A 226,465-nucleotide genomic window follows, 5' to 3' on the forward strand; every position below is an offset into this window, starting at 1 on the left:
CTTCCGCGTGTTCAACCCGACCACCCAGGGCAAGAAGTTCGATCCCGACGGGGCCTACGTGCAGCGCTGGGTGCCGGAGTTCGGCGATCCCGACTATCCGGAGCCGATGGTGGACCACGCCGAGGAGCGCGTCGAGGCGTTGCGCCGGTACGAGCAGATCGGTGCTGCTACCTGAGGGCGAGGCCGCCCTCGATCGGCAGCATGACACCGGTCAGGTACTTGCCCGACGGGCCGCACAGATACACCATCGCGTCGCTGACGGCTTCCGGCTCCACCGGCGGGATGGGCAGAAGCGGCTCTTGTCCGACGCCGAATCCGCCGGTCTCCTCGACGAATCGGAGCGTGGCCTCGTTGAAGATCATGGGTGTCGCCACGCCGCCGGGATGTACCGAGTTGACCCGAATGTTCTTCTCCGCCAGCGATGTCGCGAAGTAGCGCATCACCCCGATGACGCCGTGCTTGGCGGCGTTGTACCCCGCTGCGCCGTGGCTCATCGCGGCGAAACCGGGACTGATCGACTTCAACCCGGCAGCCGAGCTGGTGATGACGATGGCCCCACCCTCGCCGTGCCCCAACATCGCGGGCAGCGCCGCCTCGATCGTGTAGTACACCCCGTTGAGCATCACGTCGATGGCGTCGACGAACGTGGCGACCTCGCGGCGCCGATCACCGACACCCGTCAGGATCCCCGCGTTGGCGAGCACGAAGTCGATCCGGCCGAACTCGGCGACGCCCTTGGCGACGACGGCCTTCAGTGCGTCGAGGTCGCGGACGTCGCCCTGCTCGGCGACGATGCGCCTTCCCGTCTTCTCGACGAGGTTGACGGTCTCGTCGAGGTCCTCGGGTGTCGCCATGGGGTAGCCGACGCTGGCGATCTGATCGCACAGGTCGAAGGCGATGATGTCAGCGCCCTCTTCGGCGAACCGGACGGCGTGCGCGCGGCCCTGCCCCCTGGCGGCACCGGTGATGAACGCGACCTTGCCTTCGAACTGCAGCGACATGCAAGCACCGTAGCGGCAACGCTCGGGTCTACGTCCACGCGTAGTAGACCTGTGCCAGAATGTCGGCAGAAGCTTGCCCGACCGTGAGGAGCAGCCGTGGCCAACACCGAAGTCGAACGACACACCGGCGTAGACGTCGAGGAAGTGCCGTCGGCGAACTGGGGCTGGACCAAGGAAAACCACCGGGCCATCCAGATCGGCGGCATCCTCGCCGGGTTCTTCATGATCGCCATGCTGCGCGGCAACCACGTCGGACACGTCGAGGACATCTTCCTCATCGGTTTCGCGGTTGTGATCTGGGGCGTCGTGTTCCGCGATTGGTGGCTGCGCCGCCGCGGGTGGACCCGCTAACCCGAGCCGGGGCATTCGTAATTCGTTGCGCGACCGCTCAATCCGCTCACCGCTGCGCGAGCTCGGCGAGGTTCTCCTCGGTGTGCTTGCCCAAAGCCGGTGCAACCGGCCGCGGCTCCCACGGTGTTCCACCGAAGTCGGCCGGAGTCGCCACCATCAGTTGGGTGGACTTCCCGTCGGGCACGTAGACCACACCACCGGCAGCGTGGAACTGATCGTCGGTCGGCGTCGGCGAGCAATTCGAGCGCCACCCGCAGGCCGTCGCCGGTGGTCAGGTCGAGTTCGACGACCTTGATCCCCCGTCGGCGGTCCGGGCACGGCCAATCTCCCAGCCCTTCGGCCGCGCTCGCAGCCTGCGCGTACCTTACGGTCGGCCACGCATTGGTAACCTTCCAGCGTCCTTTCCCTTCTAACGGCGGGCAGGAATTACGATCGACCCACGCCAAGGGCTGGGAGTGAGTGACCGATGACCATCGAGCAGGCCACCGCCGCGTCGGGTGATGACACCTCCACCCGGCGGCGGATCCTGGCGGCCACCACCGAGGTACTCGCGCGCAACGGCCAGACCAAGCTGAGCCTTTCCGAGGTCGCCATGCAGGCCGGCGTGTCCCGCCCGACGCTGTACCGCTGGTTCGCGTCGAAGGAGGAGCTCCTCGAGGCGTTCGGCAGCTACGAACGTGACCTGTTCGATGCCGGCGTCAGCAAGGTCACCGCCGGCCTTCGCGGTGCCGAAAAGCTCGACGCCGCACTGCGTTTCATCGTCGCCTACCAGCAGTCGTTCTCGGGTGTCCGGGTGATCGACATCGAGCCCGAGGTGGTGATCAGGCAACTGACGGTGGTGATCCCGGTGATGCGTGCCCGCCTTGAGCGGCTGATGTTGGGATCCAACCGTTCGGTGAAGGCGGCGACCGTCATCCGGATCGCCATATCGCACTACATCGTGCGCAGTGACGACGACGACCAGTTCCTGGCGCAGCTCCGGCACGCGGCCGGCATCAAGGGCGCGGACGGCGACTGAATCCCTCCCCCGTCTGCGCCGAGCTCGTCAGTTCTTGGCTTGCAAGAACTGTCCGGCCCGAAGTGTGGTGCCGAAACCGTCGGCGAACGCACCGTATTCATAGAGGACGTGCCCGGCCACGACGGTCGCTGCCACCGCGTTGTCGTTGCGGTTGACCATTCGCTCGACGCCGTCGAGACCAGGCATGGCGGCCTCGGCGTAGGCGGCACTGGAACCGTCGAATCCCGCGGGGTCGATGACTGCGATGTCGGCCCGGGATCCGATGCTCAGGCGGCCTGCGTCGAGTCCATACCAGTCGGCGAGTTCTCCCGTGAGCCGATGCACGGCGGTTTCGACGGACATGAACTTGCGCGCGTTGACGCGTTCGAGCATCCGCACGCCGAAGTTGTAGAACGCCATGTTGCGCAAGTGCGCACCGGAATCGGCGAAGCCGACCTGGACGACGTCAGACTGCTGCAATCGGTCGAGGACGTCGTCGCGGTCGTTGGCGATCGTGGTGCGCCACCGAAGCGCCTTACCATGTGCCACAGCAAGATCGAGTAGTGCATCGGCGGGTTCGATACCGCGCTCGTCTGCGACCTCGCCGAAGGATCGGCCAACGACCGACGCATCGGGGCAGGCGACGATCTCGGCATCGTAGAGATCACGGTGCCACACCTTGAACCCGAACTTCTCCGTCATCTCCTTCCGGAAGCGGCGCCGGTAGGACTCGTCGGCGAGAAGATCACCGCGTTTGATGACGTCGCGGATGTTCAACGCCGCTGCGCCGGAACCGAATTCCTCGAACACGACCACATCGATGCCGTCGGCGTACACCTCGAACGGCACAGGCAGGTGTTGCCAGCGGAATCCGTTCCCACCCAACTTGTTGACGATCTTGGCCGCGGCGATCGCCATACGGACGACGCTACGGTCGGCCTTGACGTCGGCGGCGCTGACGATGGTGGTCTTCAACGGCTTGCGGCGGCGGCCCATGCTTTGAGCGAAGTAGCGCGCCATCTCGGAACGCTTCGCCAGGTTCGGTGTGCTCTGGTGGATTCCGCCGCGCGCACGCAGCACCTTGTTGAGTGCGCCGAACTCCTTCCAGCTCGCAAAGGTCGACGGCAGCTGTCGTGCGGGCCAGCGGGTGCCGTCGAGTTTCGAGAACGAGCTGCGGATGGTGGACAGGCCGAGGAATCCGGCGTCGAGGGCCTCGCCGAGCATGTCGGTCATGCTGCGAAGCTCCGCCGGCGATGGCGTCACGTCGGCGTCGGTGGCGCGCTCGAGTCCCATGACCGCGGCACGAATGTCGGAGTGCCCGATGAAGCCGGCCACGTTGCACCCGAGAGGGCGAGCGTTGATGGCGTCGACGTAGGACTTCGGCCCCTCCCAGGTCTTGTTCTCCTTGACCGCGGAATGCACTGCGTCCCAAGGTAATGCTTCGACACGGGCGAACAGGTCGGCGCAATCGTAGGCGTCGGCGTAGACGGTCGACAGCGAGCAGTTGCCGAGCACTACCGAAGTGACGCCATGTCGCACGCTTTCACCGAGACCCGGTGCGCCGAGTACTTCTGCGTCGTAATGGGTGTGTGCGTCGATCATGCCGGGGATGACCCACTTGCCTGCGGCGTCGATCTCGCGCTCGGCGCTACCTGGTTCGATGCTGCCGATGGTGGCGACCTTGCCGTCGCGCACGCCGAGATCGGCCTGGATCGGCGGCGAACCCGTGCCGTCGTAGACGGTGCCGTTGCGGATCACGAGCGAGTAGTGCGACATCTGCGGCCTTCCCTCTGCCAGTTCGACACCAGAATTTCGATACTGGTGAGTATCGAAACTGGATACCAGCGAGTATCCTGGTCAATATGGCGACAGTCAACCCCACCCGGCTACGCACCCCTCGTGCAGAAGTGCGGCAACGAATCCTGCAGGCAGCGACGTCGGAATTCGCAGGCAAGGGCTTCGCCGGGACGACGATTGATGCGATTGCTGATGCTGCGGGGTTCACCAAGGGTGCCGTCTACTCCAACTTCGGCTCCAAGGACGACCTCTTCTTCGCGCTGCTGGACCTGCAGATCGAATGCCGGGTCGAGGCGGTGAGCGCACTGGCCGACAAGGCCGGAGCACGCCCGTCGGCGAAGGACGTAGGCGACCTGCTCATGACCGGACTCCTCGAGAACCGCGATTGGCAGATGCTGTTCGCTGAGTACTGGCTGCGCGCGATGCGAGATCCGGAGGTGCGGGTGCGCTTCACCGAGCACCGCCGGTCGATGCGGGCATCGATCGAGGACGCCGTCGGACGCCTCGACACTTCGGGCATCGACCCGGCGACGGCGACCGTCTTGATACTCGCACTCAACAACGGTCTCTCGATCGAGGAGTTCAGCGACCCGGGATCAGTTCCACACGACCTGTTCGGGACCGTGCTGGCGGCCATCGAACGAAATGCGGAATGAGCTAAATCAGCCCTCGGCCGCGAGTTGGCCGCAGGCCGCGGCGATTTCACGGCCCCTGGTGTCGCGCACGGTGCACGAGACGCCGCGCTCGCGGACCTTCTTGACGAATTCGCGCTCGGCGGGTTTCGGGCTGGCGTCCCACTTGCTTCCAGGGGTGGGGTTGAGCGGGATGACGTTGACGTGGACGAGCGGGCCGAGCGCCGCGTGCAGCTTCTTGCCGAGCAGGTCACCGCGCCATGGCTGGTCGTTGACGTCGCGGATCAGCGCGTACTCGATCGACACCCGTCTACCGGTCACGTCGGCGTAATACCTTGCGGCGTCGAGTGCTTCGCCCACGTTCCACCGGTTGTTCACGGGCACCAGGGTGTCGCGTAGCTCGTCGTCGGGCGCGTGCAACGACAGTGCGAGCGTGACGCCGAGGCGTTCGTCGGCGAGCTTGCGGATCGCAGGGGCCAGGCCCACCGTCGACACCGTGACCGAACGCGCCGAGATGCCGAAACCGTGTGGCGGCGGGGCGATGATGCGTTTCACCGCGCCGAGCACCCGGTTGTAGTTGGCCAGCGGCTCACCCATGCCCATGAAGACGACGTTCGACAGGCGGCCCGCATGTTCGTCACGCATCACCGCGGACGCCGCGCGCACCTGCTCGAGAATTTCGGCGGTCGACATGTTGCGGGTCAGCCCGCCCTGGCCCGTCGCGCAGAACGGGCACGCCATGCCGCAGCCGGCCTGCGACGAGATGCACACGGTCGCGCGCTGCGGATAGCGCATCAGGACCGACTCGAAGGTGGCCGCATCGCCCGCGCGCCACAACGTCTTTCGCGTCTCGCCTGCGTCGCACTCGATGTGGCGCACCATCTTCAGCAGGGGCGGGAACAGCGCTTCGGCCACCTGTTCGCGGACGGCCGCCGGCAGATCCGTCATCAGGTGCGGGTCGGCGATCAGCCTGCCGTAGTACTGGTTGGCCAGTTGCTTGGCGCGGAAGGCGGGCAGCCCAAGTCCCGCCACGGCGGCTGCGCGGCCCGCCTCGTCGAGGTCGGCGAGATGCTGCGGCGGCATACCGCGTCGCGGCGCTTCGAATACCAGTTCCTGCTTCATCTCTCGCCCTCAGGTCTGTTCGGCCAGCACGTCACGAACGGCCTGGTCGACCGCGTTCAAAATGTCGGCATCGACGCCAGCTCTGCCGCGCACGAACACCGATGCGCGACTGCTCGGCGGTAGCCCCTCGGCGAGGCACAAGCCGTCGGGCAGCCGACCGATGATCGGCAGCAGTGCGACGCCGAGACCTGACCGTACCGCCGCATACAGCCCCGACAGGTCCGAACTCTCGGCCACGATGCGGTAGGGCACGCCGATCCGATCGAGCGCGGCGTAGGCGGGTTCACGCAGCGTGCACGGTTCGGAGAACATCACCACCGGCAGCGGTTCGCTGGCGGGCGCCGCAAAACTGCGGGCTGAGACCCACTTCAGCGCAACGATGCCGGAGGCATTGGCGGGGTCGATACCGGACCCGTCGAGCATCACCGCCACGTCGACGTTGCCGTGCTCGACGGCGTCGGCGAGCATCACGTTGCGGTCCAGCCGGAACCGGAGCCGCCAATCGGGCAGCCGCTCCCCCAGCGCGTCGGTCAGGCCGGCCAGCATCACGTCAGCACCGTGTTCGGTGGCGCCAAGCAGCAGGACCTGTTCCTGGGCGGCGCCAAGGTCGTCGAGAGCGGTGTCGTGCACGGCAAGGATGGTTCGCGCGTGGGCCAGCACCCGGTACCCCAGTTCGGTGAACGCCACCCCACGACCCGACTTCTCCACGACCGGCCCACCCACGACGGCCTCGACCCGTCGGACGTGTTGGCTGACCGCCGACTGAGTCAGATGCAGGACCGTCGCGGCGCGGTGAAATCCACCACAGTCAGCCACCGCGACGATGCTGCGCAGCGGTGCGATGTCCAGGACCTGAGCCATCCGTCCAAAGTACTCTGATCAGCAATTCAGATCAAAGAGCAGGGTTTTGGCATGGTCCGCCGAAGCTATTCCACATATTCGATCACGATCCGCGATCGATCATGATCGCCGATATTCGTTGGACTCGCACGCCGGCCGTCGACACCATGGAACGGTGACGCCTACCCGCATGCCGCTGAGAACTGCGTCGACCGTGACGTTCTTCTATGCCCTCGGCTACCCGATCGGCAACATGGCCGTCAATGCGATGTCGCCGATGGCCGTGCTGGTATTCCGCTTCGGGCTCGCGGCGCTAATCCTCGGCAGCTGGGCAAGGATCGCACGGGTGGCATGGCCGACGGGCCGCAAACTGGGCCACGTCGCGGTCACCGGACTGCTGATGCAGGCCGTTCAGTTCTGCGCGCTCTACCTGGCGATCGAGCGCGGTGCGCCCGCGGTGCTGTGCGCGGTGATCGTCGCAATGAATCCGGTCGCCACCGCATTGCTGGCCGCGACCTTCCTGCGGGACCGGCTGACGCCGCGCCGGATCCTTGCCCTCGTCCTCGGGGTCGCGGCCGTGCTGGCGGCGTGCGCAAGCCGGCTGATCGGCGAGAAGGGCGTCGACCCCGCGGTGCTGCTGCTCCTGGTCGCGCTCATCGGCATCGCCGCGGGCGGGGTGTATCAGCAGCGGTTCTGCGCCGACGTCGACTTCCGCGCCTCGACCACGATCCAGAACGCGGTGGCGTTCGTCCCTGCCGTGATCTTCGCCCTGACGACGCACTTCGCGATTCACGACCCGGTGAAGGCCGCCATCGCGGTCACCGGAGTGGTATTGCTCAACGCGGTGCTTGGGGTGTCGCTGTACGTGCGGGCGATCAACCTGCACGGCGCGGCCGCGGTGTCGATGCTGTTCTGCGTCATCCCCGCGGTCGCGGGAGTGCTGTCTTGGCTGATGCTCGGCCAGCGCGTCGACATCGGCACCGGCGTCGGACTTCTGCTCGGGGCGCTCGCCTGCTGGCTGAACAGCTCGGGTTCGCGCGCGAAGACCCGCCGGTCAGGTGAGCAGCGTCAAGACGATCCAGGTCGCGACGGCCGACGGCAGAACCGAGTCCAGGCGGTCCATGAGCCCGCCGTGCCCCGGTAGCAGCGTCCCCATGTCCTTGATTCCCAGATCGCGTTTGACCTGGGACTCGATGAGGTCCCCGAGCGTTCCCGTGATCACCAGCATGAGGCCCAGCGGCACGCCGACCCATGCCGGTTTGTCCAGCAGGAAGGTCACGGCGATGACGGCGGCCGCGGTGCCGAAGATCAGCGAACCGGCGAAGCCCTCCCATGACTTCTTCGGGCTGATCGCGGGCACCATCGGGTGCTTGCCGAACAACACGCCTGCCGCGTAGCCGCCGATGTCGGAGAACACCACCCCCAGCATCAAGCAGAGCACCCGCCAGCCGCCGTCGTCGGGATAGACGAGCAGGACTCCGAATGCGCCGAACAGCGGAATCCAGGTGGCCAGGAAGACCGTCGCCGTGACGTCCCGCAGGTAGTTGACCGGCGCGGCCTTCAGGCCACCGGACAGCAGCCGCCAGATCATGCACACGACGACCGTGCCGCCGTAACTGCCAAGGGCCCCGGCGGTCCCGAACGGCCACGTCAGCCAGACCATGGCCTGTCCACCGACGAGCAGCGGCACCACCGGGACCGCATATCCCGCGGCGCGCAGCCGTCGCACCACTTCGTGGGTGGCGACGGCCATCGCGATCGCGACGACGCCGATCCACACGTACGGGACGAACACCAGGATGGCGATGACGCCGAAGCCCAAGAAGGCGCCGACGGCGATCGCGGCTGGCAGGTTTCGGCCCGCCCGCGAGCCGTTCTTGGGAGGCTCGGCGGAAGCGCCTGCCCCGTCGGTCGAGGCGGTGTCGGTGTCTGCCACGGGAATGGTTACTGAAGGGGCGGCTGCGATTGACGGTTCGTCGCGCATGCGCTCGTCACACCTCCAGCAGCTCGCCTTCTTTGTGTTTGACCAAATCGTCGATCTGGGTGGTGTAGGTCGACGTGGACTTGTCCAGTTCCTTCTCGGCGCGGCCCACCTCGTCCTCGCCTGCCTCGCCGTCCTTCTTGATGCGGCTGAGTTCCTCCATGGCCTTGCGGCGGACGTTGCGCACCGTCACCTTGGCGTCCTCACCCTTCGACTTGGCCTGCTTGACGAGTTCGCGCCTGCGCTCCTCGGTCAGCTGGGGTATCGAGATGCGAATGACGTTGCCGTCGTTGCTCGGGTTGAGGCCGAGGTCGGAGTGCCGGATGGCGTCCTCGATGTTGCGCAACTGACCGGCTTCGTACGGCTTGATGACGACCAGACGAGCCTCGGGGACGTTGATGCTGGACAGCTGCGTGATGGGCGTGGACGACCCGTAGTAGTCGATGGTGAGGCGGGAGAACATGCCGGGGTTGGCTCGACCGGTCCGGATGGACGACAGGTCGTCACGCGCCACCGAGACGGCCTTCTCCATCTTCTCCTCGGCTTCGAAGAGGGTTTCGTCGATCACAGTCGTTTCTCCCGTCGCTGTCGCTCGCCCACGGCCGTTTCTCCCGTCGATGCCGCTCGCCCAAGGTACTTTCTTCCCCACGCCAGCGCTCGCCTTCGGGGTGTCTCCCGTCAGGTGGTGACCAGTGTTCCGATCTTCTCACCCGCGACCGCACGCGCGATATTGCCGTTGGTGAGGAGATTGAACACCAGGATGGGCATTCCGTTGTCCATGCACAGGCTGAACGCGGTGGCGTCGGCGACCTTGAGCCCGCGATCGATGACTTCCCGATGCGTTATCGCGGTGAGCAGTTCGGCGGTGGGATCCTCCCGCGGGTCCGCGGTGAAGATGCCGTCGACGGCCTTGGCCATCAGCACCACCTCGGCGCCGATCTCCAGCGCCCGCTGCGCGGCGGTGGTGTCGGTGGAGAAGTACGGAAGACCCATGCCTGCCCCGAAGATGACGACGCGGCCCTTCTCGAGGTGTCGGCGGGCCCGCAGCGGAATGTAGGGCTCGGCGACCTGCCCCATCGTGATCGCGGTCTGCACCCGCGTCACGATGCCCTCCTTCTCCAGGAAGTCCTGAAGCGCCAGGCTGTTCATCACCGTGCCGAGCATGCCCATGTAGTCCGACCGGGTGCGCTCCATGCCCCGCTGCTGCAGTTGTGCGCCGCGGAAGAAGTTGCCGCCTCCGATGACGACGGCGACTTGGGCGCCGCTGCGCACCACCTCGGCGATCTGTCGTGCCACCTGTGCGACGACGTCGGGGTCGAGCCCGACCTGCCCGCCGCCGAACATCTCGCCACCCAGCTTGAGCAGCACGCGCGAGTACATCGGCCGGATGGCCCCCGCGACGACCGGCTCCCCCATGGACTCCTCCTCGCGTGCGTTCGCCATCCCGGCGATCGGCGAGGGCGGCGCCACCAATCCTGCCTCATCGCGGGTGCGCGACGACGCAGGGGTGGCGCCGCGACGCGGCTAACCCAGGTGGGCCGTCAGCAGCCAGGCGGGCACGGACGTGCGGCCGTTGCCCTCGTCCTGAAGGGTGTCGCCGGCAAACTCCGCGGCACCCAAGCCGTTCCCCGCGAAGTTGGCGTGGATGCGTGCGGGACGAACCTCGTCGATGACCCAGTACTTGGACACCACGTCACGCAGTTCCTGCTCGGTGACCGGGTGGGCGGGCCCGCCCGCTGGCCAGTTGGTGGCGTCGAAGACCAGCACGAAGTACGACGCTCCCGGCGCGGCAGCGCGCACGATGGACTGCTGGTAACCGTCGCGCAGTTCGACCGGCATGGAGTGGAACAGCGTGCTGTCGACGATGGTGCCGAAACGGCCGTCGTAGCCGGCGAACGCGCTGATGTCGGCGACGTCGAAGGTGGCGTTCGTCAATCCGCGCTTGGCAGCCTCGGCGCGCGCGAGTTCGATAGCGGTCGGGGACTGGTCGAGGCCCACCGTCGTAAGGCCCCGTTCGGCGAGCGCAATGGCGGTTGCGGCTTCACCGCAGCCTGCGTCGAGCACGTCGCCGTGGAACTTGCCTGCCTCGATCAGGGCGGCGATCTCGGGTTGCGGCTCACCGATGCTCCACGGGGGCTTGTTGCCCAGCCCCATCTCGGCGGCCTCACCACGGTAGGCGGATTCGAACAACACGTCGGAAGGATCGTTAGTCATGCTTCTTGTTTATCAATCTAGTTGATATGTGTCAAGATGCCTGACATGAGCGACGGCGAGGTCAAGCCACTGGGCTACCTTCTCCACCGGTTGACCACTGCGTTGCGCACGGACGTCACGGCGACCGTGTTGGAACCGCTGGGTTTGCCCTTCCCGCAATACATCTGCATGCGAATCCTGTCCCTGTACCCGGGCAGCTCGAACGCGGAGCTCGCGAGGGACGTCATGGTCTCGCCCCAGGCGATGAACATGGTGGTGCGCAGCCTGCAGGACCGCGGTCTGGTCACCAGGCCCGCGACGGTAGCGGCGGGTCGCTCCCTGCCCGCCGAGCTGACCCAAGAGGGCAAGGCACTGCTCAAGCGCACCGAGGCGGGCATCCGAGCAGCCGAAGACCGGGTCCTCGCCCCACTCAACGAACACGATCAACGCGAACTCCGGCGGATACTTGCCGATTTCGGTTAGCCGTCAGGCCTTCCGCACCGGAGGCGGACTCCACCGACCGTCGAGCACCTCGGCCTTGGGCGCGTACAGCCGCATCGTCACGCCCAGCGGGCCCAATGGCGCGGGCAGCCAGTTCGATTCGCGCTCCGGGCCCGGGTTGGTGTGCTGGACGTACAAGTCGAGCGACCCGTCCGCGTTGTACGTCAGCGCGTCGCGGTCGCCGATCGCGAAGCGGTCGAGTTCGTTGGCGACCTGGAAGCCTTCGGCGTCGTACATCGTCACAGACCAGAAGGCGTACACGGGCGGCAGTTGATCGGCGTCGAAGTGAATGACGTAGTCCTTGTCCCCGGTGGTGGGGTTGCCGTTGGCGTCGACGTTCAGCAGCGGGTAGACGGCATCCTCGGGCGGGTTGGCGCCGAGCCCGACCAGCGTCACAACGGCACGCTTGAAGTACGCATTCCCATACACCCCGATGTTCTCGGTCATGACCGTCCAGCCGTTCACGTTGGTACCGATCGTGGGTAGCGACGCCAGCATCGCGGCCAGCGCGTCCGCCTTGCCCGCCTCGATTTCGGTCTGCTCGGCTGCGCTGAATCGACTGGCGTCGAAGGGCTTTCCGGGTTCGATGCCGAGCAGTGCGATCCGCGCCAGCTGGGAGAAGTCGCTCGGATGGGGCGGGTTCGCCGACAGCAGTTCGGCCGCGTAGCCGAAGTAGTCGAGCGCGGCCATCCCGTTGACGATCTTCAGCGGTTCGGTCGTTACGTCGTAGTCCGGATCGACGACGTACTCGGGGTCAGCTCCCAATGGTGTGATCGCGTAGCCGTCCTGCACCTCGTGCACTGCCGGATAGTCGGCCACCCCGTTCGTCTGGGTACGTCCGATGATCCAGACGTACGGAGTCGGTGCGGTGATGACGGGCAACCCAGCCGGCAGCACTCCCGTGTATCCCGGTCCGACGATCACCCATTCACCGGCGGCGGTGCCGGTGGTGCGCTTGCCCGGGTTGGCGAAGACGTCGGTCCACATGTCGAGGAGCGGCAACATGTAGTAGCGGTCCCGGGTGTCCGCGGCGGTCAGCTTGACCGGACCGGCCGTGAGGTCCAGCCACGCCGACGAGTAGAGGGTGTCGAAGTTCGGGCGGACCACCGCGCGGAAGGCCGCCGTCGGGAAGGCCCGGATGTGCGAGAACCGGTTCGGCGGACCGGATCCCGGAGTGCTGCCGATGGGTGAGTTGACTGCCTGACGTCGGGTGACGTCCATCGTCACCAACGGATAGAAGTAGACGAACGCCTCGTTGCTCAGCGTGCGCAAGTCATCGGACAATAGGGTCACAGCATGCCTCCGTATGGGCCCTGTCGTCTCAAGGCCAGAACTCCGAAGGCTACTCCGGTGACCGCGCGCAGCAATTCCGCCCGGCGTCAGTGGTGATGGCACGCCTTCGGCGGTGACGGCGGGATGTCGAGTGCCGGGTTGCCGTCGAAGAAGCCGATCGGCTTCAGGTGGAATCCCGTGTAGGAGCAGGGCATCACCGGCCAGTCCTCCGGGCGCACCACGTGATGGGCGCCGAGGGTGTACCACAGCACCACGTCGGTGTTCTCCAATGGCGCGTCGTCGGCGATGAAGTCCGGGAGGCCCTGCGCATCCGCCGACTGGTACATGTAGTCACCCGCCGCGAACCTCTCCGACTCCTCGTACTTGGTGACCCACAGGTTGTGCTGGACGAAGCGGGCCCGGTCGTAGATGTGTGAGCCCTCCTGCACCATCACGGGCACGATGTCCTTCGGCACCAGCTTGTAGGCCACCGGAGCACCGAGTTCGTTGTTCTTCGACGGGTTGGCGATCTTCCAATACCGACCCGTCTTCCAGTCCCAGTCACGTGCGCCCTCGGCCTCCGAGGCCACCAACGTGTCCTGGGTGATCCACGCGTTGTGGTGCGGGTTGAGCGCCGGGTCCGGCTCGGGGATCGAATCCACCTCGTACACACTGTTTCCCGGCCCGTCGACGCTCATGTCGAGCCGGAAGTTGAAGAAGTGCTGGTGATTCGGTCCGTAGATGCCGGGAGCGACGAGCTTGCCCCAGCGCGGAACCTCGCCGTCGGCGACGGCCCCCGTGGTGAGAACGCCCGACAGCTTGACCTCCACCTCGATGGAGGCGTCGTTGTAGAAGTACCAGAAGAATCCGTACTCGTAGTTGCCGACGGTGCAGATCATCGAGACGACCAGCCGACGGGAACGCCGCACCTCGACCTCCTCGGTGCGGAAGTCGGTGTGCTTCCAGGAGATTCCGTAGTCCTCCTCGTGCATGCAGATTGCGTTGGGAATCGTCACAGCGTTCCCGTTGGAGTCGTTGACCGTGCCGTCGAAGTAGTGGATCTCGCCGAGACAGTCACAGCCCAACGTCAGCGGGTTGGCCGAGAAGCCCATGCCCACCTCACCCATGTCGAAAACGTTCTTGTTCCAGTGGGTCGCCGACGTATCGCCGTAGGGCACCACCATCTCCGACAACGACCCGCGGTACATGATGGGCCTTGTCTCGCCCCGGTCGGTGTAGCTCACCTCGTGCAGCGTGATGCCCTCGCGCGGGTTGAAGCCGATCCGCAGGGACCACTTCTGCCACGTCACGTGCCAGCCGTCGACGGTGAAGCTGGGACCGTCGGGTTGGGTGATCTCGATCGGCTTGACGTCGGGACGGAACTCGGTGAAGGCAGGCCGGTTGTTCGGATCGAACATGAACTTCTCGGCGTAGTTGCCGGCGGTCGGGGGCAACGGCACCACGCCGTGGTCCTCGATGTCGATGATCTTCATGTTGTCCAGATCGAAGGTGACGATCAGACCCTCGACGGGACGCGCGTAGCCGTGTTCGGACGGCGCCGCCCGCATGAAGGTCAGCGGACGGCAGATCAGCGGTGAGTTGTCGTAGTGATCGCCCTGGCCGTAATAGCCTGCGGGCCAGGGGTCGATCATGGCGAGGCTGAAGTCGGTGACACCGCGCTTGAGCATCGCGGCCTGCCACCTCGGGTCCTCACGGACCGTCTCCTCCACCCCGGTCATGGTCTCGACCAGATAGGACGGGAACCGTCCGGGAATCGCCTTCCACGATTCGATGACCCTGGCACCGAGGTCCACGACCGCCTCGTACACCAACTTGGCCGCGGCGTCGTACATGGTCGCGAACGCGCACCGCGGCACGTCGAACACGCCCTCGAACGTCAGCTCGGCGGTCTTCGCCGGTTCCGCCAGCTGAATCATCACGAACTTCAGTGTCGGCGAAGCGTATTCGGACGACGTGATGACTGCCGCGGCGGCCTGGATCTCGGCACCGGACAACGGGTCGAGCGGGTAGTTGGTCGTGTCCTCGGTAGCGTCCGCGCGAAGCGTGGTGCTGTCCAGGGTCATGGGTCAGACTCCCTCAGAGGTGGTGGTTTCAGACTTCTTGAGATCGAGTACGGCAAGATGCGCCAGTGCGTCTTCCGAACTTGTCTTGTGCGCCGACCGCCGGCCGAACACGTAGATGACCGCACCGAACACGATGATGCCCAGCGAAATGCCGCCGGTCCACGTCATCCACTCACTGTCCGGAACGTCCGCGATCCACGACTTGGCGAACGAGTAGTACACGCCGCCGATGGTGCCAACAGTGCCGACGATCACGGTGATCCACACTCCGACGGCGCCGCCGGGAATGCGCCAGAAGTTCTCGTTCGCGTAGCGATCGGCGTACTTCTTGCGAGCGATGATGACCGGGAACAGGAAGAAGAACCCGGAGATCAGCCAGACGGTGGAAAGACCGCCCTGGATGAAGATGGTGACGTTGGCCATGCTGCTCTGCGAGTACAACCCAACCAGGATCAACGACGAGATCACACCCTGGATCAGCACCGCGGTCACCGGGTTGCGGGTACGCGGGTTGAGGTGGGTGAAGATCCGCGGCAGATGGCGCTCCAGGCCGGAGACGAAGATCAGCCGCGAGTACGCGATCTGGTAGGTCACCAGGGCGACGAACACGATGCAGGCCAGGACGATCGCCGCGACCTCCATCACGCCCTTGGGGGCGGCCGTTCCGAGCATCCCGATGACGCCGGTGACCGGATCGATTTGATCGCCGGGCAGCACCATCATGGTGCCTACCGTGGTCAGCAGGTAGATGGCCACCAGAGCCACCGAGCCCCAGATGATCATCCTCGGCCCGCTCTTGCGCACCGACAGGAATTCCGCGCCCATGTTGTACGGCGTCTCCACGCCAAGCAGGTAGAGCAGCACGGTGCCGTACAGGAACCCGGCGCCCGCGAAGTCGGGCACCGTCACGTCATGCACGCTGAACGGCGTGGCCGAGCCGTTGTTGATCGCGTAGACGACACCGGAGATGAAGATCACGGCCGTCAGCGCCCAGTAGACGATGAAGACGGCGTTCATGATGCGTTGGTTGGCAGCAAGTTTCGCCAAGGCCAGACCGATGACGGCCCAGAGGATGACCAGCTGGATGATGATGCTCAGCGTCAGACCGAGCTCGGCATGGAAGGCCAGGAGCAGGAACTGCAGCACGACAGCGGGCGACGAAGCGGCATTCAGGATCACCGGTATCCACGACAGATACCCGCCGACGAATCCCCACGTCTCACCCATCGTGCGGGTGGCCCAGATGTACACGCCACCCTGGCCGGGCCACAGGTTGCCCAGCTCGGCGACGGCCAAGCCCGCAGGCACCAAGAAGGTGAGGATGCCCAGAATCCACATCGGGATGGCGGTCCAGCCGCCTGCCGCCATTACCGATGAGCCGGTGATCCAGCAGATGATGAACACATAGGTGGCGACCAGCCCGAACGTGGTCATCACCTTGGGCAGGATCTGTTCGGGGACCAGCTCGGTGGTCATGAGGGCGTCGCGGTCGGACGGCCGTGTCGCTTCCATCTCTTGTGTCATTGGTTATCTCCCAATCGGATCGAATCCCACGAAGGGACCGGGTCAGTTGACGATCTGTCCGTCTCTCATCCGGACGACGCGGCTTGCCTCCTCGGCGACAATCGGGTCGTGGGTACTGGCGACAACGGTGACGCCGATGGTCGAACACAGGTCGCGCAGCATTCGCACGACCGTCTCCCCCGTCTTGTGATCCAGGTTCGCCGTCGGCTCGTCGGCGAGGACGAGGGTCGGGTTACTGATGAGCGAGCGCGCGATGGCGGTGCGCTGCTGCTCACCTCCGGACATCTTGGTTGGCTGATGGTCCACCCGATGACTGAGGCCGACCAGGTCGAGAAGTTCCAATGCCCTCTTGCGCAACGATTTTCGGTCATAGGGCTCGAACATCAGCGGCAGCTCGACGTTCTCCACGGCGGACAGGAACGGGATCAGGTTGTAGCTCTGGAAGATGAAACCGATGGTGTCGTGCCGCAGTGCGGCGAACTGGCTCTCGGTGAGCTTCGAAGTGTCCTTGCCCGCGACCTTGACCGATCCCTTGGTGGGCCGGTCGAGTCCGCCGATGATGTTGAGCAGCGTGGACTTCCCGCTGCCGCTCGGACCCATCAGGCAGACGAATTCGCCTGGCATCACCTGTAGATCGGCCGCCACCAGCGCCTTGACGACCTCGTCGCCGAGCTTGTGCAGCTTCCACACGTCGGAGATCTCGATCACCGGCGCCTTGGCGGCACCCGGCTTCTCATCTACCGCCGTGGTCGTGGCGTCGGTGGTGTCCTTGGTGTCCTGTACGGCCGTCATGGCCTAACCTCCACTCGAGAGCGAACGGATGGGTGGGCGCGACGCTGCGTTCCACGTAGGCACGATGCTGGTGGCCAGCGCGGCCGCGATGCTCACGCCGACGGCAATCCCGGAGCCCACGAGCACCCCGGCAGATGACACTCCGGTCGGCGCCAACCCCGTGGCCCCCAGGATGATTGCCGTACCCGCGGCCAGCGCAGCACCCGCGACGGCGCCGAGTACCGCGGCGATCACCGGCTCGACGAGTAGCGCGGCGATCACCGGTCCACGCGGGACGCCGTTGGCGCCGAGCACGCCCAGTTCCCGGGTACGGTGCGCCACGGTGCGGGTGGTGGCCACCGCCACCTCGACGACACCGACCAGCAACACGGTGACGGCGATGAGCACCACCGCGCGGCCGATCTCGTCGGCGTGGCCGAGCGAGGCGGACTGCGCACGGATTCCGTCGGACATGCCGAACACGATCACGACCAGGAATGCGCCCGTGGCCGTCGTGATGACCGGCAGCACCATCTCCTTGATCCGGCGCCGGGCGGCCAGCCAGCCGTAGGACAGACCCTTCGTCAGCATCAGCGGTCCCCGAGCAGATCGACGGGTCGTTGCTGCAACAACCGGTGCACCGGGACCAGGGCACCGACGATCGCCATCGCGGGTACGAAGGTGGCCACCATTCCGGCGGCCTGCAGCCATGCGACAGGCGTGGCGATGTCCGGAATCACCAGCGCCACAGCGGCTCCGGCGCCGAGCACGCCGACGAGGTAGGCAACCACGAAGGTGATCGCGGACTCGACGAGGAAGAAGTAGAGGACCTCGTCGGCGAGACCGATGCTGGACATGATGCCGAACTCACGCTTGCGTTCCTGGACGGCGGCCAGGAAGGAGGACACCGCGATGATGAACCCGAGACCGAGTCCGATGGTGGAGATCAACCCCAGCGTGGAACTCGTCACCTTGCCGGAGAACAGCGCGGAGAACTTTTGCTCGAACGACAGTGGCCCGTTGCCCCCGACGGTGTCGTAGATCAGACCGGCGCCATTCGGGTCGGGGGCCACCGACGGATCCGACGTCGCGGGCAGACCCACCGCTGTGCCGAACATCGAGCCGAGGTCGCGCCGTTTCTCGTCACCGGAGGGCGCGAGCACGGTCCACCACCCGTTCTCCCCGACGACGGACGCCGCGAGGCCGGCGGGCACGGTGACGCTCTGACCAGTCCCCGTGACGGTGACGGTCAGGCTCTGGCCGCCGACCACCATGCTCGCGCCGGGAGTCAGGCGGAGTCGGTCGGCCAGACCCGATCCCAAAATGGCTTGACCACTGGGGATTTCATCGCGACCCCGCAGCGAGACCGTCGTTCCGTTGATCTCGGTGGTCCCCGACAGCGTGCGGGTGGCCCGCCAACCGTCGGGCGCCGCGAAGGCAGGTGCCGGGCCGCCCGCGACGAGAGCCTGTGCGTCGGGGTCGAAGTGCACACCGGCCGCAGGCACCGCCCAGAGTTGGGCGCCGTTCAGTACGTCGGTGACCGAATCGGCGCCCGTGATCGCGAAGCTCGACGAGATGGTGCGGACGATGGTGACGCAGGCGATCGCAAGGGCGATGCCGAGAACGGACAGCACGAACCGTTCGGGGCGACGGCGAATGTTCGCCAGCGCGAACCGGACGAGACACATGAACGTGTTGCCCGATGCCGTGGTGGCGATCGCCGGTGATCGAACGGAGGTGGGCGCAGATGTCTCCACACGAAGGATGGTGAGTTCGCCGTGTTTCGCCAGCGGCTCCGGCCAGTGTCGCGGAGGTTAACTCGCCCCAGGTCGGGTTACTTCGATGTGTCCTGGAAGCAACGGATTTCGTCGTCCAAATTCGGTTCGGCGGCCGAAACGACCCGACCGACGCCCAAGTGCGAACTCTCGCAGCAGTAGTCGTCGTCGTTGCCAAATTCGCATCCGCATACACCGAACCGCTCAACCGACGTGGTCGTCGAGGAAGTCCAAGAACCGTTGGGCGGCGAGCGCCCTTGCCATCGGCTGGCCGAGGGACGACGTCCTGACGGCGCAGCACCGCGTCGACGACCGGACCGATGGCGTGCTCCCAGTCGGGCCGGAACGAGATGGCCACAGGTAGCTCAGCGCGCCGTCGGCGCCGGTGGCCACTACGAGCGTCGGCTTCGGACCGTCACCGCGGGCGGCGAAGAACCAGCCCGGCATCGTCGTGCCCTCGTAGGGGATGTCGAGCCGTTCGGGCGGGTTGTCCAGCAGATCGCATCCGGTCGATCGTCGACGAGCTCTTCCTACCCCTCGTGCAGAGCTGACTGGATGCCCCGGAACGGGCTGGCCTCTTCGAGCTCGTAGGCGAGCTGCAGCAGCGTGGCCTCGTGGCCCAGCTGCGCGCTGAACATCATGCCGATCGGCAGCCCGCTCGCGGACTGCGCCAGGGGCAGTGAGATCGCCGGTTCGCCGGTGACGTTCTGCAGCGGTGTGAACGCCACCCAGTCCACCAGTCGGTCGATGATCTGGTCGTAGTCGGCGGTGGGATCGAGATGACCAATGCGGGGTGGCTCCGCGGCCAGCGTTGGCGTGAGCAGGACGTCAAAGTCCCTCAGCTGCCGCAGCATTCGCCTGCGCAGGGTCGCCAAGCGCGCGATCGCCGCAGGCAAGTGGTGCAGGTTGCCTCCTGCGAACTTCGCCAAGCCCAGCGTCAGGTTGTCCAGCCGGGTGCGGTCGAAGGATTCCCCGAAGGTCTTCGTACCTCCGCGCACCAATGCGAATGACAGCAACGCCCAGTACAGAAGGAAGTCGTCGATGAAGGATTGCGGCACCGGCGGCGCGCCGAGATGCTCGACGCGGTGGCCCATCCGGTCGAGCAGCGCGGCCGCGGCCAACGTCGCGTCCTTGACTTCTGGGCTGCACTCACGCTTGATGGACTTGGTGAACACGCCGATGCGCAGCCGATCCCGCCCCGGTCCGGTGATGTCGCCGATCGGCGCGAGTTTGGTGTTGTGCCAGACCTTTTCGGTCTCGCGATAGAACGCCGCAGTGTCCCTGACCGACCGGGTGACCACGCCGTTGGCGACGATGCGGATCGGCATCTGGCGCACGTTCTCGTCAAGGGGCAGCCGGCCCCGCGACGGCTTGAGTCCGACCAATCCGTTGCAGGAAGCTGGGATTCGGATCGAGCCACCGCCGTCGTTGGCGTGGGCGATCGGAACCACCCCGGCAGCCACGAACGCGCCGGAACCCGACGACGACGCCCCCGCCGTGTGGTCGGTGTTCCAGGGATTGCAGACCGGCCCGAGCCGCGGATGTTCGGCCGAGGCGCTGAAGCCGAACTCCGACAGCTGCGTCTTGCCAAGCGGGATCACGCCGGTCGCCAAGTAGGCGCGGGCGAAGTCACCGTCGGCGGCCTCGGGTCGTGGTTGCCACGCGTCGGCACCCTCCATGGTCGGCATGCCCGCCACGGCGACGTTGTCCTTGATGAACGTCGGCACGCCGTCGAAGTAACCGCCGTAGGCGGTTGCGGCGCGAGCACGGGTGCGGGCCCGATCGAACGCCTCGTACGCAAGGCCGTTCAACTCGGGGTTCGCCTTCTCGGTGCGGGCGATGGCCGCCTCGATCACCTCGGTGCGGGACACCGTGCCGGATTTGTAGGCCTCGACCACCCCGACGGCGTCCAAGTCGCCAAGCGCGTCGTCGTCGAACGCGGAAACCAACGTCATGCCCCAAACGGTAATACACGTGTCTAATAGCGCTGGCGCCAAGACCCGCCTGATTCCTCAACCTTGACGCATACCCATATAGGAATATGATGGCGCTCATGGCTCGAGCAGCGACGACGTCGGACGTCTTCAACGCGATCGCCGAGCCGCAGCGCCGGGAGATCCTGGTGCTGCTGCGGACGGGTGAGCGGCCGGTGACCGAGTTGGCCCAGGAGTTGGGGATGACCCAGCCGGGGGCGTCCAAACACCTGCGGGTGCTCCGGGAAGTCGGGCTGGTGCGGGACCGCAAGGCAGGCAAGCAGCGCCTGTACGGCCTTGACGCCCGCGAGCTGCGATCGATCCACGAGTGGACAGGCGGGTTCGAGCGGTTCTGGAACGAGAGCTTCGACCGGTTGGACGCGTACGTGCAGGACCTCAAGCAGACAAAACAGGAGGAGTGAGGAGATGGCAGCGACAGGACGGGACGCGCAGTCAGCGGTGGCCGACCGCGAGATCGTGATCTGCCGGGTCATCAGTGCCCCACGGGAGCTGGTGTTCGAGGCGTTCACCGAAGTCCGGCACCTGTCGCAATGGTGGGGACCGGAGGGGTTCAGCACCACCACGCGGGCGTTCGAGTTCCGCGTCGGCGGGGAGTGGGACTTCGTGATGCACGGACCGGACGGGACGGACTACCAGGAGTGGATCTGCTGGACCGAGATCGCCCCGCCGGACCGGATCGTGCTGCTGCACGGTGAGTTCCGGGGTGACCCGAACGCCTTCGAGTCGGTCCTGACGTTCGCGCCCGACGACGCGGCGACCCGGATCGAGATGCGCACTGTGTTCCGCACGAAGGAGCTGCGCGACGAGGCGGTCGAGAAGTACCACGCGATCGAAGGCGGCCAACAGACCCTGAGCAACCTTGCTGCCTACGTCGGAGAGATCGTTCGGAAGGGAGTGCAGGACTGATGGCCGGAAAGGTGTTCTTCAGCGTGTCGATGTCGCTGGACGGGTTCATCGCGCCCGAGTCCGCGGAGGAATTGATGGGACAGCAGTGGATGGAGCTGCAGCAGTGGGTATTCCCGCAGCGGTTCTTCCGGGAGAACCTGAAGCTCGGCGACGGCGGCGAGGAAGGGCTCGACAACGACATCGTGCGGGAGACGCATCTGCGCACCGGCGCGAGCGTGATGGGCAAGCGCATGTTCGACGCCGGCGAACGGGCGTGGCCCGAGGAGGCGCCGTTCCACACGCCGGTCTTCGTCGTGACGCACGAGAAGCGTGACCCCTGGGAGCGGCCGGGTGGGACCACGTTCCACTTCGTCAACGATGGCATCGAGACCGCGCTCGACCTGGCCCGCGAGGCCGCCGGCGACCGGGACGTCCGCATCGCGGGCGGCGGCGCGACGATCCTGGAGTACGTGAATGCCGGCCTGATCGATGAGTTCTCGACCGCGCTCTCACCCGTGCTCTTCGGCTCCGGAATCCGCCTGTTCGAGGGCGTGGACGCGGGCCGCGTGGCCCTGGAGCCGGTCCGCGCGGAACCGACCCAGCGGGTGACCCACCTGACGTACGCAGTCAGGGAGCGGTAGCTACAAACAGAAACCCGCGCCAACCGGGATCACCGGTAGTGGCGCGGGGTTCCAATTGAGCGGCGGGGTATGCCACTCAAGTTCGATGAGCGCTAGGCCTGACCGACCTCGAACCGGACGAACCGCGTGACGGTTACGCCGGCCTCGTCGAGCAGCGCCTTGACGGACTTCTTGTTGTCGGACACCGACGGCTGGTCCAGCAGCACGACGTCCTTGTAGAAGCCGGTGAGTCGACCCTCGATGATCTTCGGAAGGGCCTGCTCGGGCTTGCCCTCGTTGCGGGCGGTCTCCTCGGCGATGCGGCGCTCGTCGGCGACGAGCTCCGCGGGCACCTCATCACGCGTCAGGTACTTGGCCTTCAGCGCGGCGATCTGCAGGGCCACCGCGTGAGCGGCCTCCTTGCCATCACCCGTGTACTCGACCAGCACGCCAACCGCTGGCGGCAGGTCGGCCGCCCGCTTGTGCAGGTACGTCTCGACGTTGCCGTCGAAGTACGCAACGCGACGCAGTTCGAGCTTCTCGCCGATCTTGGCCGACATGTCCGCGACGGCCTGCTCGACCGTGCTGTCACCCGCCTTGGCTGCCTTCAGCGCGTCGACGTCGGTCGCCTTGGCCGCTGCCGCGGCGGTAACGACCAGGTCGGCGAGCGCCTGGAACTCGGCGTTCTTCGCGACGAAGTCGGTCTCGGAGTTGAGCTCGACCAGCGCGCCGTCCTTGGCCACGACCAGACCTTCGGCGGTCGCACGCTCGGCGCGCTTGCCGATGTCCTTGGCGCCCTTGATCCGGAGCAGTTCGACGGCCTTGTCGAAGTCGCCGTCGGCATCAACCAATGCGTTCTTCGAGTCCAGCATTCCGGCGCCGGTCAAGTCGCGAAGCTTCTTGACGTCGGCAGCGGTGTAGTTCGGCATCTCAGCCTTCCGTGGTTGTCTCGGTCGGGGTTTCGGCGTCGGCCGCCGGGGTGCCGGGGGCCGTCGCACTGGCGAGCAGTTCCTGCTCCCACTCGGGCAGCGGCTCGGCGCCTTCGACCTCGGGCTTGTCGCTGCCCGCGCCCGAACGAGCCTGTAGGCCCTCGGCGACCGCGGAGGCGATCACCTTGGTCAGCAGAGCGGCCGAACGAATCGCGTCGTCGTTGCCCGGGATCGGGTAATCGACGAGATCGGGGTCGCAGTTGGTGTCGAGGATCGCGATGACGGGGATACCCAGCTTGCGCGCCTCGGAGACCGCAAGGTGCTCCTTGTTCGTGTCGACGATCCAGATCGCCGACGGCACCTTCTGCATGTCCCGGATACCGCCGAGGCTGCGCTCGAGCTTGTTCTTCTCGCGGGTCAGCATCAAGATTTCCTTCTTGGTGCGACCCTCGAAGCCACCGGTCTGCTCCATGGCCTCGAGCTCCTTGAGGCGCTGGAGGCGCTTGTGCACGGTAGAGAAGTTGGTGAGCATGCCACCCAACCAGCGCTGGTTCACGTACGGCATGCCGACGCGGGTCGCCTCATCGGCGACGGATTCCTGCGCCTGCTTCTTGGTGCCGACGAACATCACCGAGCCGCCGTGCGCGACGGTCTCCTTGACGAATTCGTACGCCTTGTCGATGTACGTCAGCGTCTGCTGCAGGTCGATGATGTAGATGCCGTTGCGGTCGGTGAAGATGAACCGCTTCATCTTGGGATTCCAGCGACGGGTCTGATGCCCGAAGTGGGTGCCGCTGTCAAGCAGCTGCTTCATTGTTACGACAGCCATGTTCGGCTTGGTCCTCTTGTTGTCGGTTGTCGCCCGGCATCGGGTGATGCCTGGCCCTAGCGTCTGTTGCGATGCCGGACCCGTCGTGAGACGGGACCGCCCGGCATGCGAGTGCAACCCTGGAACTACGGGGCTGCGCACAGGCGCGCGAAGTCAACTCGCAAGCGCAAGTTGCGGGATTGAGTTTACACCGTTGACATGCATGCTTTTGCCATCGCTCATGCACAGTGGCTCCGTCATGCACAGATGTGCCGTTCGTGCCTTCCAGAGGACGCCGCGACGCGCTGAACTGGGCCGATGAGACTACTGGCCATCCTACTGACCGTCGGCCTGTTGGCGGCGGCCCCGGCAACCGCTGAGAACGGTCGGCTGGACTGGCCGTTGCGCCCACGACCTGCTGTTCTTCAAGTCTTCGACGCGCCGTCGCCGAACTGGAACCGCGGACATCGCGGGGTTGATTTGGCAGGCATGCCTGGTCAGACGGTGTACGCGGCCGCCGCGGGCACCGTGGTGTTCGCGGGCAAGCTGGTGGACCGGCCGGTGGTGTCGATCGCCCATCCCGGGGGCCTTCGCACCAGCTACGAGCCCGTGGAGGCGGTGGTTCGGGCAGGCCAGCTCGTCAGCGCAGGTTCGGTGCTCGGCGAGCTGGTCGCCGGCCATCCCGGCTGCGGCACGTGCCTGCACTGGGGCGCGATGTGGGGTGCGGCGTCGCGCGCGGACTACGTCGACCCGCTGGGTCTGGTGGTGACGACGCCAGTCCGGCTCAAGCCCCTTCATCCCTAGCGCGAGCGTGCTCCCCGCAAGCGGGGTACCCCAGTTTGCGGGCGACACGCCGCTGATTTCGCTCCGAACGAGCACACTCGCGCCTCTCCGAACGCGCGCCTAGCGTCGGGAGACGTGACTGCTTCCGCCGAAAGCCATCGCACCCGCGCCCTCCGGTTCGGCCTGACCACCGCGCTCCCCCGCGGGGCCGAGTTCCGCGACTTCGCGGTCTCCGTCGAGCAGACCGGTTTCGACGTGCTGACGTTCCCCGACCATCTCGTGCCGACGCTGTCGCCGTTCGCGGGCGCGACGGCCGCCGCTATGGCGACTACCCGCCTGCACACCGGAACGCTGGTACTGAACAACGATCTGCGGCATCCTGTCGAAGTGGCACGCGAGAGCGCGACCCTTGCGGCAGTCACTGGTGGACGGTTCGAGTTGGGTCTCGGTGCGGGGCACATGAAGTCCGAGTACGACGCCGCCGGGCTGCGGTTCGACTCCGGCGCAACCCGTGTCGACCGGTTGATCGAGTCGGTGAATGTGATTCGGGCGCTGCTCGCGGGCGAGCCCGTCGACGTCGATGGCGCCCACTATTGTGTTCGCGCCGAGGCCGGGGAACTCGTCGCCGCACCCGCTGTCCGCGTGCCACTACTGTTGGGCGGCAACGGGACTCGGCTCTTGCGGTTGGCAGGCCAGGTGGCCGACATCGCCGGGTTCACCGGGTTCGCGCACAACCACGGCGCAACCGAAGTTCGTTTGACGCACTTCGGCGCCACGGGCTTGGACGATCGGATCGCCGTGGTGCGTGACGCCGCGGGAGACCGATTCGACGCCATCGAGCTGAACGCGCTCATCCAGTTCGTCGTCCATGCCGACGACCGAGAGGCGGCCGCCACCGAGCTGGCCGCCACGCTCGGGGGCACCTCGCCCGAGTTGGTGATGGATTCGCCGTTCGTCTTGATCGGCACGCACGAACAGATGGCCGAGGCGCTGATCGAGCGTCAGCAGCGGTTCGGGGTGAGCTATTGGACGGTATTCGACGACTGGATCGGCAGGCCGTCGGCCATGCCCGATATCGCGAAAGTCATTGCCTTGCTTCGGTGATCACGCGCGCGGATGGGCCTGATCGTGCACGGCCCGCAACCGGGCGACGGTGACGTGGGTGTAGAGCTGCGTGGTCGCCAGCGTCGAGTGGCCAAGCAGTTCCTGCACCACCCGCAGGTCGGCACCGCCTTCGAGCAGATGCGTGGCCGCGCTGTGCCGCAAGCCGTGTGGGCCGATGTCGGGTGCCCCGTCGACGGCGGCCATCGTCTGATGCACGACGGTGCGGGCCTGCCGCGGATCGATCCGCTTGCCGCGCGAGCCCAACAGCAGCGCCGGCCCCGACGTCTCGATCGCGAGGGCGGGTCTGCCGTCGGCCACCCAGGACTTGAGCGCACGCAGCGCGGGTTCACCGAACGGCACCGTGCGCTGCTTGTTGCCCTTGCCGAGCACTCTCAGAAGCCGCCGCGACATGTCGACGTCGTCGAGGTCGAGGCCGCACAACTCGCTCACGCGTATCCCCGTGGCGTAGAGCATCTCCACGATCAGTCGATCTCGCAACGCGAGCGGATCCCCTTGCTGTGCACCCAATTCGGCTGCGCTCATGGCGTCGAGCGCCTGGTCCTGACGCAGCACGGAGGGCAGGGTACGACGTGCCTTCGGGACCTGCAGCCGGGTGGCTGGGTCGTTGTCCATCAACCCCGATCGCGACGCCCACGCCGTGAACGTCCTGACCGCCGAGGTGCGGCGCGCCAACGTCGTTCGCGCGGCGCCTGCGCCGGCCTGTGCCGCCAGCCACGACCGCAGCACGGGCAGTGTCAGTTGGGTCAGCGTGACGTCAGGCTCGCGCTCGTCCAGGAACCCGAACAACGACCGGAGGTCACCGAGATAGGCGCGGCGGGTGTGGTCGGAACGGCCGCGTTGCAGCGCGAGGTACTCGTCGAACTCTTCGAGTACCGCCTCGAGCATTGGACCCATGGCCCTACCGTCGCAGAGTTCGATGGCTGGGCGCGTGAGGTGGAGGCGTGTGTCGGACGCGAGAGTGACTGCAATACCAGAATCCGTCCACCACTGCAGAATTCATCCACAGGCGCACTAGCCCGTAACCTCTTGTGTCACTTTGGTTTCTGGTGTCACAATCGGGAAAATTTGTCGGTGGTTCGAACTAGTGTTCGAGTATGGCCCCGGATGCGGCATCGATCAGCGCAGCGTACGACGCGCTCGACGCCGCCTACGACACCATCGCCGCCCTGACCTACGACACCCTCGACATCAAGGACACCTTGGGCTGTCTATCGCGCCTCGAACGCTTGCGCCGGCGTATGCCCGCCACCGAACACCACCTGCTCGCCCACGCCCAAACCCTGACCACCCCCACGGCGATCGGGGCGAAGAGCTGGTCCGACGTGCTCGCCATCCGCCTGCGGATCAGCGGCACCGAGGCCACCCGACGGGTCAAGGAAGCCGAGGACCTCGGCCCCCGCACCGCACTCACCGGAGCGCCCCTGCCACCTCGGTTGCCCGAGACCGCCGCCGCCCAAGCCCGCGGCGACATCAACACCGAACACGTCGCCATCATCCGCAAGTGCCTCAAAAAGGCCGCGAAATACCTCGACACCGCCGCCCGCGCAGAGATCGACCACGACCTGGCGCGCGCCGCCGCCACCAACAGCCCCGAAACCCTGCGCGAAGCCGCCAAACTCCTGATCTACCTGTTCAACCAAGACGGCGACCTCCCCGACGACGAACACCGCGCCCGCCGCCGCGAAGTGCGCCTCGGCCCACAAGACGAAGATGGCATGATCCCGTTCAGCGGCAGGCTCGACCCCGAAGCCGCCGCCTACATCCAAGCCCTGTTCGCCAAACTCGCCGCGCCGGGAATGTGCAACCCAGCCGACGAAACACCCTGTGTGAACGGTCGACCCGACGAAGACACCATCGCCGCCGATGACCGCACCCTGCCCCAACGCCAACACGACGCCCTCACCGCCATCTGCCGCAACACCCTGTCGTCGGGGGAACTCGGCCAACACAACGGACTACCCGTCACCGTGGTGGTCTCGACCACCCTGCAAGACCTGCACGCCGCCGCCGGTGTCGCGGTCACCGGCAGCGGATCACTGCTCCCCATCAGTGATCTGATCCGGATGGCATCGCATGCCCATCACTATCTGGTGATCTACGACAAGCACACCCGCGAACCGCTCTACCTGGGCCGCACCAAGCGCATCGCCAGTCCCGGGCAACGGCTCGTGTTGTTCAACCGGGATCGCGGCTGCACCAGGCCCGGCTGCACCGCACCCTTCGATCACTCCCAGGCTCATCACGCCGCCCAAGACTTCGGAAAAGGCGGACAAACCAACATCACCGACCTCGGCCTGGCGTGTGGCCCCGACAACCGCCTCGTCAAAGAAAACGGGTGGACCACCCAAATTCGCAGCGACGGCCGCATCGAATGGATCCCACCACCGCTGCTCGACACCGGCCAAGACCGGATCAACCACCACCACCACCCCAACGAACTCCTGTGTCCGCCCGAAGAGCGGCCGCCAGAAGACCGGGATGAAGACCACCCACCCGCAGCCTGACACGCCCGGCCTCGGATCAGGCGGGCTGCGGGCTGGGCGGGCTGACTTCGACGAGCATCTTGCCGATGTTGGCTCCGGTGAAGAGTCCGTTAAGCCCGTCGACGCAGGACTCGAGGCCCTTGAAGACCGTCGCGCGGTGCGCGAGCAGACCTTCCTGCTCCCACCCGCGCAGCGCGTTGAAGGCCTCGTCGAAACGGCCCCACTCATCGAGTGCGTTGAACCCCTGCATCGATGCGGTCCTGGCCAGCAGGTTCACGTAGTTGACCGGTCCCGGGTGCTCGCCCGTGAGGTAGCTGGAGATGACGCCGCACAGCACCACCCTGGCCTTGGCGGCCAGCCGGCCGAGTACCGCGTCGAGGATGGGGCCGCCGACGTTGTCGAAGTAGACGTCGACACCCTTCGGGCAGTGTTGCTTCAGCGCCGCCGCGAGGTCCGCTTCCTTGTAATCGATGCACGCGTCGAACCCGAAGTCCTCGACCACTGCCCGGCACTTCTCCGGACCGCCGGCGATGCCGACCACGCGGGCACCCGCAATCCTCGCGATCTGGCCAGCCACCGAGCCCGTCGCGCCCGCGGCGGCAGACACCACCACCGTCTCCCCTGCCTTGGGCTTGCCGACGCCGGTCATGCCGAAGTACGCGGTGGCTCCGGTTGGGCCATAGATCGACATCACCGCCAGTTGGTCGGTCAACCCGATGACGGGCGTGCTGAACACGTCGTCGCGAATGACCGAGTAGTCCTGGAAGCCCGTCAGCGTGGTGACGACGTCGCCGACGGCATAGGCGTCGCACCGCGATTCGACGACCTCGCCGATACCGGCCGCCCGGATCACGTCGCCGAGCTCCACCGGTGGCAGGTAGCCGGGCTGCCCGTCGAGCCACGTCCGCGCGGCGGCGTCCATCCCGACGTAGGTTGTGCGGAGCAACGCCTCGCCGTCGGCGAGCTCGGGCGCCGGGACGCTGACCAGCTCGGTGTCATCGGGGCCGACGAGCCCAGTCGGGCGGCGGCGCAACAGGATCTGGCGGTTCAACCGATCGGCCACGACCCGAAGTTACCGAAGGTGGGAGGCCACCGACGGGGAATCACCAACCGACGCGTCGCAGCGTGTCGGGCGTCAGGTCCGCCAGCGTCTTGTACCCGTCGATGCCCATGATCAGATCGGCCTCGGCGAGCAGTGACCGCAGCACGTGAACGACGCCGTCGGCGCCACCAAGGGCCATGCCGTATGCGTACGGCCTGCCGATGCCGACGGCCGTCGCGCCGAAGGCGAGGGCCTTGACGATGTCCGCGCCGCTGCGGATGCCGGAGTCGAACAACACCGGAACCCCGTCGGCGGCCTCGACGACGCCAGGCAGGCAGTCGATCGCGGGCAGGCCGCCGTTGGCCTGCCTGCCGCCGTGGTTCGAGCAGTAGATCCCATCCACGCCGCCGTCGATGGCGCGGCGGGCGTCGTCGGGATGTTGGATGCCCTTCACCAGCAGCGGCAGCTTGGTCAGCGATCGCAGCCACGGCAGGTCATCCCAGGACAGCGAATTGCCGAACACCGAGATCCACTTCAAGATCGCGGCCTGCGGATTCTCCTCGGGTGTCTGCGCTAGCGAGGCGCGGAAGACGGGGTCGCTGGTGTAGTTGGACAGACACTTGCCACGCAACTGCGGAAAGTTCGACGTCGTCAGGTCACGCGGTCGCCAGCCGGGAACCCAGGTGTCGAGGGTGACGACGATGCCCTTGTACCCGGCCGCCTCCGCACGCTGCACCAGACTCGCGGCCAGGTCACGATCCGTCGGGGTGTACAGCTGAAAGAAGCCGGGGGTGTCACCGAACTCGGCGGCGACCTGCTCGAGTGGGTCTTCGGTCAGCGTCGACACCACCATCGGCACGCCGGTGCGCGCGGCGGCCCGCGCCGCGGCCAGGTCGCCGTGACCGTCCTGGGCGCACAGCCCCATGACACCGATCGGCGCCATGAACACCGGCGAGGGAAGCGTCAGCCCGAACAACTCGACGGACACGTCGCGTTCCTTGGCGCCGACGAACATTCGCGGCATCAGACCCCAACGCTCGAACGCGGTGACGTTGACGCGCTGGGTGCGCTCGTCGCCCGCGCCGCCCGCGACGTAGGACCACAGCGACGGCGACATCGCCGCCTCCGCCTTGGCCTCGAGGTCCGTGAACGACATCGGCAGCGACGGCAAGATGCCGGACAGGCCCTGCAGGTAGATCTCGAGCTGATAATCACCGAATGCCATGGCACCCAGGGTGCCAGCTCGGTCTCAGCTCGGCGCCTGCGCCTCCTCCTTGGCGAGTTCGGCCTTCCACTGGCGGAACGTCTCCTCGGTGCGGCCGCGCCGCCAGTAGCCGGAGATCGACGCCCATTTGGCGTCGACGCCACGCTCCTTGCGGATGTAGGGCCGCAGGTTGTGCATCACGGCCTGGGCCTCGCCGTGGATGAAGACCTGCGCCTGGCCCGGCAACCACGCCGACTCCTTCACCGCCGCGATGAGGGGCGCGTTGTCACCGGCCTGCTCCTCGGGCACCAGATCGGCCCGGCCGCCGCGATAGATCCAGCGGACCTCGACGCCGTCGGGGGCCGACAATGGAACCTCGTCGTCGGGACCGCTGATTTCGATGAATGCCTGCCCAATTGCGTTGGGCGGCAACGCCTCCAGCGCGGCACTCAGTGCGGGTAGGCCAGCCTCGTCGCCTACCAGCAGGTGCCAGTCCGCGTCGGGGTCCGGCGAGTAGGCGCCACTCGGGCCCATCAGATAGGCGGGGTCGCCCGGCTGGACCGACGCTGCCCATGGTCCGGCGACGCCGTGCTCGCCGTGCACCACGAAGTCGACGGTGATCTCACGACGGTCGGGATCGGCGTTCCGGATGGTGTAGGTCCGGACCACCGGCCGGTGCACCTCGGGAAGCTCGCTGAAGCTGTCCAGGGTGAGCGGCTTTGGCAGAGCGCTGACGTCGACATCGTCGCGCACGATGACGAACTTGACGTAGGAGTCGGTGAACTCACTGGGCTTGAAGGTGTCGAAGCCGCTGCCGCCGAGCACCAACCTGATCATGTGCGGGGTGAGCTGCTCGCTGCTGATCACCTGAAACGTGTGGACCGGACGGCCTGCCACGTGTACCTCCCAAGATGTTTAGTAGACCTCACTGACTATACGAGCGGGTGAGAGCGGGTGGCTGGCTACGTGCGCGCACTTCGTTCCCGTCACCGACCTACCGAACTGCGATCTTCCATCGACCCTCCTGCTGTTTGACCAGGCCGACCAGCTCCAACGACGCGAGCGGACCCAGCACCTGCGTGGGAGGTAGCCCCGCCGCCACCGCGACCTCGTCGACGCTTCTGCCCCCGCGTGCGGGCAGCGCGTCGTAGACCCGGAGCTCCTGCTCGGTGAGCCCGTCGAGCGGCGAGCCCTGGTGTGACGGTTCGATGGCGAACTCGCCCATGCGACCGACCAGTTCGACGATCTCGTCGGCGCGGGTGACCAGATGGGCACCGTTGCGCACCAACACGTGACATCCCGCCGAGGCCGACGACGTCACCGGTCCTGGCACCGCGCACACCGGTCGTCCTAGAGCCTCTGCCCATGCCGCGGTGCTGGCGGCGCCGCTGCGCAGCCCGGCCTCCACCACGACGGTCGCGCCGCCAAATGCCGCGACGAGACGATTCCTGGTCAGGAAGCGATGTCGGGCCGGCCGCATGCCCGGGGGATACTCGCTGACGACCAGCCCGTGCGTGGCGATCCGGTGCAAGAGCGCGGAGTGACCGGCCGGATACGGCACGTCGACACCGCCTGCAAGCACCGCAACGGTCAACCCGTCGGCCGCCAGCGCCGCCCGGTGCGCCGCGCCGTCGATGCCGTACGCGCCACCCGAAACCACCGCCACCTCCCGTTCGACCAACCCCGTGGCGAGATCCGCCGCGACGTATTCGCCGTATCCGGTCGAAGCACGAGTCCCGACGAGCGCACAGCTGCGCGCTGCGAGATCAGCCAGATGCTCAGGACCGACCGCCCACAGCACCAGCGGCGGATGAGGTATCCGCGCAGCCACGTCGGCGAACGACGTGAACGCGACTCCCGACAGTTCGGCGGATCCACGAACGATCAGCCGACCACCCAGTCCCGCAAGTAGTGCGAGATCCTCTGCCGTGCAGTCCAATTCGCGACGTGCTTCACTGCGACTCAACAGCAGCCCGTCCACCGCTCCACGTCTGACGCGGTCAGCAGCATCGACGGGTCCGACGTCGTCCACCAAGGCTGCCAACTCGGGACACGGTGGTTCGACGACCCGCGACAGGTACGCCCACGCATGAAGCTCGTCGGTCCTCATCGCGCGGCCCCCGGCTGCCGGAAGCTCAACGCTGTGGTGACGTCGTCGCGGTTCGGCGACGACCGACCACCGAGATCGCTCAGACTCCACGCAACGCGCAGAGTGCGATCGAGTCCCCTGATGCTCAACAGACCGCGATCCAGTGCGGTGGTCAAGGGCGCCATCACCGACAGCTCGGGTCTGAACTTGCGGCGGAGCAGGACGCCGCTCACCTCCGCATTGGTCCGGAAGCCGTGCGGTGCCCAACGTTCCGCGGCGGACTGTCGTGCGGCTGCCACGCGGGCGCGAACGGTAGCCGTCGACTCACCGTGTTCGCCGCCCATGGTGCTGGACCGAATCGGATCCATCTGTACGCGCAGGTCCACCCGATCGAGCAGCGGACCCGACAGCTTCCCGAGGTACTTGCGCTTGACCGCTGCCGGGCACATGCAGTCGCGGGGATCGGCGGGCGCACAGGGACAGGGGTTCGCGGCGAGGATCAGTTGAAACCGCGCCGGGTAACACGCGACTCCGTCGCGGCGCGCGATGCGAATCTCACCGTCCTCCAATGGAGTCCGCAGCGCTTCGAGGGCACTCACTCCGAACTCGGCGCATTCGTCGAGGAACAGCACCCCGCGGTGGGCGCGGCTGACCGCTCCTGGCCGGGCCATGCCCATGCCTCCGCCGACCAAGGCCGCCACACTCGCCGTGTGATGCGGTGCCACCAACGGTGGCCGGGTGATGAGCGGTGAGTCCTTGGAGAGCAGCCCAGCCACCGAATGGATGGCCGTGACTTCCAGCGCTTCGTCATGCGTCAACGGAGGCAGCAGGCCCGGAAGTCGTTGGGCCAGCATGGTCTTGCCGATGCCGGGCGGGCCAGTCAGCATCAGGTGATGCGCGCCTGCGGCGGCGACCTCGACGGCGTACCTTGCTCGCGTCTGCCCGACGACGTCGGCGAGTTCGGCGACCGCCTCCGGATCGACCGGCGTGGTGTCGGTTTCGTGATCCAGCGATGCCTTGCCCTCGAGCCATTGTTGGAGCTGGCCCAGTGTGCTCGCACCCAACACCTCGATACCTTCAACCAGGCTCGCCTCGGCCAGGTTGTCGATCGGCACGACCACCGCGGGCCAGCCCTCCCGCTTGGCGGCGAGCACGGCGGGCAGCACGCCCTTGACAGGTCGCACCCGCCCGTCGAGCGCAAGTTCGCCTAGCAGTACGGTCTTCTCGAGTCGCGGCCAGGACTTCTTTAGGTCCGCCGACAACACGGACAGCGCCAGCGCCAAGTCGTACACGGACCCGACCTTGGGCAGCGTTGCCGGCGACAACGCGAGCGTCAGCCGCGCCATCGGCCAGCTGTTGCCACAGTTGGTGATAGCCGCACGCACCCGGTCCCGCGACTCCTGCTGCGCCGCGTCCGGCAGCCCGACCAGGTGCACACCCGGAAGCCCCGAGGTGATGTCGGCTTCGATCTCGACCAAATCGGCATCCAACCCGCGCACGGCCACCGAGAACGCCCGGCCCAACGCCATCACCCCACCCCCTGCAAGTGAGTGAGCTCCGGCGTCCGCTGCTGCCCAATGCGCACGCCCACGACGTCGATGCGCACCTGCGCCCAGGTGCCGTCCTGACCGGCCAGCCACAACCCCGCCAGCCGACGCAGCCGGCGCACCTTGTCAGGCGTCACCGCCTGTGCGACCCCGCCAAACTGATCGCTAGTACGCGTCTTGACCTCCACGAACACCACGACACCGCCAGGCTCGGCGGCGATCACGTCCAGCTCGCCGTAGCGGCACCGCCAGTTGCGCGCCAGCACGCGCCACCCCAACGACGTCAGATGATCGACCGCCAGCTGCTCACCGAGCGCCCCGATCTGAGCGCGGCTCACCACGTTCTCCGTCATGGCCACAGCGTCCCCAGTGGGACGGACAACGCCCCGACGGCAAGGACGACGCGGGCACCCAGACCCGGCGGTTGTGCACAGTCGGCAGTTCATCCACAGCCTCGGTATCCGCTGGAGGCGGCATGCAATGATGGGCCAGATGCACTCCCGAGTTCCCGACACGCGAGAAGGCTTCCGCTGCAACAGCGGTCGGTTGGGAGTGGCGATTCTGGCCGCGGCCACCGCTGCGACGATCAGCACCGGCTGTTCGTCCGGCACTATCGTGAACACCGACGATGCGACAACGCCCGCACCGCCCACCGTGACTGCTGCGCCGTCGCCGTCGAAACCCCCAAGCAACGAGCACCTGGCGAACGCCTTCGACTACGCCGCGCACGGAGCAGACGGCGAAACGGGCTACTACTTCACCAGCCCGAGCAAGCGATGGGTGTGTGCGATCTTCCCGCGCAAGACGGCGGGCTGCCAGTCCTCGACCGGATCCGCCATCGCCATCAAGGGCGCCCCCACCAGCGTGCCCGGCCCGCAGGCCGTCGACACCGCGCCGAATGCCATCGAGGTCGACGGCGCTGTCGACGCTCGGTTCGCGTCGCTCGATCCTCCGGGGTATGCCCTGGTTCCCGGTCCTGCGACCGTTCTCCCCTTCGGCGAGGTGTTGGCTGTCGCAGCATTCCGCTGCAACGTTCAGGAAGCCTCGGGAATCTCCTGCATGAGCGAGAAGACCGGCAAGGGCTTCACGTTCAGCGCAGACGGTTACGCGTTCCAGTACACCGACCTACCCGGGTAACGGCTGCGGAGAAGGTCCGCGCTAGGCGGGCACGGCGATGCCCTGGCTCGGAAACATGGGCGGGCTGAGGCGCGCGAAACCTTCCTGCCGGTAGTACGGAAAGTACGGATACGGGGCTTCGCGATGGCTCACCGCGTCGAGACGCGCGACCTGATCGTCACTCAGCGCCCAGCCCACCGCGCCGAGGTTCTCGGACAGCTGCGTGGCATCGCGCGCCCCGATGATCACCGACGACACCGTCGGACGCCGCAGCAACCAGTTGAGCGCGACCTGCGGAACCGTCCGGCCCGTCTCGTCGGCGATCGCGCTGAGTTCGTCGACGACGTCGAAGAGCAGCGAGTCATCCACGGGCGGACCGGCATCCGCCGTCACGTGCAGCCTGCTTCGTTCGGGAAGCGGTGTCCCACGGCGGATCCGGCCCGTCAGGCGTCCCCATCCCAGCGGGCTCCAGACCAGGGCGCCGACACCCTGATCCAGGCCGAGCGGCATCAGTTCCCATTCGTAGTCCCGCCCGATCAGCGAGTAGTACACCTGGTGAGCGACATAGCGCGGGCGATGAGCGGCGACGGCAGTCGAGAGCGACTTCATCAGCTGCCACCCCGAGAAGTTGGACACGCCCGTGTACCGAATCTTGCCCTGCGCGACGAGCACGTCGAGCGTCTCGAGGACCTCGTCGATCGGGGTGTGCGCGTCGTAGGCGTGCAGCTGAAACAGGTCGATGCGGTCGGTCTGCAGTCGACGCAGCGCCTTCTCGACCGCAGCGATCAGACGCGGCCGCGACGTTCCCGCATCCCCCGGCCCCTCGCCGACCGGCAGCGCCGCCTTCGTCGAGATCAGCACCTGATCACGCCTGCCCACCAGGGCAGCTCCGAGCACCTCCTCTGAGGCGCCGTCGGAGTAGACATCCGCGGTGTCGAACAGCGTGACACCGCCGTCCATGCAGATGTCGATGATCCGCCGCGCTTCGTGGACGTCGGTGTTGCCCCACGCGCCGAAGAAATCGCCCGCCCCGCCGAACGTCGCTGCGCCGAAACTCAATTCAGACACGACCAGACCAGAGGTGCCAACCCGCCGATATTCCATCGCCACTCCTTAACAAGACTATCTTCCCGATAACAAACGTAGCACGCGAGATTCACTAATGAAACCCTAGTCCCGTTATGATGTTCGAGTGCCAGCATCGACCAGGCCGGGCGGACGAACGGCGGCCGTCCGTGACGCTGTGCTTCGGGCTGCGGCCGACCTTCTCATTGAGGACGGCCTGGAGGGCATCGAATTGACCGCCGTCGCGCAACGGGCCGGGGTCGGCAAGTCGACCGTCTACCGCAGATGGGGTTCGGTGCCCGGCCTGGTGGCCGATCTTCTGGTCGACATGGCGGACACGTCGTCGCCCCGACCATCCACCGGAGCGCTCCGGACCGACCTGTTGGCCCAGGCGAAGCTCGTCCGACGCACCTTGACCGACGGGCGGCAGGGCCGCTTGTTCAAGGCGATCATCGCCGCGGCCACGTGTGACCCGGTCACCGCGAACGCGCTGGCCGACTTCTACCGCAACCGCATCGACGAAGTGTCACCCGTCGTGGTCGACGCCGTCGCGCGAGGCGAGGCACCACAGGGCACCGACCCGGCCGAGGTCATCCGCCAGTTGTCGGCGCCGCTCTACTACCGGTTCCTCACCGATATGCGTCCACTGACGACTGCCGATGCCGAACGGGCGGTGGCCGTCACGATGGCGGCGGTCGACGCCGGCGTCTTCGTCAAGGGTTAGCTGATCTCTTCGAACAGCAGCGCGAGCTGACTCGGGGACACCGAGATGCCGCACTGGTTCTTCAGATCGGACAGTGGACGCGCGATGTCCTGCAGGTCGAGGAACTCACCGGGGTGGCCGGTGAAGTAGCCCCGCACCGACGACCGCGCCTCCTCCGGCGACTGCGTGCCCGCCGCAGTCAGCACGTCGTTGGCACCGGGGTGCGCGTCCAGGTACGCCCCCGCCGCACTCAACACGCCGCTGGCAGTGGTGGACAGTCCGCTGGCCGAGCACGCGGGCGCGGCGCCTGCCGTCGGCACCGCAACGGTGCCTGCGACGACGGCTCCCAGCGCGGCGGCCGCGAACGTACTGGCCAGGCCTCGGCGGACGAACGTGTTGATCAGTGTCATTGCGTGCTTCCCCTCGGATTGCCCCGGCAGCCACAGCCGAGGTACCGGAATCATTGCAGGGCCGGTGGCGCGGTGTGCGCCGTTCGGGCAAACCGGGCGTGTCGTCGAGAAGCGGTGGCGATCGGCCGCACATCGGCCGACCAACGGACACAACCTGTTTCGCTGACGTCGTTTGTCGGTCCCCCGCGCTAACGTCACCACACGCCAGCCACCAACGTCACCAAGAGGACAGATTCATGCGCATTCCGATTCGCCACGGCGAGGTCCTGCTGCTCCCCGTCAACTCCACCCCGGTGGGGAGCTCGGAGCGGGTCACCAGCTGCGTCGTCGGCGAAAGCGAGTCCGGCCATGACCCCGTGCTCGACGGCGACCGCGAGTTCGCCAGGATCGTGGACGCCAAGGGCACGCTGTACGTCGACCTCGACGAGCCGACCCGGCTCTGGTACCTGAGGGATCACGACCAGCGCCGGGAACGCGAACTGGAAGTGGCCGCGGGGGTGTGGCGGGTGGTGCGAAGGACTGCGCCCGAAGTACGCGAAGTACAAGCGAGCTGATCAGGCCGACGCGGGTCAGCTCGGCGGCTGCTCCCGCTCCGCGATGAGACCCTCCTGCACCAGCGTGGCGGCGATGGCACCGTCGGCCCCGACAAGGCTGCCGGTGATCACGCCGCGCCCGCGCGCTGCCGCAGGTGAACGTGACTCCAGCAGATTCCACTGGTCCGCCCGGACCGGCCGGTGGAACCAGATGGACGAGTCCGTCGTGCCGCTGCGGTGCGTGCGTCCCTTCATCGAATGGCCGTGCACCTGCAGCGCCGGGTCGATCATGTACACGTCGTTGACGTAGGCCGCGATGATGGTGTGCAGCAGCGGATCGTCGGGTAGGGGCACCGTCACCCGCCACCAGAGCCGCCGGACGAACTCATCACCCGCACCTTCGTCGTCGATGCGAATGTCGATCTCGTCCAACGGCATCGACGGTGCGGGACCTGCGGGACCGGTCCGCGGCAGTGTCTCGGGGTCACCTGGAAGCGACGCCCGCCTGCCGTGCTCTGGTCCGGCGAGGGGTGTGGAGAACGAGACGGTGGCGGTCGTCAACAGGCGGCCGTCCTGTCGGGCGTCGACCCGTCTGCCGGCGGCGGTACGCCCGTCGAACACCCGCGCCACCGTGTACTCGACCGGATTGCCCGCCTCTCCCCCACGCAGGAACTGCAGATGCATGTTGGTGGGCGACTTCACGGCATCGACGGTCCGGCAGGCTGCGGCCAGGCTCTGCCCCATGAACTGGCCGCCGAACGAACGCTTGCCCTCGGGGCCGCTGGCGGGGCCCAGCCAAACATCGCGGGTCATCTGCTCTTCGCGCGAGCGCTCATCGCCGGTCCCGGCTCGCACGTCGAGCAGGTCGAGAAGCGCGCTCATGCGACCGTGCCCGCCGCGACCAGCCGGTCGATCTCGTCGGCGGTCAAACCCAACCGGTCGCTGAGCACCGCGGCGGTGTGATCGCCGAGCGCCGGTGCGGCGACGGCAGGCGGATAGACACCGCCGATCGACACCGGAAGGCCGGGCGCGAGGTAGTGACCGACACGGGGCTGATCCAGCTCGGTGAAGAGCGGGTTGGCGGTGACCTTGTCGTCGGTGACGACGTCGGCGAAGGTGCGGTAGCGCTCCCACAAGATCGAGCTCGCCGACAACGCGGCGGCCACCTCGTCGCTGGTGTGTTCGGTGAACCATAGGGTGAACAGCCCGGTGAGCGCATCGCGGTGCCGGTACCGGTCGCCCTCGTCGGTGAAGTCGGCGCCGAGCGCCTCCCCAAGCGCAGCAACGGCTTTCGTGGTTCCCGTGATCTCGGTCAGGTCGCGGAAGTGCCGTCCGGTGAGTGCGACGATCATGAACGATGCCCCGTCGCCACTGGTGAACTGCTGACCGTATTGGCCGAAGATCGAGTTCCCGATCCGCTCCCGCGGCGTGCCGTTGATCATCACCTCGGTCAGGAAGCTGAGGTTGCCCGCGGTGGCGAGCGCGACGTTCTCCAGCGGGATGCCGATCCGTCCGCCCTCGCCGGTGGCGTCGCGATGCCGCAGGGCCGCAGTAACCGCCAGCGCCACGTAGAGGCCGCATGAGACGTCCCAGGCGGGCAGGACGTGGTTGACCGGGGCGTCGAGTCCGACCGGCCCCGTCACCTGCGGGAAGCCGATGCCTGCGTTGACGGTGTAGTCGACCCCGGTGCCGCCGTCGGCGCGGCCGGATACCTCGACGTGGATCAGGTCGGGCCGCACGCGAACCAACGTGTCGTACGAATGCCATTGGCGTCCGGCCACGTTGGTGATCAGGACCCCGCTGTCGGCGATCAGACGCTGAATGAGGTCCTGCCCGTCGGGTGAACGGACGTCGACGGCGACGGACTGCTTGCCCTTGTTGAGCCCGGCCCAGTAGATACTGTCGCCGTCCTGCGTCACCGGCCAGCGGTGATAGTCGGCGGCGCCACCAACGGGGTCGACTCGGACGACCTCGGCACCGAGCTGCGCCAGCGTCATCCCGGCAAGGGGCACGGCAACGAAGCTGGAGATCTCGATGATCCGCACCCCGGCCAGGGGCCGCGTCGCATCCGGTGTTTCCGTCATGCACTCAAGCTATCAAGCCTGTTTGTGGGGCCACGAGCTCCCGCAGTGCCACTAACTTCGGCCAAGTTTCGTCGCTGCGGCTTCGATGGTCTCCTCCGACAGCAGTACCTGCAGGGCGGCATCGCCGAGCGGGATGAAACTGTCCAGGCTGGCGACCCGGTCCACGACGCCCGAGAAGCCGTTGGCGACGAGTGCCGCGAGCACGCCCTCGCCGACGCCACCGCTCTCGCGGGTCTCGTCGACGATGAGGACCCTTCCGGTGGCAGTGGCTTCGCGCAGCACGTCCTCCACCGGCAGCGGTGCCAGCCACCGCAGGTCGACGACACGGGTGCCGATGTCGCTGAGTTCCAGTCGGCGGGCGACACGAAGGCTCATCCGCAGACCGTTGCCGAACGTGACGATCGTCAGGTCGGTGCCGTCGCCGTAGACGCGGGCACGGCCGATGGGCGCCACCGAATCGGACGACGGGTAGGTCGCGAGCCACCCGTCGTCGCCGTCGTCGTGCAGATCCCGCGTGTGGTACAGCGCAATGGGTTCGATGAAGATGCAGACGATTCCGGCCGCCTTCGCGGCAGCGACACACGCGTGCAGCATCGCGGCGGCATCGTCGGGTCGCGCAGGCGAGGCGACGACCACACCGGGGATGTCGCGGAGCGCGGCGATGGAGTTGTCGTTGTGGAAGTGTCCGCCGAATCCCTTCTGATATCCGTAGCCGGCCACGCGAACGACCATCGGATTGCGGTATTGCCGGTTCGAGAAGAATTGCAGCGTCGCGCCTTCGCCGCGAATCTGGTCCAACGCGTTGTGAATGTAGGCGAGGTACTGGATTTCGGGGATGGGGAGCAGCCCCGACACCCCGGCTCCGAGGGCGAGACCGAGGATGGACTGCTCGTCGAGAAGGGTGTTGAATACCCGCGCCGAACTGGTCTTGTTGAGCAGTCCGCGGGTGACCCCGTATACACCGCCCTTGCGGGCGACGTCCTCGCCGAAGATCAGCGCCTCGGGGTGGCGGAGCAGGACCTCCTGCAGCGCGCGGTTGATGGCGAGCGCGACCGTCACCGGTGAATCATCTTGCGGCTCAACGGTCGGGAGGCTCTGTGCCGAGGCGGCGACGGCGTCGTTCATGCTCGTGCGGAGCGGTGTCATGACGGCCGAGGGGCTGTCCAGCTGCGCGAGTTCGCTGACTTCCTCGGCGAGTTCGATCACCTCGGCACGCGTGGCCTCGTAACGCTCGAGTACCTCCTCCGCGGTGAGGTGGCCACCGTCGATCAACAGTTTCGCCGTGCGCACCAACGGATCTCGCTCGAAGTCGGCGACGATCTCGTCGGGTCGCCGATAAGCCGGCTCGTAGTCGGAGCCGGCGTGCCCCAACAGCCGGACCATGTTCAAGTGCAGGAACGCCGGACGGCGGTGGCTGCGCACCCACGACGCGGCGGCCGTCGCGGCGTCGAACGTCGCCGCCACATCGGTGCCGTCGGCAGCGAAGTACTCGAGACCTTCTCTGCGCCCGTAGCTTTGAGCGATCCACCCCGGCGGCGTCTTGACGCTGATGCCGATCCCGTTGTCCTCGCAGACGAACAGCAGCGGCATGGGCAGGCCTTGGTAGGCGGCGTGCATGGTGGCGTTGATGGCGCCGACCGCCGTGGAGTGGTTCGCCGAGGCGTCACCGAAGCTGCACACCGTCACCGCGTCCTCGGGCCATGGGCAGGCGACGCCTAGCCTCCTTGCCCTGGCGATCGAGAACGCGACGCCGACGGACCGCGGAAGGTGGGAGGCGATGGTCGAGGTCTGCGGGATGATGTTCAGGTCGTGGCGGCCGAACACCTTGTGCCGCCCGCCCGAGATCGGTTCCTCGGTGGCGGCGACGATGCCGAGCAGAACGTCGCGCAGCGCGTCGCGTCCGCCCACCTGTTGAGCGCGGGCGAGGAAGAAGCCGCCCGAACGATAGTGCAGCAGCGCAGGATCGGTGTACCGCAGTGCTGCCGCGACGCCGGCGTTGCCCTCGTGCCCGGACGAGCCGATCGTGTAGTAGCCCTTGCCGTGTGATCGCAGCCAGCGCGCCGCGAGGTCGAGGTGGCGGCTGCCGAGTTGGGCGTCGAAGAGGTCGAGGCAGGTAGCCACCGTGAGCGCCGAGCTCTCCTGCAGTGCACCGGTTTCACCTCGCAAGCCATCCGACATCGCCGACACGGTGGTCGTGAAGTAGTCGTCGATGGGTTCGGCCATTCTGAATTACCTGCCCTCTCGGTAGCCGCCGACGATCGTGCGGACGAACGTGACGATCTGTCCCGCGTCGGTCCCGCTCTCGTCCTGGTCCGGGTCGTAGATGGCGATGCTGACGCCGACGCACGACCCGGAATCGAGCATGGCGCGCACCAGGTCGGTGAGCTGGTCCCAACGCAGACCACCCGGCTCGTCCTCGACATCGGGTAGCCCCTGCGCCACGAACTCGAGTGGGTCGAGTACGTCGAGATCGATGTGTAGCCACCACCGGTCGACGTGCTGCGCGAGTTTCTCGATGGCCTGGTGCCCGGTTCCCGCCGGGTCGTCGGCGACTTCGGCCAGCGGCGCCAGCCAGACCCCGCAGTCGCGGAGCGTGCCCACGTTGAACTGCCGCCGCCACGCCTCGTCTCGCGGCCCCAGTACCGCCAAGAGCTCGCGCCGCAGCGCGGGCAGCCGTTCGCCGAGCGGCCCGGTGAGCCGGCGTCCGGTCAGCCCGAGGAGCAGGCCGATCTCGGTGTTGGCGGCCTCACCATCCTCGGAGACGTCGAGGGGCATGGTGTCCTCGTGGCCGTCGATGAAGACCAGACCGACGTCGCCGACGTGATCGCGAAGGCCGGTGACGATGCCAAGCAGCGTCGAGCAATCGCCGCCGTAGACGAACGGGAACCGGCCCTGCGTCATGGCAGACCCGACGCGCTCGTTGAGCGCGTCCGTCATCGCCAGCAGTGCCGCCTCGTTGATCAGGCCGGTCGTGTTGCCCCGCTGCGGATTTGGTTCGGGCAGCTCGAGGTGGTCATGACGTACCACGGGATGGTGGTCGAAGGCGTCCAGCAGTCCCGCATCCCGCAGCGCCCCCGCCGCGCGTGCCTGATTGCCGCTGCGCCCGTACCCGTCGAACGGAACGCCGATCAAGTCGATCTCGGCCACCAACCTCAGCCCTCTTCAGATGAGGTCAACGGCATCCGCGATGGAGTCAAGCACCCGGCTCGGCCGGAACGGATACCGCTCGATGTCGCCGATCTTCGTCGACCCGGTGAGCACCAGGATGGTCTCGAGGCCTGCCTCGATCCCCGCGACGACGTCGGTGTCCATCCGATCGCCGACCATGAAGGTGTTCTCCGAGTGCGCCTCGATGCGGTTGAGCGCGCTGCGGAACATCATCGGGTTCGGCTTGCCGACGAAGTACGGGTCCCGCCCGGTGGCCTTCGTGATGAGCGCCGCTACCGACCCGGTGGCAGGCGTCGGACCTTCGGCAGACGGTCCGGTGACGTCGGGGTTGGTGGCGATGAAGCGCGCGCCGGCGACAATGAGCCGGATGGCCTTGGTGATCGCCTCGAAGGAGTAGGTCCGCGTCTCGCCGAGCACCACGAAGTCGGGGCCCGTGTCGGTGAGGGTGTAGCCGACCTCGTGCAGCGCCGTGGTCAGGCCCGCCTCACCGATCACGTACGCCGAGCCGCCGGGTAACTGGTCGTGCAGGAAGGCCCCGGTGGCCATGGCCGACGTCCAGATCGACTCCTCGGGCACCTCGAGACCCGACCGCAGCAGACGCGCGGCCAGGTCACGCGGGGTGAAGATCGAATTGTTGGTCAACACCAGGAACGGGCGTTTCTTCTCCGCGAGCCGCTGCAGGAATTCCGCGGCACCGGGCAGAGCACGCTCCTCGTGGACCAGGACGCCGTCCATGTCGGTCAGCCAGCATTGCGGTGTGGAGCGCACGGTGCCAGTCTCTCAAGCCACCCGCTCCGGCGTCAGCGAACCACCACAGTGGACGGTGTCCGCGGCGCGCCGAGGAAGTCCCGGTGCGACGGCGGCTGGCGTCCGTCCTCGTCGGTGATGCCGTACCGCACCCCGAGTTCCGCGCCGATCAACGTTTGCCCGCTCAACTCGGCCAGGCCCGGGTCGCGGTACAGGGCATTGAGCAGATGCCCGGTGAACTCCGGGGTCTCCGCCTGCTCGGCGGTCTTCGCCAAGGCCTCGGGATGCCCGTCGAACGCCCTGCGGAACTTCTCGGTCAACAGGATCCCCATCCAGATCGACACGGTGGCCACACTCGTCCCGGAGAAGTCCACCGCCATATCGGCTGCCAGCTTGTCGACGCCGGCCTTCTGCGCGCCGTAGGCGGGTCCGTGCATGTAGCACACCGACCCCGGTGACGAGGTGAACGCGATCAACCCGCGACCCCGTTCGACCATCAGTGGCGCGGCATACCAGGACGCCACGTATGCCGATCTCAGCCCGACGTCGAGGACGTCGGCGAGAGCAAGTGGCTTCTCCCAGAACGGTCTCGGATTCGTCAGGTCGTCGTGGATCGCGGCGGCGTTGTTGACCAAGAGGTCCAGCCGTCCGCATTCGTCGGCCACCCGCTCGAACAGCGCACCGACGGCGGCGTCGTCGCGATGGTCGACCCGCACGGGAATCGCGCCGTCCTCTGGGTCGGTGATCGTCCGGCCGGTCGCGTACACCTGCCACCCGGCCGTGCGGAGCGCGGCGGCAATGCCACGACCCGCGCCACGGCTCGCCCCGGTCACCACGGCGACGGGTTGTTGCTCTTCGGTCACACGGTCACGCTACGAGACGACTGTGGTCAGTCGTCGACTCCAGGGCGCAGAAGATCTACGCGGGCGCGAACGAGGTCATGAAGGAACTGATCGCGCGCTCGCTGTAGCGCCGACCCGAGGAGATGACGTGTATCTGACGCAATCGCTGCACCGAAATCTGCAGCAGAGTCCGGACCGCCCCGCAACGATCTACCGCGACCGGACCCGCACGGTGGCCGAATCAGTCGATCGCATCGCCCGCCTTGCCGGCGCACTCACGGGATTGGGCGTGAAACGCGGTGACCGGGTGGGCATTCTCGCGCTGAACTCCGACCGCTATCAGGAGTACTTCCACGCGGTGCCGTGGATGGGCGCCGCAGTCAACCCGGTGAACATCCGGTGGAGCCCCGCCGAGATCGCGTACTCCCTAGTCGAATCCGACACCAGGGTGCTGTTCGTCGACGATGCCTTCGCCCCGATGATTCCCGCGCTTCGCGAGCAGTTTCCTGGCCTGGCAACGGTGATCCACTGCGGCGACGGTGATCTGCCCGCCGGTGCGCTGAGTTACGAAGCCTTGGTTGCCGACAACGCACCGATCGAGGACACCCGGACAGGGGGTGACGAGCTGCTCGGAGTCTTCTACACCGGCGGCACCACGGGTCACCCCAAGGGCGTGATGCTCTCTCACGACAACCTGCTGGTGTCGGCGATCGGAAGCCTGGCGTCGGGACAGTTCGTCTCGCCAGGTGGCCGGTTGTTGTACACCGCGCCACTGTTCCATCTTGCCGGTATTGCGGCCTGGGCGGCCGGATGCCAGGTCGGCTCGACCCATGTGATCGTGCCGATGTTCTCCCCCGCTGAAGTCATGAAGGCGATCGCCGCGCATCGGGTCACCGACGCGTTGCTGGTGCCGACGATGGTCCAGATGCTGGTCGACGACCCCGGTGTCGCCGACAATGACATGTCCAGTCTCGTGCACCTGATATACGGGGCGTCGCCGATCTCGGAAGCTCTGTTGGAACGGGCGCGGAAGGTGTTTCCCGCGGCCGGGTTCACCCAGGCCTACGGCATGACCGAGCTGTCGCCGGTTGCGACACTGCTGAACCCGGCCGACCACGACAACCCCGCGCTGCACCGCTCGGCCGGACGCGCGGCACCGCACGCCGAAGTCCGCATCGTCGATCCGAACGACAACGAGGTGCCTAGGGGTGAGGTCGGCGAAATCGTCGTGCGCGGCGACAACGTCATGCTCGGCTACTGGAACCGGCCGCAGGACACGGCCGCAGCGGTCCGCGACGGCTGGATGCACACCGGCGACGGTGGGCGGATGGATGAGAACGGGTACGTCTTCATCGTCGACCGGATCAAGGACATGATCATCACCGGCGGCGAGAACGTGTACTCCGCCGAGGTGGAGAATGCGCTGGCCGGCCATCCGGCGGTGGCGGCGTGCGCGGTGATCGGTGTGCCCGACCCCGATTGGGGTGAGCGGGTGCACGCCGTCGTCGTCCTGCTGCCGGGTCAACAGGCCACCGCCGACGAGATTCGCACCCATTGCAAGACGCTGATCGCCGGATACAAGGCCCCGCGCAGTGTCGACTTCGTCGACGCCTTGCCGATGTCCGGTGCAGGCAAAATCCTCAAACGTGACCTCCGCAAACAGTATTGGGGCGAATCCGGGAACCAGGTCTCTTGATGACGGCAGGTCCGGCTGAGCGACCCGCAGTCCGTCCGGCGCGCGGCACGCGCCCGGTCAACCGTCGGCAATTGATCATCGGTGCTGCGACGGACCTGTTCTCCAGCAAGGGCTACGCCGGTGTCAGCGTGGGCGACGTCGCCGAGGCGGTCGCCATCGGACCGTCGGCGCTGTATCGGCATTTTCGTGGCAAGCAGGAGCTGCTGGCGACCGTGGTGGCCGAGGCACTCGACACCCTCGACGCCGCAATCGCCAAGGCCGAGGACGAACATCCGCCCGACGTCGTCCACGCGTTGGCCAAAGCCGTGCTGGAACACCGCACCGTCGGGGTCTTGTGGCAGCGCGAGGCGCGCCAACTCGCCCCCGCCGACCGGGCAGCGATTCAGTCCGCCGTCAATGAGATCGGCCACCGATTCGCCGCCTTCATCCGGGCCCGTCGCCCCGGACTCGGCGACGGCCAGGCCGAGCTGGTGGCTTGGTCGGGACTCGCGGTCGCGACGAGCGTGTCCTTCCACAGCCTGACCTTGCCCGAACCGGCATTCACGACTCTGCTCAGCGAACTCATCACCACGGCCATCGATGCACCCATACCGCCGTTCGAATCGACGTCGGCGCGCCATGCACAACCTCCGACCCTGCGCAGTCAGTCCCGCCGCGAGACGATCCTGACCGAGGCAACGAAGTTGTTCGCGGCCAACGGTTTCAGCGGGGTCAGCACCGAAGACATCGGCGCGAGCGTCGGCATCGCCGGGCCCAGCGTCTACAACCACTTCCCTGCCAAGTCCGACATCCTGGTCGCCGCCATGCTGCGCGGTGACGAGTGGCTGCGCATGGACATGAACCGCGCCTTCGCCGCAGCCTCGGATCCGCGCGACGGCCTCAACCGCCTCCTCGGCAGCTATTGCGCGTTCGTCCTCGACAACCCTCACCTCGTCGCGGTGCTGGTCTCAGAGGCCGCTCATCTCCCCGAACCGGAGCGCCATCGCACCCGGGCCAGCCAGTACGCCTACATCGCCGAATGGGTCAGCCTGCTACGCGACGTGCACCCGCACTGGGACGCGGTCACCGCCAGGATCCGGGTACAGGCCGCACAAACCGTGATGAACGACATCGCCCTCATCCCGTCCCTCCGCGAGAGCGCCGGGCTCGAGGCCGCGTTGGTCACCACCGGTGCCGAACTTCTCATGACGACCGACCAGACGAGGACCACGTGATCACCGAGGATCGGCTCTGCTTCAACGGCCTACACACCCGACGGCTGTCCGTCGCAGGGCACGGAACACCGATCGCCCTGTTGCACGGATTCGCCGACGGCGCGGACACCTGGCGCGCTCTGCTGACCGAATTCGACGCCGCAGGCCGGGCTGCGTTTGCGGTCGACATGCCCGGTTTTGGGCAGGCGGACCCACGCCAACCGGGCCTGATCTTGCCGCAGCTCGACGCATTCGTCGACGCCGTGATCGCCGATACCGGGCCCGTCATCCTGATGGGAAACTCGTTGGGAGCCTGCGTCTCCGTGCGCGCCGCAACACGCGGGTCCTGCAACGTCCGCGGTGCCATCGCGGTCGACGAGCCCATCCTCGCATCGCACTGGTTGATGCGACTCGGCCGTGGGCGTGCCGATCCCTTTCGGGTACTGGACCATCGGATGCCGATCCCGAAGAACCTGTACCGCCACGCCGTTCGCGGCACCCTCGCGCGGCTGCTGTACGCCGATCCGGCGCAGGCCGATCCCGCCGTACTCGCCCGCTTCACCGCCCAGGCCTCCGCACCGTCGCACGCTCGCAAGATGCTCGGGGATGCCCGCGCGATCGCACTCGAGACCGCAGGCGGTTACGACTCCGAACGCGTGAAATGTCCGCTGCTGGTCATCCATGGCCGCAAGGACCGAATCATCCCCGTGCACGCCAGCGAGCGACTGCACGAATCGGTTCCGGCGAGCACCCTGGTCGTCCTACCGAATTCGGGACACTGCCCCCAACTCGACGATCCTTCCGGGCTGGCAAAACACGTTCTGCGGTTCATCGAAAGGGAAGTGAAATGACAGGTAACACGGCAATCCGCAACAAGGTGATCGTGATCACCGGCGGCGCAAGAGGAATCGGGCTCGCCACCGCGACGGCACTGCACGGGCTCGGCGCCAAGGTCGCGATCGGCGACGTCGACGAAGCCAAGTTGAAGGAGTCGGCGACGGAGCTCGGCCTTGATGTCTACGGCAAGCTCGACGTCACCGATCCGGAGTCGTTCGCGGCCTTCCTCGACGACGTCGAGCGTCAGCTCGGTCCCGTGGACGTGCTGATCAACAATGCGGGAATCATGCCGGCGGGCAAGGTGATCGACGAGCCGGACAAGGTGACCCGCCGCATCCTGGACATCAACGTCTACGGCGTCATCCTCGGCAGCAAGCTTGCCGCGCAGCGGATGATCCCGCGCCGCACCGGCCACGTCATCAACATCGCATCGCTGGCAGGCGAGAGCCCGACCCCCGGACTTGCGACGTACTGCGCCAGCAAGTACGCGGTGCTCGGGTTCACCGACTCGGCGCGGATCGAGTATCGCGGCACCGGCGTCCACTTCTCTTCGGTGCTGCCCACGTTCACCAACACCGAGCTGGTCGCGGGAACGTCGGGGGCGAAGCTGCTGAAGAACGCCGAGCCGGAGGACATCGCCGACGCGATCATCGGCCTCATCACGAAGCCGGTGGGCCGGGTGGCGGTGACCAGGGCCGCGGGCCTCGTCGTCGCGTCGATGAAGTTCATTCCCAAGTCGATAGGCGAATTCATCGCCCGCAAGCTCGGTATGGAGCACGTCTTCCTCGAAGACGTCGACACCGCGGCGCGCAAGGCCTACGAAGATCGCGCAAGGGGCATCGAGTCCTGATTCGGATTGCCGAGGCGACGAACGGCCGCACCACGACAAAACTACGGGGAATCACCAAGGCGAACCGGTAGATTCAAGTCATGGCAACGGATGAGGCCGCAGCGTCGTCGAAGCAGCAACCGCTGCTCGTGCTTGGCAAGATCACCGAGATCCTCGACGCGTTCTCGCTGTCCCGTCCGGCGATGACCCTCGGCGAGATTCAGCAGGCGACGGGCCTGCCGACCTCCACCGTGCAGCGATTGGTCAGCAACATGGCCGCCCAGGGCCTGCTGGACCGGTCGGGTGATCAGATCCGCATCGGAGTCCGCGTCGCGTACTGGGCGGCAACCGCCACGAAGGACCTCGACGAGTTGTCGGTGGTGAATCCGGTGCTGAAGGAGATCCGCGACAAGACCGGCGAAACCGCGTGTTTCTTCAAGGTCGAACAGACCTTCCGGGTCTGCGTTGCCATCGCGGAGACGCGTCATGCGCTGCGGCGCGACATGTACGTCGGCCACGTCATCCCGCTGCATGCGGGCTCGGCATCCCGGGTACTGCTGGCGTGGAATCCCGAACTCGCCGAGCAGATCCTCTCGGGCCCCCTCGAGCATCTGACCGACGGAACCGTGACGAACGCGAACGATCTACGTGGCCTCGTCGCGCAGACGAAGGCCGACGGCTACGCCATCACCGCAGGGGAACGCGAGGACTCGGCGTCGGGGCTCTCGGCACCCGTGTTCGATGCCGCAGGCGACGTCCTCGGTGCCCTGACGATCAGCGGACCGACGCTCCGGATGCCGCTGGCGCAGTGCGAGGACTGGGTCGACCTGCTGGTCGGCTATGCCGAGCAGATCACCAGGACCATCGGCGGCAGGGCGCCGCGCTGAGCGTGCTCAGCCAAGCACCCATTCGAACGCCGCGGCCTTCGAGTGTGCTCCCTGCACGGTGCGGGATCGGTTGGGCTCGTCGACGTCGGCAAGGAGCCGCCCGGTGGTGTGCACCAAGGCGGACAGCGTGTCAGGGGTGAACCAGTCGGGCCGCAAGGCGAACAGCAGATCCTCCGTCGAGGTGTTGCCGCTCGCGCCAGGCGCGAACGGACATCCACCTAGGCCACCGAGGGAGCCGTCGACCATCGTTGCACCGGCGTCGATGGCGGCCAACGTGTTCGCCACGCCAAGCCCCCACGTATCGTGCCCGTGAAAGACGATGCGGCGCTGGGGTGTCGACTCACGCACCGCCGTGACGAGGTCGGTGACCTGAGTGGGCACGGCCTGGCCGAGGGTGTCACACAGCACGATGTCGGCCGCACCTTCGGCGCGGGGGTCGGACGCGATGTCCAGCACACGCTGCGGATCCACGGGGCCGTCGAATGGGCACGTGAACGCCGTGGCGATGCATAGTTGGATCTCGCCGTGTAGGTCGTTCGCGATCCGTACCGCATCCGGCATGGCGGCGAGGCTGTCGTCGGTGGTGCGGCCGATGTTGGCCAGGTTGTGGGCATCCGACGCGGAGAAGCAGTACTGGAAGTTGCGCGCACCCGCGGCCGCCGCCTTCTCGACGTGGCGGGGAGTGGCCACCCAGATCCAGCACCTTGCCAATTCATCCAGGGTCAGTGCGGCGAGCACCTCCGCCGTGTCCGCAAGCGGCGGAACGAGATCCGCGCGCGCCATGGACCCGATCTCGAGAGCGGGCACACCGAGCGCGAGCAGCGTTCGGATGATCCCGACCTTGCTCTCGGTTCCCAACAGCTTGCCGGTGAGCTGTAGCCCATCCCGCAGCGTCACGTCACGCAGCGCGACGCCGGTGGCGTAGGGACGCGACGCGGTCATGCGACACCCCTCGCCGGGATGCTCCTCGGGCCCGCCAGCCTGTCGAGTTCGGCTTCGGTCAGTGACGACAGCGACGACAGCACGTCGCGGGTGTGCTCCCCCAGGTCCGGCCCCACCGTCCGGATGGGAAGCGACGCGCCACCGACGACGGGCACGATACCGGTGAATCCGACGGACTGTTCTCCGTCGCCGGTCTCTACGTCGAAGACTTGAATCATGTTGCGCGCCTTGTACTGCTCGTCCGCACAGATGTCAGCGGCGGTGTAGATGGGGCCGCTGGGCACCCCCGCGCCGCCCAGCAGGGCGAGCGCCTCGTCGCGGGAGTGTCGCCGCGTCCAACCGGCGATGACGTCGTCGAGTTCGTCGCGGCGTCGCCACCGGCCCGCATTGGTCTGCAGGTCGGGATCGTCGGCGAGATCGTCGCGCCCGATGAGACGCATGTAGCGCCCGAAGATCCCGTCACCGTTGCCTGCAACCACGATGCTCGTACCGTCGCTGCACGGGTATGCGTTGCTTGGGGCGATGCCCTCCATGCGACCGCCAACGCGCTGCCGGGTGACGCCGTATGCGAGGTGGTCGGGCACCAGCGACTCCATCACCGAGAGCACCGACTCATTGAGGGCGATGTCGATGACGCGATGTGCCAGTGGAACTTCGGCCACGCGATTGCGATGGAGCAGCGCCATCACGGTGCCGAACGCCGCGTAGATCCCTGCGATCGAATCCCCGATCGACACTCCCACCCGCACCGGTGGTCGGTCGGGGTCGCCGACCAGTTCGCGCAGACCGCCGACCGCCTCGGCGACCGCGGCGAATCCGGGTCGGCCTGCCATCGGACCCGTCTGCCCGAACGCGGAGATCCGGGTGATGACGAGGTCGGGGTTGGCCCGGTCCAGTTCCTCGGGGCCCAATCCCCAGCGCTCCAGAGTGCCCGGTCTGAAGTTCTCAAGGAGTACGTCGGACTGCCGGACGAGGTCCAGCACGATGCGCCTGCCCTCGTCGGTCTTCAGGTCCAGCACAACGGATTTCTTGTTGCGGTTGATCGCGCGGTACAGCATCGACGTGTCGCCGCCGTAGAGTCGCCAGTTGCGCAGTTCGTCGCCGGTCACCGGCCGTTCGACCTTGATCACCTCGGCGCCGAAGTCGGCGAGCATGCGGCCTGCCGTCGGCGCGGCGATGTAATTGCCGAGTTCGAGCACTCGGATACCTGCCAGTGGTCGGTAGTCGGCGAAGTCTTCGGGATTCATGATTTCTTCCAGGGGTCGAGAGCGATCAGAACGCCAGTGACAGCGGCAGGATCAGCAGGATCGCCACTACAGAGGCCACCGACACCCCGACCGAGCAGGTCTTCAACGCGCCGCGGGTGGTCTGGCCCATCAGCGACTGCAGGAGCCAGAACGTGTTACTGGTGACGTGCACGAGGAACAGCGACCCCGCACCGGCGGCCAGGGCGATCAGCACGGGGTCCAGTCCAATGATCGGCGCGACCGGCGCGAGGATGCCCGCGGACGTGATCGCGGATATCGTCACCGACCCGACGGCGACGTGCAGGATCGCCGCGATCAACCAGACCATGAGCAGCGGCGCGGCGTGGGTGGCCGTGAAGTACTCACCGAGGATGTCGCCAAGTCCGGTCGCCTTGATGGTCGCGGCAAGTGATCCGCCGACGCCGGTGAGGATCAGGATCTGCCCGCTCTCCTTGAATCCGGTGGCGATGGCCTTCTCGATCGCGCTGGCGCCCAACGCATAGCGGCCGACGAAGCTGGTACCGACGAGCCCGATCAACAGCGCGATCACCGGTGAGGACACGAACTCGACCACCGGATTGTGGATGTCGCCGGCGTCCAGAATGGCCCCGGCGGCGATCAGCGCCAACGAGGACAGCAGCGGCGCGAACAGGACCAGCAGGGGCGTCTCGGCGCGGACGGCGATTGCAGGCTTGGTGGCGACACCTCCGGCGCCTTGGCTGCCGTCAACCGGCTCCTGGTCGGCGGCGAATTCGGTTGCCTCATCGTCAGATCCGAGGAACTCCTGCTCGTCCCGGTCGGGATCCCACCAGCCGTGGTTGAACAGGAAGGACATGATCGCCACGGAGATCGCGACAGTGGGGATGACGAGCAGCACGCCGAACATCAGCATCTTGCCGAGCGGTACGCCGAGCAGCCCGGCGAGGGCCAGGGCGCCGACGCCCGGCACGGTAAGCACGATGCCGCACTCGAGGCCGATGGCCATGGCCGTGGCCATCCGCGCGGTTCCGTTCTTGCCGACCTTGCCGGCCAGGCTGCGGGCCAGCGGCGCCGAGATCACCAGGAGCACGTCCAGAAAGATCGATTGAAGGAGGGTCGCGATGGTGAGGGACAGCGCGTATGGCATGCGCTTGGCGCCGAAGACGCGCAGAAGCGCCTCTACCAGTCGTTGGATGGCGCCCGTCCGCTGGAGCATCGCGCCCATCAGGACGCCGAACGCGATCAGCAGCCCGACCTCGGCCATGATGTCGCCGAATCCGGTCATGATCGAGTCGATCGTCTTCTTGACGCCGAGTCCGGTCGCCAACCCGAGGTAGGAAGAACCGATGACGAGCGAGACCACCGGATTGAACTTGAATCGCACGATCATCACCACGACCGCGACGATCGCAATCGCGGTGTGGGTCATGACAGCCACCTCTGACATTGGCTTTCCTTCCGTCGCGCCGTGCGTCTCGAATCACGTCGACACTGGCGTGTGACGCCCAACACGTCAACACTCATATTATGAGCACATACCCACAATGTAGGTCAAGTGTCGTTTACGGCGCCATCGTGGGCGCGACGAAGCGGCGCACCACCGCCTCCTCCGCGGCAGCGTCTCCGATTGGCCAGAAGAGCAACGCAAGCACCACCCGGACGACCCACCCGGCCGCCGTGGGATCGTCGACCGTCAGCCCGCTGAGTTCGGCCGCGGCGGCGGCCAGCCGGGGCGACTGAAGCAACGAGCGGTTCACGTTGTCCGTCCCCGGCGGCACCTCGAGCAGCGTCGAGGCAACGACATCGGCGCGAATCACGGTCAATGACACCAGAATTGCCTGGACCACCCGCTCCTCGCCGTCGAGTCCATCCACTGCAGCCGCCACTTCCGCCCCGATTCGCGCGATGGACCGGGCGAGCACCCCGTCGCGGAGCTGACGCTTCCCGCCGACATGCCGGTAGACGGTGGCACGCGAACATCCGACCCGTGCCGCGATGTCGTCGATGCTCAAGCGATCGAGACCGTGCAGCGCAGCCGACTCCCCCGCGGCGGCGTAGATCCGCTCGGTCGCCAGTTCCGTGCGATCTCCGCCTGCCAGCCAGTCCATGGCTTGAGACTATCTGATTGATTTGTCGCATCTTGCGACACAATTCCGTGGCGGTCTCCGGTCGACGCTGCTCAGAACCCCGAGTGAGACGCGGTCCGTTGGGCGCGGGCCGGGGCGTTTCTCAATTCCACGAATCGCTTGACACCACCGATTGACCAGCTAAAACTCAAGGGGTGCAAGCTATTTCGGAGCTGTTCGACCCGGCCGTGGTAGAAGACCCGTACCCCTTCTACGCCGAACTGCGCCGCCACAGCCCGGTGCATCGGATTCCTGGCACCGAATTCTTCCTGGTCTCCACCTGGGATGCCGTGCACGAAGCGACGGCACGCGTCGACGACTTCTCCTCGAACCTCACTGCCGCCCTCGTGCACCAGGGTGACGCCATCACGGTGTTCGACATGGACACCGCCGGCTCGGCAGGCCACGTGCTGGCCACTGCCGACGACCCGCACCACGCCGACGAACGCAAGCTGGTGCTGCCGGGACTGGTGGCCAAGCGGATCCGCGCACTCGAGCCGTTCATCGAGCAGACCGCTCAGCGACTGTGGACCGAGACTGCGCTCGACGGCGGCGTCGAGTGGATGTCGGCGATGGGCGACCGGCTGCCAATGACGTTGGTGGCCAAGCTGATCGGACTCCCCGAGGACGACGTGCCCCGGCTCGTCGAGTGGGGCTACGGCAGCACCGAACTGCTCGGCGGCGTCCTAGCCGAGGGACGGCTGCCCAAAGCCGTCGATGCCGCGATCCAACTGGCCGGCTACCTGCACGGCGCCTTCGAAGCCGCCCGGCGTGTCCCCGGCGGCGACCTGCTCGGTGATCTGGCCGCGGCGGCCAACGGCGGCGACGTCGAACCGCATGTCGCGGTGCTGATGCTCGTGCAACTGGTCGGGGCGGGCGGCGAGTCCACCGCCGGTCTGATCGGCAACGCCGCACGGCTGCTGTCCACCCACCCCGAAACCCAGGTCGCCGTGCGGGCAGATCCTGCGCTGATGTCCGCGCTGCTGGAGGAGACGCTGCGCCTGGAGTCACCGTTCCGGGGACACCACCGTCACGTCCTCGCCGACACGGTGCTCGCAGGCACGGACCTGCCCGCTGGCGCGCATCTGCTACTGCTCTGGGGGGCCGCCAACAGGGACGAGGGGGCATTCACCGAGCCGGACCGGCTTCGACTCGACCGGCCATCGCCACGGGCCCACCTGGCGTTCGGCAAGGGGCTGCACTTCTGCGTCGGGGCGGCGCTGGCCCGCACGGAGGCCCGGATCGCGATTGGCACCTTGCTGGCGAACACCAGCGGGTTCGGTCTGGCCGAGGCGCAGTGGCTGCCGAGCATCATGGTCCGCCGTCACCGACGGTTACAGCTGACGCTGGCGTGACCGTGTCAGTCGGGCAGCCGCAGCTCGGGCTTCTCGACCTCTTCGATGTTGACGTCCTTGAACGTGATCACCCGCACCTGTTTGACGAAGCGGGCAGGCCGGTACATGTCCCACACCCAGGCGTCGGCGAGACGCAGTTCGAAATAGACCTCGCCGTCGGAGTTGCGCGGCACCAGCTCGACACTGTTGGCGAGGTAGAAGCGTCGCTCGGTCTCGACGACGTAGCTGAACTGCCCCACGATGTCCTTGTATTCGCGGTACAGCGAGAGCTCCATCTCGGTTTCGTACTTCTCGAGATCCTCGGCACTCATCGGTTCAGCGGTCCTTCTGTCGGTGTGGCGTTCATCATTCCTCAACCCAGTTCGCCATGCTGCGCTGCCTCCCCGCCGGACCCGGCGTCGGGCACCCTATAGGGCGCGGAGACCAACCTTCGCACGTTGACGAACGAGTAGCGGTGCTGGCTACACGGCCCCAGTTCGGCCAGCGCGGCGGTGTGCGCCGGGGTGCTGTAGCCCTTGTGCTCGGCGAAACCGTAGCCAGGGTGGTCGGCCTCCATCGCGACCATCAGCCGGTCGCGACTGACCTTGGCCAGCACGCTCGCTGCGGCGATGCAGGCCGCGGCGGCATCCCCTCCCACGACCGGCAGCGACGGCATCGGCAGGCCAGGCACGCGGAACCCGTCGCTCAGTACGTATCCCGGCCGCACCGGCAGACCGGCAACGGCCCTTCGCATGCCCTCGATGTTGGCGACGTGCACGCCGCGGCGGTCCACCTCGGTCGATGGGATGAACACCACGTGATAGGCCAGCGCGTAGCGGCGGATCAGTGGAAACAGCCGTTCCCGTTCGCGCTCCTGGAGCTTCTTGGAGTCGTCGAGGGCGGCCAGGCTCTCGAGCCGGTTGGGCCCGAGCACGCACGCCGCGACCACCAACGGGCCGGCGCACGCCCCGCGGCCGACCTCGTCGACCCCGGCCACCGGGCCGAGGCCGCCTCGGTACAGGGCGGATTCGAGCGTGCGCAGCCCACCGGACTTCCGGATCACCGCCCGGGGCGGCCAGGTCGCCGGCAAGCTCAGGCCCTCTGCTCTTCGCGCAAGCAGCTCATCGCTGCCCTCTGCTCTTCGCGCAAGCGGCTCATCGCTGCCCTCTGCTCTTCGCGCAAGCGGCTCATCGCCCTCCTACGGGGAGGTCTGCGGATTCACACTGCTGACGCCGCCCCAGCGCGACGGCGGCCATGCAATGAAACGCGCCTTGCCGATCACGTTGCCCACCGGCACGGTGCCCGCCATGGGATCACCGGTGCACAGCAGGCCGCGCTGTGCGTCGGCGGGCAGGTTGGAGCAGTGTGCGCGCGAGTCGGCGGAATGGGTGCGGTTGTCGCCCATCACCCAGAGCCGGCCGTCGGGGACCTTCACGGGCCCGAACTCGTTGCCCAGGCACGGGTAGATGGCGGGGTCGGCCATCATCGTCGTCGGGTCGAGGTAGGGCTCGTGCAGCTTCTTGCCGTCGACGGTGAGTCCGGTGGCGGCGCGGCATTCGACGGTCTGGCCGCCGGTCGCGATCACGCGCTTGACCAGATCGTTCTCGTCGGGCGGAACGAAACCGACGAACGACAACACGTTCTGCACCCAGCGGATGGCCGGGTTGTCGGAGCGGATCGACTTGTAGCCGATGTTCCACGACGGCGGGCCCTTGAACACCACCACGTCGCCGGGTTCCGGCGAGGAGAACCGGTAGGTCATCTTGTCGACCATGATCCGGTCGCCGACGCAGCCGGTGCAGCCGTGCAACGTCGGTTCCATCGACTCGGACGGAATCAGATAGGGCCTGGCGACGAACGTCAGCATCACGTAGTACAGGACGACCGCGATGGTCACCAGGATTGCGGCTTCACGCACCGCGCCGCGCTTGCGTTCCGGCGGATCCGATGTCGCGTCCTCGACGCCGTCTTCGGTATCGGCAGCGTCTTCGGTATCGGCAGCGTCGGTGGCGTCGGTGGATCCAGTCACGCCATCAGAGTAGCCAGGGCGATGTCTACCGCCGCGGCGCAAGAGCCCCAACGGTCACACCCGTCCCCGGTGCGACGTCAGCGCTTCTCCTTGATCTTGGCCTTCTTGCCCCGCAGCTCGCGCAAGTAGTACAGCTTCGCGCGGCGCACGTCACCACGGGTGACGAGCTCGATGTGGTCGATGGTGGGCGAGTGCACCGGGAACGTGCGCTCGACGCCAACGCCGTAGCTCTCCTTGCGCACCGTGAACGTCTCGCGCACGCCGCCACCCTGACGGCGCAGCACGACACCCTTGAAGACCTGGATGCGCTCCTTGGAGCCCTCGATGACCTTCACGTGCACGTTGATGGTGTCTCCGGGGCCGAAGGCCGGAATGTCGTCGCGTAGCGACGCCTGATCGACGAAGTCCAGCGTGTTCATCGGTGACACTTCCTTGCTGTTCGCGGCTGCGGGCAGTCCGTCATGATTGCGACGTGGTGGCCGAGCCGAAGTCTCGTACTTTGGGTTCATCTCGCAGCAGACGGAGGCCCAAAAACCTTGGGCGCGATCCCCGACGTGCGCAGACAACTGCTCAATTGTGCCAGATGGCGCCCTAGCGGCGAAATCGCGTCGTCCGGGCCACCCTCCGACCTCGTCGACAACACACGCAACACCCCGGCCGTCTGAGGGCGCAGAGCAAGCCCGGAGCGGTTACAGTTGCCCCCACTGGACTGGGTCGCAACAGCCAGTCCTACCGTAGATCCCGAACGTCTCGTCACACCCCTTTCACGAGGAGGGCCATGCACCGGCGGCCGTCGACGCTGCTGATGGTCAGCGCAATGACGGCGGCCGTCGTGACGGTGGTAGCAGGCTGCGAGGCCAAGGTGTACGGCACCCCTCCCTCGCGGTCAGGCGGTCCGCAGCTCACCGTCGTCGCTCCGCTGGGCAGCATGGCCCCGCTGCCGGAGGTCCCGCCGGACGAGCCTGCCGCCGCGTTCTCGGGGCTGGCAAGTCGCGAGACGCAGGCCACGACCGAGGCCGCCAAGTCCGGCGCAGAGATCAGCTCTGCGGTGCTCGACCGGAACACCGGCCAGCTCATCACAAACGGCAACGTCGGCACGATCGCCATCGCCTCGGTGGTGAAGCTGTTCATCGCCGATGACGTGCTGCTGCAGGAGTCCAAGGGCCAGACGGTGCTGACGCCCGCCGACCGGGCATCGCTCGACGTCATGCTGCGGGCGTCGGATGACAGCGCGGCCGAGAACTTCTGGAATCGCAGCGGCGGCAGCGCGATCATCAACCGGGTCGTCGCACGCTACGGGTTGGGTTCGACGCATGCGCCGAACAACGGACGCTGGTTCAACACGACCAGCACGGTGACCGACCTCGTGCACTACTACGACATGCTGTTGGCAGGCACCGGCGGATTGCCGCCAGAGCAGGCCAGCATCATCCTGTCCAACCTGGCGGCATCGACGCCGACGGCGCCGGACGGGATGGTGCCCGGCGGGATCTACCCGCAGCGGTTCGGCATCCCCGAAGGGCTGTACGCCGAACCCGTTGCCGTCAAACAGGGTTGGATGTGCTGCATCGGCTCCGACTGGATGCACCTGTCCACCGGCGTCATCGGACCGGACCGCCGCTACGTCATGGCGATCAGCTCCCTGCAGCCCACGGGCGATGCCTCCGCCGCACGTCAGGCCATCACCCAGGCCGTGAAGACGATGTTCCCCGGCGGGTCGATCTAGCGGTCCTGCGGGTCCAGCAGATCCGGGCGTCGTTCACGCGTGCGCGCCATTGACTGTTCGTGTCGCCAGGCAGCCACCTTCGCGTGATCGCCTGATAGCAGCACCGCGGGTACGTCGAGGCCGCGCCAGCTGACCGGCCTGGTGTAGCTCGGCCCCTCCAGCAGTCCGTCCGAATGTGAATCATCTTGGTGCGAAACGGGATTGCCCAGCACGTCGGGCAGAAGGCGAACCACCGCCTCGATCATGACGAGGGCCGCGGACTCACCGCCGGGCAGCACGTAGTCGCCGATCGACACCTCCTCGACCCGCATGCGGCGGGCGGCGTCGTCAGCGACCCGCTGGTCGATCCCCTCGTAACGGCCGCACGCGAACACTAGGTGCGACTCGTCGGTCCAGCGCTCGGCGTCGAGCTGCGTGAACGGTCGACCCGCTGGCGTTGGCACGACGAGAAGCGTGTCTTCCGAACAGATCTCGTCCAGTGCCTCGCCCCATATCGGGGCCGTCATGACCATGCCGGGGCCGCCGCCGTAGGGCGAGTTGTCGACCGAGCGGTGGACGTCCTTGGTCCAGCGGCGCAGATCGTGCACGCCGAGTTCGACGATGCCCGTGTCGATCGCCTTGCCGGGCAGCGACTGTCGCAACGGCTCGAGGTAGTCGGGGAAGATCGTGACGACGTCAATACGCATGGTCGAACGCCTAGATCGAATCCAGATCGAGCAGGCCGTCAGGCGGCTCGATCTCGATCCCGCCGGACAGCGACACCGACGTCACGATGGCACTCACGAACGGCACCAGCACTTCGGCGTCGTCATCGGCCTTGACCGACAACAACTCCCCCGCCGCGGTGTGCAGCACCTCGGCGACCACGCCGACGTCGACACCGGCGACGGTGCGCACCCGCAGGCCCTCCAACTGGTGGTCGTAGAACTCGTCGGGGTCGTCGATCGGCGGGAGGTCGGCGGCGTCGACGAGGAACAGGGTGCCCCGCAGTGCATCGGCGCCGTTTCGGTCGGCAATCCCCGTCAGGCGAACCAGCAGTCGGCCGGCATGCTCACGGACGGTCTCGACGACGTAGTCGCGCTCAGGGCCACCGCCTCGGCCGGGCCTGCCGCGCAACGTCTTACCCGGTGCGAATCGCAGGTGAGGATCGTCGGTGCGGACGTCGACGACGACTTCACCGGTGATGCCGTGTGCCTTGGCGACCCGCCCGACAACGAGGTCCATATCTACTCCCGGGTCGCTGCGATGGAGCCGCGCTTGCGTGGACTGCCCGCCGAACCGATTTACTGGTCGGTGTCCACCACGTCGACGCGGATGCCACGGCCGCCGATGCCTGCGACCAGGGTGCGCAGGGCAGTGGCGGTGCGACCGCCGCGGCCGATGACCTTGCCAAGGTCCTCGGGGTGAACGTGCACCTCGACAGTGCGTCCGCGGCGGTTGGTCACCATGTCGACGCGAACGTCGTCGGGGTTGTCGACGATCCCGCGCACCAGGTGCTCGACGGCGTCGACGACGACAGTGCTCATTCGGCTGCGGCGTCGGCGGGTGCTGCCTCGGCGGGCGCCTCGGCGGTCTCGGCGGGTGCTGCCTCGGCGGTCTCGGCAGGCGCCTCAGCTGCGGCGTCGTCGGCCTTCTTGGCCGGAGCCTTCTTCTTCTTGGCGGTGGTCGCATCGCCCGACGGAGCGTTGTCGGCGGCGGCCAGCGCGGCGTTGAACAGGTCCAGCTTGCTGGTCTTGGGCTCCGCGACCCTCAGCGTGCCCTCGGTCCCCGGCAGGCCCTTGAACTTCTGCCAGTCGCCGGTGATCTTCAGCAGGGCGAGGACGGCCTCGGTGGGCTGGGCGCCGACGCCGAGCCAGTACAGCGCGCGCTCCGAGTTGATCTCGATGACGCTGGGATCTTCCTTCGGGTGGTACCGGCCGAGGACCTCGATGGAGCGTCCGTCGCGGCGGTTGCGCGCGTCGGCGACGGCGATGCGGTACTGGGGATTGCGGATCTTGCCGAAGCGGGCGAGCTTGATCTTGACAGCCATGGTCTTGCGTTTCTCCTGTGATTGCCACGCTTGCAATTCAGGCGACTCCGGCGGGATGCCGGGTCCGGTTTTGCCTTGCGTGTGTGACCGACGTGCAGCGCATCGCGCGAAGGCGAACCGGGTCGCACGTCAGACAGCCGCCCATTGTGCCAGAACAGGCCCTATGGATGAAAATCCCAGGGTTCAGACGACTCGGTTCAGACGATGCGGTCGAAGCACTTCGTCTCGACGCGGCGCGTCATCCGCCAGCCGTCGACAGTGCGAACGAACTCGTCGTCGTACCAGAGCCCGCAGAACAGCACCTGGCCATCGTCGCCGAGGACCATCGGGTTGAAGCAGAGGATCCGCGACTTTGCAGTGTCCCCGGTGGTGTCACGCGTGACTCTCACGTCGAAGTTGCCGATCAGATGCGAGTACGCCGGGAAGTTCGGCAGTATCTCCGACAGCCACTTCTTCACGTCGGGAAACTGGCCGTCGATGCCGCCCATCGCCCGGTAGTCGATGTAGGCGTCGGAGGTGAACACCTGGTCGAGGTCGTCGAACCGGCGCGTGTCGATCGCCGTCGAATAGGCCACCAGCAGTTGTTGGATCTCGAGACGGTCGGAGATCTCTTCCAGACTCAGCACGAATCGATTGAACACCCACCGATGTGACGACCGTCTCCCGGCCGGACGTCAGGCCTGCGGACCCTCTGCAGGCGGCCAATGCTCCCCTGGCGAAACGTCTCCAGGCTCGGTGAAGTCACCGCGGGACAGCGGCACCCACTGCTCAGTGGGTGCAGGCTGCTTCGACGATGGGAAGTCGCGAAGCTTGCCCGAGGGCTTGGCGTCCCACGTCGCGAACGTCAGCGTGGTGCCTAGCCAGCTCTCCAACAGCAAGTAGCACGCCTCCAGCGAATCCAGGTGGCTCCGTTCCCAGCCGTGGCTGCCGTCGAGCCCGAAGGCGATGAGAGCGGCGCGGGTGTTGGCGCCCGCCTCGATCGCCGCGGCCGCATCGGAGCGGTAGAACCGGAAGATGTCGCGGGCATGCGCGATGCCGTGCTCCTTGGCCAGACGCAACAGGTTGCGCGTCAAGTGGTAGTCGAACGGGCCGTGCATGTCGGCCATCGGGATGGTCACGCCGTGCTCGAGTGAATGCTGGCCCGGCGCGCACACGGCGTTGTCGACCGAAACCAGCTCGGCGACGTCCGGCGGCAGTCCGCTGCTGGCGCCGTGCCCGACCTCCTCGGTGATGGTGATCATGATCGTCGTGCGGTGAGGCAGCACGATCTTCTGTTCGGCGACGGTCTTCGCAAGGGCGAGCGCGACCGCCACCCCAGCCTTGCCGTCGAGGTGTCTCGAGACGATGAAGCCGTCCTCGGTGAGCTCGGGGCTGGTGATGAACGCCACGAAGTCGCCGATGTTCAGCCCGAGGGCGACGAGGTCCTCGCGGCTCGAGACGTTGCGGTCGATCCGGACTTCGACGTGGTCCCAATCAGTCGGCTGCGTGTCGATCTCGTCCCCATATGCGTGCCCGGAAGCCTTGAGCGGCATGACGGTTCCCGTGAAGAACTCGTCGACGTCGTCGGTGAAGATCCGCACCCGGGCCCCGGCGGCGAACCGTGCCGAGAAGGTGCCAACCGGAACCAGCTCGAGTCGGCCGTTGTCCTTCAGCTCGCGCACCATGCATCCGATGGTGTCGGCGTGGACGACGATCGCGCGGTCGGTGGTGGCCGACTCCCCCGGCAGTTCCGCCGTGAGCGCGCCGCGGCGGGTCAGCGTGAACGGCACCCCGAGCTCGTCGAGGATGCCGCCGATCAACTGCATCACCGCGTCGGTGCGCCCCGAGGGACTCGGGGTCTGCAGCAGCGAGAGCAGCGTGTCGATCATCCAGCTGCGGTCCGCTTCCGGCATCCGTGCGGCGGTGGTCACAGGGTCAGTCAAGGTTGCCTTCCAAGGTTCGAAGTGGTCGCCGCGAGCCCATCGACCGTCAGGCCTGCTCCACCGGGTCGGGCTGCCAGGCCCATGGCGTCGCTGCAGTGCGCGGGAAGAGCAGATCCACGAACGCCTGCGCCGTCGGCCGTGGCTCGTGATTCGCCAGGCCGGGTCGCTCGTTGGCCTCGATGAACGCGTACTCCTCGCCTGACACCGACGGCACGATCAGGTCGATGCCGGTGACCGGGATGCCGATGGCGTCCGCGACATCCACGGCCACCTTGGCCAGTTTCGGGTTCAGGTCGTCGGTGACGTCGCGGATGGTTCCTCCCGTGTGCAGGTTCGCCGTCCGCCGTACGACGAGACGCTCGTTGGCCGGCAGGACGTCGTCCATGCTCCAGCCCGCCTCGCGCACGGTGTCGGTGGTGACGTCGTCGAGCGGGATCGTGGACTCCCCGTGGGTGGCGGCCGCACGCCGTCGGCTCTGCGCCTCGACGAGCTGGCGGACGGTGTGCTGGCCGCTGCCGACCACCTCCGCCGGGCAGCGCAGCGCGGCGGCGATCACCTTGCCGCCGATGACCACGATGCGCAGATCCTCACCTTCGCATCGTTGTTCCAGCAGGACGTCGGGACAGTGCTCCGCGGCGAAGGCGATTGCGCGGTCGAGGTCCTCGGGCCGCGTTACCCCGACGGTGATTCCGGCGCCCTGCTCGCCGCGCGCCGGTTTCACTACGACCGAGCCGACCTTGCGCAGGAAGTCGTGGTCATCGTCGGTGAAGGTCGCCGTTCTGCCCTCCGGCACGCTGATGCCTGCGTCGGCGACGACCCTTCTGGCGACGCGCTTGTCGTCGCAGCGGCTCATCGCGACGGCATTGGTCAACTCGGACAACGACTCCCGCGTGACGACGCTGGTGCCGCCGTGGGTGAGCTTGAGGTAACCGCCCTTGGCGTCGAGCACCTGGACGGCGATGCCGCGCATGATCGCCTCGTCGGCGATGATGCGGGCATACGGGTTCAGCTGGGCCAGTTCTTCTTCGGCCATCACGGGTGCGAAGAGCCGCTCGTTGATGGCGTTCTTGCGCTTGATGCCGAGCGTCGGGACGCGGACGAACCCCATCCGCTCGTAGAGCGCGATGGCGCCCTCGTTGTCGTGCAGCACCGACAGATCCATCTGCGAGCGTCCCCGCCGTATGAACTCCTCGATCAGCGAGCGCACCAGCAGTCCGCCCACCCCCGGCCGGGACAGCGTCGGGTCGACCGCAAGGCACCACAGGCTTGACCCGTTGTCCTCGTCACCGAAGAGCTGGGCGTGGTCGATCCCGGTCACGGTGCCGACCAGCTGGCCGGTCTCGTCGTCCGTGGCGACCAGGTACACCATGTGCGGCTCGGAGTGACTGTTGTTCCACATCAGCTCGACGTCGGCTGGCACCATGCGGCACTGCACATAGATCTGGTTGATGGCCGCGCAGTCCTCGATGGAATTCACCGGTCGCACCGACAGCCCGGGCACCGACGGCGGCTGGTACTGGCCGGGCTCGGCGAATTGCAGCTGGTAGGTGAAGCTCGGGTCGATGAAGAACTCCTGCGGATGCAGGGCGACGAAGACGTGCGGTGCGTCGAGGTACATCCCGATGTCGCGACGGCCGCTGGCCTCCGCACGCAAGGCCGTGCCGAACTGCTCGGGGTCGTCGAAGGTCTGGCCGAACACCAGCCTGCCCCAGCCGAGGTCCTGGACGACGGCCTCCGTGGCCATCACGACGCCACCCCGTCGACGTGGCGGGCGAGCCACAGCTCGAGCAGGCCGAGCTGCCAGAGCGGGTTCCCGCGCAGCGGCGTGAGGTTGCCGTTGGGCTCCGCGAGCAGCCCGTCGACCGCCTCGGGCGCGAACAGTCCGCGATCGCGTGCCGAAGCACTGTGCAGCGCGTCCCGAACCAGGTCGAGGTACGGCCCTTCCAGGTGTTTGAGCGCAGGCACAGGGAAGTACCCCTTGGGCCGGTCGATGACGGCGTCGGGGATCACCCGGCGCGCGGCCTCCTTCAAAACGCCCTTGCCGCCGTGCGCCGTCTTCAGGTGCGGCGGGCAGGTGGCCGCCAGTTCGACCAACTCGTGGTCGAGGAACGGCACGCGCCCCTCGAGGCCCCACGCCATGGTCATGTTGTCGACCCGCTTCACCGGGTCGTCGACCAGCATCACGGTGGTGTCCAGCCGCAGCGCCCGGTCGGTGGCCGTCGCGGCGCCCGGATGCGCGAAGTGCTCGAACACGAATCGATCGGATACGTCGGCGTCCAGCCGCCATCGCGGTTGCAGCAGCCGGTTCACCGCGGCGTGGTCGCGGTCGAAGAACGCCCGCCGATAGCTCGCCAAGGCGTCGTCGACGCTGTCGTCTCCTGCGTGGGCCATCGGCGGGTACCAGTGGTAGCCGGCGAAGATCTCGTCGGCGCCCTGACCGGACTGCACCACCTTGACGTGCTTGCTCACCTCTTCGGACAACAGGTAGAACGCCACGCAGTCGTGGCTCACCATCGGTTCGCTCATCGCCCCGACCGCACCCGCGAGCGAGGGCAGCATGCGGGCGGTGTCGATCCGGATCTGGTGGTGGTCGGTGCCGTACTCGCGGGCGATGACGTCGGAGTACTTGAACTCGTCGCCCTCCTCACCCCCTGCGGCTTCGAAGCCGATCGAGAAGGTCGCAAGGCCGTGCTGGCCTGCCTCGGCGAGCAGTCCGACGATCAGGCTGGAGTCCAGCCCGCCCGACAGCAGGCAACCCACCGGCACGTCGGCGACCAGCCGGCGCTCCACCGCGGTGCGCAGCGAGGCGAGGACGGCCTCCTCCCACTCCGAGTCCGACCAGTTGGCCCGCTCCGCCGACCGCTCGAACACCGGCTCCCAATAGGTTTCCTCGGTCCGCTTGCCGTCCGGCTCGATGCGCATGATCGTGCCGGGAGGCAGCTTGTGAACGCCGCGCAGGATGGTGTGCGGCGCGGGCACGACGGAGTGGAAGGTCAGGTAGTGATGCAGGGCCACCGGGTCGATCTCGGTGTCCACTCCGCCGGCGGCCACTAGGGCGGGCAGCGACGAGGCGAACCGCAGGCTGCTGCAGCCGTGCCCCTCGGAGGTCTCGCACCAGTACAGCGGCTTGACGCCGAGGCGGTCCCTGGCCAGCACCACGCGTCCGGTGTCGAGTTCGGTGACGGCGAAGGCGAACATCCCGAAGAGGTGGTCGACCACCCGCTCGCCCCATTCGCGGTAGCCCTTGAGGATCACCTCGGTGTCGCTGTGGGAGAAGAAACGGTAGCCCTTGGCCAGCAGTTGGCGGCGCAACTCCGGGTAGTTGTAGATGCACCCGTTGAATGCGACGGTGAGCCCGAGTTCGGGGTCGTGCATGGGCTGGTGGCCGTGGGTGGACAGGTCGATGATCGACAGCCGCCGGTGTCCGAGGGCCACTCCACCGCGCGCCCAGACACCGCTGCTGTCAGGGCCGCGGGACTCCATGGCCGCCGTCATCGCCTCGATGGCCGCGAGGTTGGCCGGGCGCCCTCGAGCGATCTCTCCGGCGATGCCACACATGAATACGAGCTCCTTTGGGTCACCGGGGTTCGTGCAGCGGGTAACCACGCGGCACGCTGCTCAAACACCAAGATCAATTCCGGTGGGACTGCGCACAGGATATGGGCACCAGGTGCAACCGTTAGGCTCGGCGACGATGTTCAGACGATCGCTGACCGCCGCCCTTGGGGCCGCCCTGCTCACCGCTACACTGCTCACCTCGCCTTCCGCAGGGGCTGACGTCGACGTCCAGCCCGCAGGCACGGCAGAGATTCCGGAGGGTCCCGCGCCTGCCTGGATCGTCGCAGACATGGACACCGGCCAGATCCTCGCTGGGCGCGACGAGTACGCCAGGCACGCACCAGCCAGCACGATCAAGACGCTGTTGGCGCTGGTCGTCCTCGACGAACTGCCACTGGATGCCACCGTGGTCGCCGACGAGGCCGACGCCACGACGGAGTGCAACTGCGCAGGCGTCAAGGCCGGCCGCACGTACACGATGACGGAACTCCTCGACGGCCTGCTCTTGGTCTCGGGCAACGACGCCGCCAACACCCTGGCGCACATGCTTGGCGGCAGGGACGTCGCCGTGGCGAAGATGAACGCCAAGGCCGCCTCACTCGGTGCCAACGACACCCAAGCGGGGTCGCCGTCGGGGCTGAACGGGCCAGGCATCGACGGGTACACCACCGCGCACGACCTGACCGTCATCTTCCGTGCGGCACTGGCCAATCCGGTCTTCGCCGGGATCACGTCGTCCCCGTCTGCGCCGTTCCCTGGGGACGCCGGGCCGGTGATGCTGCTCAACCAGGACGAGATGCTTGGCCGCTATCCGGGCATGCTCGGTGGCAAGACCGGGTTCACCGACGTCGCTCGCAAGACATTCGTCGGCGCAGCGCAGCGCGATGGTCGACGGCTGCTGGTCGCCATGATGTACGGCCTCGTCACGGAGGGCGGCCCCACCTACTGGGACCAGGCGACGAGCCTGTTGGACTGGGGTTTCGCGCAGGACCGGTCGGTGAGCATCGGCTCGCTGTAGGCGCGAGGCTTCTGCGCCGACTTCTGCGCACGGGTCGTGGCACGCGACCGAAAGCAACCCCCACGCAGAACTCGACGCGGCCGTAAACCCGATACCCGACGGAGACCCGATCGCGCGCTTGGCGAGTCCTGACCGCCATACGCTCGCAATCCGTGCGGAGGCTATTCGCGGCGACGGCGCTCGTCGTCACTGCGGCGTTGACGGCGCCTGCCGCGTCGGCGCAACCCGACGTGCAGCCCGCAGGCGCGGTCGTCGCGCCGCCCGACGGCCCCGCGCAGGCCTGGCTGGTCGCCGACCTCGACAGCGGCGCGGTACTGGCCGCAAAGGACCCCAACGGCTCGTACGCTCCGGCGAGCACGATCAAGGTGCTCCTGGCGATGGTCGTTCTCGACAACATCAACCCGAACTCGTTCGCGCGGGCCAACAAATCGCACACCGAAGTGGAGTGCTCGTGTGTGGGGCTGACGCCGGGTCAGCCCTACACCACCACCCAGCTGCTCGCGGCGCTGCTGATGGTGTCGGGCAACGACGCCGCCAACATGCTGGCCGACATGCTCGGCGGTCAATCGGTTGCCGTCGCGAGGATGAATGCGAAGGCAGCCCAACTCGGTGCGCGTAGCACCAAGGCGTCGTCGCCGTCCGGGCTCGACGGACCCGGCTGGGAAACCGTCACCACGCCGCACGACCTCGCGGTGATCTACCGCCAGGCCTTGAAGTATCCGTTGATCGCTCAGATCTTCTCGTCGCAGTCGGCATCGTTCCCCGGGAAGATGCTCACCGCCCAGAACGAGTTGCTCAGCCGCTATCCTGGCGACTTCGCGGGTAAGACCGGCTTCACCAACCTGGCCCGCAAGACCTATGTCGGTGCGGCGCAACGCAATGGCCGCCGCCTGGTGGTGGTCGAGATGTACGGCAGCGGCGATCTCTACGACCAGGCGATCGGGCTGTTCGACTGGGGCTTCAGCCAGTAGCGGCGGGCAGCTCGGCGAACGCGCGGACCGGGAAGGTGCCGAAGCCCTCGACTGCGGGCGGAGCTGCGGTGAACCGCGCGCCCCACGGCGGCAGGTCAGCCAAATTGGTGAGGTGCTCGACGACGTGCACGCCCGCACCGAGCAGCAGTGTGTGCGCCGGGCGTTCACCTCCCGACTCGGTGTCGTCGATGTTGACCGAGTCGATCCCGACCAGCGTCGCGCCCGCGTCGATGAGGTACTGGGCGCCGTCTGCGGTGAGAAACGGTGCGCCGACGCCGTATTCGGCCGATCCGAAGTGCCGGTCCCAGCCGGTGTGCAGCAGCACGGCGGCACCGGCCACGGCCCGGTCGGCGAGGGTCTCTGCGCGGATGCCCCGCCGCTCGGCGTTCCATGCGTCCTGCAAGTGGAAGACCTCGGCGCGTAGACCGACCAGGGTCGAGAGGTCGAGCCCGGCCAGGTCGCGGCCGTCGGCGTACCGGTGAAACGGCGAGTCGAGATAGGTCCCCGTGTTGCCGATCATCGTGATGACGTCCATCGCGAACTCGGTGCCCGCCGCGTACTTCGCACGCGAGTCCTCGCGGGTCAGGTGCGGCGTGATCACGGGCGCCGGTAGCCCCGGGTAGGTGACGAGGCCGGCGCGGATGGGGTGGCTGAGGTCGACGACGTGCGTCGACGGCGCCCGAAGGCCCTCTGCCCTGTCGATCCCGCGGCTTCCACGGTGCGGTTCCTCGACGAACCGCAACCCGCGGAGTTCGACGCTCTCGACCAGTGCGAGCCCCAGGTGATGCACTAGGAGCCTGCCCACGGTGGATTCGTCGAGGTTGGCCGACGGCACGTCGAGCCGAAACCCCGTGCCGGTCAGGTCGCCGGAGTTGGCGAAGCGGATCTCGAAGTCGAAGTGGGCGCGGTGGTCGGGCATGCCCGAGAGCGTATCGGCGGGCAGGAGCGAAGCGACCGGGGAGTTGTTACGGCGGGCAGGAGCGAAGCGACCGGGGAGTTGTTACGGCGGGCAGGAGCGAAGCGACCGGGGAGTTGTTACGGCGCGCGAAAGGGGACGCCCCCACAGCCGCGCTCCACCAAGTAAGGTCACCCTAAATTCACGCAGGGGCCGGTCCCGCGCGTCACCGAGGGGAGCGATCGTGACTGGCCAAGCCGACTTCTCACTGATCGTCGGCTACGGCACCGACATGGGCAATGCCGAAGACGCCGCCATGTCGTTCGCCGAGGCCGTCGCCGACCTCGGCATCTCCGCCGAGGCCATCGAGCTCAACCAGATCGAACTCGCCGAGCTGCAATCGGCGACCCACTTCGTCGTCGTCACCTCGACGTTCGGTGACGGCGAGTTCCCCGACAACGCCCTGCTGTTCTGGGAGGCCATCAGCGCCGCGACCGAAAGGCTCGAGCACCTGAATTTCGCGGTGCTCGCCCTCGGTGACACCTCGTACGAATTCTTCTGCAACGCAGGCAAACTGCTCGACGAACGCCTCGAAGCGCTGGGCGCCACCCGGCTGCTCGACCGCGTCGACATCGATGGCCACTACGAACAGCAGGCCGCGGCGTGGACGACCGACGTCGTCAAGATGCTGGCTGCCGAGAACACCGCTCCCCCAGCAACAGTCGCCGTGGCCGCAAGCGACGTTCATCCGGTGGATCGCGCCGAGCACTCGGGCCCCGACCGCATTCATCCCTTCGAAGCCCGGCTGGCCGTCAACCGGCGGCTCAACTCTCCGGCATCGGACAAGGAGGTCCGCCACTACGAGGTGGACCTCATCGGCTCCGGGATCGCCTACCAGGCAGGCGATTCGATCGCGGTACACGCCACCAACGATCCGGCCCTCGTCGAGGAGATCCTGGCCGAGTTCGGCGTCGGTCCCGATCACGCCGTCGCCGATCACGCCGACCCGCTCGGCGTCCTACTCACCCGCGACCTCGAAATCCGGACGCCGTCACGGGCACTGCAGGCGTTGGTGGCATCCCGAACCAACGACGCGCAGGCAGCGGCGGCGTTGGCCGCCGACCACCACGTCATCGCGGAGCCGGGTGCGTGGGCATACGGCAAGGACGTCCTCGATCTGATCAGGCTGGCCGACCTCACCGTCGACGAAGTCCTCGACTCCCTACGCCCGCTTCAGTTCCGCGACTACTCCATCGCGTCGAGCCCACTGGTCCACCCCGACCGCGTGCACCTGACGGTGGCGAACGTGCGCTACCACGTCGGGGATCGCAGGCACGGCGGAGTGGCCTCGACGTTCCTTGCGGACCGCTGCGAGGCGGTCCGGGTGCACCTGCGACCGAACCACACCTTCCGCCTGCCCGCCCCCGACGTGCCGATCATCATGATCGGCCCAGGGACGGGCATCGTGCCGTTCCGCGGCTTCCTGCAGGAACGCCAGGCCAGCGGCGCAACGGGCCCGTCGTGGCTGTTCTTCGGCGACCGGCGGCGGGCGACCGACTTCCTCTACGGCGACGACCTCGAGGGCTTCGTGCAGTCCGGCACCCTAACCCGCCTCGACCTGGCATTCTCCCGCGACGGGGCCGACGGTGATCCCAAAGTATATGTCCAGCAACGTATGTGGGAGAACTCGGCGCAACTCTTCGGCTGGCTTCAGGACGGCGCACACCTCTACGTGTGCGGTGACGCCGAGCGGATGGCCAAGGACGTCGACGCGGCGTTGCACGACATCGTCGCCCGCTGCGGCGGGATGGACGCCGCGGCCGCGCACGCCTACGTCAACGACCTCATCAAATCCCACCGATACTTGCGGGACGTCTACTAACGGCTGGCATCCTGGGGCCATGGACCGCCTCTCGATCATCGATTCCGAATCACGCCGACTCGCCGACGTACTCGCAGGCATCGACCCCGGCAGCCGCTGCACTACGTGTCCGGACTGGACCGCATCCGATCTGTTGTGGCACCTCACCGAGGTGCACTTCTTCTGGGCCGGAATCCTCGGGCGAGACGTCCGCTCCGAGACCGACCTCCCCGCGGTCGAAGCCGCGAAACCCGAACGCCCGGCCGCCATGGCCGACGCACTTCCCCTTCGTGAGCAGGCGACGGCCGCCCTGCTGCGCGAGCTCGCCAGCCGTGACGACGCCGAGCCGAAATGGTCGTGGTGGGAACCCGATCAGACCGTCGGCTTCACCAGGCGCATGCAGACCTATGAGGCGACAATGCACCGCGTCGACGCGGAGTTGGCGGCGGGCCTGCCGGTCAGCCCGATCGCCGAGGACGTGGCCGCCGGCGCCATCGACCACAGCGTGGACGTGATGTGGGGCTGGAAACCCGACGCTGCGACCTACCAAGCCACGTCCGTCGTGGAGTTCGTCGCCAGCGACACCGGCCAACGATGGCTCGTCGAGGTCGGGAACTGGACCGCGCCCGGGGGCGACGGCAGTGGGCCGATGGCGACCCGGGCCACCGCGGGCGAGCCAACGGCGACCGTCACCGCGCCGGTGGTGGATCTTGCGCTGTGGGCGTGGACGCGCGGCTCGGGGGCGCGGGTCTCGGGCCGACCGGAGTCCGTCGCTGCGCTGAATGCCGTTGTCACACAGGGCATGCCGTGAGGCGATCTCAGCGGTAGACCTTTCCGCGCAGGATCACCAGGTCGGGATTGTTCAGCACGCCGGCTCCCGTCCGGGGATCCTCGGCGTAGCAGACGAGGTCGGCCGACGCGCCATGCACCAGCGAGGGTCTGCCGAGCCATCGTCGGGCGTCCCAGCAGGCCGCACCGAGCGCGTCGGTGGGGCTCATCCCGATCTCCTTGAGCGCGTCGACCTCGTCGGCGATCCGGCCGTGCGCGACCATGCTGCCCGCGTCGGTCCCGGCATAGATCGCAATGCCGGCGTCCCATGCCGCGGCCATCCGTTGGGGGCACGACGCATAGAGGTCGCGCATGTGGGCGGCGTAGGTCGGGTACTTGCCCGCGGCGTCGGCGATGCCGGGGAAGTTCCTGGTGTTGATCAGGGTGGGCACCAGCGCCGTGCCGTGTTCCACCATCAGCGTGATGACGTCGTCGGTGATGCCCGTGCCGTGCTCGATGCAGTCGATTCCGGCGGTGATGAGCCCGGGCATCGCGTCCTCACCGAACACGTGCGCGGTCACCCTGGCGCCTTCGGCGTGGGCGGCGTCGATCGCGTCCTTGAGCACGCGGTCGGACCACAGCGGCGCGAGATCGCCGACGCTGCGGTCGATCCAGTCCCCGACCAGCTTGACCCAGCCGTCGCCGAACCTCGCCTGCTGCGCCACCGCTTCGGGGAGTTGCGACTCGTCCTCGACGTCGAGCGATAGACCGGGGCTGTACCGCTTGGGCCTTGCCAGGTGGCGTCCCGCCCTGATGATGCGAGGAAGATCATCGTGGTCGTCGAGGCTGCGGGTGTCCGTCGGTGACCCGGCGTCTCGCAGCAGGAGCGCGCCGACGTCACGCTCGGCTTCGGCCTGAGCGATCGCCTCGTCGAGCTCGATGGCGCCGTGGTCGCCGAGCCCGACGTGGCAATGCGCGTCGACCAGACCGGGCAGGATCCAACCACCGTCAAAGACGGTTTCGGCGTCGGCGACGGGTTCCGCGCTCAGCGCACCGTTGACCACCCACCACTCCACCCGCTCCCCATCGGGGAACCCGCGGCCCAACACGTGCAGGCGCAACGGCTACTTCTGGCCGGGGAACTTCAGCTTGGACAGATCGAAGTCGGCAAGGCCGGGCGGCAGCTCGTCGAGTCCCTTCGGCATGTTCGACAGGTCGGGGAAGCCGGCAGGCATGCCGCCGCCAACACCCAGCGGGTTCGCCACCCTCGGCGGCGTCGGCCCGCGGCCGCCCTTCTTCTTGCCTGCCTGCTTGTTCTTGCCCTTGGCAGTCTTGCTCTTCGAACTCTTGCGGCCGAACGGCATTCCCATCTGTCCGGCCATCTGCGACATCATCTTGCGCGCTTCGAAGAATCGGTCGACGAGTTGGTTGACCTCCGAGACGTTGACGCCGGAGCCGTTGGCGATGCGGAGCCGCCGGGAGGCGTTGATGATCTTCGGGTCGGTCCGCTCGGCGGGTGTCATGCCACGGATGATGGCCTGGACGCGGTCGAGTTGGGTGTCGTCGACGGCGGCCAGCGCGTCCTTCATCTGTCCCGCGCCAGGCAGCATGCCGAGCAGGTTGCCGATGGGCCCCATCTTGCGGATCGCCAGCATCTGCTCGAGGAAGTCCTCGAGGGTGAGCTCGCCGGAGCCGATCTTGGCCGCCGCGGCCTCGGCCTGCTCAGCGTCGAAGACCTGCTCGGCCTGCTCGATGAGGCTGAGCACGTCGCCCATGCCGAGGATGCGACTTGCCATCCGGTCGGGGTGGAAGACGTCGAAGTCCTCGAGCTTCTCGCCCGTGGACGCGAACAGGATCGGCACGCCGGTGACCTCGCGCACCGACAGCGCGGCGCCACCGCGGGCGTCACCGTCGAGCTTGGTCAGCACGACGCCGGTGAAGCCGACGCCCTCGCGGAACGCCTCCGCGGTGGTGACGGCGTCCTGGCCGATCATGGAGTCGAGGACGAAGATGACTTCGTCGGGATTGACGGCGTCGCGGATCGCGGCGGCCTGGCTCATCAACTCTTCGTCGATGCCCAGCCGGCCTGCGGTGTCGACGATGACCACGTCGTAGTGCTTGGCCTTGGCCTCGGCCAGGCCCGCTGCGGCAACGGCGACGGGATCGCCCGCCGTCATCTCCGCGATGGTGCCGCCGGTCGGCGACACCCCGGGATGCGGCGCAAACACCGCGACACCTGCCCGTTCACCGACGATCTGCAGCTGGTTGACCGCGCCGGGCCGCTGCAGGTCGCAGGCCACCAGCAACGGCGTATTGCCCTGCCCCTTGAGCCATTTGGCGAGCTTGCCGGCCAGCGTCGTCTTACCGGAGCCCTGCAGGCCCGCCAGCATGATGACCGTCGGCGGCGTCTTGGCCCACGCCAGCTGGCGGGTCTCGCCGCCGAGGATGCCGACGAGCTCGTCGTTGACGATCTTGACGACCTGTTGCGCCGGGTTCAGCGCGCCGGAGACCTCAGCCCCCTTGGCGCGCTCCTTGATGCGGGAGACGAACTCGCGCACCACGGGAAGCGAGACGTCCGCCTCCAGCAGGGCGAGCCTGATCTCGCGGGTGGTCGCATCGATGTCGGCGTCGGTCAGCCGCCCCTTGCCACGGAGTCCCGACAGGGCTCCGGTCAACCGGTCGGACAGAGATTCAAACACGCGACCAGCCTAACCGGGGTGCCGCTGGGCCGACGGCGCGGGCAAGTCGCTCGCCCGGCTGACGGATACCACCTCGTATACGATCCTGGATGCAAGGCAGGAGAGGCGGCATGAGCGATCTCGCGGACCGGGTGTTCGTCTTGCTCCGCGACGATCTCATGTCCGGGGGGCTGCCGCCCGCCGAGCGGCTCTCGGAGATGGCCCTTGCGGAGCGATACGGGGTGTCCAGGACACCCGTTCGCGAAGCGCTGGCCCGATTACTCGCCGACGGCCTCGTCGAGCGGCGGGAACGCGGCCTCTATCCCTACCGGCCGAGCCTGCAGGATCTGGACGGCCTCTACGAACTCCGCACCACCGTGGAACTGCGCGGCATCGTGCGCATCGAGGAGGACGATGACCGGTCACACGACCACGACGTCCTCGGTCCCGAGCTGGACCGCTGGCAGGCCTTCGCCGCCTCGTCCCCGAGTCCCGACGCCGGCTTCGTCGCCGAGGACGAACGGTTCCACGTCCAGCTGCTGTCCTCGGCAGGCAATCAGGCCCTGGTGGCCGCACTCGAACTGGTCAACGTGCGGATCCGTCCGGTGCGGATGTTCGACTACCTCACCGAGGACCGCATGCAGGCCACGATCGCTGAGCACATCCAGATCGCCGAGCGGATTCTCGATGGCGACCTGATCGCGGGCAGGCAAGCCCTGACGGCGCACATCGACGGATCGCGCAACGTCGCGATCGACAGGGCCAGCCGTGCCCTGTCGATGGCAGGCATCGTGATGGCCCTGCGGACCTGAAGGTCAGCTGGCTTCGGACACCGGTTTGGGCGGCGGCGCGGGTAGCACCGCATACATCTCCCGCTCGAGTTCCTCACGGGCCGCCGCGTAGTCGGCGGTGCCAGTGCCTGTCGTGAGCGCAGGCACGACGAGGCCGAACACGTCGTCGACCGACGATCCCAGCGTGGTGACCTTGGCCCAGACGATGTCGAGGCCGTCGCGTTCGATGACCGCGGACAGTCGCGCCAACAGCCCGGTGCGGTCGGTGCTGCGGATCTGCACGACGTACTCCCCCGGCGAGGTGCCCTCGAACCAAAGGATCCGCGGTGGCGGGGCCGCCTCGTTGACGGGCACCGCGGCGAGGATCTCGCCGGCCCTTGCAGTGTTCGTTGCGGCCGCTTCGAGATCGCGCCGTTCGAGGGATCCGATGACGTCGAGTTCGCCGTCGAGCGCGAGGATGAACTGCTGGCGCAGCAGCTCGGCAGCGGGCGGCGTGCCGAAGTGCGGTGAGACGACGAACGTGTTGATCGCTACCCCGTCGTGGCTGTTGACCGACGCGGAATGCACCCGCAGCGAGTTCAGCGCGAGCACGCCTGCCGCCTTGGACAGCAGTCCGCGACGGTCGGGGGCGATCATCGTGACGTTGTAGACGTGCGCGTCGACCGGGGTCAGGTCGACGTGCACGCCGCCGTCGGCGGCCAGAACCAGATACTGCGGCTCGATCGGATCGGGATGCGGCAACGGCTCACCCGCCATCACCAGTCGGCACCGCCGCACCAGGTCCCCGATCAGGGAGGCCTTCCAGTCGCCCCACACACCTGGACCGGTGGCCAGCGAGTCGGCCTCGGCGAGCACCTGCAACAACTCCAGCAGGACCGAATCGCCGTCGAGTGCGTTGACCACCGCTTCAATGGTCTTCGGGTCCTGCAGATCTCGCCGGGTCGCGGTTTCCGGTAGCAGGAGGTGGTAGCGCACGATCTTGGACAGCACCTCGACGTCGGACGGCCACATGCCAAGCCGGGTGCCGATCTGGGTGGCGAGATCCGCGCCGATGACGCTGTGGTCACCGCCGCGGCCCTTGCCGATGTCGTGCACGAGTGCGCCGAGCACCAGCAGATCGGGGCGTGACACCCGAGTGGTGAATGCGCTTGCCCGCGATGCGGTTTCGACGAGGTGCCGGTCCACCGTCCAGATGTGCACGACGTCGCGGGGCGGCAGGTCGCGTACCGCACCCCACTCGGGAAAGAGCCTGCCCCACAGGCCGGTTCGATCCAGGGCCTCGACGGTGGCCACCGCCGCGGGCCCGGCGGCCAGCATCACCAGCAGATCCTTCAGCGCCTGGCGTGGCCACGGCGTGCGCAGCTCCGGTGCCGCCTCGGACAGTCGACCGAGCGTGGACGCCGCGATCGGAAGCCCGGTGGTGGCAGAGGCCGCGGCGACGCGCAGGATGAGGCCAGGATCGCGTTCGGGCCTGGCATCCCTTGCCAGGATGACCTCTCCCCCGAACTCGATCACCCCCTCGTCCAGCGGCCTGCGGATGGGACGCCGAAGTGCGGCGAAACCGCGGCGGGGCAACGCGTTGCCCGCTGTCCGTAGGCCTGCGTCGACGTAGTAGCTGATCGTGCGGGCGGCATCGCTGAGCATACGGGCAAGGTCGAACCGGTCACCGATGCGCAAAGCGGCGCCGATCTCGTCGGCGTACTGCGCGAGCAACATCTCCCTGCCGCGGTGTGAGATCCGGTGAAGTTCGGTGCGGACGTTGAGCAGCGCCAGGTGAGCATCGCCGAGAGAGCCCGTCGGCGATGCCAACGACCGGCTGGGGTACACGTCGGCAAGTTGAGCGATTGCAAGCGCATTGAGCAGCTGAACGTCGCGAAGTCCGCCGCGACCGTTCTTCAGGTCGGGCTCGGCGCGGTGGGCGATCTGACCACTGCGCTGCCACCGCGACTGGGTGTGATCGACGAGTTCTTCGAAGCGCGAAGCGATCCCGGTGCGCCACTGCCTGCGGGCCCCGCCGACGAGCAGCGCCGACAGGTCGGAGTCACCCGCGATGTGGCGGGCGTCGAGCATGGCAAGGCCCGCCGAGATGTCCTCGCCTGCGACCTGCAGCGCCTCTGGCACTGTCCTGACACTATGGTCGAGGTGAATGTTGGCGTCCCACAAGGGATACCAGAGCAGTTCGGCGACATTGCTGACGATGTCAGGTGGCATGTTGTCGTGCACCAGCGTCAGATCGAGATCGGAGTACGGCAGCAGCTCTCCCCGACCGAGACCACCGGTGGCGACGATGGCGAAGCCACTGGTGGGGGTGATGCCGATCTCGGTGGCCTTTGTGGTGAGCCAGAATTCGTTCAGATCGAGCAGGGCATCACGCAGTGCGGCCGTGTCGAGCTGCTTGGATCCGCCGTTGAGCAGTTGTTGGGCCGCCTTGGCAAGGTCAGTGGCCGCACGCGACGAACCCGCCGCCGGCGCCTCCCATCGAGAGGCCCCGGCGGCGGGATCTGGTGTCTGCTTTGTCATCTCGGCCCTTCCCCGGCGTAGCGATTGATTCACACTCGGTGCTCGTCCGGGAGACGGAGCCTCAGATGGATCGGTTCACAGGTGCATCAGATGGCGTCGGTCCCCCGTTCACCGGTGCGTACCCGCACTACGGTGTCGACTGGACTGACCCACACCTTGCCGTCACCGATCTTGCCGGTGCGGGCCGCTTGGACGATGACGTCCACCACCTTGTCGACGGCGGAGTCGTCCACCAGGACCTCGACTCGCACCTTCGGCACGAAGTCGACGGAGTACTCCGCACCTCGGTAGACCTCTGTGTGGCCCTTCTGGCGTCCGTAGCCCTGTACCTCACTGACGGTCATTCCGAGGATGCCCGACTGTTCGAGACCCGTCTTGACGTCTTCGAGAGTGAACGGCTTGACGATCGCAGTGATCAGCTTCATTTCCCTCATACCTCCGAGCTGTGCTGGCCGAGAACCGAGGTGCTGCCGACTGTGCTGAAGTCATAACCGGTTTCAGCGTGCTCGGCCTCATCGATGCCGTTGACCTCATCTTCTTCACCGAGGCGAAGGCCAATGGTGTATTTCAGGATCAACGCCAAGATAGTCGTAACGATGAACGAGTACGCGAGAACCGCGAACGCACCGATCGCCTGGCGCCACAGTTGATCGAATCCACCGCCGTAGAACAACCCCTTCACGGCAGCGGGCGCCTCGGGCGCCGCGAGGAAACCGATCAGCAAGGTACCGGTGAGACCACCGATCATGTGCACCCCGACTACGTCGAGGGCATCGTCGAAGCCGAACTTGAACTTCAGCCCCACAGCCAGCGCACACAACGCGCCGCCGATGAAACCGACCGCCAGCGCACCGAGCACGTTGACCGACGAACAGGACGGCGTGATCGCGACGAGGCCAGCCACGATGCCCGACGCGGCACCCAACGAGGTGGCGTGCCCGTCGCGGATCTTCTCGACGAGCAGCCAGGCCAGCATGGCGGTACCGGTAGCAACGGTGGTGGTCACGAATGTCGACGCCGCGATGCCACCCGAGCTAAGAGCCGAACCGGCGTTGAATCCGTACCAACCGAACCACAGCAGACCGGCGCCCAGCATCACGAACGGCAGGTTGTGCGGTCGCATCGGCGCCCCGGGCCAGCCCTTGCGCTTACCAAGAACGATGGCCAATGCCAGGCCGGCGGCACCCGAGTTGATGTGGACCGCAGTACCACCGGCGAAGTCGATTGCCTTGAGTTTGTTCGCAATCCAGCCACCGGTCTCACCGGTGAAGCCGTCGAAGGCGAACACCCAGTGCGCGACGGGGAAGTAGACGAATGTCGCCCACAGACCCGCGAACACCAGCCAGGCCCCGAACTTCATGCGATCGGCGATGGCGCCGGAGACCAGGGCCACGGTGATGATCGCGAACATCAGCTGGAACATCACGAACACCAATTGCGGGATCGTGCCTGCCAGTGGGATGTTCACCGCATCGACCGCGGCAGTCCCGGTGCTGGGATCCGCGGGAACCGCGGCAACAGCGTTACCGCCGATGAGACCCTTGAGTCCCCAGTACTGCGTCGGGTCGCCGACGAAGTTACCGACGTCATTGCCGAAGGACAGCGAGTAGCCGTACAGCACCCACAGCACCGTCACGACACCCATGGCGCTGATGCTCATCATCAGCATGTTGAGCACGCCCTTGGCGCGCACCATGCCGCCGTAGAAGAACGCGAGTCCCGGAGTCATCAGCAACACCAGTGCGGAACTCGCCAGCATCCATGCCGTATCCCCTGTGTCGGGGATACCCATTATCGGGAAGCCATCCACTCGCAGTTTCCTCCTTCGCCCATGCCACGGTTAGGCACCGTTGACCTAGGCAGTGACAATGCGCAGTGGTTGTTTCGCGGATGACGCGCCCGTGTTTCGCTCGTGTGAACGGATCTATGGATTGCGTTTCGGCGGTGTTAATCCCCTTGTCACGCAATATGCGGACCTCGGGGACCTGCGACGATTAGCCGCCTAGAGCGCGTCAACCCAAGAGCGCATCGACGAACGCAGCGGGCTCGAACGGTGCCAGGTCGTCGGGCCCCTCGCCGAGCCCGACCAGCTTGACGGGCACACCGAGCTCCTGCTGAACCCGAAAGACGATCCCGCCCTTGGCAGTTCCGTCCAGTTTGGTCAGCACCACGCCGGTGATGTCGACGACTTCGGCGAAGACCCGTGCCTGGGGCAGCCCGTTCTGGCCGATCGTGGCGTCGAGCACCAGCAGCACCTCGTCGACCTCCGCACGCTTGCTGACCACGCGCTTGACCTTGCCGAGTTCGTCCATCAGGCCGGTCTTGGTGTGCAGCCGGCCCGCGGTGTCGATCACCACCACGTCGGCCCCGGTCTCGATCCCCTTGTCGACGGCGTCGAACGCCACCGACGCCGGATCGGCGCCCTCGGGGCCACGCACGACCTCCGCGCCGACCCTGGAGCCCCAGCTCTGCAACTGGTCGGCTGCCGCTGCGCGGAAGGTATCGGCTGCACCGAGCACCACGCGACGGCCGTCGGCGACGAGCACGCGGGCGAGCTTGCCGACGGTGGTGGTCTTGCCGGTTCCGTTGACGCCGACGACCAGCAGCACCGACGGTTTGTCGTCGTGCGGCAGCGCCTTGATCGAGCGGTCGAGGCCGGGCTGCAACGCCGAGATCAGGACGGAGCGCAGCACGGCGCGGGCGTCCGCCTCGCAGCGGACGTTGTTGCTCGCCATCTCCGAGCGCAACGCGGCGACGACGGATTGGGTGACGACCGGGCCCAGATCGGCGATCAGCAGGGTGTCCTCGACCGACTCCCACGACTCCTCGTCGAGGTCACCGCCGCCGAGCAGGCCCAGCATGCTGCGCCCGAGGGTGCTCTGCGACTTGGCGAGCCGTCCGCGTAGCCGCTCCAGCCTGCCGTCGGCCGGTTCGATGGCCTCGACGTCGGGTGCGGCTGGCTCCGGCGGGGCCTCGACGGGTGGCTCGGGAAGCCGAACGTCGGAGATCGTCCGCTTGGGTGCGTCGCGCGGGATGGTCGCGTCGTCCCCGACCGCGGGGAGACCGCTGGTGTCGATGCGTTCCTGGGGTGGGGCCGGCGCCTCGACGGGTTCCCGGGTCTCCGTGGCCTGGCTGAAGGTGATGCCTGACGACGCCGTGTAACCGCCCGACCTGTCCACTGGTGTGGCAGCGTCCGGCTTGGACAGGCTGACCTGCCGTCGGCGGTAGCGCACCAGCCCTAGGACGAGGGCGGCTACGACGAGGACGGCAACGATCGCGAGTGCGATCCACAAACCTTGGGACACCGCAGCATTGTCTCAGGGTCGGCGGGCGGTGATTACCAGCGGCTCAGGGCGCCTCGGCCTTACCAGCCACAACTACCCCCCGGTCGCTTCGCTCTTGCCCGCCGAAATCAGCTCCTGGCCGCGCATCCTCTGCGAGATCACCGTCGTGATGCCGTCGTCGCGCATCGTCACGCCGTACAGCGCGTCGGCGATCTCCATCGTCGGCTTCTGGTGTGTGATCACGATCAGCTGGGAAACCTCGCGCAGCTGCTCGAACAGACTGATCAGGCGGCGAAGGTTGACGTCGTCCAGCGCAGCCTCGACCTCGTCCATGACGTAGAACGGCGACGGACGGGCGCGGAAGATCGCGACCAGCATCGCCACGGCGGTCAGCGACTTCTCGCCACCGGACAGCAGCGAGAGCCGCTTGATCTTCTTGCCGGGCGGGCGGGCCTCCACCTCGATGCCCGTGGTGAGCATGTCGTCGGGGTTGGTCAGCAGCAGCCTGCCCTCACCGCCGGGGAACAGCGTCGCGAAGACCTGGGTGAACTCCCGCTCCACGTCGGCGTACGCCTCCGCGAAAACCTGCAGGATGCGGTCGTCGACGTCGGCGATCACATCGAGCAGGTCCTTGCGCGCGGCCTTCACGTCCTCGAGCTGGGTGGACAGGAAGTTGTACCGCTCCTCCAGCGCGGCGAACTCCTCCAGCGCCAGCGGGTTTACCCGGCCGAGTTCGGCGAGTTCGCGTTCTGCCTTCTTGGCGCGCCGTTCCTGGGTGGGCCGGTCGAACGGCAGAGGAGCCGGCGCGGTGACCTGCTCGCCGCGCTCCTTGGCCTGTTCGTACTCGGCCATCTCCAATTCGGTTGGCGGCAACGACACCTCGGGCCCGTATTCGGCGACGAGGTCGGCGACGGCCATGCCGAACTGTTCGAGGGCATGCTGCTCGAGTTGCTCGATGCGAAGCGCCGCTTGGGCTTTGGCGACTTCGTCGCGATGAAGCGCGTCGGTGATGGCGGCGATCCTGGTGCTGAGCTCGTTGACCTCGGCGCGCGCCTTGGTGAGCGCCTCGCCGCGATGGGTACGTTCGACGGCCAACTCGTTGCGGTTGCGCTCGGCCACCGCGACGGCAGACGCAAGCCTCGCGGCCACCAGGCGTCCCGATTCGGCGACCGCCGCCGCAACCGTCGCGGCGTGCTGGCGGGCGTCACGCGCCCGCTGTGCACGCATCCGCGACTCCCGCTCGGCCGCGGCAGCCCTGCGCAGCGAATCCGCCTTGCCGCGAACGGCATTCGCGCGTTCTTCGGCGGTGCGCACGGAGAGCCGGGCCTCCACCTCGGCAGAGCGGGCGGCCTCGGCCGCGGCCGTCGACTCCAGGCGATCGACCGGCTGGGACTCCATCGTGGGTGCCTGTTGCGCATTGTGCAGACGGGTCTCGAGCTCGGTCAGTTCCTCGACCGTGGCTACCCGGCCCATCTCGAGCTCGTCGCGCTGCTTGATCAAACGCTGCCATTCGTCCTCGGAGGCCCTGGCGTCCTGACCAAGTCGGCCGAGCTGCTCGTAGATCGACGAGATCGCGGCATCGGATTCGTTGAGCGCGGCCAGCGCCTGCTCGGCGGAGTCCTGCCGCGCCGACTGCTCGGCGAGCGCGCCCGACAACGCGGCCGACAGCTCGCGGGTCTGCCGCTCGCTGGCTTCGAGTTCGACGCGGGCCTTCTCGATCTCCGAGGTGATCTCCAGGGTGCTCGGCTTGCGATCGGAGCCGCCGTTGACCCATCCCGCACCGACGATGTCGCCGTCCGTCGTCACGGCACGCAGTTGCGGACGCGTCGCGACGAGGTCGAGCGCAGCGCCTAGGTGGTCGACGACCACAACCCTTGCCAGCAGAGCGGTGAACGCGCCACGCAGCCGCGCTGGGGCGTCGACCAGTTCGAGGGCCCACTGCGCACCGTCGGGCAACGGACCCCCCGAGTCGCCATGCGGGGCAGCGTTGTCGGGCCAATCGCCGAGCACGATCGCGGCGCGTCCGCCGTCGCGGTCCTTGAGTGCAGTGACCGCCGCACGGGCGGCACCGAAGTCGTCGGCGGCGAGGGCGTCAGCGGCCGCACCCAGCACCGCGGCCACCGCCACCTCGTAACCGGGGCGGACCCGGACCATCTTGGCGACGGAGCCGAAAAGCCCTGGGCCGGTGTGGTTCTCCTGCAGCCAGGCCGCGCCGTCCTTGCGGTCAAGGCCAACCGACAGCGCGTCGATGCGCGCCCGAAGCGAGGCCACCTGTCGTTCGGCGCCGCGTTCGGCCGCTTGTAATTCGGCTACCCGCTCGTCGGCCAGCCGCAGGGCGGTGACGGTGCGGTCGTGGTGATCGTCGAGGCCCACCTCGCCTGCGTCGAGCTCGCCGACGCGCGCCTGCACCGTCTCGAACTCGGCCTTCGTCACCTGGACCCGGCTCGCGGACTCCTCGATGCCCACCGACAGCCGCGCGACGCCCTCGTCGATCGACTCGACGCGGGTGCGCATGGTGTCGACCTGGCCTGCGAGCCGGGCCAGCCCCTCCCGACGATCGGCTTCGGCGCGGGTCGCGGCCATGTGCGAGCGTTCCGCTTCTGCCGCAATGCTTTCGCGCTCGGCGAGCTCAGCGCGAGTTGCCTCGAGCAGTTCCTTCGACTCGTTGAGTGCGGCGATGAGTTCCCGTTCGCGGGCGGCGACCTCTTCGGCTTCGGCCTCAAGGGCCTCCGGGTCGGGGCCGGAGGATGCCTCGATGCCGATCTCGAGGTGCTGGGCGCGCTCGGAGGCGATCCGGACCGTCGCAGAGAGCCGTTCGGCCAACGCCGACAGCCGGAACCACGTCTGCTGTGCCGCTTCGGCCCTCCCGGTGAGACCCGACACTGCAGACTCGTGGGCCGCCAGTTCGAAGGTCGCCTCGTCCAGGCGGGTCGCGAGGTCGTCGTGATCCTTGCGCAGCGTCGTCTCGGCCTGGTTGGTGTCGTCGAACTCGGCCTGCCGTTTGACCAGGTCGTCGGCCGCCAGTCGCAGCCGGGCGTCGCGCAGATCGGCCTGGATGGTCTGGGCGCGGCGGGCCATCTCGGCTTGCCTGCCCAGCGGCTTGAGCTGGCGGCGCAACTCGGTGGTGAGGTCGGTAAGGCGCGCGAGGTTGGCCGACATCGAGTCGAGCTTGCGGACCGCCTTCTCCTTGCGCTTGCGGTGCTTGAGCACACCAGCGGCTTCCTCGATGAACGCCCGGCGGTCCTCGGGGCGGGATTCGAGGATCTCGGACAACTTGCCCTGACCGACGATGACGTGCATCTCGCGGCCGATGCCGGAGTCGCTCAGGAGTTCCTGTACATCCATCAATCGGCAACTGCTGCCGTTGATCTCGTATTCGCCGGCGCCGTCGCGGAACATGCGCCGCGTGATGGACACCTCGGAGTACTCGATCGGCAGTGCGTTGTCGGAGTTGTCGATCGTCAGCGTCACCTCGGCGCGGCCCAGCGGCGCCCGCGACGACGTGCCTGCGAAGATGACGTCTTCCATCTTGCCGCCGCGCAGTGTCTTGGCGCCCTGCTCGCCCATCACCCACGTCAAGGCGTCGACGACGTTGGACTTACCCGATCCGTTGGGCCCAACGACGCAGGTGATACCGGGTTCGAAGCGAAGAGTCGTCGGCGACGCGAAGGATTTGAAACCCTTCAGCGTCAGACTCTTGAGGTGCACGACGTGCCACACTACCGCCGCGTCGGGCTATCTCTCGCCGAAGCCCACGAACGGCTCCGTGGTGTCGGACCAGTCCGCCACCACGGTATCCACGCTGCCTGGGGTTTCGCCGCTCCGCAGCAGGTCAAGCAGTCGCTCGCAGGACGCCCGCGGACCCTGCGCGACGACGTGCACGCGCCCGTCCTGCTTGTTGGCGGCGAACCCCGTCAGCCCCAGTTCCAACGCCCGGGACCGGGTCCACCACCGGAAACCCACACCCTGGACGTAGCCGTGCACCCAGGCCGTCAGCCGGACCTCTTGGTCAGGATTGGCCACTATTGGTCACTTCGAACGTGACCTCGGTGCCGGACTTCAGGGTCCGTCCCACGGTGCACACCTTGTCGATGGACCGTTCGACCACAGTCTTCAGCTTCACGATCTCGTCCTCGGACAGTCCCGACAGGTCGATGACGAGGTTCTCCTCGATGAGCGGATAGCGCTCCCGAGCGCGGTCGGCGGGGCCGGACACTTTGATCGTCGTCTGGTAGTCGTCGCCGAGCCGGCTGCGCAGCGGATGGTCGCTGCTCATCCCGCTGCACGCGGCCAACGCGATCTTGAGCAGCTCGCCGGGGGTGAAGACGCCCTCGACGTCCTCCGACCCGATGAGCACCTCCGCGCCCCGCGAACTGCGGCCGGTGTAGCGGCGCACGCCCGTGCGCTCAACCCAGAGATCCGTCATGTGGTTCCTTTCCTATCGCGAGCGCGCGTGTTTGCACACGACACGCCGCGAAAAACCAGCAGTCTGCGCGCGCTCGCGCCGTGTTGAGATCAACGTCGTGGTCGCGGCTGGCATTTCGGGCAGTAGTACGACGAGCGGTTCATGAACTTCTCCCGTCGCATCACCGCGCCACAGCGCCCGCATGGCTCACCCTCGCGGCCGTAGGCGTCCAGCGAGCGTTCGAAGTAACCGGACTCGCCGTTGACGTTGACGTACATCGAGTCGAACGACGTGCCGCCCTGGTCGAGCGCGTCGCGCATGACGTCACCCGCATGGTCAAGGATCGCGCCAAGCGTGGGCTTCGACAACGTCGAGGCCAGCCGTGCGCCGTTGACCTTCGACCGCCACAGCGACTCGTCGGCGTAGATGTTGCCGATGCCCGACACGACGGTCTGGTCGAGCAGCTGGCGCTTGATCTCGGAGTGCTTGCCCCGCAACACCTTTACCACCGCGGCACGGTCGAACAACGGGTCGAGAGGATCACGGGCGATGTGTGCGACCGGCTCGGGCACCTCGGTCCCGTCGACGGTGACGAGATCGGAGAGCATCCAGCCACCGAACGTGCGCTGGTCGACGAAGCTCACCGTGGTGCCGTCGTCGAGAAGCGCCGCAATCCGCAGATGTTCGGGCTTCGAGACGGGCCCCAACAGCATCTGCCCACTCATGCCGAGATGGACCACAAGGGCCTCGTTGTCGCCGAGGGTCAGCCAGAGGAACTTCCCGCGCCGACCGGTGCCGGTGATCGTCGAGTCGAGCAGCCGTGCGGTGAGATCGGCGGGGCCGGCCTCGTGTCTGCGGACCGCGCGGGGATGGTGCACCCGCACCGCGGTGATGCTGCGGCCGGTGACGTACGCCTCCAGTCCGCGCCGAACGACCTCGACCTCGGGCAGTTCAGGCATTCAACTCAAGCATCCTCGGCCGGCGCCGCTTCCAGCGCGGCGTACGCAGCGGCGGCCGCCTGTTGTTCAGCCTCCTTCTTGGTCCGGCCGCTACCTTCTCCGTAGTCGGAGCCGTTCACCACGGCGCGCGCGGTGAAGTACTTGTCGTGTTCGGGGCCGGTCGAGGTCAAGACGTAGGACGGCACGCCGATCCTGCGCGCCGCCGAGAGCTCCTGCAGGCTGGTCTTCCAATCCAGTCCGGCGCCGAGAGTGGCCGCGGTTTCCAGCAATTCGCCGAACAAGCGGAGAATGACCTCGCGGGCCACCTCGTGTCCGTGTTCGGTGTACGTCGCGCCGAGCAACGACTCCATGCCGTCGGCAAGAAGGTTCGCCTTCTGCGGTCCGCCACTGGCGAGCTCTCCTCGGCCCAACAGCAGATATGAACCGAGACCGTCGTCGGTCAGCTCCCGAGCGATCTGCGCGAGCGCCTGGGTGTTGACGACGGCGGACTTCAGCTTGGCCAGTTCGCCCTCGGTGCGGTCCGGGTACTTGGCGAAGATCTCCGCGGTGATGACCAGCCCGAGCACGGCGTCGCCGAGGAACTCGAGCCGCTCGTTGGTCGGCAGGCCGCCATTCTCGTAGGCAAAGCTGCGGTGCGTCAGCGCCACGGTGAGCAGTCCATCGGGCAGCTCCACGCCCAGCGCCTTGAGCAGCGGCGTGCGGTCGACCGTCACGCAGGCCCTCCGGGCTTTGCCGGATCCTCGCCGTTCGGTTCGGAGGTCGGCTTGGAGGGAAACACAGCTGCAAGCTTCGCCCAGCGAGGGTCGATCAGGTCGTGCTGATGATCTGGTTCGGCGTCGGCGAGCCGCACGCCGCACTGCGGGCACAGGCCGGGGCAGTCGTCTTCGCACACCGGGGAGAACGGGAGCTCGAGGCCGATCGCGTCGATGATCGGCTGTTCCAAGTCGATGGTGTCGTCGACGACGTGACCGACCTCGTCCTCCTCGGTGGTGGCCTCGGTGGCGCTGTCCGGGTAGGCGAACAACTCCGTTAGGTGGATCTCGACGTCGCCGGTAATCGGGGTGAGGCAGCGCGCGCACTCCCCCGTCGTTGGTGCCGCAACGGTCCCGGTGACCAGCACGCCTTCCGATACCGACTCCAGCCGCAGGTCGAGTTCGACGGGTGCGCCCTTTGCGATGCCGAGCAGTGCGATGCCGATGCGCGCCGGTGCGGTCACGGTCTCGGTGAGCTCCACCATCGAACCCGCCCGGCGGCCGAGCCGGGACACGTCGATCACGAACGGCGAGTGCCAGTCGCTCCTTCTTCGATGTCCCGACTTCGCTGCCATGGCGGCAATCTTAACGGCGGCGCATGCTGCGCCCAGCATGTCCGGAGGTCAGCGCTGGGCGTAGTCGTGCGTGCCCGCGGCCGTACGCAGCTGATGGCGACCGCGGCCGACCGAGCGCAGCGTGCCGTTCAGGTACTCCTCGAACTCGGCGAGCTTGCTGTCGACGTAGATGTCACACTCCCCGCGCAGCCGGTCCGCCTCGGCGTGCGCCGTGTCGACGAGCCGGGTTGCCTCGTTCGTCGCGGTCTGAACGATCTCGGTCTGCGACACCAGACGCTGCTGCTCCTTGATGCCCTCTTGAACGGCCTTCTCGTAGGAGAGGTTGCCGTTCTCGATCAGCCGGTCGGCCTCGGACTTCGCGCGTCCGGTGCTGGCCTCGTACTCACGCTTCGCGGCGACCCCGATGCGATTGGCCTCGTCGCGGGCCTCGGCGACCATGCGGTCACTGTGCTGACGCGCCTCGGCGACCATCCGGTCGGCTTGACCCTTGGCGTCGGCGAGCAGACGGTCGGCGTCACTGCGGGAATGGTTGATCAGCGAGTCGGCCTCGGCCGTTGCCGTCGCGACCATCGAGTCGGCGTGCTCCTTGGCGTCACGCAGCATCGCGTCGCGGGCGTCGAGCACGTCTTGGGCGTCGTCCAGCTCCCCAGGAATGGCGTCCTTGATGTCGTCGAGCAACTCGAGGACGTCGCCCCGGGGCACCATGCAACCTGCGGTCATCGGGACGCCGCGGGCTTCTTCCACGATCGCGCCGAGCTCGTCGAGCGCTTCGAATACTCGGTACACGGCAAGATCCTCCACCACTAGTTGATGGTTACCAGTGTGCCTGGTGTTACGCCTGTGACTATGTTTGCCGCGCCGGTGTGTCGCGGTGTTCTCGTCCAGATCTGGGACATTGACCCTGTTCGGCGCTCTCTACGAGGTTGAATTGGCCGAATGGACGCCGTTGCCGAGCCCGAGCCATCAGAGGCCGAACCAACCCCGACGCCCGCGAGCCCGAGCCCACCGCAGCCTGCCACCCCGGCCGAGACCAGCCTCGAACACGAAGTGAGGATCGCGAGTCGCAACGGCCGATGGGCGTTGATCGCCGCATTGTGTGCGGCAATCGTGTCCGGCGCCGTGTCGGCCGGATCGGCGATCTACGTCAACACGAATCAACTGGACCGCAGCGCAAACCTCGCCGCGCAACAGTCCGTTCGCACGGACAGACAGAAGGCATACCTCGACTTTCTAACTGCGTGCAGCGACTACTTGGGCCAGGTCGGTGTGCTGAAGGGCGTACTCGCTACGCACACCGCGGACCGCGAAGCCCTGAAATCGGCCATCAACGGAGCAGCGTCCCAAGGAGGAAAGGCGCTCAACAGCTCACTTGGCGTGCTGCTGGCGGGAAGCCATCCAATGGCGGAGATCGTTCCGGGTTTCGCAACCGTGGTCAGCGACTTCTCCGGTCAACACATGACCCCGTTCATCCTTCGATATCTCACGCCGGGAGGGGCTGGCGAAAACGATGATGCGGGGATGTTGCGCGACGAAGCATCCATGTCAGGTGCGATCGACAAGCTCATCGACGCGGCAGGCACCGTCTACACCGAGGTGCTTGATCAAGCGCGAATCGACCTCGGGTTCACCTGACCCGGCGGAATCAGCGGTCGAGTTTGGCCCGTAGCCGTTGGTTCACCGGTTCGGGCAGCAGCCCCGAGACGTCGCCGCCGAGGGTGGCCACCTCCTTGGCGAGCGAGGACGACACGAACGAATAGCGCGGGGTGGTGGCGACGAAGAAGGTGTCGACGCCCGCGACGTGCTTGTTCATCTGCGCCATCTGCAGTTCGTACTCGAAGTCGGTGCCGGTGCGCAGGCCCTTGACGATGGCGGTCAGACCGCGCGACTTGACGAAGTCGACCACCAGACCCGAGCCGGCTTCGACGCGGAGGTTCGGCAAGTGCGCGCACGCTTCCTCGATCATCGCGATGCGCTCGTCGACGGTGAACATCCCGGCCTTGTTGGGGTTGACCAACACGGCAACCACGACCTCGTCGAACTGAGCAGAGGCGCGCTCGAAGACGTCGACGTGGCCGAGGGTCACTGGATCGAAGGATCCCGGGCATACGGCGCCACTCATGGTGGACGAGGCTACGCGATCTCGCCGAATTCGAGGCGGGTGTCGCCGTAGCGGCGCTCCCGTCCCGGCGTCCAGCCCGCCGGCCACGTCAAGGCCGGGCCGGAGGCGGCGCGCTCAACGACCGCGATCGCTCCGTCCGCCACCCAGCCGCGGTCGACGAGGGCCGCAAGCACGGCCTCGACGTCGGCGGCGGCCACCTCGTACGGCGGATCGGCGAAGACCAGGTCGACGGGCCGCGTCGTACCGCCTGCCAGCACGGTGGCGACGGCGGCCGAGCGGACCGTGCCACCGGTGATGCCAAGCGCGGCGAGGTTCTGGGTGATGACGGCGGCCGCCCGCCGGTCGGACTCCACGAACGTCGCCGATACCGCGCCTCGCGACAGCGCTTCGATGCCGAGCGCACCAGATCCCGCGTACAGATCGAGCACTGTGGACCCGGCCAGCGCCATGCGCGCGTCGAGCACGTTGAACAGCGACTCCCGGACCCGGTCGGTGGTGGGACGGGTACCCGAGCCACCCCGGCCTCCGGAATTGCTCTGCGGCACCGCGATTCGGCGACCGCCGAACTGGCCGCCGACGATCCGGGTCAGCTGACCACCACCAGCAGGTCACCGCCCTCGACCTGAGCGGTCGCCGCTACGGCCACCCTCGCGACGGTGCCCGCCTTGGGTGCGGTGATGGCCGCCTCCATCTTCATGGCTTCGATGGTCGCGATGGTCTGGCCTGCGGTCACCTTCTCGTCGGCAGCCACGTTGACGGTGACGACGCCTGCAAACGGTGCGGCCACGTGATCCGGGTTGGTCCGGTCGGCCTTCTCGGCGACGGGGACGTCGACCGCGATGCTGCGGTCGCGCACCACCACTGGCCGGAGTTGGCCGTTGATGATGCACATCACCGTGCGCATGCCGCGTTCGTCGGCCTCGGAGATCGCCTCGAGCCCGATGATGAGGTCGACGCCCTTGTCGATCTGGATGCGATGTTCGTCGCCGTGGCGCAGGCCGTAGTAGAACTGGTTGGCACTGAGCCGCGACGTGTCGCCGTAGATCTCGCGGTGGGCCTCGAATTCCTTTGTCGGACCGGGAAACAGCAGCCGGTTGAGCGTGGCCTGACGGTCACGGCCTGGCTCGGCAAGAGCCGCACCGTCCTCGACGGTCAGCGACGCGGTCGGCTTGGCCGGTGAGCGCCCGGCCAGCGCCTTGGTGCGCAACGGCTCGGGCCATCCACCCGGCGGATCACCCAATTCGCCGCGGAGAAAACCGATCACGGACTCGGGGATGTCGAATCGCGCCGGATCGGCCGCGAACTCGTCGGCCGTTGCGCCCGCGCCGACGAGGGCGAGCGCGAGGTCTCCGACGACCTTGGACGACGGCGTGACCTTCACCAGGTGACCCAGGATGCGGTCGGCGCCCGCGTACGCGTTCTCGACGTCCTCGAACCGGTTCCCCATCCCGAGTGCGATGGCCTGCTGGCGCAGGTTCGACAGCTGACCGCCGGGGATCTCGTGGGAGTACACCCTGCCGGTGGGAGCTGGCGGACCGGACGCCGCAACATCAAAGGGCGCGTACACCTTTCGCAGGGTCTCCCAGTACGGCTCGAGATCGCAGATGGCCCGCAGCGACAACCCGGTGTCGTACGTGGTGTGCGCCGCCGCCGCAACGATGGAGCTCAACGCGGGCTGGCTGGTGGTCCCTGCCAGCGGCGCCGCGGCACCGTCGACCGCGCTGGCGCCTGCCTGCCACGCTGCGGTGTAGGTGGCCAGTTGCCCGCCAGGCGTGTCGTGGGTGTGCACGTGCACGGGCAGATCGAACCGACTGCGCAACGCCGCGACCAACGTCGTCGCCGCGGGCGGCCGCAGCAGTCCCGCCATGTCCTTGATCGCCAGCACGTGTGCACCCGCATCGACGATCTGCTCGGCCAGCTTGAGGTAGTAGTCCAACGTGTAGAGCGTCTCGGCGGGGTCGGACAGGTCGCCCGTGTAGCTCATGGCGACTTCGGCGACCGCCGAACCGGTTTCGCGCACCGCTTCGATCGCAGGACGCATCGAATCGACGTTGTTCAACGCGTCGAAGATGCGGTAGATGTCGATGCCCGTTTCGGTCGCCTCCTGCACGAACGCCGAAGTGACCACCTCCGGGTACGGGGTGTAGCCGACGGTGTTGCGTCCACGCAGCAACATCTGCAGGCAGACGTTGGGCACTGCCTCACGCAGCGCCGCCAGCCGCTCCCACGGGTCTTCCTTCAGAAACCGAAGCGCCACATCGTAAGTCGCGCCGCCCCAACACTCGATGGACAGCAGCTCCGGCATCATCCTTGCGATGTACGGCGCGACGACCAGCAAGCCGGACGTGCGGACCCTGGTCGCGAGCAGCGACTGGTGCGCGTCGCGGAACGTGGTGTCGGTCAGGCCGACGGCAGGCGAGTCCCGCAGCCACGTCGCGAAGCCCTCTGGGCCCAATTCGGTCAGGCGCTGCTTGCTGCCGGGCTGCGGCACCGTCTGCAGATCGAACTCGGGCAGCTTGTCCTGTGGGTAGACCCTCTCCTGGCCGCCGTACGGCGTGTTGACGGTGACCTCGGCGAGGTAGTTGAGCATCCGCGTGCCGCGGTCGGCGGGAATGTGCGCCGTGAGCAGGTGCGGTCGTTCGTCGATGAACGACGTGGTGACCCGTCCTGCCCGGAAGTCGGGGTCGTCGACGACTGCCTGCAGGAAGGGGATGTTGGTCGACACTCCGCGGATCCGGAACTCCGCCAACCCGCGGCGGGCGCGCGTCACCGCGGTGGTGAAGTCCCTGCCGCGGCACGTCAGCTTCACCAGCATCGAGTCGAAGTGCGCGCCGATCTCCGCGCCGAGGTTCGTTCCGCCGTCGAGCCGGATTCCGGCGCCGCCGGGTGAGCGGTAGCCGGTGATGCGGCCGGTATCGGGCCGGAAGCCGTTGCCAGGGTCCTCGGTGGTGATCCGGCACTGCATGGCGGCACCGCGGACCTGCACCGAGTCCTGGCTGAGGCCGAGGTCCGCGAGGGTCTCCCCCGCGGCGATGCGCAGCTGGCTGGCCACCAGATCGACGTCGGTGATCTCCTCGGTGACGGTGTGCTCGACCTGGATGCGGGGGTTCATCTCGATGAACACGTGGTTGCCGCGCTCGTCGAGCAGGAACTCCACGGTGCCCGCGCAGGTGTAGCCGATCTGCTTGGCGAACGCGACGGCGTCGGCGCACATCCGATCCCGCAGTTCGGCTGGCAGGTTCGGGGCAGGCGCGAGCTCGATCACCTTCTGGTGGCGGCGCTGCACACTGCAGTCCCGTTCGAACAGATGGATGACGTTGCCCTTGCCGTCGGCAAGGATCTGCACCTCGATGTGGCGCGGGTTCACGACGGCCTGCTCGAGGTAGACCGTCGGATCACCGAACGCCGACTCGGCCTCGCGGCTGGCCGCCTCGATGGCCTCGGCGAGCGCTTCGGGTTCGGCGACCCGCCGCATCCCGCGGCCGCCTCCGCCGGACACCGCCTTCACGAACAACGGGAACTGCATGTTCGCCGATACGCCGACGAGTTCCTCGACCGACGCCGACGGCTCCGATGACGCGAGCACCGGCAGGCCGGCCTCCCGCGCCGCGGCGATCGCGCGGGCCTTGTTGCCCGTCAGCTCCAACACGTGGGCACCAGGGCCGACGAACGTAATGCCCGCCTCGGCGCACGCTGCGGCCAATTCCGGGTTCTCCGAAAGGAATCCGTACCCGGGATAGACGGCGTCGGCACCCGCGTGCTTGGCGACGCGGATGATCTCGGAGACCGAGAGGTACGCGCGGACCGGGTGGCCAGTCTCGCCGATCTGGTATGACTCGTCGGCCTTCAGCCGGTGTGACGAGTTGCGATCCTCGTACGCGTAGACCGCAACCGTCGAGATGCTCATCTCATAGGCGGCTCGGAATGCGCGGATGGCTATCTCACCGCGGTTGGCGACCAGGAGTTTGGAGATCACGCGTTACTTTAACCTCCCGCCAAGGCCGACTTCGCTCAGATGAGCGTCGACCAGTAATCCCAGAAGCGCACCAGAATCAGCAGAATCAGCCCGGTGAACCACAGCGCGACCAGCGACCAGCGCCACTGGTGAAGCGCGCGTACCACGCCCGAGGTGGGGGGCACGGCGATCGACGCAACCACCACCAGTAGCGGAATCGTCACGGTCCAGACCACCATGCAGTACGGGCACAGCGCGCCGATGGTGTAGAGGCTCTGGTAGATCAGCCAGTGGATGAAGACGACGCCCAGTGTCGTACCCACCGCGAGCCCGGCCCAATACCACCGTGGCAGCGGCACTTTGGCGATGGCCAGCACACCGCTGACCACCACCACGGAGAACGCCACGATGCCGATCAGCGGGTTCGGGAAGCCGAATGCCGCCGCCTGCGGGGTGACCATGACCGATCCACACGACAGCACCGGGTTGATGCTGCAGGACGGCACGTACGCGGGGTTTTCGAGCAGCTTGATCTTCTCGATGGTCAACGTGAACGCCGCGGCGAGTCCAACGACACCGGCGATGAGCACCCACACTGCGCTCAGGGTCGGCACGCTGTCCGCGGAGCGGTCGGCCGACGGATCGGCAGACGGCTCCAAACCGGCCGCGGTATCGGTCACGGCGTCGGTGCGCCTGGTGCGGCCGGAGCGGGAGCGGCCGGTGCGGCCGGGGCGCCGGGTTCCGCCGGCGCCGGTGCTTCTGGCGCACCTGGTGCGGCCGGGATTCCTGGTGCGCCAGGAGAGCCGGGGGCGACCGCTCCGGGTCCACCGACCTGCGGCGGGACGACGGCAGCCGGCGCCGTCGTCAGGCCAGGCACGTCACCGACGATCTCCTTGATCTTGGCGACCAACGCGTCGGGCGTGGAGTACTGGTAGTCCTCGCCGTTGATCCGCACCGTCGGGGTGGCGTTCACCTTCGTCGCCCCCGCGAGGCCGTTCACCATGTCGACGTAGCGGCCGCCGTTGATGCAGTCGGGCACCTTGCCGACGACGCCGGCCTGACGCGCGGTCTCGATCAACTGCGTATTGGTCGGGAACACCGAACCGGTCTCGCTGGGCTGCTGGGCGTACATCGCCGCGTGGAACCGTCGGAACGCCTGCTTGTCCGGGGTCTTGTCTTCGTCGGCCACGCAGTACGCCGCAGCGCCGGACCGCGACGAGTAGTTCTGGTTGGCCGGTCGGTCCAGGATCGCGACCATGTAGTAGTCGGCGGCGATCGCGCCGCTCTCGATCAGCTGGCTGATCGTGTTGCCGAACCCTTGCTCGAAGCGGCCGCAGACTGGGCAGAGGAAGTCCTCGTAGAGCGACAGCACGGCCTTCGGCTCGGTGGTGCCCTCCTTGGTGATCAGCTTGCTCGAGGCCACGCGGATCGACTTCGCCTCGCCACCGGACGGCTTCTTGTCGCCCGACATCACGATGTAGAGCACCAGGGCCACGGCGAACACCACGACGACCGCGGTGAGGCCGATCTGGATGAACATGTTGCGCCGGCGATCGGCGGCCTTCAGGTCGTAACTGGCGTTCTTCTTGGGTTTCGTGGCCACGCGGACAAGGGTACCGGCGTGGTGCGAGGCGTCTCAGCCGCGGCTCAGGTGAGCCTTCAGCGCCGACACGAAGTCGGCGGTCGCGGTGGCGCTGCCGCCGCCGAGTGGGAAGAAGTTCGCGAAACCATGGACCAGTGACGGGTACTGCCGATGGTCGACGGTCACCCCGGCCGCGGCCAACTTGGCGGCGTACTGATCGCCCTCGTCACGCAGCGGGTCGAAACCGCCGGTGAGCAGCAGCGCGGGCGGCAGGCCCGAGAGGTCCTCGGCGAGTAGCGGCGCCACCCGTTGGTCCGTGTCGTCGATCGATGCGCCCTCCAGGTAGTTGGCCTGGAACCAGCCCATGTCCTTCTTGGTCAGGAAGAAGCCTTCGGCGAACAGCGTCTTGGACCTGGTTTCGGAGTTCAAGTCGGTGACGGGGTAGATCAGTAGCTGCAGCGCGGGCAGTTGCACACCGTCGTCGCGCGCCTGCAGCGACACCACGGCGGCGAGGTTGCCGCCCGCACTGTCGCCGCCAACCGCGACCCGCGCGGGGTCGGCGCCGAGTTCGGCCGCGTGCTCCAGCGCCCATCGGTACGCGGCATAGCAGTCCTCTCCCGCCGCGGGCGCCTTGTGCTCCGGCGCGAGCCGGTAGTCGATGGACAGCACGTGCACGCCGGCGTCGCGGCAGATCAGTCGACACAGGCCGTCGTGGGTGTCGATGTCGCCGAGCACGAAGCCGCCTCCGTGGAAGAAGACGAGCAACGGCTCCGTCCCGCGCGTGTTGACGGGCACGTAATGGCGGGCGCGGATCGTGCAGGCCGGACCGGGTATCGACACGTCCTTCACGCCGACCGCGATCTCCCCGTCGACCATGGCGGCCAGCTTGCGCAACTGCGTGCGCGCCACCGACACGTCCCAGCTGGCGACCAACCCGTCGAGGCCGGCAGACCGTTGTGCGGCCAGCATGAGTTGCAGCGTGGTGTCCAGGGTGTTGCCGTCGATCGTGATGGATCGTCGGCGCGTCAACAGCCGTTTGACCGGCTTGGGAATCTTCGGCAGCGTGCGCAACACGACACGGCTGGCGGCGTTGACCGCGGCCATGCGGACCCGACCGGGCTGATCCCCCGACTGTGGTGTGGTGAGCGGCGATCCGGCGTGCGCAGCCTCTGCTGGCAGACTCTTCGTCATGGCTAGTCCTTCACATCCCTCGGTTCTACTCAACGACGGCAATTCAATACCCGTCATCGGCTTGGGTGTTTGGCAGACACCCCCCGACGAAACCGAACGGGCCGTCGGCGCGGCGCTGGCGGCGGGCTACCGGCATGTCGATACCGCCGCAGCGTACGGCAACGAGGCCGAGGTCGGACGGGCCCTGAGCAGCGCAGCCGACTCTGGCATCGCGCGTTCGGACGTGTTCCTGGTGACCAAGCTGTGGAACTCCGAACAGGGCTACGACAAGACGCTGAAGGCGTTCGACGCCAGCCTCGCGAAGCTGGGTGTCGACGACCTCGACCTGTACCTCATCCACTGGCCGATGCCGAAGGCGAACTCCTACGTCGATACCTTCAAGGCGTTCGCACATCTGCGCGACCAGGGCCGCGTGCGCTCCATCGGCGTCAGCAACTTCGCGCCCGAGCATCTGAACATTCTGATCGACGCCACGGGAATCGTCCCGACGGTCAATCAGATTGAGCTGCATCCCCTCCTGCCGCAACGCGAACTGCGGGAGCTACATGCCCGCCTCGGCGTGGCTACCGAGGCGTGGAGTCCGCTGGGCCAAGGCTCGCTGCTGCAGAACCCCACCGTCGTCACGCTCGCCGACGCCCACGGCAAAACGCCAGCGCAGGTGCTGATTAGGTGGCACATCCAGCTCGGTAATATCGTCATCCCGAAATCGGTGAACCCCGAACGGATTGTGAGTAACTTCGACGTGTTCGACTTCGAGCTGAGTGAGCAGGACATGGCGTCCATCGCCTCGCTCGAGGACGGCACCCGACTGGGACCCGATCCACGGACGTTCAACTTCACAGGATAGGTGACATGACTTCGGCGGCAGCGATACCCAGCCCGATACCCAATGTCTCTCTCAACGACGAGAACACCATCCCGGTCCTCGGTGTCGGCGTCGGTGAGCTGACCGAGGCGCAAGCCGAACACGCCGTCTCGTCCGCCCTGGAGATCGGCGTCCGCCTGATCGACACCGCGGCGGCATACGGCAACGAGGCGGCGGTGGGCCGGGCCGTCGCCGCGTCGGGGATTCCGCGCGCCGAGATCTTCGTGACCACGAAGCTGGCCACCGAGGACCAGGGCTTCATGAAGGCGCAGGACGCGTGCAAGGCGAGCCTCGAGCGCTTGGGCTTGGACTACGTCGACCTCTATCTGATCCACTGGCCCGGCGGGGACGCGGGCAGGTACGTCCACAGCTGGGGCGGCATGATGAAGGAGAAGGAAGACGGCCGCGCCAAGTCCATCGGCGTCGCCAACTTCACCGCGGAGGACCTCTCGAACGTCATCGACCTGTCGTTCTTCGTCCCGGCGGTAAACCAGATCGAATTGCACCCGCTGCTCAATCAAGCCGCGTTGCGGGCGGCCAACGCCGAGCACGACGTCGTGACCGAGGCGTACGGGCCGCTCGGCGTCGGCAAGCTGTTGGAGAACTCGACCATCCAGTCGATCGCCGGTGAGTACGGCAAGTCCGCTGCGCAGGTGCTGATCCGGTGGAGCATCCAGCTCGGCAACGTGGTGATCTCGCGCTCGTCGTCCGCCGAGCGCATCGCCGAGAACTTCGACGTGTTCGACTTCGAACTGGCCGCCGAGCACATGGACCAGCTGAACAAGCTTGACGACGGCACTCGGTTCCGGCCGGACCCCGAAACCTACACGGGCACCTAATCCTCGTCATGGCGGACGAGGCCCTGGCCGGGTGGCTCCTTGACTCCGATCCGGCACTGCGCTGGCAGGTCGAGCGCGACGTCGCGCGGGAACCTGCCGAGGTCTGGGAGGCGACGCGGGCAAGGGTCGCGAACGAAGGCTTCGGCAAACGCCTTGTCGCGCTTCAGGACTCGGATGGCCAATGGGCCGGCGGTGCGTTCTTCCCCGCGGACTTCGACTTCGACGGCCCCGAAGGGGAAGAAGGCGCCGGGCAGCCATGGACGGCGACGACGTGGACGCTGAACTCACTGCGGGAGTGGGGCCTCGACCCGGCGGGTCTGCGCGAGCACCGCACGGCCGAGTTCCTCGCCGAGAACAGTCGCTGGGAGTACGAGAACCTGCCGTACTGGAGCGGCGAGGTCGACTGCTGCATCAACGCCTGGACGGTCGCGAACGGGTTGTGGCTCGGCGCCGACATCACCGGCATCGTCGATTGGTTCGTCGAACATCGACAATCCGACGGCGGCTGGAACTGCGATTGGGTCGAGGGTTCGACCCGGTCGTCGTTCCACTCCACGCTCAACGCGCTCAAGGGACTGCTCGCCTACGAAGCCGAGACCGGAGGTAGCGACGCGACGCGCGCTGCCCGGCGTTCCGGCGAGGAATACCTCTTGGAGCGCGGCTTGTTTCGCAGGCTCTCCACGGGCGAGCCGGTCGCGCCGTGGGTGGACCTCTTCGCCTATCCCCTGCTCTGGCGGTACAACGTGCTCAACGCGGCCGAGTACTTCCGCCAGGTGTCGCTGCTGGACGGCGTGCGCCCGGATCCTCGGATGGCCGACGCGATCGAGCTCATCCGTGCCGCGAGGCAGCCCGACGGCACCTGGCTGCAGTCCGGTCGGCTACCAGGGCGAGTGTGGTTCGAGGTCGACGTACCGGCAGGCGAGCCATCGAAGTGGCTGACGCTGTACGGGATTCGCGTGCTCGACTGGTGGGACTCCCATCAAGCTCGGAGTCCGGGTTTCACCCAACGGTGATATGCATCTAGGTCGACGTTGCTGCCGCACACGATGGTGACGACGTGTCGGCCGGCGAAGCGGTCACGGTCTTCGAGGATCGCCGCGATGCCGAGCGCGGCCGACGGCTCGGCGACGAGGCCGGCGCGATCGAGGAGCATCCGCATACCAGCGATGATCGACGCCTCCTTCACCAGCACGGCGTCGTCGACGACCAGGAGGAGGTCGTCCAGGACTTCCGGGATGGGATGCCGGCCTGCGACGCCATCCGCGATGGTGTCGGTCGTGTCGGTGGTGACGACGCGCCGTTGGCGCCACGAGTGGGTCATCGCCGGTGCGCCAAGTGGCTGGACGCAGATCACCTCGACGTCGGGCGCCAGGGCCTTCATCACGTGACCCACTCCGGTGGCCAGCGCCCCGCCGCCGAGAGCAACCAGGACGGCGTCGAACGACGGTGTGGTGTCTACCAGTTCGAGGCCGATGGTCGCCGCGCCGTCGCAGGTCTCGACGTCGAGGCTGTCTTCGACCAGCCGAATGCCCTGGTGGCGTGCCAGGGCTGCCGCCCGCTCGCGAGCCATCTCGATGTCGCCGTCGACCAACTCCAACGTGGCACCCAACGAGCGGATGCGATCGAGCTTGGCCGCAGACGCAATGCGGGATGCCACGACCGTGATGTCGAGCCCCCTGCTGCGACCCGACCACGCCAGGGCCTGGCCAAGGTTGCCTGCGCTGGCGCACACTGCGGCTCGCGAGCCATTGTCGGCCAGCAGGCTCGCGACGATCTCCGTGCCCCGAGCCTTGAAGCTGCGCACCGGGTTCGCCGTTTCGAGCTTGATGCTCACCGTGCACCCGAGGTCGGGCTCCAACGCTTCGCAGCGGTACAGCGGAGTGTCGAGGAATGTCGGGTCGATTACCGCGCGAGCCGCCCGGATCCGAGCAGTGTCGAGGCGCGTCTCCTGCACGACACAGCAGCGTAGCGCCACCGGCGCCACGTGCCGAATGCCGCTTGTTAATCCACGGCTGAGTCAATTTCAGCGTAACGTCACGCGCACTCAAGCCCGCAAACGGAAGAGGACTTTGATGCGAAGGATTGCCATGGCCGTCGTCGCGGGATCGATTTTGTTCGGCTCGTTGGCGAGCGCCCAGACCGCGACTGCTGCGCAGGTGACACACGATACGAATGTCACCGTGTACCCGCAGGCTCCGAGGCCGACAGTGCAGGGGCTCGATTGTGCGGGTGGGACAGGCAGGATGGGCTGTGGGCCGGGATGGTTCTGGCGCGACGGCTGGCGGGGTTTTGCGTGCTACCCCTGCTGACGCTGGCGCGAAATCACCTGAAAATCCTCGGATAGGAGCACGTCGCCCATGAAACGACCCGTGATCGCGATCGGCGGTCTGACAGCCTCCGCACTGTTGGCAGCCGGCATGACGATCGGCGGATTCAGCCCTGCCGCAGCGCAACCCGGCGACTTCGGCGCCATACCCATCAGTCCGAACGTCATCACGGATTCGGCGGCCTATACCGCCGCTGCACCGGTGCTCGATCCGAACGGTCAGCCGGGCGTGACGACGGTCTACACCCACCGTGACAACACTCGGCAGATAACCAACACCATCCTTGTTCTGCCGGACGCTCAGGCAGCGACGGCCGAGCTCAGCCAGATACAGAGCGGACTGGGCGAAAAGGTCAGCAACGGAAAGGCGCAACCGGCGGCGGTCGGAACTGGCGGAACCGTGGTTTCCGGGCTCTCCCCCGATGGCACGAAGTCCGTCAGCGTGCTGCTGTTCACCGAGGGCAATGCTGCCGCGTCAATCGAATTCGAGGGACCGAAGAACGATTCCGTCCCGATGGACATGGTCGTCGACTACGGCCAGAAACAGGACACGGCAATCAGGGATTCGCTGCCGTCCTGACCGGTGGGACATTCTGAATGACTGGTCCGGCGCCGCAGCCCGGCACTTATAACCCCGGCAAAGCCGGCAGCGTCATTGACGCATTCCTCGACTCGCCACTCTCCGGAATCGCTCCGTGGGTGTTGTTTTCGTTGTTCGCGACTCCGGGCCGGTACGAGGAGGCGGTTTGCGCGGCCTTGGGGTTGACGCTGCTGATGTTATGGGTCGGCAGTCGGCGGGGTATCAGCATTCATTCCCTCGAGGTGTTCGGCGTGGTGTTCTTCGCCATCCTGGCCGTCGTGGGGTTGACCGCTACAGCCGGGACCATCCGGTGGCTCGAACTCTGGGCCGGTGAACTAACGAACGTCGCCCTGGCTCTCTTCGCCTGCGCGACACTAATCGCTCGCAGGCCGTTCACCGTGGCCTACGCCAAAGAACGTGCTCCGCAAGAGTATTGGGACAGTGCGCTCTTCCTGCACATCAACTACGCGATCTCGGCAGTGTGGGCGGCCGCATTCACGGTGTCGGCGATCGTCGGCTTCATCGGGGATGTTGCCCTTCATGATTCCAACAACTTCTGGACGGGCTGGGTGCTTCAGATCGCCACCCTGTTCTTCGCTCTCGCGTTCACCGAGTTCTATCCCGCCTACGCCGGGGCGAAGGACGCCGCCGACCGAGGAGAGCCGGAGGAGGTTGCACCACCGATCTCCGCCCTGTTCGACTGGGTGCCGACGTTCATTCTGGCGGCCGGCGTCTTCGGCTGGGTCACCAACGCAGTACCTGACGCCGTCGGCATCGGCATGGTCGTCTTCGGAGCTGGTGGAACCGGGCTGATCCGAAAGTTCTCCGCGAAACCCGAACCGTCGAAATGATCCGAGGCGCCAACGGCTGGGCTACCAGCCAGGCAGGATGAAGATCGCCCACGCAAGCAGCGGCGCCACCGCGATCATCGACACGCCCCAGCGCAACAACTGGCTCAAGACGCGGTCGCGATCCTCTCTGCGGCATTGGCCACGATGAGCGCGCCGCTGGTCGAGAACGGTGACGCGTCGACGATCGAGAACGCCAGGCACACGAGACCCATGGTCGAGCGGGTGACACTAACCCGTAGGGCAGGTTGCAGCCGCGTCGCGCAGCACCACCGCCGACGGTTGGTCGATCGGCAATCCATAACCACGCAACACCTCGGCGAACTGCACCGAGTACTGACACCAGAACGCATGATTGGGCGGCATCCACACCGACGGCTGCCCGTCCCCCTTGTCCTGGTTCGCCTTGCCTTGCACCGCAAGCAGATTCGCCGGGTCGTTGGCGAACCGGGTGCGCAGCTCGTCCGTCCAGAACCGGGCGCCCAGATCCCACGCCAGAGCCAGCGGCACGATGTGGTCGATCTGCACCGACGCGCCGACCTGATGGCCGCGGGTGAAGGCGATGACGGCGTTGGTATACGGGTCGTGCAGGGTGCCGGTCGCCACCGCACTCGGGCACCGCTTGATCGAGGTGTACGTCTTGTCCAGCAGGTCGCGATCGAGGACGTCGTTGCGGGTATCGCAGCCATTGTGTCCACCGGGAGCGGCGTTGTCATCGGTCCAGCTGTCACCGAAAGCCGCTCGGCGGTAGTCATTTCCACGAATTCTCACCGGGATCTCGGCGATGCCCGCAAGCACGTCGACGCCAGGGGCGACGGTAGGCACGTCGGCCTCCGCGACGAACCGGCCGGCACGATCGGTCGACATCATCACCTGGATCGCCACCACCACGGCGAGCAGGACCCCGGCCGCCAGCCACGCCCACCGCTTCACGACTTGTCCAGATACTCGACGGCCTCGGTCTCGCTGAATGGAGCTGCCAGGACGGCGATCCCGCGATGGCGGGCCAGCGTGGGATCGTTCGCATACACCGATTCACAGAATGCGCGTGCAGCCTCGATGATCTCGCGGTGATCGGCCAGCGACAGCAGCTTCAATGTGATCGGCCGGCCGGACTGGCTGAGGCCCAGCACGTCCCCCTCACGTCGTTCGGCGAGGTCGAGGTCGGCCAGTTCGAAGCCGTCCTGGGTGGCGGCGACGGCCTTGATCCGCACGCCCGCTTTGGATCCCTCGGGCAGATTGGTGACCAGCAGACAGAGGCTCGCGTGACTGCCCCGACCAATCCGACCGCGCAGCTGGTGAAGCTGACTGATGCCGAATCTGTCGGCGTCCATCACGACCATGACCGTCGCGTTCGGCACGTCGACACCGACCTCGATCACGGTGGTACACACCAGAACGTCGACCTCACCGGCGCGGAAGGCCGACATCACGGCGTCCTTCTCGTCGGCGGTCAACCTTCCGTGCATGAGCCCGAGACGCACGCCGGAAAGCTGGTCGTGGCCGAGGTTCTGGAACAGCTCGAGCACGGTGACGGGAGGCGGGCCGCCGCCCTCTTTGCCCTTGGCCGACCCGCCCTTGTCGGTTTCGTCGATCCGGGACGCCACCACGTAGGCCTGCCGTCCCTCGGCGACCTCCTCGGCGACCCGCTGCCACGCGCGGGCCAGCCACTGCGGCTTCTCCTTGGCGAAGATCGTGTTGCTGGTGATCGGCTGGCGCCCGCGAGGCAGCTCCCTCAGCGTCGACATCTCGAGATCGCCGTACACCGTGAGCGCCACGGTGCGCGGAATCGGCGTCGCGGTCATCACCAGCAGATGCGGAGTGACGCCACCGGCAGCCTTGGCACGCAACCGATCCCGCTGTTCCACGCCGAATCGGTGCTGCTCATCGACGACGACCATGCCGAGCCGGTGAAAGTCGACGGCATCCTGCAGGATCGCATGCGTGCCGATGACGATGCCCGCCTCACCGCCCATTACCTCTTCGCGCACCTGCCGCTTCTGTTGAGCCGTCATCGATCCAGTAAGCAGTGCGACGCGCGTGGCCCCATCGGCACCGCCGAGCTGACCCGCCATGCCGAGTGGGCCGAGCACGTCGCGGATCGACCGGGCATGTTGGGCGGCAAGCACTTCCGTCGGCGCCAGCAGAGCGCACTGGTATCCGGCGTCGACCATCTGCATCATCGCCAGTACCGACACGATCGTCTTGCCCGACCCGACCTCGCCCTGCAGCATCCGGTGCATCGGCCGGGTGGACGCGAGCTCCTCGGTCAGCACCTCGAGCACGTCGGCCTGGCCCTGGGTCAACTCGAACGGAAGCGCGCTGCGCAGCGTGGCGGCCAGCCCGTCGGTTCTCAACGGCGCCGGTGGACCCGTCTCGCTCAGCTCGCTGTACCTGCGTTCGACCAGCGCCCATTGCAACCCGACGGCCTCGTCGAAGGCAAGCCGGCCCCTGGCCCGGTCGCGGTCCTCCACACGCTCGGCCAGGTGTATCGCGCGAAGCGCTTCGTCTTCGGAGCACAGATTCCAAAGCTGTCGAACACTTTCGGGCAACGGATCCTCGACCGGATCGAGCACGGCCAGCACCTGGCGCACGCACGCGAAGATGTCCCAGCTCTGCACCTTGGCACTGGCCGCATAGATCGGGAAGTAGTCCCGTTCGAACGCCGCCAGCAGTTCGGCCTCGTCGTCAGCCCCCTCGGCGATCTTGGCCAGCGCCTTGCTGCCCTTGCCCTGTCCAGACCCGTCGAGCACCAGGAATTCCGGGTGAGTCAGCTGCATGACATCGCGGAAGTACGACACTTCGCCGGACAGCATCACCCGGACACCCTTGGGCAATTGCTTGACCAAATAGTCGGCGTTGAAGAAGGTGGCCGTCACCTTGGGCCTGCGGTTACCCAGCGTGACGATCGCGTACTTGCGTGGCCGCTTGCCCGGCTGTGGCTTCATCGGCTTGGTGACCACGTCCGAGATGACGTCGACGAAGGTGACGTGCTCACCCGCTTCGAGTTCGAGGTCCTCGCCTTCACCTCGCACCGTCATCCCGTCGCTGTACTTGCGCGGATAGTGGCGCAGCAGATCGTCGACGGTCCGGATGCCGAAGTGCTCGTCGAGCGACTTCGCAGCCTTCGCGCCGATGACGTGGACGAGACCGTCGGTGAGGGCGACCACGGCTACTCCACCCCGATCAACAACGCGTCACCGCCATGGCCGGTGTGATAAGTCACCAGTTCGGCGCCGAGATGTTCGTGGTGGACGTGCGCCCGCAGGGCCTCCCCCACACTCGGGTCGACCCCGGCGCCGGTCAGGACGGTGACCAGTTCGCCGCCCGACGTCAGCAGCAGGTCGATCAGGCCCGCGCCCGCGTCGGCCACGTCCTTGCCGACGATCAACACCTCGTCACCCGATATGCCGAGACCTTGACCGGGCGTGCACATGCCCGCCCAGGTCAGCGCCTCCTCGGTGGCCAGCCGAACCGAGCCGTGTCGCGCACTCGCGGCGGCACGCGCCATGGTGTAGCCGTCGTCGACCGCCTGTCGGCCTGCATCGTGCACCGCCAGCGCGGCCAGGCCCTGCACCATCGACGCGGCGGGGACCGGAACCACGTCGATGCCCCAGCCGATCGCGGCAGTACAGCCGGCAACCAGTTCCTCGGCGGCGAGGTACCCGTTGGGCAGGACCATGATCTGCGCGGCTCCCGCGTCGACGAGGGCGCGCAGCAGGCGTTGTGCGCTGATCGGCCCGTCGGCATCGGGCCGCAGCACGTGCGCACCCTCGGCGACGAACAGCTCCTGCGCGCCGTCGCCGTCGACGATCGCCAGCACCGCACGGTCGTGGCTCCAGCCGCCCGGCGGCCGAGCGCCTGCGTCTCCGGTCAGCGCGGTGACCTGGATGCGGCTCGGCGTGCCGATGTCGAGCGCCGCCTCCACCGCGCCGCCCGCATCGTCGGCGTGGACGTGCACCGAGTACCGGCCACCTTGTCCGGACGCCGCGATGGCCACCGATTCACCGAGCCGCTCGAGCCGCTCGCGCAGCAGTTCGATGCCCACGTGGTCGCAGTCGCCGAGCAGGTACATCACCTCGAACTGCGGGGGCGCGCCCGACGACATCGTCACCTCGCGGCCGGCCGACTGCGCCGGCTGGTACTGGGCCCGATGCGGCGCGTGCCCGGCCAGCACGGCGGTCATCGCGTCGAGGAGGACCAGCAGCCCGCGCCCTCCCGCGTCGACCACACCGGCCCTGGCAAGTACGTCCAGTTGTCGAGGGGTCTCGTCAAGGGCGATCGCCGCCGCTTCGCAGGCAGATCCGACCACCGCGACGAGGTCCGCGCCGTCCTCGGCAGCCCCCTCGGCGGCTCCGGCAGCGGCCTGCAACACCGACAGGATGGTGCCAGGCACGCTCTCGCCCATCGACACGACGGTCAGTCCGACCGCGTGGCGAAGGGCCGCGCCGAAGACCACACCGTCGACGTCGGCGACGACGCCGTTGCGCTCGGCAGCGGCCTGAGCGGTGACGTCGGCCAGGCCCCGCAGGATCTGCGACAGGATGACCCCGGAGTTGCCGCGCGCACCCTGCAACGCGCCCTCGGCGAGCGCGGCGGCCACCGCGACGACGTCGCCGTCGGGGCGCGAATCGGCCCGCGCGCACGCCGCACGCATGGTGAACAGCATGTTCGTGCCGGTATCGGCATCCGCGACGGGGAAGACGTTGAGTTGGTTGATCTCGTCGGTGTGGGCGATGAGGCCGCCGACCGCGGTGTGAGCCCAGTACCGCAGGGTGGTCGCGTCGAGCCGACGAGCCGACATCCCACCTCCAACCGACGAGCCGCCGCGTGCGCGCAAGCCTAGCCACTGTGCCCGACAGCACTCCATGGCGTTCGCCCCGGTGGATGCGTTTTGGCGATACCAGGGACGGCCGGTATTCTGGTCGGGTTGTCGGGTCGAACCGCGCCGGTCGCGGCGCACGGCCCAGACCCCCTGTACTGATCGAGGAGTTCAAATGGCTGCCGTGTGCGATATCTGCGCGAAGGGCCCCGGCTTCGGCAAGTCGGTGTCGCACTCTCATCGCCGGACCAGCCGTCGCTGGGATCCGAACATCCAGACGGTGCGCGCCGTTGACCGCCCGGGCGGCAACAAGAAGCGCATCAACGTCTGCACGTCGTGCATCAAGGCCGGCAAGGTCGCTCGGGGCTAATCCCCCGTTCCCCATCTCGCCGAAACTGCGGTGAGATCGCTCGTTGACCCATTTTCGCGATCTGTGAGCAGTTTCGGCGACGGAAACTAGGGCAGCTGCCAGTCGATCGGGTCCGATCCCACCTCGGTGAGGAGTTGGTTGGCCCGGCTGAACGGCCGCGATCCGAAGAACCCCCGCGACGCCGACAGCGGCGACGGGTGGACCGACTCGATCGTCAAGCAGTGATCACCGGTCAGCATCGGCTTCAGCGTCGCCGCGTCACGACCCCACAGCACCGCGACCAACGGCTGCGGCCGCGCCACCAGCGCGCGGATGGCGCATTCCGTGACCGCCTCCCAGCCCTTGCCCCGGTGTGACGCCGGCGTGCCGGGCCGCACGGTCAGCACCCTGTTGAGCATCATCACGCCACGCTGCGACCACGGGGTCAGATCGCCTGACGTGGGCGCGGGATGCCCGAGGTCGGTCGTGTACTCGCGGAAGATGTTGTCCAGGCTGCGCGGCAGCGGTCGGACGTCGGGCGCCACCGAGAAGCTCAGCCCCACCGCATGCCCCGGCGTCGGATAGGGATCCTGGCCGACGATCAGCACCCGCACGGCGTCGAACGGAAACGTGAAGGCGCGCAACACGTTCTCACCGGCGGGTAGATAACCGTGCCCCGCCGCGATCTCCTGACGGAGGAACTCCCCCATCGCAGCAACCTGATCGGCAACCGGGTGCAGTGCGCGGGCCCAGCCCGGCTCGACGATTTCGCTCAACGGACGTGCAGCCATGATGGGTCAATCTAGCCGTCGAGATGCAGCGAACCTCGACCGGTCCTGATGCAGGCGCCGAACGGCGCTCGTCTCAGAACCAGTTCGCCCGCGCCTCGACGGTGGTGCGATCCAGCCGCGCCAGCAGATCGAACTGCGGGCCGACCTTGGGCAGCTCGTAGGTGTAGAAGTACTGTGCCGCAGCCCGTTTGCCGTCGTAGAAGTCGCCCTGATTGTCGCTGGCGGCGATCAACTGCTCGAGCCACATCCACGCCACCACCACGTGACCGGTGGCCTCGAGGTAGATCGTCGAGTTGGCCAGCGTGGTAGCGATGTCGTCGGCGTTCCAGAGGGTTTCAGTGACTTCGGCGAGACGTTGCACGGCCTGGCGAAGGTCACCCGCATACGTCGCGGTATGACCCGATTGCGATGCCTTGTCGATGGTGCCGTTGATCCGCTCGATCAGCAGGGCAAGTCCGGCTCCGTCCTGCATCACCACCTTGCGGCCCAGCAGGTCCAGGCCGTGAATGCCGTGGGTCCCTTCGTGGATCGCATTCAGCCGGTTATCGCGGTAGTACTGCTCGACGTCGAATTCCTTGGTGTACCCGTATCCGCCGTGCACCTGGATGGCCAGGCTGTTTGCCTCCAGGCACCACTGCGCGGGCCAGCTCTTGGCGATCGGGGTGAGGACTTCCAGCAGCAGGTGCGCGCGGTCGCGGTCGGCGCCCGTACCGGCGCGCTCCTCGTCGACGAGAACCGCGCAGTACAGCCCGAGCGCGAAAGCGCCCTCGACGTACGACTTCTGCGCCAACAACATCCGCTTCACGTCTGCATGCTCGATCAACGCCACCGGCGGCAGCCCAGGATTCTTCGCATCGACGGGCCTGCCCTGGGTCCGCTCCTTGGCGTAGGCCAGCGATGCCAGGTAGCCCGCATAGCCGGTCGCCATCGCCTGCATCCCCACCACCATCCGCGCCTCGTTCATCATGCGGAACATGTAGCCAAGACCCTGGTGCTCCTCGCCGACGAGATAGCCGACGGCGCCGGACTCTTCGCCGACCTCGAAGGTGCCGTCGCCGAAGTTGAGCAAGGCGTTCGTCGTCGCGTTGTTGCCCATCTTGTGGTTCAGGCTGACAAGGGCGACGTCGTTGCGGCGGCCGTCGGGCAGGAACTTCGGAACGATGAAGAGCGATATGCCCTTCACACCCGGCCCGCCGCCAGGCGCCTTGGCCAGCACGAGATGCACGATGTTCTCGGTCAGTTCGTGGTCACCGCCGGTGATCCACATCTTGGTCCCGGTGATGCGATACGTGCCGTCGGCAGCTGGGACGGCCTTGGTCGTGATGTCGGCCAGCGACGAACCGGCATCGGGCTCGGAAAGGCACATGGTGCCGAAGTAGCGGCCCTCGAGCATCGGGCGAACCCACGTGTCGATCTGTTCCTCGGTGCCGTACTCGACCAGCAAGTTGGCGTTACCCATGGTCAGGAAGGCGTACGAGGTCGTGCTGGGGTTGGCCGCGCGGAAGAACGCCATCGACGCCTGCGCCACCACCGTCGGCAGTTGCATTCCGCCGACGGCCTCGTCGAACGGACCGGCCAGTAGGCCTGCACCACTGAAGGTGTCGAGCGCGTCCTTGATCTCGTCGATCAGCACGACCTTGCCATCGGACCCGATCGCCGGATGACTCTGATCGCCCTTCTTGTTGTGCGGCGCAAAGCACTTCGTCGCGATGTCGGCGGACAGGTCGAGCACCGCGTCGAAGGTGTCCCGAGAGTGCTCCGCGAAGTGGTCGCGTTTCGTCAACTCGACGACGTCGAGCCATTCGTAGAGCAGGAAGTCGACATCACGTCGCGAGAGAAACTCGGCCATGCTGGGCAGCCTTTCGCATCAACAGGATATTAGCGATCGCTCATAACATGAGCGCTCGCTAATAATGTGCCGTACGCGGGCCGCTGTCAATTGTGTGTAGGATCACTCATCGTCATGACCATCGATCGAGCTGCGGATTCAGCTGCGGCCGAACGCATGCGACGGGCCGCCATCGAGGCGTTCGCGGAGTCGGGATACGGCGGCAGCTCCACCCGCCAGATCGCCAAACGGCTCAACATGAGCGCGACGGCCATGTACCCGCACTACCGCTCCAAAGAAGAGCTGCTCTACGCCATCTCCCTAGAAGGCCACAGCAGTCTGCTGGCCGCGTTGCAGCAGGCCGACGACCCCGCCGCAGGTGCCACCGAGCGACTGCGGGCCGTGGTTTCAGCGTTCACCACCTGGCACGCCGAGAACCACAAACAGGCCCGCGTCGTGCAATACGAACTGCACGGCCTGACACCCGCGCACTACCGCAGAATCGCACCGTTGCGCCGCCAAGTAACCGCCGTCATCACCGACATCGTCACCGCCGGTGTCGCCGCCGACGACTTCCACGTCGACAGCCTCGACGAGGTCGTGATGGCCATCTCCTCGCTGTGCGTCGACGTGTGTCGGTGGTTCCCGTCCAAGAAGCACTCGGACGCACTCAAACTCGGCGAAATCTACGCCGGCATCGCCGAGCGACTGGTGCGTTAGAAGAAGCGTTCGGCGTCGGTCAGAACGACTGCCAGCCCGGGTTTCCGCTCCATGGCGCCCCGTCCACCAGCACCCGCGCCGGGCCGTCGACGACGACGCCGATGCGGCGCCAGCCGTCGGGCACCTCTGCGGAGAACGTCGCGACCAGTGCGTGGTCCTCTCCCCCACCCAGCACCAACGCCAAGGCGTCCTGTTGGGTCGCCGCGGCCGCCGCGCCCAGCGCCTCGCGATCGGCCTCAAGCGCCTCGGACGACACGTCGATGCCGATACCCGATGCGTCGGCGATGTGGCCCAGATCGGCAAGCAGGCCGTCGGATACGTCGGTCATCGCCGTCGCATCGCACTCGGCAGCGACGCGGCCCTGTCCGTAGGGAACCTCTGGCGTCAGGTGTAGCCGACGAAGCTCGTCGTGGCCGGCAACTCCGTTGTGCAGCAACCAATATCCAGCAGCGGAGCGCCCGAGATCGCCGATCACCGCAACCGAGTCACCGGGACGGGCACCCGTCAAGAGGATGGGGTCGCGGAACTGGAGGTCGCCAAGCGCCGTCACCGAGATCACCCATTGCGGGGCCGCGACGAGGTCACCTCCGGCTATCCCCGCCCCGAACCTGCGAGCCTCCTCCCACATGCCGTCGTACAGTGCGAACACGTCGTCACTGGACGTCTGGCCGGGAGCGCCGAACGCGATGACGAACGCAGTGGGCGTTGCACCCATGGCCTCGATGTCGGCCGCGTTCTGGGCGATTGCCTTGCGGCCGACGTCGCGCGGGGTCGACCAGTCCAGGCGGAAGTGCCGCCCCTCGATGAGCATGTCGGTGGAGACCACGGTGCGGCCGTCGGCGGCAAGCACCACCGCGGCGTCGTCGCCAGGGCCGACCATCACCACCGGCGGCTGCTCCCGGCCGCGCACCAGCTGGTCGATCACGGCGAACTCGCCGAGTTCCGCCAGGGTCGTCTTCGCCCGGTCGTTCTCATCGCTCGCCATGCCACCTCCGGCCAAATCCTCGTCCCCTGAACACCTGCGCGACCTGCGGTACGTTTGGTCCCCGGAGTCTATTCAGCGGGGACGGAGGAGATAGCGGGTGGTCGAGGCGTTCATGCTGATTCAGACCGAGGTCGGCCGCGCCGAGGTCATCGCCAAGCAACTGGCCACGCTGACGGGCGTGCTGTCATCCGAGTACGTCACGGGACCGTACGACGTCATCGTTCGCATCGGCGCCGACTCACTTCAGGACTTGCAGTCCACCATCGTTCCCAGCGTCCAGCAGGTGACCGGGATCACCCGCACCCTGACCTGTCCGATCGCCGACGGAGCCTCGCTTTAGAGTTGCCGGGTGCTCTCCGATGACGGTGACGGCCCGCCCCGCGGCGTCCTGGTCGCCGCCGTCGCGGTGGCCGTCGCCGCAGTGATCGGCGTACTGGTCTTCGCGACGATCCGCCAGAAGCCGGAACCGCCACGTCCCGTCGCGATCGTGTCGGTGCCTGCACCGCAGGCCGGTGGCGACGCCTGTCGCGCCCTTCTCGCCGCGCTGCCCGATCGACTCGGTGACTACCAGCGGGCCGTTGCCGCCGAACCCGCCCCGGTCGGCGCGGCGGCATGGCAGGCCAACCCCGAAGCCGATCCGCTGATCCTGCGCTGCGGCATCGAACGGCCCGTCGACTTCGTGGCGGGCACGCCCGTCCAAGTGGTCGACGACGTGGACTGGTTCCGCATCGGCGACGAGGGGCGCAGTACCTGGATCACCGTGGACCGGCCGGTGTACATCGGGCTGACGTTGCCCGACGGCTCTGGCCCGACGCCGATCCAGCTGATCTCCGAGGCGGTGGCCAAGGCGATGCCCGCGGTTGCGGTCAATCCCGGCCCACCCAAGTAATTCCCAGGTCGCTTCGCTCTCCCCCGCAAGCGGGGGTACCCTCTGCGCCGGTCCGTTAACGCAGACCGGTACCCCGCGCCACCGCAGTGTCGACCATCGTCGCAAGCAGCGTCGGGTAGTCCATCCCGCTGGCAGCCCACATCCGCGGGTACATCGAGATGGTGGTGAAGCCGGGCATCGTGTTGATCTCGTTGATCACCGGCCCGTTCTCGGTCAGGAAGAAGTCCACCCGGGCCAGGCCCTGGCAGTCGATGGCGCGGAACGCCCGGATCGCCAATTGGCGTACCGCGTCGGCGATTTCGTCGTCGATCTTAGCGGGGACGTCGAGTTCCGCTGCGTCCTCGAGGTATTTGGTGGCAAAGTCGTAGAACGCGTCCTCGCGGCCCCGTACCCCGGCCACCCGGATCTCGCCGACGGTGCTGGCTTCGACTGTGCCGTCGGGGAATTCGAGCACTCCGCACTCGAGCTCGCGGCCCGGTATTGCGGCCTCGATGATCACCTTCGGATCGTGCCTGCGAGCCAGCGCGATGGCGGACGGCAGCTGATCCCACGCCACCACGCGGCTGACGCCGATCGACGAGCCGCCGCGGGCAGGCTTGACGAACACCGGAAGGCCGAGCCGCTCGCGATCCTCGAGTTCAAGCATGTCGTCGTGCGCCCGCAGCACCACCTGATCCCCGATCGGCAGGCCCTCCGCCGCGAGCAGCTTCTTGGTGAACTCCTTGTCCATGCCCGCCGCGCTGGCGAGCACCCCGGCGCCGACGTAGGGCACGCCTGCGAGCTCGAGCAGCCCCTGAATGGTGCCGTCCTCGCCGTACGGGCCGTGCAGGACCGGGAAGACGACGTCGACGGCGGCCAGCAACTCACCGGGACCCTTGTCCAGCGATATCAGCTGACCGCCCCGCCGTGGGTCGGCTGGCAGGGCCAGCGCGGTGCCCGACGCGTCGCTCACCTGGGGCAGCTGGCCGTCGGTGATGGCGAGGGTCTCGGGGCGGCCGTCGGTGAGCATCCAGGAGCCCTCGGTTGAGATGCCGACGGCGACGACGTCGAACCGCTCAGGATCGAGGTTGCGCAGGATGCTGCCGGCGGAAACGCACGAGATGGCGTGTTCAGAGCTGCGTCCGCCGTAGACGACGGCGACGCGTATGCGGGCAGTCACAACCTAGAGAGGCTACCGTCCTCGCCGGACAACGCGCGGCACCAGCCGCTGACCAGGCATTTCATCGGGCAACACCGACCTCGATCAGCTGACCGGTGACGTCGCATCCGGCCGGGGCGGTCATCCCTTCGCGGTGGCGGAGACGTCATCCACCGAGCGCCTGCTCGATGTCGGCGATCAGATCGTCGGTGTCCTCGATGCCCATCGAGAGGCGGGCGAACCCGTCGGCGACCTGATCACCCCAGCGCGCCCGCCGGTCGACCGAAGTGTGCATACCACCGAAGCTGGTGGCCGCGACCAGCAGCGCACTGCGTTCCACCAATGCGTGCACGGCCGCCGCATCGGCCAGCTCGATGCTGACCAGACCCCCGAAGCGCTTCATCTGTCGGCAGGCGACCTCGTGGGCGGGGTCGTCGGGCAGCCCCGGGTAGCGCACCGAGCGCACCGCGGGGTGATCGCGCAGCAGCAGCGCGACCACCTGGGCGTTGTGGCACTGTCGCTCGATGCGCAACCCCGCAGTGCCAAGGCTGCGCAGCGCAAGCCATGCCTCGAACGGGCCGAGGATGGCGCCGGACACCAACCGCTCGCGTTCGACGGCGGCCATCAACTCGGGGTGGCTGCCCGCGACGTAGCCCGCCACCAGGTCGCTGTGCCCGGACAACGCCTTGGTCGCGCTGGCCACGACGAGGTCCGCGCCCAGTGAAAGGGGTTGCTGGCCGAGCGGTGTCGGCGTGGTGTTGTCGACGACCAGGGTAGCGCCGCCGCCGCGGCAGATCAGCCCCAACCGGTGTAGGTCGACCACGTCGAGCGTCGGGTTCGCCGGCGTCTCCGCCAGCACCACTTGCGCACCGGACGCGGCATCGCAGATCTGCGTCGCATCCGCCTCGATCACCGTGACACCCTGCGGGGCAAGGCTTTCCGCGGCGAAGCGCCGCACCTGGTAGTAGCCGTCGGACGGTATGACGAGCGTCATGCCTGGCCGGACCAGAACCCGCAGCGCTGCCGTGATGGCCGCCATGCCCGAGCCGAAGGTCAATGCCGATGCGGCACCTTCGAGTTGGGCCAGTGCCGACTCCAATTGCCGCCAGCTGGGGTTGCTGCCGCGACCGTAGGTGTCCAGGGGCAGCGACTCGTCGGATGAGAGGTGGTAGGCCGACGCCGGAACCGGTGGCGGGGCCACCGGCTCACCCGGAATCCGTTCCGTCGCAGTGGCCTTCACGGTGCGAGTGGAGTCCCCGTACTGACCGTCCATCACTACTCCGACTTGGTGCTGCGCCCCAGCAAGAGCGCCACGGCTTCGTAGACCGACAACCCCTTGTGGCAGACCCGGTTCACCGCATCGGTCAGCGGCATTTCGACATCGTAGCTCGATGCGAGCGCCAGCACCGACTGGCACGACGTGACCCCTTCTGCGACATGGCCGCCCGCGGCCTCGAGGGCGGATTCCATCGTCCCGCCCCAGCCGAGCCGCTCGCCGAACGCACGGTTGCGCGAGCGCGGCGACGTGCACGTCGCAACCAGGTCACCGACGCCGGCCAGCCCGGCGAGGGTGGCGCCCTTGGCGCCCAACGCGATTCCCAACCGCATGATCTCGGCGAGACCGCGCGTGATGATCGCCGCAGCGGTGTTCTCCCCGAGGCCGACGCCGGCGGCCATGCCGCAGGCCAGGGCGATGACGTTCTTGCACGCGCCGCCGATCTCGGCGCCCACCACGTCGGAGTTGGTGTAGGGGCGGAAGTATCCGGTGGAGAACGCGCGCTGGAGTGTGACCGCCCGGCCCGAGTCGGCGCAGGCGACCACCGTGGCCGCCGGCTGCTCGTCACCGATCTCGCTGGCGAGGTTCGGGCCGGTCACCACCGCGACGCGATCGGGACCCGCGCCGGTCACCTGCATGATCACCTGGCTCATCCGCATGAGCGTGTTCAGCTCGATGCCCTTGGCCACGCTCACCAGCGTGGTGTCACTGCCCAGGTGGTCACGCCATTGCTCGAGGTTGGGCCGCAGAGTCTGCGACGGCACGGCAAACAGCACCGTGCACGCGCCCGACAGCGCCTCCGCCGGGTCGGCGGTCGCCCTGATGGTCTTGGGAAGTTCCACGTCGCCCAAGTAGTTGCTACTGCGATGACTGTCGTTGATCTCGTCGGCCAGTTCCGTGCGGCGCGCCCACAGCGTCACGTCGTTGCCCGCATCGGCGAGCACCTTCGCCAACGCCGTGCCCCAAGCGCCGGCACCCATCACAGCCGCGGTAACCACGGCTTCAAATCTAGCCTGGACCGATCGCAGCGCGGCGGCTGGCAGGATGGACGGTCATGAGCGGCTACCCCGCCGACGACCAAGAGGACGTCGGGGTGATCATCGCGGTCAAGCGACTGGGCGCGGCCAAGACCCGGCTTGCGCCGGTTCTCTCCCCCGCGGGCAGGGAGAACATCGTGCTCGCGATGCTGGTGGACACCATCGGCGCCGCGTCAGCGGTGGCCGCCGTGCGGGCGATCACCATCGTCACACCGGACGACGTGGCCGCAGGCATCGCGCGGGGGCTCGGCGCACACGTGGTGGCCGATCCCACGCCGGAACGCCACCCCGACCCGCTGAACAACGCCATCCTCAGCGCCGCGGCCGTCGTCGGCACGACCACGTCGAACATCGTTGTGTTGCAAGGCGATCTACCGGCACTGCAAACGCACGAACTGGCCTCCGCCATCGCCGCCGCACGCGGTCTTCGACGCAGCTTCGTCGCGGACCGGCAGGGCACGGGTACGGCGGCGTTGTTCGCCTTCGGCATCGGATCAGACACCGCTCTCGAGCCCTTGTTCGGCCCCGATTCGGCACGGCGCCACACGGATTCGGGCGCCGTCGAGCTGACCGGGGAATGGCCCGGTCTGCGCTGCGACATCGACACTGCACAGGATCTGTCCTTCGCGATGCGGCTCGGCGTCGGTCCTGCCACCGCTCGCGCGGTCGACACGATCGAGCTCACCGGAGTCGAGCGATGACGTCGGGGACCACCGACGCCTAGCCTCTGGCGTCGCCGATAGGGAATGATCGTCGTGTGACCGAAGCCGAAACCCGACCGGCCGACGCCGAATGGGCGTCGGAAAACGCGGCGCCCGTGGCGCCACCAGCGGCGACCAGCGGCGAGATCGACCTCACCTCGTCTGAAGCGCTGCCAGAGGACCGCTATCTCAATCGGGAACTCAGCTGGCTGGACTTCAACGCGCGCGTGCTTGCGCTGGCCGCCGACCCGTCGCTGCCCCTGCTCGAGCGCGCCAAGTTCCTGGCGATCTTCGCCTCCAATCTCGACGAGTTCTACATGGTGCGGGTGGCCGGCCTCAAACGTCGCGACGAGATGGGCCTTTCGGTCCGCTCGGCCGACGGTCTGTCCCCACGCGAGCAACTGCGTCGCATCGGCGAGCGCACGCAGCAGATCGCCACCAGGCACGCCAAGGTCTTCGGTGAGCTCGTCCGCCCCGCGCTGGCAGAGCAGGGCATCGTGATCGTCACCTGGAACGAACTCGACGAGACCGAGCGCGCGCGGCTGTCCACCTACTTTCACGAGCAGGTGTTCCCGGTACTCACGCCGCTGGCCGTCGACCCGGCCCACCCGTTCCCGTTCGTCAGCGGGTTGAGCCTGAACCTGGCCGTCACCGTCAAGCAACCCGAGGACGGCACCCAGCACTTCGCCCGAATCAAGGTGCCCGACAACGTCGACCGGTTCGTCGAACTCAGGGAGCGCGACGGCTTCGAGGGCGAAGTGCAGTTCCTGCCGATGGAGGAGCTGATCGCGGCCTTCCTCGACGTGCTGTTCCCCGGCCTGGAAATCGTCGAGCACCACGCCTTCCGCATCACCCGCAACGCCGACTTCGAGGTCGAAGAGGACCGCGACGAGGATCTGCTGCAGGCGCTGGAACGCGAGCTGGCGCGGCGGCGGTTCGGCTCCCCCGTGCGCCTCGAGATCGCCGACGACATGACCGAGAACATGCTCGAGTTGTTGCTGCGCGAACTCGACGTCCACCCCGGCGACGTCATCGAGGTGTCCGGACTTCTCGACCTGTCGTCACTGTGGCAGATCTACGGCGTCGACCGACCCGACCTCAAGGATGCGCCATTCGTTCCAGCCACCCCGCCTGCCTTCGGCGAACGGGAGACGCCCAAGAGCATCTTTTCGACGCTCCGAGATGGCGACGTACTGGTGCACCATCCCTATGACTCCTTCTCTACGACGGTGCAGCGCTTCATCGAACAGGCCGCGGCCGATCCGAACGTGCTGGCGATCAAGCAGACGCTGTATCGGACGTCGGGTGACTCGCCGATCGTCAGCGCGTTGATCGACGCCGCGGAGGCGGGCAAGCAGGTCGTCGCGCTGGTCGAGATCAAGGCCCGCTTCGACGAGCAGGCCAACATCAAGTGGGCCCGCGCGCTGGAGCAGGCGGGCGTGCACGTGGTGTACGGGTTGATCGGCCTCAAGACGCACTGCAAGACGTGCTTGGTGGTGCGCCGCGAGGGCTCGACGATCCGGCGCTACTGCCACATCGGGACGGGCAACTACAACCCCAAGACCTCACGCCTCTACGAAGACGTGGGATTGCTCACTGCGTCACCGGACATCGGCGCCGATCTCACCGACCTGTTCAACTCGTTGACTGGTTACTCCCGCAAGGTGTCCTACCGCAATCTGCTGGTGGCTCCGTACGGCGTCCGCAGAGGCATCATCGAGCGCATCGAGCGCGAGATCGCCGCCAAGCGAGACGGGGCCGACGCCGGAATCCGACTGAAGGCCAACGCCCTCGTCGACGAGCAGGTCATCGACGCCCTCTATCGGGCGTCGCAGGCCGGCGTGCGGGTCGAGGTCGTGGTGCGCGGCATCTGCGCGCTGCGCCCTGGCGCTCCCGGATTCTCCGAGAACATCGTCGTGCGGTCGATTCTCGGCCGTTTCCTGGAGCACTCGCGAATTATTCACTTCCGCGCCATCGATGAGTTCTGGATCGGGAGTGCCGACATGATGCACCGTAATCTCGACCGTCGCGTCGAGGTGATGGCACAGGTCAAGGATCCGCGGCTGACCGCAACGCTGAACGACGTGTTCGAGTCGGCCATGGATCCCGCCACCAGGTGCTGGGAACTCGCCGCCGACGGTCACTGGACGGCGTCGCCACGAGAAGGCCAGACCGTACGCGACCACCAAGTGTCGCTGATGGAACGGCACAGGCACCACTGACGTGACGACGCGGGCCGGCTCGACGGGGCACCCAGGCCCCGAATGACCTGCAGGAGTTGAGGTGCCCAAGAAGTCCGATCCCCCCGCCATCCTGGCCGCTGGTGCGGTGCTGTGGCGATACGCCGAGGATTCCGAAAAGACGGAGGTCGCCGTGGTGCACCGACCGCGCTACGACGACTGGTCACTGCCCAAGGGCAAGGTCGACCCCGGCGAAAGCGAACCGGTCACCGCGGTGCGCGAAGTCGAAGAGGAGACCGGCTACGCCGCCGAACTGGGCAGGCAGCTCGCAACGATCAGCTATCCCGTCGAGCAGGGCACCAAGAAGGTCCGGTACTGGGCGGCGCGCGCGCTGGGCGGTGAGTTCACCCCTGGTGACGAGGTCGACCAGCTGATCTGGTTGCCCGTCGCCGACGCGATGAAGCGCCTGCAATACCCACATGACCGAAAGGTGCTGCGCCGCTTCGCGAAGCAGCCGGCCGACACGAAGACGGTGGTGATCGTCCGGCACGGTCTCGCAGGCAGGAAGTCGCGGTACAAGGGTGACGACCGCGAGCGCCCACTGGACAAACGCGGGCGCGCGCAGGCCGAGTCGCTGGTGGGTCTGCTGCTCGCGTTCGGCGTCACCGAGATCTACGCGGCCCCCCGCAGGCGATGCCACCAGACGCTCGAACCACTTGCCGAGGAACTCGGCGTGAAGATCCAGGACGAGCCCACGCTGACCGAAGAGGCCTACGCCGACTCGCACCATGCCGGCCGGCGACGCGTCATCGAGATCGCCAAGGGCGATGGCACGCCGGTGATCTGCACCCAGGGCAAGGTGATTCCGGATCTCATCGCCTGGTGGTGCGACAGGGACGGCGTGCGGCCGGACAAGTCGCGCAACCGGAAGGGCAGCGCGTGGGTGATGTCGCTGGCGGGCGGCAAGCTGGTGGCCGCCGATCACATCGACAGCCCACTGGCCGTGCGTCCCTAGCCTTCATCCATCACACACGGACACGCCGTGGACCTGAGGTCCACGGCGTGTCTTGTACCGGAACTGATTCCGGTAGTGCTGCTTACTTGCGGCCCTTCTTGGCCGGTGCCTTCTTGGCGGGAGCCTTCTTGGCAGGCGCCTTGGTCGCAGCCTTCTTGGCGGCGGGAGCCTTCTTCACTGCGGCCTTCTTGACCGGAGCTGCCTTCTTGACCGGAGCCTTCTTGGCTGCGGGAGCCTTCTTCACTGCGGCCTTCTTGACCGGAGCTGCCTTCTTGACCGGAGCCTTCTTGGCTGCGGGAGCCTTCTTGGCGACTGCGGCCTTCTTGACCGGAGCTGCCTTCTTGGCCGGAGCCTTCTTGGCCGGAGCCTTGGTCGCGGCCTTCTTGACTGCCTTCTTCACCGCGACCTTCCGGGCCGGTGTAGCCGTTGCGCCACGCTTCACTGCTGGTCCTTCCGCCGGGAGACGCTGTGCGCCAGACACAACCGCCTTGAATTGAGCGCCCGGCCGGAACGCCGGTACAGACGTTGGCTTCACCTTGACCGTCTCGCCTGTCCGCGGGTTGCGCGCGACACGGGCGGCGCGGCGGCGTTGTTCGAAAACGCCGAAGCCTGTGATTGTGACGCTGTCGCCCTTGTGGACGGCACGCACGATGGTGTCCACGACGTTCTCTACGGCGGCTGTTGCCTGCCGACGATCGGTGCCCAACTTGTCCGTGAGGACGTCGATGAGCTCTGCCTTGTTCATGCAAAACCTCCGAAGCCAGTGGCCCACCTTGAGCCAACTGAAAGCTACGGTAAACCTTTACACCACTGATTTCCAAGAGCCACGCCGAATTTGGGGAGTAGCTGGCGGCCAATTCGGCAATCTGGTTGCCCCACACCGGCGGTGGTACGCAAGTCCTAAAACGCGGTTGCTGGACGCTATTTCGGCCCCGTCGGGCCCCGCGGTCAGGGCGCTACGGTGCGCGGTTTCCAGCTCGGCCGGTGCTGCTCGAAGGCCGTGATGTCATCCTGTTTCCGCAGCGTAAGGCCTATATCGTCGAGCCCCTCGATGAGTCGCCATGCGGTGTAGTCGTCAATCTTGAACGGCAGCAGGACCGTTCCAGCGGCGACGGTCCGATCTTGTAGGTTCACAGTGATTTCCAGCCCCGGCTGCTGCTCGATGAGCTTCCACAGGAGTTCCACATCGTCTTGTGCGAGTTCGGCCGCCAAAAGCCCCGCCTTGCCCGAATTGCCGCGGAAGATGTCGGCGAACCGCGACGAGATCACGACCCGGAAGCCGAAGTCCATGAGCGCCCACACCGCGTGCTCGCGTGACGAGCCGGTGCCGAAGTCAGGGCCGGCGACCAAGACCGAGCCCTTGTCGAAGGGCGGCAGATTCAGGATGAAGGACGGATCGGCCCGCCAGGCCGCGAACAACCCGTCCTCGAAACCCGTTCGGGTGACCCGCTTCAGATAGACCGCCGGAATGATCTGGTCGGTGTCGACATTCGATCGGCGCAGCGGGACGCCGATGCCGGTGTGGGTGTGGAACGCATCCATGACGTCTCCCCTAACGATTCGAGGTGGTGGGCAGGTCGGCCGGGGACGACAGGGTTCCCCGCACCGCGGTGGCGGCGGCAACGGCGGGCGACACCAGATGGGTGCGTCCGCCCTTGCCCTGTCTGCCCTCGAAATTTCGGTTGGAGGTCGACGCACAGCGTTCCCCAGGAGCGAGCTGATCGGGATTCATGCCGAGGCACATCGAGCAACCGGCCTGCCGCCACTCCGCGCCCGCCGCGACGAAGATGTCGCCCAGCCCTTCGGATTCGGCCTGTGCCCGCACCCGCATCGAGCCCGGCACCACCAGCATCCGCATGCCGTCGGCGATCTTCCTCCCGCGCAGGATGTCCGCGACGACCCGGAGATCCTCGATGCGCCCGTTGGTGCACGACCCAACGAAGACCGTGTCGATGGCGATGTCGCGCATCGCGGTGCCCGGCGATAAGTCCATGTAGACCAACGCCTTCTCGGCCGACTGACGCTCCCCCTCGTCGAAGATCAACTCGGGGTCGGGCACGGCAGCGGCCAGCGGCACGCCCTGCCCGGGGTTGGTGCCCCACGTGACGAACGGGCTGAGCGTCGCGGCGTCGAGGTACACCTCGGTGTCGAATTCGGCACCCTCGTCGGTGCGCAACCGGCCCCACGCCTCCACTGCTGCATCCCAGTCGGCGCCTGCAGGCGCGTGCGGACGGCCGCGCAGGAACTCGAACGTCGTCTCGTCCGGGGCAACCATTCCGGCACGGGCGCCGGCCTCGATGCTCATGTTGCAGATCGTCATCCGGCCCTCCATCGAGAGCGATTCGATGGCGCTGCCGCGATATTCGAGGACGTAGCCCTGACCGCCGCCGGTACCGATCTTCGCGATCACCGCGAGAATGATGTCCTTGGCGCTGACGCCGGCGGGCAGCACGCCGTCGACGTTGACCGCCATGGTCTTGAACGGCCGCAGCGGCAGCGTCTGGGTGGCGAGCACGTGCTCGACCTCCGAGGTGCCGATGCCCATCGCCAGCGCACCGAAGGCACCGTGGGTAGAAGTGTGGCTGTCGCCACACACCACGGTGGTGCCCGGCTGAGTCAGTCCCAGCTGCGGACCGATGATGTGGACGATGCCCTGCTCGATGTCGCCCATCGGGTAGAGCCGGACGCCGAACTCCTCGCAGTTGCGTCGCAACGTCTCGACCTGAATGCGCGAGACCGGGTCCGCGATCGGCTTGTCGATGTCGATCGTCGGCACGTTGTGGTCCTCGGTCGCGATGGTGAGATCCGTTCGCCGCACGGGCCGACCGGCGAGCCGCAGCCCGTCGAACGCCTGCGGACTGGTCACCTCGTGGACCAGGTGGAGGTCGATGTAGATCAGGTCGGGCTCGCGCGAGGCGCCTTCGCCGGATCCAGCGACGACGACGTGGTCGGCCCAGACCTTCTCGGCCATGGTGCGTGGTTTTTCGGTCATGACGTCTTCAATCCTTTGGGCGATCCGCATGGTGCCGGGCTGGCGATCTCAACATGCGGGAAGCTAGTATCTCTCTGTGAGACAGGATAGCGGTATCGGCGTTCTCGACAAAGCGGTGGGCGTGCTGCACTCGGTGGCCAAGTCGCCGTGCGGGCTGGCCGAACTTTGCGAACGGACGGGCCTGCCCCGCGCCACCGCTCACCGGCTCGCCGCCGGACTCGAAACCCACCGGCTACTGGCCCGCGACGCCGAGGGCCGGTGGCGCCTTGGCCCAGGACTGACCGAGCTGGCCGGCCACGTGAACGACCCACTGTTGGCCGCGGGCGCGGTGGTGCTGCCACGGCTGCGTGAGATCACCGGAGAGAGCGTGCAGCTCTACCGTCGCGAGGGCACGTCGCGGGTGTGCATCGTCGCGCTGGAGCCCCCCGCCGGTCTTCGGGACACCGTGCCGGTCGGCACCCGGCTGCCGATGACAGCGGGTTCGGGCGCCAAGGTGCTGCTGGCGTTCAGCGACTCGGGCACTCAGCAGGCGGTCCTGCCATCGGCGAAGTTCACCGACCGGACGCTGGCCGAGGTGCGCAAAAGGGGCTGGGCGCAGAGTGCCGCAGAACGCGAACCCGGCGTGGCGAGTGTGTCCGCGCCGGTGCGCGACGGCCGGGGCGTCGTGATCGCGGCGGTGTCGGTGTCGGGCCCCATCGACCGCATGGGCAGGCGGCCGGGTGCACGCTGGGCGGCGGACCTGCTTGCGGCGTCCGAGGCGCTGACGCGACGGCTCTGACGCAGGCGCCCACCATCGACTCTGCGCCAGCGGTGCGCGCCACTGGCACTTCGGCGCCAAGGCCGCAGAGCCAATGTCGGGAAATGCAAAGAGCGCCCGGTTTCGATTTCTCGAAACGGGCGCTCTCTTTGTCTGCGGGTACAGCGTCTGCTGACGCAGAACCGGATGTGGTAGCCCCGATGGGATTCGAACCCACGCTACCGCCGTGAGAGGGCGGCGTCCTAGGCCGCTAGACGACGGGGCCAAGACCAATCCGGTGAGCCAGCATAGCTCAGGAGAGAATGCTGACCTAATTCACTTGATTGGCTGGGGTACCAGGACTCGAACCTAGAATGGCGGTACCAGAAACCGCTGTGTTGCCAATTACACCATACCCCATGGGCTGCCTATAACCGCAGGTCGCAGGCATTTTCCGGACCGGTCATGCGATGGGGCGAACCATCGCTTTCCGTTCACGGGCCGACGTGCAGACTACCAAAGATTTCGGCCCCGTTTTCCAGCGCCTCGGTCACCCCTCGGCGGCCACGTCGCGTCCGGCGCGCAGCCGACTCAGGCTGCGGTCACGGCCGAGCAACTCGAGCGACTCGAAAAGCGGCGGGCTGACCGAGGAGCCGGTGGCCGCCACCCGAATGGGACCGAACGCCTTGCGCGGCTTGAGCTCGAGCGTGTCCAGCAGCGATGCCTTCAGCGCGCCCTCAATCTCGGCCGTCGACCACTCCTCGATCCCGTCGAGTGCGGCCAGCGCCGCGTCGAGCACGGGGACGGCATCGGCGCGCAGCTCCTTGGCCGCGGACTTCTCGTCGAGCGTGAACGTGGTGTGGTCGAGGAACTTCAACAGATCCCACGCATCGCCGAGCACCACGATGCGGGTCTGCACTAGCCTGGCGGCCTCGGCGAATCCGGCGTCGTCGAGCCCGGTGTCGTGGCCGTGTGCGACGAAGTAGTCGCGCAGCCGGGCCGTGAAGTCGTCTTCTGCGAGCAGCCGAATGTGTTCGGCGTTGATCGCGTCGGCCTTCTTCTGATCGAAGCGAGCGGGGTTGGAATTGACGTTCTCGACGTCGAACGCGGCCACCATCTCGTCGAGGCTGAACACGTCGTGGTCGTCGGCGATGCCCCAGCCCAGCAGCGCCAGATAGTTCAGCAGGCCCTCCGGGATGAACCCGCGGTCGCGGTGCAGGAAGAGATTCGACTGCGGGTCGCGCTTGGACAGTTTCTTGTTGCCGTCACCGAGAACGCTTGGCAGATGGGCGAATTCGGGAACCCGGTCGGCGACACCGATGCGCATGAGCGCCTGGTACAACGCGATCTGCCTCGGCGTCGATGGCAGGATGTCCTCGCCGCGCAACACGTGGGTGATCTTCATCGACGCGTCGTCCACCGGGTTGACCAAGGTGTACAACGGATCTCCGCTGCCACGGGTGATCGCGAAGTCCGGGACCGTGCCCGCGGCGAACGTCGTTGGCCCGCGTACCAGGTCATTCCAGGACAGATCCTCGTCGGGCATCCGTAGTCGCAGCACCGGGTTGCGGCCCTCGGCGGCGAACTGCGCGCGCTGGGCGTCGGTGAGGGTGCGGTCGTAGTTGTCGTAGCCCAGCTTGGGATTACGGCCTGCCGCGACGTGGCGGGCCTCGACCTCCTCGGCGGTCGAGTACGCCTCGTAGACCTCCCCCGCGTCGCGCAGTCGGGCCACCACGTCGCGGTAGAGCTCGCCGCGCTCGGACTGGCGGTACGGCGCGTACGGTCCGCCGATCTCGGGCCCCTCGTCCCAATCCAGGCCGAGCCAACGCAACGCGTCGAGGATGGCGGCGTAACTCTCCGCGCTGTCACGGGCGGCGTCGGTGTCCTCGATCCGGAAGACGAAGGTTCCACCCGTGTGCCGGGCGTAGGCCCAGTTGAAGAGTGCGGTCCGCACCAAACCGACGTGCGGGGTGCCGGTCGGTGACGGACAGAACCGGACTCGGACCTCTGCGGCTTCCGTCATATTGCTCCTCGCGTCCGCCTCGGTAATTTCGCTCCTCGCGTCCGCGGTGGACATCACTTGCCCTTGCGTACAACGGGATTGGACAGGGTGCCGATGCCCTCGATGGTGACGCTGACGACGTCGCCGTCCTCGATCGGCCCGACGCCCTCAGGCGTGCCGGTCAAGATCAGGTCACCGGGAAGCAACGTCATCACCGCCGAGGCCCACTCGATGATCGCGCCGACGTCGTGCAGCAACAGCGCGGTGTTGCTGTGCTGGCGTACTTCACCGTTGACCTCGGTGCGCAAGTCGAGTTCGGACGGATCGATCTGGGTTTCGATCCACGGCCCCGTCGGGCAGAACGTGTCATGGCCCTTGGCGCGCGTCCACTGCCCGTCTTGCTGTTGCTGATCCCTTGCCGAGACGTCGTTGGCGATGGTGTAGCCGAGGATGACCTCGGCGGCCTTGGCCGCTGGCACGTCCTTGCATGGCCGTTCGATGACGACGGCGAGCTCCCCCTCGTGGTGCACGGGGTGCGCGTCGGCGGGCAACTGGATGGCCACGTTGGGGCCTATGATCGCGGTGTTGGGCTTGAGGAAGATCACCGGGTCCTCCGGCGCCTCGCCACCCATCTCGCGGGCGTGCGCGGCGTAGTTCTTGCCCATGCAGATCACCTTGGGCGCGAGGATCGGGGCGAGCAGCCGGACGTCGGCCAGCTGCCAGGAGCGCCCCGTGAAGGTGGGATTGCGCGACAGGTACTGCTCGGCGATCTCACGGCAGATCTCTTTGTTCGGCTCGCCTTCGATACTGACGAAGGCGACACCGTCTGGACTGGCAATTCGACCAAGACGCATTCGCAACAGCCTAATGAGGCCCGGATACGGCGACGAGGAAAGGGTCCAGTCCGGGCGAACACCTCATTGGTCGTCTCAAATCCTGGGATTTGTGTTTAACCTGTTGAGATCGCTATGCCACCATGGTCGTCATGACCATCAGCACCATCGGCACCGTGCGCCGGTGGTCCATGCTGGCGATCGCGCTCACCGCGACCCTGTGCTCCAACGTGTTCATCAACGGCGTGGCCTTCCTGATTCCCACCCTGCACGCCGAACTCGGCCTCGACCTGGCCGAGGCTGGCCTGATGTCGTCGCTGCCCAGCTTCGGCATGGTGGTCACCCTCATCGCCTGGGGATACGTGGTGGACCGCGTCGGCGAACGCATCGTGCTCGCCGTCGGCTCCGCGCTGACCGCCGCTGCGGCGTTCGCGGCTGCCTCGTCGCACTCCCTCGTCGTCATCGGAGCCTTCCTGTTCCTCGGCGGCATGGCGGCCGCCAGCAGCAACTCGGCCAGCGGTCGGCTGGTAGTCGGCTGGTTTCCGCCCGACCAGCGCGGCCTGGTCATGGGTATCCGTCAAACCGCACAGCCCCTTGGAGTCGGCCTCGGCGCGTTGGTGATTCCGCAACTCGCCCAGGCCCACGGCGTGTCCGCCGCGCTGCTCTTCCCGGCGATCGTGTGTGCGGTGGCGGCGGTGATCAGCGCGGTCGGCGTGCTCGACCCGCCGCGACCGCCCCGCGGCGAGGCGCACGCCGACGACCTAGCCAATCCGTACCGCGGCTCGTCGGTGCTGTGGCGCATTCACGCCGTCTCGGTGCTGCTGGTCGTGCCCCAGTGTCTCGTCTGGACGTTCACGCTGGTGTGGTTGATGACCGACCGCGGCTGGTCGGCGGCCGCGGCGGGCGCGATGGTGACGTTCGCCCAGATCCTCGGTGCGGCAGGCAGGATCGCCGCGGGCCGGTGGTCGGACAAGGTCGGCTCCCGGCTGCATCCCATCCGGACGATCGCGATCGGCGCGGCGATCGCGATGGGCCTGCTCGCGCTGACCGACCTCGTGCACTCGCCTCTCAGCATCGCGGTGATGGTGGTCGCGTCCGTGATCACGGTGTCCGACAACGGCCTTGCGTTCACCGCGATCGCCGAGATCGCGGGTCCGTTCTGGAGCGGGCGCGCGCTTGGCACCCAGAACACCAGCCAACTGCTCACCGCGGGCATCGTCCCGCCGGTGTTCGGTGCCCTGATCGCGGCGGCCGGGTTCCCGTTGGCGTTCGCGGTGTGCGCGTTGTTCCCCTTGGTGGCACTACCACTGGTGCCGGTCGACGCCGATCCGCTGCGGAGTCAGCCTGGCCCGCGGGCCGACTGACCCCTCGGCAGCACCAGGAGCGCGGCGGCCATGAAGCACAGGGCACCGAGGAAGGTGCCCGCATTCGCCAATGCCTCGTCGGCGTCGGTGCCCGTCTTGTAGACGAACGCCCCGACTGCGCTGGCGCCGAATGCGAGGCAGCCGATCATGTTGACCCATTGGGCTTGCCAGTCTCGTGACCTTGGCACCCAGGACCCGACCTGCGCCGACATCGCGACGACGCCGAGCGCGGCGCTGAGAAGGAAGGCGAACGAACCCACTGCGTCGGGCGCCCACACCAGCCTGCGCTCGGCCAGCACCGCCTGTGCCCAAACCGAGGCTCCGGTGCTGATGTTGAAGAGCACGGTTCCTGCGAATTGCGTCGCCGCCGATAGCCATTCGGCGCTGCCTTCCGGTCCCGACCGCACCAGCTGGACCCACGCCGCGCTGGTGAAGAACCAGGAGCCGATGAAGCAGGCGACGTTGGCCGCCCCCGCACCAGCCAGAGCGGAGAAACCGGGTGCCGTGCCCGTGGCGAAACAGAGCGATCCGATGACGAACAACCAACACTGGTGCGTCAACGTCACCATCGCCGGCAGACGTGTGCTCAATCGGACGGTCCGGTCTCGAGGTTCTCGGCACACCGGGTCAACAGGTCGGACAACTGCTGCCTCGCATTTGCCGAAAGCCCATGCACCATGGCCTGTTCCACGTCGAGCACCGCGTCATGACTGGCCGACAGCCGCTTGCGTCCAGCCGGCGTCAGCGCGAGTGCGATGGCACGCCCCCGGCCCGGTGACGCCACTGATTGCACCAGTCCGGACGAACGCAACCCGGCCAACAGATCCTGCAGCGACTGCCGGGTGACGAAGCACAGTCGGGCCAATTCGGAAGCCGAGGCGTCGGGATGATCGGCGAGTGCGCGCAGCGCCGCGTACTGCGCCATCGACAGCCCCGTCGGCCGCAACGCGGCGTCGCAGCGGCGTCGCATCGACTGCTGCACCCGCTTCACCAAGTATCCCGCGCCGCCCTCGACATTCGATTCAGACATGACAGGAACCTTACATTGCGATATCGTGTAAGGAACCTGACATGAAGGAAGCGCAATGACTACCATCGAGCAACACAGCCCGCACGCCACGCTGATCAACGTGTTCACCGTCGAACCGCAGCGTGCATCCGAACTCGCCGCACTGTTGAGCGACGCGACCGACAAGGTGATGCGTCACGCACCCGGATTCGTCTCGGCCAACATCCACGTCAGCACCGACGGGACGCGTGTCGTCAACTACGCCCAGTGGGAGAGCGCCGAGGCGATGCAAGACATGCTGGCTGATCCGGCCGCGCGCGAACACATGTCCAAGGCCGCCGACCTCGCGTCGGGTTTCGACCCGCATCTCTACACCGTCGAATCGGTGCACCAGCGCTAAGCAGTTACACAAACCCTGCGATGCGGTCGCCGACCTCCGAGGTAGACAGCTTCTCGTCGCCTCGGGTGGCCAGATGCTCCTCGACCGCCTTGTCCACCCGTGCGGCCGCGGCGTCCTCGCCGACGTGCGCGAGCAGCAATGCCACCGACATGATCGCGGCGGTGGGATCGGCGATGCCCTGCCCCGCGATGTCGGGTGCGCTGCCGTGCACCGGCTCGAACATCGACGGATTGGCCCGCGTCGCATCGATGTTGCCGCTGGCGGCCAGCCCGATGCCACCGGCGACGGCCGCCGCCAGGTCGGTGATGATGTCGCCGAACAGGTTGTCGGTGACGATGACGTCGAAGCGGCCGGGGTCGGTGACCATGTGGATGGTCGCCGCGTCGATGTGCTGATACGCGACCTCGACGTCGGGGAAGTCCTTGCCGACCTCGGCGACGGTCCGCGACCACAGCGAGCCGGCGAACGTCAACACGTTGGTCTTGTGCACCAGCGTCAGGTGCTTGCGCCGCTTGGCGGCCCGGCCGAACGCGTCGCGCACCACGCGCTGCACGCCGAACGCGGTGTTCAGGCTGACCTCGGTGGCCACCTCGTGCGGGGTGCCGACGCGGATCGCGCCGCCCGTGCCGGTGTATGGCCCCTCGGTGCCCTCGCGCACGACCACGAAGTCGATGGCGGGATTGCCTGCCAGCGGGCTGTCGACACCCGGAAACAGCCGCGACGGACGCAGATTGACGTGATGGTCGAGCTCGAAGCGCAGCCGGAGCAGCAGCCCGCGCTCCAGCACGCCACTGGGCACCGACGGATCACCGATGGCACCCAACAGGATCGCGTCGTGCCCGCGCAGCTCGTCGGTCATGCCGTCGGGCAGCGTCTCCCCCGTTGCGTGGTAGCGCTGAGCACCCAGGTCGTAGGTCGTCTTCTCGACACCCGGCAAGACGACGTCGAGCACCTTGAGGGCTTCGGCGATGACCTCGGGTCCGATGCCGTCTCCGGCGATTACGGCCAACTTCATGTCAGGTCGACCTCTTCCAGCGTCACGGCGCCCACGTCGGTACCGATGGCAGCCAGCACGTCGGCTGACACCCGACGGTCGATGCGCAGCATGATCGTGGCGCCAACGCCGTCGGCGTCTTGACTGAGTTGGGCGGCAAGGATGTTGACGCCGGCAGCGCCGAGCAGTGTGCCGATCTTGCCGAGCGCTCCTGGCTGGTCGCCGTAGTTGATGATCAGGTTCACGCCCTCGGCGCGCAGATCCAGGTTGCGACCGTTGATCTGGACGATCTTCTGCACCTGTTGCGGACCCGACAGCGTGCCGGCCACGTTGACCGTCGCCCCATCGGCCGACACCCCACGCACGTCGACGACGCTGCGGTGGTTGGGGCTCTCCGAGGCGGTGGTGATGCCGGCCTCGACACCCCGCTCGGCGGCCAATGCCGGGGCGTTGACGAATGTCACCTGGTCCTCGATGACCGCCGAGAACAGGCCGCGCAGCGCCGAGAGTCGCAGCACCTCAACCTCTTCGGACGCCAGCTCGCCGCGCACCTGTACCGAGATCGCGGTCGGCAGTTCGGTGGACAGCGCTCCGACCAGAAGGCCCAGTTTGCGTACCAGGTCGAGCCACGGCGCCACCTCCTCGCCGACGACACCGCCGCCGACGTTGACCGCGTCGGGCACGAATTCGCCTGCCAGCGCGAGCTTGACGCTGGATGCCACGTCGGTGCCTGCGCGGTCCTGGGCCTCTTCCGTCGAAGCGCCGAGGTGGGGAGTGACGACGACCTGAGGCAGCTCGAACAGCGGGCTGTCCGTGCATGGTTCGGTGGAGAACACGTCGAGGCCCGCACCACGGACGTGCCCGCTGATGACTGCCTCGGCAAGGGCCTCCTCGACGATCAGCCCGCCGCGGGCGGCGTTGACGATGATCACGCCCGGCTTGGTCTTGGCCAACGCCTCCTTGTCGATCAGCCCGGCGGTCTCCTTCGTCTTCGGAAGGTGCACGGAGATGAAGTCGGCGCGGGCCAGCAGCTCGTCGAGCGTGAGCAGTTCGATGCCCAGCTGGGCAGCGCGGGCCTGCGACACGTACGGGTCGTAGGCGGTGATGTGCGCGCCGAACGCGGCGAGCCGCTGGGCCACCAGCTGCCCGATGCGACCAAGACCGACTACGCCAACCGTCTTGCCGAAGATCTCGGTGCCCGAGAACGACGACCGCTTCCACGTGTGATCGCGCAGTGTCGCGTCGGCGGCAGGAATCTGTCGGGCGGCGGCCAGCAGCAGCGCGAGAGCGTGTTCGGCGGCACTGTGGATGTTCGACGTCGGCGCGTTGACCACCAGCACGCCGCGAGCCGTCGCCGCGTCGACGTCGACGTTGTCGAGCCCGACGCCTGCGCGCGCGACGATCTTCAGCTTGGGCGCGGCGGCAAGCACCTCGGCGTCCACGGTGGTGGCCGATCGCACCAGCAACGCGTCGGCCTCGGGCACCGCGGCCAGCAGCTTCTCCCGATCCGGGCCGTCGACCCAGCGCACCTCCACCTGGTCACCAAGGGCGGCGACGGTCGATTCGGCGAGTTTGTCAGCGATCAATACAACGGGCAGGCTCACGTGGACAGAGTAATGGGTGCAAATCAGCGGGCTGCCCGGCGCTACTGGTCAACCCTGGCGGGCCGCCTGTTGGACCAGTTGCACTCGGGACTTCAGCCCGAGCTTGGTGTAAACGTGCGTGAGATGCGTCTCCACTGTGCGGGGCGAGACGAACAGCCTCGATGCGATGTCCTTGTTGGCCAGTCCTTCGCTGACCAATCGAACGACGTCGCGCTCGGTGGGAGTCAGCGCGGCCCACCCCGTCGGCGGGCGTTTGCGTTCGCCGCGACCGCGCCGAACGTAGGCGACGGCGTCGTCGGTGGCCAGCCCTGCTCCGTCGGCCCAGGCCTTGTCGAATTCGTCGTCGCCGAGCGCGGTGCGGATCGTCGCGACGGCTGCGTCGTAGTCCGCCTGGTGGACGGCGAACCGCACAGCGCCCATGCGGCTCCTCATGGCGTCGGCCGCGCCGAGCAGCCTGGCCGCTTCGTCGACGCTGCCCGCCCCCGCCGCCGAGGCGGCAAGGCACTCGAGGATGTCCGGGACTCCCAGATGCGCGCCGAGCTCAGCCGCTAGCGCGAGCGCGTCGTGGGCATCGCGTTCGGCACGGGCCCACTCACCCGTTCTGAGCGCGACGCGAGCGCGCGTCGTGAACGACTCCACGAGAGTCCAGCCCGTCGCCACCGCGACCGCCTCGTCGGCGCGGCGACGGGCCGTGTCGCCATCTCCGATCGCCAACGCGACCTCGGCGGCCAGGTAGACATACATCTGCTGATGAAACGGGGCACCGGCCAACTGCTGCAACGCAATTCGGCAGGCGCTGTCGGCCGTCCCGACGTCACCAGCGGCCAGCGCGCCGACGGCCCGCACCCCCGATGAATTGCCGGACCACAGCCCCCCGAGTTCCGCGGCGGCCGGCGTGGCCTCGTCGAGCATCGCCTGGGCCGACACTGTTTGCCCTTGCCGATACAACGCTTGCGCCTGGTAGTGCGCGCCCACCACGCCCCAGATCCGGTCCGCGTAGGCCCGTGCATTCGCTTCTTGGAACGCGGCGACGGCACCCGTGAGGTCACCCATGATCATGCGGGCCCAGCCGAGCCACGTCCTACATTGGTGCGCCGTGCCGCGGTCACCAATGGCGTCGGCGACGTCGCGGCCTTCTTCCGCACTCTCGAGCACTGCCATCGGGTCACCCGCCATGAATGCCAGGTTCGACTGCGTGCCCAGAATGTGCGCGAGCATGTGACGCTCCCCCGACTCGCGAGCCAGTCCGAGCGCCTCGGCCAAGTGGGCTTGTGCCGACTCACCGCAACCGGCGGCGACGAAACCGCGGGCGACGAGGGCGCGTATCAGGTGGCCGGATCGCCGATGTCGCGCGCCGTCGCAAGCGCTGCTTCGACGTCGCGAGTGCCGCCGATGCCACGGGCGTTCATTTCGAGCATGCCCCGATCGGCCAGCGCCCGCGCCTGCACCACGGCCGGTACCTGGTCGGGCCCAACTTGCTCGGTCGAGAACACGGAGTCGAACCACGCCAAGCCCTCGTGCATCCGCCCGAGGGAGAACCACAGCGGATGCAACGACGAGGCCAGCCTCAGCGCGGCTTCGGCGTCGGAATTCTCCCGGCACCAGGCAAATGCGGCACGCACGTTGTCGAACTCGGCTTCGACGAGTTCCAGCGCGTCCTCGTCGTGACTCACCTGCGTCCCGGACTCGATCAGCTCGGCGAACCGCGCGTAATGGTCGCGGTGCCCGCTGCGCACGGCATTCGCTTCCCCGGACTCGCTCAACTTCTCCTGCGCAAACTGCCGCACCGTCTCCAAAAGTCGGTACCGCGTTCGGTCCGAGGAATTCTCGGTCACCACGAGCGACTTGTCGACGAGTAGCCCGAGCTGGTCGAAGACTTGATAGTCCGCCAAATCGGTACCGCCGCATACCGACTGCGCAGCGTCGAGCGCGAACCCGCCGACGAACACCGCCAGCCGTCGAAACAAGACCCGTTCGGGTTCGGTGAGCAGCGCGTGCGACCACTCGACCGACGCCCGCAGCGTCTGTTGCCGACGAACCGCGTTGCGCGCCCCGCCGGTGAGCAGCCGGAAGCGGTCATGCAATCCGTCCACGATGTCGGCCAACGAAAGTGCTCGCACCCGCGCCGCAGCCAGCTCGATGGCCAGCGGCATTCCGTCGAGGCGACGGCAGATCTCCTCCACGGTCGCCACCTGGCGGTCGGTGACGACGAAGTCGGAACGCGCCAACCGGGCCCGGTCAGTGAACAAATCGACCGCCTCACCAGCCAAGGGGAGCGACGGTACGCGCCATGTCACTTCCCCGGCGACGCCGAGAGGCTCCCGGCTGGTCGCCAGCAGGGTCAACCGCGGGCACGCGCTGACGACGCCGACGACGAGTGCGGCGATGGCGTCGATCAGATGCTCGCAATTGTCCAGCAGCACCAGGATTCGGCGCTCCCCGATGAACTTCTCGAGCGCGTCCATCGTGGACAGCCCCGGCCGGTCGGCCAGGCCCAGCGTGCGGGCCACCGTCACGGCAACCAGTTCGGGATCGGAGATCGGCGCAAGGTCGACGTACCACACCTCGTTGTCGAACAGGTCCGCCGAGCGCGAGGCAACCTCGATGGCGAGGCGGGTCTTGCCAACCCCGCCGGCACCGGTCAGCGTCACCACTCGATCGACGTCGAGCAACCGGCGCAACTCGGCCAACTCGGCCTGCCGCCCGATGAAGTTGGTCAATTGGACCGGAAGGCGCTGGGAATGAGCGACTTTCGTGGTGCGCAACGGCGGGAACTCGGACCGGAGCTCCGGATGGCACAGTTGCACGACGCGTTCCGGTTGCGGGAGGTCACGTAGTTGGTGCGTGCCAAGGTCGGTCAGCCATGCCCCCGCCGGGAGCAGGTCCCCGGCCAACACCTGGGCGACTCCCGAGAGCACCACTTGCCCTCCGTGCGCCAACTCCCGCAGCCGCGCAGTCCGGTTGATCGTCGGCCCGATGTAATTGCCTTCGTCGCGCAGTTGCACTTCTCCCGTGTGAATGCCGATCCGCAGGCGAATCGGTTCCAACGGCGCACGCTGCAGGTCGAGCGCGAAGGCCACCGCGTCGCTGGCGCGCGTGAACGCGACGACGAAGCTGTCCCCCTCGCCTTGCTCGACCGGTCGCACGCCCCGATGGGCGCCGACGAGCTCGGTGATCGTCCGATCCAGTTGAGCGACCGCGGCCGTCATGGCGTCGGGGTCGGCCTCCCACAGGCTCGTCGAACCCTCGATGTCCGCCAACAACAGCGTGACCGTTCCGGTGGGCAGTTCGTGCATACCCAGGTCGCTCCAGTTCAAGGGTTCGGTCCGCAGACCAGATTCGCTCATGCTAGCCAGCATGCGGTCACGCCCACGCTGAAAACGTCGGGGAAAACCCGTATCCCGCTCACTGTGACCTGGGAATCTCGCTCGACCGACCGTCGAACCCGTACCGATCCGCCCCGGCACGAGTACGGGCACGTCACACGAATCTCTGAATGCGCACCGATGATCGTGACCGAGCGTCCGCACATCCTCGAAATACGAACCAACCGAGGAGGCAATCATGGCGCATGCACTCGTCCTTGGCGGCAGTATGGCCGGGCTGCTCGCAGCGCGGGCGCTGTCCGACTTCTACGACACCGTCACCGTGGTCGAACGCGACGAACTGAAGGAGGCTTCCGACGCCAGACGTGGCGTACCCCAGGGGCGCCAGACCCATGGGCTGCTGATGCGCGGTGCGCAGGCACTCGAAGAGTTACTCCCAGGGATCCTCGACGAACTCGTCGCCGATGGCGCCCGCGTCTTCGACGGGCAGGACTTGTCACGGCTCTACTTCTGCATGAATGGCCACCTAGCGGTGAGGACCGGAGCGAGCCAACGCATTCGGACCTACAGCGCGACTCGTCCGTTTCTCGAGAGCCATGTACTGCGCCGCGTACGGGCCATCCCGAACGTCACCTTCGCGGCGAACCACGATGTCGTGGAGCTGACCGCGAGCCCTGGCGGCGAACGGATCACGGGTGCGCGGATCGTCGATCGCGGGAGCCGGGAACAGTCGGACGTCTCGGCCGTGGTGGTGGTCGACGCGATGGGGCGCGGCTCACGCACGCCGGCAATGCTCGAGCGGCTGGGATACCCGCACCCCACCGAGGAAAGCGTCACCGTCGATCTCGTCTATCGCACTCAGCGACTACGGATGACACCGGGGTCGCTGAACGAGCAGGGCGTGATCGTGTCGCCGGTCCCCGGCCGGCCGACCGGGATTGCGGTGGCCGCAGCGGAGCAGGACACCTGGATGTTCACGGCCTTCGGCATGGCAGGCTTCGAACCGCCCACCGACTTCCCCGAGCTGTGCGGATTCGCCGATGAGCTCCTGCCTACTCACGTCGTGGCCGCATTGCGCGGCGCCGAGCGCGTCGGAGACACCGTGTCCCACCGCTTTCCGTCCAGCAGGCGGCGCCGCTACGACAAAGCACGTCTGCCCGGCGGATTCGTCGTCGTCGGCGACGCCTTCTGCAGCTTCAATCCGATCTATGCACAGGGCATGACGGTGGCCGCGCTGCACGCGTTGGCACTGCGCGAATGCCTGTCCAGCGGCCCGAAATCCCTTTCGCGACGGTTCTTCCGGACGGCCGCGAAGCCCACCCGGCTGGCCTGGCAGATGGCAGCCGGCGGCGATCTCGCCCTACCCGAGATTCCAGGCACGCCCACGTTGTCGACCCGGATCTTCAACCTCTACGTCGACCGCGTACTGGCTGCCGCCGAACACGACGTCGCCACCTTCGAACAGTTCGTCCACGTCGCCTGGCTCGTCGCCTCGCCGCTGTCCCTACTCCACCCGTCCATCGCGTGGCGAGCCGTCAGGGCGCACCGCCGGCGACTCGCTCCTTCGGCAACGGACCCTGTGGCGACCCGCGGGCAGCGCACGCTGGTCGATGGGCTCTAATCAGAACGTGGACGTCACCGTCGTCGGTAGTGGGCCCAACGGTCTGAGCGCCGCCGTGATCTGCGCACGGGCCGGGTTGTCGGTGCGCGTCGTCGAGGCCCAGCCGACCGCCGGGGGTGGTGCGCGGACGATGGCCGACCCCGAGTATCCGGGCGTCAGCCACGACGTCTGCTCGGCAGTGCACCCGCTGGGGGTGGCTTCGCCCTTCTTCGCCGAGTTCGACCTTGCCGCGCGTGGCGTGGATCTGGTGGCGCCGGACGTGTCGTACGCCAACCCGCTGCCCGACCGACCTGCCGCACTGGCCTACCGGTCGTTGGAACGCACCTGCGCCGAACTCGACGATGGCGCCTCCTGGCGACGGCTGTTCGGCCCGCTGACCGAGCACGTCGACGGCGTGCTGGGATTCTTCCTCGGCGACAAGCGGTCGCTACCGCCGGACCTACTGACCACCGTGCGCACCGGGTTGCGGGTGTTGGCTCAGGGCAGCCCGGCGTGGGGCCTGCTTCGCGGCGACGACGCCAGGGCACTGTTCACCGGCGTTGGCGCACACGCGATTTCGCCAATGCCGTCACCGGTGAACAGCGGCGCCGCGATGATGCTCGGAACCGTCGCACACACCGCCGGATGGCCGGTACCGATCGGCGGAACACAGACCATCACCGACGCGCTCATCGCAGATCTGTTGGCCCACGGTGGCGAATTGGTGCTCGGCGAACCCGTCACCACACCGCCGGACGGCGTGGCGATCTACGACACCGCGCCGACGGCACTGCTCGACATCTACGGCGACGCCGTTCCGCCGCGGTACGCGAAGGCGTTGCGCCGCTACCGATTCGGTCCCGGGGTCTGTAAGGTCGACTTCGTGCTGTCCGGTGACATTCCATGGCGCGACGAGCGAATCGGGCAGGCGCCGACGGTGCACATGGGCGGTACCCGCGCGCAGATGGCGTTGGCGGAGCGGGACGTCGCGGCGGGCCGCCACGCCGAGTGTCCGATGACGTTGGCGGCGCTGCCGCATCTGACGGACCCCTCGCGCATCGACGCGCAGGGCCGCCGACCGCTGTGGACCTATGCGCACGTTCCCGCGGGTTCCACCAGAGACCTCGCCGAGACGGTGGCCGGGATCTTCGAGCGCGCCGCACCCGGGTTCCGAGACCTGGTGCTCGCGACGCGATCCGTGCCCGCCGCCCAGATGTCGGACCACAACGCCAACTACGTCGGAGGCGACATCATCGTCGGCGGCGCGACGCTGTTCGCCGCGATCGTCGGGCCGACGTTGAGGCTCAACCCGTGGACCACGCCCATCCCGAAGGCGTACCTGTGCTCATCGGCCACGCCGCCGGGCACCGGGGTGCACGGGATGGCCGGCTACTACGCCGCGCGCACGGTGCTGCGCCGCGAATTCGGGATCAAGAAACTACCCAAACTCTCGCCCTAACCCACAGGCGATCGTGATTGGCTGTGTCCATGTCGAAACTCGCCGTCATCTATTACTCGGCCACTGGGCACGGCACCTCGATGGCCAAACGAGTGGCCAACGCCGCGGAGGCCGCGGGCGCCGAAGTGCGGGTCCGCCACGTCGCCGAGACGCGTGATCCGGAGTCGTTCGCGGAAAACCCGGCGTGGACAGCCAACTACGAGGCGACCAAGGACCTGCCGTCCGCGACAGGAGACGACATCGTCTGGGCCGACGCGGTCATCTTCGGGTCGCCGACGCGGTTCGGTTCCGTCGCCTCACAGCTGAGGAGTTACCTCGACTCGCTCGGCGGCCTGTGGTCGGAAGGCAAGCTCTCCGACAAGGTGTACGCAGGATTCACGTCGACGAACACCGCGCACGGCGGCCAAGAGACGACACTTCTCACGCTCTACGTCACGCTGATCCACTTCGGCGGCATCATCGTGCCGCCGGGCTACACCGATGCGCTCAAGTTCGTCGACGGAAACCCGTACGGCGCCAGCCTCACCGCGGGCCACGACAACATCAGCGAATTCGACGACGCCACCAACAACGCGCTCGATCACCTCGCCCGTCGCGTGGTGGCCGTCGCCGATCGGCTCACCTGAGAAATTTGGTGCGCAGACTCCCCCTTCCGGTCGAATACCGTTGATCGAGACCACTTCGGGGAGGGAATCGATGATCGACGGCGTCGCAAGGCTGGTCGGATTGTCCCCGGAGAAGGTGGACTACTTCCAGCGGGGAGACCTCGAGATCTACCGCGTCGACCCACCGTTGTGCGGGTACCGCATCATCGCCGCCGCGACGTCCCCGTATGCCGTGCACGCCCAATACATCGATGCCGACGGGAAAGTCCATGGGCGGAGAGACGACCCCGTGTCGACGACGCTGTACGGCGTGGCCAACGAAGCGCTGCAGGTCCACCCGAACACCAAGCTCACCAGCGCCGATGGCAGCTACCCACACGCGCTCTCGCCGAATTGGGATACACCGTCTGGGGCTCCCCCCACGATGCGGCTTCAGCGCGAGAACACTCGCTGACCGATCGTGATGTCTCACCCCTGCATACGGCTTCGGCGCGCTTCCGGACGGTGAACGTCCGCAAGCGCGCCGAAATCGTTAGAAACTACGCCGTTTCGGTGATGGGGCGGTCGACCCAGCTCATCAGATCGCGCAGCTTCTTGCCGGTGACCTCGATCGGGTGCTCGGCGTTCTCCTTGCGCAGCTTCTCAAGCCGCTTGTTGCCACCCTCGACGTTGGCGACGAGCTCCTTGACGAAGCTGCCGTCCTGGATGTCCTTGAGGATGCCGCGCATCCGCTCCTTGGTATCGGCGTCGATGACACGCGGACCGGACAGGTAGCCGCCGAACTCCGCGGTGTCGGACACCGAGTAGTTCATCCTGGCGATGCCACCCTCGTACATCAGGTCGACGATCAGCTTGAGCTCGTGCAGCACCTCGAAGTAGGCCATCTCGGGTGCGTAACCCGCCTCGACCATCACCTCGAAGCCGATCTTGACCAGTTCCTCGGTGCCACCGCACAACACGGCCTGCTCACCGAACAGGTCGGTCTCGGTCTCTTCCTTGAACGTGGTCTTGATGACACCGGCGCGGGTGCCGCCGATGCCCTTGGCGTAGGATAGCGCGAGCGCCTCGCCCTCACCCGTCGGATCCTGGTCGATGGCGATCAGGCAGGGCACGCCCTTGCCGTCGACGAACTGGCGGCGGACCAGGTGGCCGGGGCCCTTGGGCGCCACCATCCCGATGGTGATGTCGTCGGCAGGCTCGATCAGGTCGAAGTGAATGTTGAGACCGTGGCCGAAGAACAGCGCATTGCCGGCTACCAGGTTGGGCTCGATGTCGTTCTTGAAGATCTCTGCCTGCGCGGTGTCCGGCGCCAGAAGCATGATGACGTCGGCCCACTTGGCGACCTCGGCCGGAGTGTCGACGGCGAGTCCCTGCTCGGTGACCTTCTCGCGCGACTTGGAGCCTTCCTTCAGGCCGACCTTCACCTCGACGCCGGAGTCGCGCAGGCTCAGCGAGTGCGCATGGCCCTGGCTGCCGTAGCCGATGACGCCGACCTTGCGTCCCTGGATGATCGACAGGTCTGCGTCGTCGTCGTAGAACATCTCAACTGCCATTTTTGATGCCACCTCAATTTCCTTCTCAGTGTTCGTGTTTCGTAGAAAATCGTTACTTGACGATGCCGCGTGGCCCGCGGGCCAGCGTCACCATGCCCGACTGGGCGATCTCGCGGATGCCGTAGGGCTCGAGGAGTCGGTACAGCGCATCAAGCTTGCCAGGCGTTCCTGTGGCCTCGACGGTCAGGGACTCGGTCGACACGTCGACCACCTTCGCGCGGAAGAGGTTCACCGCTTCGATGATCTGTCCACGGGTCGCGGCGTCGGCGCGGACCTTGATCAGCGCCAGCTCGCGCGACACCGAGTTGTCCTCGTCCTGCTCAACGATCTTGATCACGTTGATCAGCTTGTTGAGCTGTTTGGTGATCTGTTCGAGCGGAAAGTCCTCGACGGCAACCACGATGGTCATCCGGGAGAGGTGCTTCTGCTCGGTCGCGCCCACGGCGAGTGACTGAATGTTGAAGCCGCGCCTGGAGAACAGCGCTGCCACACGGGCCAGCACGCCGGGTTTGTCCTCGACGAGGACCGACAGGGTATGGGTCGTCGTCGCCATCAGGCATGCCCCTCGTTCTCGCTGTCGTCGAACAACGGCCGAATGCCCTTGGCGGCCTGTATCTCGTCGTTGCCCATGCCCGCGGCCACCATCGGCCACACCTGCGCGTCGGCGCCGACGATGAAGTCGATCACCACCGGCCGGTCGTTGATCGCCCGCGCCTGGTTGATCACGTCCTCGACGTCTTCGGCACGCTCACAACGCAATCCGACGCATCCGAGCGCTTCTGCGAGTTTGACGAAGTCCGGAATGCGCTGGCCGCCGTGCGTGCCCAGATTGGTCTGGCTGTACCGCTTCTCGTAGAACAGCGTCTGCCACTGCCGGACCATGCCAAGGTTGCCGTTGTTGATGACGGCCACCTTGATCGGCGCGCCCTCCACGGCGCAGGTGGCCAGTTCCTGGTTGGTCATCTGGAAGCAGCCGTCGCCGTCGATGGCCCACACCTCGGCGTCGGGCCTTGCGAACTTGGCGCCCATCGCCGCAGGGATGGCGAAGCCCATGGTGCCGAGTCCGCCGGAGTTCAGCCACGTCCTCGGGTTCTCGTACTTGATGAACTGCGCAGCCCACATCTGGTGCTGGCCAACGCCCGCGGCGAACACCGCGTCTGGCCCGGCGATGCGACCCAGCGTCTCGATGACGTACTCGGGGCTCAGGCTGCCGTCGCTCTGCGGGCCGTAGCTCAGCGGGTAGGTCGACTGCACACTGCGCAGGTACTCCCACCAGTTGTCCATGTTCAGCGTCGCCGCGGCCGTCCCGTCGCGCCGCAGGAACTCGATCAGGTCGGCGATGACGGCCTTGACGTCACCAACGATCGGCACGTCGGCGTTGCGGTTCTTGCCGATCTCGGCCGGGTCGATGTCGGCGTGAATCACCTTGGCCTCTGGCGCGAACGAGTTCAGCTTGCCGGTCACCCGGTCGTCGAATCGCGTGCCCAATGCGATGAGCAGGTCGCTGCGCTGCAGGGCGGCCACCGCGGCGACGGTGCCGTGCATGCCCGGCATGCCCATGTGCTGCGGATGGCTGTCGGGGAACGCGCCGCGCGCCATCAGCGTGGTGACGACGGGAATCCCGGTCAGTTCGGCCAGATCCAGCAGTTCCGCGGTGGCCTCGCCGCGGATGACGCCGCCGCCGACGTAGAGCACCGGCTTGCGCGCGGCGGCAATGAGCTTGGCGGCCTCGCGCACCTGCCTGCTGTGCGGCTTGGTGTTCGGCTTGTAACCCGGCAGGTCGATCGACGGGGGCCAGCTGAACGTGCACTGTCCCTGCAGCACGTCCTTCGGGATGTCGACGAGCACGGCGCCCGGCCTGCCCGACTTGGCGATGTGGAACGCCTCGGCCATCACCTGCGCGATCTCGTCGCCGTTGCGAACCAGGAAGTTGTGCTTGGTGATCGGCATCGTGATGCCCGAGATGTCGGCTTCCTGGAAGGCGTCGGTGCCGATCAGCCCGCGGCCGACCTGTCCGGTGATCGCCACGACGGGGATGGAGTCCATCTGCGCGTCGGCCAGCGGCGTGACCAGGTTGGTGGCGCCGGGACCGGAAGTCGCCATGCAGACACCGACCTTGCCGGTGGCGTGGGCGTAGCCGCTGGCGGCGTGCCCGGCGCCCTGCTCGTGGCGGACCAGCACGTGGCGCAGCTTCTCCGAGTCGTACAGCGGGTCGTACACCGGGAGCACGGCGCCGCCGGGGATGCCGAAGATCACCTCGACGTCGAGCTCCTCCAGGGAGCGAATCACCGCTTGTGCGCCGGTGAGCTGTTGTGGGGCAACCCTTCTCGGCTGCGGTGTGGGCGTGGTCGCGACTGCGGCGGCAGTGGCGCGGTGCGCCGGCTCCGGTGGTCGCGTAGTGGGTGCGCTCACGATTTCCTCTTCGATCTTCGTCGTTACGACTTATGGGTTCTCAGGCAACAAAAAACCCCCGTCAGCGTCAGCTGTACGAGGGTTGCGCGTCGATGCTCGCAGGTTCAGGCCTGGTTACGCACCAACGCGCCAACCAATTACTACGAGCAATCCCGAGGTCTGCATAGCAGTCGACGGTAGCCGCCGTACAGGTCAAAGGTCAAATTGCCTCGATCCTCGGAGGGCAGGAGCGAAGCGACCGGGGAATGTGATGGACCGAAATCGACGCAGTGCAAGGATGGTCGACGTGAGTTCGCCGTCCACCTCGGGTGCCAACACCTCCGTCATCGTCAAGATTTCGCCGATGGCTCATCTCGCGGTCGGGTTCTTCACGCTCGGCCTTCTGACCCTGGTACTGGCACAGCCGGTCTGGTTCGCCCCGCTTCTGGTGCTGCCGGTGATCGCGTCGGCGGCCATCTTCCGCTATCGGACAGTGGCCGACCGGGACACCGTCACCGCGCGCACGATGCTGAGCAGCCGGACGGTGCCGTGGTCCGACGTCGAAGGCATTCGGTTCGACAGGCGCTCGTGGGCCCTGGCCCACCGCAACGACGGCTCCGAGTTCCGGCTTCCCGCGGTGACCTTCGCGACGCTGCCGGAGCTGACGGCGGCCACCGACGGCCGCGTGCCCAACCCGTACGACTAGGCCAAGGGGTTTGCGCCGTTGAGGAACACCCAGACGGCAATGCCGGCCCCGATGCCCACCACCAACGCGATGAACGAGCCGATGAACGGACGACGGGCCCAGCCGCGGCCCGCGTCGAAGCCGTAGCGACCGGGGCCGGTCAGCGTCAGCGCGGCGGCAAGCACGATCAACGTCACCTGGTACTCGTGCCCCTCGGGCAGGAAGAACGGGAAGTAGCCGTGGTCGGACTGGGCGGTCACCGATGCGAGCAACCCGTTGATCAGGTAGGCCAGCGCGGCCGCGGCGGCCAGCGGCGTGAACAGGCCGAGTACCAGCAGGGCACCTGCGCCGATCTGCGCACCGGCGCCGACGTAGATGAGGATGTTCGCGTGCTGGTAGCCGAGGTCGGCCAGTGACTGCTGGAAGCCGCCAAGCCCCGACCCGCCCCACCAGCCGAACGCCTTCTGCAGGCCGTGGGCGATCAGCAGCGCGCCAAGTCCGACGCGCAGCAGCATGAGCCCGAGATCCTGTGTGCCGCGCTTGCCCGCAAGACGTTCCTGGTCGCGGGTGCCGCCGTCCGGTTCGATCTCGGTCGGTTCGACCGGCATTGCGGAGTGCCGTCCGCCGGGCTGGACGTAGGGCAGCGGTTCCGGCTCACCGAGCAGCGAGTATCCGCTGGGCTCGAGGCTGGGGGTGCCGGTGTCATACCGTGGAATCGCGGTGGTCTCGTAGTCACCGCCGTAGGTTGCTGAAGGTATGTCGTCTTCTGGGTCGACCAGGCGCGCTGACGCGGGCCGCGCAGCCATGTCTTCGGGCCGTTGCCACGCGCGCGGGTCGTGTGAGGTACTGGTCACGTTTCCAGCGTAAGTGCAAGTCGTGCGCGAGTCGCGCATTGGCGCGGCGCTTTCGTGCACCCATTTGCGGAGCGATCTGCGACGACCGGCGTGGCGCGCATCGCGGGAGCATCCGTAACCTGGCGTGCATGACACAGCGGCGGCCGTTGCGAGGAGTGCTGGCGCTGCTGTGTGCCGCGCTGTTGGTGGGATCGGGTTGCGCCAGGTTCAACGAGGCACAATCGGAGCCGTTCACCACCGAACCGCAGATGGGGCCCGGGGAGAGCACGACGCCACCGCCCCCGCCGCCGTTGCCGCCGAAGCCCTTTCCCAAGGACTGCCCAGCACCAGGCGTGATGCAGGGCTGCCTGGACAGCACCAGCGGGCTGATCATGCTTCCGGACAGCCAGTCCGCCCTGGTGGCCGAGCGGCTGACGGGCGCGGTCAAGAACGTCTCGGTGAGCGCCGAACCCAAGGTCAAGGTGGTGATCCCGGTCGATCCGTCCGGTGACGGCGGCTTGATGGACATCGTGCTGTCGCCGACGTATTCGGAGGACCGGCTGATGTACGCCTACGTCAGCACGCCGACCGACAATCGGGTGATTCGGATCGCCGACGGCGACGTGCCCAAGCCGATCCTCACCGGCATCCCGAAGGGCGCGACCGGCAACACGGGCGCATTGATCTTCACCAGCCCCACCACGTTGACGGTGCAGACCGGCGACGCGGGCAATCCAGCCATGGCTGCCGACCCGGCATCGCTTGCGGGCAAGCTGCTGCGCATCGAACAGCCCACGACGGTCAATCAGGCACCGCAGACCACCGCGCTCAGCGGCCTCGGGGCCGGCGGCGGACTGTGCATCGACTCCTCAGACGGGTCGCTGTACGTCACCGACCGGACGCCCACCGCCGACCGGCTGCAACGAATCACCAAGGACTCCAAGGTCTCGACGGTGTGGACGTGGCCGGACCGTCCCGGGGTTGCGGGCTGCGCGGCGTCCGACGGCACGGTCCTGGTCAACCTGATCAACACCAAGCAGACCGTCGCCGTCCGATTGGCTCCCGAAACCGGCGCCGTCACAGGCGATCCCGAGGTGATCCGCCAGGATCAGCACGGCCACGTCTGGGCACTGCAATTGTCGCCCGACGGCAACGTGTGGGGCGCGACCGTGAACAGGACCTCGGGTGACGCCGAGAAGCTCGACGACGTGGTCTTCCCGCTCTTCCCGCAGGGTGGCTTCCCGCGCAGCAGCGCCGACAACACGTAATCGCCCGCGGCGTCAGGCGTTCGTGCCGCCGTCGATGGTCAGAATCGCGCCGGTGATGTTGCGTCCGCCTGCACCCACCAGGAAGGCGACGGTGTCCGCGATTTCGGTCGCTTCGGCGTATCGACCCAGCGCGCTCAGCGAGCGTTGGTGGTCGGCGCTTTCCCCGTCGGCCGGGTTCATGTCGGTGTCCGTGGATCCGGGCTGGACGAGGTTGACGGTGATGCCCCGCCCGCCGAGATCGCGGGCCAGGCCCTTGGTGAAGCCGATCAGCGCTGACTTGCTCATCGCGTAGAGGGTCACACCCGAAAACGGCACGCGCTCAGCGAGATTGCTCCCGATGCTGATGATCCGCCCGCCGTCGGGCATCTGACGTACCGCGGCCTGACTGGCCAGATAGGCCGCGCGCGCGTGGATGTTCAGCGCCTGGTCGATCTCCTCGAGCGAGGTGTCCTCGATGGGTCCGAAGGGAAAGATGCCAGCGTTGTTCACCAGGATGTCGATGGGGCCGAACTCCTCGACGACCCGCTGCACGGCGGCCACCACCGCGCCGGCGTCGGCGCTATCCGCTTCGATGGCGAGGCCGCGCTGGCCCGTGCCGCTGATCTTGTCGACCACCTGATCGGCGCGCTCCTTCGAACGGGCGTAGGTGATCGCGACGTCCGCCCCGAGCTCGGCCAATCGCTGCGCGATCGCCGCCCCCATGCCGCGACTGCCGCCAGTCACCAGTGCCACCTTGCCTCCCACGTCCGTCATGTCGATCCTCGTATTTTGTAGTGATCAACACATAATTACCGCGGTGGCGCTAGACTGTCAAGAGATTCAGTGCCGATCGATACAGAAATGGGTTCCGGGATGGCGGTTCGCGGCAGGCCCCGCGCGTTCGACCGGACCGAGGTGCTGCATCGCGCCATGGAGGTGTTCTGGCAGCACGGCTACGAGGGTGCTTCGATGACCGACCTGACCACGGCGATGCGCATCAATTCGCCTAGCCTGTACGCGGCCTTCGGCTGCAAGGAGAAGCTCTTCCGCGAGGCCGTCGCCCACTACGACGCGACGGAGGGCGCCGCGGCCGCCAATGCGCTACGCGACCAACCGACGGCTCGGGCGGGCATCGCGGCGCTACTGCGACACAACGCGACGGTCTTCACCGAACCGGACAAACCGCGCGGGTGCCTCATCGTGCTGGCTGCCACGACGTACAGCGAGAGCAGCCACGCGGTGCACGGTCACCTCGCCGAATGGCGGCTGGCGGCCGAGACGGACTTTCGAGAGCGCATCGAACGGGGCATCGCCGACGGGGACGTGCCGGCCGGCGCGAATGCGGCGACGATCGCGGCGTTCTACAACGCGGTGAACCAGGGCATGGCCATCCAGGCACGCGACGGCGCTGAACGATCGAAGCTGTCCGCCGTCGCCGAGGCGGCCATAGCCGCCTGGCCGGGACTCGTCGGCGCGCTTTAGACGAGCTGCGCGAGCCGCTCCCTGGCCTCGCTGGGCGTGACGGTGTGTCGCGACACAGGCTCCCCCGCCGTCAGGTGCTGAGACAGCACCGCGGCGGTGTGCGGCACCAATTGACGGGAGGCCGCGAGAAGCAGCCGGGAGTTGCGCGCCGACATCGCCCGCACCATGGCGCGGGCGACCGGCGTCACCGCTGCGTCGACGGCGGCGGACTGATCGAAGTTGCCCATGTGGCGCATCCACTTCGGCAACGTAGCGATGGCCGCCGGCGCAAGCACCCGGCTGCCTGCCCAGAGCCGCACACCGCGGTCACGTGGTGTCCACAACAGATAGTTCATCGCCTTGTCGGCGTGCTCGGACGTGCAGAGCCCGCCTCGGACGTCGGCGAAGTACTGCCGCACCTCGTCGCGGGAGCCGGGGACGTCGGAGGGCTTGCAGGTCTGCAGTTCGGCGGCGATGCGCGACTCCGCCCAGTACCGCTTCTCCTCGTCCGCCGACAGCGGGCCTGGGCCATAGCGCTCGTAGCACTTGAGCACCGAATGCCACCCCGTGACGTGAATCCAGAGTTGGGCGGCGGGGTTGTTGGCGCTGTAGCGCGAGCCGGTGATCGGCTCGATGCCCTTGGCCTTCGCGTGCACGCGCATCAACGCGTCGGATACCGCGATCGCGGTCCGTCCGTCGGCGACGGCGACGGTGAGGAAGTAGGCCAGGGTGCGGTCGAGGCGGCCGCGCGGGTCGGTGTAGATGCCCGCACTGTCGGCGACGGCGGCCGCCAGGTAGGGGTCGAAGTGCTCGAGCACCACCGAGCGCTGGAATCCGATGAGCGACGTCGGCGAGGCCCAGACCTTCCAGCTCGGAGATCCAGGCCCGAAGAACCCGTAGTCGTCGCGCCGGATCGGCGTCGTTGCATCGAACATGCTCTCACCTCAGCTTCCTGATCAATACAACACCACCGTAGCAATTACTCGCGGCGAATACAACGGTGGCGTAATATTGCCTCGTGACCAGTCGCCAGCGCCGCAAGTACGCGCCCCGGCTCCCCCGCGAGCAGCGGCGCGAGCAGCTGCTCGACGCGGCGATGGTGGCGCTCGCCTCCTGCGAGTTGCACGAGCTGAGCATGGAGGCTGTCGCCGATGCCGCTGGCGTCGGCAAGCCGGTGCTCTACACCGCGTTCGGCACGCGAGGCGAGCTGGTCGACGCGCTGCTGCACCGGGAACACGAACGCGGGGTCGAACAAGTACTGGCGGCGATGCCCGACGACCTCACCATCCTTGGCGCGACCAACGCCTACGCCGCCACGGTCAAAGCGTTTCTCGCTGCCGCACTGGACAATCCGGCCCGTTGGCGGCTGATACTCACCGTGCCGGACAGCGCACCACGCGAGTACCGCGACGCGCTACGACGGGAGCGTTCGGCAATCGTGCTTCAGGCCGAACTACTGGCCAAGGCGGGCATCGCACTGGAGCCACACCTCGAAGGTCTCGACCCGGCCCTGCTCGGACAGACGATGTTGTCGTTCGCCGAGATGCTTGGCCGGCTCGCGGTCAGCGAACCCGATACCTATCCCCGCGAGCGGCTTGAGGCCTATGCCGTCGCCGCACTGAAGATGCTCGGCGCCAAGCGCTAGGAGCAGGCGGCCAATACGAGTTCGCGCACCTGTGCGGCGTCGGCCTGACCCTTGGTGGCCTTCATGACGGCGCCGACGATCGCACCCGCAGCCTGGACCTTGCCGCCGCGGATCTTCTCGGCGATGTCGGGGTTGGCAGCCAGCGCCTCGTCGATCGCGGTCTGGATCACCGAGTCGTCACGCACCACTGCCAAACCCCGGTCGGCCATCACCTGATCGGGCTCACCCTCGCCGGCCAACACACCCTCGATGACCTGGCGGGCCAGCTTGTTCGACAACGTGCCACCGTCGACCAGTTTCACCACCGCCGCGACCTGCGCGGGCGTGATGGCCAGCGCGTCGATCTCGACGCCTGCTTCGTTGGCCTTCTGCACCAGGAAGTTTCCCCACCAGGCGCGAGCAGCCTCGCTCGATGCACCGGCTGCGACCGTGGTGGCGACCAGATCGATGACGCCGTTGTTGACGAGATCGCGCATCACCTCGTCGGAGATGCCCCACTCTTCCTGAATCCGATTGCGGCTCAACCAGGGTAGCTCCGGGATGGTCGCCCGCAGTTCCTCGACGAGTTCCGCGCTTGGCGCCACCGGCTCGAGGTCCGGCTCAGGGAAGTACCGGTAGTCCTGCGCGGTCTCCTTGCTGCGCCCGGCCGTGGTGTAGCCGGCCTCTTGGAAGTGCCGCGTCTCCTGGGTGATTCGGCCGCCCGCGTCCAGAATCGGTGCCTGGCGCCGCATCTCGTAGCGCACTGCCACCTCGACGCTCTTGAGCGAGTTAACGTTCTTGGTCTCGGTGCGGGTGCCGAATTCCGTTGCGCCGATGGCCTTCAGGCTGACGTTCGAGTCGACCCGCATCGAGCCCTGATCCATCCGGACGTCCGATACGCCCAACGCGCGCAACAGATCCCGCAATGCGGTCACGTACGCGCGGGCGATCTGCGGCGCCCGCTCCCCCGTGCCCTCGATGGGCTTGGTGACGATCTCGACCAGCGGCACGCCTGCCCGGTTGTAGTCCAGCAGTGAGGTCGTCGCGCCTTCGATGCGGCCCGTGTCGCTGCCCAGGTGGGTCAGCTTTCCGGTGTCCTCCTCCATGTGCGCGCGTTCGATCTCCACGCGCCAGGTGGTGCCGTCCTCCAGCGGGACGTCCAGGTAACCGTTGACGGCGATCGGCTCGTCGTACTGGCTGATCTGGTAGTTCTTCGGCTGATCGGGATAGAAGTAGTTCTTCCTGGCGAATCGCCCCCACGGCGCGATCTCGCAGTTGAGCGCAAGGCCGATGCGGATGGCCGACTCGACGGCGGCGGCGTTGACCACCGGCAGTGACCCCGGCAGGCCGAGGCACACCGGGCACACCTGTGTGTTGGGCTCGGCGCCGAACTTGTTGGCGCAGCCACAGAACATCTTGGTCGCGGTGGACAACTCGACGTGAACTTCCATGCCCATCACGGGCTCGTATCGCGAGATGACCTCGTCGTAATCGAGAAGCTCGGCCGCCGGTGCAACAGTCATGGGGTCGAGTTTAGTTTGGCCAGATCAGGTCAGCCCGGGGTGTACGCCCGGAATGAGCTCGAAGGCGGTCGATACCCGGCCGATCGGCCCCTCGCGCGCGCAGAATCAATACACCAGGATGGCGAACACGGTACACAGCACCAGTCCGGTCATGACGGGCAGGAAGCACTTTCGCGCCAGGCTGAGGACCGGCACCCGTGCGAAGCCGGCCACCGCAATCAGCGATGACCACGCGACGAGTGTCCCGCCGCCGGACCAGATATTGCCCATCTGTCCGATGGCCGCCAGCGTGCTCGGATCCATGCCGACGGCCGGACCAAGGGCGCCGGAGAGTGAACCGGTCAGCGGCAGACCGCTGAAGCCGGAGCCCTCGAGGCCGGCGATGAGGCCGACGAACAGGACGCCGAAGGAGGTGACGAACGGGTTCGGGGACAGGTGTGACTGCGCGGCGTTGATGAGGTCGAAGAGGATGGCCGGCCCCGCAACGTCGTCTGGCATCCCAAGGATCGCGCCGGAGAAGTCGCCGTTTCCGATGAAGAAGAATCCCGCAATCGGCAGCACAATGCCCATCGCCTTGAACGCGAACACCAGACCGTCGACCACATGCCGGGAGGAGGTCTCCAAGAAGTTGCGCTTGTCGTTGGTGGCGGAGGCGGCAAAGAGGACCAGAGCGGCGATACCCCCGACGATCGCTGCGGCGTCGCCACCCTTCAGCGGTGGGACGACGGTGGTGAACTTGCCGAGTAGCAGGTAGACGATGAAGCCGAGGTACACCAGCGGCACTAGCAGTGCAAAGATCCTCGAAGGCAACGTCTTCGGTGGCGAGTCGGGCTCCACCTCCGGAACGGCCAGCACCGTGGTCCCGGTCAGGTTGGCGGGCTCCGTTGGAGTCGGTCCGCCGACCGGAGTGGGGGTTCGGGGGGCCCGAACATCCGCCCCACCATTGGTGCCGTGATCTCCGTCCGCGCGCCGGGGCTCCTCGTCGGTCGGTTCGACGCCCAGTCGGTCGGCCTCGTTCTCCCAGTCGAGGAGCAATTCGGCCGACGCCGTGCGCCAGGTGCGTCGCTGCATCACGAAGGTGATGATCAGCGCGGTCAGCCCCACGATGAGCGAGAGAACCAGTGCTTTGTCCGCGACGGCATCCGGGTCAACGCCTGCGGCTTTGGCGGAGATACCGGGGGCGACCTTGATGATGTAGTCCGACGACAGGGCCATTCCCTGCCCGGCGATGGCGATCACCATGCCGACAGACAGCGGGGAGAGGCCGGCCCGGATGGCGACCGGAATGAGCACGGCGCCCACGAGCGGCACGGCAGGGGTTGGCCAGAAGAACAGCGAGATCACGTAGGTGACGAGCGCGAGCACGATGAAACTGCTGGTCCCGGTGCGCATTACGCGACGAAACGGCGTAACCATGAGCCGGTCGGCGCCCATTTGGCGCAGCGCGCCGAGCATCGCAGTCACCAAGGCGATGATCAGGAAGATGTTGAACAGTTCCTTCGCCGCGACCAGGCTGGCGTTGAAGATCGACGACAAGCCGGTAATGATGCTGCCCGAGAACGCCCATGCGGTCAGCAACGTCCCGGTGACTGCGGGCACGACGATGTTCTTACGGAGCGCCATCGTGATGAGAATGACGACGATGCCTGCCAAATAGATCCAGTGCGCCGCGGTGATGTGTGTGTCCATTGGGGACCCTTCGTTCACTGCTCATGGGCTGTGCAGTTTGATGCTGGAATGGTCGGCTCGGTCACGGTCCTGGTCAACGACAAGAGTGCACAGCCCCGACGGCTTCCCACTGTGCATAAGCTCCGATCTTGTCGGTGGTGTGTCCTGCCGTTTCGGCGGTGTAACGATCATCGCGCCGTGGGTCCGCGCGGCGCGACGATTTCCGGCGGCTGTGCATATTTCCCAACTCATGCCCTCGGTGGTGTGCACCATCGCCCGTCGTCTGACTCCAAATGAGCGGCCCAACATGGGACAGTGGGTGTGATATCCAGGCTCACAACGTGTTTGGAAACAGGGTGTCTCGAAGCAGGCAGGCGGCATACCGAAACAATGACCGAGGTACGTTCCTCAGCTGAGGCGAATCCGCCCGCGGTGGGTCCGGACACGGGCACGCCGCTGGGTCTTGCCGCGCTGCTGGCGGGGACACTGGTCGGGACGGTGAGCAACAACGTCGTCAACGTGCCGCTCGGAGCGATACTCGACGAGTTCAACGCCCCGCTCGGCAGCGGTGTGTTCGTGGTGGTCGGCTTTCTACTGGCGATGGCGGCGACTATGCCACTGGCCGGCTGGGTCGGCGACAGGTTCGGCCGACGACGCACCTACTGCGCGGCGCTGCTCGGCACCGCGGTGTGTGCGGTCGGCGCGGCGACCGCACCGTCGCTGCCGCTGTTGATCGGGTGGCGCACGTTGGGGGGTGTTGCCGCGGCCGCGTTCGGACCGGCAGTGATGGGCCTCATCAGTTGGATGTTCTCGACCGAGGGGCGCGGCCGTGCGATGGGAGCGTGGGCGTCGGTGAACGGTTTCGGCCAGGCGATCGGGCCGACGATGGGTGGGCTGGTCGCCGACACCTGGGGATGGCGATGGGTCTTCGTACCGCTGGTTCCGGTGGCGCTGGCCGGATTCGTGGGGGCGCTGCGTTACATCCCGTCCTACCCCGGCGCCCGGATGTCGTTCGACGTCGCCGGTGCGGCCGCGCTGACAGCGGGCACGGCGCTGCTGGTGGCAGGGCTGGCGCTGATCCCGCAACCGGACATCCCATGGTGGGCCGTGGCGGGGATGGTGGCCGCCGCGGTCGCGGCGCTGGGGTGGTTCTCCTGGCATTGCGCACGGGTGGAGCACCCCTTCGTTCACGTTCGGCTCGTCGTCGAGTCACGGTTCGCGCGCAGCACCCTGGCCGGTTTCGCCCAGATGTTCTGCCTGGGCGCAACCTTGCTGGCGATCCCGCTCTACCTGGTCGGCAGGGGTTCGTCGGCTTCGATGGCGGGCGTTGTGTTGTTCGCGGTGCCGGCCACAATGGTGCTGCTCGGACCCCTGGTGGGACGTTGGCTCGACCGGCTGCGTCCGAGACGGGTCCTGCGGACCGGTCTTGTGGTTCTGCTGATCGCGCAGGTCGCGCTGACGATCGGCGTGGCCCAGGAACGACTAGTGCCTGCCGTGTTGATCACCATGCTCGTCGTGACCGGTACGGGAATCGCGCTGGTGCAAACACCCGCGGCCACCGGCGCGACCCGTTCGCCGGCGGGGGCCGACGGCACCGGCCTTGGTCTGTACAACCTGGTCAGGTTCACCGGTTCTGCGGTGGGCGCGGCGTGGGTTGCGGTGGCGCTCGAGGTGTCGACCTATCCGGCCGTGTTCGCCGCATCTGCGGTCATCGTCGCCCTGGGCCTCGCCGGGTCGTTCGTCCGACCCGACCCTAAGCCCATCTGAGATCAGCGGAAGCTGGCCTCGCGATCGACCGCTGATTGCACTTCGTCGAGTAGGCCGAGGCGAATCGCCAGCCACGCCGTGAACTGGTTCTCCGAGACACGGATGTCCATCCCGAGTGCGCGCGAGATCCGGTCCAGCTTGGCCAGCATGGTGTTGCGGTGCACGTTGAGTACTCGAGCGGTCGCGTTCACGTTTCCGCCCTCGGCGAGGTAGGCGCTGAGGGTGTCGAGCAGGTCGGGTCCGGACCGCAACGGCCCCAATACTTCTCTTACCAGCTGGCGGCTGTGCTCCGAGTCGGCGACCTGCGCCAGAACGGTGAAGCTGCGCAGCTCTTGATACGACGTGGCGCCGGTGCGGTGCAGGCGGCGCGCGATTCCGAGGGCGACACGTGCTTCCCGGTAGCCTTCGCGAACCTCTCCGGCGCCTCGCGCCGGGCGACCGTAGGAAACCGGTGCCCGCATCCCGCGGCGCCGCTCGAGCTCCAACGACATGGCGCGGGCATACTCGTCCATCTCCTCTCGCATCGCATCGTCTTGTTCGCTGCGCAGCGTCCGCACGACGACGAGGACGTCACCGATCACCGTCACGTAGGCGTGCACCGATCGATGCGGCGCGACGCCTGCCGCGTACCGGGCAAGGCGCACCATGCTCGCGGTCGGGCTGTCCGGTCCGTGCGGCAGCACGCCGGGGGCGACGAACACCCCGAACCGGGAGTCCAGCTCGATGTCGTGGTGCTCGGCTCTCGCGCGCATGTCGTGTTCGCTGGAGAAGCTCCCGTGCACTAGCGCTTGGACGAAGTCGCCGCGGGCACGTTCGTCGGCCTCATCCACACTGCGTTGGCGCAGCATCTCCGAGCCGACAATGGCGGTGGCCTGTTCGGTGAGGACGACGTGGCATGCGAGATCGTGGCTACCCGGGTGGGCGTCGGGCACCAGGATCACCACCCAGCCTTCGAACGACTTGCCCAGCCGGATCGCGCTGGCCACGCACGTCCAGACGCTGTCGTGCGGCCCCGTGACGGTCTGTACTCGGGTGTCGTGGCTGTCGATTCGCCGCGCCCCAGGCAGGTCGGCGGCGAGCATCCCGCACACCGACTCCGCAAGGGGCGCCACGGCATCGGCGGCCAGGCCGTTGTGCGCCACCAGGTGGCCGCGGAAGTCGAGCGCGACCGCCGGGTTGTGCGCCAGGTTGGACACCTCCCGGATCAGGATTCGCAGTCCCGCGCCGCGATGGAAGAGCCCCGCGAGCGAGTCGTGCACGTGTGTGGAGTAACGCATCACGTGCACTTCCTGGTTGAGGGCCCGCTCCGCGAGCAGGCGATTGAGCGCCGCAAAGCCGACCGGGACGCCCATCTCGATGACGACGAGCGTCGGCGGCAGCCCGGATCGGCAAAAGTTCAGTGGTAACACGCCATCGACCAGGAGGGTCGCGGCACCGCGAGCGACCAGCGCGGACATGGCACCGCTGTTACCGGCCAATGCCTCGGGCCGGGCGTAGACGGCCACAGCTTCGAGCCGATCGGGTTGCGACAGCACCTCGCTGAGCGGCAGCACCCAGTTCAGCTCCACGTCGAGCCGGTCATCTCCGGCGACCACGCGGGCGCCCGACATGAGCGACTCGTCGAGCAGGCCGTGCACCGTCAAGCGGTCACTGTGCATCGGTGAAGCCGTCATTTGAACACCCTGCGTTCGTGTGATTCGTACCTCATCGATACCGGATCTCGTGTACCCACACCATGTGCAGTATGACCGAGGAACCGGCTCGCGTCCGGTCATGTTGACCATCCCGCTCGTGGAGCCGCGTTGGTAGACATGCCAGCGACAGCCAATCACCGATCGCAGGTCCTGTGAGAAAGCGAGAGCTGACCATGCATCAGATACACCGGATCACCCTGGACGACGCGCTGCCGCTGCTGGCGGCCGGGCGGGCGAAGGCCGAGGAGGTCGGCGTGAAACAAACACTGTGCATCTGCGATGACGGCGGCAACGTCCTCGCGCTGCACCGACTGCCCGGTGCCCGGCTGACGGGTGTGGACATCGCCATCGCCAAGGCCTTCACCGCTGCCGGACACGAGCGGGCCACGCATCTGTTCAACGAGCCGCCCGACGGGCCGGCGTTGCCGGGTAACGAAGCGTTCGGAATCAGCCACATGTTGCCCGGGAAGTTCGCGATCTTCGTCGGCGGATTCCCGCTGGTCTTCGATGGTCAGATCGTCGGCGGGGTGGGCATCAGCGGCGGCAACGGCGCGCAGGACAAGGCCGTCGGCGCCGCGATGCTGGCGGAGTTCGAAGCGCTGACCGCATCCGTCGTGCGATGACAGCCGGCTGTGCACCTTGACCAACGCGGGGCGCAGTCGCAGGTACTTCTGTCCATGGCCTACCGCCGACGGGGTGGTTAACGTCGTTGGTACAGCGCCGAATTCATCTAGTCGTCGCCGAAGATAGTACAAATCAAGCGATTTCGTGACACAGCGAGAAGGGACACTTCAATGACTGAGCTCCTCGGGCGGGACGAGTTTCGCGCCGAACTCGGGAACGCCATCAAGGGCCGCGAGGCGAAGAACGCCTCGTTCAGCAAGGCGTGGGCGGAAGGCAAGCTGCAGAAGCAACACTTCGCGCGGTGGGCCGAAAACCACTACCACTATGTCGGACCGTTCGCCGACTACCTGGCCAACATCTATTCGAATACTCCCGACGAGTTCACCGGAGCCAAGGACTTCACGCTGCAGAACATGTACGAAGAGGAACTCGCCGACATTCGGCACACCGACCTGCTCATCAAGTTCGGCGAGGCGTGCGGTACGACCAAGGCGCGCATCGAGGATCCCTCGAATATGAACCCGATCACGCGTGGTCTGCAGGCATGGTGCTACGCGGTGTCGCAGCGTGAGCATTTCGTGGTCGCGACGGCTGCGCTGGTGGTGGGTCTCGAGTCGCAGGTGCCCAGCATCTACACCAAGCAGATCATCCCGCTGCGCGAGGTGTACCAGTTCAGCGAGGACGAGATCGAATTCTTCGAGCTGCACATCACTTCCGACGTGGTGCACGGTGAGCGCGGATACCAGATCGTGCTCGACCACGCCGATACCGCGCAGTTGCAGCAGCGGTGCCTGCAACTGGTCCGGTGGGGCGCGGAGATGCGCTTCTCCTACACCAGGGGGCTCTACGACTACTACGTCGCTCCGGATCTGGAGCAGGCAACCGTCTGAACCGCAGCCGAAACCGTATGGGGTGCACCGTGGGACCTGGCCCACGGTGCACCCGCCTCGTCAGGAAGGTATCCGCCATGACCGCGGATTGGATCGCGGTGGCGACGACCGCAGAGCTGGGTCGCCGCCGCAAACTTCGGGTCGACTGCGGCGGTGTGGCCGTCGCGCTGTTCGCCGCCGCCGGGCGGGTGTACGCGATGGCCGACACCTGCGTCCACCAGGACCGGTCTCTGACCAAGGGCACATTGCTGCACGGCAAGGTGATCTGCCCGGGACACCAATGGCAGTTTGATCTGGAAACCGGATACGAGGAGAACCAGGACCGCTGCCAACCCACCTACCCGGTGCGGGTGGAGGCGGACACCGTCTACGTCAACACCACAGCGCGGCTGTCCAGCACCACGGCTGCCGGAGAGGAAGCCCACGGATGACCGTCCGCACATTCGTCGCCGTCGGTGCGGGACAGACCGCCGCGGTGGCGGCGCGCACCCTGCGCCGCCGAGGATTCGACGGGCGCATCATCCTGATCGGCGATGAGCCGCACCTGCCGTACCAGCGGCCACCGCTGTCGAAGGAGTTCCTCGCCGGCAACGACACACTCGAGTCGCTACAGATACTGCCCGAGACATGGCGCGCCGACAACGGCGTCGAGGTCGTGACCGGGGCGACGGTGACACGACTCGATCCGAACACGCGTACCGTCGAAATCGCCGGGCACAAACCAATTGCCGCAGACGCGGTGCTGTTCGCGACCGGCGGTCGGCCACGCACACTGCCGGTCCCGGGGCCGCGGCCCGAACTGGTTCACCAGCTGCGCACCATCGATGACGCACAACGACTGCAGCAGTCGCTGACGCCGGGCCGACGGCTGGTGCTGATCGGTGCCGGTTTCATCGGGCTCGAAATCGCAGCCACCGCAGTGGCTCTGGGCGTCGACGTAACGGTACTGGAGGCCGCCGCGGAGCCGCTGAGCGCCGTCATCGGCGCACGCATGGGCACGGAATGCGCACGGATGCATCGCGATCGCGGCGTCGATCTGCGCACCAACGCCGCGGTCCGTTCCCTTCGCACCACGAACGATCAGGTGGTCATCGAACTCGAAGGCGGCCCGCCACTGAAAGCGGACGTCGTCGTGGTGGGCATTGGAATCACCCCGAGCACCTCTGTCGCCGCGGAAGCGGGGCTGCACATCGACGACGGCATCGTCGTGGACGCGCAGGGCCGGACCTCGATTCCCAACGTGTTCGCCGCCGGTGACGTCGCCCGCCGCTACTCGGCGCGGGCCGGACGCCATGTGCGGCTCGAACACTTCGACAACGCCAACAAACAGGGCGCTGCGGTCGCCAACGCCGTACTCGGTCGCGACGCCGTCTCTGACGAGGCGAACTGGTTCTGGTCGGACCAGTTCGACCACAACATCCAGTTCCTCGGCGCCGCACCGCAAACCTGCGACTTCGTCATCCGCGGCAACCCCGCCGAACGGGACTTCACCGCCTTCTACGTCGACGACGGCATCCTCCGGGGTGCGTTCGCCGTCGATCGCGGCGAGGACGTGATGGTTGCGCGTGAACTGCTCGGCTGCCGCGTCGACACCGCGGTGCTCACCGACGAGGACACCGATCTATGGGATCTCGTCGATACCGAAGAGGTGGTCCGGTGATGGTCGAAGGTGCCAACTTCATCGACGGCCGTTGGCTGCCAGCGGTTTCCGGCGAGACGTTCGAGCGCCGCAACCCCGCCGACGGGGACGACGTGATCGGCACCTTTCCGGCTTCCGACGCGGCCGACATCCGCGCTGCCGTCGACGGACTCGAGAAGGCCGCACCCGAATGGGCCGCGTCCGCCCCGGAGCGTCGTGCCGCGATCCTGGAATCGGCGGCGGCGCAGCTTGAATCGAGGTCTGCGGAGTTGATCGCCGAACTCGTCCGCGAGGAGGGCAAGACCACCGCCGAGGCCACCATGGAGGTCAGCCGGACCCCGGCGAATCTACGGTTCTACGCAGGCGAAGCCACCCGCACCACCGGGGACACGTACCCCGCCGCCGGGGCAGGCCTGGTGTACACCCTGCGCGAACCGGTGGGCATCGTCGCCGCGATCACCCCGTGGAACTTCCCCTTGAACATCCCGTCCCGCAAGCTCGGGCCCGCCCTGGCCGCAGGTAACCCGGTGCTCTTCAAACCCTCGGAGCTCACGCCGCTGATGGGTCAGCGCCTGGTCGAGGCCCTGTTGGCCGGCGGCCTGCCGCCGACCGCGATTGCCCTGGTGCACGGTGGTTCCGACGCCGGGGCGGCGCTGGTGGCCGATCCGCGAATCGCGGCCATCACGTTCACCGGGTCGACGCGGGTGGGTCGGATGATCCATCGCGAGGTTGGACCGGACCGACGGGTTCAGCTCGAGATGGGCGGTAAGAACCCGGTCGTGGTGGCCGAGGACGCGAACCTCGATGCGGCCGCCGCGCTGATCATCAAGGGGGCCTTCGGTCTCAGCGGCCAAGCGTGCACGGGTACCAGCCGGGTGATCGCCGTCGGGGCCGTGCACGACGAGTTACTGGAGCTGGTCGTCGCGAGAACCGACGAGCTGACTGTCGGTCCCGGCACGGACGACGGCGTCGACATGGGGCCCTTGGCCAGCGCCGCCCAGCTCGAGACGTTCCTCGGCTACGTGCGGGCCGGTGAGGACGACGGGGCGACGCTGCGCTGCGGTGGCATGACGGTGGGCCGCGGGGGTTTCTTCGTCCGGCCCGCAGTGTTCACCGACACCACACCCATGATGAGCATCGTTCGCGAAGAGGTCTTCGGGCCGCTGCTCGCCTTTCAGCGTGCGGTATCCCTCGACGAGGCGGTCCAGTTGGCCAACGCGACGGAGTACGGGCTCAGCGCGGCCATCGTCACCAACGACCTCGCCGCCGCTACGCACTTCGCCTCGCGCTCGAAGAGCGGGCTGGTGAAGATCAACCAGCCGACGACGGGGATGGCCATGAACGCACCGTTCGGCGGGTACAAGGCGTCGAGCACCCAGACCTTCAAGGAACAGGCGGGCGCGTCGATGATGGGGTTCTACACGCTCGAGAAGACCGTCTATCTCAATCCAGTCGCCTGACCGGCCGCCAAAATACGGAGTTTGCCATGGAATTCAAGCGTGTCGCCCGCTCTGGTCAGGTGCCGGAGGGAATGGTGCGGCGGTTCTACGCCGACGAGCATGAATTCGCCGTGGCCCGCCTCGACGGCAAGGCGTATGCCACGTCGAACTACTGCACCCATCTGGACTGCCTTCTCTCTTCGGGAAAGCTGGTCGACGACGGCATCGGATGTTCCTGCCACGGAAGCGCATTCGACCTACAGACCGGTGAGCCCATCTGTCCACCCGCGACCGTGCCCATCAAGACCTATCCCGTGCAGGAGCGTGACGGTGAGATCTTCGTCGGCGTGGATCCCGGTGACGCCGTGATCGGCCCGAGCCGACGCGCCCGCAAGAGCTCGTGATGTCCAGACCTGCGCGGCCCGCGGCGCTGTCGACCGGTGGAATGGTCAGCTCCAGCCATCCCACCGCGAGCTTCGCAGGTGCGCGGGTACTCGCCGAGGGCGGTAACGCGATCGACGCCACCCTCGCGATGGCCGCCGTCACCTGGCTGACCCTTCCCGGGCAGTGCGGCATCGGTGGGGACGCGTTCGCGATCATCCGGGAACCCGACGGTCGGGTGTGGACGGTCAACGGTTCGGGTTTCGGGCCGGACGGGGGTACCGCCGACTTCTACCGTGCCAAGGGCTTGTCGACCATTCCGCTCGACGGGCCCTTGGCCGTGGCCGTCCCCGGTGCGCCAGCGGCGCTGGCCGCGATGCACGTCCATGGGGCGACGATGGCGCTGGACGTGCTGTGGGAGCCTGCCGCTCGCCTCGCCGAGAACGGACTGCCGTGTTCGGTCAAGACCGCGAGCGATGTGCGCGAGGCCATCGACGCGATCCGTGCCGACGCCGGCCTCGCTGCCACGTTCGCCCCACGATTCATGGCCGCCGGCGTCGGGGACCGACTCCGCCAACCCGACCTGGCCCGCACCATCCGCCGATTGGCCAGCGACCCGAGAAGCTTCTATCACGGCGAGCTGGCCGAGAGGGCGGTCGCAGCGCTGACCGCCGGCGGCGCCCCGTTCAGCGGTGACGAATGGGTCGCCGGCGCAGCGGTGGAAGCAGCGCCGGCGATCACGGCGCGGTACGGCCGCGCAATCGTGCACCAGACTCCGCTGCCGTCTGCCGGCTGGATGGTGCTGCAACAGGCGGCGTTGTGCGACGGTGTCCTCGGTCCCATGTCATGGCTCGGCGCCGCGGCGATCGACCGGATGGCGCGCGCCGCGCGGCTGGCCTTTCGGGACCGGCTCGAACGATGTGGCAGTGACAATCATGGTGCTCGGGATATGCTCGACCCCAGCAGGATTCAGGAGCAACGTGAGCAGTTGGCGTCCTCCGCCGCTGTCCCGTCCGCCCTCGGCGTACACGCGGGCGACACCACGTCCACGGTCGCCGTCGACGCGGATGGCCGCGCGGTCAGCTTCATCCACTCGCTGGCGCTCACCTTCGGCGCGAAGTTCTCCATTCCCGGCACCGGTGTCGTGCTCAACAACCGCCTCGGGCGCGGTGCTTATCTACTCTCCGGCCATCCGAACGAAGTCGCGCCGCGGCGCAAACCGCTGCACACCCTCAATGCGTGGATCGTCAGCGACGACCGCAACGAGCTGCTTCACATTGGGAACACCCCCGGCGGGGATGGTCAGGTGCAATGGAACATGCAGCTGCTGTCGCACCTCGTCGACCACGGACTGGGCCCGCACGAGGCCGTGTCGGCTCCCCGTTTCACCGTGTTCCCCGGCTCGGACGCCGACGTCATCGGCCAACCAGACGAACTGCGGGTCGAAGCGACAACGTCGGAATCCGTCCGCGATGAGTTGCGGACACGTGGCCACCGCATCGTGGTCCAACCCGCCTACGGAGGGGGAGGCAGCGCCCAGATCATTTCACGGGACAAGCGCGGAATCCTGAGCGGTGCAGCCGATCCCAGACAAGAGGGCGTGGCGATCGGTGTCGACTGACCACGATCTGCCGCCCGCCCCGCAGGGCGACTACGCGACGGCTGTGGTGCATGCGGGCATCGCTTACAGCGCCGGCATGACGCCTCGACGCGACGGGCGGCTCACCGTCACCGGCGTGGTGGGGTCGACGGTCTCCGTTGCACAGGCCTGGGCCGCGGCGCGACTCGCGGCGGCCAACGCGGTGGCAGCCGTCCGTGCGGCGCTGCCCGGAGACGCAACCGTGCGGTGCTTGCGGATGTCGGTCTACGTCGCGTGTGCGCCGGAATTCCACGATCTGTCGACGGTGGCCGACGGCGCCTCCGATGCGATCGTGACCATCCTGGGCCCACAGGCGCTTCCCGCGCGCAGCGCAATCGGCGTGCAATCCCTGCCGTCTGGCGCACCGGTAGAGGTCGAGCTCATGGCCACGGCTGTGTCGAATTGAGCTGACCGGCGGACAGACCCCGTAGCCAGCTTGCCCGTCAGCCGAAGAACTCGGCGGCGTCGTCGTAGCGGCTCTGCGGAACCAGCTTGAGCTGCTTGACCGCATCGGCCAGCGACACCCGCCCGATCTCCTGTCCACGCAAGGACACCATCATCCCGTACTCGCCGGAGTGCGCGGCGTCGGCGGCGTTGACCCCGAACCGGGTGGCGAGCACGCGATCGTAGGCCGTCGGCGTGCCACCGCGCTGCACGTGCCCGAGCACCGTGGTGCGTACTTCCTTTTTGATGCGCTTCTCGATCTCGATGGCCAACTGCTGCGCCACCCCAGTGAAGCGCTGATGGCCGAACTCGTCGATGCCGCCGTCGCGCAGCTGCATCGAGCCCTCGGCGGGCTTCGCGCCCTCGGCGACCACGCAGATGAAGTGGGAGTCGCCGCGGACGAAGCGCTGCTTGACCAGCCGGCAGACCTCCTCCACGTCGAACGGCTGCTCGGGGATCAACGTCATGTGCGCGCCAGAGGCCATGCCTGCACCGAGCGCGATCCATCCGGCGTGGCGGCCCATCACCTCGACGAGCATCACCCGCTGATGTGACTCCGCGGTGCTGTGCAGCCGATCGATGGCGTCGGAGGCGACCTGCAGCGCAGTGTCGTGGCCGAACGTCACGTCAGTGCAGTCGATGTCGTTGTCGATGGTCTTCGGCACGCCGACGACCGGGACGTTCTCCTCCGACAGCCAGTGGGCCGCGGTCAGCGTGCCCTCGCCGCCGATCGGGATCAGCACGTCGATGCCGTTGTCCTCGAGCGTCTGCTTGATCTGGTCGAGGCCGGCCCGCATCTTGTCGGGGTTGACCCGGGCGGTGCCGAGGATGGTGCCGCCCTTGCCGAGCAACCGGTCGTTGCGGTCGTCGTTGGCGAGCTGGATGCGGCGGTCCTCCAGCAGACCCCGCCAACCGTCCAGAAACCCGACGACCGTCGAGCCGTACCTGACGTTGGACGTCCGCACGACCGCCCTGATGACCGCATTCAGGCCGGGACAGTCGCCGCCTCCGGTTAGGACTCCGATCCGCATGTCCTCATCCTCCCCTGTCAGAGCGCCGTCGGCAGCGGACCGCGGGCCGCTTCATAGGCGGCACCCACGCGATAGAGCCGGTCGTCGGCCAGCGCGGGCGCCATGATCTGCAGGCCAACGGGCAGGTCGTCGTCGGGCGAGAGCCCCGACGGCACCGACATCCCGCAGTGCCCGGCCAGGTTCAGCGGCAACGTGCACAGGTCGAACAGATACATCGCCAGCGGGTCGTCGACCTTCTCCCCTATGCCGAAGGCGGTAGAAGGAGTAGTCGGGGTGACTAATACGTCGACCTTCTCGTATGCGGCGGCCAGGTCGCGGGCGATCAGCGTACGCACCTTCTGCGCCTGGTTGTAATACGCGTCGTAGTAGCCGGCCGACAGCGCGTAGGTGCCAATCATGATGCGGCGCTTGACCTCTGGGCCGAAACCGGCTGCGCGGGTCAACGCCATCACCTCCTCGGCGCTGTGCGTGCCGTCGTCGCCGACCCGCAGGCCGAAGCGCATGGCGTCGAAGCGCGCCAGGTTGCTCGACACCTCCGACGGCAGGATCAGGTAGTAGGCCGCCATCGAGTAGTCGAAGTGCGGGCAGTCGACCTCGGAGACCTCCGCGCCGAGCGCGGTCAGCTGGTCGACGGCGGCGCTGAACGACGCCAGCACACCCGGCTGGTAGCCCTCACCGCTGCGCAGCTGCTTGACCACACCGATCCGGACGCCCTTCAGGTCACCGCCGGCTCCCGCCCGCGCGGCGCCGACGACGTCGGGCACCTCGGCGTCCACCGACGTCGAGTCACGCGGGTCGTGGCCCGCGATGACCTGATGCAGCAGCGCGGTATCGAGCACCGTGCGAGCACACGGTCCGCCCTGATCCAGCGACGACGCGCAGGCGATCAGCCCGTACCGCGACACCGTGCCGTAGGTCGGTTTGACGCCGACCGTCGCGGTCAACGCGGCGGGCTGACGGATCGACCCGCCGGTGTCGGACCCCATCGCCAGCGGCGCCTGGAAGGCGGCCAGTGCGGCCGCGCTCCCGCCGCCTGAGCCGCCGGGCACCCGGTCGACGTTCCACGGGTTGCGCGTCGGGCCGTAGGCGGAGTTCTCCGTCGAGCTGCCCATCGCGAACTCGTCCATGTTGGTCTTGCCAAGGATCGGGATGCCCGCCGCGCGCAGCCGCTCGGTGACCGTGGCGTCGTACGGCGCGCGCCAGCCTTCGAGGATCTTCGACCCGCACGTGGTCGGCATGTCGGTGGCGGTGAACACGTCCTTGAGCGCCAGCGGAACCCCGGCCAGCGGGGACGACGGCGGCTCGCCGGCTGCCACCGCTGCATCGACCCGGCCCGCCGCGCCGAGCGCCTCGTCGGCGGCAACGTGCAAGAAGGCGTGATACCGGTCGTCGGTGGCGGCGATCTGGTCGAGGTGCGCCTGGGTGACTTCGGTCGAGGACACCTCCTTGGCCGCGATCTTGGCGGCCAGCGTGGCGGCATCGAAACGAATCAGTTCGGTCATGCCCGTCATTCCGCTTCCCCCAGGATCCGCGGCACGCCGAAGCGGCCGTCGACGGCCTTTGGCGCGGCGGCCAGCGCCTCGTCCTGAGTCAGGCACGGCGCGACGACGTCGGGCCTCGTCACATTCACGTCCTTGAGTGGGTTGTCGGTTGCCTCGACGTCGGTCACGTCGACGGCCTGGATCTGGCTGACGTGGGCCAGGATGGCGTCGAGCTGGCCTGCGAAGCCGTCGAGCTCGGCGTCGGTCAGGGCCAGCCGGGCCAGCCGCGCCAGGTGGGCGACGTCGTCCTTGGAGATCTGTGACACGACGAACAAGCCTAGTCACGGCAGCGAACCGGCCTGCGCCGGAGTGCTGCCGACCGCCTCGGGGGCGCATTTCCCGAGTCGCTTCGGTCCGGTACTCCGTGAAACAGTGTTGCGCGTGCCTTCATATCTGCTGCGGGTCCAGCTGGAGGACCGACCAGGCAGCCTCGGCTCGCTCGCCGTGGCACTGGGGTCGGTGGGCGCCGACATCCTGTCCCTCGACGTGGTCGATCGGGCGTCCGGTTATGCCGTCGACGACCTGGTCGTGGAGCTCCCGGCCGGCGCGATGCCGGACATGCTGATCACGGCGGCCGAGAAGCTGAAGGGCGTGTACGTCGACAGCATCCGGCCACATACCGGCTTGCTCGAGGCCCATCGCGAGCTCGAGTTGATCGATCACATCGCGGCCGCCGACGGCAAGCTCCAGAAGCTGAAGGTGCTCGCCGACGAGGCGCCCAAGGTGCTTCGCGTCGGCTGGTGCACGGTGGTCCGGCTGACCGAATCGGGCCTGGAACGCGTCGTCGGCAGCGGAGGCGCCCCGGAAACGCAGGCCGAGACGGCACCGTGGCTCCCCCTCGAGCACGCCGAGGCCCTCGACGGCACCGCCGAATGGATACCGCAGGTGTGGCGCGACATGGACACCACGCTGGCCGCAGCGCCGCTGGGCGAGCACCACACCGCGGTCATGCTCGGCCGCCCTGGCGGGCCGGAGTTCCGCCCCTCGGAGGTGGCCCGGCTGGGTTATCTGGCCGGGATCGTCGCGACCATCATTCGCTGACCTCGGGCACGTCAGACACCTCGGGCACGTCCGGCCCGTTCTCGAGCAGTTCCCGGAAGCCATCCTCGTCGAGCACGGGCACGCCGAGTTCGATCGCCTTGTCGTACTTCGATCCCGGTGCGTCGCCTGCGACGACGTAGGCGGTCTTCTTCGACACCGACGCCGCGGCCTTGCCGCCGCGGACCAGGATGGCCTCCTTGGCCTGGTCGCGGGAGAACCCGGTGAGCGACCCGGTCACCACGATCGACAGACCCTCCAGCGTGCGTTCGATGCTGGCGTCTCGTTCGTCGGCCATGCGCACGCCTGCCGCACGCCACTTGTCGACGATCGCGCGATGCCAGTCGACGGTGAACCACTCGACGACCGCCGCGGCGATGGTGGGGCCGACCCCCTCCGTCGCGGCCAACTGCTCCTCGGAGGCGGCCTCGATGGCATCGAGACTGCCGAATTCTCCTGCCAATGCCCGCGCCGCGGTGGGCCCGACGTGCCGGATGGACAGCGCGACGAGCACCCGCCAGAGCGCTTGCTGCTTGGCCTTGCCAAGGTTGGCCAACAGCCGCTTGCCGTTCGCGGTGAGCTCGCCGCCCTTGACGGTGAACAACTCGGTGCGCAGCAGGTCGTCCTCGGTAAGGGTGAAGAGATCGCCCTCGTCGGTGATCACCCCGGATTGCAGCAGCGCGATGCCAGCCTCGTAGCCGAGCCCCTCGATGTCGAAGGCGCCGCGGCCCGCGACGTGAAACACCCTCTCCCGCAACTGCGCTGGGCAGCTCCGCGAGTTCGGGCAGCGGATGTCGGCGTCGCCTTCCTTGGCGGGTGCCAGGGTGGTGCCGCACTCGGGACACTCGGTGGGCATGACGAATTCGCGTTCGGATCCGTCCCGCAGGTCGACGACGGGGCCGAGCACCTCGGGGATGACGTCGCCGGCCTTGCGGATCACCACGGTGTCGCCGATGAGCACGCCCTTGCGGGTCACTTCCGACGCGTTGTGCAACGTCGCGAGCCCGACCGTGGAGCCGGCGATCTTGACCGGCTCCATGTAGGCGAACGGGGTCACGCGCCCGGTGCGGCCGACGTTGACCCGGATGTCGAGCAGCTTGGTGGTGGCCTCCTCGGGCGGATATTTGTAGGCGATCGCCCAGCGTGGGGCGCGCGAGGTGGCGCCAAGCCTGCGCTGCAGGGCGACGTCGTCGACCTTGACCACCAGACCGTCGATCTCGTGCTCGACGTCGTGCCTGTGCTCGCCCCAGTAGGTGACCCGCTCAACCACCGCGGCGATGCCCTTGACCTGGGTGGTGTGGTCGGACACCGGCAGTCCCCATGACTTGAGGGCGAGGTAGGCGTCGTGCAGGGTGGCGGGGCTGAAGCCCTCGGCGTGACCGAGGCCGTGGCAGATCATCCGCAGCTTGCGCCGCGCGGTCACTGCCGGGTTCTTCTGCCGGAGTGATCCGGCTGCGCTGTTGCGGGGATTGGCGAACGGCGCCTTGCCCTCTGCGACGAGTCCGGCGTTGAGCTCTTCGAAGTCGACCAAGCGGAAGTACACCTCGCCGCGGACCTCGAGCACCGCGGGCACGGGGTACTTCTTGCTTGGCGTCAACCGTTCGGGCACGTCGGTGATGGTGCGGGCGTTGAGGGTGACGTCCTCGCCGGTGCGCCCGTCGCCGCGGGTGGCGCCGCGGACGAGCTTGCCGTCGCGGTACACCAGGGCCAGCGCCACGCCGTCGATCTTCAGCTCACACAGGAAGGTGGCGTCATCGCCGATCTCGCTGGTCAGCCGCGCCGCCCACGTCGACAACTCCTCGGAGGTGAAGACGTTGTCCAGCGACAGCATCCGTTCCAGGTGGTCGGCGGAGGTGAATTCGGTGGCGAACCCCGCCCCGCCGACGAGCTGGGTCGGCGAATCGGGTGTGCGCAGTTCGGGGTGCTCGGCTTCGAGAGCGGTGAGCTCTCCGAGCAGCTTGTCGAAGTCGCCGTCGGAGATGACGGGCGCGTCCTTGACGTAGTAGCGGAACTGGTGGCCGCGGACCTCGTCGGCGAGCTCCTGCCACGCGCGCCGGACGTCCGGCGCGACCGGATCGATGTCGGGTGAGGTCACTCCGGCAGGTTATCGGAGCAGCCCGACACCGCGGGCCGAGTGGTTCAGCCGGTGTACTCGACGAACGTCGCCATTCCGGATTCCAGGTGGTACTCGTTATGACAATGCACGATCCACTTGCCCGGATTGTTGGTGTCGAAGTCCACCTCGACGGTCGTCATCGGCGGGACGAGCACCGTGTCCTTGCGCGGCCCCGGACCGCCGGGCTGGACAACCTGAAACGTGTGTCCGTGTAAGTGCATGGGGTGAAACATCATTGAATTGTTGGCGAACCGCAGCCGCACCCGTTTGCCCGCGTCGACGGCGAGCCCGTCGTTCGGTGGGTCGTACAGCCTGCCGTTGATGGGCCAGGTGTACCCAGCCAGCGGGCCCGTGAGCTTCAGGTCGAGAACGGTGTCCGGATCACGTTGCGGCAGCACGACATCAGGCGTGGGCGTCAGGGTGGCGGTGTTGAGCACCTCGGAGGTTCGCAGCGTCTTGACGAACGCGTCGACGTCGACGTTCGCCGGGGCGCCGGCGACGCGGAGATTCAGTTGTGCGTGGCCGTCCTTGCCCTCCGGTGCGGCGATCAACGGCACCGACGATCCCACGGTGATGATGGCGTCGACCCGCTCGCCCATGCCAAGAATCACCGAACCCGTCCGCTTGGACACCACGGGGAAGCCGTCGGTGTGGGTGACGTCGAATTCGGTGCCTGGCACCGCGACCCGGAACGCGGTGTCCGCGCCCGCGTTGATGACGCGCAGTCGAATACGTTGGCCGGCACGGTAGTCCACCACCTGGGGATCGGTGGCGGTGCGCCCGTTGATCAGGTAGTAGGGGTAGGTGACGTCGCCTCCGTCGCTGCCGAGCGGAGCCGTGGGGCTCGACATCGGCCCGTCCATGCTCATCGGTTTCATGCCGGTATTCTTCAGGTTCTCCAGCACCTGGTCCGGTGTGGTGCCCGTGCCGTCGATCCAGTCGTCGAGCACCACGACGAGTTCGTCGTCGTAGTCCTTTCCGTCGTCGGGGTTCTCGATGATCAACGGCCCGTACATCCCACGGTCCATCTGGGTGCCGAAGTGCGAGTGCAGGTAGTAGGTACCCGCGTCGGGTGGGGTGAACTCGTAGGCGAACTTGGCGCCGGGAGCGATGGGAGCTTGGGTCAGGACGGGCACGCCGTCCATGGCGTTCGGGATGGCCAGTCCGTGCCAATGCACCGTGGTCTGCTGCGGCAGGCCGTTGGTCACCGTCGACCGCAGCTGGTCGCCCTTGGTGAGCCGAATCTCCTTGGCGGGCAAGGTTCCGGTGTAGGTCCAGGTGCGGACCTTGACACCGCCGAGGTCGACGTCGGTCTCCGACGGGTTCATGTCAGCCACCACCGTGCGGGCGCGGGAGTCGGGTTTCGCCCCGTCGCCGGCGGGCGACGAACACGCCGCGGCTCCCGCGGCGGCACCCACCGCGGAGAGCACCAGGAATCCGCGTCGATCGATCATGACCCGAGGCTATGCGTAACCGACAACGCCCGCCGCGGACTTGCCCTACGGCGCCGGCAGCCGCCGGAAGATCACGATGTCACGCCATGTCGTGCCCTCCGCCACGTGGAGCTGGAAGCCCTCCGGTTCGGCGAGGTCGCGCAGCGTCTGCACGCTCAAGCGGTCGGGATCGGGGAAGGATTCGACGAGGATCAACGAGCCACCGGGGCGCAGGACGCGTGCCAGTTCGCGGATGCATGCGGACTTGTCCGGTACCTCGCCGAGCACCGCCGCCAGGAACGCGACGTCGAATTGACCGTCGGGGAACGGGAATCCACGACTCGCGTCGCCTGCGTGATAGCCGACATTGCGGCAGCCGGCGTCCTCGAGATTGTGGCGGGCCTTGTCGAGCATCTCGGGCTGAATGTCGAACAGGTCGAGCTGCCCCTGCGGTACCCGTCGGGCGATCTCGGTGCTGTAGAAACCGGGCCCCGGACCCAACTCGAGCACGCGTTCGGCGCCGGTGAGTGCGAGGCGGTCGACGGCCGCAGCCGGCCGATCGATGAGGCGCCGGATCGGATTGTCCAGGAAGCCTGCCGCCCAATGCGGATAGGGAAACACCCCAGGCCGTCGGGTCTGTCGAAGCACGGTGTCGAGCCATGTCGTCGGCATGGTTACTCCTTTCAATTAGGTAAGGCTAGCCTAATTGATTTGAGCGCTCCATGGAATGCTCCTCTTTAGGATGCTTGGATGCCGCACCCGATCATGTTTCGCGACGACGATCCCGGCCTGGCCGAACTGCGCGCGATCGCGCTCGACTTTCCCGAGGCGTTCGAGAAGGTCTCGCACGGGCGGCCGGTGTTCTGCGTGCCGAAGATGTACGCGGTTTACGGCGGCAGCTGCAAGACGATCAAGCCCGGCGAGATGACCCCGTTTCCGCATTCGGTATTGGTGAAGGCCGACGAGAACGACCGCAAGGCACTCGAGCAGGACCGGCGCTTCTTCTTCCCCGCCTACATGGGCCCCTACGGATGGCTCGGTCTCGACTTCACCGCCGCGAAGGTGGACTGGGCAGAGGTCAGAGAATTGGTGGACGCCTCCTACCGGCTGGTCGCACCACGCAAGGCACTCAAGCTGCTCGACGAGCGCTGACCCATCCCACTCGCCGGAACCAGCCGGGCAACGCCTCACCGAAGCTGTCTCATGCGGTGCCGATCAGTGCACCCACCCATGCCGACAGCGCACCAGATAGCCATCGGAAGTTTGCTGAGTGCAGTTCTATAGGGCGCCCGGACTGTCAGTGGGGGTGCCGATTTGCGAGGATCTCGATCGTATAACCAAACCTGGTCTGGCAACCCCTGAATTGCCGACAATTGATAATTGACGGTCGCGTAGGCCGATCACCTCAATTTGACCAGGTCCGAACAGGGGCGACGGGTCTCGGCAGTCGGCTCCCACCCCTTGGTGGCGAAGTTCGGGCGAGCAATGTCCATCTGGTGCCCCGCCGGGCACGGGGAGTAGATGGCCATGGTTCTGATGCAGGAGAGGGCCTGGAACCGGCAGATCCGGCCGCGGCCCGCGGACACGCCGACGGCGCTCGCGACGCATCGGCAGCCGACTTCCACGAACCGGGCGCCACAGCGAACATTGCTGTTGTACCTGATCAATGCGCCCATTCAGCGGCCAGCAACCGGGATCGTCCCAACCACTGTCGCAACCGAGACTGCCGACGGGGATTGCGCGGTAGGCCCGATGATCCATCGCAAACATCATGAGTGCAAGAGCTCAAGGTTCTTACGGGAAAAAGATCCCTAGTCTGCCATTTCAGTTAATGCGAATACACGGGTCTTCGCCGTGCCCACTTTCGATCACTCCGAATCCCCGCGAACTCGAGAATGAGGCAGATGTCTTTGCCCGCACACACATAGTTCGGTCCTCCAGCAAAAGAATGGTACTTTCGACCAGCAAACCAATCCGGTGATCGAAACATGGCGGAAAAAACTTGCTGAGGAAATCTCTTGGTTACCTACCTTTTTCTCAGGTAACTTTTGCTAGTCGGGTTGATTTTCTAGTAGGGGGTTGCCATGCAGCTAGCCATTCGTTCTTCCCTCACAGCCGGTGTGGCGCTCGTTGGAGCAACTGCCATCGCACTCGCTCCCATCGCGCCGCCAGCGCCCAATCTCACGATCAAGGCGCCCGACATCTCGTCGGTCTACGCCGACTACACCCCCACTTCGCTCGCATCGGCCATCCAGGACATCGTCACCTCGGTGTCGGTCGCGGCCGCCACGGGCGTCCAGGGGGTCGGCCTCATCGGACAGGAGGCCATCGCCGGAGTTGGCGCGATCGGCGACGACGCCGTGGCCACCGTGACCAACACCGTCGGCGCGCTGTCGGCAGGCGCGGTCAACGCCCTCTCGGTGATCGCCTCCAACCCGCTCAACCCTGGCGCCTACCCGGCGGCAGTCGCGCTACTGCTGGCAGGCGGCGGGGCGGCACTGACCAATGGCCTCCTCGGTGTGGGTGCCGTGGGTGAGCAGCTCCTCAGCACCCTTGGCGTGATCGGAAACACGGGGGTGGCCACGGTCTCGTCGATCCTGAACACGCTCATCTCCGGAATCGGTGCTGCCGGGACGGGCATCGTGACGTTGAACTCCTTGGCGAGCAACTCCTTGGCCAGCAACGCGGCCATTGCCTCGTTGGCGCCCAATGACGTGCTGGATTCCGTCGCCGCACTCGCGGCCGGCGCCGCGATCGCGCTCAATCAAGCGTTCCTGGGCATCGGTGCCATCGGCGTGCAGGCCGTCGCCGGCATCGGCGCCATTGGTGGCACGGGACTGCTGGGTCTCGGCCTCTCGGGCGCGCAGGCCGTCGCAGGCGTCGGCGGCATCGGCCTCACCGCGCTGGGGACCGTCGGCGGGCTGGGCGTCCTCGGGCTCGGGACGGTCGGCGCGATCGGCAACACGCTGCTCGCCAGCACCGGCGGCGCGCTGGGTGCCATCCTGGCCAATCCGCTGAACCCGAACAGTTACGCCCTCGCCCTCGCGTCGTTGGTGGGCGGGCTTGGGGATTCGCTGAACCTGGGACTCCAGGGTCTCGGTGCCGGTGGCAACCTGGCGCTTCTCGGCGTCGGCACCATCGGCAACATCGCGGAAGGGACCGTGGGCAGCATCGGAGACATCGGAGAGCTCGCCCTCGGCACCATCGGGAACACGGCGATCTCGACGGTCGGCAACATCGGCAACGCGGCGTTGGCCACCGTCGGCGGCATCGCAGGAACGATAACGACGGCGATCGCAGCAGCCTTGGGATTGCTCACCGCCCCCGCCCCGTTCGCCGCGGTCGCTGCGCCGGTCAGTCTGGCGGCTGCGGCCGCGCCGGCGGCGGGTCCGGTTTCCGCACTGGCACTTTCGCCAGGAGACATCGGCTCCGCGCTGGGCATACTGCTCGGCGGCGTTGGGACCGCAGGCTTGCAGGCCATCACGGGACTCGGCACCGCAGGTACACAGGCCGTCCTGGGACTCGGCCAAGCCGGAACACAGGCCATCCTCGGTGTCGGCACCGCAGGCGTGCAGGCGCTGCTCGGCGTCGGCAACATCGGCCTGACGGCGTTGGGCACCATCGGTGGGGTGGGCGTCCTTGGTCTTCAGACGCTTGGCGCCATCGGCGGAAGCCTGCTCGGTACCGTCGGCGGCACGTTGAACACCATCCTCAGCAATCCGCTGAACCCCGGCAATTACCTTGCGGCCGTCGGCACACTGCTCGCGGGTGTGACGACCGCGGTCAACCTGGGCGCGGCGGGTCTGGGGGCCGCGGGCACTCTGGCCGTCCAGGGCATCGGCTCGATCGGCCAGCAGGCGCTGGCGACCGTGGGTGGCACCCTCAACACGTTGACCCAAGGACTTGGCGACGCGGGCAACACAGTGGTCAAAACCGTTGGGGACGTGGGCAACACCACGATCCAAACGGTCGGAACCGTCGGCAACACCCTGGAGACTGCCGTCGGGACGGCGGCGGCGACCATCCTGCAACCGGACCTGGTGACACTGGCGGCCCCGGCCGCCAGTGAGGAGGCTCCTGTCGCGGCTCTGGCTGCCGCAGCCCCGGCGGCAGCAGCAGCCGACACGACGGCCGCGGCATCCGCTGCACCGGCCAAGGACGCCGCCGACAGTGGCACCACGTCCGTCAAGGACAAGGACACCACCACGACGCCCAAGAAGGACAGCGACACCGAATCGGCGTCCACGAAGAGCAAGGACAAGGACACCAGCACCGGTTCCACGTCCACCAAGAAGGACAAGGATGCCGACACCGGTACCAAGTCCGGGCTCGACGTGAAGAACGGCGCGAAGTCGGAGCCGACGACCAAGGCCCCGAGCTCGGCCAAGACGGGTAACGAAGGGGGCGGCACCGAATCGTCGACCGCATCAACCTCGGCATCCTCCTCGGCATCCGCATCCGCGTCGGCATCCGCCGGCAGCAGCGGCTCGGAGGGCGGCGGTAGCGGAAGCGGTTCGGCTGGTGGAGGATCCGGCAGCAGCAGCTAGATCACCGAGCACGGCAGTGGGCCCCTCGCGAGAGGGGCCCATCGTCGTATTCGAATGCAGCCCGATGCAGGCGTACCCCGAACCCCGCTTGGCATGGTTCGATCGGAGGCAAGATGAGTTTCGCGAGCCCATACCCCCAGGTCCACATCCCGACAACCAGTGTTTACGACTATCTCTTCGGTGGCCTCACCGAGAAGGACGCCGATCGAATCGCGTTGGTCGACGCGAAGTCCGGCGCCGAGCTGACCTACGGCGAGATGCTCGCCCGCATCGATGCCTTCGCCGGCGCGCTGGCGCAACGCGGCATCGGAGTCGGCGACGTCGTCGGCCTACTCGCCCCGAACAGTTCCACGTTCGCTATCGCGTTCCACGGCATCCTGCGTGCCGGCGCGACCGCCACCACCATCAATGCGCTGTTCACGGCGAAGGACATCGCCAAGCAGCTCACGGATTCGCGAGCCAAGGCCCTCGTCACGGTGACGCCGCTACTGGCTCAGGCGGCCGACGGAGCTGCCTCCATCGGGCTGTCCGACGCCTCGGTGATGGTGCTCGACGGTTCCGGCGCTGCGGTCGACGGTCATCCCAATGCCGACGACCTGCTTGGGCCCGGACATCCCGCACCGGACGTGTCGTTCGACCCGTCGACGCATCTGGCAGTGCTGCCCTACAGCTCGGGCACGACCGGAAATCCCAAGGGCGTGATGCTGACTCATCGCAACCTGGCTGCCAACGTCGCGCAGATTCGGCCGCTGCAGGGCATGGCCGCCGACGACCGGATCCTGGCCGTGCTGCCGTTCTTCCACATCTATGGCATGACCGTGCTGCTCAACGCGGCACTGCACGCCCGTGCCCGCCTCGTCATCATGCCGAGTTTCGACCTCGCCGAATTCCTTGGCAACATCGCAGATCACCAGTGCAGCCACGCGTTCATCGCCCCGCCGGTGGCCGTCGCGCTTGCCAAGCACCCGCTGGTCGAGAGATTCGATCTGTCGAGTCTGCGTAGCATCATGTCCGGCGCCGCGCCGCTGGACCAGGACCTCGGGCACGCGGTGTCGGAGCGGCTCGGCTGCCAGGTCGTCCAGGGGTACGGGATGAGCGAACTGAGCCCGGTCAGCCATGTCACCCCGTTCGACGGCGGGCGGGAGATGATCGGGTCGACGGCGCCGCTGAACTCGTGCGGCTGGACGGTGCCCAACGCGGTGAGCAAGATCGTCGACCCCGAGACCGGCGCCGAAATCGATCCGCCCGCTTCAGGACTCAGCGAGACCGGCGAGCTCTGGTTCTCCGGGCCCAACGTGATGGCCGGGTACCTTGGCAACGAGCAGGCCACCAGAGAGACCATCGACGACGACGGCTTCCTGCACACCGGCGACCTCGCGCGCGTCGACTCCACCGGGTGCGTCTACATCGTCGATCGGCTCAAGGAGCTGATCAAGTACAAGGGGTACCAGGTGCCGCCCGCCGAACTCGAGGCGGTGTTGCTCGCCCATCCGCAGATCGCCGATGTCGCGGTGATCGGTGTCCGGGACGTCGACTCGGGCGAAGAGGTGCCAAAGGCGTTCGTGGTCAAGCAGCCCGGCGCTGAGCTCACGGCAACGGAGGTGATGGAGTTCGTCGCCGATCAGGTCGCGCCGTACAAGAAGATCCGGCAGGTGGAGTTCATCGACGCCATCCCGAAGACGGCGTCGGGCAAGATCCTGCGCAAGGACCTGCGAACGGCCTAGTGCCGAATCAGTTGTGCGGCAGCCCTACTCGCGCGTGCCTGTCGGTAGCCTAGCCATGCGCCCGCGATGGGCGCGAGGAAGAGTCCCGCGAGGCCGAACAGGAGGCCGCCGGGCTGACCAGGTGCAGCGGCAGCCCACAGCGACGCCACCATTCGTTCGGCGGGTGCCACGTCGAGCCGGTCGGTCGGCGGTAGGTGCGTCGCGGCCGGCTGGGTCACGGCCGGCGCCACATTCGGGGTGGTACCGGTCGATCTTGGTGCGCGCTCGGGCCGCCCCGTCAGGATGCCCGGTGAGCGCCCGTTGCCGACCGTCACGGCCGTTGGGGTAACAGGCGGTGTGGCCGTGACAGGGCTCGCGCCACCGCCTCCGGAGACGGGGCGAGCGGGCACGGCGGGGACTGCCGGAATGGGTGCCAGGGTGGCGGGGGTCGCCACACCGGCCGCCCTGCGGGCCGTCACCGGCGACTCCACCACCGTCACCGGGGGGGTGGTCACGGCCTCAGATCGGCTGGTGGTGGTTCCGGTGCGTGTCGTTTCTCCGGATTGGTTCGGCTTGAGCGTGCCGGTGCGGTTCGCGCCGTCTGAGGGTTTGAGACTGCTGGGGTCGTTCCAGCGATTTGGGCCGGTCGTGCCACCGGATCCGACGGGGTCGTCGTCGCGTTGCCAACCGCCATCGTCGTCCCGGCCCTGGCCACCCCTCTGACCGTCACGGTCGCGAAAGTCTCGGTCACCTTCGCGCGAATTGCCGCCGCGCTGGGAGTTGTTCCCACCGTGTGAGTGACCGGGATCAGCCGATACGACGGGGATGGCGGCACCGCCGACCAGCAAGAACGCGGCGACCGTCCCCGCACCGGCAATGGTGAGTAGCTTCGATCGGGCCATAGTCCCTTCCCGACCAACTGGGAACTGGCGCATCTCCCCCATTCTGGCACGGTTGGCGAACTGGGTCGCGCCGCTTCATCAGATGTCCGAAGGATCCTCGACGAAGGCCTGCAAACGTTCGACTGCGTGATCCCAGCGATTCGACAACTGACTGAGGTAATCGCCGGCCTGCACCAGCGGCTGGGTCCGAACCGTCCAGATGCGCTCGCGGCCGTGTTTGCGGCTGTGCACCAAACCCACTGCTTCGAGCATCGACAGGTGCTTGCTCACTGCCTGTCGACTCACCGGAATCACTTGCATGACTTGCGAAGTCGACGACGGCCCACCGTCACACAGCCGAGCGAACACGCTCAGCCTCGTCGGGTCACCCAGGGCGTCGAACAGGGGTGCGGCTCCGTCGAGAGCCGCAGATGTGGTCACACTCGTTCGCCGAGTGCGAGGTACTTCTGCACCAGTCGGGTCTGCGCCTCCCAGCCTCCGCTGTTCGCATCGAATGCGGCGGCACGCCGGTCCTCGGGAATGGCGTCGAACCCGGATTCGACGATCTTGAGCAGGACTCCGTCAGGTGATTCGGTCAAGGTGAACTCGACGAGGGTCGTCGGTTCCTTGGAGTAGTCGGCGCCTGGCTCGACGGCGTAGGGATGCCAGCGGAACGCCAGCCGCCGTTGCGGTTCGATGGAGACGATCTGCCAGGTGTCGGAGTGGCCGGCATGGGGTTCCTGCTGCCGGGCGACGTCATAGTCGACGGTTGTCGGAGTAATCACCCCGGTGACGGACTCCCCCTCGACGAATGGGCCATCGAAGCGGACGCCGAACCAACGGCCGAACTCGGACGAATCGCCGATCGCCCGCCAGACCCGGTCCAGCGGAGCGCGGAGCAGAACTTCCTTCTCGATCCGATCAGTACTCATTATTCAACCTCCTCTTGGTCACCTTTCACGGTAACGAGAGGTGTCGATAAATGCAACCATTTAGTTGCCTATCATCGTCACGTCGCCGAGGAGGTCAGCCATCCCCGGATCAGATTGCCGAGGGCGACGGGTGCGTCGTACTGCATCAGGTGGCCAGCCTCGGGCACCTCGGTGAAGGTGGCGCCGGGTATCAGGTCGGCCAGTCGACGACCCGTCTCGAGAGGAATCCACCCGTCGTCGGCGCCCCATACCACCTTCACCGGCATGGACAGATCTCCCAGCCGCTGCTCGTTCTCCACCAGGAATCGTTCGTCGTACTGGGCGATTTGGCGATAGAACGCGGGCTGCCCCGCGTGAGTGATCCATGGAGCAACGAGCGTCGCGAGGTCGCCGTCTCGCAGACGATGGTGGCTCGCGCCTTGGATGTAGGCGCGCAGGATCGCCTCGTGGATGTAGCGGGGAAGCGCGTCGAGCGTCGTCGGATGATCCTGCACGAACCGGAAGAACGGTGAGCCGCTTGGCGGGATCGCGACGACGTCGACCAGCATCAGCGACGCATAGGTAGCCTGCTCGACCAACGTCGCACGCAGCGATACCCCGCCGCCGAAGTCGTGCGCAACGACGTGTGGTCGTTCGAGTTGCCAATGGTCGAGCAGGGCCGTGAACGCCTTGGCATGCGCGTCGAAGTCGACGGCGTGATCACGGTCCTTCGATGACTGCCCATAGCCGGGCATGTCCCACAGGTGCACCGTGAAGTCATCGCTGAGCGCATCCGCGTAGCGCGTCCACACCGCCGAGGAGAACGGAGTTCCGTGGCAGAAGACCACGTCGGGGCCGGTGCCGCCTCGCCCACACGCAATCGTCCGTCCCTGCCACTCAAACCGTTCGGTCAGCTCCATGAATCGAGCCAACCACACCGGCTAGAGCAGCCTCGAGTGCTTGAATTCGCGGATTCGCCTATACCGCGTCGGGGTCCTCGGCGAACGCGTCGGCCGCCTTCTGCGCGAGCTCGATCGCCAGGCGAGCCCACTCCGGCGTGGCGCCGGCCAGCCCACACGCGGGCGTGATGCCGACGCGGTCGTGCAGCACTTCCCGCGAGAAGCCGAGTCGGTCGGTGACGGCAGCCGCTGCCTTGGCTACCTCCCTGGCCGACGGCAGAGCGGCGGGCGCAGTCGACGGCACGACGCCCAACACGACCGTGCGGGCCGATTCGACGAACTCCCCGATACCGTCGAGGTCGGCGGCGGTGAGCGTTGAAACGTCCACGGAAATGGCATGAAGTGTGCTGCGCTGCAATATCTTCCACGGAAGGTCCGATGCGCAGCTGTGCAGGACGACCTCGCCACCCACGGTCGCCACGCACTCGTCGAGGAGCGCAGTGGCCACCGCCTCGTCGACCGGGTGCACCGGCGAGAAGCTGGTCACCCCCGTCAGTCGACCCGCCAGCGCGGCAGGTAGCAGCGGTTCGTCGAACTGGACGACGACCGTCGTCTCGAGCCGTCGGGTCAGCTCGGCCCGGTGGGCCGCCACGCCTTCGGCGAGCGAACCGGCCAGGTCACGCAGCGCGCCGCGATCGGTAATGGCGCGGTGGCCGCCGGGCAGTTCGAGCTGGGCAGCCAGCGTGATCGGGCCGGGCGCCTGGACCTTCACCGTCCGCGTGCTGCCGCGCAACCCGGCTTTCTCCCAGGCCTCCTCGAGTGCATCGACGTCTTCGCCGAGCAGGCTGATGGCGCGGCGGGTCACCGCGCCACGACCGCTGGCGATGCGGTAGCCGCGCGGCACCGTGTCGATGCCGATGGCGACGAGTAACGCGCCGGCGCGACCGATCATGTCGGCCCCCACCCCGCGAGCCGGCAACTCGACCACGTGGGTCAGGGTGTGCAACTCGCCGACCACCACTTCGGCGGCCTCGCGCGCGGACGAGCCTGGCCAGGAACCGATGCCGGTCGCCGCGGCGAAAACACTCACTCGGCCAACAGTATTCGATGGCCAGGCAAACGCGTTAGTCTCAGCCATGCCCGCGTCGGCCAGAACGCTACTGGTGGTGTGTGCCGTAGCCCTGAGCATGGCAGGGACGACGTCGTGCACGCACACCGTCACCGGCAACGCGATCCGGTCGGTGCGGGGCTTCGACGACGAATCTCGATCGCCGGTCGACGTCGACCGCGTTCTGCTCGAACAGTCGCAGATGCGGGCCATCACGGGCGCGGGCGAGGACCTCACGGTGATTCCGAGCATGGACGGCAAGCTGCCCGTCGACATCGATCTGATGGCCGACGCCGTTCCCCCGCCCTGCCGGTGGTACTTCGCCGAGACGCAGACGTTCGGACCCGACGTCGAGGAGTTCCACAAGACGACCTATCAAGACCCGCCAGAAGGGGCGCTGATCTCGCAGGGAGCCGCCGCCTACCGCAACCCGGACGCCGCGCGCCGCGCGTTCGACGGCCTCGTCGAGCTGATGGATCAGTGCGCCTCGACGCCCATCGGCCCGACGCTCGTCGGCGAGCGGACTGCAACGGACGACTCGGTACAGACCCGCACGGGCAACCGGTGCGGGCGCGACTACCGGTTGAAGTCGGTCGTGCTCGTCGAGGTGACGTTCTGCACGTTCCCCGACTCGGTGCCCGACATCGTGCTGACCAACATCATGGAGAAGGTGCCGGGTTAACGCTCCGCGATCCACGTCCGTGCGCGATCGATGGTCGCATCGCGTTCGAATCGGTCCGCCACCCACACCGTGGAGCGAACCGTTCCACGGTCGCCGTAGCGCGCCATGATGTCGACGTGATGGGGCAGGCTGATGAACCGCTCCAAGTCGGCCTCGCTGGCCCACACCGAGATGGAACCGCCACGCGACGTGGCAGGCAGCATCCACAGCCATAGCCCCACCGCTCCGGGCATCGCGTACCAGCCGGCACCCATCCGCAGGCCGTTGACGCCGACGCCAGGGAGTGCCGTTCTGTGATGAGCCAAGAATTCGGTGACGCTGACCACGACGGAATCCTCACCGGGGTCATGGGGTCCGGCCATCCATGGGGTGATCATCGGGGCCGCTACCGCCATGGTGGCGATTCTCGTCGAGGGCATGCCTCTAGGTTGGCCGCTACGATTGGTGTGTGTCACGGTCCAATGCAGAACTATTCGAACAGACCAATTCTGACGACGCCGGCTTCCCGACGGACCTCCTACTCGCCCTGGACCGGTCCGAGCGCCGCGGATTGCGCGAACAGTTGCAGCAGCAATTGCGGTCGGCGATCCAAGAGGGGAAGCTGCCCGCGGGGACGTTGCTTCCCGCGTCACGAACACTGGCAAGCGATCTCGGCGTCGCTCGCAGCGTGGTGGTCGACGCATACGAGCACCTCGTCGCCGACGGCTACCTGGGTGGGCGCCAGGGATCCGGCACCCGAGTTCTGACAACCGCCCAGCCGCCTCTCACAGCGCCAACGGTACGAAGCGAAACGGTCAACGAAGTCCGCTTCGTCGGCGGACTGCCGGATCCGGCACTGTTCCCGCGGGTCGAGTGGCTGCGCCACTACCGGGCGGCGGTGCACGACGTGCCGAATCATGAACTGGGCTACCCAGGTCCGCTCGGTGCCCTGCCGTTGCGAGTGGCACTCGCGAACTACCTGGGCCGGGTACGTGGCGTAGCGGCCGACCCCGATCGGATGATGATCACGGCGGGCCTGACGCAGGCCCTGGTGTTGGTCTGCCGGGCGTTGCGGCGCCGTGGTGTCGAAGCGGTGGCGGTCGAAGACCCGTGCTTCGGGCTGCATCGCGAGGCCATCCTCAACACCGGTCTGCGGGTGACGCCCGTTTCGGTGGACGGCGACGGCATCGACGTGGCGCGGCTGGCGGAACAGAAGGTCGGTGCCGTGTTGGTGGCACCCGCGCATTCGTATCCGACAGGAGCGGTGTTGAGCGCGCAGCGGCGCGCGGCGCTCGTCGAATGGGCTCACGACCACGCTGGGCTGGTCATCGAGGACGACTACGACGCGGAGTTCCGATACGACCGTGCACCGATCGGCGCCCTTCAAGGCCTGGCACCGGAGCAGGTGGCCTATGCGGGGTGTGCGAGCAAGACCCTCACTCCTGCACTGCGGCTGGGCTGGATCGTGTTGCCACGCAGGCTCGTCGACGACGTCATTCGCGAGAAGGTGCTCGACGACATGGGAACGACGATGCTCGAGCAGCTGGCGCTGGCGCGATTCGTCAGCGGCGGTGGACTCACCCGCCATCTCCGTCGGGTTCGTCCGATCTATCGGCGTCGACGCGACGCGACGCTGGATGTGATCTCGACGGCGCTGCCCGGTGCACTGCCCACAGGCGTCGCCGCGGGCTTGCATCTGTACGTGCAGTTGCCGAGTGGAATCGACGAATCGGGCCTCGTCGAGGACGCCCGCCGCCGGGGTCTGCACATCGAGGGAGCGAGTTGGCATTTCAGCGATGCCCGTTCTGCGCCACCGGCTTTGGTTCTCGGCTACGGCTCGATCGACGAGGCCGCGATTCGCAGCGGGCTAGCGTTACTCGGATCGATTTACGACGAGCGACGCTAGCCTTAGCTGTCCGGAGTCGCTGTTCGCACCATGCGGACCTGTTGGCGCCCATACGCTATACGGGTGCACGCGTTGTGGCCGCTGACGGGCCGTTCGGAGGAGACTCAAGCCCACGCAAAAGTTTCGACGACCGTTGATTGAGCGCTTCATAACAGCACGACTTCGAGGACTGATTCCAGCCCGGTGAAGTCGGAGGCGTTGCGGGTTGCCAAGGCTGCATTGTCGGCGACGGCAACCGCTGCGATCATGAGGTCCACCCGGCGGCGCCCGCCCGCTGCCTTTCCGGCCGCGGAGACGGTGGCGCACAGTTCTCGATAGACGTCAGCCTCGCGCTGCGTAAACGGCAGACCGTCTCCGTAGGCGGCACGCAACTTGATCAAGTCCAGTCGAGCACGGGCCGCAACGCTTGGGTCTGGGTGTGTGGTGCCTTCGCTGAATTCGGCGAAAACGATTGCCGAGACGAAGAGTTCGTGGCGTCCAGGTGGCAGTCGGTCCCAGTCAGGCTGTTGGATGAGCAGATTGGTGTCCAGGTGTATGTTCACTCACCCACGTGTCCCGACTCGTTGCGCCCGCGCTCCACGATTCGCAGCATTTCCTGTTCGTAGCTCTCTGGCTTTTGGCTGTCGTACACGCCGGAGCTGACAATCTGATCGGGGGTCGCGCCGCGACGGCGTTCAGGCTCGGCGCCGCGGCCGCTGGCGTCGCCCTTGCCGATGAGGACTCCGGTGTCTTTTCCGTGATTGGTCACGCGGTAGGTCGTTCCGCCTTCTGCCGCTTCGATGATCCGTGAGGCGTGTTGCCGGAGCTCCCGGATTCCAATGCTTTCGACGTCCTGCATCCCGCCAGAGTAGCACAATAGTAGCGCATTTGTAGCACATTGATTCCACTAAACGGGGCGTGCGTAGGTTGGCCAAAGAACGCGGCAGAGCGCGCCGGTAGGGCAGACGTGCACCAACAGGGAGCGCGCCGTTCCAAGGCCTAGGACGTGGTGGCACCGATGGTCGCGCTGCCGATCACTTCGTCGCCGTCGGCATCAGGGCGGTAGAGCACCATCGTCTGCCCGGGGGCCACGCCGCGCAGCGGGCTGCGGAGGGCGGCCATCAGCACTCCGTCGCGCAGTTCGGCGACGGCCGTGGCGAGGCCGCCGTGGGCGCGGACCTGTACCTCGCACTCCACTGGGCCGGTGGGCGCGAAACCTGAAGTGAACACCGGCCGTTCACCGGTCAGCGTCCACACGTCGAGCTCGGCGGCATCGCCGACGTGCACGGTGCCGCTCTCGGCGTCGATTCCGGTCACGTAGCGCGGACGGCCGTCGGGCCCAGGACCTGCGATGCCAAGACCCTTGCGCTGACCGATCGTGAAGCCGTGCACGCCATCGTGTTCGGCCAGCACGGTGCCGCCGCCATCGACCACCGATCCGTGGCGTACCCCGATCCGGGCGCCGAGGAACGCCTGAGTGTCACCGGACGGGATGAAGCAAATGTCATGGCTATCGGGCTTGTCGGCGACGGCCAGCCCACGCTGAGCGGCTTCCTCGCGGATCCGTGGCTTGGGGGTGTCACCGATCGGGAACACCGCGTGCCGCAACTGCTCTGCGGTGAGCACGCCCAGCACGTAGGACTGATCCTTGTCGCCGTCGACGGCGCGGCGCAGGCGGCCATCCGACAGCCGCGCGTAGTGCCCGGTGGCGACGGCGTCGAACCCCAACGCCAGTGCGCGGGCGTACAAGGCCGAGAACTTGATCCGCTCGTTGCAGCGGACGCATGGGTTCGGGGTCTCGCCACGTGCATAGGACTCCACGAAGTCGTCGATCACGTCTTCTTTGAAGCGGTCGGCGAAATCCCAAACATAGAACGGGATGTCGAGGATGTCGGCGACACGTCGCGCATCCCCGGCGTCCTCCTTGGAGCAGCATCCGCGAGAGCCCGTTCGCAGGGTTCCCGGTGCCGACGACAACGCCAGGTGCACGCCGACGACGTCGTGCCCGGCGTCGACCATGCGGGCGGCGGCCACCGAGGAGTCCACACCGCCGCTCATCGCGACCAGAACGCGCATCATCGCCACTACTTTCGTGAACCCGCGCTGGCCAGCGCGGCCTGCCGGGCCCGTGCCACCGCGGCGGGCAACACGGCAATCGCCGCGTCGACGTCGGCCTCGGTGCTGGTGTGTCCCAACGACAGTCGCAGCGATCCCCTGGCACTGGCCGGGTCGGCGCCCATCGCGATCAAGACGTGTGACGGCTGCGCGACTCCGGCGGTACACGCCGAGCCGGTCGAGCACTCGATGCCCTTGGCGTCCAGCAGCATCAGCAGCGCGTCGCCCTCGCACCCGCGGAAGGTGAAGTGCGCATTGCCAGGCAGGCGCTGCGCACCGACGGCGCCATTGAGGTAGACGTCGTCGATCGCGTCGAGAACGCCATCGATCAACCGGTCCCGCAGCGCCGAGATCCTGCACCGGTAGCCGTCGAGTCCATCCACCGCGATGCGGGCGGCTGCGGCCATGGCGACCGCGCCTGCGACATCCGGTGTGCCGGAGCGGACGTCGCGCTCCTGTCCCCCGCCGTGCAGCAACGGCACGCACGCGGTGTCACGGCGCAGCAGCAGGGCGCCGACACCGGTTGGACCGCCGAACTTGTGCGCGGCCACGCTCATCGCCGAAAGGCCACTCGCCGCGAAGTCGACCGGTAGTTGGCCGACCGCCTGGATCGCGTCGCTATGCATCGGAATGTCGAACTCCGCCGCGACGGCCGCCAATTCTGCGATCGGCATGATGGTGCCGACCTCGTTGTTCGCCCACATGATCGAGATCAGGGCGACGTCGTCGTGTTCGGCAAGTGCCTCGCGCAATGCCGCCGCGGTGACCGAGCCGTCGGGGCCGATCGGCAGCCACGTCACCTCGGCGTGCTCGTGCTCGGCAAGCCATTCGATCGCGTCGAGAACCGCGTGGTGCTCGATGGGCGTGGTGATGATCCTGCGGCGGCGCGGGTCGGCGTCACGTCGCGCCCAGAAGATGCCCTTGACGGCCAGGTTGTCGCTCTCGGTGCCGCCGGCAGTGAAGATCACCTCGGACGGCCTGCCGCCCAGCAGCTGGGCCAGCGTCTCGCGCGCTTCCTCCATGCGCCGGCGCGCTGCCCTGCCCGTGGTGTGCAGCGACGATGCGTTGCCGACCGTCGCCAGCACCGCCGTCATCGCCTCGATGGCAGCGGGGTGCATCGGGGTAGTGGCGGCGTGATCGAGGTAGACGGCGCTCATAACCCGCCCAGTTTACGGGCCGGGCCACCGACTGCCCCATTGCACCAACCGCAGTTGATCCACGACCGCCTCAGAAGGGGCGTCCACACCCGCTTCGCCTGCAAACGAGCCGGTCAGGCGACCAGCTTGTGTCCTCCGGTCACGTGAACCGCCCGCGAGGAGGTCCCGCGCACCGCCGACTCGCATCGCGCGGCCAGATCGCGCCGGTCGTCACCCGGCAGCTGCAGCGACTGGACCTGCACGTGGCACACCGTGCGCCTGGCCGTGATCACCCGGCGCACGGAAGCCATCAGCGAGTCGTCGCCGATGAACGCGGGCACGGTCGACGGCGCACCGTCGCGATGGTGGTAGGTCAGGCGCAGCGGCTGCACCGGGCGGCCCGCGTCGACTGCGGACTGGAACATGGCCGGCCGGAACGGGCCGTAGCCCAGTCCGCACCACGTGGTGCCCTCCGGGAACGCCACGACGGTCTGCCCGGCCCGCAGTCTGTCGGCGACGGCCTGCACCACGGCGGGAAGGCGGCGCAGGTTGGCCCGTTCGATCGGGATGACCTTCATGAGGCGTGCCAGGAAGCCAAGTGCGGGCCAGTCCACCAGGTCGGCGCGCGTCACGAACGAGCCCGGCAATACGGCACCGATGGTGAACACGTCGACCCAGGACACGTGGCCGCTGACCACCAGCACGCCGGACAGGTTGCGAATCGGGCCACCGGACACCGTGATTCGCACCCCGAGGCATCGCAACATCATTCGGCAGTAGATGCGCTGGGCCTTAGACTTGCCGGGCATGGGAACCGCGAGCAGCGCAGCCGCGGGGAGGATCACCATGGCGCACGCGATGCGGACCGAGGTGCGCAGTGCGACGACCGCGCGTCGAGATCCGTGTGAGGCGTCGCACCGGATGCAGGAGGAGTCGCAGGACGCCCGCGGCAGCCACGGGTTGTCGGTCAGCGCGTGACTGCTCATCGTGACGCTCCGTCGCCCAAGCTGGTAGCCATGGCCCCTGCCATTTCGTCGGCCTGGGAGACCGAACGCAGTCTCTTGAGGTAGCGCACGTCGGCCTGACTCTTGTCCAGCAGTGCAGGGAAGTCGCCTACCCCGAAGTCGGGGTCGTGGGCGGGGTCGCCGCAGACCCGCGCACCCAGGCGCAGGTAACCGCGCATGAGTGGTGGAACGGTCAGCCGGCCAGGCGGTTCGATGTCTTCGAGGCCTCTGCCGTCCACCGTCACCGGCCGGTACGGGTGCACGACGTACTCGGAGGCATGCCTGCGCCGGACGAAGTCGCGGACACCGCGGATCTGGGTGCCCGGCGTCTCGTCGGGACCGCCCTGGACCGGGACCGACACGCAGCCGGTGACGTAGTCGTATCCGCAGCGATCGAGGTAGGCCAGGATTCCGGCCCACATCAGCAGGACCACGGCGCCGTTGCGGTGGTCGTCGCGGACCACGGCGCGGCCCATCTCGACCAGCGACGGCCGCAGCGGGTCGAGCGCGCTGACGTCGAATTCCGTTGCCGTGTAAAGGCCGCCAGCGGCGATGGCGCCGGGTGGCGGAAGCATCCGGTAGCACCCGACGAGTTCACCGGAGGTGTCCTCGCGAACGAGCAGGTGATCGCAGAACTCGTCGAAGCGGTCGGCGTCACGACCACCGGAGTCGCCCTTGAGCTCGAAGCCCGGTTCTGAGGTGAACACCTGGTGACGGAGTCGCTGCGCGGCGTCGACGAGGTCTGGGTCGGTGGACAACAGCAGGGTGTAGCGCGGCCCGGTCACGTCCGAGGCGGCGGCGTCGGTTTCATCAGCGGCTATGAGTACGGATGCAGTGCTCATGAGGTGCACGTTCGCTGAGTCGTCGGGCCTGATGGCAATCAGGGCGTGACGTGTTCGTGCACTCTGGGTGACGAGTTGCCCTCGAGCAGGTCCCGAAAAGTGCTACTTCGGCGCAGTTTCGCCCGGTCAGCGACCGCTAACGCGCCGAATCACCCGATCAGGTGTGCTGCGGCTCATAGCCTTCGATCGCCTCGACCTTGTCCGCTGACGCGCTCTGAGGGTCGAATTCGTAATTCAGCCACTCGCGGGCCAGCCGCCGGGCCAGTTCCAGGCCCACGACCCGCTGCCCGAAGCAGAGCACCTGGGCATTGTTCGACAGCACCGACCGCTCCACCGAGAAGCTGTCGTGCGCGGTGACGGCCCGGATGCCAGGAACCTTGTTCGCGCTGATCGCCACGCCCAACCCGGTGCCGCACACCAGCAGCGCTCGGTCGGCCTTGCCCTCGGCGACCAGCCGGGCGGCCGCAACGGCGACGTGCGGATAGGCGGTGTGCTCGTCGGCGCCTACACCGACGTCGATGACCTCGCCGACGCGGTCATCGGCCAACAGATCGCCCTTGAGCGACTCCTTGTACTCGAATCCGGCGTCATCGCAACCGACGACGATGCGCAGTGGGGTCATGAGACGTCTCCCTTCGCAGTCAGGACGAAGCACTCCGCGACCGCGTGTGCGCACATCGCCAGCGACGTGGCGCCCGCATCGACGGTGCCGACGCTGCGTTCGGCCAGCGGACGAGCCCGACCGACCTTGGGCCGCAATTCCGCAGTGGCGCTGGCGGCGTCGGTGGCGACGTCGGCGGCCGACCGCCACGCCTGCTGCCACGGCTCACCGGCCGCGACCCCGCGCTGCAACTCGTCGACGAACGGCAGCAGCGCATCGAGCATGGTCTTGTCCCCCGGCGCCGCGCCGCCGAGCCGAACCAGCGCGTCGTACCCGTCACGCATGCCTGCGCCGACCGCGTCCGAGTCCGGCCGGCCGGTGTCACCGAGCCGCGCACCCAGCGCGTTGAGCAGCGCACCCCACAGCACGCCGGAGGTGCCGCCCGCCTTCGACGCCCACTCCTTGCCTGCTGCAGTGAGCACCGAACCCTGACCTGCGCCGTCCTGCACGGCTTTTGCGGCGGCATCACGCGCGGCAGCGGACCCCTTGACCATGCCGCGACCGTGGTCGCCGTCACCGGCGACGGCGTCGATGCGGCCCAGTTCGTCTTCGGCGTCGGCCAGCATCGCGGCCATCGCGTCCAGCGCCCTGGCGACGAGTGCTCCCCCGGAGCGGCCGTCGTCGTCGGCGAGTTCGGCCAGATGCGGTGTGACGACGGCTGCGTCGGCGGCATCGGTGCGGCGCTCACCCGAATCGGACGTGGCCGCAACGCCCTTGCGGTAGGCCGGGGTGTCGGCCGGTGCGGTCCAGTACTTCTCGAGTTCGTCGTCGAGCCACATCACGGTCAGCGAGCAGCCTGCCATGTCCAGGCTGGTGACCAGTTCACCGACCTCGGGTTCGACGATCTCGTAGTCACGTTCGCGGAGCAGGCGCGCCATCGTGCCCCACACCACGAACAGCTCCTCGTACTTGGTGCGGCCAAGACCGTTGAGGATCACCGCGATTCGCTTCGATGCGGTGGCTGGCCGGTCGTCGAGCACCCCGTCGACGAGCGTCACCGCCAGATCGGCGGCCGACGGCATCGGTTCGTCGGCCACTCCTGGCTCGCCGTGAATGCCGAGGCCGACGCCCATCTGATTGTCGGGGACGGTGAACAACGGATGGTCGGCGCCGGGCAGCGTGCAGCCGTCGAATGCGACACCCAAGGTCCGGGTGGCGGCATTGGCGGCTTCCGCGACGCGGATGACACCCGCCAGGTCCAGCCCGTCCTCCGCGGCCGCGGATGCACATTTGAAGACGGTGAAATCGCCTGCGATGCCGCGCCGTTTGGCCTCCTCGCCCTTTGGCGCGCTGGCGATGTCGTCGGTGACGGCGAAGTAGTGCGCATCGATGCCCTCGCTGCGCAACTGGGTGACGGCAAGGCCGAAGTTCATCACGTCACCGGCATAGTTGCCAGTGGTGAGCAGCACTCCGGCGTCGCCGTGCGCGGCACGGGCCACCGACGCGGCATCCTCGGCCGATGGCGAGGTGAAGATGTTGCCGACCACTGCACCATCGGCGAAGCCGGTTCCGACGGTTCCGCAGAACGCCGGGTAGTGCCCGGATCCGCCACCGATCACCACGGCCACCTTGCCTGGCGGGGTCTCGCGTGCCCGGACCACTCCGCCGGGCACCCCGACGACGTAGGACGCGTTGGCGTCGAGGAATCCGGCGAGCATGTCCTCGGTGAACCGGGCGGGATCATCGAACAGCTTGGTCATCGGAGTCGCTCCCCCGTGTCGGTGTCGAACAGGTACACCCGCTCGGGCGGAGCGTTCACCACGACCCGCCGTTCGGGCTCGTAGCTCTCCTGACCGGGTGTCTGCACGACGATGCCCTCCTCCACTCCGGCGACGGTGCTGGTGGCCAGCCCGAACTCGAGAAGGTGCTCGAAATAGGCCACGGTGGAGCGGATCCCGAGGCCGTGCCCGGTGGATAGCTCGCAGTCCTGCGGCCGGATCCCAACCGTGACCCTGGTGCCGTCGGCGATCCCGGTCGCCGCGGTCTCCAGAACGTCTGCACCCGAGCCGATCTCGACGCGCAGCCGGCCGTTCTCGGCCCGGACGGTTCCGCGCAGCACGTTGATCTGCGGCTCACCGACGAACTGGGCGACGAACAGGTTCGCGGGGTCGTCGAACACCTCGTCGGGGGTGCCGAACTGTTGCACCACCCCGGCGTCCATCACCGCGAGCCGATCGGCCAGCGACAACGCCTCGACCTGGTCGTGGGTGACGACGATGGTGGTGTAGCCGAATTCGCGCTGCAGCACGCTTCAGTTCGCGACGGACCCGTTGGCGTGCAGAGGCATCGAGGTGACTCAACGGCTCGTCGAGGAGCAGCACCGGGGGATTCCTGACCAGTGCCCGCGCCAGCGCGACGCGCTGCTTCTGACCGCTGGACAGGCCGGCGGGCCGCAGCTCGAGCAGGTCGTCCATCTCCAGTCGTTGGCTGATCGATCCGACCATCTGCTCGGCGCCCTTCACCTTGCGCGCCTTCAGCCCGTACAGCAGATTCTCGCGGACCGACAATGGCGGGTATAGCGCGTAGCTCTCGAAGCCGACGCCGATGCCGCGCTTGGATGCGGGCAACTGCGAGACCTCCCGGTCGCCGATGCGGATCGATCCGCTGGTCACGGTCTCCAGGCCGGCGATCATCCGCAATGTGGTGGTCTTCCCGCAGCCGGACGGACCGAGCAGCGCGACCAGCTCGCCCGGTTCGATCGCCAGGTCGATGCCGTTGACTGCGGTGACGCTCTCCCTGCCGCGGGAGGCGTAGGTCTTCACCAGGTCGGTCAGCGCCAGACTCTGCGCGGTGGTGGTGGCCGGGCGTTCGGCCGTGGTGGTCGCGCCAGGGGCAGGAGCGGAGCGACCGGGGGAATTCATCACAGGACGGCCTCCAGAGTGTTGTCGTCCGCACCCAACCGTGCGGTGTCACCGTCGCCCGCTGCGAAGACGTGAACGTCGTTGTCGGCGACCGTCATCGACACCCGGGAACCCTCGCCGACGCCTTCGCGGCCCGACGACAGCACGATGAGTTGCTCACCTCCGACGTCCACCGTCAGCTCGATGTTGCGGCCGAGACGCTCGGCCAGCCGCACCGGGCCACTCAGCCGGGCCGACGTCGATTCCGCACCGACGACGTGGATGTCGCAGGGCCGCAGCCCCACCCGCACCCGGTCGCCCGTCGAGCGGCGGACATCGGCAGGCAACGGCAGGTCGAACGCGGCGGAGTCACTGCCCAACCGGATCCGGCCGTCGTCGACGACGCCGTCGAGGATGTTGATCTCGGGCTGCCCGAGGGCACGCGCGACGAACGTGTCCGCGGGCCGACGCCAAATCTCCTCGGGCGTACCGATCTGTACGAGCGAGCCCTCCCGCAGGACGGCGATCCGATCCCCGAGCGCCAGCGCCTCCTGGTAGTCATGGGTGACGTAGACCGTCGTGGTCTTCGACATCGCCCCGAGTTGCTTCAGCTCGGCGCGCATCGCCGCCCGCAGTTTGGCGTCCAGGTGACTCAGTGGTTCGTCGAGCAGATAAACGTCCGCGGGCCGCACCAGCACGCGGCCAAGGGCCACCCGCTGCCGCTGCCCGTTGGACAGCTCCCGCGGAAAGCGCTTGAGCAGAGCGTTGATTCCGAGTGTCGTGGTCACCTGGTCGATCCGCTCGGCGCGTTGCGCATCGCTGAAACGCCCCGACCGCCCAGATCTCAATGGCGAGGCCAGGTTCTCGCTGACGGTCTTCTGCGGGTACAGCGCGTAGCTCTCGAAGGCCATCGCGACGTTGCGGTGGTACGGCTCGACCCTGGTGACGTCGTTGCCACCGATGGTCACCGTGCCTGCGTCGATGTCGACGAGGCCGGCGATCGACTTCAGCGTCGTCGTCTTGCCTGCGCCACTGGGGCCCAGGATGACGAAGAACTCGCCGTCGACGATGTCGACCGAGAGGTCGGTCACCGCCCTGGTCTTTCCGAAGGACTTGGACAGGCCCTTGAGCGATACGGTGGCCATCAGGCCTTCACCGCCCCGAATGACAGCCCCCGCACAAGGTATCTCTGGATGGTGAGGGCGAGGATCAGTGGCGGCAGCGCGGCGATGATCGCCGCGGCGGCCGTCAGGTTGTAGTACGCCTGCCCACCACCGCCGAGGAACTTGGTGATCGCGACGGTGACCGTGCCCGCGTTGCTATCGGCCAGAATCAGCGGGAACACGTAGTTGTTCCAGGCGAAGATGAACGCCAGCAGCGCCGCAGCCGCGATGCCGGGACGCACGATCGGCAGCGCCACCATCACGAATGCCCGCGTCCTGGTGTAGCCGTCCAGCAGCGCCGCCTGCTCCAGATCGGCTGGCAGGTCCTCGAAGTAGGACCGCAGGATCCACACCACCAACGGCATGGTGACCAGCTGTAACACCCAGATCATGCCGACCTTGGTGTCGAACAACCCGATCTGGTTGTAGATCACGAAAAGCGGGACGATGACCATCAGCTCGGGCGCGAACCGGAACGACAACATCTGGAACATCAAGTCGTTGCTGCCCTTGTACTTCCAGCGGCCAGCCGCGTATGCGGCGGGAATGCCGATCACCAGCGAGACGATCACAGCGCCACCGCAGTTGAGCAGGCTGGTCAGCAGTGCGGCCTTGAAGTCGACGCTGGTCATCTGGGTGCCCTTGTCGGACAGCACCGTCGCGAAGTTCGACCAGGTCGGGCTGAACTGGAAGTAGGTGGTGGTCTGCTCCTCGGCGTTCTTCAGCGCAAGGATCACCATCCACGCAATGGGGAAGAGCGAGAACAGGAACCAGCCGATCAGACCGACGTCGGCGACCACCGATCCCAGCGACAGCCGCTTCTGGCCGGGCAGGAGTTCACTTCGGCCCGGCCTGAATTTGGTGAGGTTCATGGTCTTAGGACTCCGCTCCCGCAGCGCGGCGCTGCGCCTTTCCGAGCACGCTGACCAGGTAGCGCGCGGTGATGAACACGATGATCCAGAGCAGCAGCATGTAGGTGCTGCCACGGGAGTAGTCGAGGTTGATGATCGAGTCCTCGAACGCGCCGATCTGCAGCGTCCGGGTGGCCACCCCCGGGCCGCCGGCCGTGAGCACGTAGATGTGGTCGAAGACCTTGAGGTTGTCCATGAATCGGAAGATCACCGCGACCAGGATGTAGGGCCACAACATCGGCAGCATCAGCTTGCGGAACATGTAGAACCAGCTGGCACCGTCGACCTCCGAGGCCTCGAACGGCTCCTTGGGCAGGGACCGGATACCGGCCAGCACCAGGATCGCCACGAACGGCGTGAAGATCCACAGGTCCACCAGGATCACCGAGAACAGCGCGGTGCTGCTGGACAGCCAGTCGAACGTGTTGCCAAGCCCCAGAACGTGATTGAGGATCCCGAACTGCGGATTGAACATCAGCTTCCAGATGACGCCGGCGATCACCGGTGCGATCATCAGCGGCAGGATCAGAACCTTCTCGAAGATCTTGCCGATGAACGACGAGCGGTTGAGCAACAGCGCCAGGCCGACGCCGAGCGTCGTCTCCACCGCAGTGGCGACGACGGCGAAGATGGCCGTGGTCCGCACGCTCGACCAGAAGACCTGATCGCCGAGGACCGACTTGAAGTTGTCGAACCAGACGAAGTGCGGGTTCGGGTTGACCGCCGCATAATTCAGGAAGGCGTAGTACGCACCGACCACGAACGGGTAGAGGATGCCGATGACGATTACCAGCGCGGGGATCGACAGTAGGTAGGGCCGCAGTTTGCGCCGCCACGTGGGGATCTCGGGTAGCACACGGCTCGGCGCCTTGGCAGGTTGCTCCGGTCTGGTCGCCTGCGCCTTGGGTGTCTGCGTTGTCATGTATGCCAGAGCTCCTAGAGGTTGACCTTGGAGGTGTTGGTCTTGGCGAGGCTGCGCAACCGCGACGCGGCGTCGTCACCGCCGTAGATGTCCTGCAAGGCGACGGCCCAGTTCTGGGTCGTGTCGAAGAACTTCTTCTGCGGGGTGAACTGGATCTTCGAGGACCCGATGACGGTTTCGAAGGCCTCGAGATAGCCGAACTGATCGGCGGCCACCCGCTTGAAGGTGGTGTCGAACACCGACTTTCGCACCGGATCTGCGTAGGTGCCGCCCTCGACGGCCTTGTTCATCGACTCCTTGCCGGTCGCCCACTGGATGAACAACCAGGCAGGCAGCTTGTTCCGGGAGTTGGCGCTCATCGCCCAGCTCCAGGTCCACAGGTTGGTCTTGTAGTTGCCGTCCGACCCCGCCGGTCCGGCGTACCAGCCGAGATTCCCGGCTTCCTTGCTAGCACCTGGCTTGTTCTTCGGGTAGGTGGCGCTATCGGCGTCGAAGACCATCATCGCCTTGCCGTCGCCGAGATCGCCCGTGGCATTGGGATAGTCGTAGGTCGTCCACGACGTCGGCCCGGCCCTGTGCTGCATGTCGATCCACTTCTTGGTGAAGTCGATCGCCGTGTCGCTGTCCATCTCTGCGATCAGGTCGGAGCCGTTGAACGTGTAGTCGACCGCCCCCGACCGGCTGTACTGCGTCATGAAGCCGGGGTGGATCGTGGCCCACGACTTCGATCCGCGGGTGGAGATGCCGTACCGATTCTCCGAGCGGTCGGTCAGGTCGACCGCGAGCTGAATGAAGTCGTCGAAGTTGTTCGGCAGCTTGGTGATGCCGCGCTGATCGAAGTAGGCCTTGTTGTAGGCGACGACGTTGTTCTCGAAACCCCAAGGGATGGCCCACTGCCCGCCGGTGCCCAACGGGTTGCCCGTGACGAAGTCCCAGCGGGTCGAGGTCCGAAGGCCGTCGAAGATGTCCTCGAAGTCGTACTCGGCGTTGGTGGCCGAACTGTTCTGCAGCCACGGGTTGAGATCCTCGATCCACCCTGGCGGACCGTACTGCCAGATGAAGTAGGCGCCGAGCATGAACGCGTCGTGCTTACCGGACCCACCGGCGAGCTCGGTGTTCAGCTTGGTGAAGTAGTCGGCCTCCGGCACCAGGTCGACGTTGACCTTGATGCCGGTGAGGTCGGTGAACTCGGCAAGCAGCGGCTGGTACGACAGCTGATACGGGTGCGGGGTCTGCAGGATGTTGATGGTCTGCCCGGACGCCTTCTTCCAGTCGAACCCACCGCTGACCGCGGAGGACCCGTTCGGGGCGCTGGGCTTGCCGCCGACGCCGCAGGCGCTGAGCACCGGCAGGCTCGCCGCGGCGGCACCGGCAACGCCCAACGCCGCCAACATGTTCCGCCGCGACATCTGCGGGCCCCTTGCGGGAACTCGGTCAACACTCATCTTCGACGACGTCCTTAGTTCGGATGGGTCAGGCGGGGATCAGGGAGACCTTCACCGATTCCTTGCCACTGGCGACGAGGTCCAGACCCTTCTGGAAGTCGCTCAGTGGTAGCTGGTGGGTGCAGATCTGGTCCATCGGCAGGACACCGGATTCGATCATCCGGATCGCAGCGGGCCAGCAGTACGGGCCGAGGTGGGCTCCGAGGACGTCGAGTTCCTTGTCGTCGCTGATGATGCTCCAGTCGACGGTGACGTCGCTTCCGAAGACGCCGTACTCGACGTAGCGGCCGAGCTTGCGCAGCGCGTTGAGGCCCTGCGGTACCGCCGACGGGTGTCCGGTGCCCTCGAGGTAGACATCGGCGCCGTATCCGTCGGTCAGGCCCTTGATGATCGCCACCGCATCCTGTTCGGCGATGTTGATGGCGATGCCGGCGCCACACTTCTTGGCCAGCTCGAGCTTCTCCGGCGCCATGTCGAGCGCGATGACGTGCATCGGGTTCTTGGCGCGAGCGCCGGCGATCATGCCGAGGCCGATGGGCCCGCAACCCGCCACCACGACGGTGTCCTCGAACGTGATCTGCGCCCGCTCGACGGCGTGTAGCGAGCAGGACAGCGGTTCGACGAAGGCCGCGTGGGCGGGCGGGATGTCCCCGGAGATCTTGTGCACCAATGCTTCTACGGGATAGGTCATGTACGTGGCCATGGCGCCGGGCGTCCGGCGCTTGAAGCCGTAGAGATCGTGCGGTTGGCACATGTGGTACTGGCCGCGCTTGCAGAAGCGGCACTCCCAGCAGGGCACGATCTGCTCGGACGTCACGCGGTCACCGACGGCGATGCCCCACCTGTCCGCGGCCGCGTCGTCGAGTTCGACTACGCGGCCGACGAATTCGTGTCCGGGGATCACCATCGTCTCGGTCCAGGCCGGGCGGTTCTCGTCGCCCCAGAACTTGGCGGCACCGTGGTAGCACTTCAGGTCGCTGGCGCAGATGCCGACGGCCTCAACCCGTACGAGCGCCTCGCCTGGCTTGCGTTGGGGAACGGCTACCTCTTCGAGGCGGTAGTCGTTCGGTCCGTGGACGACGACGGCCTGCATCTTCTCGGGGATCTGATCGGTCATCATCGGCTCCTTCTCGTGTGGCTGGGGTCACAGTATCGAGCTCCTGCACATTTGTCCAGAACGATTGTTCACAAAGATTCTCTCCAGAACATATGTGCAGGGTCGATTTTTCGGTGCCATACTCGGCTCATGCCCCGGTCGGCCCAGAACACCCCGCTGAACCAGCTCGGTGCCAGTACTGCGGCCACCGCGTCACCCGATGGCGAGGGCAGCCACTTTCCGGCATCGCTGCTGTACACCGCGGCGCGGCTGTACTACGAGGACGAGGCCACCCAGGCCGAGGTGGCCGAGCAGCTCGGCACCAGCCGCGCCACCGTGAGCCGGTTGCTGTCCGAGGCGAAGCGGCAGGGCATCGTGCGCATCGAGGTGGTGCCGCCCGAGGAGGCACGCCCTGACGATCTCGCCGATCGGCTGGCCCGCGCGCTCAGTCTGACCTCGGTGTACCTCAGTCCCCCGCTGCCCGCTCCCGGCACGGGCCGCACCGTCGTCGACGTGATGGGCCGCGTGCTGGCACCCGCAGTCGGCCGCGCCCTGAGCGAAGCGGGTCTGTTGCCCGGCGACGTGCTACTGGTGTCGTCGGGGCGCACGGTGTACGAGGTCGCACAGTTCGACCTGACTCCGCTACCCGGGGTCGTGGTCGCGCCGACGGTCGGCGGGAACGACCAGCCGGAAGACTGGTACCAGACCAACGAGATCACCCGACTGGTCGCCAATCGTGTTGGCGGGCGGGCCAACTATCTCTTCGCCCCCGCCCTTCCCGGCGAAGAGCTGTACCAGTCACTGCTCAACGATCCGAGCATCCAACGGGTCCTGCACCTGTGGCCGCAGGCCCGGTGCGTGCTCATGGGCATCGGCGCCCCGCCACTGTCGCGCTCGGACATCCCGCGGTTCGTGCCGACCGGATCGACGTCGCTTCGCGCTGCGGTCGGGGACGTGTGCTCCCGGTTCTACGACCGCGACGGCGCACCGGTCGACTTCGAGGGAGCGGAACGCCTCATCGCCGTCGAACTCGATGCGCTGCAGCACATCCCGGTGACCATCGCCGTCGCCGTCGGCAAGGAGAAGATCGATTCGATCGTCGCAGGCGCCCGCGGCGGTTACTTCACCCACCTCGTCACCGATCCCGCGACGGCCACCGAGATCCTGGCCAGCGGGACCCTCGACGCACGTGCGTGACGGCTACTCGCCGGGTTGGGCGTCCCGTCCGCCGATCGCGCCGAGGCCGTGCACCAGTTCCCTGGTCGCCGGATAGAGTCCCCGCCACACGCCGTAGAGCTCGTCGTACAGTACGCGGTTGGCCGGGTTGGGCGTGATCTCGCGATCGATCCTGGCCCAATCGGTCTCCGGCGCAACGAGTCCCACACCGATCGCCGCCATCAGGGCGTCGCCGTAACTGGCGCCGATGGCCTGCTCGGGAACCAGCTGCGGGCGCCCCGTGATGTCACTGACGGCCTGCGCCCAGACCGGGCTCTGCAGACCGCCGCCGACCGCGACGGTGCGAACGCCGGTGTGCGCGTCGTCGAACATCTCCAGGATCTGCCTGATGCCGAAGCCGATGCCCTCGTACGCCGCGCGGAACAGGTGGCCGCGACCGTGCCGAAGGGTCAGCCCGGCGAACAGTCCCCTGGCCTGCGGATCGAAGACCGGAGTGCGCTCCCCCGCCAGATACGGTAGGGCGATCAACCCTTCGCTGCCCGGGGGCACCGCTGCCGCCTCGGCCATCAACGTGCCGAAATCCGCACCGCCGGTGACCGTTTGCAACCAACTGATCATGCTGCCCGCCGTCGAGGTGCCCGCGGCCAGGGCCAGTGACCCGCGTTCCATGCCCGCCGTCGTCCACAGTGCGGGATCGCTGTGGTACTCGCCGATGATCTGGACGAGGAACATCGTCGAGCCGTACATCAGCATCTGATCGCCAGGACTGCGGACGCCCACCGAGAACGCCTCGGCGTACGCATCGACCGTGCCCGCCACCACCGGCGTGCCCTTCGGGATGCCGGTCGCGGCAGCAGCTTCGGCGTGCACCGTGCCGACGACGTCGCTGGGCCAGACCAGCCGCGGCAACGGCAGATGACCGCAGATCCGCTTCGCCCACTCGGTGTTCCAGTCGAAGTCGCGAGTCACGTACATCGGATCGCACTGGCTCGCGGTGTGGTGATCGAGCACGTACTCACCGGTGAGCTTGGCCGCGATGTACGAGTTCGACCCATACCAACCCGTCGCACGGTCGAACACCCGCGGCTCGTGGCGCCGGACCCATTCCAGCTTGGGTCCGACCGCCTGACTCGACAGCAGGGTGCCTGCCCGATCCAGGATCGCGTCGGCGCCGAATTCCTCGGTCAGCGACTCGATCTCGGCGCTCGCCCTGGTGTCGACGCCGTACATGATCGCCGGCCGCAATGGCGTCAGCGCATCGTCGCAGAGCACCAGGCACGGGCCGACACCGCTCACGCACACGCCGGCCAGCGTCGAGCCGGATGGCATCTCGCCGGTCAGCCGGGTGCTGATGTCGCATACGTCGCGCCACCACGTCGACTCGGCGTCGACCTCGGCCCAGCCGGGGCGCGGCAAGTCCATGGTGTGCGACTGCGTCGTCGACGCAATGACCACACCCGAGGTGTCGACGAGGACGCCCTTGGTGCTTCCGGTGCCCATGTCGATTCCGAGAAGCAGGTCCACGCCGGAAACCCTACGTGGACCCGTTCCCCATCGCGTGAACAGACGCAAATGGCCCTGAATCGACCGGATTCAGGGCCATTTGCTGGAGCCGCTTGCGGACTGCTCGCGCAGAGAAACTATCCCTTGCGGGCCTTGACCTTCTCGGTGAGCTGCGGGGTGACCTTGAACAGGTCACCGACGATGCCGAGGTCGGCGATCTCGAAGATCGGCGCCTCCTCGTCCTTGTTCACCGCGATGATGGTCTTCGACGTCTGCATGCCCGCCCGGTGCTGGATGGCGCCGGAGATGCCGAGCGCGATGTACAGCTGCGGCGACACGGTCTTGCCGGTCTGGCCGACCTGGAACTGGCCCGGGTAGTAGCCCGAGTCGACTGCGGCACGGGATGCGCCGACTGCGGCGCCCAGCGAGTCGGCCAGCGCCTCGACCACCGCGAAGTTCTCGGCACTGCCGACACCGCGACCACCCGACACGACGACCGTCGCCTCGGTCAGCTCCGGACGGTCACCGGCCTCAACCGGTTGGCGAGCGGTGATCTTCGTCGCGTTCTCTGCCACCGCAGGCACCTCGACGTTGACCACTTCACCGGCACCGGCGGACGGTGCGGCCTCGACGGCGCCTGGGCGCAGCGTGATCACCGGGGTGTCGCCAGTGGCCTGGGCGTCGACGGTGAACGCGCCACCGAAGATGGAGTGGACGCCGACGGCGCCTTCCTTGATCTCGACGGCGTCGACCAGCAGGCCGGAGCCCAGACGGGCGGCCAACCGGCCGGCGATCTCCTTGCCGTCGGCGTTGGCGGCCAGCACGACGGCCGCCGGGGCGGCGGTCTCGACCAGCGCAGCCAGCACGTCGACGACCGGGGTGACCAGGTAGCCCTCTACGTCGTCGGACTCGGCGACGTAGACCTTCGCAGCGCCGGCCTCCTTGAGTCCGTCGATCAGCGGCGCGGCAGTGCCCGGGGCACCGACCACGACGGCGGACGGCTCGCCCAGCACACGGGCGGCGGTGATCAGCTCGGCGCTGACCTTCTTCAGCGCTCCATCAGCGTGCTCGGCGAGCACCAATACTTCAGCCATGACTTAGTCAGCCTCTTTTGCTTGAGAAGTGTTCGGGGTTATGGGGTTTAGATGATCTTTTGCGCGACGAGGTAGTCGGCGATTGCGGTGCCGCCCTCGCCCTCGTCGGTGACCTTCTCGCCCGCGGTCTTGGGCGGCTTCGGCGTGGCCGACAGCACCTTCGAGCCGGCGTTCGCGACTCCGACCTCGTCGGCCTCGACACCGATCTCGGCCAAGGTCAGCGTGGTGACTTCCTTCTTCTTGGCGGCCATGATGCCCTTGAAGGACGGGAAGCGCGGCTCGTTGATCTTCTCGTTGACGGAGATCACGGCGGGCAGAGTGGCCTCGAGGGTGAACACACCGTCGTCGGTCTCGCGCTCACCGGTGACCTTGTCGCCATCGACCGTCACCTTGCGCAGGTGCGTCAGCTGCGGCAGACCGAGGTACTCGGCGATGACCGCGGGCACTGCGCCGCCGACGCCGTCGGTGGCCTCGTTGCCTGCGATGACCAACTCGGTGCCCTCGATGGTGCCCAGCGCGCGGGCCAGAGCCCAGCCGGTCTGGATCACGTCGGAGCCGTGCAGCCCGTCGTCGAGCAGGTGGACCGCCTTGTCGGCGCCCATCGACAGGGCCTTGCGGATCGCCTCGGTGGCGCGCGCGGGGCCTGCGGTCAGGACGGTGACCGTGCTCTCGCCGCCCTGCTTCTCCTTGATCAGCAGTGCTTCCTCGACGGCGCGCTCATTGATCTCGTCGAGCACGGCGTCTGCAGCCTCACGGTCGAGGGTGAAGTCGCCGTCGGTCAGCTTGCGCTCCGACCACGTGTCAGGGACCTGCTTGATCAGGACCACGATGTTCGTCATGAGTCTGGTTCGTCCTCCTCGATGAGGCCGCAGCGCGGCCTGCACTACCACGATTGATACAACCAGCGTCATGTTACTCGTCGGTAACTTTAGCCGGTTTGCAGGATCACCATAGCTGGTCGAAGTTCGCCATCCGGCCGCCCCTTAGTTCGACGAACTATTCGCGAACGATCGGTGACGGGTTAGCCTGCCTTCCAATGAGCGCATTTTCGCCCCTCGAGCCCTCGGCCGACGCCACCATGCCCCTGACCGGGGAACGCACGGTGCCCGGCCTGGCCGAGGAGAACTACTGGTTCCGCCGCCACGAGGTGGTCTACCAGCAGTTGGCCGGCCGGTGTGCAGGGCGTGACGTGCTCGAGGCGGGCTCGGGTGAGGGCTACGGCGCCGACCTGATCGCGGGCGTCGCACGCCGCGTCGTCGGACTGGACTACGACGAATCCGCCGTAGCCCACGTCAAGGCCCGCTACCCGCGGGTGGACATGCTGCAGGGCAACCTCGCCGACCTGCCGTTCGAGGCTGGCACGTTCGACGTCGTGGTCAACTTCCAGGTGATCGAACACCTGTGGGATCAGGGGCAGTTCGTCGCGGAGTGCGCCCGTGTGCTGCGCCCGTCGGGAGTTTTGCTGATGTCGACCCCCAACCGCATCACGTTCTCCCCCGGCCGTAACACCCCGATCAACCCCTTCCACACCCGCGAACTCAACGCCGCCGAGCTCACCGAATTGCTCACCGACAACGGGTTCGCGGTGGAGGCCATGCTCGGGGTCTTTCACGGCCCCCGGCTGGCCGAGCTGGATGCCCGCCACGGCGGGTCGATCATCGACGCGCAGATCGACCGCGCGCTGGCCGATGCACCGTGGCCCGCCGAACTCCTCGCCGACATCACCTCGATCCGCACCGACGACTTCGACCTCCTCGAGGCTCGGGATATCCCCCGGTCGCTTCGCTCTCCCCCGCAAGCGGGGGGACCCCCAGCGCCGGCCTCTCGCGACATTGACGAGAGCCTCGACCTGGTGGCGATCGCGGTGCGACGTGACTGACGACCGCGCATCGGACGCGCCGGAGGTACCCGGACTCTTCACCCTGGTCCTGCACACCCACCTACCGTGGCTGGCTCATCATGGCCGCTGGCCCGTCGGCGAGGAATGGCTCTACCAGTCGTGGTCGGCGGCCTATCTGCCACTGATGCGGGTGCTGCGCACGTTGTCGTCCGAGGGCCGTAGCCACCTCGTCACCCTCGGCATGACGCCGGTGGTGACCGCCCAACTCGACGATCCGTACTGCCTGACGGGCATGCAGCACTGGCTGGCGAACTGGCAGCTGAGGGCCAGGGAAGCCGCGACCACCAGGGCCGCCGGGGAAGGTACCGCGTACGACGCGCCGGAAGCGTTGCGCGCGTTCGGTGTTCGCGAGTACGACGAGGCCGGCCGAGCATTGGACGACTTCGCCGTGTCGTGGCGTCACGGTGGCAGCCCGCTGCTGCGTGAACTGATCGACGCCGACACCATCGAACTACTCGGTGGGCCGCTGGCACATCCGTTCCAGCCCCTGCTCAACCCGAGGCTGCGCGAGTTCGCGTTGCGCGAGGGCCTCGCCGACGCCCGGCAGCGCTTCGCCCATACGCCGACCGGCATCTGGGCACCCGAGTGCGCGTACGCGCCGGGCATGGAGAACGACTACGCCGCGGCGGGCGTCACGCACTTCATGGTCGACGGACCGTCGCTGCACGGCGACACCGCGCTTGGCAGGCCCGTTGCGGGCTCCGACGTCATCGCCTTCGGGCGCGACCTGCGGGTCAGCTACCGGGTGTGGTCCCCCAAGTCCGGCTACCCGGGCCACGCGGCCTACCGCGACTTCCACACCTACGACCACCTCACCGGCCTCAAACCCGCCAGGGTCACGGGCCGCGCAGTGCCGTCGCAGGACAAGGCGCCCTATGACCCCGAGCGCGCCGACCACGCCGTCGACGCCCACGTCGCGGACTTCGTCGAGGTGGTGCGCAGGCGCCTGCACTCCGAATCGGAGCACATCGGCCGACCCGCCCACGTCGTCGCGGCGTTCGACACCGAACTGTTCGGGCACTGGTGGTACGAGGGCCCGGTCTGGCTGGAACGGGTGCTGCGGGCGCTGCCCGCCGCGGGGGTGCGCGTCGGCACCCTGTCCGATGCCATCACCGACGGCTTCGTGGGCTCATCCGTCGAATTGCCGCCCAGCTCTTGGGGTTCGGGCAAGGACTGGCAGGTATGGAATGGCGAACGGGTCGCCGATCTGGTGCACCTCAACGCCGAAGTCGTCGACAACGCGTTGAGCACCGTCGACAAGGCGCTGGCACAGCACGCGTCGGTCGGTGCGCCGACGCCGCGCGACACGGTGGCCGACCAAATCCTGCGCGAGGCGCTGCTGACCGTGTCGAGCGACTGGCCGTTCATGGTCAGCAAGGACACCGCAGCCGACTACGCGCGCTACCGGGCGCACCTGCACGCCCACGCCACCCGCGAGATCGCGGGCACGCTGGACTCGGGCCGCCGTGAACAAGCCGAGCGCCTGGCCGCAGGATGGAACCTCGCCGACGGACTGTTCGGTGCGCTCGACGCCAGGCGGCTGCCCAAATGACCCCCTCCTTCCCCGCGAGCGCGCGTGTCTGTAGGTCGACACGCCGTGAAATGCCAGCATTCTGCGCGCGCTCGCGCCGGGTCGAAAGTGCGCTCGATGTGCAAAGGCTGCCGCGATGAAGGTCCTGATGGTGTCGTGGGAGTACCCGCCGGTGGTGGTCGGCGGGCTGGGCAGGCACGTGCACCATCTCGCCACGGCGCTCGCCGCCGACGGGCACGACGTCGTGGTGCTCAGTCGCAGGCCGTCGGGCACCGATCCGAGCACCCACCCGTCCACCGACGACCTCGCCGAGGGCGTGCGCGTGATCGCCGCCGCCCAGGATCCGCACGAATTCGACTTCGGCACCGACATGATGGCGTGGACGCTTGCCATGGGGCATTCGATGGTCCGCGCCGGCCTCGGGGTGAAGACGCGAGGACGACGGTCGACCAAGCCGTGGTGCCCCGACGTGGTGCACGCCCACGACTGGCTCGTCGCCCACCCGGCGATCGCACTGGCCGAACACTTCGACGTGCCACTGGTTTCCACGATCCACGCCACCGAGGCCGGCAGGCACACCGGGTGGGTGGCCGGCCGGATCAGCAGGCAGGTGCACGCCGTCGAGGGCTGGCTGGTTCGCGAATCCGATTCGCTCATCACGTGTTCGGCGTCGATGAGCGACGAGATCACCGAGCTGTTCGGTCCCGGCCTCAGCGAGACGCGGGTGATCCGCAACGGCATCGACGCCGGGCTGTGGCCGTTCGCCAAGCGCAGGCCCCGTCGTGGCCCCGCGCGGCTGCTGTACCTGGGACGGCTCGAGTACGAGAAGGGCATCCACGACGTCATCGCTGCCATGCCCCGCATCCGCCGCAGCCATCCTGGCACCACGCTGACCATCGCCGGCGACGGCACCCAGCAGGACTGGCTCGTCGAGCAGGCGCGAAAGTACAAGGTGCTCAAGGCCATCGAGTTCGTCGGCCGAGTGGATCACGACCAACTGGTGGCCCTGCTCCACCAGACCGACGCCGCGGTGCTGCCCAGCCACTACGAGCCGTTCGGCATCGTCGCCCTCGAGGCCGCGGCGACCGGTGCGCCGCTCGTCACGTCCAACGTCGGCGGTCTTGGTGAGGCCGTCATCGACGGCGAGACCGGCGTCTCGTTCCCGCCGAGGGACGTGGCAGCGCTAGCCGCCGCGGTGCGCGCCACACTCGACGATCCCGCCGCCGCCCAGCGCCGTGCGATCGCCGCCCGTGAGCGGCTCACCTCCGACTTCGACTGGCATACCGTCGCCTCCGAGACCGCGCAGGTCTACCTGGCCGCCAAGCGCCGCGAACGCGAACCCCACCGGCGGCGCATGATCGTGGAGCACGCGCTGCCCGACCGGTAGTTCGACCCGGTCAGTAGTTCGACGTGGATCGAATCATTCCGCGCCTAGCGTGCGGATATGGCAGGAAACATCTCCCGGGTCTCTCCACTGCCCACCGGAAATCGATCCTCGGTCTTCACCCTGATCGCCGCCTACCTCGGCCTGTTCGTCGGATTGATCGACAGCAACGCAGTCAATTTGGCGCTGCCCGCGATCCGCGCCGACCTCGGCGGCGGGGTGTCCGGTTCGCAGTGGACCGCCGACGCCTACAACGTCACGTTCGCCGCCGTGCTGTTGACGGCGGGCTCGCTGGGCGACCGGTTCGGCCGCAGGTTCGTACTGCGATGGGGGCTGGCGGCTTTCGTCGTCGCGTCATTGGCGTGCGCAGTCGCCCCCAGCCTCGACGCGCTGCTCGCCGCACGTGCTGCGCAAGGTATCGGCGCGGCGCTGATGCTTCCTCAGGGACTGGCCATTGCGGCAGCGACCTTCCCCGACACAGCGGGACGGGCCAAGGCGACCGCGGCGTGGGCGATGGCAGCGGCGTCCAGCGCTGCCCTCGGCCCGGTTCTCGGTGGTGTGCTGACCGATACGGTCGGCTGGCGATTCATCTTCTGGCTCAACGCACCGGTCGGGCTCGTCGCCTTCGCGATGTCGTACCGATATCTGGCGGAATCGCGTAGTCCCTCCGCAGGCAAGGTCGACCTCACCGGACAGACTCTGGCCGTTCTGACACTCGGCACCCTCACCGTCGTGTTGGTCGAGGGTCGCACCCTCGGTGCCGGCTGGGCCACCGCTCTGGCCGCCGCCACCGTGGCATGCGGGGCAGGTTTCGTCTGGTCGCAACGCCGTCTCACCCACCCCATGGTCCCGCCGCAGTTCTTCGGCAATCGCAGATTGGCGGTTGCGCTGACGGCGACCTTCGCGATGACATTCGGCACCTACGGGATGTTGCTCGTCAACAGCCTGGGATTCCAACAGTCGCGCGACGTGAGCGCGTTGGCCACGGCGGTGGCATTCCTGCCGATGCCGCTGGTGTACCTGACGCTCATCCCCGCGGTGAAGGTGATGGTGCGGCGAACCGGCCCGCGACTGCCGATGACCATCGGTCTGGTCCTGATGGGCGCAGGCATGCTGCTCTATGCGGCCGTCGGCCCGGAAGCCGAGTTGTGGTTGTTGGAGGCAGCGTTCGTCCTGGCGGGTGCCGGGCTGGCGTTCAACACGGGCCCCGCGGTCGGCATGGCGCTGTCGGCAGTGCCGGTTGCACGTGCCGGACTGGCCTCAGGTGTCGTGAATCTCGCTCGACTGGTGGGGATTACGGTGGGTATTGCCGTGATGGGAACGGTGATGGCCCTCGTCAGCGGGGACGCCGCGACCGGACCAGGGTTCGCCGACGGGGTGCGGGCCGGGGTACTGACCGGCGGGGTGGTCGAGTTCCTCGGCGCCGTCGTCGTATTCGGGTACACCGGGAGGAGACGATCCGAACACACCGAGCCGACCGAGGAGGTCTGCCATGCGTGATGCTGCCGAACTGCCTGCCACCGGCGATGCCGACATCTCGGCTGTGGCCGCGCTGCTCGCCGACCCCGCCCGCTGCAAGGTACTGATGGCGCTGGACGACGGCCGGGCGCTGCCGGCCAGCATGCTCGCCGACGAGGCGGGGATCAGCCGGTCGACCGCCAGCAGTCACCTCGCCAAGCTGACCGATGCGGGCATGCTGACCGTGCGGGCCCACGGGCGGCACCGGTACTACCGGCTGGCCGGTCCCGAGATCGCCGACCTGCTCGAGCGTCTTGGCCGTCTTGCCCCGCTACAGCCGGTCCGGTCGCTGCGGGAGGGCACCAACGCGGCCAGGTTGCGCACCGCCCGCACCTGTTACGACCACCTTGCAGGCAAGCTTGGCGTGGCGATCATGGGCAGCTTGCTGGAGCGTGACGTCCTGGTCGGCGGCGACGGCCGCTACGACCCACTGCGCGACCGCAACGACGCGCTCAGCAGCCAGGGCCGGGAAGTCAACTACGAGCTCACCGATTCGGGTCGGGCCTTCCTGGTCGACGTCGGCATCGAATTGCCTTCCGGCAGAAGGCCGGTCGTGCGCTACTGCATCGACTGGACCGAGCAGCGGCACCATCTCTCCGGCGGGCTGGGGCGCGGGGTGCTGGACCGCTTCGTGTCGGCTGGTTGGGTCAAGCGCGCGTCCCGTGGCCGGGCGGTGATCGTCACCGACCGCGGCCGCACCGCGCTGGACGGCTGCTTCGGCATCGACTGGACGTAGAACGCCCCAAGTAACAGGACTAGCGCGACGCCTTCTTGCGCTCGATGTCGGCGAGCGCGGCGGCCAGTTCCACCCGCTCGGCCAACGACGTCTCCCACGCCAGCTTGCGGTTCTTGACCACCTTGGCGGGCGCTCCGACGGCGATCGAGAAGTCGGGCACCTCACCCTTGACCACGGCATGCGCGCCGAGCACGCAGCCCCTCCCGACCGACGTGCCCCGCAGCACGGTGACCTTGGCGGCGATCCAGGTGTCCGGCCCGATCCGCACCGGGGCCTTGACGATGCCCTGGTCCTTGATCGGCAGCTCGATGCTGTCCATCCTGTGGTCGAAGTCGCAGATGTAGCACCAGTCGGCCATCAGCACCGAATCGCCCAACTCGATGTCGAGGTAGGTGTTGATGACGTTGTCGCGGCCGAGCACCACCTTGTCCCCGATGCGCAGCGAGCCCTCATGGCAACGGATGGTGTTCTTGTCGCCGATGTGGACCCAGCGGCCGATCTCCATGGTGGACATCTCCGGCGTGGCTTGGATCTCCACGCCCTTGCCGAGGAAGACCATGCCGCGCGTGATGATGTGCGGGTTGGCCAGCTTGAACTTCAACAGTCGCCAGTACCGGACCAGGTACCACGGCGAATACGCCTTGTTCGCGATCACCCAGCGCAACGACGCGGCCGTGAGGAACTTGGCCTGACGTGGGTCGCGCAGCCGGGAACCCCGCCAGCGAACGTGCATCGGCGAGCCCCACATCGTCGTCATGGCCGGACAGCCTACGCGAGCCATCGAGGGGGCCCGGCTAGTCTCGGGACTCGATGCCTGCTCCAGGAATGACCGTGCGCCGGTTGGTCGCCGTCGCAACCGTGGTTTTGATGGCGATGGGCTCGGCTGCCTGCGGAACCACCGACTCCTGGGTCGACGCACACCCCTCCGACGGCTGGCCTGCGCAGTACGGCGACGCCGCCAACAGCAGCTATACGCAGGCCTCGGGGGCCGGTGATCTCGCGCTGGACTGGCGCCGGTCGGTGAAGGGTGATCTCGGCGCCCAGGTCGCCCTCGGGTCGGGGGGCTACCTCGCTGCGAACGCCGAGACGACGGCTGGGTGCTCGCTGATGGTGTGGGAGTCCGGCAACCAAGGCCGCCAGCGCTGGTGCGGCAGGCTGTGGCAGGGCGGCGGCTTGTCCGGGCCGTTGTTCGACGGCTTCGACAACCTCTACGTCGGCCAACCCGGCGCCATGCTGTCCTTCCCACCGACGCAGTGGATCCGGTGGCGGGTCCCGGTGATCGGGCTGCCCTTGACGCCCCGCATCCTGGCGCCCGGGCAGCTGCTGGTGATCACCCACCTCGGGCAGGTGCTGGTGTTCGACGCGCACCGCGGCACGCTGATCGGCACGTCCCTCGATCTCGTCGCGGGCGTCGACCCCACCGACGCACAGCGCGGCCTGCCCGACTGCCAGCAGGGCAGGCCTCGGTGCCCGGTAGCGGCGGCACCGGCGTTCTCCCCCGCGACGAACGTCGTGGTGCTCGGGCTGTGGGAGCCGAACGCGGACGCGCCCGTCACGGTCGGGCTGCGGTACCGGCCGGGGCAGACGCCGCCGCTGGTGCGCGAGTGGACCAGCACCGCGGTCGGGGGCGGGCCGCTGGCCAGTCCGGTCCTTTCGGCCGACGGCAAGACCGTCTACCTCAACGGCCGCGACGGACGGCTGTGGGCGCTCGGCACCGCCGACGGCAAGCCCAAGTGGTCGGTCCCGCTGAACTACCAGCCACAGACACCGCCGTCGGTGTCGCCCGACGGCCTCATCGTGGCCGGCGGTGGTCCCGACGCGAAACTGGTGGCCGTCAAGGACGCCGGCGACCACGGCGACGTCGTGTGGAACCGCGATGACGTCGCGCCCCTGTCGACCTCGAGCCGCGCTGGAGCCGACGTGGCCTACACCGTCACGCGCGACGGCGAGAAGGGCATGGCGTTGACCGTGTTCGACCCCGCCGACGGCCACACGGTGAACACCTATCCGATGCCCAACGCGACCGGGTTTCCGGTGGGTGTATCGATCGGCCACGACCGGCGGGTGGTTGCCGCCACCAGCGACGGTCAGGTGTACGCGTTCGCGCCGAACTGACCCGTCAGGCGATCATCGCGTCGATCGGTCCACGCGGAACCGACACCTGCAGCGCCCCGGCCGATTCCGGCAGCAACTCACCCTGGCTGAAGAAGAAGATGATGGCGTCGTTGGTGATGGCGAAGTTGTCGTACTTCGTCGGGTCGAGGCCGACCGCCGGCGGGATCGCCACCGGTTGACCGGACTGCTTGTCCACTTCGCTCTGCACGATCGGGAAGATCACCGGCCACGGGTTGGCCCCCGGCTGGAACAGCGGCTGGATCTTGTCGGAACCACCGGTGTCGATCTGGATCGGCTTGCGCGTGCCCTGGTCCCAGTTGAACGACTGGTAGAAGGTCTGCGGACGCGCGCCGCCGACGTCCTGGAACGTCTTGAACACCAGCGACTGGGTGCCGCGCGGCGGCACCGCCGAGTTGTACTCGGTGGCCGTGGTCTCCAGTTCGTACGGCATGTCGTGCGGGCCAGGCATCTTGGCGACGTTGAGGAAACCGTCGCGGGTCTGCTTGACGTAGTCGAACACCGCCTGGACGTCCGGATAATTGACTGGGTAGGTGATACTCAGCGCGTACGCGGGATCAGTGGCCTGGATCTGGCACATCTGCGCGCCATCGACCACACCGGACAAGTCGCCACATTTCGGCGGCGCCGCAGACGCGATGGCGACGCTCGACCAGCCGAGTGCGGCGATCCCCGCAACGGCCAACGCGAGTGTGGGAATGCGCATCTGATGAATACCCTCCGCCGGTGAGCGGCACCAGCGCCGCCGACGCCACAATACCTGCGACATCAACGGGACGGTCGGCAAACGTAGGCCACCGCACGGCTGCTGCGGCCCGTCCCGATTCTGGTGATCACCACTGCGAGCTGCCGGGCCCCGCGCAGCTTCAGTCGCAGCCGCAGCGCGTCGGGGTCGACGTCGACACCGCGGACCAGGATCTCGACGGCGCCCACGTCGAGGCCCGAAAGCGCCTGCCGCAGGCGGCGTTCGCCGTAGTCGAGTTGATCGAGCACCTCGAAGCCACGCACCCCGTCGGGCAGGTGGTCACCGGACAGGTAGGCGATGTCGGGGTCGAGTTGCCAGAGGCCGTGCCGCGCGCCGTAGTGCCGCACCAGGCCCGCCCGGACGATCGCTCCGTCGGGGTCGACGATCCAGCGGCCGGCGGGCGCCGTCCCGCACTCGTCGGGCTCGCGATCGGTGATCTGCTCGGCGCGGTCCAGGACGCTCGCGCGCCGGGTGACGCCGGCTTCGGCCAGTCCCGCTGACCACAGGCACGATTCGCGGACACCGCCCGCAAGGGACGTCACCTCGATCTCGCCGGTGAAGCCGAGGCGCCGTATCTGATCGAAATCGATTCCAGGAGCGCACTTCACGACGTAGTCGCGTTCGGCGTACACGTCGAGCAGCCGATCCAAGGCGGGCGTGTAATCCCGTGGATCGAACCGGCGCCGTCCCCCGCTGCGCCGGGCCGGATCGGCCACCACGACGGTGTCGCGCGTGACCGGTCGCAGGGCATCGGCGCGGCACAGCTCGACGTCACCGAGATTGTGGCGGGCCATCGCCAGCCGCACCGGGTCCAGATCGCTGCCGACGACGTACGACGCGCGCTTCCGAAGTGCGGCCAGTTCGGCGCCCACCGAGCACGTCACGTCGTGCACCCGTGTCCCGGCCAGTCGCTGGGCACGGTGTGCCGCAACGGGTTCCGCGGTGGACTGCTGCAACGCCTCGTCGGTGAACAACCACGCCGACGGATCGGCGAACTTGGCCGTCGCCCTGCGCCGAAGCAGCACCGTCTCGATCAGCACGGCCGCCCGGTCACCGAAACGCGTGCGCGCCGAGGCGATGTCGGAGATCCGCGTGGCATCGGTCAGCGCGTAGCCAGCGACATCGCCCAGCGCGCGCGTCGCTTCCTCGCCGTCCAGATACGCGACGTCGTCGAGCGTGAACGCTACGACGGAGTCGTCCCCCGTCGCTCCGCTCGCCCAGGTGTCGTCCCCCGTCGCTCCGCTCGCCCAGGCTTGGTCCCCGTCACCATCACGTTGTAGAACCACCCCTTCGGCACCACGTGTCGCCACAGGTTGGCGTCGACCCAGCTCAGCGTGAGCCAGCTGCCGAACGCGAACCTGGCCCAGCCCCAGCCGAGCTTGCCGGGCGGGACGGTCGACTCGAAGGTGCGCACCGGCCAGCCCAGCATCGCCGCGGTGAACTCCTCGCTGGCGGTCGCGACCTCGACCGCGCCCGCGTTGGTGGCCATCCGCTCCAGGTCGGCCGGATCGAAGGTGTGCAGGTCGACGATCCACTCCAACGCGGCAGCGCGGGAGTTCTCGTCGAGCTCCTCCTTGCTCCGGCGCCAAGAGGACAGCCCTGGCAGCTTCATCGCCCGGACCGTCGTCTTCCACGTCAGATTGGCCAGTGTCCTGGCATAGGCGTTGCCGACCGTGGTGGGTTCACCGGCGAACACGAACCGGCCGCCCGGCTTGAGCACGCGGATCACTTCGCGCAGCGACAGCTCGACGTCGGGGATGTGGTGCAGAACGGCGTGCCCGACCACCAGGTCGAACGTGTTGTCCTCGTACGGGATGCCCTCGGCGTCGGCGACCCGACCGTCGATGTCGAGCCCCAGCGACTGCCCGTTGCGGGTGGCCACCTTCACCATGCCCGGCGACAGGTCGGTCACCGAACCCCGGCGCGCGACCCCTGCCTGGATCAGGTTGAGCAAGAAGAATCCGGTGCCGCAGCCCAGCTCGAGGGCGCGATCGTAGGGCAGCTCACGCTGCACGGCGTCCGGCACGATCGCGTCGAACCGGCCGCGGGCGTACTCGATGCAGCGGTGATCGTAGGAGATCGACCACTTGTCGTCGTAGGACTCGGCCTCCCAGTCGTGGTACAGCACCTGCGCGAGCTTGGTGTCGTGGCGGGCGGCTTCGACCTGTTCGGCCGTGGCGTGCGGGTTCGGGGCCGGCGCCGGGTCGGTACTCGTCATGAAGGGCAGCCTAACGGGCCTCATCGAAGGCGGCCTTCGCGGCAGCCAGTACCGCAGGCGTGGAGTCCGCGAAGCGGCCCGCCCAGGCCACCGCGCCGTCGTACACGTGGTCGGGGGCCACCAACTCGTCGATGAGGCCGATCGCCAGTGCTTCCTTCGCGCCGGCGAACCGCCCGCTGAACACCAGATCCTTGGCCTTGCTCTCACCGACCGCCCTGGCCAAACGTGCCGCCCCCGCGGGTACCAGCCCGTCCAGGATCTCCGTCGCGCCGAACTTCGCGTTGTCGCCGCTGACCCGCCAGTCCGCGGCCAACGCCAGTGTCAGGCCGCTGCCAAGCGCGTAGCCGGTGATCGCGGCGACCGTGGGTTTCGGGATGGCCGCCACCGCATCGATGGCCGTCCGGCAGGCGTCCGCCGCGGTCGCCATCTCATCCGGGTTCAGCGTGCTCAGCTCGGGCAGGTCGTCGCCCGCCGAGAAGATCTCGTGACCGCCGAACACGATGACCGCGGTGACGTCGTCACGCGCGCCCAGCTCAGCGGCAGCGGCGGCGAGCTCGCGGTAGACCTGCCGGGTCAGCGTGTTGGTCGGCGGTCGCGACAGCAGCAGCGTTGCGATTCCCGGCTGTTCCGCCTGGGTGTGGATGCCGACGAATTCACTCATGGTGATCGGTGCTTGCGCGCCGCGTTGTACCTGTCGCTGTTGAAGAACTCGATCTCCCAATTGCCCTCGGACAGCGCCAGATGCGGCTCGACCGTCACGATCTTCCTGTCGACGGCGAGCACCTCGGCGACGGTGCGGCCATTGAGCGAGTCCAGCTGCGTCCAGGTCGGCGGCAAGAGGAACGACTGCCCCTCGGCGAATTCGTCGAGGGCGGACTGCGGCGTCGCCCAACCCGCCTTGTCCGTCTCGGTGTTGTCGCCGTCGGCACGCTGGCCCTCCGGCAATGCCCCGACGAAGAAGTAGGTGTCGTAGCGGCGGGTGCGCTCCTCCTTGGGTGTCACCCAGTTCGCCCACGGCCGCAGCAGGTCGGCGCGCAGCGCCAGCTTCTCGTCGCGCAGGAACTCGCCGAAGGACAGCGTCTTGGCGTCCAGCGCCTTGCGGGCGGCGCGGTAGACCGATGCGTCGGCGACGATCTCGTCCGGGTCGCCGACCGGCCCGGCGAACAGCACGCCGGACTCCTCGAAGGTCTCCCGCGCTGCCGCGCAGATCAGCGCTTCGGCGAGGTGGACGTCGACGCCGAGCTTCTCGGCCCACCAGGACGGCTCGGGGCCGTACCAGGCGATGTCGCGCTCCTCGGGGGCAGGAGCGGAGCGACTCGGGGGGAATGCCCGTCGGTCGCGGTCGTCGACCCCGCCGCCTGGGAACACCATCACCCCGGCCACGAACTCCATTTGCATGTGCCGCCGCATGAGGAACGTCTTGATGCCCTCGGCGGTATCCCTGATCAGCATCACGGTCGCCGCGGGCCGCGGGGTCAGCGGTTCTTCACTCATGCACGCCTCCTGTGGGCCGCGCGGGTTCGGGTTCGACGCGCGAAGTAGCGCCCGTCGATGACCTCAAGCGCGATGGACTGGCCAAACGCAATGGACAGATTCTCCGAGGTGAGCACGTCGGTCAGCAGGCCCGACGCCACGGCCTTGCCCTCCGACAGCAGCAGGCAGTGACTGAACCCCTGCGGAATCTCCTCGACGTGGTGAGTGACCAACACGGACGCCGGGGCATCGGGATCGGCCGCCAGGTCGGCCAGCCGCGACACCAACTCCTCGCGGCCGCCGAGGTCGAGTCCCGCCGCCGGTTCGTCGAGTAGCAACAGCTCGGGGTTGGTCATCAACGACCGCGCGATGAGCACCCGCTTGCGCTCACCCTCGGACAGGGTGCCGTAGGTTCGCTCGGCGAGGTGCTCGGCGCCGAGGCTCTCCAGCATGTCGACGGCCTGTTCGTAGTCGACGTCCTCGTACTTCTCGCGCCAGCGGCCCAGTACGGCGTACCCGGCCGAGACCACCAAATCGCGGACGACCTCGCCGTCGGGCACCCGCTGGCTCAGCGCGGAACTGCTCAGCCCCACCCTTGAGCGCAGCTCGGACATGTCGGTGCGCCCCAGCCTCTCGCCGAGGACGTACGCAGTGCCCGAGGACGGGTGTTCCATCGCCGCGGCGATCCGCAGCAGCGAGGTCTTGCCCGCGCCGTTGGGCCCGATCACGACCCAGCGTTCGTCGAGTTCCACCGCCCAGGTGATGGGTCCGACGAGGGTCTGGCCGCCGCGTCGCAGCGATACCCGCGCGAAGTCGATCAGGAGGTCGGTGTCGACTGCGACGTTTCCCGTCGCTTCGCTCGCCCTACCGTCGTCATCTGCTCCTGGCACTCGCCCATCGTAGTCAGGCTGGAATCCGTGAACGCCCAGCCACTCACGGCCAACCACCGCTTCGGGGTCAACCGCAGGAACAGTTGGACGAGTGGCCCGATGCCGAGCGCGTACACCACGGTGCCGACGCCGACCGTGCCGCCGAGCAGCCAGCCGACGGCGAGCACCGTCGCCTCGATCGACGTGCGAACCAGCCGCACCGAGAGCCCGGTCCGCGCCACTAGACCGGTCATCAGACCGTCGCGGGGTCCGGGACCCATGCCGGCGCCGATGTAGAGCACGGTGGACAGCCCGTTGAGCACCACGGCGCCGAGCATCATCGCCACTCGCACCGGCAGCGACTCCGGTGTTGGCAATAGGGCCATGCCTGCGTCCACCGTGATGGCGATGACGATGACGTTGGCCACCGTGCCGACACCCGGCCGGTTCCGCAGCGGAATCCAGGCGAGAAGGACGGCGACGCCGACGACGGCTGACGCGATGCCGATGGTCATCCCGGTGCGTCCGGCCAGGCCCTGATGGAAGACGTCCCACGGGTCGAGGCCGAGGCCTGCGCGCACCATGAGTGCCATCGAGAAGCCGTAGCCGGTGAGGCCGATCAGCAGGGCGCTCGTCCGAGCGATGACGCGCTTCACGCGTGGTCGGGGAATCGGGCGCGGATGGCCTCGAGCTCGATGCGGATCCGGCGCGAGTCCGAGTCCTCCGCGACGAAGTCGCCGATGCGGGGTGAGTTGCGGAAGACCCGCAGCTTGCTCGCCTTGCGAGTCATCCGAGAGGTCCAGTTCTGTGCCATGAGTCGATATTGGCTCTTGATCACCCTTGTGTTCAATAGCCAGTTGAGGCAAACTGGCATCAATGTTGAACGAACTGGCCGGACGCCGACTCGATGTGGACCTGCTTGCACGCGAGCTGGGCAATTGGCGCACGTCCAGTAACAGCGGTCCGGCCTACCAGGGACTCTCCGACGGTCTGCGCCTGCTGATCATCGACGGCCGGCTCCCGGTCGGTGCCCAGTTGCCCAGCGAACGGGCGCTCGCCGATGTACTGCGGGTCTCCCGCACCACCGTCACCGCCGCGTACACCCAGATGCGCGACGACGGTTACCTCAACGGACGTCGGGGCGCTCGCAGCACCACCGCGTTGCCCGTCACGCCCACCGTCGTCCCCGGCTTCACCGAACCCGCTTCGGTCAACCTCGCCGCCGCCACCCTGCCTGCGCCCTACGCCGCCGTATCGCAAGCGTTCACCGAGGCGGCCCAAGAGGTCACCCCGTATCTGCGCGGTATCGGGGTCGAGATGACGGGCGTGCTGCCCCTGCGTACCGCAATCGCCGAAAGATACTGCGCGCGAGGCCTTCCCACCGACCCCGACGAGATCATGGTGACCACGGGTGCGTTGCACGCGATCGGTCTGATCATGTCCACCTACGCGCAGTCCGGCGATCGGGTGCTCGTCGAGCAACCCACCTACCACGGCGCCCTCGCCTCGATGGTGACCCGCGGGATTCGACCGGTCCCGGTGGCGATGACCACTGATGGCTGGGACCTCGACGCCGTCGAGGCCGCGGTGCGCCAGCTGTCACCAAGCCTGGCGTACATGGTTCCCGACAATCACAACCCGACCGGTATGACACTTCCCGAGGCCGGCCGAAAACGGTTGGCGCAGATCATCGCCGAGACGCGGACCCGCACCATCATCGACGAGACGATCGTCGACATCTGGCTCGACGAGCCAGTTCCTGCACCGCTCGCCGCGGCCATGACCACCCGGCGTGACCTGGTGCTGACCGTCGGCTCGATGTCGAAGTCGTGTTGGGGTGGTCTGCGCATCGGGTGGATCCGCGCCGAACGCAGCACGCTGACGACCATCGCCGCGATGCGACCCGCCGTCGACGTGGGCACGGCAACCCTCGAACAACTGGCCACCGCAAGGCTTCTCGGCGTCACAGACGAATGGCTTCCCGAGCGCCGCAACATTCTTCGAGCGCGGCGGGAGCTACTGCTCACGCTGCTCGAGGAACATCTGCCCGACTGGCAACCCGATTCAGGAGGCGGTGGGATGTCGTTGTGGGTGCGGCTGCCGGCGCCCATGAGCTCCGCGCTGTCGGCGGCGGCCTCCCGCCTCGGCCTCGAGATTCCGCCGGGCCCACGGTTCGGGGTCGACGGCACGTTGGAGCGGTTCATCCGCGTGCCCTACGCCCTGCCCGACGAGCAGCTGACCGAGGCGATCGTGCTGCTGGCCCGCGCCTGGCGCAGCGTCACCGGCGTGACGGGGCCGGAACCGTACGCGTTGGTCGTCTAGTCCCCTGCTCGCGCTAATCGTCGTCAGGGGATGAGGAGCCAGCGACCGCGCTGGCCGCCGCCCGCGACCTTTTCGTACGTCCCCGCCGCATCGCGCAACGGCACCCGCCCGGCCACCCGCACCTCCAACGCGCCCTCGGCGGCGAGTCGGAGCAGCCCGGCAATGGCCTCGCTGTCAGGCTCCACTCTGACGGTGTTCACCGCGATCCCCCGTTCGGCGGCGACCGGCGAGCCGGGGGCCACGCCGACGAACGAGCCGCCGTCGCGGACCGCGGCTAGGGCCGACTCAAGCAGGACCGCGGCGTCGAGCACCGCATCGAATGACGGGCCGGGCAGCTCGGTCATGTGTTCAGCGCCCGCACGGGCCACGAAGTCCGCGTCGGCGTCACGAGCCAGTGCGGTGACCCGCCAGCCGGCGTGGGCGGCCAGGGCGATGGCGTGCCCGCCGACCGCACCGGCGCCGCCGGTGACCAGCAGGGTGCGTCCCTCGGCGGGGCCGAACAGGTCGAGGGCCTGGCGAGCGGTGAGCGCGTTGAGCGGGAGCGATGCGGCCTCGACCAGGTCGAGGCCGTCGGGGACGAGGGCCACGGCGTCGGCGGGCAGCACCGTTTCGTCGGCGTGGGCGCCGACGCTCGGCTTGAGGCCGATCACGTGCACGATACCGGCGACCCGGTCACCGGGTTGCAGCCCGCTGACCTCGCCGCCGACCTCGCTGACGGTCCCGCTGACGTCCCAGCCGAGCCCGACTGGATCGGGCAGTCCCGTCAGCCCGCGCACTGGCCCTGTCAGTACCCCGACATCGACCGGGTTGACCGCTGCTGCGGCGACGCGGATTCGAACATCGGTGGACCCGAGCTGGGGCGCAGCGACTTCCTCGAGCACTGGCGAGCCGCTGGTGGAGTACGCGAGTAGTGCACGCATTGGTGACCTCATCTTTTCTTCATCTATGGACACCACCAGACTGCGCGATCTACTCTCCATTGGGAAGTAGCCACCTAAGAGTGGTGTACGTACCTGAAGGAGAGCCATGCCGACGATGACCGCTCAGCAGCGGCGAGACGAGGCCAGGGTCGAGTTCGACGCCTACCTGGCAGAGTGCCCGAGCCGAAAGCTGCTCGACCGGATCGCCGACAAGTGGGTGGCTCTCGTGGTCAAGTCCCTGATGGACGGTCCCAAGCGCTACTCCGAGGTGTCTCACCAGCTCGCCGGTGTCAGCCAGAAGATGCTCACCCAGACGCTGCGCAGTCTTGAGCGCGACGGTGTGCTGACCCGGAGCGTGACCCCCTCGGTCCCGGTGCGGGTGGACTATGAGCTCACGCCGCTTGGTGAATCGCTCGCCGGTGTGCTGGGACAACTCAAGATGTGGGCGGAGCAGCACATGCCCGAAGTCGACCGCGCCCGCACCGACTACGACGCGCGACAGTAGCGCTAATCGTCGTCGGGGATGTCGACGCGGCGCAGCGTCCCGTCGACCGCGTCGGCGGCCTCGATCTCGCCACGCGTCACGCCGAGGATGAACAGCACGGTATCCAGGTAGGGATGGCTGATCGACGCGTCGGCCACCTCGCGCAGCGCGGGTTTGGCGTTGAACGCCACCCCAAGACCGGCGGCGGCCAGCATGTCGATGTCGTTGGCGCCGTCGCCGACCGCCACGGTCTGCTCCATCGGCACTCCGGCCTGCTGCGCGAAGTCCCTCAGCGCCTTGGCCTTTCCCGGCCGGTCGACGATGTCGCCCACCACCCGGCCGGTGAGCTTGCCGTCGACGATCTCCAGTTCATTGGCGGCGACGAAGTCCATCATCAGCTCGTGTGCCAGCGGCTCGATCACCTGACGGAAGCCGCCGGAGACGATCCCGCAGTGAAAGCCCAAGCGGCGCAACGTCCGTATCGTAGTGCGCGCGCCAGGAGTCAACTCGATCTGGTCGGCCACGTCATCGAGCACCTCGGCGGGCAGGCCTGCCAGGGTGGCCACCCGCCGGTGCAGCGACTCGGCGAAGTCCAACTCGCCGCGCATCGCCGCCTCGGTGACCTCCGCGACCGCAGCGAGCGCTCCGGCGCGTTCGGCGAGCATCTCGATGACCTCGCCTTGAATCAGGGTGGAGTCGACGTCGAACACGATGAGGCGCTTGGCCCGTCGCGACAGGCTGTAGTCCTCGAGAGCGATGTCGATGCTCTCCTGAACCGCCACCTGGGCCAGTGCGGCCTGCAGTTGGCCGTAGGCGGCGCCCGGTGGGACCGAGACGCGCAACTCCAGCCCGGTGACCGGGTAGTCCGAGACGCCGCGGATGAAGTCGATGTTCACCCCGAGTGCGGCCACTCCCCTGGCCACCACGCCGAACGCCTCTGCGGTGATGGGGCGGCCGAGCACCACGATGGTGTGCGTCGACGGCTCACGCAGCACCGGCATGCCGTCGCTGCGCTCGATGGTGACGTCAAGCCCGACACCGTGGATGGCGCGCTGCACCTGATCGCGGAGCTCTGCGCCGCCTGCCACGTCGGCCTGTCCGGCCACCAGCACGCCAAGCGTGAGCCGGCCCCGGATGACGACCTGTTCGACGTTCAGCAGATCGACGGGGTAGCCCGAGAGCACCTCGAAGAGTGCCGACGTGACACCTGGCTGATCGACACCGGTGACGGTGATCAGCACCGACACCTTCGACGTGTTCACCCCGAGGTCAGCCCCCGCGTCGCTGTCGGCCGTCAGGTGCGGACGTGTTCGTCGTCGAGGCGCGTGACGTCACCGTCTTCGGGACCGTGTGCCCGTCCGACGTGCGCCTCGGCACGCATCCGCTCGACCATGTGCGGGTAGTGCAGCTCGAATGCCGGTCGCTCCGAACGGATTCGGGGCAGCTCGGTGAAGTTGTGCCGCGGCGGCGGGCAACTGGTGGCCCACTCGAGCGAGTTGCCGTAGCCCCACGGGTCGTCGACCACGACGGGCTCGCCGTAGCGCCAGCTCTTGAACACGTTCCAGGTGAACGGGATCGTCGAGATGCCGAGGATGAACGCGCCGATCGTCGAGATGACGTTCAGCGTGGTGAATCCGTCGGTCGGCAGGTAGTCGGCGTAGCGGCGGGGCATGCCTTCGTCGCCGACCCAGTGCTGCACCAGGAAGGTGGTGTGGAAGCCGATGAACGTCAGCCAGAAGTGCAGCTTGCCGAGTCGCTCGTCGAGCAGTCGGCCCGTCATCTTCGGGAACCAGAAGTAGATGCCCGCGTAGGTGGCGAACACGATGGTGCCGAAGAGCACGTAGTGGAAGTGCGCCACCACGAAGTAGGAGTCGGTGACGTGGAAGTCGATCGGCGGGCTGGCCAGCAGCACACCCGAGAGACCGCCGAGCAGGAACGTGACGAGGAAGCCCACCGAGAACAGCATCGGTGTCTCGAACGTCAACTGGCCCTTCCACATCGTGCCGATCCAGTTGAAGAACTTGATGCCGGTGGGCACCGCGATCAGGAACGTCATGAACGAGAAGAACGGCAGCAGCACCGCGCCGGTGGCGTACATGTGGTGCGCCCACACCGCCACCGACAGTGCGGCGATGGAGAGGGTCGCGTAGATCAGCGTGGTGTAGCCGAAGATCGGCTTGCGGCTGAACACCGGGAAGATCTCACTCACGATGCCGAAGAACGGCAGCGCGATGATGTACACCTCGGGGTGGCCGAAGAACCAGAACAGGTGCTGCCACAGCAGCACACCGCCGTTGGCCGGGTCGTAGATGTGGGCACCGAGGTGACGGTCGGCGGCAAGGCCGAACAGCGCGGCGGTGAGCAGCGGGAAGGCCAGCAGCACCAGGATCGACGTCACCAGGATGTTCCAGGTGAAGATCGGCATCCGGAACATCGTCATGCCGGGCGCACGCATGCAGACCACGGTGGTGATCATGTTGACGCCACCGAGGATGGTGCCGAGGCCAGCGACGGCCAGGCCCATGATCCACAGGTCGCCACCGGCGCCCGGGGAATGGATGGCGTCGGTCAGCGGCGAGTACGCGGTCCAGCCGAAGTCCGCGGCGCCACCGGGGGTGATGAAGCCGGCGATGGCGATCATCGCGCCGAACAGGAACAGCCAGAAGGAGAAGGCGTTGAGCCGCGGGAACGCCACGTCGGGCGCGCCGATCTGCAGCGGAAGCACCAGGTTGGCGAACCCGAACACGATCGGCGTCGCGTAGAACAGCAGCATCACCGTGCCGTGCATGGTGAACAGCTGGTTGAATTGCTCGTTGGACAGGAACTGCAGTCCGGGCAGCGCGAGTTCGGTGCGCATCAACAGCGCCATCAGCCCGCCGATGAAGAACATGATGAAGCAGGCGACGCAGTACATGATGCCGATCAACTTGTGATCGGTGGTGGTCACCAGCTTGTAGATCAGGTTGCCCTTGGGACCGAGCCGCGCCGGGAACGGTCGCGTTGGCTCGAGCTCACCGATTGGGGGCGCTTCGGCTACCAACAGATCCTCCAAAAGTCCGGCGGGTCCGCGTCCCGCGTTCACCGCTTGCTCGGGGTGAATCCTATCCCCCAAACCTGTCGATGGCGGCCCGGGTCCTACAAACTGTCGTATTCAATCGGAACCTTTCGGGTAACGGGGCCTGACCGGCCGGGTACTGGGAGTTGGTACCGTCGGCGACGTGCCGTTCTTCACACCGCGAGTGGGTTTGATCACCGCGGCAGCGGCGCTGGCCACCGCGGTTTCGGTGACGCTGGTCAGCGGCTGCGACAGCTCCGGCGGGGCCCCCACACAACCGTCGGCCGCGAACTCGGTAATCACCAGCACCACCAAGGTCGCCGGTGCCAACGTGCTCGGGAACGAGCGCAGGCCCGACGAATCCTGCGCGGCCGATCCAGCTCCCCTCGACGATGGTCCGGAGACCAGGGAGGTCAGGCACGCGGCGGGCAGCACCGAGGTGCCTGCCGACCCTCAGCGCATCGTGGCGCTCTCCGGCGACCAGCTCGACGCGCTGTGCGCCCTCGGCCTGCAATCGCGCATCGTCGCCGCCGCTCTGCCGGACGGGGCGACCAGCCAGCCGTCCTATCTGGGCACAGTCGTGCACGACCTCCCGGCCGCGGGCACCCGCACAGCACCCGACCTTGGTGCCATCCGCGCCGCGACGCCCGAGTTGATCCTCGGCTCTCAGGAGCTGACGCCGCAGGAGTTCGGCCCGCTGTCGGAGATCGCGCCGACGGTGTTCACCGGCGCGCCCGGCGCGGGGTGGCAGGACGTGGTGCGCACTGTCGGGGCGGCGACGGGCCGCGCCGATGCCGCGAACCGGTTGGTCGACGGGTTCGTCCAGGACGCCCAGAAGACCGGGGCGCAGAACGACGCCACCCACTTCCAGGCCTCGGTGGTCCGGCTGACCGAGAACACCATGCGGATCTACGGCGTCGACGACTTCCCTGGCAGCGTGCTCGCCGCCGTTGGCGTGGATCGTCCTGCGGCGCAACGGTTCAACGACAAGCCCTATGTCGAGATCGGCACCACGGACAAGGATCTGGAGAACTCGCCGGACTTCTCGGCCGCCGATGGCGACATCGTCTACGTGTCCTTCGAATCGGCGGCGGCCAAACAGCGCGCGACCACGTTGTTCGACGGCGATGCATGGCGCAAGTTGTCGGCCACCCGGGACAATCGGGTGTTCGCGGTGAACGACGAGGTGTGGCAGACCGGCGAGGGCATCGTCGCCGCCCACGGCATCCTCGACGACCTGCGGACGCTCAACGCTCCGATCAACTGATCAACTACTCTCGCGTCGGTGTACTACGTACTGACGTCGATCTACCTACAGCCGCCCGACGTAATCGGGCAGACCCGCCCCGCTCATCTGGAGTTCCTCGAGAGTGAAGTGGCCGCGGGCCGGCTGCTGCTGGCCGGGCGCCAAGAGTCCGGCGTCGGCGGGATCCTCGTCACCGGCGACATCAGCGCCGAAGACGTGCAGGGCATCGTCGAACGCGACCCCTACACACAGGCTGGAGTGGCACGCTATGACGTGGTCGGCTTCAACGCCGCGGTCCGTGCCCCGGGTGTTTAACCTGCCAGTTACCTGAATCGGGGACTATTCGGGGACCGGCTTCGGTTGGGACTGCTCGGGACGCGACGTCGCGCCCCGATTCAGTTATCTTGGCTAAGCCTTTGAGCTGACTGGCCGCTTTGCACCACGACTAAAAGAGGGCACAAAGAAGACATGACCACCACCGTTACCGCCATTGCCGCCACGTCGGCCACCGAACCGCTGACCAAGACCACCATCGAGCGTCGCGACGTCGGCCCGCACGACGTCGCATTCGACATCAAGTTCGCAGGCATCTGTCATAGCGACATCCACACCGTCAAGGCCGAGTGGGGCGTACCGAACTACCCCGTCGTCGTCGGCCACGAGATCGCAGGCGTCGTCACCGAGGTCGGCTCCGAGGTCACCAAGTACGCGGTCGGCGATCACGTCGGCGTCGGCTGCATGGTCGGCTCCTGCCAGGCGTGCGACAACTGCGAGGCCGGCCTCGAGCAGTACTGCACGGGCACCGGCATGATCGGCACCTACAACGCCACCGATCGGGACGGCACCGGCACGCAGGGCGGTTACAGCAAGGCGATCGTCGTCGACGAGAAGTTCGTGCTGCGCATCCCCGATAGCATCCCGCTGGACAAGGCCGCTCCCCTGCTGTGCGCAGGCATCACCTTGTTCTCCCCGCTGCACCACTGGGGCGCCGGACCGGGCAAGAAGGTCGCCGTCATCGGCCTCGGCGGCCTCGGCCACATGGGCGTCAAGATCGCCCACGCCATGGGCGCCGAGGTGACCGTGCTCAGCCAGTCGCTGAAGAAGATGGAGGACGGCCTGCGTCTCGGCGCCGACCACTACTACGCCACCAGCGATCCCGACACCTTCACCAAGCTCGACGGCACGTTCGACCTGATCCTGAACACGGTGTCGGCCAACCTCGACATGGGCGCCTACCTCGGCCTGCTCGCCGTCGACGGCACCCTGGTCGAGCTCGGCGCGCCGGAGCAGCCGCTGACCGTGCCGTTCTTCCCGCTCGCGGGTGGACGCCGCAGCCTGTCCGGTTCGATGATCGGCGGCATTCCCGAGACCCAGGAGATGCTCGACTTCTGCGCCGAGCACGACGTCACCCCCGAGATCGAGGTCATCTCGGCCGATTACGTCAACGAGGCCTACGAGCGCGTGCTGGCCAGCGACGTGCGGTACCGCTTCGTCATCGACATCTCCACGCTGTAAAACGCCGAAACTGCTGGCAGATCGCGGGTTTGAGCTTTTCCGCGATCTGTCAGCAGTTTCGAGGCGTCATCCGGCGGTCAGTCCCCGGATCATCCCGTCGATGACCGAACCGGCGTCCTGACGCGCTTGGGCGCGATCCTCTGCGCGTACGAGGTAAAGACACGCCTCACGCATCGCACCGAGCAACACGTGCGCGCTGGCCTCCACCGGCTGGGGCGGAATGCGGCCGGAGTCGATCGCGTCGGTGAGCAGAGTCCGCACCAGTCCGATGTTGTAGCGATTGCCGATCTCGCTCCAGCGCGTCCACCCGAGCACTGCGGGCGCGTCCACCAACACGATTCGCGATATCTCGGGCTCGGCGCAGGCATCGAGCCAGAACGCCGCGCCCGCCCGCATCAACTCGACCGGATCCGTATGCCCCGTTGAGGCAACGTGTTCGGCCATGCGCAGGGCCACTTCTCCCTCGACCCGCTCGAACACCGCCGCGAACAGCTCCTTCTTATCCGCGAAGTGGTGATACAGCGCGCCCCGCGTCACGCCTGCCGCCCGCACGATGTTCTCGAGCGACACCTCCGAGTAGCCCGGTGACGCAAACATCGGCCGTGCTGCGGCAATCAACGCGTCGCTGGTTTCCGCGGAACGTCCAGCCTGGGTGCGACGGCCCTCATTCATCGTTGGCCTGCGCTCATCGTTGCCTTTCATACATACTGGATGTATGTTACTTACGTACATACCGTATGTAGGTTCGCACGAGAGCTTACTCATCCACCGGGAGATCGCAGTGACCAAGAAGAATCTCGAAACGTCGATCGACGTCGACGCCGCACCCGACCAGACCTGGACGGTCCTGTCGGACCTGAAGCGGATGCCTGAGTGGAGTCCACAGTGCAGAGGGATGTGGCCGTTGAGCGCGCTGCGCACCGGCACCATCACGGTGAACATGAACCGGCAGGGCAGGAAGTACTGGCCGACGGCATCCAAGGTCGTGCGCTTCGAACCCAACCATGCCATCGCATTTCAGACGCTGACGAACAACAGTGTCTGGACGTTCGAAATCACCCCAACCGCAACGGGATCCAGAATCACCGAACGCCGGCTAGTCCCCCAGGACGGTACGACGTGGATCTCCGAGACCATCGTCGATCATGTTCTCGGCGGCGAAGAACGCTTCGACGACGAAATGCTCGACGGTATGAACGCGACACTCGCGAAGATCAAGGCAGCCGTCGAAGACGCCCGGTGACCGGGCATCTCCGCACTACGTCAACGGTTAGCTGGATGGGGCGGTGGTGTTCTCGACCCCGGCCAGCGGCCAGCCGGCCGCGGCAAGCTTGGCCGCCACCCGGTTGATGTTCTCACTGCCCGCGTCGTGCTGGGTGACCTCGGAGATGAACGCCTCGATCTCGTCGGTGTCGATCGAACCGTCGGTCAGCGCCGCCGAACCGTCGGCGGTGATGTTGCGG

The 226,465-nt window shown here is 67.3% G+C and carries 217 protein-coding genes, 2 tRNA genes and 5 pseudogenes (2 of these 224 running past the window's edge); 79 read left to right on the forward strand and 145 right to left on the reverse strand.

Annotated features, from left to right (window positions below; all coding sequences use genetic code 11):
• A pseudogene (locus HNP02_RS22950) lies at window positions 1-175 on the forward strand (FAD-binding domain-containing protein) (its annotated part extends 479 nt beyond the left edge of the window); the annotation flags it as partial.
• Here the strand turns inward: HNP02_RS22950 and HNP02_RS22955 are convergent.
• Window positions 168-1,001, reverse strand: coding sequence for a mycofactocin-coupled SDR family oxidoreductase (locus HNP02_RS22955; RefSeq protein WP_184442782.1), 834 nt, complete (start codon window positions 999-1,001; stop codon window positions 168-170). The pseudogene HNP02_RS22950 and the gene HNP02_RS22955 sit on opposite strands and share 8 nt — an antisense overlap.
• A gap of 96 nt (window positions 1,002-1,097) precedes the next feature.
• On the opposite strand from HNP02_RS22955, the gene HNP02_RS22960 reads away from it, so the two are divergent.
• Window positions 1,098-1,352, forward strand: coding sequence for a DUF2631 domain-containing protein (locus tag HNP02_RS22960; RefSeq protein ID WP_184442783.1), 255 nt, complete (start codon window positions 1,098-1,100; stop codon window positions 1,350-1,352).
• Between the two features lie 46 nt (window positions 1,353-1,398).
• Here HNP02_RS22960 and HNP02_RS22965 read toward each other — a convergent pair.
• Window positions 1,399-1,572 (reverse strand): annotated as a pseudogene (locus HNP02_RS22965) (CoA transferase); the annotation flags it as partial.
• A 246-nt stretch (window positions 1,573-1,818) separates the two neighbouring features.
• On the opposite strand from HNP02_RS22965, the gene HNP02_RS22970 reads away from it, so the two are divergent.
• A complete protein-coding gene (locus HNP02_RS22970; protein WP_184442785.1) occupies window positions 1,819-2,370 on the forward strand; it encodes a TetR/AcrR family transcriptional regulator in 552 nt (183 codons plus the stop codon).
• 27 nt (window positions 2,371-2,397) lie between these two features.
• On the opposite strand, the gene HNP02_RS22975 is transcribed toward HNP02_RS22970, so the two are convergent.
• A complete protein-coding gene (locus tag HNP02_RS22975; RefSeq protein WP_184442786.1) occupies window positions 2,398-4,125 on the reverse strand; it encodes an amidohydrolase family protein in 1,728 nt (575 codons plus the stop codon).
• Window positions 4,126-4,211: 86 nt separating this feature from the next.
• Between HNP02_RS22975 and HNP02_RS22980 the strand changes: the two genes are divergently transcribed.
• Complete coding sequence (locus HNP02_RS22980) at window positions 4,212-4,802, forward strand: TetR/AcrR family transcriptional regulator (protein ID WP_184442787.1); 591 nt, start codon at window positions 4,212-4,214, stop codon at window positions 4,800-4,802.
• Window positions 4,803-4,808: 6 nt separating this feature from the next.
• Here the strand turns inward: HNP02_RS22980 and rlmN are convergent, their stop codons facing one another.
• Entirely contained in the window at window positions 4,809-5,900 is a 1,092-nt protein-coding gene (gene rlmN, locus HNP02_RS22985; protein WP_184442788.1) for a 23S rRNA (adenine(2503)-C(2))-methyltransferase RlmN, read from the reverse strand.
• A 9-nt stretch (window positions 5,901-5,909) separates the two neighbouring features.
• The gene (locus HNP02_RS22990) at window positions 5,910-6,761 is read right to left on the reverse strand and encodes a LysR family transcriptional regulator (protein ID WP_184442789.1); all 852 of its coding nucleotides are present in this window, start codon (window positions 6,759-6,761) and stop codon (window positions 5,910-5,912) included.
• A 169-nt stretch (window positions 6,762-6,930) separates the two neighbouring features.
• Here HNP02_RS22990 and HNP02_RS22995 point away from each other — a divergent pair, with 169 nt between their 5' ends.
• Window positions 6,931-7,884, forward strand: a complete 954-nt coding sequence (locus HNP02_RS22995) for a DMT family transporter (protein ID WP_184442996.1) — start codon at window positions 6,931-6,933, stop codon at window positions 7,882-7,884.
• On the opposite strand, the gene HNP02_RS23000 is transcribed toward HNP02_RS22995, so the two are convergent.
• From HNP02_RS23000 to HNP02_RS23015, 4 genes are all read right to left on the reverse strand, one after another.
• A complete protein-coding gene (locus HNP02_RS23000) occupies window positions 7,795-8,724 on the reverse strand; it encodes a phosphatidate cytidylyltransferase (RefSeq protein ID WP_184442790.1) in 930 nt (309 codons plus the stop codon). The two genes, HNP02_RS22995 and HNP02_RS23000, sit on opposite strands and share 90 nt — an antisense overlap.
• A gap of 7 nt (window positions 8,725-8,731) precedes the next feature.
• Complete coding sequence (gene frr / locus HNP02_RS23005; RefSeq protein ID WP_184442791.1) at window positions 8,732-9,289, reverse strand: ribosome recycling factor; 558 nt, start codon at window positions 9,287-9,289, stop codon at window positions 8,732-8,734.
• 110 nt (window positions 9,290-9,399) lie between these two features.
• Window positions 9,400-10,137, reverse strand: coding sequence for a UMP kinase (gene pyrH / locus HNP02_RS23010; RefSeq protein ID WP_184442792.1), 738 nt, complete (start codon window positions 10,135-10,137; stop codon window positions 9,400-9,402).
• Between the two features lie 108 nt (window positions 10,138-10,245).
• Window positions 10,246-10,935, reverse strand: coding sequence for a class I SAM-dependent methyltransferase (locus HNP02_RS23015; RefSeq protein ID WP_184442793.1), 690 nt, complete (start codon window positions 10,933-10,935; stop codon window positions 10,246-10,248).
• Between the two features lie 45 nt (window positions 10,936-10,980).
• Here HNP02_RS23015 and HNP02_RS23020 point away from each other — a divergent pair, with 45 nt between their 5' ends.
• A complete protein-coding gene (locus HNP02_RS23020) occupies window positions 10,981-11,397 on the forward strand; it encodes a MarR family winged helix-turn-helix transcriptional regulator (protein ID WP_184442794.1) in 417 nt (138 codons plus the stop codon).
• A gap of 3 nt (window positions 11,398-11,400) precedes the next feature.
• Here the strand turns inward: HNP02_RS23020 and HNP02_RS23025 are convergent, their stop codons facing one another.
• From HNP02_RS23025 to HNP02_RS23060, 8 genes are all read right to left on the reverse strand, one after another.
• Entirely contained in the window at window positions 11,401-12,708 is a 1,308-nt protein-coding gene (locus tag HNP02_RS23025; RefSeq protein WP_184442795.1) for a DUF1254 domain-containing protein, read from the reverse strand.
• An 86-nt stretch (window positions 12,709-12,794) separates the two neighbouring features.
• Entirely contained in the window at window positions 12,795-14,771 is a 1,977-nt protein-coding gene (locus HNP02_RS23030) for a primary-amine oxidase (RefSeq protein ID WP_184442796.1), read from the reverse strand.
• 3 nt (window positions 14,772-14,774) lie between these two features.
• Window positions 14,775-16,295, reverse strand: coding sequence for an APC family permease (locus HNP02_RS23035; RefSeq protein WP_184442797.1), 1,521 nt, complete (start codon window positions 16,293-16,295; stop codon window positions 14,775-14,777).
• A gap of 42 nt (window positions 16,296-16,337) precedes the next feature.
• On the reverse strand, window positions 16,338-17,087 hold the full coding sequence (locus HNP02_RS23040) for an ABC transporter ATP-binding protein (protein ID WP_221317880.1): 750 nt from the start codon (window positions 17,085-17,087) through the stop codon (window positions 16,338-16,340).
• A 3-nt stretch (window positions 17,088-17,090) separates the two neighbouring features.
• Window positions 17,091-17,657: an ABC transporter permease gene (locus tag HNP02_RS23045; RefSeq protein WP_184442798.1), complete on the reverse strand. Its 567-nt coding sequence runs from the start codon at window positions 17,655-17,657 to the stop codon at window positions 17,091-17,093.
• On the reverse strand, window positions 17,657-18,823 hold the full coding sequence (locus HNP02_RS23050) for an FtsX-like permease family protein (RefSeq protein WP_184442799.1): 1,167 nt from the start codon (window positions 18,821-18,823) through the stop codon (window positions 17,657-17,659). The genes HNP02_RS23045 and HNP02_RS23050 overlap by 1 nt, the downstream gene beginning before the upstream one ends.
• Window positions 18,824-19,045: 222 nt before the next feature.
• Complete coding sequence (locus tag HNP02_RS23055; RefSeq protein WP_184442800.1) at window positions 19,046-19,288, reverse strand: hypothetical protein; 243 nt, start codon at window positions 19,286-19,288, stop codon at window positions 19,046-19,048.
• A gap of 83 nt (window positions 19,289-19,371) precedes the next feature.
• Complete coding sequence (locus tag HNP02_RS23060; protein ID WP_184442801.1) at window positions 19,372-20,796, reverse strand: amidase; 1,425 nt, start codon at window positions 20,794-20,796, stop codon at window positions 19,372-19,374.
• Window positions 20,797-20,894: 98 nt separating this feature from the next.
• On the opposite strand from HNP02_RS23060, the gene HNP02_RS23065 reads away from it, so the two are divergent.
• From HNP02_RS23065 to HNP02_RS23075, 3 genes are read left to right on the forward strand one after another with little or no spacing between them, the layout of a single operon-like run.
• Window positions 20,895-21,236 (forward strand): metalloregulator ArsR/SmtB family transcription factor, encoded by a 342-nt coding sequence (locus HNP02_RS23065; RefSeq protein ID WP_184442802.1) that lies wholly within the window; start codon window positions 20,895-20,897, stop codon window positions 21,234-21,236.
• A gap of 4 nt (window positions 21,237-21,240) precedes the next feature.
• On the forward strand, window positions 21,241-21,741 hold the full coding sequence (locus HNP02_RS23070) for an SRPBCC family protein (RefSeq protein ID WP_184442803.1): 501 nt from the start codon (window positions 21,241-21,243) through the stop codon (window positions 21,739-21,741).
• Entirely contained in the window at window positions 21,741-22,361 is a 621-nt protein-coding gene (locus tag HNP02_RS23075; protein ID WP_184442804.1) for a dihydrofolate reductase family protein, read from the forward strand. The genes HNP02_RS23070 and HNP02_RS23075 overlap by 1 nt, the downstream gene beginning before the upstream one ends.
• Window positions 22,362-22,453: 92 nt before the next feature.
• On the opposite strand, the gene tsf is transcribed toward HNP02_RS23075, so the two are convergent.
• Together tsf and rpsB are read right to left on the reverse strand one after the other, a co-directional pair.
• Window positions 22,454-23,269 carry a translation elongation factor Ts gene (gene tsf / locus HNP02_RS23080; protein WP_184442805.1) on the reverse strand — a complete coding sequence of 272 codons (816 nt, stop codon included), beginning with the start codon at window positions 23,267-23,269 and terminating at the stop codon, window positions 22,454-22,456.
• Between the two features lies 1 nt (window position 23,270).
• The gene (gene rpsB / locus HNP02_RS23085) at window positions 23,271-24,098 is read right to left on the reverse strand and encodes a 30S ribosomal protein S2 (RefSeq protein ID WP_184442806.1); all 828 of its coding nucleotides are present in this window, start codon (window positions 24,096-24,098) and stop codon (window positions 23,271-23,273) included.
• A 297-nt stretch (window positions 24,099-24,395) separates the two neighbouring features.
• Here rpsB and HNP02_RS23090 point away from each other — a divergent pair, with 297 nt between their 5' ends.
• Window positions 24,396-24,881, forward strand: coding sequence for a M23 family metallopeptidase (locus HNP02_RS23090; protein WP_184442807.1), 486 nt, complete (start codon window positions 24,396-24,398; stop codon window positions 24,879-24,881).
• 114 nt (window positions 24,882-24,995) lie between these two features.
• Window positions 24,996-25,964 (forward strand): TIGR03621 family F420-dependent LLM class oxidoreductase, encoded by a 969-nt coding sequence (locus HNP02_RS23095; protein WP_184442808.1) that lies wholly within the window; start codon window positions 24,996-24,998, stop codon window positions 25,962-25,964.
• Here the strand turns inward: HNP02_RS23095 and HNP02_RS23100 are convergent, their stop codons facing one another.
• A complete protein-coding gene (locus tag HNP02_RS23100) occupies window positions 25,965-26,870 on the reverse strand; it encodes a tyrosine recombinase XerC (protein WP_184442998.1) in 906 nt (301 codons plus the stop codon).
• A 209-nt stretch (window positions 26,871-27,079) separates the two neighbouring features.
• Here HNP02_RS23100 and HNP02_RS23105 point away from each other — a divergent pair, with 209 nt between their 5' ends.
• Window positions 27,080-28,489, forward strand: a complete 1,410-nt coding sequence (locus tag HNP02_RS23105) for an HNH endonuclease signature motif containing protein (RefSeq protein ID WP_184442809.1) — start codon at window positions 27,080-27,082, stop codon at window positions 28,487-28,489.
• Between the two features lie 16 nt (window positions 28,490-28,505).
• Here HNP02_RS23105 and HNP02_RS23110 read toward each other — a convergent pair whose 3' ends face one another.
• From HNP02_RS23110 to HNP02_RS23135, 6 genes are all read right to left on the reverse strand, one after another.
• Window positions 28,506-29,531 carry an NADP-dependent oxidoreductase gene (locus tag HNP02_RS23110; protein WP_184442810.1) on the reverse strand — a complete coding sequence of 342 codons (1,026 nt, stop codon included), beginning with the start codon at window positions 29,529-29,531 and terminating at the stop codon, window positions 28,506-28,508.
• A gap of 40 nt (window positions 29,532-29,571) precedes the next feature.
• Window positions 29,572-30,735: a lactate 2-monooxygenase gene (locus HNP02_RS23115; RefSeq protein ID WP_184442811.1), complete on the reverse strand. Its 1,164-nt coding sequence runs from the start codon at window positions 30,733-30,735 to the stop codon at window positions 29,572-29,574.
• 24 nt (window positions 30,736-30,759) lie between these two features.
• Entirely contained in the window at window positions 30,760-31,611 is an 852-nt protein-coding gene (locus HNP02_RS23120; protein ID WP_184442812.1) for a siderophore-interacting protein, read from the reverse strand.
• 97 nt (window positions 31,612-31,708) lie between these two features.
• The gene (gene dprA / locus HNP02_RS23125; protein ID WP_184442813.1) at window positions 31,709-32,824 is read right to left on the reverse strand and encodes a DNA-processing protein DprA; all 1,116 of its coding nucleotides are present in this window, start codon (window positions 32,822-32,824) and stop codon (window positions 31,709-31,711) included.
• On the reverse strand, window positions 32,821-34,332 hold the full coding sequence (locus HNP02_RS23130) for a YifB family Mg chelatase-like AAA ATPase (protein ID WP_184442814.1): 1,512 nt from the start codon (window positions 34,330-34,332) through the stop codon (window positions 32,821-32,823). Before HNP02_RS23130 ends, dprA begins: the two co-directional genes overlap by 4 nt.
• Entirely contained in the window at window positions 34,332-34,703 is a 372-nt protein-coding gene (locus tag HNP02_RS23135) for a YraN family protein (protein WP_184442815.1), read from the reverse strand. Before HNP02_RS23135 ends, HNP02_RS23130 begins: the two co-directional genes overlap by 1 nt.
• Before the next feature lie 139 nt (window positions 34,704-34,842).
• Between HNP02_RS23135 and HNP02_RS23140 the strand changes: the two genes are divergently transcribed.
• Window positions 34,843-35,487 (forward strand): hypothetical protein, encoded by a 645-nt coding sequence (locus tag HNP02_RS23140; RefSeq protein ID WP_255506838.1) that lies wholly within the window; start codon window positions 34,843-34,845, stop codon window positions 35,485-35,487.
• A gap of 21 nt (window positions 35,488-35,508) precedes the next feature.
• On the opposite strand, the gene HNP02_RS23145 is transcribed toward HNP02_RS23140, so the two are convergent.
• Window positions 35,509-36,570, reverse strand: a complete 1,062-nt coding sequence (locus HNP02_RS23145; RefSeq protein ID WP_184442816.1) for an aldo/keto reductase — start codon at window positions 36,568-36,570, stop codon at window positions 35,509-35,511.
• A gap of 88 nt (window positions 36,571-36,658) precedes the next feature.
• Between HNP02_RS23145 and HNP02_RS23150 the strand changes: the two genes are divergently transcribed.
• Entirely contained in the window at window positions 36,659-37,255 is a 597-nt protein-coding gene (locus HNP02_RS23150; RefSeq protein ID WP_184442817.1) for a TetR/AcrR family transcriptional regulator, read from the forward strand.
• On the opposite strand, the gene HNP02_RS23155 is transcribed toward HNP02_RS23150, so the two are convergent.
• Window positions 37,252-37,644 (reverse strand): heme-binding protein, encoded by a 393-nt coding sequence (locus tag HNP02_RS23155; protein WP_184442818.1) that lies wholly within the window; start codon window positions 37,642-37,644, stop codon window positions 37,252-37,254. The genes HNP02_RS23150 and HNP02_RS23155 overlap by 4 nt on opposite strands.
• Before the next feature lie 236 nt (window positions 37,645-37,880).
• On the opposite strand from HNP02_RS23155, the gene HNP02_RS23160 reads away from it, so the two are divergent.
• A complete protein-coding gene (locus tag HNP02_RS23160) occupies window positions 37,881-38,198 on the forward strand; it encodes a hypothetical protein (protein WP_184442819.1) in 318 nt (105 codons plus the stop codon).
• Between the two features lie 15 nt (window positions 38,199-38,213).
• On the opposite strand, the gene HNP02_RS23165 is transcribed toward HNP02_RS23160, so the two are convergent.
• The 6 genes from HNP02_RS23165 to HNP02_RS23190 are packed head-to-tail and all read right to left on the reverse strand — an operon-like array spanning window position 38,214 to window position 45,039.
• Window positions 38,214-39,059 carry an acyl-CoA thioesterase II gene (locus HNP02_RS23165; protein ID WP_184442820.1) on the reverse strand — a complete coding sequence of 282 codons (846 nt, stop codon included), beginning with the start codon at window positions 39,057-39,059 and terminating at the stop codon, window positions 38,214-38,216.
• The gene (locus HNP02_RS23170) at window positions 39,056-40,261 is read right to left on the reverse strand and encodes a CoA transferase (protein WP_184442821.1); all 1,206 of its coding nucleotides are present in this window, start codon (window positions 40,259-40,261) and stop codon (window positions 39,056-39,058) included. Before HNP02_RS23170 ends, HNP02_RS23165 begins: the two co-directional genes overlap by 4 nt.
• A gap of 51 nt (window positions 40,262-40,312) precedes the next feature.
• Window positions 40,313-42,484 carry a thiamine pyrophosphate-dependent enzyme gene (locus tag HNP02_RS23175; protein WP_184442822.1) on the reverse strand — a complete coding sequence of 724 codons (2,172 nt, stop codon included), beginning with the start codon at window positions 42,482-42,484 and terminating at the stop codon, window positions 40,313-40,315.
• Window positions 42,485-42,490: 6 nt separating this feature from the next.
• Window positions 42,491-43,408 carry an arginase family protein gene (locus HNP02_RS23180; protein ID WP_184442823.1) on the reverse strand — a complete coding sequence of 306 codons (918 nt, stop codon included), beginning with the start codon at window positions 43,406-43,408 and terminating at the stop codon, window positions 42,491-42,493.
• Window positions 43,409-43,423: 15 nt separating this feature from the next.
• Window positions 43,424-44,197 carry an HAD-IIA family hydrolase gene (locus HNP02_RS23185; protein ID WP_184442824.1) on the reverse strand — a complete coding sequence of 258 codons (774 nt, stop codon included), beginning with the start codon at window positions 44,195-44,197 and terminating at the stop codon, window positions 43,424-43,426.
• 32 nt (window positions 44,198-44,229) lie between these two features.
• Window positions 44,230-45,039 (reverse strand): SDR family NAD(P)-dependent oxidoreductase, encoded by an 810-nt coding sequence (locus HNP02_RS23190; protein ID WP_184442825.1) that lies wholly within the window; start codon window positions 45,037-45,039, stop codon window positions 44,230-44,232.
• A gap of 127 nt (window positions 45,040-45,166) precedes the next feature.
• Between HNP02_RS23190 and HNP02_RS23195 the strand changes: the two genes are divergently transcribed.
• The 5 genes from HNP02_RS23195 (at window position 45,167) to HNP02_RS23215 (ending at window position 50,460) form a co-directional block, all read left to right on the forward strand.
• Window positions 45,167-46,714 (forward strand): long-chain-fatty-acid--CoA ligase, encoded by a 1,548-nt coding sequence (locus tag HNP02_RS23195; RefSeq protein WP_184442826.1) that lies wholly within the window; start codon window positions 45,167-45,169, stop codon window positions 46,712-46,714.
• Window positions 46,714-47,928, forward strand: coding sequence for a TetR/AcrR family transcriptional regulator (locus tag HNP02_RS23200; protein ID WP_184442827.1), 1,215 nt, complete (start codon window positions 46,714-46,716; stop codon window positions 47,926-47,928). Before HNP02_RS23195 ends, HNP02_RS23200 begins: the two co-directional genes overlap by 1 nt.
• Window positions 47,925-48,758: an alpha/beta fold hydrolase gene (locus HNP02_RS23205; RefSeq protein WP_184442828.1), complete on the forward strand. Its 834-nt coding sequence runs from the start codon at window positions 47,925-47,927 to the stop codon at window positions 48,756-48,758. The genes HNP02_RS23200 and HNP02_RS23205 overlap by 4 nt, the downstream gene beginning before the upstream one ends.
• Window positions 48,755-49,594 carry an SDR family oxidoreductase gene (locus HNP02_RS23210; RefSeq protein WP_184442829.1) on the forward strand — a complete coding sequence of 280 codons (840 nt, stop codon included), beginning with the start codon at window positions 48,755-48,757 and terminating at the stop codon, window positions 49,592-49,594. Before HNP02_RS23205 ends, HNP02_RS23210 begins: the two co-directional genes overlap by 4 nt.
• Window positions 49,595-49,674: 80 nt before the next feature.
• Window positions 49,675-50,460 carry an IclR family transcriptional regulator gene (locus tag HNP02_RS23215; protein WP_184442830.1) on the forward strand — a complete coding sequence of 262 codons (786 nt, stop codon included), beginning with the start codon at window positions 49,675-49,677 and terminating at the stop codon, window positions 50,458-50,460.
• A 6-nt stretch (window positions 50,461-50,466) separates the two neighbouring features.
• Here the strand turns inward: HNP02_RS23215 and HNP02_RS23220 are convergent, their stop codons facing one another.
• The 4 genes from HNP02_RS23220 to HNP02_RS23235 all read right to left on the reverse strand — a co-directional run bounded on the left by HNP02_RS23220 (window position 50,467) and on the right by HNP02_RS23235 (window position 54,736).
• Window positions 50,467-51,402 (reverse strand): hydroxymethylglutaryl-CoA lyase, encoded by a 936-nt coding sequence (locus tag HNP02_RS23220; protein ID WP_184442831.1) that lies wholly within the window; start codon window positions 51,400-51,402, stop codon window positions 50,467-50,469.
• Window positions 51,399-52,649 (reverse strand): CaiB/BaiF CoA-transferase family protein, encoded by a 1,251-nt coding sequence (locus HNP02_RS23225; RefSeq protein ID WP_184442832.1) that lies wholly within the window; start codon window positions 52,647-52,649, stop codon window positions 51,399-51,401. Before HNP02_RS23225 ends, HNP02_RS23220 begins: the two co-directional genes overlap by 4 nt.
• Window positions 52,650-52,674: 25 nt before the next feature.
• The gene (locus tag HNP02_RS23230; RefSeq protein ID WP_184442833.1) at window positions 52,675-54,075 is read right to left on the reverse strand and encodes a GntP family permease; all 1,401 of its coding nucleotides are present in this window, start codon (window positions 54,073-54,075) and stop codon (window positions 52,675-52,677) included.
• A gap of 115 nt (window positions 54,076-54,190) precedes the next feature.
• Window positions 54,191-54,736, reverse strand: coding sequence for a TetR/AcrR family transcriptional regulator (locus HNP02_RS23235; RefSeq protein WP_184442834.1), 546 nt, complete (start codon window positions 54,734-54,736; stop codon window positions 54,191-54,193).
• Between the two features lie 173 nt (window positions 54,737-54,909).
• Between HNP02_RS23235 and HNP02_RS23240 the strand changes: the two genes are divergently transcribed.
• Entirely contained in the window at window positions 54,910-56,109 is a 1,200-nt protein-coding gene (locus tag HNP02_RS23240) for a cytochrome P450 (protein WP_184442835.1), read from the forward strand.
• A gap of 5 nt (window positions 56,110-56,114) precedes the next feature.
• On the opposite strand, the gene HNP02_RS23245 is transcribed toward HNP02_RS23240, so the two are convergent.
• The 4 genes from HNP02_RS23245 to rplS all read right to left on the reverse strand — a co-directional run bounded on the left by HNP02_RS23245 (window position 56,115) and on the right by rplS (window position 58,536).
• On the reverse strand, window positions 56,115-56,420 hold the full coding sequence (locus tag HNP02_RS23245; protein ID WP_102142913.1) for a DUF2469 domain-containing protein: 306 nt from the start codon (window positions 56,418-56,420) through the stop codon (window positions 56,115-56,117).
• Between the two features lie 41 nt (window positions 56,421-56,461).
• The gene (locus HNP02_RS23250) at window positions 56,462-57,178 is read right to left on the reverse strand and encodes a ribonuclease HII (protein WP_255506839.1); all 717 of its coding nucleotides are present in this window, start codon (window positions 57,176-57,178) and stop codon (window positions 56,462-56,464) included.
• A 108-nt stretch (window positions 57,179-57,286) separates the two neighbouring features.
• Window positions 57,287-58,117, reverse strand: coding sequence for a signal peptidase I (lepB, locus tag HNP02_RS23255; RefSeq protein ID WP_184442836.1), 831 nt, complete (start codon window positions 58,115-58,117; stop codon window positions 57,287-57,289).
• 77 nt (window positions 58,118-58,194) lie between these two features.
• Window positions 58,195-58,536 (reverse strand): 50S ribosomal protein L19, encoded by a 342-nt coding sequence (rplS, locus tag HNP02_RS23260; RefSeq protein WP_184442837.1) that lies wholly within the window; start codon window positions 58,534-58,536, stop codon window positions 58,195-58,197.
• Window positions 58,537-58,895: 359 nt separating this feature from the next.
• On the opposite strand from rplS, the gene HNP02_RS23265 reads away from it, so the two are divergent.
• Complete coding sequence (locus tag HNP02_RS23265) at window positions 58,896-59,843, forward strand: hypothetical protein (RefSeq protein ID WP_184442838.1); 948 nt, start codon at window positions 58,896-58,898, stop codon at window positions 59,841-59,843.
• Here HNP02_RS23265 and trmD read toward each other — a convergent pair.
• From trmD to HNP02_RS23305, 8 genes are all read right to left on the reverse strand, one after another.
• Window positions 59,840-60,529: a tRNA (guanosine(37)-N1)-methyltransferase TrmD gene (gene trmD, locus HNP02_RS23270; RefSeq protein ID WP_184442839.1), complete on the reverse strand. Its 690-nt coding sequence runs from the start codon at window positions 60,527-60,529 to the stop codon at window positions 59,840-59,842. The two genes, HNP02_RS23265 and trmD, sit on opposite strands and share 4 nt — an antisense overlap.
• A 10-nt stretch (window positions 60,530-60,539) precedes the next feature.
• Complete coding sequence (rimM, locus tag HNP02_RS23275; protein ID WP_184442840.1) at window positions 60,540-61,067, reverse strand: ribosome maturation factor RimM; 528 nt, start codon at window positions 61,065-61,067, stop codon at window positions 60,540-60,542.
• Between the two features lie 59 nt (window positions 61,068-61,126).
• Complete coding sequence (locus HNP02_RS23280) at window positions 61,127-61,369, reverse strand: RNA-binding protein (protein WP_140687820.1); 243 nt, start codon at window positions 61,367-61,369, stop codon at window positions 61,127-61,129.
• On the reverse strand, window positions 61,366-61,872 hold the full coding sequence (rpsP, locus tag HNP02_RS23285) for a 30S ribosomal protein S16 (protein WP_184442841.1): 507 nt from the start codon (window positions 61,870-61,872) through the stop codon (window positions 61,366-61,368). Before rpsP ends, HNP02_RS23280 begins: the two co-directional genes overlap by 4 nt.
• A gap of 197 nt (window positions 61,873-62,069) precedes the next feature.
• Window positions 62,070-62,498, reverse strand: a complete 429-nt coding sequence (locus tag HNP02_RS23290; RefSeq protein WP_184442842.1) for a nuclear transport factor 2 family protein — start codon at window positions 62,496-62,498, stop codon at window positions 62,070-62,072.
• A gap of 48 nt (window positions 62,499-62,546) precedes the next feature.
• On the reverse strand, window positions 62,547-63,764 hold the full coding sequence (locus HNP02_RS23295; protein WP_184443000.1) for an osmoprotectant NAGGN system M42 family peptidase: 1,218 nt from the start codon (window positions 63,762-63,764) through the stop codon (window positions 62,547-62,549).
• Window positions 63,765-63,840: 76 nt separating this feature from the next.
• Window positions 63,841-65,538: an N-acetylglutaminylglutamine synthetase gene (ngg, locus tag HNP02_RS23300; RefSeq protein ID WP_184443001.1), complete on the reverse strand. Its 1,698-nt coding sequence runs from the start codon at window positions 65,536-65,538 to the stop codon at window positions 63,841-63,843.
• Window positions 65,538-67,352, reverse strand: a complete 1,815-nt coding sequence (locus tag HNP02_RS23305) for an N-acetylglutaminylglutamine amidotransferase (protein ID WP_184442843.1) — start codon at window positions 67,350-67,352, stop codon at window positions 65,538-65,540. Before HNP02_RS23305 ends, ngg begins: the two co-directional genes overlap by 1 nt.
• Window positions 67,353-67,488: 136 nt before the next feature.
• On the opposite strand from HNP02_RS23305, the gene HNP02_RS23310 reads away from it, so the two are divergent.
• Both HNP02_RS23310 and HNP02_RS23315 read left to right on the forward strand, forming a co-directional pair.
• Window positions 67,489-68,370: a D-alanyl-D-alanine carboxypeptidase family protein gene (locus HNP02_RS23310; protein ID WP_184442844.1), complete on the forward strand. Its 882-nt coding sequence runs from the start codon at window positions 67,489-67,491 to the stop codon at window positions 68,368-68,370.
• Window positions 68,371-68,522: 152 nt separating this feature from the next.
• Complete coding sequence (locus HNP02_RS23315) at window positions 68,523-69,341, forward strand: D-alanyl-D-alanine carboxypeptidase family protein (RefSeq protein ID WP_184442845.1); 819 nt, start codon at window positions 68,523-68,525, stop codon at window positions 69,339-69,341.
• Here the strand turns inward: HNP02_RS23315 and HNP02_RS23320 are convergent.
• Window positions 69,331-70,260: a cyclase family protein gene (locus HNP02_RS23320; protein WP_184442846.1), complete on the reverse strand. Its 930-nt coding sequence runs from the start codon at window positions 70,258-70,260 to the stop codon at window positions 69,331-69,333. The two genes, HNP02_RS23315 and HNP02_RS23320, sit on opposite strands and share 11 nt — an antisense overlap.
• A gap of 220 nt (window positions 70,261-70,480) precedes the next feature.
• On the opposite strand from HNP02_RS23320, the gene HNP02_RS23325 reads away from it, so the two are divergent.
• Both HNP02_RS23325 and HNP02_RS23330 read left to right on the forward strand, forming a co-directional pair.
• Entirely contained in the window at window positions 70,481-72,118 is a 1,638-nt protein-coding gene (locus tag HNP02_RS23325) for a sulfite reductase flavoprotein subunit alpha (protein WP_184442847.1), read from the forward strand.
• A 19-nt stretch (window positions 72,119-72,137) separates the two neighbouring features.
• Entirely contained in the window at window positions 72,138-72,908 is a 771-nt protein-coding gene (locus HNP02_RS23330) for a maleylpyruvate isomerase family mycothiol-dependent enzyme (protein WP_184442848.1), read from the forward strand.
• 7 nt (window positions 72,909-72,915) lie between these two features.
• Here HNP02_RS23330 and HNP02_RS23335 read toward each other — a convergent pair whose 3' ends face one another.
• Window positions 72,916-73,986 carry an amidohydrolase family protein gene (locus HNP02_RS23335; protein WP_184442849.1) on the reverse strand — a complete coding sequence of 357 codons (1,071 nt, stop codon included), beginning with the start codon at window positions 73,984-73,986 and terminating at the stop codon, window positions 72,916-72,918.
• Window positions 73,987-73,989: 3 nt separating this feature from the next.
• Window positions 73,990-75,564 (reverse strand): signal recognition particle protein, encoded by a 1,575-nt coding sequence (ffh, locus tag HNP02_RS23340; RefSeq protein ID WP_184442850.1) that lies wholly within the window; start codon window positions 75,562-75,564, stop codon window positions 73,990-73,992.
• A gap of 110 nt (window positions 75,565-75,674) precedes the next feature.
• Between ffh and HNP02_RS23345 the strand changes: the two genes are divergently transcribed.
• A complete protein-coding gene (locus HNP02_RS23345) occupies window positions 75,675-76,355 on the forward strand; it encodes a GntR family transcriptional regulator (protein ID WP_184442851.1) in 681 nt (226 codons plus the stop codon).
• A 3-nt stretch (window positions 76,356-76,358) separates the two neighbouring features.
• Here the strand turns inward: HNP02_RS23345 and HNP02_RS23350 are convergent, their stop codons facing one another.
• From HNP02_RS23350 to sepIVA, 11 genes are all read right to left on the reverse strand, one after another.
• Entirely contained in the window at window positions 76,359-78,854 is a 2,496-nt protein-coding gene (locus HNP02_RS23350) for a [protein-PII] uridylyltransferase (RefSeq protein ID WP_184442852.1), read from the reverse strand.
• Between the two features lie 86 nt (window positions 78,855-78,940).
• The gene (locus HNP02_RS23355) at window positions 78,941-79,279 is read right to left on the reverse strand and encodes a P-II family nitrogen regulator (RefSeq protein WP_184442853.1); all 339 of its coding nucleotides are present in this window, start codon (window positions 79,277-79,279) and stop codon (window positions 78,941-78,943) included.
• Between the two features lie 5 nt (window positions 79,280-79,284).
• Window positions 79,285-80,664 (reverse strand): ammonium transporter, encoded by a 1,380-nt coding sequence (locus tag HNP02_RS23360; RefSeq protein ID WP_184442854.1) that lies wholly within the window; start codon window positions 80,662-80,664, stop codon window positions 79,285-79,287.
• A gap of 202 nt (window positions 80,665-80,866) precedes the next feature.
• Window positions 80,867-82,159, reverse strand: a complete 1,293-nt coding sequence (gene ftsY, locus HNP02_RS23365; protein WP_184442855.1) for a signal recognition particle-docking protein FtsY — start codon at window positions 82,157-82,159, stop codon at window positions 80,867-80,869.
• A gap of 72 nt (window positions 82,160-82,231) precedes the next feature.
• Entirely contained in the window at window positions 82,232-85,846 is a 3,615-nt protein-coding gene (smc, locus tag HNP02_RS23370; protein ID WP_184442856.1) for a chromosome segregation protein SMC, read from the reverse strand.
• A gap of 27 nt (window positions 85,847-85,873) precedes the next feature.
• Entirely contained in the window at window positions 85,874-86,161 is a 288-nt protein-coding gene (locus HNP02_RS23375; protein WP_184442857.1) for an acylphosphatase, read from the reverse strand.
• The gene (locus HNP02_RS23380; protein ID WP_184442858.1) at window positions 86,148-86,564 is read right to left on the reverse strand and encodes an OsmC family protein; all 417 of its coding nucleotides are present in this window, start codon (window positions 86,562-86,564) and stop codon (window positions 86,148-86,150) included. Before HNP02_RS23380 ends, HNP02_RS23375 begins: the two co-directional genes overlap by 14 nt.
• Window positions 86,565-86,653: 89 nt before the next feature.
• Entirely contained in the window at window positions 86,654-87,502 is an 849-nt protein-coding gene (mutM, locus tag HNP02_RS23385) for a bifunctional DNA-formamidopyrimidine glycosylase/DNA-(apurinic or apyrimidinic site) lyase (protein ID WP_184442859.1), read from the reverse strand.
• Between the two features lie 5 nt (window positions 87,503-87,507).
• A complete protein-coding gene (rnc, locus tag HNP02_RS23390; protein WP_184442860.1) occupies window positions 87,508-88,215 on the reverse strand; it encodes a ribonuclease III in 708 nt (235 codons plus the stop codon).
• Window positions 88,212-88,829, reverse strand: a complete 618-nt coding sequence (locus tag HNP02_RS23395) for a DUF177 domain-containing protein (protein WP_184442861.1) — start codon at window positions 88,827-88,829, stop codon at window positions 88,212-88,214. Before HNP02_RS23395 ends, rnc begins: the two co-directional genes overlap by 4 nt.
• A gap of 48 nt (window positions 88,830-88,877) precedes the next feature.
• The gene (sepIVA, locus tag HNP02_RS23400) at window positions 88,878-89,615 is read right to left on the reverse strand and encodes a cell division protein SepIVA (protein WP_184442862.1); all 738 of its coding nucleotides are present in this window, start codon (window positions 89,613-89,615) and stop codon (window positions 88,878-88,880) included.
• Between the two features lie 150 nt (window positions 89,616-89,765).
• Between sepIVA and HNP02_RS23405 the strand changes: the two genes are divergently transcribed.
• On the forward strand, window positions 89,766-90,461 hold the full coding sequence (locus tag HNP02_RS23405; protein WP_184442863.1) for a hypothetical protein: 696 nt from the start codon (window positions 89,766-89,768) through the stop codon (window positions 90,459-90,461).
• A 10-nt stretch (window positions 90,462-90,471) separates the two neighbouring features.
• On the opposite strand, the gene coaD is transcribed toward HNP02_RS23405, so the two are convergent.
• From coaD to HNP02_RS23435, 6 genes are read right to left on the reverse strand one after another with little or no spacing between them, the layout of a single operon-like run.
• The gene (coaD, locus tag HNP02_RS23410; protein ID WP_184442864.1) at window positions 90,472-90,948 is read right to left on the reverse strand and encodes a pantetheine-phosphate adenylyltransferase; all 477 of its coding nucleotides are present in this window, start codon (window positions 90,946-90,948) and stop codon (window positions 90,472-90,474) included.
• A gap of 11 nt (window positions 90,949-90,959) precedes the next feature.
• The gene (rsmD, locus tag HNP02_RS23415; protein ID WP_184443002.1) at window positions 90,960-91,538 is read right to left on the reverse strand and encodes a 16S rRNA (guanine(966)-N(2))-methyltransferase RsmD; all 579 of its coding nucleotides are present in this window, start codon (window positions 91,536-91,538) and stop codon (window positions 90,960-90,962) included.
• Window positions 91,535-94,924, reverse strand: coding sequence for a pyruvate carboxylase (locus HNP02_RS23420; protein WP_184442865.1), 3,390 nt, complete (start codon window positions 94,922-94,924; stop codon window positions 91,535-91,537). Before HNP02_RS23420 ends, rsmD begins: the two co-directional genes overlap by 4 nt.
• Before the next feature lie 35 nt (window positions 94,925-94,959).
• Entirely contained in the window at window positions 94,960-95,583 is a 624-nt protein-coding gene (locus HNP02_RS23425; protein WP_184442866.1) for a vitamin K epoxide reductase family protein, read from the reverse strand.
• Complete coding sequence (locus tag HNP02_RS23430; protein ID WP_184442867.1) at window positions 95,580-96,506, reverse strand: thioredoxin domain-containing protein; 927 nt, start codon at window positions 96,504-96,506, stop codon at window positions 95,580-95,582. Before HNP02_RS23430 ends, HNP02_RS23425 begins: the two co-directional genes overlap by 4 nt.
• Before the next feature lie 33 nt (window positions 96,507-96,539).
• Window positions 96,540-97,676, reverse strand: coding sequence for an alpha/beta hydrolase (locus tag HNP02_RS23435; protein WP_184442868.1), 1,137 nt, complete (start codon window positions 97,674-97,676; stop codon window positions 96,540-96,542).
• On the opposite strand from HNP02_RS23435, the gene HNP02_RS23440 reads away from it, so the two are divergent.
• From HNP02_RS23440 to HNP02_RS23450, 3 genes are read left to right on the forward strand one after another with little or no spacing between them, the layout of a single operon-like run.
• Window positions 97,675-98,523 (forward strand): aldo/keto reductase, encoded by an 849-nt coding sequence (locus HNP02_RS23440; protein WP_184442869.1) that lies wholly within the window; start codon window positions 97,675-97,677, stop codon window positions 98,521-98,523. The genes HNP02_RS23435 and HNP02_RS23440 overlap by 2 nt on opposite strands.
• Before the next feature lie 5 nt (window positions 98,524-98,528).
• A complete protein-coding gene (locus tag HNP02_RS23445; RefSeq protein ID WP_184442870.1) occupies window positions 98,529-99,380 on the forward strand; it encodes an aldo/keto reductase in 852 nt (283 codons plus the stop codon).
• 8 nt (window positions 99,381-99,388) lie between these two features.
• Window positions 99,389-100,393, forward strand: coding sequence for a squalene cyclase (locus HNP02_RS23450; RefSeq protein ID WP_184442871.1), 1,005 nt, complete (start codon window positions 99,389-99,391; stop codon window positions 100,391-100,393).
• Here HNP02_RS23450 and HNP02_RS23455 read toward each other — a convergent pair.
• Entirely contained in the window at window positions 100,360-101,334 is a 975-nt protein-coding gene (locus tag HNP02_RS23455) for a threonine/serine dehydratase (protein ID WP_184442872.1), read from the reverse strand. The two genes, HNP02_RS23450 and HNP02_RS23455, sit on opposite strands and share 34 nt — an antisense overlap.
• Window positions 101,335-101,737: 403 nt before the next feature.
• On the opposite strand from HNP02_RS23455, the gene HNP02_RS23460 reads away from it, so the two are divergent.
• Together HNP02_RS23460 and HNP02_RS23465 are read left to right on the forward strand one after the other, a co-directional pair.
• The gene (locus HNP02_RS23460; protein WP_184442873.1) at window positions 101,738-102,286 is read left to right on the forward strand and encodes a hypothetical protein; all 549 of its coding nucleotides are present in this window, start codon (window positions 101,738-101,740) and stop codon (window positions 102,284-102,286) included.
• Window positions 102,287-102,303: 17 nt separating this feature from the next.
• A complete protein-coding gene (locus tag HNP02_RS23465) occupies window positions 102,304-103,137 on the forward strand; it encodes a hypothetical protein (RefSeq protein ID WP_184442874.1) in 834 nt (277 codons plus the stop codon).
• A gap of 21 nt (window positions 103,138-103,158) precedes the next feature.
• On the opposite strand, the gene HNP02_RS23470 is transcribed toward HNP02_RS23465, so the two are convergent.
• Genes HNP02_RS23470 through HNP02_RS23485 form a run of 4 tightly spaced genes read right to left on the reverse strand, consistent with a single transcriptional unit; the run spans window position 103,159 to window position 107,938 of the window.
• Window positions 103,159-103,338, reverse strand: a complete 180-nt coding sequence (locus HNP02_RS23470) for a hypothetical protein (protein WP_255506841.1) — start codon at window positions 103,336-103,338, stop codon at window positions 103,159-103,161.
• Window positions 103,339-103,365: 27 nt separating this feature from the next.
• Window positions 103,366-104,067, reverse strand: coding sequence for an HNH endonuclease family protein (locus HNP02_RS23475; RefSeq protein WP_309241665.1), 702 nt, complete (start codon window positions 104,065-104,067; stop codon window positions 103,366-103,368).
• Window positions 104,064-106,304 carry an ATP-dependent DNA helicase RecG gene (gene recG / locus HNP02_RS23480; RefSeq protein ID WP_184442875.1) on the reverse strand — a complete coding sequence of 747 codons (2,241 nt, stop codon included), beginning with the start codon at window positions 106,302-106,304 and terminating at the stop codon, window positions 104,064-104,066. The genes HNP02_RS23475 and recG overlap by 4 nt, the downstream gene beginning before the upstream one ends.
• Window positions 106,305-106,306: 2 nt before the next feature.
• Complete coding sequence (locus HNP02_RS23485; protein WP_184442876.1) at window positions 106,307-107,938, reverse strand: DAK2 domain-containing protein; 1,632 nt, start codon at window positions 107,936-107,938, stop codon at window positions 106,307-106,309.
• 193 nt (window positions 107,939-108,131) lie between these two features.
• On the opposite strand from HNP02_RS23485, the gene rpmB reads away from it, so the two are divergent.
• Window positions 108,132-108,326, forward strand: coding sequence for a 50S ribosomal protein L28 (rpmB, locus tag HNP02_RS23490; protein WP_184442877.1), 195 nt, complete (start codon window positions 108,132-108,134; stop codon window positions 108,324-108,326).
• A gap of 86 nt (window positions 108,327-108,412) precedes the next feature.
• Here rpmB and HNP02_RS23495 read toward each other — a convergent pair whose 3' ends face one another.
• Window positions 108,413-109,096 carry a uracil-DNA glycosylase gene (locus HNP02_RS23495; RefSeq protein WP_184442878.1) on the reverse strand — a complete coding sequence of 228 codons (684 nt, stop codon included), beginning with the start codon at window positions 109,094-109,096 and terminating at the stop codon, window positions 108,413-108,415.
• Window positions 109,097-109,169: 73 nt separating this feature from the next.
• Window positions 109,170-110,945 carry an acyl-CoA dehydrogenase gene (locus tag HNP02_RS23500; RefSeq protein ID WP_184442879.1) on the reverse strand — a complete coding sequence of 592 codons (1,776 nt, stop codon included), beginning with the start codon at window positions 110,943-110,945 and terminating at the stop codon, window positions 109,170-109,172.
• A gap of 114 nt (window positions 110,946-111,059) precedes the next feature.
• Between HNP02_RS23500 and HNP02_RS23505 the strand changes: the two genes are divergently transcribed.
• Entirely contained in the window at window positions 111,060-111,644 is a 585-nt protein-coding gene (locus tag HNP02_RS23505) for a TetR/AcrR family transcriptional regulator (RefSeq protein WP_184442880.1), read from the forward strand.
• A 19-nt stretch (window positions 111,645-111,663) separates the two neighbouring features.
• On the opposite strand, the gene HNP02_RS23510 is transcribed toward HNP02_RS23505, so the two are convergent.
• Complete coding sequence (locus HNP02_RS23510) at window positions 111,664-112,629, reverse strand: thiamine-phosphate kinase (protein WP_184442881.1); 966 nt, start codon at window positions 112,627-112,629, stop codon at window positions 111,664-111,666.
• Window positions 112,630-112,726: 97 nt separating this feature from the next.
• Here HNP02_RS23510 and HNP02_RS23515 point away from each other — a divergent pair, with 97 nt between their 5' ends.
• Entirely contained in the window at window positions 112,727-112,969 is a 243-nt protein-coding gene (locus HNP02_RS23515) for an Lrp/AsnC ligand binding domain-containing protein (protein WP_184442882.1), read from the forward strand.
• A gap of 9 nt (window positions 112,970-112,978) precedes the next feature.
• Window positions 112,979-113,518, forward strand: coding sequence for a DUF3515 domain-containing protein (locus tag HNP02_RS23520; RefSeq protein WP_184442883.1), 540 nt, complete (start codon window positions 112,979-112,981; stop codon window positions 113,516-113,518).
• Window positions 113,519-113,573: 55 nt separating this feature from the next.
• Here the strand turns inward: HNP02_RS23520 and HNP02_RS23525 are convergent, their stop codons facing one another.
• The 3 genes from HNP02_RS23525 to HNP02_RS23535 all read right to left on the reverse strand — a co-directional run bounded on the left by HNP02_RS23525 (window position 113,574) and on the right by HNP02_RS23535 (window position 116,912).
• Window positions 113,574-114,677 carry a D-alanine--D-alanine ligase family protein gene (locus tag HNP02_RS23525; RefSeq protein ID WP_184442884.1) on the reverse strand — a complete coding sequence of 368 codons (1,104 nt, stop codon included), beginning with the start codon at window positions 114,675-114,677 and terminating at the stop codon, window positions 113,574-113,576.
• Window positions 114,678-114,822: 145 nt separating this feature from the next.
• Window positions 114,823-115,929 carry a cystathionine gamma-lyase gene (locus tag HNP02_RS23530; protein WP_184442885.1) on the reverse strand — a complete coding sequence of 369 codons (1,107 nt, stop codon included), beginning with the start codon at window positions 115,927-115,929 and terminating at the stop codon, window positions 114,823-114,825.
• Window positions 115,930-115,931: 2 nt separating this feature from the next.
• Complete coding sequence (locus HNP02_RS23535; RefSeq protein WP_184443004.1) at window positions 115,932-116,912, reverse strand: NAD(P)H-dependent glycerol-3-phosphate dehydrogenase; 981 nt, start codon at window positions 116,910-116,912, stop codon at window positions 115,932-115,934.
• 74 nt (window positions 116,913-116,986) lie between these two features.
• Between HNP02_RS23535 and cofC the strand changes: the two genes are divergently transcribed.
• From cofC to HNP02_RS23550, 3 genes are all read left to right on the forward strand, one after another.
• A complete protein-coding gene (gene cofC, locus HNP02_RS23540; RefSeq protein ID WP_184442886.1) occupies window positions 116,987-117,670 on the forward strand; it encodes a 2-phospho-L-lactate guanylyltransferase in 684 nt (227 codons plus the stop codon).
• A gap of 56 nt (window positions 117,671-117,726) precedes the next feature.
• Complete coding sequence (locus HNP02_RS23545) at window positions 117,727-119,892, forward strand: RNA degradosome polyphosphate kinase (RefSeq protein ID WP_184442887.1); 2,166 nt, start codon at window positions 117,727-117,729, stop codon at window positions 119,890-119,892.
• A 61-nt stretch (window positions 119,893-119,953) separates the two neighbouring features.
• On the forward strand, window positions 119,954-120,865 hold the full coding sequence (locus tag HNP02_RS23550; RefSeq protein WP_184442888.1) for an NUDIX hydrolase: 912 nt from the start codon (window positions 119,954-119,956) through the stop codon (window positions 120,863-120,865).
• A gap of 82 nt (window positions 120,866-120,947) precedes the next feature.
• On the opposite strand, the gene HNP02_RS23555 is transcribed toward HNP02_RS23550, so the two are convergent.
• The 3 genes from HNP02_RS23555 to leuC all read right to left on the reverse strand — a co-directional run bounded on the left by HNP02_RS23555 (window position 120,948) and on the right by leuC (window position 123,887).
• On the reverse strand, window positions 120,948-121,610 hold the full coding sequence (locus tag HNP02_RS23555; RefSeq protein ID WP_184442889.1) for an HU family DNA-binding protein: 663 nt from the start codon (window positions 121,608-121,610) through the stop codon (window positions 120,948-120,950).
• Between the two features lie 203 nt (window positions 121,611-121,813).
• Entirely contained in the window at window positions 121,814-122,407 is a 594-nt protein-coding gene (leuD, locus tag HNP02_RS23560) for a 3-isopropylmalate dehydratase small subunit (protein ID WP_184442890.1), read from the reverse strand.
• A gap of 10 nt (window positions 122,408-122,417) precedes the next feature.
• The gene (gene leuC / locus HNP02_RS23565) at window positions 122,418-123,887 is read right to left on the reverse strand and encodes a 3-isopropylmalate dehydratase large subunit (RefSeq protein WP_184442891.1); all 1,470 of its coding nucleotides are present in this window, start codon (window positions 123,885-123,887) and stop codon (window positions 122,418-122,420) included.
• A gap of 46 nt (window positions 123,888-123,933) precedes the next feature.
• Here leuC and HNP02_RS23570 point away from each other — a divergent pair, with 46 nt between their 5' ends.
• Complete coding sequence (locus HNP02_RS23570; protein WP_184442892.1) at window positions 123,934-124,635, forward strand: IclR family transcriptional regulator; 702 nt, start codon at window positions 123,934-123,936, stop codon at window positions 124,633-124,635.
• 168 nt (window positions 124,636-124,803) lie between these two features.
• Here HNP02_RS23570 and HNP02_RS23575 read toward each other — a convergent pair.
• The 4 genes from HNP02_RS23575 to HNP02_RS23590 all read right to left on the reverse strand — a co-directional run bounded on the left by HNP02_RS23575 (window position 124,804) and on the right by HNP02_RS23590 (window position 127,449).
• Window positions 124,804-124,879: transfer RNA gene (locus HNP02_RS23575), tRNA-Glu, on the reverse strand.
• 59 nt (window positions 124,880-124,938) lie between these two features.
• Window positions 124,939-125,013: transfer RNA gene (locus tag HNP02_RS23580), tRNA-Gln, on the reverse strand.
• Window positions 125,014-125,143: 130 nt separating this feature from the next.
• Window positions 125,144-126,616 (reverse strand): glutamate--tRNA ligase, encoded by a 1,473-nt coding sequence (gene gltX, locus HNP02_RS23585; RefSeq protein WP_184442893.1) that lies wholly within the window; start codon window positions 126,614-126,616, stop codon window positions 125,144-125,146.
• A gap of 53 nt (window positions 126,617-126,669) precedes the next feature.
• The gene (locus HNP02_RS23590) at window positions 126,670-127,449 is read right to left on the reverse strand and encodes a fumarylacetoacetate hydrolase family protein (protein ID WP_184442894.1); all 780 of its coding nucleotides are present in this window, start codon (window positions 127,447-127,449) and stop codon (window positions 126,670-126,672) included.
• A 131-nt stretch (window positions 127,450-127,580) separates the two neighbouring features.
• On the opposite strand from HNP02_RS23590, the gene HNP02_RS23595 reads away from it, so the two are divergent.
• Window positions 127,581-128,792: an MFS transporter gene (locus HNP02_RS23595; protein ID WP_184442895.1), complete on the forward strand. Its 1,212-nt coding sequence runs from the start codon at window positions 127,581-127,583 to the stop codon at window positions 128,790-128,792.
• Here the strand turns inward: HNP02_RS23595 and HNP02_RS23600 are convergent.
• A complete protein-coding gene (locus tag HNP02_RS23600; RefSeq protein WP_184443005.1) occupies window positions 128,768-129,361 on the reverse strand; it encodes a hypothetical protein in 594 nt (197 codons plus the stop codon). The genes HNP02_RS23595 and HNP02_RS23600 overlap by 25 nt on opposite strands.
• 17 nt (window positions 129,362-129,378) lie before the next feature.
• Window positions 129,379-129,822 carry a MarR family winged helix-turn-helix transcriptional regulator gene (locus HNP02_RS23605; protein ID WP_184442896.1) on the reverse strand — a complete coding sequence of 148 codons (444 nt, stop codon included), beginning with the start codon at window positions 129,820-129,822 and terminating at the stop codon, window positions 129,379-129,381.
• A 55-nt stretch (window positions 129,823-129,877) separates the two neighbouring features.
• Here HNP02_RS23605 and HNP02_RS23610 point away from each other — a divergent pair, with 55 nt between their 5' ends.
• The gene (locus tag HNP02_RS23610) at window positions 129,878-130,201 is read left to right on the forward strand and encodes an antibiotic biosynthesis monooxygenase (RefSeq protein ID WP_184442897.1); all 324 of its coding nucleotides are present in this window, start codon (window positions 129,878-129,880) and stop codon (window positions 130,199-130,201) included.
• A 4-nt stretch (window positions 130,202-130,205) separates the two neighbouring features.
• On the opposite strand, the gene HNP02_RS23615 is transcribed toward HNP02_RS23610, so the two are convergent.
• From HNP02_RS23615 to HNP02_RS23625, 3 genes and pseudogenes are all read right to left on the reverse strand, one after another.
• Window positions 130,206-131,216, reverse strand: a complete 1,011-nt coding sequence (locus tag HNP02_RS23615) for a 3-isopropylmalate dehydrogenase (protein ID WP_184442898.1) — start codon at window positions 131,214-131,216, stop codon at window positions 130,206-130,208.
• Entirely contained in the window at window positions 131,213-132,799 is a 1,587-nt protein-coding gene (serA, locus tag HNP02_RS23620; protein WP_184442899.1) for a phosphoglycerate dehydrogenase, read from the reverse strand. The genes HNP02_RS23615 and serA overlap by 4 nt, the downstream gene beginning before the upstream one ends.
• Window positions 132,800-132,847: 48 nt before the next feature.
• Window positions 132,848-136,146, reverse strand: a pseudogene (locus tag HNP02_RS23625) (LuxR C-terminal-related transcriptional regulator).
• Between the two features lie 217 nt (window positions 136,147-136,363).
• On the opposite strand from HNP02_RS23625, the gene HNP02_RS23630 reads away from it, so the two are divergent.
• The 4 genes from HNP02_RS23630 (at window position 136,364) to HNP02_RS23645 (ending at window position 140,243) form a co-directional block, all read left to right on the forward strand.
• Window positions 136,364-137,746, forward strand: coding sequence for an NAD(P)/FAD-dependent oxidoreductase (locus HNP02_RS23630; RefSeq protein WP_184442900.1), 1,383 nt, complete (start codon window positions 136,364-136,366; stop codon window positions 137,744-137,746).
• 7 nt (window positions 137,747-137,753) lie between these two features.
• Window positions 137,754-139,184, forward strand: a complete 1,431-nt coding sequence (locus HNP02_RS23635) for an NAD(P)/FAD-dependent oxidoreductase (protein ID WP_184442901.1) — start codon at window positions 137,754-137,756, stop codon at window positions 139,182-139,184.
• 29 nt (window positions 139,185-139,213) lie between these two features.
• Entirely contained in the window at window positions 139,214-139,810 is a 597-nt protein-coding gene (gene wrbA / locus HNP02_RS23640) for an NAD(P)H:quinone oxidoreductase (RefSeq protein ID WP_184442902.1), read from the forward strand.
• A gap of 70 nt (window positions 139,811-139,880) precedes the next feature.
• A complete protein-coding gene (locus HNP02_RS23645; protein ID WP_184442903.1) occupies window positions 139,881-140,243 on the forward strand; it encodes a hypothetical protein in 363 nt (120 codons plus the stop codon).
• 85 nt (window positions 140,244-140,328) lie between these two features.
• On the opposite strand, the gene ilvC is transcribed toward HNP02_RS23645, so the two are convergent.
• The 3 genes from ilvC to HNP02_RS23660 all read right to left on the reverse strand — a co-directional run bounded on the left by ilvC (window position 140,329) and on the right by HNP02_RS23660 (window position 143,754).
• The gene (gene ilvC / locus HNP02_RS23650; protein WP_184443006.1) at window positions 140,329-141,330 is read right to left on the reverse strand and encodes a ketol-acid reductoisomerase; all 1,002 of its coding nucleotides are present in this window, start codon (window positions 141,328-141,330) and stop codon (window positions 140,329-140,331) included.
• 64 nt (window positions 141,331-141,394) lie between these two features.
• Window positions 141,395-141,895, reverse strand: coding sequence for an acetolactate synthase small subunit (gene ilvN / locus HNP02_RS23655; RefSeq protein ID WP_184442904.1), 501 nt, complete (start codon window positions 141,893-141,895; stop codon window positions 141,395-141,397).
• The gene (locus HNP02_RS23660) at window positions 141,895-143,754 is read right to left on the reverse strand and encodes an acetolactate synthase large subunit (RefSeq protein WP_184442905.1); all 1,860 of its coding nucleotides are present in this window, start codon (window positions 143,752-143,754) and stop codon (window positions 141,895-141,897) included. Before HNP02_RS23660 ends, ilvN begins: the two co-directional genes overlap by 1 nt.
• Window positions 143,755-144,031: 277 nt before the next feature.
• Here HNP02_RS23660 and HNP02_RS23665 point away from each other — a divergent pair, with 277 nt between their 5' ends.
• Window positions 144,032-144,439 carry a PH domain-containing protein gene (locus HNP02_RS23665; protein WP_184443007.1) on the forward strand — a complete coding sequence of 136 codons (408 nt, stop codon included), beginning with the start codon at window positions 144,032-144,034 and terminating at the stop codon, window positions 144,437-144,439.
• Here the strand turns inward: HNP02_RS23665 and HNP02_RS23670 are convergent.
• On the reverse strand, window positions 144,436-145,272 hold the full coding sequence (locus HNP02_RS23670) for a DoxX family protein (protein WP_184442906.1): 837 nt from the start codon (window positions 145,270-145,272) through the stop codon (window positions 144,436-144,438). The two genes, HNP02_RS23665 and HNP02_RS23670, sit on opposite strands and share 4 nt — an antisense overlap.
• Before the next feature lie 128 nt (window positions 145,273-145,400).
• On the opposite strand from HNP02_RS23670, the gene HNP02_RS23675 reads away from it, so the two are divergent.
• Window positions 145,401-146,519, forward strand: a complete 1,119-nt coding sequence (locus HNP02_RS23675; RefSeq protein WP_184442907.1) for a PQQ-dependent sugar dehydrogenase — start codon at window positions 145,401-145,403, stop codon at window positions 146,517-146,519.
• 12 nt (window positions 146,520-146,531) lie between these two features.
• Here the strand turns inward: HNP02_RS23675 and HNP02_RS23680 are convergent, their stop codons facing one another.
• Window positions 146,532-147,272 (reverse strand): SDR family NAD(P)-dependent oxidoreductase, encoded by a 741-nt coding sequence (locus HNP02_RS23680; RefSeq protein WP_184442908.1) that lies wholly within the window; start codon window positions 147,270-147,272, stop codon window positions 146,532-146,534.
• 69 nt (window positions 147,273-147,341) lie between these two features.
• Between HNP02_RS23680 and HNP02_RS23685 the strand changes: the two genes are divergently transcribed.
• On the forward strand, window positions 147,342-147,980 hold the full coding sequence (locus HNP02_RS23685; RefSeq protein WP_309241666.1) for a TetR/AcrR family transcriptional regulator: 639 nt from the start codon (window positions 147,342-147,344) through the stop codon (window positions 147,978-147,980).
• On the opposite strand, the gene HNP02_RS23690 is transcribed toward HNP02_RS23685, so the two are convergent.
• Window positions 147,977-148,894: an oxygenase MpaB family protein gene (locus HNP02_RS23690; protein WP_184442909.1), complete on the reverse strand. Its 918-nt coding sequence runs from the start codon at window positions 148,892-148,894 to the stop codon at window positions 147,977-147,979. The genes HNP02_RS23685 and HNP02_RS23690 overlap by 4 nt on opposite strands.
• A gap of 83 nt (window positions 148,895-148,977) precedes the next feature.
• On the opposite strand from HNP02_RS23690, the gene HNP02_RS23695 reads away from it, so the two are divergent.
• Complete coding sequence (locus tag HNP02_RS23695; RefSeq protein WP_309241667.1) at window positions 148,978-149,604, forward strand: TetR/AcrR family transcriptional regulator; 627 nt, start codon at window positions 148,978-148,980, stop codon at window positions 149,602-149,604.
• Here HNP02_RS23695 and gatB read toward each other — a convergent pair.
• Together gatB and HNP02_RS23705 are read right to left on the reverse strand one after the other, a co-directional pair.
• Entirely contained in the window at window positions 149,601-151,106 is a 1,506-nt protein-coding gene (gene gatB, locus HNP02_RS23700) for an Asp-tRNA(Asn)/Glu-tRNA(Gln) amidotransferase subunit GatB (protein WP_184442910.1), read from the reverse strand. The genes HNP02_RS23695 and gatB overlap by 4 nt on opposite strands.
• A gap of 105 nt (window positions 151,107-151,211) precedes the next feature.
• Window positions 151,212-152,795, reverse strand: a complete 1,584-nt coding sequence (locus HNP02_RS23705; protein WP_184442911.1) for a hypothetical protein — start codon at window positions 152,793-152,795, stop codon at window positions 151,212-151,214.
• 369 nt (window positions 152,796-153,164) lie between these two features.
• On the opposite strand from HNP02_RS23705, the gene HNP02_RS23710 reads away from it, so the two are divergent.
• Window positions 153,165-154,541 carry an MFS transporter gene (locus HNP02_RS23710; RefSeq protein ID WP_184442912.1) on the forward strand — a complete coding sequence of 459 codons (1,377 nt, stop codon included), beginning with the start codon at window positions 153,165-153,167 and terminating at the stop codon, window positions 154,539-154,541.
• A 2-nt stretch (window positions 154,542-154,543) separates the two neighbouring features.
• Here HNP02_RS23710 and HNP02_RS23715 read toward each other — a convergent pair whose 3' ends face one another.
• Window positions 154,544-156,214 carry a CdaR family transcriptional regulator gene (locus HNP02_RS23715; RefSeq protein ID WP_184442913.1) on the reverse strand — a complete coding sequence of 557 codons (1,671 nt, stop codon included), beginning with the start codon at window positions 156,212-156,214 and terminating at the stop codon, window positions 154,544-154,546.
• 194 nt (window positions 156,215-156,408) lie between these two features.
• On the opposite strand from HNP02_RS23715, the gene HNP02_RS23720 reads away from it, so the two are divergent.
• The 8 genes from HNP02_RS23720 (at window position 156,409) to HNP02_RS23755 (ending at window position 163,253) form a co-directional block, all read left to right on the forward strand.
• Complete coding sequence (locus tag HNP02_RS23720) at window positions 156,409-156,858, forward strand: heme-binding protein (RefSeq protein ID WP_184442914.1); 450 nt, start codon at window positions 156,409-156,411, stop codon at window positions 156,856-156,858.
• 171 nt (window positions 156,859-157,029) lie between these two features.
• Complete coding sequence (locus HNP02_RS23725; protein ID WP_184442915.1) at window positions 157,030-157,749, forward strand: TenA family transcriptional regulator; 720 nt, start codon at window positions 157,030-157,032, stop codon at window positions 157,747-157,749.
• A 77-nt stretch (window positions 157,750-157,826) separates the two neighbouring features.
• Window positions 157,827-158,180, forward strand: coding sequence for a Rieske 2Fe-2S domain-containing protein (locus HNP02_RS23730; protein ID WP_184442916.1), 354 nt, complete (start codon window positions 157,827-157,829; stop codon window positions 158,178-158,180).
• Window positions 158,177-159,409 (forward strand): NAD(P)/FAD-dependent oxidoreductase, encoded by a 1,233-nt coding sequence (locus HNP02_RS23735; protein WP_184442917.1) that lies wholly within the window; start codon window positions 158,177-158,179, stop codon window positions 159,407-159,409. Before HNP02_RS23730 ends, HNP02_RS23735 begins: the two co-directional genes overlap by 4 nt.
• Window positions 159,409-160,848 (forward strand): aldehyde dehydrogenase family protein, encoded by a 1,440-nt coding sequence (locus tag HNP02_RS23740; RefSeq protein WP_184443010.1) that lies wholly within the window; start codon window positions 159,409-159,411, stop codon window positions 160,846-160,848. Before HNP02_RS23735 ends, HNP02_RS23740 begins: the two co-directional genes overlap by 1 nt.
• A 26-nt stretch (window positions 160,849-160,874) precedes the next feature.
• Window positions 160,875-161,231, forward strand: coding sequence for a non-heme iron oxygenase ferredoxin subunit (locus tag HNP02_RS23745; RefSeq protein WP_184442918.1), 357 nt, complete (start codon window positions 160,875-160,877; stop codon window positions 161,229-161,231).
• Window positions 161,231-162,829, forward strand: a complete 1,599-nt coding sequence (locus HNP02_RS23750) for a gamma-glutamyltransferase family protein (protein ID WP_184442919.1) — start codon at window positions 161,231-161,233, stop codon at window positions 162,827-162,829. The genes HNP02_RS23745 and HNP02_RS23750 overlap by 1 nt, the downstream gene beginning before the upstream one ends.
• A complete protein-coding gene (locus HNP02_RS23755; RefSeq protein ID WP_184442920.1) occupies window positions 162,819-163,253 on the forward strand; it encodes a RidA family protein in 435 nt (144 codons plus the stop codon). Before HNP02_RS23750 ends, HNP02_RS23755 begins: the two co-directional genes overlap by 11 nt.
• A gap of 37 nt (window positions 163,254-163,290) precedes the next feature.
• On the opposite strand, the gene HNP02_RS23760 is transcribed toward HNP02_RS23755, so the two are convergent.
• Genes HNP02_RS23760 through gatC form a run of 3 tightly spaced genes read right to left on the reverse strand, consistent with a single transcriptional unit; the run spans window position 163,291 to window position 166,129 of the window.
• Complete coding sequence (locus HNP02_RS23760; protein WP_184442921.1) at window positions 163,291-164,322, reverse strand: ATP-dependent 6-phosphofructokinase; 1,032 nt, start codon at window positions 164,320-164,322, stop codon at window positions 163,291-163,293.
• 17 nt (window positions 164,323-164,339) lie between these two features.
• The gene (gene gatA, locus HNP02_RS23765; protein ID WP_184442922.1) at window positions 164,340-165,824 is read right to left on the reverse strand and encodes an Asp-tRNA(Asn)/Glu-tRNA(Gln) amidotransferase subunit GatA; all 1,485 of its coding nucleotides are present in this window, start codon (window positions 165,822-165,824) and stop codon (window positions 164,340-164,342) included.
• 5 nt (window positions 165,825-165,829) lie between these two features.
• Complete coding sequence (gatC, locus tag HNP02_RS23770) at window positions 165,830-166,129, reverse strand: Asp-tRNA(Asn)/Glu-tRNA(Gln) amidotransferase subunit GatC (protein WP_184442923.1); 300 nt, start codon at window positions 166,127-166,129, stop codon at window positions 165,830-165,832.
• 115 nt (window positions 166,130-166,244) lie between these two features.
• Between gatC and HNP02_RS23775 the strand changes: the two genes are divergently transcribed.
• Window positions 166,245-166,904 carry an amino acid-binding protein gene (locus HNP02_RS23775; RefSeq protein WP_184442924.1) on the forward strand — a complete coding sequence of 220 codons (660 nt, stop codon included), beginning with the start codon at window positions 166,245-166,247 and terminating at the stop codon, window positions 166,902-166,904.
• Here HNP02_RS23775 and ligA read toward each other — a convergent pair.
• Genes ligA through HNP02_RS23790 form a run of 3 tightly spaced genes read right to left on the reverse strand, consistent with a single transcriptional unit; the run spans window position 166,894 to window position 171,122 of the window.
• Window positions 166,894-168,996, reverse strand: a complete 2,103-nt coding sequence (gene ligA, locus HNP02_RS23780; RefSeq protein WP_184442925.1) for an NAD-dependent DNA ligase LigA — start codon at window positions 168,994-168,996, stop codon at window positions 166,894-166,896. The two genes, HNP02_RS23775 and ligA, sit on opposite strands and share 11 nt — an antisense overlap.
• Before the next feature lie 44 nt (window positions 168,997-169,040).
• Entirely contained in the window at window positions 169,041-170,471 is a 1,431-nt protein-coding gene (locus tag HNP02_RS23785; RefSeq protein WP_184442926.1) for a multicopper oxidase family protein, read from the reverse strand.
• Between the two features lie 45 nt (window positions 170,472-170,516).
• Window positions 170,517-171,122, reverse strand: a complete 606-nt coding sequence (locus tag HNP02_RS23790) for a class I SAM-dependent methyltransferase (RefSeq protein ID WP_184442927.1) — start codon at window positions 171,120-171,122, stop codon at window positions 170,517-170,519.
• A gap of 78 nt (window positions 171,123-171,200) precedes the next feature.
• On the opposite strand from HNP02_RS23790, the gene HNP02_RS23795 reads away from it, so the two are divergent.
• The 3 genes from HNP02_RS23795 to HNP02_RS23805 all read left to right on the forward strand — a co-directional run bounded on the left by HNP02_RS23795 (window position 171,201) and on the right by HNP02_RS23805 (window position 176,721).
• Window positions 171,201-171,602 carry an MmcQ/YjbR family DNA-binding protein gene (locus HNP02_RS23795; protein ID WP_184442928.1) on the forward strand — a complete coding sequence of 134 codons (402 nt, stop codon included), beginning with the start codon at window positions 171,201-171,203 and terminating at the stop codon, window positions 171,600-171,602.
• A 932-nt stretch (window positions 171,603-172,534) separates the two neighbouring features.
• A complete protein-coding gene (locus HNP02_RS23800) occupies window positions 172,535-174,997 on the forward strand; it encodes a hypothetical protein (RefSeq protein ID WP_184442929.1) in 2,463 nt (820 codons plus the stop codon).
• A 113-nt stretch (window positions 174,998-175,110) separates the two neighbouring features.
• A complete protein-coding gene (locus HNP02_RS23805; RefSeq protein WP_184442930.1) occupies window positions 175,111-176,721 on the forward strand; it encodes a 4-coumarate--CoA ligase family protein in 1,611 nt (536 codons plus the stop codon).
• On the opposite strand, the gene HNP02_RS23810 is transcribed toward HNP02_RS23805, so the two are convergent.
• The 5 genes from HNP02_RS23810 to HNP02_RS23830 form a co-directional block, all read right to left on the reverse strand.
• Window positions 176,718-177,602: a hypothetical protein gene (locus HNP02_RS23810; RefSeq protein WP_184442931.1), complete on the reverse strand. Its 885-nt coding sequence runs from the start codon at window positions 177,600-177,602 to the stop codon at window positions 176,718-176,720. The two genes, HNP02_RS23805 and HNP02_RS23810, sit on opposite strands and share 4 nt — an antisense overlap.
• Before the next feature lie 78 nt (window positions 177,603-177,680).
• A complete protein-coding gene (locus HNP02_RS23815) occupies window positions 177,681-178,022 on the reverse strand; it encodes a helix-turn-helix transcriptional regulator (protein WP_184442932.1) in 342 nt (113 codons plus the stop codon).
• Window positions 178,019-178,513: an SRPBCC family protein gene (locus HNP02_RS23820; protein ID WP_184442933.1), complete on the reverse strand. Its 495-nt coding sequence runs from the start codon at window positions 178,511-178,513 to the stop codon at window positions 178,019-178,021. The genes HNP02_RS23815 and HNP02_RS23820 overlap by 4 nt, the downstream gene beginning before the upstream one ends.
• Window positions 178,514-178,590: 77 nt before the next feature.
• Window positions 178,591-179,412: an alpha/beta fold hydrolase gene (locus tag HNP02_RS23825; RefSeq protein ID WP_184442934.1), complete on the reverse strand. Its 822-nt coding sequence runs from the start codon at window positions 179,410-179,412 to the stop codon at window positions 178,591-178,593.
• Window positions 179,413-179,470: 58 nt separating this feature from the next.
• The gene (locus HNP02_RS23830) at window positions 179,471-180,481 is read right to left on the reverse strand and encodes a methionine synthase (RefSeq protein ID WP_184442935.1); all 1,011 of its coding nucleotides are present in this window, start codon (window positions 180,479-180,481) and stop codon (window positions 179,471-179,473) included.
• Between the two features lie 46 nt (window positions 180,482-180,527).
• On the opposite strand from HNP02_RS23830, the gene HNP02_RS23835 reads away from it, so the two are divergent.
• Window positions 180,528-181,181: a sensor domain-containing protein gene (locus HNP02_RS23835; protein WP_184442936.1), complete on the forward strand. Its 654-nt coding sequence runs from the start codon at window positions 180,528-180,530 to the stop codon at window positions 181,179-181,181.
• On the opposite strand, the gene HNP02_RS23840 is transcribed toward HNP02_RS23835, so the two are convergent.
• Entirely contained in the window at window positions 181,178-181,600 is a 423-nt protein-coding gene (locus tag HNP02_RS23840; protein WP_184442937.1) for a hypothetical protein, read from the reverse strand. The genes HNP02_RS23835 and HNP02_RS23840 overlap by 4 nt on opposite strands.
• A 29-nt stretch (window positions 181,601-181,629) precedes the next feature.
• Between HNP02_RS23840 and HNP02_RS23845 the strand changes: the two genes are divergently transcribed.
• On the forward strand, window positions 181,630-183,066 hold the full coding sequence (locus HNP02_RS23845) for a PLP-dependent aminotransferase family protein (protein ID WP_184442938.1): 1,437 nt from the start codon (window positions 181,630-181,632) through the stop codon (window positions 183,064-183,066).
• Window positions 183,067-183,212: 146 nt separating this feature from the next.
• On the opposite strand, the gene HNP02_RS23850 is transcribed toward HNP02_RS23845, so the two are convergent.
• From HNP02_RS23850 to eltD, 14 genes and pseudogenes are all read right to left on the reverse strand, one after another.
• Complete coding sequence (locus HNP02_RS23850; RefSeq protein WP_184442939.1) at window positions 183,213-183,608, reverse strand: PIN domain-containing protein; 396 nt, start codon at window positions 183,606-183,608, stop codon at window positions 183,213-183,215.
• Window positions 183,605-183,904 carry a type II toxin-antitoxin system Phd/YefM family antitoxin gene (locus HNP02_RS23855; RefSeq protein ID WP_184442940.1) on the reverse strand — a complete coding sequence of 100 codons (300 nt, stop codon included), beginning with the start codon at window positions 183,902-183,904 and terminating at the stop codon, window positions 183,605-183,607. Before HNP02_RS23855 ends, HNP02_RS23850 begins: the two co-directional genes overlap by 4 nt.
• A 140-nt stretch (window positions 183,905-184,044) precedes the next feature.
• Window positions 184,045-185,121, reverse strand: coding sequence for a tRNA 2-thiouridine(34) synthase MnmA (mnmA, locus tag HNP02_RS23860; RefSeq protein WP_184443011.1), 1,077 nt, complete (start codon window positions 185,119-185,121; stop codon window positions 184,045-184,047).
• Window positions 185,122-185,129: 8 nt separating this feature from the next.
• On the reverse strand, window positions 185,130-186,317 hold the full coding sequence (locus HNP02_RS23865; RefSeq protein WP_184442941.1) for a cysteine desulfurase family protein: 1,188 nt from the start codon (window positions 186,315-186,317) through the stop codon (window positions 185,130-185,132).
• A 113-nt stretch (window positions 186,318-186,430) separates the two neighbouring features.
• Window positions 186,431-187,282, reverse strand: coding sequence for a 1-acyl-sn-glycerol-3-phosphate acyltransferase (locus HNP02_RS23870; RefSeq protein WP_184442942.1), 852 nt, complete (start codon window positions 187,280-187,282; stop codon window positions 186,431-186,433).
• On the reverse strand, window positions 187,279-188,142 hold the full coding sequence (locus tag HNP02_RS23875) for a GNAT family N-acetyltransferase (protein WP_184442943.1): 864 nt from the start codon (window positions 188,140-188,142) through the stop codon (window positions 187,279-187,281). The genes HNP02_RS23870 and HNP02_RS23875 overlap by 4 nt, the downstream gene beginning before the upstream one ends.
• A gap of 157 nt (window positions 188,143-188,299) precedes the next feature.
• The gene (gene derI1, locus HNP02_RS23880) at window positions 188,300-188,764 is read right to left on the reverse strand and encodes a D-erythrulose 4-phosphate isomerase DerI1 (protein ID WP_184442944.1); all 465 of its coding nucleotides are present in this window, start codon (window positions 188,762-188,764) and stop codon (window positions 188,300-188,302) included.
• Complete coding sequence (gene derK, locus HNP02_RS23885) at window positions 188,761-190,503, reverse strand: D-erythrulose 4-kinase (RefSeq protein WP_184442945.1); 1,743 nt, start codon at window positions 190,501-190,503, stop codon at window positions 188,761-188,763. Before derK ends, derI1 begins: the two co-directional genes overlap by 4 nt.
• A pseudogene (locus HNP02_RS23890) lies at window positions 190,500-191,664 on the reverse strand (ABC transporter ATP-binding protein). The gene derK and the pseudogene HNP02_RS23890 overlap by 4 nt, the downstream one beginning before the upstream one ends.
• Window positions 191,664-192,788 (reverse strand): ABC transporter ATP-binding protein, encoded by a 1,125-nt coding sequence (locus HNP02_RS23895; protein ID WP_184442946.1) that lies wholly within the window; start codon window positions 192,786-192,788, stop codon window positions 191,664-191,666. Before HNP02_RS23895 ends, HNP02_RS23890 begins: the two are co-directional and overlap by 1 nt.
• The gene (locus HNP02_RS23900) at window positions 192,788-193,678 is read right to left on the reverse strand and encodes a carbohydrate ABC transporter permease (protein ID WP_184442947.1); all 891 of its coding nucleotides are present in this window, start codon (window positions 193,676-193,678) and stop codon (window positions 192,788-192,790) included. The genes HNP02_RS23895 and HNP02_RS23900 overlap by 1 nt, the downstream gene beginning before the upstream one ends.
• Window positions 193,679-193,682: 4 nt before the next feature.
• Window positions 193,683-194,639, reverse strand: a complete 957-nt coding sequence (locus HNP02_RS23905) for a carbohydrate ABC transporter permease (protein ID WP_184442948.1) — start codon at window positions 194,637-194,639, stop codon at window positions 193,683-193,685.
• A gap of 14 nt (window positions 194,640-194,653) precedes the next feature.
• Window positions 194,654-196,084 (reverse strand): extracellular solute-binding protein, encoded by a 1,431-nt coding sequence (locus HNP02_RS23910; RefSeq protein ID WP_184442949.1) that lies wholly within the window; start codon window positions 196,082-196,084, stop codon window positions 194,654-194,656.
• 28 nt (window positions 196,085-196,112) lie between these two features.
• Entirely contained in the window at window positions 196,113-197,201 is a 1,089-nt protein-coding gene (eltD, locus tag HNP02_RS23915) for an erythritol/L-threitol dehyrogenase (protein WP_184442950.1), read from the reverse strand.
• Window positions 197,202-197,330: 129 nt separating this feature from the next.
• Here eltD and HNP02_RS23920 point away from each other — a divergent pair, with 129 nt between their 5' ends.
• Window positions 197,331-198,377 carry a sugar-binding transcriptional regulator gene (locus HNP02_RS23920; protein ID WP_184442951.1) on the forward strand — a complete coding sequence of 349 codons (1,047 nt, stop codon included), beginning with the start codon at window positions 197,331-197,333 and terminating at the stop codon, window positions 198,375-198,377.
• Window positions 198,378-198,380: 3 nt separating this feature from the next.
• On the opposite strand, the gene HNP02_RS23925 is transcribed toward HNP02_RS23920, so the two are convergent.
• From HNP02_RS23925 to HNP02_RS23935, 3 genes are all read right to left on the reverse strand, one after another.
• Window positions 198,381-199,880 carry an FGGY-family carbohydrate kinase gene (locus HNP02_RS23925; protein ID WP_184442952.1) on the reverse strand — a complete coding sequence of 500 codons (1,500 nt, stop codon included), beginning with the start codon at window positions 199,878-199,880 and terminating at the stop codon, window positions 198,381-198,383.
• A gap of 116 nt (window positions 199,881-199,996) precedes the next feature.
• The gene (locus tag HNP02_RS23930) at window positions 199,997-200,953 is read right to left on the reverse strand and encodes an electron transfer flavoprotein subunit alpha/FixB family protein (RefSeq protein ID WP_184442953.1); all 957 of its coding nucleotides are present in this window, start codon (window positions 200,951-200,953) and stop codon (window positions 199,997-199,999) included.
• 47 nt (window positions 200,954-201,000) lie between these two features.
• Complete coding sequence (locus HNP02_RS23935; protein WP_184442954.1) at window positions 201,001-201,792, reverse strand: electron transfer flavoprotein subunit beta/FixA family protein; 792 nt, start codon at window positions 201,790-201,792, stop codon at window positions 201,001-201,003.
• A gap of 197 nt (window positions 201,793-201,989) precedes the next feature.
• Between HNP02_RS23935 and HNP02_RS23940 the strand changes: the two genes are divergently transcribed.
• From HNP02_RS23940 to HNP02_RS23960, 5 genes are all read left to right on the forward strand, one after another.
• Window positions 201,990-202,832 carry a bifunctional 2-polyprenyl-6-hydroxyphenol methylase/3-demethylubiquinol 3-O-methyltransferase UbiG gene (locus HNP02_RS23940; protein ID WP_255506850.1) on the forward strand — a complete coding sequence of 281 codons (843 nt, stop codon included), beginning with the start codon at window positions 201,990-201,992 and terminating at the stop codon, window positions 202,830-202,832.
• On the forward strand, window positions 202,825-204,405 hold the full coding sequence (locus HNP02_RS23945) for a glycoside hydrolase family 57 protein (protein WP_184442955.1): 1,581 nt from the start codon (window positions 202,825-202,827) through the stop codon (window positions 204,403-204,405). Before HNP02_RS23940 ends, HNP02_RS23945 begins: the two co-directional genes overlap by 8 nt.
• Window positions 204,406-204,520: 115 nt before the next feature.
• A complete protein-coding gene (locus HNP02_RS23950) occupies window positions 204,521-205,771 on the forward strand; it encodes a glycosyltransferase family 4 protein (RefSeq protein WP_184442956.1) in 1,251 nt (416 codons plus the stop codon).
• A 57-nt stretch (window positions 205,772-205,828) separates the two neighbouring features.
• Window positions 205,829-207,268, forward strand: a complete 1,440-nt coding sequence (locus HNP02_RS23955; protein WP_184442957.1) for an MFS transporter — start codon at window positions 205,829-205,831, stop codon at window positions 207,266-207,268.
• Window positions 207,261-208,022, forward strand: a complete 762-nt coding sequence (locus tag HNP02_RS23960) for a helix-turn-helix transcriptional regulator (protein WP_184442958.1) — start codon at window positions 207,261-207,263, stop codon at window positions 208,020-208,022. Before HNP02_RS23955 ends, HNP02_RS23960 begins: the two co-directional genes overlap by 8 nt.
• A gap of 19 nt (window positions 208,023-208,041) precedes the next feature.
• Here HNP02_RS23960 and HNP02_RS23965 read toward each other — a convergent pair whose 3' ends face one another.
• Window positions 208,042-208,779 carry an acyltransferase gene (locus HNP02_RS23965; protein WP_184442959.1) on the reverse strand — a complete coding sequence of 246 codons (738 nt, stop codon included), beginning with the start codon at window positions 208,777-208,779 and terminating at the stop codon, window positions 208,042-208,044.
• Between the two features lie 110 nt (window positions 208,780-208,889).
• On the opposite strand from HNP02_RS23965, the gene HNP02_RS23970 reads away from it, so the two are divergent.
• Window positions 208,890-210,137 (forward strand): PQQ-binding-like beta-propeller repeat protein, encoded by a 1,248-nt coding sequence (locus tag HNP02_RS23970; protein ID WP_255506883.1) that lies wholly within the window; start codon window positions 208,890-208,892, stop codon window positions 210,135-210,137.
• A gap of 4 nt (window positions 210,138-210,141) precedes the next feature.
• On the opposite strand, the gene HNP02_RS23975 is transcribed toward HNP02_RS23970, so the two are convergent.
• From HNP02_RS23975 to HNP02_RS24010, 8 genes and pseudogenes are all read right to left on the reverse strand, one after another.
• Window positions 210,142-210,861, reverse strand: coding sequence for an esterase (locus tag HNP02_RS23975; RefSeq protein WP_184442960.1), 720 nt, complete (start codon window positions 210,859-210,861; stop codon window positions 210,142-210,144).
• 62 nt (window positions 210,862-210,923) lie between these two features.
• The gene (locus HNP02_RS23980) at window positions 210,924-212,210 is read right to left on the reverse strand and encodes a class I SAM-dependent methyltransferase (RefSeq protein ID WP_184442961.1); all 1,287 of its coding nucleotides are present in this window, start codon (window positions 212,208-212,210) and stop codon (window positions 210,924-210,926) included.
• Window positions 212,150-213,118 (reverse strand): annotated as a pseudogene (locus HNP02_RS23985) (class I SAM-dependent methyltransferase); the annotation flags it as partial. The gene HNP02_RS23980 and the pseudogene HNP02_RS23985, both read right to left, overlap by 61 nt.
• Before the next feature lie 10 nt (window positions 213,119-213,128).
• Window positions 213,129-213,779, reverse strand: coding sequence for an enoyl-CoA hydratase (locus HNP02_RS23990; protein ID WP_184442962.1), 651 nt, complete (start codon window positions 213,777-213,779; stop codon window positions 213,129-213,131).
• A complete protein-coding gene (locus HNP02_RS23995; protein ID WP_184442963.1) occupies window positions 213,776-214,612 on the reverse strand; it encodes an NUDIX hydrolase in 837 nt (278 codons plus the stop codon). The genes HNP02_RS23990 and HNP02_RS23995 overlap by 4 nt, the downstream gene beginning before the upstream one ends.
• Window positions 214,609-215,481, reverse strand: a complete 873-nt coding sequence (locus tag HNP02_RS24000) for an ABC transporter ATP-binding protein (RefSeq protein WP_375373701.1) — start codon at window positions 215,479-215,481, stop codon at window positions 214,609-214,611. The genes HNP02_RS23995 and HNP02_RS24000 overlap by 4 nt, the downstream gene beginning before the upstream one ends.
• Window positions 215,409-216,053, reverse strand: a complete 645-nt coding sequence (locus HNP02_RS24005) for a YitT family protein (protein ID WP_255506885.1) — start codon at window positions 216,051-216,053, stop codon at window positions 215,409-215,411. Before HNP02_RS24005 ends, HNP02_RS24000 begins: the two co-directional genes overlap by 73 nt.
• Before the next feature lie 59 nt (window positions 216,054-216,112).
• A complete protein-coding gene (locus tag HNP02_RS24010) occupies window positions 216,113-216,274 on the reverse strand; it encodes a hypothetical protein (protein WP_184442965.1) in 162 nt (53 codons plus the stop codon).
• A gap of 62 nt (window positions 216,275-216,336) precedes the next feature.
• Here HNP02_RS24010 and HNP02_RS24015 point away from each other — a divergent pair, with 62 nt between their 5' ends.
• Window positions 216,337-217,782, forward strand: coding sequence for a PLP-dependent aminotransferase family protein (locus HNP02_RS24015; protein WP_184442966.1), 1,446 nt, complete (start codon window positions 216,337-216,339; stop codon window positions 217,780-217,782).
• A gap of 23 nt (window positions 217,783-217,805) precedes the next feature.
• Here HNP02_RS24015 and HNP02_RS24020 read toward each other — a convergent pair whose 3' ends face one another.
• Entirely contained in the window at window positions 217,806-218,702 is an 897-nt protein-coding gene (locus tag HNP02_RS24020) for an NADP-dependent oxidoreductase (protein ID WP_184442967.1), read from the reverse strand.
• Between the two features lie 106 nt (window positions 218,703-218,808).
• Here HNP02_RS24020 and HNP02_RS24025 point away from each other — a divergent pair, with 106 nt between their 5' ends.
• Entirely contained in the window at window positions 218,809-219,207 is a 399-nt protein-coding gene (locus tag HNP02_RS24025; RefSeq protein ID WP_184442968.1) for a helix-turn-helix domain-containing protein, read from the forward strand.
• Window positions 219,208-219,209: 2 nt separating this feature from the next.
• Here the strand turns inward: HNP02_RS24025 and serB are convergent, their stop codons facing one another.
• Window positions 219,210-220,448, reverse strand: coding sequence for a phosphoserine phosphatase SerB (gene serB, locus HNP02_RS24030; protein WP_184442969.1), 1,239 nt, complete (start codon window positions 220,446-220,448; stop codon window positions 219,210-219,212).
• Window positions 220,449-220,480: 32 nt separating this feature from the next.
• Window positions 220,481-222,226 (reverse strand): cytochrome c oxidase subunit I, encoded by a 1,746-nt coding sequence (gene ctaD, locus HNP02_RS24035; protein ID WP_184442970.1) that lies wholly within the window; start codon window positions 222,224-222,226, stop codon window positions 220,481-220,483.
• 178 nt (window positions 222,227-222,404) lie between these two features.
• On the opposite strand from ctaD, the gene HNP02_RS24040 reads away from it, so the two are divergent.
• The 3 genes from HNP02_RS24040 (at window position 222,405) to HNP02_RS24050 (ending at window position 225,002) form a co-directional block, all read left to right on the forward strand.
• Window positions 222,405-223,508, forward strand: coding sequence for an iron-siderophore ABC transporter substrate-binding protein (locus HNP02_RS24040; protein WP_184442971.1), 1,104 nt, complete (start codon window positions 222,405-222,407; stop codon window positions 223,506-223,508).
• Between the two features lie 18 nt (window positions 223,509-223,526).
• Window positions 223,527-223,802, forward strand: coding sequence for a YciI family protein (locus HNP02_RS24045; RefSeq protein ID WP_184442972.1), 276 nt, complete (start codon window positions 223,527-223,529; stop codon window positions 223,800-223,802).
• Window positions 223,803-223,955: 153 nt separating this feature from the next.
• Window positions 223,956-225,002: an NAD(P)-dependent alcohol dehydrogenase gene (locus tag HNP02_RS24050; protein ID WP_184442973.1), complete on the forward strand. Its 1,047-nt coding sequence runs from the start codon at window positions 223,956-223,958 to the stop codon at window positions 225,000-225,002.
• Window positions 225,003-225,068: 66 nt separating this feature from the next.
• Here HNP02_RS24050 and HNP02_RS24055 read toward each other — a convergent pair whose 3' ends face one another.
• Window positions 225,069-225,704 (reverse strand): TetR/AcrR family transcriptional regulator, encoded by a 636-nt coding sequence (locus tag HNP02_RS24055; RefSeq protein WP_184442974.1) that lies wholly within the window; start codon window positions 225,702-225,704, stop codon window positions 225,069-225,071.
• 79 nt (window positions 225,705-225,783) lie between these two features.
• Between HNP02_RS24055 and HNP02_RS24060 the strand changes: the two genes are divergently transcribed.
• Entirely contained in the window at window positions 225,784-226,245 is a 462-nt protein-coding gene (locus tag HNP02_RS24060; RefSeq protein ID WP_309241670.1) for an SRPBCC family protein, read from the forward strand.
• Window positions 226,246-226,272: 27 nt separating this feature from the next.
• Here the strand turns inward: HNP02_RS24060 and HNP02_RS24065 are convergent, their stop codons facing one another.
• Window positions 226,273-226,465 carry the 3' portion of a DUF3349 domain-containing protein gene (locus HNP02_RS24065; protein ID WP_184442976.1) on the reverse strand. 143 nt of this gene lie beyond the right edge of the window, so the window shows 193 of its 336 coding nt (coding positions 144-336); the start codon falls outside the window, past its right edge — the gene reads right to left on this strand; it ends in the stop codon at window positions 226,273-226,275.

Origin of the sequence: Mycobacterium sp. AZCC_0083 (assembly GCF_014202335.1) — a bacterium.
In the GTDB taxonomy this organism is placed as follows: domain Bacteria; phylum Actinomycetota; class Actinomycetes; order Mycobacteriales; family Mycobacteriaceae; genus Mycobacterium.

Excerpts from the sequence above, each read along its gene's own strand:
- HNP02_RS22955 (WP_184442782.1), bottom strand. The coding sequence starts at position 1,001 with ATGTCGCTGCAGTTCGAAGGCAAGGTCGCGTTCATCACCGGTGCCGCC.
- HNP02_RS22970 (WP_184442785.1), top strand. The coding sequence starts at position 1,819 with ATGACCATCGAGCAGGCCACCGCCGCGTCGGGTGATGACACCTCCACC.
- HNP02_RS22975 (WP_184442786.1), bottom strand. The coding sequence starts at position 4,125 with ATGTCGCACTACTCGCTCGTGATCCGCAACGGCACCGTCTACGACGGC.
- HNP02_RS22980 (WP_184442787.1), top strand. The coding sequence starts at position 4,212 with ATGGCGACAGTCAACCCCACCCGGCTACGCACCCCTCGTGCAGAAGTG.
- rlmN (WP_184442788.1), bottom strand. The coding sequence starts at position 5,900 with ATGAAGCAGGAACTGGTATTCGAAGCGCCGCGACGCGGTATGCCGCCG.
- HNP02_RS22990 (WP_184442789.1), bottom strand. The coding sequence starts at position 6,761 with ATGGCTCAGGTCCTGGACATCGCACCGCTGCGCAGCATCGTCGCGGTG.
- HNP02_RS22995 (WP_184442996.1), top strand. The coding sequence starts at position 6,931 with ATGCCGCTGAGAACTGCGTCGACCGTGACGTTCTTCTATGCCCTCGGC.
- HNP02_RS23000 (WP_184442790.1), bottom strand. The coding sequence starts at position 8,724 with ATGCGCGACGAACCGTCAATCGCAGCCGCCCCTTCAGTAACCATTCCC.
- pyrH (WP_184442792.1), bottom strand. The coding sequence starts at position 10,137 with ATGGGGGAGCCGGTCGTCGCGGGGGCCATCCGGCCGATGTACTCGCGC.
- HNP02_RS23015 (WP_184442793.1), bottom strand. The coding sequence starts at position 10,935 with ATGACTAACGATCCTTCCGACGTGTTGTTCGAATCCGCCTACCGTGGT.
- HNP02_RS23020 (WP_184442794.1), top strand. The coding sequence starts at position 10,981 with ATGAGCGACGGCGAGGTCAAGCCACTGGGCTACCTTCTCCACCGGTTG.
- HNP02_RS23030 (WP_184442796.1), bottom strand. The coding sequence starts at position 14,771 with ATGACCCTGGACAGCACCACGCTTCGCGCGGACGCTACCGAGGACACG.
- HNP02_RS23035 (WP_184442797.1), bottom strand. The coding sequence starts at position 16,295 with ATGACACAAGAGATGGAAGCGACACGGCCGTCCGACCGCGACGCCCTC.
- HNP02_RS23040 (WP_221317880.1), bottom strand. The coding sequence starts at position 17,087 with ATGACGGCCGTACAGGACACCAAGGACACCACCGACGCCACGACCACG.
- HNP02_RS23045 (WP_184442798.1), bottom strand. The coding sequence starts at position 17,657 with ATGCTGACGAAGGGTCTGTCCTACGGCTGGCTGGCCGCCCGGCGCCGG.
- HNP02_RS23055 (WP_184442800.1), bottom strand. The coding sequence starts at position 19,288 with ATGCCGGGCTGGTTCTTCGCCGCCCGCGGTGACGGTCCGAAGCCGACG.
- HNP02_RS23060 (WP_184442801.1), bottom strand. The coding sequence starts at position 20,796 with ATGACGTTGGTTTCCGCGTTCGACGACGACGCGCTTGGCGACTTGGAC.
- HNP02_RS23065 (WP_184442802.1), top strand. The coding sequence starts at position 20,895 with ATGGCTCGAGCAGCGACGACGTCGGACGTCTTCAACGCGATCGCCGAG.
- HNP02_RS23070 (WP_184442803.1), top strand. The coding sequence starts at position 21,241 with ATGGCAGCGACAGGACGGGACGCGCAGTCAGCGGTGGCCGACCGCGAG.
- HNP02_RS23075 (WP_184442804.1), top strand. The coding sequence starts at position 21,741 with ATGGCCGGAAAGGTGTTCTTCAGCGTGTCGATGTCGCTGGACGGGTTC.
- tsf (WP_184442805.1), bottom strand. The coding sequence starts at position 23,269 with ATGCCGAACTACACCGCTGCCGACGTCAAGAAGCTTCGCGACTTGACC.
- rpsB (WP_184442806.1), bottom strand. The coding sequence starts at position 24,098 with ATGGCTGTCGTAACAATGAAGCAGCTGCTTGACAGCGGCACCCACTTC.
- HNP02_RS23090 (WP_184442807.1), top strand. The coding sequence starts at position 24,396 with ATGAGACTACTGGCCATCCTACTGACCGTCGGCCTGTTGGCGGCGGCC.
- HNP02_RS23100 (WP_184442998.1), bottom strand. The coding sequence starts at position 26,870 with ATGCTCGAGGCGGTACTCGAAGAGTTCGACGAGTACCTCGCGCTGCAA.
- HNP02_RS23105 (WP_184442809.1), top strand. The coding sequence starts at position 27,080 with ATGGCCCCGGATGCGGCATCGATCAGCGCAGCGTACGACGCGCTCGAC.
- HNP02_RS23115 (WP_184442811.1), bottom strand. The coding sequence starts at position 30,735 with ATGGCATTCGGTGATTATCAGCTCGAGATCTACCTGCAGGGCCTGTCC.
- dprA (WP_184442813.1), bottom strand. The coding sequence starts at position 32,824 with ATGAGGACCGACGAGCTTCATGCGTGGGCGTACCTGTCGCGGGTCGTC.
- HNP02_RS23130 (WP_184442814.1), bottom strand. The coding sequence starts at position 34,332 with ATGGCGTTGGGCCGGGCGTTCTCGGTGGCCGTGCGCGGGTTGGATGCC.
- HNP02_RS23135 (WP_184442815.1), bottom strand. The coding sequence starts at position 34,703 with ATGACGGAGAACGTGGTGAGCCGCGCTCAGATCGGGGCGCTCGGTGAG.
- HNP02_RS23140 (WP_255506838.1), top strand. The coding sequence starts at position 34,843 with ATGCACTCCCGAGTTCCCGACACGCGAGAAGGCTTCCGCTGCAACAGC.
- HNP02_RS23145 (WP_184442816.1), bottom strand. The coding sequence starts at position 36,570 with ATGGAATATCGGCGGGTTGGCACCTCTGGTCTGGTCGTGTCTGAATTG.
- HNP02_RS23155 (WP_184442818.1), bottom strand. The coding sequence starts at position 37,644 with ATGACACTGATCAACACGTTCGTCCGCCGAGGCCTGGCCAGTACGTTC.
- HNP02_RS23160 (WP_184442819.1), top strand. The coding sequence starts at position 37,881 with ATGCGCATTCCGATTCGCCACGGCGAGGTCCTGCTGCTCCCCGTCAAC.
- HNP02_RS23165 (WP_184442820.1), bottom strand. The coding sequence starts at position 39,059 with ATGAGCGCGCTTCTCGACCTGCTCGACGTGCGAGCCGGGACCGGCGAT.
- HNP02_RS23170 (WP_184442821.1), bottom strand. The coding sequence starts at position 40,261 with ATGACGGAAACACCGGATGCGACGCGGCCCCTGGCCGGGGTGCGGATC.
- HNP02_RS23175 (WP_184442822.1), bottom strand. The coding sequence starts at position 42,484 with ATGGCCGAACCCATCGACGACTACTTCACGACCACCGTGTCGGCGATG.
- HNP02_RS23200 (WP_184442827.1), top strand. The coding sequence starts at position 46,714 with ATGACGGCAGGTCCGGCTGAGCGACCCGCAGTCCGTCCGGCGCGCGGC.
- HNP02_RS23210 (WP_184442829.1), top strand. The coding sequence starts at position 48,755 with ATGACAGGTAACACGGCAATCCGCAACAAGGTGATCGTGATCACCGGC.
- HNP02_RS23215 (WP_184442830.1), top strand. The coding sequence starts at position 49,675 with ATGGCAACGGATGAGGCCGCAGCGTCGTCGAAGCAGCAACCGCTGCTC.
- HNP02_RS23220 (WP_184442831.1), bottom strand. The coding sequence starts at position 51,402 with ATGACCGCGTCGCGTCCCTACGCCACCGGCGTCGCGCTGCGTGACGTG.
- HNP02_RS23225 (WP_184442832.1), bottom strand. The coding sequence starts at position 52,649 with ATGAATCCCGAAGACTTCGCCGACTACCGACCACTGGCAGGTATCCGA.
- HNP02_RS23230 (WP_184442833.1), bottom strand. The coding sequence starts at position 54,075 with ATGTCAGAGGTGGCTGTCATGACCCACACCGCGATTGCGATCGTCGCG.
- HNP02_RS23235 (WP_184442834.1), bottom strand. The coding sequence starts at position 54,736 with ATGGACTGGCTGGCAGGCGGAGATCGCACGGAACTGGCGACCGAGCGG.
- HNP02_RS23245 (WP_102142913.1), bottom strand. The coding sequence starts at position 56,420 with ATGAGTGCCGAGGATCTCGAGAAGTACGAAACCGAGATGGAGCTCTCG.
- rplS (WP_184442837.1), bottom strand. The coding sequence starts at position 58,536 with ATGAACACGCTGGACTTCGTCGATCAGGCGTCGCTACGCGACGACATT.
- HNP02_RS23265 (WP_184442838.1), top strand. The coding sequence starts at position 58,896 with ATGCACCGGCGGCCGTCGACGCTGCTGATGGTCAGCGCAATGACGGCG.
- trmD (WP_184442839.1), bottom strand. The coding sequence starts at position 60,529 with ATGCGTATTGACGTCGTCACGATCTTCCCCGACTACCTCGAGCCGTTG.
- rimM (WP_184442840.1), bottom strand. The coding sequence starts at position 61,067 with ATGGACCTCGTTGTCGGGCGGGTCGCCAAGGCACACGGCATCACCGGT.
- HNP02_RS23280 (WP_140687820.1), bottom strand. The coding sequence starts at position 61,369 with ATGAGCACTGTCGTCGTCGACGCCGTCGAGCACCTGGTGCGCGGGATC.
- rpsP (WP_184442841.1), bottom strand. The coding sequence starts at position 61,872 with ATGGCTGTCAAGATCAAGCTCGCCCGCTTCGGCAAGATCCGCAATCCC.
- HNP02_RS23295 (WP_184443000.1), bottom strand. The coding sequence starts at position 63,764 with ATGCCGGAAGCGGACCGCAGCTGGATGATCGACACGCTGCTCTCGCTG.
- ngg (WP_184443001.1), bottom strand. The coding sequence starts at position 65,538 with ATGGCCACGGAGGCCGTCGTCCAGGACCTCGGCTGGGGCAGGCTGGTG.
- HNP02_RS23305 (WP_184442843.1), bottom strand. The coding sequence starts at position 67,352 with ATGTGTGGCATCGCCGGAGAGATCGCTCGAGGGCGCCCGGCCAACCTC.
- HNP02_RS23310 (WP_184442844.1), top strand. The coding sequence starts at position 67,489 with ATGTTCAGACGATCGCTGACCGCCGCCCTTGGGGCCGCCCTGCTCACC.
- HNP02_RS23320 (WP_184442846.1), bottom strand. The coding sequence starts at position 70,260 with ATGCCCGACCACCGCGCCCACTTCGACTTCGAGATCCGCTTCGCCAAC.
- HNP02_RS23330 (WP_184442848.1), top strand. The coding sequence starts at position 72,138 with ATGGACCGCCTCTCGATCATCGATTCCGAATCACGCCGACTCGCCGAC.
- HNP02_RS23345 (WP_184442851.1), top strand. The coding sequence starts at position 75,675 with ATGAGCGATCTCGCGGACCGGGTGTTCGTCTTGCTCCGCGACGATCTC.
- HNP02_RS23350 (WP_184442852.1), bottom strand. The coding sequence starts at position 78,854 with ATGACAAAGCAGACACCAGATCCCGCCGCCGGGGCCTCTCGATGGGAG.
- HNP02_RS23355 (WP_184442853.1), bottom strand. The coding sequence starts at position 79,279 with ATGAAGCTGATCACTGCGATCGTCAAGCCGTTCACTCTCGAAGACGTC.
- HNP02_RS23380 (WP_184442858.1), bottom strand. The coding sequence starts at position 86,564 with ATGACGGATCTCTGGGTTGAGCGCACGGGCGTGCGCCGCTACACCGGC.
- mutM (WP_184442859.1), bottom strand. The coding sequence starts at position 87,502 with ATGCCTGAACTGCCCGAGGTCGAGGTCGTTCGGCGCGGACTGGAGGCG.
- HNP02_RS23395 (WP_184442861.1), bottom strand. The coding sequence starts at position 88,829 with ATGGCAGCGAAGTCGGGACATCGAAGAAGGAGCGACTGGCACTCGCCG.
- HNP02_RS23405 (WP_184442863.1), top strand. The coding sequence starts at position 89,766 with ATGGACGCCGTTGCCGAGCCCGAGCCATCAGAGGCCGAACCAACCCCG.
- coaD (WP_184442864.1), bottom strand. The coding sequence starts at position 90,948 with ATGAGTGGCGCCGTATGCCCGGGATCCTTCGATCCAGTGACCCTCGGC.
- HNP02_RS23440 (WP_184442869.1), top strand. The coding sequence starts at position 97,675 with ATGGCTAGTCCTTCACATCCCTCGGTTCTACTCAACGACGGCAATTCA.
- HNP02_RS23435 (WP_184442868.1), bottom strand. The coding sequence starts at position 97,676 with ATGACGAAGAGTCTGCCAGCAGAGGCTGCGCACGCCGGATCGCCGCTC.
- HNP02_RS23445 (WP_184442870.1), top strand. The coding sequence starts at position 98,529 with ATGACTTCGGCGGCAGCGATACCCAGCCCGATACCCAATGTCTCTCTC.
- HNP02_RS23450 (WP_184442871.1), top strand. The coding sequence starts at position 99,389 with ATGGCGGACGAGGCCCTGGCCGGGTGGCTCCTTGACTCCGATCCGGCA.
- HNP02_RS23460 (WP_184442873.1), top strand. The coding sequence starts at position 101,738 with ATGAAACGACCCGTGATCGCGATCGGCGGTCTGACAGCCTCCGCACTG.
- HNP02_RS23465 (WP_184442874.1), top strand. The coding sequence starts at position 102,304 with ATGACTGGTCCGGCGCCGCAGCCCGGCACTTATAACCCCGGCAAAGCC.
- HNP02_RS23485 (WP_184442876.1), bottom strand. The coding sequence starts at position 107,938 with ATGTCGGCTCGTCGGCTCGACGCGACCACCCTGCGGTACTGGGCTCAC.
- rpmB (WP_184442877.1), top strand. The coding sequence starts at position 108,132 with ATGGCTGCCGTGTGCGATATCTGCGCGAAGGGCCCCGGCTTCGGCAAG.
- HNP02_RS23495 (WP_184442878.1), bottom strand. The coding sequence starts at position 109,096 with ATGGCTGCACGTCCGTTGAGCGAAATCGTCGAGCCGGGCTGGGCCCGC.
- HNP02_RS23500 (WP_184442879.1), bottom strand. The coding sequence starts at position 110,945 with ATGGCCGAGTTTCTCTCGCGACGTGATGTCGACTTCCTGCTCTACGAA.
- HNP02_RS23505 (WP_184442880.1), top strand. The coding sequence starts at position 111,060 with ATGACCATCGATCGAGCTGCGGATTCAGCTGCGGCCGAACGCATGCGA.
- HNP02_RS23510 (WP_184442881.1), bottom strand. The coding sequence starts at position 112,629 with ATGGCGAGCGATGAGAACGACCGGGCGAAGACGACCCTGGCGGAACTC.
- HNP02_RS23530 (WP_184442885.1), bottom strand. The coding sequence starts at position 115,929 with ATGGACGGTCAGTACGGGGACTCCACTCGCACCGTGAAGGCCACTGCG.
- HNP02_RS23535 (WP_184443004.1), bottom strand. The coding sequence starts at position 116,912 with ATGGGTGCCGGCGCTTGGGGCACGGCGTTGGCGAAGGTGCTCGCCGAT.
- cofC (WP_184442886.1), top strand. The coding sequence starts at position 116,987 with ATGAGCGGCTACCCCGCCGACGACCAAGAGGACGTCGGGGTGATCATC.
- HNP02_RS23555 (WP_184442889.1), bottom strand. The coding sequence starts at position 121,610 with ATGAACAAGGCAGAGCTCATCGACGTCCTCACGGACAAGTTGGGCACC.
- leuD (WP_184442890.1), bottom strand. The coding sequence starts at position 122,407 with ATGGATGCGTTCCACACCCACACCGGCATCGGCGTCCCGCTGCGCCGA.
- leuC (WP_184442891.1), bottom strand. The coding sequence starts at position 123,887 with ATGCGGATCGCCCAAAGGATTGAAGACGTCATGACCGAAAAACCACGC.
- gltX (WP_184442893.1), bottom strand. The coding sequence starts at position 126,616 with ATGACGGAAGCCGCAGAGGTCCGAGTCCGGTTCTGTCCGTCACCGACC.
- HNP02_RS23590 (WP_184442894.1), bottom strand. The coding sequence starts at position 127,449 with ATGCGTCTTGGTCGAATTGCCAGTCCAGACGGTGTCGCCTTCGTCAGT.
- HNP02_RS23595 (WP_184442895.1), top strand. The coding sequence starts at position 127,581 with ATGACCATCAGCACCATCGGCACCGTGCGCCGGTGGTCCATGCTGGCG.
- HNP02_RS23600 (WP_184443005.1), bottom strand. The coding sequence starts at position 129,361 with ATGGTGACGTTGACGCACCAGTGTTGGTTGTTCGTCATCGGATCGCTC.
- HNP02_RS23605 (WP_184442896.1), bottom strand. The coding sequence starts at position 129,822 with ATGTCTGAATCGAATGTCGAGGGCGGCGCGGGATACTTGGTGAAGCGG.
- HNP02_RS23610 (WP_184442897.1), top strand. The coding sequence starts at position 129,878 with ATGACTACCATCGAGCAACACAGCCCGCACGCCACGCTGATCAACGTG.
- HNP02_RS23615 (WP_184442898.1), bottom strand. The coding sequence starts at position 131,216 with ATGAAGTTGGCCGTAATCGCCGGAGACGGCATCGGACCCGAGGTCATC.
- HNP02_RS23630 (WP_184442900.1), top strand. The coding sequence starts at position 136,364 with ATGGCGCATGCACTCGTCCTTGGCGGCAGTATGGCCGGGCTGCTCGCA.
- wrbA (WP_184442902.1), top strand. The coding sequence starts at position 139,214 with ATGTCGAAACTCGCCGTCATCTATTACTCGGCCACTGGGCACGGCACC.
- HNP02_RS23645 (WP_184442903.1), top strand. The coding sequence starts at position 139,881 with ATGATCGACGGCGTCGCAAGGCTGGTCGGATTGTCCCCGGAGAAGGTG.
- ilvC (WP_184443006.1), bottom strand. The coding sequence starts at position 141,330 with ATGTTCTACGACGACGACGCAGACCTGTCGATCATCCAGGGACGCAAG.
- ilvN (WP_184442904.1), bottom strand. The coding sequence starts at position 141,895 with ATGGCGACGACGACCCATACCCTGTCGGTCCTCGTCGAGGACAAACCC.
- HNP02_RS23665 (WP_184443007.1), top strand. The coding sequence starts at position 144,032 with ATGGTCGACGTGAGTTCGCCGTCCACCTCGGGTGCCAACACCTCCGTC.
- HNP02_RS23675 (WP_184442907.1), top strand. The coding sequence starts at position 145,401 with ATGACACAGCGGCGGCCGTTGCGAGGAGTGCTGGCGCTGCTGTGTGCC.
- HNP02_RS23680 (WP_184442908.1), bottom strand. The coding sequence starts at position 147,272 with ATGACGGACGTGGGAGGCAAGGTGGCACTGGTGACTGGCGGCAGTCGC.
- HNP02_RS23690 (WP_184442909.1), bottom strand. The coding sequence starts at position 148,894 with ATGTTCGATGCAACGACGCCGATCCGGCGCGACGACTACGGGTTCTTC.
- gatB (WP_184442910.1), bottom strand. The coding sequence starts at position 151,106 with ATGACTGTTGCACCGGCGGCCGAGCTTCTCGATTACGACGAGGTCATC.
- HNP02_RS23705 (WP_184442911.1), bottom strand. The coding sequence starts at position 152,795 with ATGGACACACACATCACCGCGGCGCACTGGATCTATTTGGCAGGCATC.
- HNP02_RS23710 (WP_184442912.1), top strand. The coding sequence starts at position 153,165 with ATGACCGAGGTACGTTCCTCAGCTGAGGCGAATCCGCCCGCGGTGGGT.
- HNP02_RS23715 (WP_184442913.1), bottom strand. The coding sequence starts at position 156,214 with ATGACGGCTTCACCGATGCACAGTGACCGCTTGACGGTGCACGGCCTG.
- HNP02_RS23720 (WP_184442914.1), top strand. The coding sequence starts at position 156,409 with ATGCATCAGATACACCGGATCACCCTGGACGACGCGCTGCCGCTGCTG.
- HNP02_RS23725 (WP_184442915.1), top strand. The coding sequence starts at position 157,030 with ATGACTGAGCTCCTCGGGCGGGACGAGTTTCGCGCCGAACTCGGGAAC.
- HNP02_RS23730 (WP_184442916.1), top strand. The coding sequence starts at position 157,827 with ATGACCGCGGATTGGATCGCGGTGGCGACGACCGCAGAGCTGGGTCGC.
- HNP02_RS23735 (WP_184442917.1), top strand. The coding sequence starts at position 158,177 with ATGACCGTCCGCACATTCGTCGCCGTCGGTGCGGGACAGACCGCCGCG.
- HNP02_RS23740 (WP_184443010.1), top strand. The coding sequence starts at position 159,409 with ATGGTCGAAGGTGCCAACTTCATCGACGGCCGTTGGCTGCCAGCGGTT.
- HNP02_RS23745 (WP_184442918.1), top strand. The coding sequence starts at position 160,875 with ATGGAATTCAAGCGTGTCGCCCGCTCTGGTCAGGTGCCGGAGGGAATG.
- HNP02_RS23750 (WP_184442919.1), top strand. The coding sequence starts at position 161,231 with ATGTCCAGACCTGCGCGGCCCGCGGCGCTGTCGACCGGTGGAATGGTC.
- HNP02_RS23760 (WP_184442921.1), bottom strand. The coding sequence starts at position 164,322 with ATGCGGATCGGAGTCCTAACCGGAGGCGGCGACTGTCCCGGCCTGAAT.
- gatA (WP_184442922.1), bottom strand. The coding sequence starts at position 165,824 with ATGACCGAACTGATTCGTTTCGATGCCGCCACGCTGGCCGCCAAGATC.
- HNP02_RS23785 (WP_184442926.1), bottom strand. The coding sequence starts at position 170,471 with ATGATCGATCGACGCGGATTCCTGGTGCTCTCCGCGGTGGGTGCCGCC.
- HNP02_RS23790 (WP_184442927.1), bottom strand. The coding sequence starts at position 171,122 with ATGCCGACGACATGGCTCGACACCGTGCTTCGACAGACCCGACGGCCT.
- HNP02_RS23795 (WP_184442928.1), top strand. The coding sequence starts at position 171,201 with ATGCCGCACCCGATCATGTTTCGCGACGACGATCCCGGCCTGGCCGAA.
- HNP02_RS23800 (WP_184442929.1), top strand. The coding sequence starts at position 172,535 with ATGCAGCTAGCCATTCGTTCTTCCCTCACAGCCGGTGTGGCGCTCGTT.
- HNP02_RS23805 (WP_184442930.1), top strand. The coding sequence starts at position 175,111 with ATGAGTTTCGCGAGCCCATACCCCCAGGTCCACATCCCGACAACCAGT.
- HNP02_RS23810 (WP_184442931.1), bottom strand. The coding sequence starts at position 177,602 with ATGGCCCGATCGAAGCTACTCACCATTGCCGGTGCGGGGACGGTCGCC.
- HNP02_RS23820 (WP_184442933.1), bottom strand. The coding sequence starts at position 178,513 with ATGAGTACTGATCGGATCGAGAAGGAAGTTCTGCTCCGCGCTCCGCTG.
- HNP02_RS23825 (WP_184442934.1), bottom strand. The coding sequence starts at position 179,412 with ATGGAGCTGACCGAACGGTTTGAGTGGCAGGGACGGACGATTGCGTGT.
- HNP02_RS23835 (WP_184442936.1), top strand. The coding sequence starts at position 180,528 with ATGCCCGCGTCGGCCAGAACGCTACTGGTGGTGTGTGCCGTAGCCCTG.
- HNP02_RS23840 (WP_184442937.1), bottom strand. The coding sequence starts at position 181,600 with ATGCCCTCGACGAGAATCGCCACCATGGCGGTAGCGGCCCCGATGATC.
- HNP02_RS23855 (WP_184442940.1), bottom strand. The coding sequence starts at position 183,904 with ATGCAGGACGTCGAAAGCATTGGAATCCGGGAGCTCCGGCAACACGCC.
- mnmA (WP_184443011.1), bottom strand. The coding sequence starts at position 185,121 with ATGCGCGTTCTGGTCGCGATGAGCGGCGGTGTGGACTCCTCGGTGGCC.
- HNP02_RS23865 (WP_184442941.1), bottom strand. The coding sequence starts at position 186,317 with ATGAGCGCCGTCTACCTCGATCACGCCGCCACTACCCCGATGCACCCC.
- HNP02_RS23870 (WP_184442942.1), bottom strand. The coding sequence starts at position 187,282 with ATGAGCAGTCACGCGCTGACCGACAACCCGTGGCTGCCGCGGGCGTCC.
- HNP02_RS23875 (WP_184442943.1), bottom strand. The coding sequence starts at position 188,142 with ATGAGCACTGCATCCGTACTCATAGCCGCTGATGAAACCGACGCCGCC.
- derI1 (WP_184442944.1), bottom strand. The coding sequence starts at position 188,764 with ATGACCCCACTGCGCATCGTCGTCGGTTGCGATGACGCCGGATTCGAG.
- derK (WP_184442945.1), bottom strand. The coding sequence starts at position 190,503 with ATGACCAAGCTGTTCGATGATCCCGCCCGGTTCACCGAGGACATGCTC.
- HNP02_RS23895 (WP_184442946.1), bottom strand. The coding sequence starts at position 192,788 with ATGGCCACCGTATCGCTCAAGGGCCTGTCCAAGTCCTTCGGAAAGACC.
- HNP02_RS23900 (WP_184442947.1), bottom strand. The coding sequence starts at position 193,678 with ATGAACCTCACCAAATTCAGGCCGGGCCGAAGTGAACTCCTGCCCGGC.
- HNP02_RS23905 (WP_184442948.1), bottom strand. The coding sequence starts at position 194,639 with ATGACAACGCAGACACCCAAGGCGCAGGCGACCAGACCGGAGCAACCT.
- HNP02_RS23910 (WP_184442949.1), bottom strand. The coding sequence starts at position 196,084 with ATGAGTGTTGACCGAGTTCCCGCAAGGGGCCCGCAGATGTCGCGGCGG.
- eltD (WP_184442950.1), bottom strand. The coding sequence starts at position 197,201 with ATGACCGATCAGATCCCCGAGAAGATGCAGGCCGTCGTCGTCCACGGA.
- HNP02_RS23920 (WP_184442951.1), top strand. The coding sequence starts at position 197,331 with ATGCCCCGGTCGGCCCAGAACACCCCGCTGAACCAGCTCGGTGCCAGT.
- HNP02_RS23930 (WP_184442953.1), bottom strand. The coding sequence starts at position 200,953 with ATGGCTGAAGTATTGGTGCTCGCCGAGCACGCTGATGGAGCGCTGAAG.
- HNP02_RS23935 (WP_184442954.1), bottom strand. The coding sequence starts at position 201,792 with ATGACGAACATCGTGGTCCTGATCAAGCAGGTCCCTGACACGTGGTCG.
- HNP02_RS23940 (WP_255506850.1), top strand. The coding sequence starts at position 201,990 with ATGAGCGCATTTTCGCCCCTCGAGCCCTCGGCCGACGCCACCATGCCC.
- HNP02_RS23950 (WP_184442956.1), top strand. The coding sequence starts at position 204,521 with ATGAAGGTCCTGATGGTGTCGTGGGAGTACCCGCCGGTGGTGGTCGGC.
- HNP02_RS23955 (WP_184442957.1), top strand. The coding sequence starts at position 205,829 with ATGGCAGGAAACATCTCCCGGGTCTCTCCACTGCCCACCGGAAATCGA.
- HNP02_RS23960 (WP_184442958.1), top strand. The coding sequence starts at position 207,261 with ATGCGTGATGCTGCCGAACTGCCTGCCACCGGCGATGCCGACATCTCG.
- HNP02_RS23965 (WP_184442959.1), bottom strand. The coding sequence starts at position 208,779 with ATGACGACGATGTGGGGCTCGCCGATGCACGTTCGCTGGCGGGGTTCC.
- HNP02_RS23970 (WP_255506883.1), top strand. The coding sequence starts at position 208,890 with ATGGCGATGGGCTCGGCTGCCTGCGGAACCACCGACTCCTGGGTCGAC.
- HNP02_RS23975 (WP_184442960.1), bottom strand. The coding sequence starts at position 210,861 with ATGCGCATTCCCACACTCGCGTTGGCCGTTGCGGGGATCGCCGCACTC.
- HNP02_RS23990 (WP_184442962.1), bottom strand. The coding sequence starts at position 213,779 with ATGAGTGAATTCGTCGGCATCCACACCCAGGCGGAACAGCCGGGAATC.
- HNP02_RS23995 (WP_184442963.1), bottom strand. The coding sequence starts at position 214,612 with ATGAGTGAAGAACCGCTGACCCCGCGGCCCGCGGCGACCGTGATGCTG.
- HNP02_RS24005 (WP_255506885.1), bottom strand. The coding sequence starts at position 216,053 with ATGGCACTCATGGTGCGCGCAGGCCTCGGCCTCGACCCGTGGGACGTC.
- HNP02_RS24010 (WP_184442965.1), bottom strand. The coding sequence starts at position 216,274 with ATGGCACAGAACTGGACCTCTCGGATGACTCGCAAGGCGAGCAAGCTG.
- HNP02_RS24015 (WP_184442966.1), top strand. The coding sequence starts at position 216,337 with ATGTTGAACGAACTGGCCGGACGCCGACTCGATGTGGACCTGCTTGCA.
- HNP02_RS24020 (WP_184442967.1), bottom strand. The coding sequence starts at position 218,702 with ATGCGTGCACTACTCGCGTACTCCACCAGCGGCTCGCCAGTGCTCGAG.
- HNP02_RS24025 (WP_184442968.1), top strand. The coding sequence starts at position 218,809 with ATGCCGACGATGACCGCTCAGCAGCGGCGAGACGAGGCCAGGGTCGAG.
- HNP02_RS24050 (WP_184442973.1), top strand. The coding sequence starts at position 223,956 with ATGACCACCACCGTTACCGCCATTGCCGCCACGTCGGCCACCGAACCG.
- HNP02_RS24055 (WP_184442974.1), bottom strand. The coding sequence starts at position 225,704 with ATGAAAGGCAACGATGAGCGCAGGCCAACGATGAATGAGGGCCGTCGC.